The 225043-nt window shown below is 68.2% G+C and carries 221 protein-coding genes, 8 tRNA genes and 3 pseudogenes (2 of these 232 cut by a window edge); 113 read left to right on the plus strand and 119 right to left on the minus strand.

Annotation, left to right across the window (positions count from 1 at the left end; all coding sequences use genetic code 11):
* Positions 1-334, plus strand: the end of a protein-coding gene (locus LTV02_RS04260; protein WP_233038618.1) for an HAD family hydrolase. Its footprint begins 341 nt before the window's first position; the window shows 334 of its 675 coding nt (coding positions 342-675); the start codon falls outside the window, past its left edge; its stop codon occupies positions 332-334.
* 59 nt (positions 335-393) lie between these two features.
* Complete coding sequence (locus LTV02_RS04265; RefSeq protein WP_233041471.1) at positions 394-1980, plus strand: TerD family protein; 1587 nt, start codon at positions 394-396, stop codon at positions 1978-1980.
* Here the strand turns inward: LTV02_RS04265 and LTV02_RS04270 are convergent.
* Entirely contained in the window at positions 1977-2822 is an 846-nt protein-coding gene (locus LTV02_RS04270) for a patatin-like phospholipase family protein (protein WP_157575201.1), read from the minus strand. The two genes, LTV02_RS04265 and LTV02_RS04270, sit on opposite strands and share 4 nt — an antisense overlap.
* 73 nt (positions 2823-2895) lie before the next feature.
* Here LTV02_RS04270 and LTV02_RS04275 point away from each other — a divergent pair, with 73 nt between their 5' ends.
* Positions 2896-3879: a dimethylarginine dimethylaminohydrolase family protein gene (locus LTV02_RS04275; RefSeq protein WP_233038619.1), complete on the plus strand. Its 984-nt coding sequence runs from the start codon at positions 2896-2898 to the stop codon at positions 3877-3879.
* Here the strand turns inward: LTV02_RS04275 and LTV02_RS04280 are convergent.
* Genes LTV02_RS04280 through LTV02_RS04290 form a run of 3 tightly spaced genes read right to left on the minus strand, consistent with a single transcriptional unit; the run spans position 3865 to position 6497 of the window.
* Positions 3865-4614, minus strand: a complete 750-nt coding sequence (locus tag LTV02_RS04280; RefSeq protein WP_233038620.1) for a helix-turn-helix domain-containing protein — start codon at positions 4612-4614, stop codon at positions 3865-3867. The two genes, LTV02_RS04275 and LTV02_RS04280, sit on opposite strands and share 15 nt — an antisense overlap.
* A 41-nt stretch (positions 4615-4655) precedes the next feature.
* The gene (locus LTV02_RS04285; RefSeq protein ID WP_233038621.1) at positions 4656-5417 is read right to left on the minus strand and encodes a helix-turn-helix domain-containing protein; all 762 of its coding nucleotides are present in this window, start codon (positions 5415-5417) and stop codon (positions 4656-4658) included.
* Between the two features lie 27 nt (positions 5418-5444).
* Positions 5445-6497 carry a YihY/virulence factor BrkB family protein gene (locus tag LTV02_RS04290; RefSeq protein WP_233038622.1) on the minus strand — a complete coding sequence of 351 codons (1053 nt, stop codon included), beginning with the start codon at positions 6495-6497 and terminating at the stop codon, positions 5445-5447.
* 147 nt (positions 6498-6644) lie between these two features.
* On the opposite strand from LTV02_RS04290, the gene LTV02_RS04295 reads away from it, so the two are divergent.
* On the plus strand, positions 6645-8351 hold the full coding sequence (locus LTV02_RS04295; protein WP_233038623.1) for a DEAD/DEAH box helicase: 1707 nt from the start codon (positions 6645-6647) through the stop codon (positions 8349-8351).
* A gap of 31 nt (positions 8352-8382) precedes the next feature.
* On the opposite strand, the gene LTV02_RS04300 is transcribed toward LTV02_RS04295, so the two are convergent.
* From LTV02_RS04300 to LTV02_RS04310, 3 genes are all read right to left on the minus strand, one after another.
* A complete protein-coding gene (locus LTV02_RS04300; RefSeq protein WP_233038624.1) occupies positions 8383-8685 on the minus strand; it encodes a DUF1905 domain-containing protein in 303 nt (100 codons plus the stop codon).
* Positions 8686-8811: 126 nt separating this feature from the next.
* Positions 8812-9480: a DUF1963 domain-containing protein gene (locus LTV02_RS04305; RefSeq protein WP_233038625.1), complete on the minus strand. Its 669-nt coding sequence runs from the start codon at positions 9478-9480 to the stop codon at positions 8812-8814.
* 69 nt (positions 9481-9549) lie between these two features.
* Positions 9550-10317, minus strand: a complete 768-nt coding sequence (locus LTV02_RS04310) for an AraC family transcriptional regulator (RefSeq protein ID WP_233038626.1) — start codon at positions 10315-10317, stop codon at positions 9550-9552.
* Positions 10318-10372: 55 nt separating this feature from the next.
* On the opposite strand from LTV02_RS04310, the gene LTV02_RS04315 reads away from it, so the two are divergent.
* On the plus strand, positions 10373-10939 hold the full coding sequence (locus tag LTV02_RS04315) for a class I SAM-dependent methyltransferase (protein ID WP_233038627.1): 567 nt from the start codon (positions 10373-10375) through the stop codon (positions 10937-10939).
* A 16-nt stretch (positions 10940-10955) separates the two neighbouring features.
* Here LTV02_RS04315 and LTV02_RS04320 read toward each other — a convergent pair whose 3' ends face one another.
* The 3 genes from LTV02_RS04320 to LTV02_RS04330 form a co-directional block, all read right to left on the minus strand.
* Complete coding sequence (locus LTV02_RS04320; protein ID WP_233038628.1) at positions 10956-11510, minus strand: SWIM zinc finger family protein; 555 nt, start codon at positions 11508-11510, stop codon at positions 10956-10958.
* 1 nt (position 11511) lies between these two features.
* Positions 11512-13245: a DEAD/DEAH box helicase gene (locus LTV02_RS04325; protein ID WP_233041472.1), complete on the minus strand. Its 1734-nt coding sequence runs from the start codon at positions 13243-13245 to the stop codon at positions 11512-11514.
* A gap of 297 nt (positions 13246-13542) precedes the next feature.
* Positions 13543-13737 carry a DUF7455 domain-containing protein gene (locus LTV02_RS04330; RefSeq protein ID WP_033087939.1) on the minus strand — a complete coding sequence of 65 codons (195 nt, stop codon included), beginning with the start codon at positions 13735-13737 and terminating at the stop codon, positions 13543-13545.
* A 469-nt stretch (positions 13738-14206) separates the two neighbouring features.
* Here LTV02_RS04330 and LTV02_RS04335 point away from each other — a divergent pair, with 469 nt between their 5' ends.
* Together LTV02_RS04335 and LTV02_RS04340 are read left to right on the plus strand one after the other, a co-directional pair.
* On the plus strand, positions 14207-14404 hold the full coding sequence (locus tag LTV02_RS04335; protein ID WP_067707382.1) for a heavy-metal-associated domain-containing protein: 198 nt from the start codon (positions 14207-14209) through the stop codon (positions 14402-14404).
* 145 nt (positions 14405-14549) lie between these two features.
* Positions 14550-15728 (plus strand): hypothetical protein, encoded by a 1179-nt coding sequence (locus LTV02_RS04340; RefSeq protein WP_233038629.1) that lies wholly within the window; start codon positions 14550-14552, stop codon positions 15726-15728.
* 122 nt (positions 15729-15850) lie between these two features.
* Here LTV02_RS04340 and LTV02_RS04345 read toward each other — a convergent pair whose 3' ends face one another.
* From LTV02_RS04345 to LTV02_RS04355, 3 genes are all read right to left on the minus strand, one after another.
* Positions 15851-16423, minus strand: coding sequence for a GNAT family N-acetyltransferase (locus LTV02_RS04345; RefSeq protein WP_233038630.1), 573 nt, complete (start codon positions 16421-16423; stop codon positions 15851-15853).
* Between the two features lie 93 nt (positions 16424-16516).
* Positions 16517-18325 carry an acyl-CoA dehydrogenase gene (locus LTV02_RS04350; RefSeq protein WP_233038631.1) on the minus strand — a complete coding sequence of 603 codons (1809 nt, stop codon included), beginning with the start codon at positions 18323-18325 and terminating at the stop codon, positions 16517-16519.
* Between the two features lie 76 nt (positions 18326-18401).
* Positions 18402-19436, minus strand: a complete 1035-nt coding sequence (locus tag LTV02_RS04355) for an AraC family transcriptional regulator (RefSeq protein WP_233038632.1) — start codon at positions 19434-19436, stop codon at positions 18402-18404.
* 135 nt (positions 19437-19571) lie between these two features.
* Here LTV02_RS04355 and LTV02_RS04360 point away from each other — a divergent pair, with 135 nt between their 5' ends.
* The 4 genes from LTV02_RS04360 (at position 19572) to LTV02_RS04375 (ending at position 23124) form a co-directional block, all read left to right on the plus strand.
* Entirely contained in the window at positions 19572-20897 is a 1326-nt protein-coding gene (locus tag LTV02_RS04360; protein WP_233038633.1) for an aldehyde dehydrogenase family protein, read from the plus strand.
* Positions 20898-20947: 50 nt separating this feature from the next.
* Positions 20948-21319 carry a DUF952 domain-containing protein gene (locus LTV02_RS04365; RefSeq protein WP_233038634.1) on the plus strand — a complete coding sequence of 124 codons (372 nt, stop codon included), beginning with the start codon at positions 20948-20950 and terminating at the stop codon, positions 21317-21319.
* 132 nt (positions 21320-21451) lie between these two features.
* On the plus strand, positions 21452-21934 hold the full coding sequence (locus tag LTV02_RS04370) for a cation:proton antiporter regulatory subunit (protein ID WP_233038635.1): 483 nt from the start codon (positions 21452-21454) through the stop codon (positions 21932-21934).
* Positions 21935-21996: 62 nt separating this feature from the next.
* Entirely contained in the window at positions 21997-23124 is a 1128-nt protein-coding gene (locus LTV02_RS04375) for a cation:proton antiporter domain-containing protein (RefSeq protein WP_439955989.1), read from the plus strand.
* Here the strand turns inward: LTV02_RS04375 and LTV02_RS04380 are convergent.
* Entirely contained in the window at positions 23023-23907 is an 885-nt protein-coding gene (locus LTV02_RS04380) for a rhomboid-like protein (RefSeq protein WP_233038636.1), read from the minus strand. The two genes, LTV02_RS04375 and LTV02_RS04380, sit on opposite strands and share 102 nt — an antisense overlap.
* Before the next feature lie 184 nt (positions 23908-24091).
* Between LTV02_RS04380 and eat the strand changes: the two genes are divergently transcribed.
* The 4 genes from eat (at position 24092) to LTV02_RS04400 (ending at position 29220) form a co-directional block, all read left to right on the plus strand.
* The gene (eat, locus tag LTV02_RS04385; RefSeq protein ID WP_233038637.1) at positions 24092-25507 is read left to right on the plus strand and encodes an ethanolamine permease; all 1416 of its coding nucleotides are present in this window, start codon (positions 24092-24094) and stop codon (positions 25505-25507) included.
* Positions 25504-26913: an ethanolamine ammonia-lyase subunit EutB gene (locus tag LTV02_RS04390; RefSeq protein ID WP_233038638.1), complete on the plus strand. Its 1410-nt coding sequence runs from the start codon at positions 25504-25506 to the stop codon at positions 26911-26913. Before eat ends, LTV02_RS04390 begins: the two co-directional genes overlap by 4 nt.
* A gap of 157 nt (positions 26914-27070) precedes the next feature.
* Positions 27071-27952, plus strand: coding sequence for an ethanolamine ammonia-lyase subunit EutC (eutC, locus tag LTV02_RS04395; protein ID WP_233038639.1), 882 nt, complete (start codon positions 27071-27073; stop codon positions 27950-27952).
* A 203-nt stretch (positions 27953-28155) separates the two neighbouring features.
* Positions 28156-29220 carry a YdcF family protein gene (locus tag LTV02_RS04400; protein ID WP_233038640.1) on the plus strand — a complete coding sequence of 355 codons (1065 nt, stop codon included), beginning with the start codon at positions 28156-28158 and terminating at the stop codon, positions 29218-29220.
* Here LTV02_RS04400 and LTV02_RS04405 read toward each other — a convergent pair whose 3' ends face one another.
* Entirely contained in the window at positions 29221-30798 is a 1578-nt protein-coding gene (locus LTV02_RS04405; protein WP_233038641.1) for a Na+/H+ antiporter, read from the minus strand.
* 72 nt (positions 30799-30870) lie between these two features.
* Positions 30871-31872 (minus strand): MHYT domain-containing protein, encoded by a 1002-nt coding sequence (locus LTV02_RS04410; protein WP_332909558.1) that lies wholly within the window; start codon positions 31870-31872, stop codon positions 30871-30873.
* 309 nt (positions 31873-32181) lie between these two features.
* Between LTV02_RS04410 and LTV02_RS04415 the strand changes: the two genes are divergently transcribed.
* A complete protein-coding gene (locus LTV02_RS04415) occupies positions 32182-32805 on the plus strand; it encodes a mechanosensitive ion channel family protein (protein ID WP_233038642.1) in 624 nt (207 codons plus the stop codon).
* Between the two features lie 69 nt (positions 32806-32874).
* Positions 32875-34491: a serine/threonine-protein kinase gene (locus tag LTV02_RS04420; protein WP_233038643.1), complete on the plus strand. Its 1617-nt coding sequence runs from the start codon at positions 32875-32877 to the stop codon at positions 34489-34491.
* A 60-nt stretch (positions 34492-34551) separates the two neighbouring features.
* Here the strand turns inward: LTV02_RS04420 and LTV02_RS04425 are convergent, their stop codons facing one another.
* Complete coding sequence (locus LTV02_RS04425) at positions 34552-35175, minus strand: VOC family protein (protein ID WP_233038644.1); 624 nt, start codon at positions 35173-35175, stop codon at positions 34552-34554.
* A gap of 120 nt (positions 35176-35295) precedes the next feature.
* On the opposite strand from LTV02_RS04425, the gene LTV02_RS04430 reads away from it, so the two are divergent.
* Positions 35296-35907 carry a DUF4126 domain-containing protein gene (locus LTV02_RS04430; protein ID WP_233038645.1) on the plus strand — a complete coding sequence of 204 codons (612 nt, stop codon included), beginning with the start codon at positions 35296-35298 and terminating at the stop codon, positions 35905-35907.
* Between the two features lie 28 nt (positions 35908-35935).
* On the opposite strand, the gene LTV02_RS04435 is transcribed toward LTV02_RS04430, so the two are convergent.
* The 3 genes from LTV02_RS04435 to LTV02_RS04445 form a co-directional block, all read right to left on the minus strand.
* Entirely contained in the window at positions 35936-36349 is a 414-nt protein-coding gene (locus LTV02_RS04435; protein ID WP_233038646.1) for a hypothetical protein, read from the minus strand.
* 380 nt (positions 36350-36729) lie between these two features.
* A complete protein-coding gene (locus LTV02_RS04440) occupies positions 36730-37341 on the minus strand; it encodes a LemA family protein (protein ID WP_233038647.1) in 612 nt (203 codons plus the stop codon).
* Positions 37338-38117, minus strand: a complete 780-nt coding sequence (locus LTV02_RS04445; RefSeq protein ID WP_233038648.1) for a DUF3137 domain-containing protein — start codon at positions 38115-38117, stop codon at positions 37338-37340. The genes LTV02_RS04440 and LTV02_RS04445 overlap by 4 nt, the downstream gene beginning before the upstream one ends.
* Before the next feature lie 227 nt (positions 38118-38344).
* Between LTV02_RS04445 and LTV02_RS04450 the strand changes: the two genes are divergently transcribed.
* Positions 38345-38842, plus strand: coding sequence for a hypothetical protein (locus tag LTV02_RS04450; protein WP_233038649.1), 498 nt, complete (start codon positions 38345-38347; stop codon positions 38840-38842).
* Positions 38843-38846: 4 nt separating this feature from the next.
* Here LTV02_RS04450 and LTV02_RS04455 read toward each other — a convergent pair whose 3' ends face one another.
* Entirely contained in the window at positions 38847-39281 is a 435-nt protein-coding gene (locus tag LTV02_RS04455; protein WP_233038650.1) for a tetratricopeptide repeat protein, read from the minus strand.
* A gap of 978 nt (positions 39282-40259) precedes the next feature.
* On the opposite strand from LTV02_RS04455, the gene LTV02_RS04460 reads away from it, so the two are divergent.
* Both LTV02_RS04460 and LTV02_RS04465 read left to right on the plus strand, forming a co-directional pair.
* Positions 40260-40628, plus strand: a complete 369-nt coding sequence (locus LTV02_RS04460; protein WP_233038651.1) for a hypothetical protein — start codon at positions 40260-40262, stop codon at positions 40626-40628.
* On the plus strand, positions 40625-41020 hold the full coding sequence (locus LTV02_RS04465; protein ID WP_233038652.1) for a hypothetical protein: 396 nt from the start codon (positions 40625-40627) through the stop codon (positions 41018-41020). The genes LTV02_RS04460 and LTV02_RS04465 overlap by 4 nt, the downstream gene beginning before the upstream one ends.
* 403 nt (positions 41021-41423) lie before the next feature.
* On the opposite strand, the gene LTV02_RS39560 is transcribed toward LTV02_RS04465, so the two are convergent.
* Positions 41424-41690 carry an HNH endonuclease gene (locus LTV02_RS39560; RefSeq protein ID WP_408639329.1) on the minus strand — a complete coding sequence of 89 codons (267 nt, stop codon included), beginning with the start codon at positions 41688-41690 and terminating at the stop codon, positions 41424-41426.
* A gap of 918 nt (positions 41691-42608) precedes the next feature.
* On the opposite strand from LTV02_RS39560, the gene LTV02_RS39565 reads away from it, so the two are divergent.
* Positions 42609-43907, plus strand: a complete 1299-nt coding sequence (locus LTV02_RS39565; protein ID WP_408639330.1) for an HNH endonuclease — start codon at positions 42609-42611, stop codon at positions 43905-43907.
* Positions 43908-44132: 225 nt separating this feature from the next.
* On the opposite strand, the gene LTV02_RS04470 is transcribed toward LTV02_RS39565, so the two are convergent.
* From LTV02_RS04470 to ppgK, 4 genes are all read right to left on the minus strand, one after another.
* Complete coding sequence (locus LTV02_RS04470; RefSeq protein WP_233038653.1) at positions 44133-45434, minus strand: hypothetical protein; 1302 nt, start codon at positions 45432-45434, stop codon at positions 44133-44135.
* Positions 45435-45553: 119 nt separating this feature from the next.
* Positions 45554-46342 carry a tyrosine-type recombinase/integrase gene (locus LTV02_RS04475; RefSeq protein ID WP_233038654.1) on the minus strand — a complete coding sequence of 263 codons (789 nt, stop codon included), beginning with the start codon at positions 46340-46342 and terminating at the stop codon, positions 45554-45556.
* Positions 46343-46519: 177 nt separating this feature from the next.
* Complete coding sequence (locus LTV02_RS04480; protein WP_233038655.1) at positions 46520-47953, minus strand: RNA polymerase sigma factor; 1434 nt, start codon at positions 47951-47953, stop codon at positions 46520-46522.
* A 152-nt stretch (positions 47954-48105) separates the two neighbouring features.
* On the minus strand, positions 48106-48864 hold the full coding sequence (gene ppgK / locus LTV02_RS04485; protein ID WP_233038656.1) for a polyphosphate--glucose phosphotransferase: 759 nt from the start codon (positions 48862-48864) through the stop codon (positions 48106-48108).
* Between the two features lie 109 nt (positions 48865-48973).
* Between ppgK and LTV02_RS04490 the strand changes: the two genes are divergently transcribed.
* Positions 48974-49882, plus strand: a complete 909-nt coding sequence (locus tag LTV02_RS04490; protein ID WP_408639331.1) for an inositol monophosphatase family protein — start codon at positions 48974-48976, stop codon at positions 49880-49882.
* A gap of 97 nt (positions 49883-49979) precedes the next feature.
* Here the strand turns inward: LTV02_RS04490 and cei are convergent, their stop codons facing one another.
* Positions 49980-50663: an envelope integrity protein Cei gene (cei, locus tag LTV02_RS04495; RefSeq protein ID WP_233038658.1), complete on the minus strand. Its 684-nt coding sequence runs from the start codon at positions 50661-50663 to the stop codon at positions 49980-49982.
* A 497-nt stretch (positions 50664-51160) separates the two neighbouring features.
* On the opposite strand from cei, the gene LTV02_RS04500 reads away from it, so the two are divergent.
* Positions 51161-51463 carry a DUF4193 domain-containing protein gene (locus LTV02_RS04500; RefSeq protein ID WP_067707469.1) on the plus strand — a complete coding sequence of 101 codons (303 nt, stop codon included), beginning with the start codon at positions 51161-51163 and terminating at the stop codon, positions 51461-51463.
* A gap of 78 nt (positions 51464-51541) precedes the next feature.
* Here LTV02_RS04500 and LTV02_RS04505 read toward each other — a convergent pair whose 3' ends face one another.
* On the minus strand, positions 51542-52018 hold the full coding sequence (locus LTV02_RS04505; protein WP_067707927.1) for a DUF3093 domain-containing protein: 477 nt from the start codon (positions 52016-52018) through the stop codon (positions 51542-51544).
* Between the two features lie 79 nt (positions 52019-52097).
* Here LTV02_RS04505 and dut point away from each other — a divergent pair, with 79 nt between their 5' ends.
* Positions 52098-52589: a dUTP diphosphatase gene (dut, locus tag LTV02_RS04510; protein ID WP_233038659.1), complete on the plus strand. Its 492-nt coding sequence runs from the start codon at positions 52098-52100 to the stop codon at positions 52587-52589.
* 5 nt (positions 52590-52594) lie between these two features.
* Positions 52595-53473: a DUF3710 domain-containing protein gene (locus LTV02_RS04515; RefSeq protein ID WP_233041473.1), complete on the plus strand. Its 879-nt coding sequence runs from the start codon at positions 52595-52597 to the stop codon at positions 53471-53473.
* Positions 53474-53551: 78 nt separating this feature from the next.
* Here LTV02_RS04515 and LTV02_RS04520 read toward each other — a convergent pair whose 3' ends face one another.
* A complete protein-coding gene (locus LTV02_RS04520; protein ID WP_233041933.1) occupies positions 53552-54277 on the minus strand; it encodes an alpha/beta fold hydrolase in 726 nt (241 codons plus the stop codon).
* Positions 54278-54439: 162 nt separating this feature from the next.
* Between LTV02_RS04520 and LTV02_RS04525 the strand changes: the two genes are divergently transcribed.
* The 3 genes from LTV02_RS04525 to LTV02_RS04535 all read left to right on the plus strand — a co-directional run bounded on the left by LTV02_RS04525 (position 54440) and on the right by LTV02_RS04535 (position 56544).
* Positions 54440-54835 carry an OB-fold nucleic acid binding domain-containing protein gene (locus tag LTV02_RS04525; RefSeq protein WP_067707477.1) on the plus strand — a complete coding sequence of 132 codons (396 nt, stop codon included), beginning with the start codon at positions 54440-54442 and terminating at the stop codon, positions 54833-54835.
* A gap of 246 nt (positions 54836-55081) precedes the next feature.
* Positions 55082-55681: a DUF3159 domain-containing protein gene (locus tag LTV02_RS04530; RefSeq protein WP_233041475.1), complete on the plus strand. Its 600-nt coding sequence runs from the start codon at positions 55082-55084 to the stop codon at positions 55679-55681.
* Positions 55682-55998: 317 nt separating this feature from the next.
* Entirely contained in the window at positions 55999-56544 is a 546-nt protein-coding gene (locus tag LTV02_RS04535; protein WP_233041477.1) for a sigma-70 family RNA polymerase sigma factor, read from the plus strand.
* Between the two features lie 123 nt (positions 56545-56667).
* Here the strand turns inward: LTV02_RS04535 and LTV02_RS04540 are convergent, their stop codons facing one another.
* Both LTV02_RS04540 and LTV02_RS04545 read right to left on the minus strand, forming a co-directional pair.
* Entirely contained in the window at positions 56668-57357 is a 690-nt protein-coding gene (locus LTV02_RS04540; protein ID WP_233038660.1) for a potassium channel family protein, read from the minus strand.
* A gap of 2 nt (positions 57358-57359) precedes the next feature.
* Positions 57360-58025, minus strand: coding sequence for a potassium channel family protein (locus LTV02_RS04545; RefSeq protein WP_233038661.1), 666 nt, complete (start codon positions 58023-58025; stop codon positions 57360-57362).
* A gap of 223 nt (positions 58026-58248) precedes the next feature.
* Here LTV02_RS04545 and LTV02_RS04550 point away from each other — a divergent pair, with 223 nt between their 5' ends.
* From LTV02_RS04550 to LTV02_RS04560, 3 genes are all read left to right on the plus strand, one after another.
* Positions 58249-60237, plus strand: a complete 1989-nt coding sequence (locus LTV02_RS04550; protein ID WP_233038662.1) for an APC family permease — start codon at positions 58249-58251, stop codon at positions 60235-60237.
* On the plus strand, positions 60234-61616 hold the full coding sequence (locus LTV02_RS04555) for a class I SAM-dependent RNA methyltransferase (protein ID WP_233038663.1): 1383 nt from the start codon (positions 60234-60236) through the stop codon (positions 61614-61616). Before LTV02_RS04550 ends, LTV02_RS04555 begins: the two co-directional genes overlap by 4 nt.
* Before the next feature lie 358 nt (positions 61617-61974).
* Complete coding sequence (locus LTV02_RS04560) at positions 61975-62799, plus strand: acyl-CoA thioesterase (protein ID WP_233038664.1); 825 nt, start codon at positions 61975-61977, stop codon at positions 62797-62799.
* Here LTV02_RS04560 and LTV02_RS04565 read toward each other — a convergent pair.
* Entirely contained in the window at positions 62789-63553 is a 765-nt protein-coding gene (locus tag LTV02_RS04565; protein ID WP_233038665.1) for an NADPH-dependent F420 reductase, read from the minus strand. The two genes, LTV02_RS04560 and LTV02_RS04565, sit on opposite strands and share 11 nt — an antisense overlap.
* On the opposite strand from LTV02_RS04565, the gene LTV02_RS04570 reads away from it, so the two are divergent.
* Both LTV02_RS04570 and LTV02_RS04575 read left to right on the plus strand, forming a co-directional pair.
* Positions 63531-63854 (plus strand): hypothetical protein, encoded by a 324-nt coding sequence (locus LTV02_RS04570; RefSeq protein ID WP_233038666.1) that lies wholly within the window; start codon positions 63531-63533, stop codon positions 63852-63854. The genes LTV02_RS04565 and LTV02_RS04570 overlap by 23 nt on opposite strands.
* 9 nt (positions 63855-63863) lie before the next feature.
* On the plus strand, positions 63864-64691 hold the full coding sequence (locus tag LTV02_RS04575) for a helix-turn-helix domain-containing protein (protein WP_233038667.1): 828 nt from the start codon (positions 63864-63866) through the stop codon (positions 64689-64691).
* 198 nt (positions 64692-64889) lie between these two features.
* On the opposite strand, the gene LTV02_RS04580 is transcribed toward LTV02_RS04575, so the two are convergent.
* The 5 genes from LTV02_RS04580 to LTV02_RS04600 all read right to left on the minus strand — a co-directional run bounded on the left by LTV02_RS04580 (position 64890) and on the right by LTV02_RS04600 (position 69418).
* Positions 64890-65564, minus strand: a complete 675-nt coding sequence (locus tag LTV02_RS04580; protein ID WP_233038668.1) for an SIMPL domain-containing protein — start codon at positions 65562-65564, stop codon at positions 64890-64892.
* Between the two features lie 201 nt (positions 65565-65765).
* Positions 65766-66548, minus strand: coding sequence for an acyl-[acyl-carrier-protein] thioesterase (locus tag LTV02_RS04585; RefSeq protein WP_233038669.1), 783 nt, complete (start codon positions 66546-66548; stop codon positions 65766-65768).
* Between the two features lie 116 nt (positions 66549-66664).
* Entirely contained in the window at positions 66665-67789 is a 1125-nt protein-coding gene (locus LTV02_RS04590) for an epoxide hydrolase family protein (RefSeq protein ID WP_233038670.1), read from the minus strand.
* A 96-nt stretch (positions 67790-67885) separates the two neighbouring features.
* The gene (locus LTV02_RS04595) at positions 67886-68710 is read right to left on the minus strand and encodes a DUF6777 domain-containing protein (protein WP_233038671.1); all 825 of its coding nucleotides are present in this window, start codon (positions 68708-68710) and stop codon (positions 67886-67888) included.
* Between the two features lie 132 nt (positions 68711-68842).
* Positions 68843-69418, minus strand: coding sequence for a winged helix-turn-helix transcriptional regulator (locus tag LTV02_RS04600; protein WP_233038672.1), 576 nt, complete (start codon positions 69416-69418; stop codon positions 68843-68845).
* A gap of 92 nt (positions 69419-69510) precedes the next feature.
* Between LTV02_RS04600 and LTV02_RS04605 the strand changes: the two genes are divergently transcribed.
* Positions 69511-70722, plus strand: coding sequence for a pyridoxal phosphate-dependent aminotransferase (locus LTV02_RS04605; RefSeq protein ID WP_233038673.1), 1212 nt, complete (start codon positions 69511-69513; stop codon positions 70720-70722).
* Positions 70723-70731: 9 nt separating this feature from the next.
* Here the strand turns inward: LTV02_RS04605 and LTV02_RS04610 are convergent, their stop codons facing one another.
* Positions 70732-71769 carry a beta-ketoacyl-ACP synthase III gene (locus LTV02_RS04610; RefSeq protein ID WP_233038674.1) on the minus strand — a complete coding sequence of 346 codons (1038 nt, stop codon included), beginning with the start codon at positions 71767-71769 and terminating at the stop codon, positions 70732-70734.
* Between the two features lie 85 nt (positions 71770-71854).
* Here LTV02_RS04610 and LTV02_RS04615 point away from each other — a divergent pair, with 85 nt between their 5' ends.
* Together LTV02_RS04615 and LTV02_RS04620 are read left to right on the plus strand one after the other, a co-directional pair.
* Positions 71855-72436 (plus strand): TetR/AcrR family transcriptional regulator, encoded by a 582-nt coding sequence (locus tag LTV02_RS04615; RefSeq protein ID WP_233038675.1) that lies wholly within the window; start codon positions 71855-71857, stop codon positions 72434-72436.
* Positions 72436-72948, plus strand: a complete 513-nt coding sequence (locus tag LTV02_RS04620; protein WP_233038676.1) for a P-loop NTPase family protein — start codon at positions 72436-72438, stop codon at positions 72946-72948. The genes LTV02_RS04615 and LTV02_RS04620 overlap by 1 nt, the downstream gene beginning before the upstream one ends.
* A gap of 164 nt (positions 72949-73112) precedes the next feature.
* On the opposite strand, the gene LTV02_RS04625 is transcribed toward LTV02_RS04620, so the two are convergent.
* Positions 73113-73631, minus strand: coding sequence for a DnaJ family domain-containing protein (locus LTV02_RS04625; protein ID WP_233038677.1), 519 nt, complete (start codon positions 73629-73631; stop codon positions 73113-73115).
* An 85-nt stretch (positions 73632-73716) separates the two neighbouring features.
* Between LTV02_RS04625 and LTV02_RS04630 the strand changes: the two genes are divergently transcribed.
* The gene (locus LTV02_RS04630; protein ID WP_233038678.1) at positions 73717-74682 is read left to right on the plus strand and encodes a serine hydrolase; all 966 of its coding nucleotides are present in this window, start codon (positions 73717-73719) and stop codon (positions 74680-74682) included.
* 2 nt (positions 74683-74684) lie between these two features.
* On the opposite strand, the gene glsA is transcribed toward LTV02_RS04630, so the two are convergent.
* Positions 74685-76553 (minus strand): glutaminase A, encoded by a 1869-nt coding sequence (gene glsA, locus LTV02_RS04635; protein WP_233038679.1) that lies wholly within the window; start codon positions 76551-76553, stop codon positions 74685-74687.
* Between the two features lie 149 nt (positions 76554-76702).
* Here glsA and dxs point away from each other — a divergent pair, with 149 nt between their 5' ends.
* Together dxs and LTV02_RS04645 are read left to right on the plus strand one after the other, a co-directional pair.
* Complete coding sequence (gene dxs, locus LTV02_RS04640; RefSeq protein WP_233041478.1) at positions 76703-78670, plus strand: 1-deoxy-D-xylulose-5-phosphate synthase; 1968 nt, start codon at positions 76703-76705, stop codon at positions 78668-78670.
* Between the two features lie 114 nt (positions 78671-78784).
* On the plus strand, positions 78785-79588 hold the full coding sequence (locus tag LTV02_RS04645; RefSeq protein ID WP_233038680.1) for an enoyl-CoA hydratase: 804 nt from the start codon (positions 78785-78787) through the stop codon (positions 79586-79588).
* 19 nt (positions 79589-79607) lie between these two features.
* On the opposite strand, the gene LTV02_RS04650 is transcribed toward LTV02_RS04645, so the two are convergent.
* The 3 genes from LTV02_RS04650 to LTV02_RS04660 all read right to left on the minus strand — a co-directional run bounded on the left by LTV02_RS04650 (position 79608) and on the right by LTV02_RS04660 (position 82687).
* Entirely contained in the window at positions 79608-80393 is a 786-nt protein-coding gene (locus LTV02_RS04650) for a CPBP family intramembrane glutamic endopeptidase (protein WP_233038681.1), read from the minus strand.
* Between the two features lie 291 nt (positions 80394-80684).
* Positions 80685-81935 carry an HRDC domain-containing protein gene (locus tag LTV02_RS04655; RefSeq protein WP_233038682.1) on the minus strand — a complete coding sequence of 417 codons (1251 nt, stop codon included), beginning with the start codon at positions 81933-81935 and terminating at the stop codon, positions 80685-80687.
* A 206-nt stretch (positions 81936-82141) separates the two neighbouring features.
* Positions 82142-82687: a DUF3000 domain-containing protein gene (locus LTV02_RS04660; protein ID WP_067707540.1), complete on the minus strand. Its 546-nt coding sequence runs from the start codon at positions 82685-82687 to the stop codon at positions 82142-82144.
* 158 nt (positions 82688-82845) lie between these two features.
* On the opposite strand from LTV02_RS04660, the gene hemE reads away from it, so the two are divergent.
* Together hemE and LTV02_RS04670 are read left to right on the plus strand one after the other, a co-directional pair.
* Positions 82846-83913 carry a uroporphyrinogen decarboxylase gene (gene hemE, locus LTV02_RS04665; protein ID WP_233038683.1) on the plus strand — a complete coding sequence of 356 codons (1068 nt, stop codon included), beginning with the start codon at positions 82846-82848 and terminating at the stop codon, positions 83911-83913.
* A 326-nt stretch (positions 83914-84239) separates the two neighbouring features.
* On the plus strand, positions 84240-85592 hold the full coding sequence (locus LTV02_RS04670; protein ID WP_233038684.1) for a protoporphyrinogen oxidase: 1353 nt from the start codon (positions 84240-84242) through the stop codon (positions 85590-85592).
* Between the two features lie 22 nt (positions 85593-85614).
* On the opposite strand, the gene LTV02_RS04675 is transcribed toward LTV02_RS04670, so the two are convergent.
* Together LTV02_RS04675 and LTV02_RS04680 are read right to left on the minus strand one after the other, a co-directional pair.
* On the minus strand, positions 85615-86094 hold the full coding sequence (locus LTV02_RS04675) for a hypothetical protein (protein WP_233038685.1): 480 nt from the start codon (positions 86092-86094) through the stop codon (positions 85615-85617).
* 170 nt (positions 86095-86264) lie between these two features.
* Entirely contained in the window at positions 86265-87221 is a 957-nt protein-coding gene (locus LTV02_RS04680; protein ID WP_233038686.1) for a serine/threonine dehydratase, read from the minus strand.
* A gap of 103 nt (positions 87222-87324) precedes the next feature.
* Between LTV02_RS04680 and LTV02_RS04685 the strand changes: the two genes are divergently transcribed.
* Positions 87325-87972 carry a hypothetical protein gene (locus LTV02_RS04685; protein WP_233038687.1) on the plus strand — a complete coding sequence of 216 codons (648 nt, stop codon included), beginning with the start codon at positions 87325-87327 and terminating at the stop codon, positions 87970-87972.
* A gap of 291 nt (positions 87973-88263) precedes the next feature.
* The gene (hemQ, locus tag LTV02_RS04690) at positions 88264-88959 is read left to right on the plus strand and encodes a hydrogen peroxide-dependent heme synthase (RefSeq protein ID WP_067707567.1); all 696 of its coding nucleotides are present in this window, start codon (positions 88264-88266) and stop codon (positions 88957-88959) included.
* Between the two features lie 72 nt (positions 88960-89031).
* On the opposite strand, the gene msrB is transcribed toward hemQ, so the two are convergent.
* From msrB to LTV02_RS04710, 4 genes are all read right to left on the minus strand, one after another.
* On the minus strand, positions 89032-89472 hold the full coding sequence (msrB, locus tag LTV02_RS04695) for a peptide-methionine (R)-S-oxide reductase MsrB (RefSeq protein ID WP_233038688.1): 441 nt from the start codon (positions 89470-89472) through the stop codon (positions 89032-89034).
* A gap of 26 nt (positions 89473-89498) precedes the next feature.
* Complete coding sequence (locus LTV02_RS04700) at positions 89499-90797, minus strand: glycosyltransferase family 87 protein (RefSeq protein ID WP_084534573.1); 1299 nt, start codon at positions 90795-90797, stop codon at positions 89499-89501.
* Positions 90798-90892: 95 nt separating this feature from the next.
* Positions 90893-92455: an alpha/beta hydrolase gene (locus tag LTV02_RS04705; RefSeq protein WP_233038689.1), complete on the minus strand. Its 1563-nt coding sequence runs from the start codon at positions 92453-92455 to the stop codon at positions 90893-90895.
* A gap of 32 nt (positions 92456-92487) precedes the next feature.
* Positions 92488-93261, minus strand: a complete 774-nt coding sequence (locus tag LTV02_RS04710; RefSeq protein WP_233038690.1) for a pyrimidine reductase family protein — start codon at positions 93259-93261, stop codon at positions 92488-92490.
* Between the two features lie 35 nt (positions 93262-93296).
* Between LTV02_RS04710 and zapE the strand changes: the two genes are divergently transcribed.
* From zapE to LTV02_RS04725, 3 genes are all read left to right on the plus strand, one after another.
* Positions 93297-94325 (plus strand): cell division protein ZapE, encoded by a 1029-nt coding sequence (zapE, locus tag LTV02_RS04715; RefSeq protein ID WP_233038691.1) that lies wholly within the window; start codon positions 93297-93299, stop codon positions 94323-94325.
* A 137-nt stretch (positions 94326-94462) separates the two neighbouring features.
* On the plus strand, positions 94463-95269 hold the full coding sequence (locus LTV02_RS04720) for a tyrosine-protein phosphatase (RefSeq protein ID WP_233038692.1): 807 nt from the start codon (positions 94463-94465) through the stop codon (positions 95267-95269).
* A 129-nt stretch (positions 95270-95398) separates the two neighbouring features.
* The gene (locus LTV02_RS04725) at positions 95399-95944 is read left to right on the plus strand and encodes a tyrosine-protein phosphatase (RefSeq protein ID WP_233041480.1); all 546 of its coding nucleotides are present in this window, start codon (positions 95399-95401) and stop codon (positions 95942-95944) included.
* Positions 95945-95948: 4 nt separating this feature from the next.
* On the opposite strand, the gene LTV02_RS04730 is transcribed toward LTV02_RS04725, so the two are convergent.
* The 3 genes from LTV02_RS04730 to LTV02_RS04740 form a co-directional block, all read right to left on the minus strand.
* Positions 95949-96440 carry a GbsR/MarR family transcriptional regulator gene (locus LTV02_RS04730; RefSeq protein ID WP_067707585.1) on the minus strand — a complete coding sequence of 164 codons (492 nt, stop codon included), beginning with the start codon at positions 96438-96440 and terminating at the stop codon, positions 95949-95951.
* Positions 96441-96509: 69 nt separating this feature from the next.
* Complete coding sequence (locus LTV02_RS04735) at positions 96510-97289, minus strand: ABC transporter permease subunit (protein WP_233038693.1); 780 nt, start codon at positions 97287-97289, stop codon at positions 96510-96512.
* Between the two features lie 49 nt (positions 97290-97338).
* A complete protein-coding gene (locus tag LTV02_RS04740; RefSeq protein ID WP_233038694.1) occupies positions 97339-98229 on the minus strand; it encodes an ABC transporter ATP-binding protein in 891 nt (296 codons plus the stop codon).
* A 315-nt stretch (positions 98230-98544) separates the two neighbouring features.
* Between LTV02_RS04740 and LTV02_RS04745 the strand changes: the two genes are divergently transcribed.
* The gene (locus tag LTV02_RS04745; protein ID WP_233038695.1) at positions 98545-100380 is read left to right on the plus strand and encodes an ABC-F family ATP-binding cassette domain-containing protein; all 1836 of its coding nucleotides are present in this window, start codon (positions 98545-98547) and stop codon (positions 100378-100380) included.
* A 234-nt stretch (positions 100381-100614) separates the two neighbouring features.
* Here LTV02_RS04745 and LTV02_RS04750 read toward each other — a convergent pair whose 3' ends face one another.
* A complete protein-coding gene (locus LTV02_RS04750) occupies positions 100615-101145 on the minus strand; it encodes a GNAT family N-acetyltransferase (protein WP_408639388.1) in 531 nt (176 codons plus the stop codon).
* Between the two features lie 133 nt (positions 101146-101278).
* Positions 101279-102490, minus strand: a complete 1212-nt coding sequence (locus LTV02_RS04755; protein ID WP_233038697.1) for an MFS transporter — start codon at positions 102488-102490, stop codon at positions 101279-101281.
* 219 nt (positions 102491-102709) lie between these two features.
* Between LTV02_RS04755 and LTV02_RS04760 the strand changes: the two genes are divergently transcribed.
* On the plus strand, positions 102710-103660 hold the full coding sequence (locus LTV02_RS04760; RefSeq protein ID WP_233038698.1) for a hypothetical protein: 951 nt from the start codon (positions 102710-102712) through the stop codon (positions 103658-103660).
* Here LTV02_RS04760 and LTV02_RS04765 read toward each other — a convergent pair.
* The gene (locus LTV02_RS04765; protein WP_233038699.1) at positions 103632-104360 is read right to left on the minus strand and encodes a MerR family transcriptional regulator; all 729 of its coding nucleotides are present in this window, start codon (positions 104358-104360) and stop codon (positions 103632-103634) included. The genes LTV02_RS04760 and LTV02_RS04765 overlap by 29 nt on opposite strands.
* 63 nt (positions 104361-104423) lie before the next feature.
* On the opposite strand from LTV02_RS04765, the gene LTV02_RS04770 reads away from it, so the two are divergent.
* Together LTV02_RS04770 and LTV02_RS04775 are read left to right on the plus strand one after the other, a co-directional pair.
* Positions 104424-104876 (plus strand): DUF6194 family protein, encoded by a 453-nt coding sequence (locus tag LTV02_RS04770; RefSeq protein WP_233038700.1) that lies wholly within the window; start codon positions 104424-104426, stop codon positions 104874-104876.
* Positions 104877-105007: 131 nt separating this feature from the next.
* Entirely contained in the window at positions 105008-105367 is a 360-nt protein-coding gene (locus LTV02_RS04775) for a hypothetical protein (protein ID WP_084534575.1), read from the plus strand.
* Here the strand turns inward: LTV02_RS04775 and LTV02_RS04780 are convergent.
* Positions 105364-106167, minus strand: a complete 804-nt coding sequence (locus LTV02_RS04780) for an LLM class flavin-dependent oxidoreductase (protein WP_233038701.1) — start codon at positions 106165-106167, stop codon at positions 105364-105366. The two genes, LTV02_RS04775 and LTV02_RS04780, sit on opposite strands and share 4 nt — an antisense overlap.
* Positions 106168-106248: 81 nt before the next feature.
* Positions 106249-106614, minus strand: a complete 366-nt coding sequence (locus tag LTV02_RS04785) for a VOC family protein (RefSeq protein WP_233038702.1) — start codon at positions 106612-106614, stop codon at positions 106249-106251.
* Positions 106615-106733: 119 nt separating this feature from the next.
* Here LTV02_RS04785 and LTV02_RS04790 point away from each other — a divergent pair, with 119 nt between their 5' ends.
* Positions 106734-107747 carry a serine/threonine protein phosphatase gene (locus LTV02_RS04790; RefSeq protein WP_233038703.1) on the plus strand — a complete coding sequence of 338 codons (1014 nt, stop codon included), beginning with the start codon at positions 106734-106736 and terminating at the stop codon, positions 107745-107747.
* 13 nt (positions 107748-107760) lie between these two features.
* Here LTV02_RS04790 and LTV02_RS39460 read toward each other — a convergent pair whose 3' ends face one another.
* The 3 genes and pseudogenes from LTV02_RS39460 to LTV02_RS04800 form a co-directional block, all read right to left on the minus strand.
* Positions 107761-107943, minus strand: a complete 183-nt coding sequence (locus LTV02_RS39460; RefSeq protein ID WP_332909611.1) for a cysteine hydrolase family protein — start codon at positions 107941-107943, stop codon at positions 107761-107763.
* Positions 107944-107949: 6 nt separating this feature from the next.
* Positions 107950-108315: pseudogene (locus tag LTV02_RS04795) on the minus strand (isochorismatase family protein); the annotation flags it as partial.
* Positions 108316-108343: 28 nt separating this feature from the next.
* Positions 108344-108775 carry a hypothetical protein gene (locus LTV02_RS04800; protein ID WP_233038704.1) on the minus strand — a complete coding sequence of 144 codons (432 nt, stop codon included), beginning with the start codon at positions 108773-108775 and terminating at the stop codon, positions 108344-108346.
* Between the two features lie 98 nt (positions 108776-108873).
* Here LTV02_RS04800 and LTV02_RS04805 point away from each other — a divergent pair, with 98 nt between their 5' ends.
* Entirely contained in the window at positions 108874-109479 is a 606-nt protein-coding gene (locus LTV02_RS04805; protein WP_233038705.1) for a MerR family transcriptional regulator, read from the plus strand.
* A gap of 19 nt (positions 109480-109498) precedes the next feature.
* On the opposite strand, the gene LTV02_RS04810 is transcribed toward LTV02_RS04805, so the two are convergent.
* Positions 109499-110434, minus strand: a complete 936-nt coding sequence (locus LTV02_RS04810; RefSeq protein WP_233038706.1) for a TIGR03564 family F420-dependent LLM class oxidoreductase — start codon at positions 110432-110434, stop codon at positions 109499-109501.
* 239 nt (positions 110435-110673) lie between these two features.
* Here LTV02_RS04810 and LTV02_RS04815 point away from each other — a divergent pair, with 239 nt between their 5' ends.
* A complete protein-coding gene (locus LTV02_RS04815) occupies positions 110674-110883 on the plus strand; it encodes a hypothetical protein (RefSeq protein ID WP_233038707.1) in 210 nt (69 codons plus the stop codon).
* A 24-nt stretch (positions 110884-110907) separates the two neighbouring features.
* On the opposite strand, the gene LTV02_RS04820 is transcribed toward LTV02_RS04815, so the two are convergent.
* Together LTV02_RS04820 and LTV02_RS04825 are read right to left on the minus strand one after the other, a co-directional pair.
* Entirely contained in the window at positions 110908-113886 is a 2979-nt protein-coding gene (locus LTV02_RS04820; RefSeq protein ID WP_233038708.1) for a cation-translocating P-type ATPase, read from the minus strand.
* Positions 113883-115814, minus strand: a complete 1932-nt coding sequence (locus tag LTV02_RS04825; protein ID WP_233038709.1) for a hypothetical protein — start codon at positions 115812-115814, stop codon at positions 113883-113885. The genes LTV02_RS04820 and LTV02_RS04825 overlap by 4 nt, the downstream gene beginning before the upstream one ends.
* Before the next feature lie 329 nt (positions 115815-116143).
* Between LTV02_RS04825 and LTV02_RS04830 the strand changes: the two genes are divergently transcribed.
* Positions 116144-117778: an MAC/perforin domain-containing protein gene (locus tag LTV02_RS04830; RefSeq protein WP_233038710.1), complete on the plus strand. Its 1635-nt coding sequence runs from the start codon at positions 116144-116146 to the stop codon at positions 117776-117778.
* 64 nt (positions 117779-117842) lie between these two features.
* On the opposite strand, the gene LTV02_RS04835 is transcribed toward LTV02_RS04830, so the two are convergent.
* From LTV02_RS04835 to LTV02_RS04875, 9 genes are all read right to left on the minus strand, one after another.
* On the minus strand, positions 117843-119018 hold the full coding sequence (locus LTV02_RS04835; protein ID WP_233038711.1) for a hypothetical protein: 1176 nt from the start codon (positions 119016-119018) through the stop codon (positions 117843-117845).
* Between the two features lie 81 nt (positions 119019-119099).
* Positions 119100-119420 (minus strand): hypothetical protein, encoded by a 321-nt coding sequence (locus LTV02_RS04840; RefSeq protein WP_157575219.1) that lies wholly within the window; start codon positions 119418-119420, stop codon positions 119100-119102.
* Between the two features lie 160 nt (positions 119421-119580).
* A tRNA-Gly gene (locus LTV02_RS04845) sits at positions 119581-119653 on the minus strand.
* Between the two features lie 114 nt (positions 119654-119767).
* Positions 119768-120568, minus strand: coding sequence for a hypothetical protein (locus tag LTV02_RS04850; protein WP_233038712.1), 801 nt, complete (start codon positions 120566-120568; stop codon positions 119768-119770).
* A gap of 40 nt (positions 120569-120608) precedes the next feature.
* On the minus strand, positions 120609-122294 hold the full coding sequence (locus LTV02_RS04855; RefSeq protein WP_233038713.1) for a cutinase family protein: 1686 nt from the start codon (positions 122292-122294) through the stop codon (positions 120609-120611).
* 12 nt (positions 122295-122306) lie between these two features.
* Positions 122307-122951, minus strand: coding sequence for a hypothetical protein (locus LTV02_RS04860; RefSeq protein ID WP_233038714.1), 645 nt, complete (start codon positions 122949-122951; stop codon positions 122307-122309).
* Positions 122952-123205: 254 nt separating this feature from the next.
* Positions 123206-124078 carry a MinD/ParA family ATP-binding protein gene (locus tag LTV02_RS04865; protein WP_233038715.1) on the minus strand — a complete coding sequence of 291 codons (873 nt, stop codon included), beginning with the start codon at positions 124076-124078 and terminating at the stop codon, positions 123206-123208.
* A gap of 46 nt (positions 124079-124124) precedes the next feature.
* Positions 124125-124907, minus strand: coding sequence for a hypothetical protein (locus tag LTV02_RS04870; protein ID WP_233038716.1), 783 nt, complete (start codon positions 124905-124907; stop codon positions 124125-124127).
* Positions 124908-124929: 22 nt separating this feature from the next.
* A complete protein-coding gene (locus LTV02_RS04875; protein WP_233038717.1) occupies positions 124930-126060 on the minus strand; it encodes a hypothetical protein in 1131 nt (376 codons plus the stop codon).
* Positions 126061-126389: 329 nt separating this feature from the next.
* On the opposite strand from LTV02_RS04875, the gene LTV02_RS04880 reads away from it, so the two are divergent.
* Entirely contained in the window at positions 126390-127025 is a 636-nt protein-coding gene (locus LTV02_RS04880; RefSeq protein WP_233038718.1) for a hypothetical protein, read from the plus strand.
* Between the two features lie 15 nt (positions 127026-127040).
* Here the strand turns inward: LTV02_RS04880 and LTV02_RS04885 are convergent, their stop codons facing one another.
* Together LTV02_RS04885 and LTV02_RS04890 are read right to left on the minus strand one after the other, a co-directional pair.
* A complete protein-coding gene (locus LTV02_RS04885) occupies positions 127041-127229 on the minus strand; it encodes a DUF397 domain-containing protein (protein ID WP_233038719.1) in 189 nt (62 codons plus the stop codon).
* A complete protein-coding gene (locus LTV02_RS04890) occupies positions 127226-128047 on the minus strand; it encodes a DUF5753 domain-containing protein (RefSeq protein WP_233038720.1) in 822 nt (273 codons plus the stop codon). Before LTV02_RS04890 ends, LTV02_RS04885 begins: the two co-directional genes overlap by 4 nt.
* Before the next feature lie 250 nt (positions 128048-128297).
* Between LTV02_RS04890 and LTV02_RS04895 the strand changes: the two genes are divergently transcribed.
* A complete protein-coding gene (locus LTV02_RS04895) occupies positions 128298-128516 on the plus strand; it encodes a hypothetical protein (protein ID WP_233038721.1) in 219 nt (72 codons plus the stop codon).
* Positions 128513-128737 (plus strand): hypothetical protein, encoded by a 225-nt coding sequence (locus tag LTV02_RS04900; protein WP_233038722.1) that lies wholly within the window; start codon positions 128513-128515, stop codon positions 128735-128737. The genes LTV02_RS04895 and LTV02_RS04900 overlap by 4 nt, the downstream gene beginning before the upstream one ends.
* A gap of 147 nt (positions 128738-128884) precedes the next feature.
* Here the strand turns inward: LTV02_RS04900 and LTV02_RS04905 are convergent, their stop codons facing one another.
* The 5 genes from LTV02_RS04905 to LTV02_RS04925 form a co-directional block, all read right to left on the minus strand.
* Positions 128885-129421 (minus strand): hypothetical protein, encoded by a 537-nt coding sequence (locus LTV02_RS04905; protein WP_233038723.1) that lies wholly within the window; start codon positions 129419-129421, stop codon positions 128885-128887.
* Positions 129422-129475: 54 nt separating this feature from the next.
* Entirely contained in the window at positions 129476-130651 is a 1176-nt protein-coding gene (locus tag LTV02_RS04910; protein ID WP_233038724.1) for an MFS transporter, read from the minus strand.
* A gap of 42 nt (positions 130652-130693) precedes the next feature.
* On the minus strand, positions 130694-131236 hold the full coding sequence (locus LTV02_RS04915; RefSeq protein WP_233041481.1) for a disulfide bond formation protein B: 543 nt from the start codon (positions 131234-131236) through the stop codon (positions 130694-130696).
* A 65-nt stretch (positions 131237-131301) separates the two neighbouring features.
* Complete coding sequence (locus tag LTV02_RS04920) at positions 131302-131478, minus strand: hypothetical protein (RefSeq protein WP_233038725.1); 177 nt, start codon at positions 131476-131478, stop codon at positions 131302-131304.
* A gap of 362 nt (positions 131479-131840) precedes the next feature.
* Positions 131841-132098 (minus strand): hypothetical protein, encoded by a 258-nt coding sequence (locus tag LTV02_RS04925; RefSeq protein ID WP_233038726.1) that lies wholly within the window; start codon positions 132096-132098, stop codon positions 131841-131843.
* 295 nt (positions 132099-132393) lie between these two features.
* Between LTV02_RS04925 and LTV02_RS04930 the strand changes: the two genes are divergently transcribed.
* Together LTV02_RS04930 and LTV02_RS04935 are read left to right on the plus strand one after the other, a co-directional pair.
* Positions 132394-132804 carry a DUF6153 family protein gene (locus LTV02_RS04930; protein ID WP_233038727.1) on the plus strand — a complete coding sequence of 137 codons (411 nt, stop codon included), beginning with the start codon at positions 132394-132396 and terminating at the stop codon, positions 132802-132804.
* Positions 132805-132908: 104 nt separating this feature from the next.
* Positions 132909-134444 (plus strand): multicopper oxidase family protein, encoded by a 1536-nt coding sequence (locus LTV02_RS04935; protein ID WP_233038728.1) that lies wholly within the window; start codon positions 132909-132911, stop codon positions 134442-134444.
* Here the strand turns inward: LTV02_RS04935 and LTV02_RS04940 are convergent.
* Entirely contained in the window at positions 134432-134641 is a 210-nt protein-coding gene (locus LTV02_RS04940) for a hypothetical protein (RefSeq protein ID WP_233038729.1), read from the minus strand. The genes LTV02_RS04935 and LTV02_RS04940 overlap by 13 nt on opposite strands.
* Before the next feature lie 47 nt (positions 134642-134688).
* Between LTV02_RS04940 and LTV02_RS04945 the strand changes: the two genes are divergently transcribed.
* Complete coding sequence (locus LTV02_RS04945; RefSeq protein ID WP_233038730.1) at positions 134689-135495, plus strand: methyltransferase; 807 nt, start codon at positions 134689-134691, stop codon at positions 135493-135495.
* Between the two features lie 3 nt (positions 135496-135498).
* Here LTV02_RS04945 and LTV02_RS04950 read toward each other — a convergent pair whose 3' ends face one another.
* Positions 135499-135927 (minus strand): hypothetical protein, encoded by a 429-nt coding sequence (locus LTV02_RS04950; protein ID WP_233038731.1) that lies wholly within the window; start codon positions 135925-135927, stop codon positions 135499-135501.
* Positions 135928-136082: 155 nt separating this feature from the next.
* Between LTV02_RS04950 and LTV02_RS04955 the strand changes: the two genes are divergently transcribed.
* From LTV02_RS04955 to LTV02_RS04965, 3 genes are all read left to right on the plus strand, one after another.
* Positions 136083-136736: a hypothetical protein gene (locus LTV02_RS04955; RefSeq protein WP_233038732.1), complete on the plus strand. Its 654-nt coding sequence runs from the start codon at positions 136083-136085 to the stop codon at positions 136734-136736.
* Between the two features lie 3 nt (positions 136737-136739).
* Complete coding sequence (locus LTV02_RS04960; protein WP_233038733.1) at positions 136740-137084, plus strand: hypothetical protein; 345 nt, start codon at positions 136740-136742, stop codon at positions 137082-137084.
* A gap of 71 nt (positions 137085-137155) precedes the next feature.
* Positions 137156-138313, plus strand: coding sequence for a hypothetical protein (locus LTV02_RS04965; RefSeq protein ID WP_233038734.1), 1158 nt, complete (start codon positions 137156-137158; stop codon positions 138311-138313).
* A 68-nt stretch (positions 138314-138381) separates the two neighbouring features.
* Here LTV02_RS04965 and LTV02_RS04970 read toward each other — a convergent pair.
* A tRNA-Val gene (locus LTV02_RS04970) sits at positions 138382-138456 on the minus strand.
* 23 nt (positions 138457-138479) lie between these two features.
* Positions 138480-138552, minus strand: a tRNA-Gly gene (locus LTV02_RS04975).
* 363 nt (positions 138553-138915) lie between these two features.
* On the opposite strand from LTV02_RS04975, the gene LTV02_RS04980 reads away from it, so the two are divergent.
* The 3 genes from LTV02_RS04980 to LTV02_RS04990 all read left to right on the plus strand — a co-directional run bounded on the left by LTV02_RS04980 (position 138916) and on the right by LTV02_RS04990 (position 142686).
* Complete coding sequence (locus LTV02_RS04980; protein WP_233038735.1) at positions 138916-140109, plus strand: glycosyltransferase; 1194 nt, start codon at positions 138916-138918, stop codon at positions 140107-140109.
* Between the two features lie 521 nt (positions 140110-140630).
* A complete protein-coding gene (locus LTV02_RS04985; RefSeq protein ID WP_233038736.1) occupies positions 140631-141968 on the plus strand; it encodes a TerD family protein in 1338 nt (445 codons plus the stop codon).
* Between the two features lie 142 nt (positions 141969-142110).
* A complete protein-coding gene (locus LTV02_RS04990) occupies positions 142111-142686 on the plus strand; it encodes a TerD family protein (RefSeq protein WP_067723211.1) in 576 nt (191 codons plus the stop codon).
* An 88-nt stretch (positions 142687-142774) separates the two neighbouring features.
* Here the strand turns inward: LTV02_RS04990 and LTV02_RS04995 are convergent, their stop codons facing one another.
* The 8 genes from LTV02_RS04995 to LTV02_RS05030 form a co-directional block, all read right to left on the minus strand.
* Entirely contained in the window at positions 142775-142963 is a 189-nt protein-coding gene (locus tag LTV02_RS04995; protein ID WP_157762823.1) for a DUF6374 family protein, read from the minus strand.
* A gap of 155 nt (positions 142964-143118) precedes the next feature.
* Positions 143119-144207, minus strand: coding sequence for a hypothetical protein (locus LTV02_RS05000; RefSeq protein WP_233038737.1), 1089 nt, complete (start codon positions 144205-144207; stop codon positions 143119-143121).
* Between the two features lie 7 nt (positions 144208-144214).
* Positions 144215-144841 carry a class I SAM-dependent methyltransferase gene (locus tag LTV02_RS05005; protein ID WP_233038738.1) on the minus strand — a complete coding sequence of 209 codons (627 nt, stop codon included), beginning with the start codon at positions 144839-144841 and terminating at the stop codon, positions 144215-144217.
* A 49-nt stretch (positions 144842-144890) separates the two neighbouring features.
* On the minus strand, positions 144891-145184 hold the full coding sequence (locus LTV02_RS05010; protein WP_233038739.1) for a hypothetical protein: 294 nt from the start codon (positions 145182-145184) through the stop codon (positions 144891-144893).
* A 73-nt stretch (positions 145185-145257) separates the two neighbouring features.
* Positions 145258-146265, minus strand: coding sequence for an adenylate/guanylate cyclase domain-containing protein (locus tag LTV02_RS05015; RefSeq protein ID WP_408639332.1), 1008 nt, complete (start codon positions 146263-146265; stop codon positions 145258-145260).
* 94 nt (positions 146266-146359) lie between these two features.
* A tRNA-Val gene (locus LTV02_RS05020) sits at positions 146360-146434 on the minus strand.
* Between the two features lie 23 nt (positions 146435-146457).
* Positions 146458-146528: transfer RNA gene (locus tag LTV02_RS05025), tRNA-Cys, on the minus strand.
* Between the two features lie 22 nt (positions 146529-146550).
* Positions 146551-146623: transfer RNA gene (locus tag LTV02_RS05030), tRNA-Gly, on the minus strand.
* A gap of 197 nt (positions 146624-146820) precedes the next feature.
* On the opposite strand from LTV02_RS05030, the gene LTV02_RS05035 reads away from it, so the two are divergent.
* Together LTV02_RS05035 and LTV02_RS05040 are read left to right on the plus strand one after the other, a co-directional pair.
* Positions 146821-147456 (plus strand): class I SAM-dependent methyltransferase, encoded by a 636-nt coding sequence (locus tag LTV02_RS05035; protein WP_233038741.1) that lies wholly within the window; start codon positions 146821-146823, stop codon positions 147454-147456.
* Positions 147457-147608: 152 nt separating this feature from the next.
* Positions 147609-147680, plus strand: a tRNA-Val gene (locus tag LTV02_RS05040).
* A 123-nt stretch (positions 147681-147803) separates the two neighbouring features.
* On the opposite strand, the gene LTV02_RS05045 is transcribed toward LTV02_RS05040, so the two are convergent.
* Positions 147804-148874 (minus strand): Lrp/AsnC family transcriptional regulator, encoded by a 1071-nt coding sequence (locus tag LTV02_RS05045; RefSeq protein WP_233038742.1) that lies wholly within the window; start codon positions 148872-148874, stop codon positions 147804-147806.
* 97 nt (positions 148875-148971) lie between these two features.
* Between LTV02_RS05045 and LTV02_RS05050 the strand changes: the two genes are divergently transcribed.
* From LTV02_RS05050 to LTV02_RS05090, 9 genes are all read left to right on the plus strand, one after another.
* Entirely contained in the window at positions 148972-150690 is a 1719-nt protein-coding gene (locus tag LTV02_RS05050; RefSeq protein ID WP_233038743.1) for an amidohydrolase, read from the plus strand.
* A gap of 99 nt (positions 150691-150789) precedes the next feature.
* A complete protein-coding gene (locus LTV02_RS05055; protein ID WP_233038744.1) occupies positions 150790-151743 on the plus strand; it encodes an LLM class flavin-dependent oxidoreductase in 954 nt (317 codons plus the stop codon).
* 169 nt (positions 151744-151912) lie between these two features.
* The gene (locus tag LTV02_RS05060; RefSeq protein ID WP_233038745.1) at positions 151913-153688 is read left to right on the plus strand and encodes a CocE/NonD family hydrolase C-terminal non-catalytic domain-containing protein; all 1776 of its coding nucleotides are present in this window, start codon (positions 151913-151915) and stop codon (positions 153686-153688) included.
* Positions 153689-153891: 203 nt separating this feature from the next.
* Entirely contained in the window at positions 153892-154833 is a 942-nt protein-coding gene (locus tag LTV02_RS05065; protein ID WP_233038746.1) for an amidohydrolase family protein, read from the plus strand.
* A gap of 27 nt (positions 154834-154860) precedes the next feature.
* Entirely contained in the window at positions 154861-155553 is a 693-nt protein-coding gene (locus LTV02_RS05070; RefSeq protein WP_067723174.1) for an alpha/beta hydrolase, read from the plus strand.
* Between the two features lie 120 nt (positions 155554-155673).
* Positions 155674-158247 carry a LuxR C-terminal-related transcriptional regulator gene (locus LTV02_RS05075; protein ID WP_233038747.1) on the plus strand — a complete coding sequence of 858 codons (2574 nt, stop codon included), beginning with the start codon at positions 155674-155676 and terminating at the stop codon, positions 158245-158247.
* A 154-nt stretch (positions 158248-158401) separates the two neighbouring features.
* Positions 158402-161041, plus strand: coding sequence for an AAA family ATPase (locus tag LTV02_RS05080; protein ID WP_233038748.1), 2640 nt, complete (start codon positions 158402-158404; stop codon positions 161039-161041).
* Between the two features lie 186 nt (positions 161042-161227).
* Positions 161228-161473, plus strand: a complete 246-nt coding sequence (locus tag LTV02_RS05085) for a DUF1214 domain-containing protein (protein ID WP_233041482.1) — start codon at positions 161228-161230, stop codon at positions 161471-161473.
* A 248-nt stretch (positions 161474-161721) separates the two neighbouring features.
* Positions 161722-162030, plus strand: coding sequence for a three-helix bundle dimerization domain-containing protein (locus LTV02_RS05090; RefSeq protein WP_233038749.1), 309 nt, complete (start codon positions 161722-161724; stop codon positions 162028-162030).
* Here the strand turns inward: LTV02_RS05090 and LTV02_RS05095 are convergent.
* Entirely contained in the window at positions 161994-162989 is a 996-nt protein-coding gene (locus LTV02_RS05095) for an aldo/keto reductase (protein ID WP_233038750.1), read from the minus strand. The two genes, LTV02_RS05090 and LTV02_RS05095, sit on opposite strands and share 37 nt — an antisense overlap.
* An 88-nt stretch (positions 162990-163077) precedes the next feature.
* Here LTV02_RS05095 and LTV02_RS05100 point away from each other — a divergent pair, with 88 nt between their 5' ends.
* Positions 163078-163377 carry a DUF1540 domain-containing protein gene (locus LTV02_RS05100; protein WP_067723167.1) on the plus strand — a complete coding sequence of 100 codons (300 nt, stop codon included), beginning with the start codon at positions 163078-163080 and terminating at the stop codon, positions 163375-163377.
* A 46-nt stretch (positions 163378-163423) separates the two neighbouring features.
* Here the strand turns inward: LTV02_RS05100 and LTV02_RS05105 are convergent, their stop codons facing one another.
* Positions 163424-164272 carry an alpha/beta hydrolase gene (locus LTV02_RS05105; RefSeq protein WP_233038751.1) on the minus strand — a complete coding sequence of 283 codons (849 nt, stop codon included), beginning with the start codon at positions 164270-164272 and terminating at the stop codon, positions 163424-163426.
* Positions 164273-164440: 168 nt separating this feature from the next.
* Between LTV02_RS05105 and LTV02_RS05110 the strand changes: the two genes are divergently transcribed.
* From LTV02_RS05110 to LTV02_RS05125, 4 genes are all read left to right on the plus strand, one after another.
* Positions 164441-165409 carry a helix-turn-helix transcriptional regulator gene (locus LTV02_RS05110; RefSeq protein ID WP_233038752.1) on the plus strand — a complete coding sequence of 323 codons (969 nt, stop codon included), beginning with the start codon at positions 164441-164443 and terminating at the stop codon, positions 165407-165409.
* A gap of 133 nt (positions 165410-165542) precedes the next feature.
* On the plus strand, positions 165543-166979 hold the full coding sequence (locus LTV02_RS05115; RefSeq protein WP_233038753.1) for a DUF2252 domain-containing protein: 1437 nt from the start codon (positions 165543-165545) through the stop codon (positions 166977-166979).
* Positions 166980-166991: 12 nt separating this feature from the next.
* Positions 166992-168287 carry a diacylglycerol/lipid kinase family protein gene (locus LTV02_RS05120; RefSeq protein WP_233038754.1) on the plus strand — a complete coding sequence of 432 codons (1296 nt, stop codon included), beginning with the start codon at positions 166992-166994 and terminating at the stop codon, positions 168285-168287.
* A 146-nt stretch (positions 168288-168433) separates the two neighbouring features.
* Positions 168434-169696, plus strand: a complete 1263-nt coding sequence (locus tag LTV02_RS05125; protein WP_233038755.1) for a hypothetical protein — start codon at positions 168434-168436, stop codon at positions 169694-169696.
* On the opposite strand, the gene LTV02_RS05130 is transcribed toward LTV02_RS05125, so the two are convergent.
* Positions 169690-170595, minus strand: coding sequence for a LysR family transcriptional regulator (locus LTV02_RS05130; protein WP_233038756.1), 906 nt, complete (start codon positions 170593-170595; stop codon positions 169690-169692). The two genes, LTV02_RS05125 and LTV02_RS05130, sit on opposite strands and share 7 nt — an antisense overlap.
* 135 nt (positions 170596-170730) lie before the next feature.
* On the opposite strand from LTV02_RS05130, the gene LTV02_RS05135 reads away from it, so the two are divergent.
* The 6 genes from LTV02_RS05135 to LTV02_RS05160 all read left to right on the plus strand — a co-directional run bounded on the left by LTV02_RS05135 (position 170731) and on the right by LTV02_RS05160 (position 178588).
* On the plus strand, positions 170731-171816 hold the full coding sequence (locus LTV02_RS05135; protein ID WP_233038757.1) for a tartrate dehydrogenase: 1086 nt from the start codon (positions 170731-170733) through the stop codon (positions 171814-171816).
* Position 171817: 1 nt separating this feature from the next.
* Entirely contained in the window at positions 171818-173107 is a 1290-nt protein-coding gene (locus LTV02_RS05140) for a 2-hydroxycarboxylate transporter family protein (RefSeq protein ID WP_233038758.1), read from the plus strand.
* A gap of 20 nt (positions 173108-173127) precedes the next feature.
* On the plus strand, positions 173128-174348 hold the full coding sequence (locus LTV02_RS05145; protein ID WP_233038759.1) for a glycerate kinase: 1221 nt from the start codon (positions 173128-173130) through the stop codon (positions 174346-174348).
* Positions 174349-174486: 138 nt separating this feature from the next.
* On the plus strand, positions 174487-175803 hold the full coding sequence (locus LTV02_RS05150) for a hypothetical protein (protein ID WP_233038760.1): 1317 nt from the start codon (positions 174487-174489) through the stop codon (positions 175801-175803).
* A 332-nt stretch (positions 175804-176135) separates the two neighbouring features.
* A complete protein-coding gene (locus tag LTV02_RS05155; protein WP_233038761.1) occupies positions 176136-177359 on the plus strand; it encodes an AAA family ATPase in 1224 nt (407 codons plus the stop codon).
* Entirely contained in the window at positions 177356-178588 is a 1233-nt protein-coding gene (locus tag LTV02_RS05160) for a vWA domain-containing protein (RefSeq protein WP_233038762.1), read from the plus strand. The genes LTV02_RS05155 and LTV02_RS05160 overlap by 4 nt, the downstream gene beginning before the upstream one ends.
* A 58-nt stretch (positions 178589-178646) precedes the next feature.
* On the opposite strand, the gene LTV02_RS05165 is transcribed toward LTV02_RS05160, so the two are convergent.
* Positions 178647-179435, minus strand: a complete 789-nt coding sequence (locus LTV02_RS05165) for a crotonase/enoyl-CoA hydratase family protein (RefSeq protein ID WP_233038763.1) — start codon at positions 179433-179435, stop codon at positions 178647-178649.
* A gap of 103 nt (positions 179436-179538) precedes the next feature.
* Between LTV02_RS05165 and LTV02_RS05170 the strand changes: the two genes are divergently transcribed.
* Positions 179539-180519: a sigma-70 family RNA polymerase sigma factor gene (locus tag LTV02_RS05170; RefSeq protein ID WP_233038764.1), complete on the plus strand. Its 981-nt coding sequence runs from the start codon at positions 179539-179541 to the stop codon at positions 180517-180519.
* A gap of 3 nt (positions 180520-180522) precedes the next feature.
* Here the strand turns inward: LTV02_RS05170 and LTV02_RS05175 are convergent, their stop codons facing one another.
* Positions 180523-181515: a zinc-binding dehydrogenase gene (locus LTV02_RS05175; RefSeq protein WP_408639334.1), complete on the minus strand. Its 993-nt coding sequence runs from the start codon at positions 181513-181515 to the stop codon at positions 180523-180525.
* A gap of 123 nt (positions 181516-181638) precedes the next feature.
* Between LTV02_RS05175 and LTV02_RS05185 the strand changes: the two genes are divergently transcribed.
* From LTV02_RS05185 to LTV02_RS05205, 5 genes are all read left to right on the plus strand, one after another.
* Positions 181639-181710: transfer RNA gene (locus LTV02_RS05185), tRNA-Val, on the plus strand.
* Positions 181711-182007: 297 nt separating this feature from the next.
* Positions 182008-182865, plus strand: coding sequence for a M48 family metalloprotease (locus LTV02_RS05190; RefSeq protein WP_233038765.1), 858 nt, complete (start codon positions 182008-182010; stop codon positions 182863-182865).
* Between the two features lie 261 nt (positions 182866-183126).
* A complete protein-coding gene (locus tag LTV02_RS05195; RefSeq protein WP_233038766.1) occupies positions 183127-184101 on the plus strand; it encodes an Rpn family recombination-promoting nuclease/putative transposase in 975 nt (324 codons plus the stop codon).
* A gap of 517 nt (positions 184102-184618) precedes the next feature.
* Positions 184619-184858, plus strand: a complete 240-nt coding sequence (locus LTV02_RS39195) for a YlcI/YnfO family protein (RefSeq protein ID WP_269821607.1) — start codon at positions 184619-184621, stop codon at positions 184856-184858.
* Positions 184855-185157 carry a type II toxin-antitoxin system PemK/MazF family toxin gene (locus tag LTV02_RS05205; protein ID WP_233038767.1) on the plus strand — a complete coding sequence of 101 codons (303 nt, stop codon included), beginning with the start codon at positions 184855-184857 and terminating at the stop codon, positions 185155-185157. Before LTV02_RS39195 ends, LTV02_RS05205 begins: the two co-directional genes overlap by 4 nt.
* Before the next feature lie 113 nt (positions 185158-185270).
* Here LTV02_RS05205 and LTV02_RS39570 read toward each other — a convergent pair whose 3' ends face one another.
* The 5 genes and pseudogenes from LTV02_RS39570 to LTV02_RS05225 form a co-directional block, all read right to left on the minus strand.
* Positions 185271-185603 carry a nuclear transport factor 2 family protein gene (locus tag LTV02_RS39570; RefSeq protein ID WP_408639389.1) on the minus strand — a complete coding sequence of 111 codons (333 nt, stop codon included), beginning with the start codon at positions 185601-185603 and terminating at the stop codon, positions 185271-185273.
* A pseudogene (locus LTV02_RS05210) lies at positions 185540-185680 on the minus strand (IS3 family transposase); the annotation flags it as partial. The pseudogene LTV02_RS05210 and the gene LTV02_RS39570, both read right to left, overlap by 64 nt.
* A gap of 202 nt (positions 185681-185882) precedes the next feature.
* Positions 185883-186287: a hypothetical protein gene (locus tag LTV02_RS05215; protein ID WP_233038768.1), complete on the minus strand. Its 405-nt coding sequence runs from the start codon at positions 186285-186287 to the stop codon at positions 185883-185885.
* A gap of 163 nt (positions 186288-186450) precedes the next feature.
* The gene (locus LTV02_RS05220) at positions 186451-186804 is read right to left on the minus strand and encodes a hypothetical protein (RefSeq protein WP_233038769.1); all 354 of its coding nucleotides are present in this window, start codon (positions 186802-186804) and stop codon (positions 186451-186453) included.
* Positions 186805-186869: 65 nt separating this feature from the next.
* Complete coding sequence (locus LTV02_RS05225; protein WP_233038770.1) at positions 186870-187331, minus strand: hypothetical protein; 462 nt, start codon at positions 187329-187331, stop codon at positions 186870-186872.
* 432 nt (positions 187332-187763) lie between these two features.
* Between LTV02_RS05225 and LTV02_RS05230 the strand changes: the two genes are divergently transcribed.
* Positions 187764-188864: a trypsin-like serine peptidase gene (locus LTV02_RS05230; RefSeq protein WP_233038771.1), complete on the plus strand. Its 1101-nt coding sequence runs from the start codon at positions 187764-187766 to the stop codon at positions 188862-188864.
* 94 nt (positions 188865-188958) lie between these two features.
* Here the strand turns inward: LTV02_RS05230 and LTV02_RS05235 are convergent, their stop codons facing one another.
* The 4 genes from LTV02_RS05235 to LTV02_RS05250 form a co-directional block, all read right to left on the minus strand.
* A complete protein-coding gene (locus LTV02_RS05235) occupies positions 188959-189453 on the minus strand; it encodes a DUF417 family protein (RefSeq protein ID WP_233038772.1) in 495 nt (164 codons plus the stop codon).
* Between the two features lie 84 nt (positions 189454-189537).
* Positions 189538-189774, minus strand: a complete 237-nt coding sequence (locus LTV02_RS05240; RefSeq protein ID WP_233038773.1) for an anti-sigma factor family protein — start codon at positions 189772-189774, stop codon at positions 189538-189540.
* Positions 189771-190436: an RNA polymerase sigma factor gene (locus LTV02_RS05245; protein ID WP_233038774.1), complete on the minus strand. Its 666-nt coding sequence runs from the start codon at positions 190434-190436 to the stop codon at positions 189771-189773. Before LTV02_RS05245 ends, LTV02_RS05240 begins: the two co-directional genes overlap by 4 nt.
* A 13-nt stretch (positions 190437-190449) precedes the next feature.
* Complete coding sequence (locus LTV02_RS05250) at positions 190450-191061, minus strand: PIN domain-containing protein (protein ID WP_233038775.1); 612 nt, start codon at positions 191059-191061, stop codon at positions 190450-190452.
* Between LTV02_RS05250 and LTV02_RS05255 the strand changes: the two genes are divergently transcribed.
* Complete coding sequence (locus LTV02_RS05255) at positions 190984-192279, plus strand: DUF2252 domain-containing protein (protein WP_233041484.1); 1296 nt, start codon at positions 190984-190986, stop codon at positions 192277-192279. The genes LTV02_RS05250 and LTV02_RS05255 overlap by 78 nt on opposite strands.
* Before the next feature lie 4 nt (positions 192280-192283).
* Here LTV02_RS05255 and LTV02_RS05260 read toward each other — a convergent pair whose 3' ends face one another.
* Positions 192284-193201 carry a hypothetical protein gene (locus LTV02_RS05260; RefSeq protein WP_233038776.1) on the minus strand — a complete coding sequence of 306 codons (918 nt, stop codon included), beginning with the start codon at positions 193199-193201 and terminating at the stop codon, positions 192284-192286.
* Between the two features lie 459 nt (positions 193202-193660).
* Here LTV02_RS05260 and LTV02_RS05265 point away from each other — a divergent pair, with 459 nt between their 5' ends.
* From LTV02_RS05265 to LTV02_RS05290, 6 genes are all read left to right on the plus strand, one after another.
* The gene (locus LTV02_RS05265; protein WP_456299812.1) at positions 193661-194164 is read left to right on the plus strand and encodes a DUF3592 domain-containing protein; all 504 of its coding nucleotides are present in this window, start codon (positions 193661-193663) and stop codon (positions 194162-194164) included.
* Positions 194165-194587: 423 nt separating this feature from the next.
* Entirely contained in the window at positions 194588-195019 is a 432-nt protein-coding gene (locus LTV02_RS05270) for a hypothetical protein (RefSeq protein WP_233038778.1), read from the plus strand.
* 73 nt (positions 195020-195092) lie between these two features.
* The gene (locus tag LTV02_RS05275) at positions 195093-205382 is read left to right on the plus strand and encodes a non-ribosomal peptide synthetase (RefSeq protein ID WP_233038779.1); all 10290 of its coding nucleotides are present in this window, start codon (positions 195093-195095) and stop codon (positions 205380-205382) included.
* Positions 205379-206386 carry an ATP-binding cassette domain-containing protein gene (locus tag LTV02_RS05280; protein ID WP_269821608.1) on the plus strand — a complete coding sequence of 336 codons (1008 nt, stop codon included), beginning with the start codon at positions 205379-205381 and terminating at the stop codon, positions 206384-206386. Before LTV02_RS05275 ends, LTV02_RS05280 begins: the two co-directional genes overlap by 4 nt.
* On the plus strand, positions 206383-207204 hold the full coding sequence (locus tag LTV02_RS05285) for an ABC transporter permease (protein WP_233038780.1): 822 nt from the start codon (positions 206383-206385) through the stop codon (positions 207202-207204). The genes LTV02_RS05280 and LTV02_RS05285 overlap by 4 nt, the downstream gene beginning before the upstream one ends.
* Positions 207201-207980: an ABC transporter permease gene (locus LTV02_RS05290; protein ID WP_233038781.1), complete on the plus strand. Its 780-nt coding sequence runs from the start codon at positions 207201-207203 to the stop codon at positions 207978-207980. Before LTV02_RS05285 ends, LTV02_RS05290 begins: the two co-directional genes overlap by 4 nt.
* 49 nt (positions 207981-208029) lie before the next feature.
* Here LTV02_RS05290 and LTV02_RS05295 read toward each other — a convergent pair whose 3' ends face one another.
* Positions 208030-208248 carry an EF-hand domain-containing protein gene (locus LTV02_RS05295; protein WP_067722495.1) on the minus strand — a complete coding sequence of 73 codons (219 nt, stop codon included), beginning with the start codon at positions 208246-208248 and terminating at the stop codon, positions 208030-208032.
* Positions 208249-208438: 190 nt separating this feature from the next.
* Here LTV02_RS05295 and LTV02_RS05300 point away from each other — a divergent pair, with 190 nt between their 5' ends.
* Positions 208439-209326 (plus strand): alpha/beta fold hydrolase, encoded by an 888-nt coding sequence (locus LTV02_RS05300; protein ID WP_233038782.1) that lies wholly within the window; start codon positions 208439-208441, stop codon positions 209324-209326.
* A gap of 11 nt (positions 209327-209337) precedes the next feature.
* Here LTV02_RS05300 and LTV02_RS05305 read toward each other — a convergent pair whose 3' ends face one another.
* From LTV02_RS05305 to LTV02_RS05315, 3 genes are read right to left on the minus strand one after another with little or no spacing between them, the layout of a single operon-like run.
* Entirely contained in the window at positions 209338-209826 is a 489-nt protein-coding gene (locus tag LTV02_RS05305; protein WP_233038783.1) for a DUF1269 domain-containing protein, read from the minus strand.
* Between the two features lie 36 nt (positions 209827-209862).
* The gene (locus tag LTV02_RS05310; RefSeq protein WP_067722501.1) at positions 209863-210174 is read right to left on the minus strand and encodes an SHOCT domain-containing protein; all 312 of its coding nucleotides are present in this window, start codon (positions 210172-210174) and stop codon (positions 209863-209865) included.
* Positions 210175-210189: 15 nt separating this feature from the next.
* Positions 210190-210615: a DUF6325 family protein gene (locus LTV02_RS05315; RefSeq protein WP_067722530.1), complete on the minus strand. Its 426-nt coding sequence runs from the start codon at positions 210613-210615 to the stop codon at positions 210190-210192.
* An 86-nt stretch (positions 210616-210701) separates the two neighbouring features.
* Here LTV02_RS05315 and LTV02_RS05320 point away from each other — a divergent pair, with 86 nt between their 5' ends.
* Positions 210702-212381 carry a SulP family inorganic anion transporter gene (locus tag LTV02_RS05320; RefSeq protein WP_233038784.1) on the plus strand — a complete coding sequence of 560 codons (1680 nt, stop codon included), beginning with the start codon at positions 210702-210704 and terminating at the stop codon, positions 212379-212381.
* A gap of 6 nt (positions 212382-212387) precedes the next feature.
* On the opposite strand, the gene LTV02_RS05325 is transcribed toward LTV02_RS05320, so the two are convergent.
* On the minus strand, positions 212388-212765 hold the full coding sequence (locus tag LTV02_RS05325) for an SHOCT domain-containing protein (protein WP_233038785.1): 378 nt from the start codon (positions 212763-212765) through the stop codon (positions 212388-212390).
* A gap of 4 nt (positions 212766-212769) precedes the next feature.
* A pseudogene (locus tag LTV02_RS05330) lies at positions 212770-212958 on the minus strand (AI-2E family transporter); the annotation flags it as partial.
* Positions 212959-213190: 232 nt separating this feature from the next.
* Here LTV02_RS05330 and LTV02_RS05335 point away from each other — a divergent pair.
* Positions 213191-215827: a LuxR C-terminal-related transcriptional regulator gene (locus LTV02_RS05335; protein WP_233038786.1), complete on the plus strand. Its 2637-nt coding sequence runs from the start codon at positions 213191-213193 to the stop codon at positions 215825-215827.
* A 75-nt stretch (positions 215828-215902) separates the two neighbouring features.
* On the opposite strand, the gene LTV02_RS05340 is transcribed toward LTV02_RS05335, so the two are convergent.
* Positions 215903-216286, minus strand: coding sequence for a hypothetical protein (locus LTV02_RS05340; RefSeq protein ID WP_067722511.1), 384 nt, complete (start codon positions 216284-216286; stop codon positions 215903-215905).
* A 211-nt stretch (positions 216287-216497) separates the two neighbouring features.
* Here LTV02_RS05340 and LTV02_RS05345 point away from each other — a divergent pair, with 211 nt between their 5' ends.
* The gene (locus tag LTV02_RS05345; protein ID WP_233038787.1) at positions 216498-216932 is read left to right on the plus strand and encodes a helix-turn-helix domain-containing protein; all 435 of its coding nucleotides are present in this window, start codon (positions 216498-216500) and stop codon (positions 216930-216932) included.
* Between the two features lie 65 nt (positions 216933-216997).
* On the opposite strand, the gene LTV02_RS05350 is transcribed toward LTV02_RS05345, so the two are convergent.
* Positions 216998-217780 carry an SDR family NAD(P)-dependent oxidoreductase gene (locus tag LTV02_RS05350; RefSeq protein WP_233038788.1) on the minus strand — a complete coding sequence of 261 codons (783 nt, stop codon included), beginning with the start codon at positions 217778-217780 and terminating at the stop codon, positions 216998-217000.
* Between the two features lie 96 nt (positions 217781-217876).
* Here LTV02_RS05350 and LTV02_RS05355 point away from each other — a divergent pair, with 96 nt between their 5' ends.
* Together LTV02_RS05355 and LTV02_RS05360 are read left to right on the plus strand one after the other, a co-directional pair.
* Positions 217877-218494, plus strand: coding sequence for a TetR family transcriptional regulator (locus LTV02_RS05355; RefSeq protein ID WP_067722517.1), 618 nt, complete (start codon positions 217877-217879; stop codon positions 218492-218494).
* Positions 218495-218687: 193 nt separating this feature from the next.
* Entirely contained in the window at positions 218688-218999 is a 312-nt protein-coding gene (locus LTV02_RS05360) for an STAS domain-containing protein (RefSeq protein WP_233038789.1), read from the plus strand.
* On the opposite strand, the gene LTV02_RS05365 is transcribed toward LTV02_RS05360, so the two are convergent.
* Both LTV02_RS05365 and LTV02_RS05370 read right to left on the minus strand, forming a co-directional pair.
* Entirely contained in the window at positions 218929-219828 is a 900-nt protein-coding gene (locus tag LTV02_RS05365; protein WP_233038790.1) for a SigB/SigF/SigG family RNA polymerase sigma factor, read from the minus strand. The genes LTV02_RS05360 and LTV02_RS05365 overlap by 71 nt on opposite strands.
* Positions 219829-219911: 83 nt before the next feature.
* On the minus strand, positions 219912-220241 hold the full coding sequence (locus LTV02_RS05370) for a plasmid stabilization protein (RefSeq protein ID WP_067722521.1): 330 nt from the start codon (positions 220239-220241) through the stop codon (positions 219912-219914).
* A gap of 141 nt (positions 220242-220382) precedes the next feature.
* Here LTV02_RS05370 and LTV02_RS05375 point away from each other — a divergent pair, with 141 nt between their 5' ends.
* The 3 genes from LTV02_RS05375 to LTV02_RS05385 all read left to right on the plus strand — a co-directional run bounded on the left by LTV02_RS05375 (position 220383) and on the right by LTV02_RS05385 (position 223437).
* The gene (locus LTV02_RS05375) at positions 220383-221318 is read left to right on the plus strand and encodes a YihY/virulence factor BrkB family protein (RefSeq protein ID WP_233038791.1); all 936 of its coding nucleotides are present in this window, start codon (positions 220383-220385) and stop codon (positions 221316-221318) included.
* 134 nt (positions 221319-221452) lie between these two features.
* Positions 221453-222634 (plus strand): chromate efflux transporter, encoded by a 1182-nt coding sequence (chrA, locus tag LTV02_RS05380; protein ID WP_233038792.1) that lies wholly within the window; start codon positions 221453-221455, stop codon positions 222632-222634.
* A 290-nt stretch (positions 222635-222924) separates the two neighbouring features.
* Positions 222925-223437, plus strand: a complete 513-nt coding sequence (locus LTV02_RS05385; RefSeq protein ID WP_084536308.1) for an alpha/beta hydrolase family protein — start codon at positions 222925-222927, stop codon at positions 223435-223437.
* A 17-nt stretch (positions 223438-223454) separates the two neighbouring features.
* On the opposite strand, the gene LTV02_RS05390 is transcribed toward LTV02_RS05385, so the two are convergent.
* Positions 223455-223904: a hypothetical protein gene (locus LTV02_RS05390; RefSeq protein WP_233038793.1), complete on the minus strand. Its 450-nt coding sequence runs from the start codon at positions 223902-223904 to the stop codon at positions 223455-223457.
* A gap of 450 nt (positions 223905-224354) precedes the next feature.
* Between LTV02_RS05390 and LTV02_RS05395 the strand changes: the two genes are divergently transcribed.
* A complete protein-coding gene (locus LTV02_RS05395; protein WP_067723286.1) occupies positions 224355-224756 on the plus strand; it encodes an SgcJ/EcaC family oxidoreductase in 402 nt (133 codons plus the stop codon).
* Positions 224757-224760: 4 nt separating this feature from the next.
* On the opposite strand, the gene LTV02_RS05400 is transcribed toward LTV02_RS05395, so the two are convergent.
* On the minus strand, positions 224761-225043 hold the 3' end of the coding sequence (locus LTV02_RS05400; protein WP_233038794.1) for a galactose oxidase-like domain-containing protein. It continues 2048 nt past the right edge of the window; the window shows 283 of its 2331 coding nt (coding positions 2049-2331); its start codon lies beyond the right edge, outside the window — the gene reads right to left on this strand; it ends in the stop codon at positions 224761-224763.

The raw sequence follows: 225043 nt of genomic DNA on the forward strand, positions 1-225043 counted from the left end.
GCACGCCGCGCTCGACCATTTCGGATTGCGTCCGGCGTTGGGCGTCGTCATCACCCGGGAGGATCAGCCCGAAACCAAACCCCATCCCGCGCCGTGGCTGCACGCGGCCGCGCGGCTCGGCGTGGATCCGTCATCCTGTGTGGCGGTGGAGGATTCGGCCGCCGGTATCCGCTCGGCGCACGCCGCGGGCATGCGCGTGCTGGCGATCCCGAGCTGGTCGCCCTCGATGCATCCGGTCGAAGCCGACCTGGCCGACCACCTCGCCGCGGATGCCGCCCGGGCCGAGCGCTGGCTGCGCCGCCTGGTCACCGCTGCGGCTCCCGCGGTGCTCTGATCCGGCCGCGGGAACTCGGTCCCGGCCGCGGCGCGTCGTATAGGTTGGCAAGCGTGTCGATGATGAAGGGCGCCAATGTTCCGGTGCCGATGAGTGCTGTTCGCGTCGAACTGGGGTGGCAGGCGGGGCCGGGGGTTCCCGATGCGGATGGGTCCGCGTTGTTGCTCGTCGGGGGGAAGGTCCGGTCCGATGGCGACTTCGTGTTCTACAACCAGCCGGTGCACGGTTCGGGGGCGGTGCGGCACGAGGGGAAGCAGCAGGGGCCGTGGGTGGTCGATGCGCTTGCCGTGGATCTGGGACGGGTGGAGCCGCAGATCGAGACCATCGTGATCGCGGCGTCGGCGGATGGTGGGACGTTCGCACAGTTCCGCGGGTTGTATGTGCGGGTGGTGGATGCGATGGGCGGCGCCGAGGTGGCGCGGTTCGAGCCCACCGCCGGTGTGGAGACCGCGTTCGTGCTCGGTGAGTTGTATCGCCGGCAGGGGGCGTGGAAGTTCCGGGCGGTCGGTCAGGGGTACAACACCGGGCTGGCTGGGCTGGCAACCGATTTCGGCATCTCCGTGGACGACGCGCCCGCCGCCCCGCAGCCGTACGCCCCGCCGCAGCAGCCGTTCACGCCGCCGCAGCCTTATACTCAGCCGCCGCAGCCGACGCATACTCCGCCGCAGCCCAATTACGCGCAACCGCCGCAGCCGACATATCCGCCGCAGCAGCCGAATTACACGCAGCAGCCGCAGCCGACCTTCGCGCCGCAGCCGACGCATACCCAGCCGCCGCAGCCGACCTACCCGCCGCAGCCGGCTCACACGCAGCCCCCGCAACCGACGTACTCGCAGCCGCCGCAGCCGTATACCCAACCGCCCCAGCCGACGTATCCGCAGCCGCCGCAGCCATATACGCAGCCGCCGCAGCCCTTCACCCCGCCGCAGCAGGCACCGCCCCCGCCGCAGCCGTCCACTCCGGCACCCCAGCCGTTCACCCCGCCCGCACCCCAACCCCCCACACCTCCGGTCAGCCTCACCAAGATCTCCCTGACCAAGGAAGCCCCCACCGTCTCGCTGACCAAATCCGGCGCGACCGGCGGCACCATGCGGTTCAACCTGAACTGGACCAGCAACAAGCGCGGCCTGTTCGGCGGGCGCAAGGCGGGCAACGGCGGCATCGATCTGGATCTGTGCTGCTTCTACGAATTGGTCAACGGCGCCATCGGTTCCGTGCGCGCCCTGGACCGCCGCTTCGGCGATCTGCACAATCCGCCGTTCATCCAGCTCGACCACGACGACCGCACCGGTTCCAGCGCGAGCGGCGAGAACATCGACATCAACCTGGATTACACCAAGTTCTTCAAGCGCATTCTCATCTTCACCTCGATCTACGAGGGCGCCCGGGACTTCCGCGGCGTGGAGGCCACGGCCACCATGTATCCGGTCAACAGCCTGCCCATCGAATTGACGCTGGGCGGCTGCGTCGACGATTCGCGCGACGCGGTGCTGGCCACCATCGAGAACATCAACGGCGAGATGGTGGTGCGCCGCGAATGCACCTTCATCCGCCCGCCCGCCGGGCGTCCCGGCGCGGGCATCTCCGAGATCGCCCGCCGCTACAACTGGGCCTTCGAGATCCGCGCCGGTCGCGGCAAGGACTAGGCCAGGGTGTCCAGGGCCGCGGCCGCCAAGGCCCGGCCCTGCGCGATGATCGGTTCGGCGCGATGGAAATCCATGGTGCCGCACACGTTCTGCGGGATCTCGATCACCAGATCCGCCGGATGCGCGGCCAGATGCTGCCGGGTCAGCGCCGCCAGCATCAGATCGATGGCGCGCTGGGCCACATCGGTGGCGCGAATGCTGGTGAGCGCCTGCGGTTGTGCGGTGGGCCGCCACCACTGCCGGAACCAGTTGGTGCGCGGCTGCTCCCGGTCGTACACCGGATCCGGCGGCCCGGACAGATCCACGGCGATGGTGAGATCGGCGGGCCCGAGCGCCAGCGTGGCCACCACCGGCAGCGGATCGAGCACCCCGCCGTCCACCAGTACATGCCCGTCGACCAGCACCGGCGTGATGAATCCGGGTATGGAGATCGACGCCCGGATGGCGCTGTCGAGGTCCCCGCGCTGATACCAGATCGAGCGCCCCGCGCTCAGGTCCGTCGCCACCGCCAGGTACGGCATCGGCAGGTCCTCGATCCGCAGTTCCCCGAGCAGTTCCCGAATCCGGTCGAGAATCTTCGCAGCCCGGATCACCCCGGGTTCGGTGAGCGCCGGATCGAGCAGCCGCACCACCTCGAACTGCCCGAGTGTCGTTGCCCAGGAGGTGAATTCGCCGAGCCGCCCGGCCGCGTACAGTCCGCCGACCAGCGCTCCCATGGACGAGCCCGCCACCCCCGCGATCTCGTAGCCGCGCGCCTCCAGCTCCGCGATCACGCCGATATGCGCGTAGCCGCGCGCCCCACCGCTGCCCAGCGCCAGATTCACGCGTTTGCCGGTCGCCATGCCGACAACCATAGCGATGTGTCCTCACGCACGCTCCGGGTCACCACTATCTGGGAGTACTACCCTCGTCTACATGGTTGCTGATTCTTTGCAGGTTCATGTGGAGAGTGAGTTCGCCCCGCTGCGCACCGTGGTCGTCTCCCAGAGCGAATTCCGCGCCCCGGCCGACGCCGCCGTCTTCGGCCATTCGATGCCCGTGGAACCCGGCGCGGTCGGCATTCTGGAAGCGGTGTGGGGCAAGGACTTCGGCGCGGTCTACCCCGGCAAGCAGCGGAAATGGGAAGCCGAACGCGACGAACTGGCCGCCGTGCTGACCCGCCACGGCGTCGAGGTGCTGCGCCCGCGCCTGTTCACCGACGTGGAGAAGGCCGCCGCCGGCCCGACCGGCTACGCCAATTTCTTCGTCCGCGACCCCTGGTTCACGGTCGGCGATCACGTGATCGAAGGCGTCCTGCAATTCCCGCACCGCCGCTTGGAGGTGCTCCCCAGTCGGCAGCTGTTGCTCGATCGCGTGATGTCGTCTGCGGCACAGTATGTTTCGCTGCTGCGGCCCGAGCTGGCGCCCCTCGGTCAAGCCGGTCCCGGGCCGTTCCTCGAGGGCGGCGACGTCCTGGTGCTGGGCAAGCAGATCTTCGTCGGCCTCTCCGGTATGGCCACCGACGAACTCGGCATCGCCTGGCTCTCGAAGTACTTGCGGCCCTTCGGATTCACCGTCACCACGGTCCGCCTGCCCGCCCACGTCCTGCACCTGGACTGCGCCATAGGACTGGTCCGCGACGGCCTGCTCATCGCCTGCCCCGACCGGCTCCCGGACGGCCTCCCCGCACCTCTGCGCGACTGGGAGCGCATCGAGGTCAGCGAGGACGAAGCCGCCGCCATGGCAACCAACGGCCTGCCCATCGACGCGCACACCTACATCACCGATCCGGAGTTCGAGCGCGTCGGCAAGGAACTCGAAAAGCGCGGCGTCACAGTCGAATACATCGACTTCTCGGTATCGCGGATCTTCGGCGGCGCGTTCCGCTGCTCCACCCAGCCGCTGCTACGCGCCGAATAACTCCGGATCGCCGGTGCACGGCACCATCGAGTACATGTACCACTCGCGGCGCGGCATCTCACAGCGCAGCAGGTGCGGCTGCATATCGATCCATGCGCCGTCCCCGTCGGCGGGCCGGATCCGCAGCGGCCGCCAATCCATCTCGGCGGGATCGATATCGGTCGCCCAGAACCGCTGCCAGTCCGGGGCGGGCGCACAGGCCGCGATGATCTCCTCGATGCGTTCCGGCGCGATCTGCCCGGGCCCCATATGCCGGAACGCCTGCACCATCCGATGCGTCTCGCGCTCCCAGCTCGCGAAGACCGATCGCGCGTGCGGGCTCAGCAGGAACCATTCGAGGATATTGGCCCCGCGGCGCAGCCCCGGGAACGCGCGCCGATAGGCGGCATTGGTGGCGACCAGGTCGAAGCCCGGCGCGGTCTGGAAGCAGGCCGGATGCGGGAAGCTCTCCAGGAAGTTCAGCTCCGCCCGCGTCGGTTCCGGAATGCCGCCGGTAATGGTGGTGAGCTCGGGTTGCAACACCATGGCGGCGTATTCGCGATACATGAGCGGCACGTCGAGCGCTTGGAAGAGCGCCGCCAGCGCCGTCGTGGTCGGCGGCCGGCGACCCTGTTCCAGCTTCTGGATCAGGCCCTCCGAGACACCGGCCTTGCGAGCGAGTTCGGCACGGGTCAGGCGCAGCGTGTTCCGGCGTTCCCGGAGGTATCCCGCGATAGCCAGATGCGACTCGTCCACGTACGACCTCCAGATACTGCTGAAACCACTACCGGAGAAAGCTAACCGATTTTCGGAGACCGCTCGGTATGTGGAATGGCATCGGATCGCACCGGGATCATGGTGTACAAGCACCACTCCCGGCGCGGGATCTCGCAGCGCAGGATGTGCACGTGCATGGCCGTCCACTCGCCGCCTTCCGGCGGGCGGATGCGGACCGGCCGGAATTGCATCAGCTCGCCGGGCAGGTCGGTCGACCACAGGCGCTGCCAGTGCGGCGACGGCTCGCACATCCGGATGATCTCCTCGATGCGCTCCGGGGGCGTGATGCCCGGCGCCATATGCCGGAACGCCTGCACCAGCACATGCACCTCGCGATCCCAGTTCTCGACCACGAGCCGTGAACGCGGGTCGTTCAGGAACCATTCGATGATGTTGCGGCCGGGCACCAGACCCGGAAACGCGCGCAGGTAGGCCGCGTTGGCCGCGATCAGATCCATCCCGGGCGCGTGCTGATAGCAGGCCGGATGCGGCAGGCAGTCGAGCAGATCCAGCTCGGCCTCGGTCGGTTCGATGCCATTGGAGATCGCCGTCAGCTCGGGTTGCAACACGATGGCCGCATATTCGCGATACACCGCCGGCACGTCCAGCGCCTGGAAGAGCGCGTGCAGCGCCGTCGAGGTCGGCGGGCGGGTGCCCTGTTCGAGCTTCTGGATCAGCGCCTCGGAAACCCCTGCCTTGCGGGCGAGTTCGGCCCGGGTCAGACGCGCCGCCATCCGGCGTTCCCGCAGGAATCCCGCAATCGCCAGATATGCCTCGTCCACTCCCGCTACCTCCAGAAACGCTCCCGGCTACGCGATGAAACTAGTCGAGACCGACGACTGGCCCGCCGGGGGAGGCGGCGGCGGATCGTCGGACCGCTCGCCACGGCGCGCCAGCCAGATCCGGAACTGGGACAGCCGGGTGGCGCGGGCGGGCCAGAACTCCTGCACGCTGGCATTGAATTCGGCCCCGAGAATCACGGCGAAACCCAGGAAGAAGGTGAACAGCAGGAAGGCGATGGGGGTGGCCAGCGCGCCGTAGCTGATGCCGGTCTTGGTCACCCAGGCCAGGTATCGGCGCAGGCCCTCGCTGGCGGTCATGAAGAACACACCCGCCACCAAGGCCCCGCCGAAGAGCCGGTGCCAGGGCAGGGTGCGGTGCAGCGCCAGCTTGTACAGCGTGGTCAAGCCGATGATCAGCAGGAATCCGGTGCCGGGGTAATAGAAGGCGTCGATCAATCGCAGCCCGGGTTCGCGCCAGCCCGAAGGCAATACGCGCCCGACCAGACTGGGCCCCAGCGCCACCAGCGGCAGGATCAGCACCGCCGCGATCAGGAAGCCGACATACAGCAGCAGGGCGAAGATGCGCTGCCAGACGGGATGGCGGGCGGTCGCCTGCCCGTGCGCCGCGGTGATGGCGTCGACGAAGGTGGCCATCGCCGAGGAGCCGGCCCACAGCGAGAGCACGAAACCCACCGACACCACGCCGCCGTGCCCGCGTTGCAGCACGTCGACCACGGTCGGGCCGACCAGATCGTCGACCACGCTGGGACTGAACAGCTTCCGGGCAAAGGCGATGATCTTGGTTTCCACGATGTTCACCGTGTTCGGCCCGAACCAGTGCCCGACATAGCCGAGGCTGCCCAGCAGGCCGAGCAGCAGCGGGGCCAGCGACAGCGTCTGCCAGAAGGCCGCGGCGGCGGATTTGGCGAATATCGAATCGTCCCAAGCCTTCACCGCGACGTGCACGATCAGCTCCCAGGTGCGCTGCCCGGCGTGGCGCAAACGTGTGACTATGCGCACGGCGGGCGCGTCCGGCGCGGGCGCGTCGGGGTGTCGCGGGGGGTGATCCTGCTCGTTCATGGTGGCTACAGCATCGCGTACCAGGGTTTCGAATGGGTGTGGACCCGCGCTGTGTTGTGGCGCACTTGTGCCGTGTGTGTCGTGGCGCACTACAAGAGGCTGTGTCGGATTGGAAAGCAGTCGGTCCCGGTCGCTAATCTCTACCGAGTGACTTCGGGTGGTGGCGGTTCGTTACGTGCATGGCAGCGCAGGGCACTTACCAAGTATCTGACGACCAAGCCTCGCGATTTCCTCGCCGTCGCTACGCCAGGTGCCGGTAAGACGACGTTCGCGCTGCGCGTGGCCGCCGAATTGCTGGCGGACCGCACGGTCGATCAGGTGACGGTGGTGGCGCCGACCGAGCACCTCAAACACCAGTGGGCGGCCTCGGCCGCGCGCAACGGGATTCAGCTGGACTCGAACTTCTCCAATTCGACCGGGTCGACGTCCTCGGACTACCACGGCGTGGTCGTCACCTACGCGCAGATCGCCTCGCACCCGTTCAAGCACCGGGTGCGCACCGAGAACCGGCGCACGCTGGTGATCATGGACGAGGTCCATCACGCCGGTGACGCCAAGAGCTGGGGTGAGGCGGTCGAGGAAGCGTTCGGCGATGCCACCCGGCGGCTGTCGCTGACCGGTACGCCGTTCCGGTCCGACGATTCCAAGATCCCGTTCATCGTCTACGAACCCGACGAGTCCGGTTTCGAGAAGTCGCGCGCCGACCACACCTACGGGTATTCCGAGGCGCTGGCCGACGGCGTGGTGCGGCCGGTGGTGTTCCTCGCCTACTCGGGTGAGGCGCATTGGCGGGACAGCGCGGGCGAGGAGTACTCGGCCCGGCTCGGTGAGCCCCTGGACGCCGCGCAGACCGCGCGCGCCTGGCGCACCGCGCTCGATCCGGCCGGCGACTGGATGTCGAAGGTGCTGACCGCCGCCGACACCCGGCTGCGTCAGTTGCGTGCCACCGGTATGCCCGATGCGGGTGGGCTGGTCATCGCCACCGACCAGGACAAGGCGCGCGATTACGCCGAACTGCTGGAACACATCTCGGGCAGCAAACCGACCGTGGTGCTCTCCGACGATCCCGGTTCCTCGGATCGCATCGAGGAGTTCAGCAAGAACACCGACCCGTGGATGGTCGCCGTCCGCATGGTGTCCGAGGGCGTCGACGTGCCGCGCCTGGCGGTCGGCGTGTACGCCACCAGCGCTTCCACCCCGCTCTACTTCGCCCAGGCCATCGGCCGATTCGTGCGTGCGCGCAAATCGGGTGAGACGGCCAGCGTCTTCCTGCCGTCCGTTCCGGTGCTGCTCGATCTGGCCGCCCAGCTGGAAGTGCAGCGCGACCATGTCATCGGCAAACCGCATCGCGAGGCGAGCTCGCTCGAGGACGAGCTGCTCACCGACGCCAACAAGCAGAAGGACGAACCGGGCGAGGAGGAGAAGAAGTTCGTAGCCCTCGCCGCCGACGCCGAACTGGACCAGGTCATCTACGACGGTGACTCCTTCGGCACCGCCACCTTCTCCGGCAGCGACGAGGAAGCCGACTACCTCGGCATCCCCGGCCTGCTGGACGCCAGCCAGATGCGCGCCCTGCTCAACGAACGCCAGGCCCGCCAGATCCAGGACCGCAGCGCCCGCCCCGTCGAATCCGGCCCCCAGGTGGCGGCCGCCGCCGAACGCGCCGCCACCTCCGACCGCCTCGGCGAACTCCGCCGCGAACTCAACTCCCTGGTCGCCATGCACCACCACCGCACCGGCAAACCCCACGGCGTCATCCACGGCGACCTACGCCGCGAATGCGGCGGCCCCCCAACCGCTCTGGCCACCGCCGACCAGCTCACCGAACGCATCGCCGCCCTGCGCCGCCTCTGATCCGATCGAACGGCCGTGGAAAGATCCGCTCTCAGACGACGACGGATAGGTCCACGGCGACAAGGTCGCCCGCCCCGATCCCTTCGGCGATCCGGACGGGCTTCTTGACCGGCAGCACGTAGGTGGCTCGCTTACGGTCCGGGAACAGCGAAGTGGCCCACCGGCTCTCGCCGATCACCACCCGCACCCGGACCGACCCGAACCCACCGGCCTGCGTGCCGTACCGCTCCTCGATCTCGTCCGCGATCGCCTCCGGCAAGCTCAGGAAATGCCACGACGCGGGCCCATCGTGCTCCCAGATCTCAGCCGAGAAGGAGTATCGCGCAGTCGCCATGCAGTCGACGGTAGCGAGATGGTCCGACAGTTCCGCTGCACCGTCACCGTGTCCAGCTACTTCTCGCAGGCGATGCGGTCGCGGTCCAGGTTGGGGCTCGGCGTGCGGGAAGCAGAGGCTGACCGGTCAGTTCTGGCAGACCGGCCAGGCGGCGGCCGGGTCGCAACGGGCAGGGCAGGCCAGGATGTAGACCTGGTTGCCGAGGAACAGGCCGTCTTCGACGCTGCGGAAGTGCTTGCCGCGGATGGCGTAGTCGCGGAACTGATAGTCCTCGGGGACCTGGCACAGGAAGACGAGGTCGGTGCCGCAGGCGCAGCGGTAGTGCTCAGGGTCCTGGACCCATTGCGGGGTGCCGCCGACAATGAAGCCCGCCGCCGGTTCGCCGGGAGCGATATCGCGCCGGATCTTCCAGTACAGTCTGCTGGGCTCGAAGTGAGGGTCGGGTGTATCGGCGTGGACGGCATTGCGTTGCAGCAGGATTCGCCAGAAGGGTCTGCCGGCGCCGGGTGCGTCGTCCCAGTAGCGTTCCGGCAGCTGGCCGGCTTCCGGGTAGAAACCGGCGTCGTTCTCGTCGGGGCACAGGAACATCAGCAGTTGGTCGCCGCCGAAATGCGGGATGTAGTCGGGCAGTTGGATCTGGAAGTACAGGGCCATCTGCTTCCCGCAACGGCACTCGGGCCATGGCTGCCCCGGATCCAGGTAGGGCCAGCCGCCGATCGAGCTGCGAGTGTTCCGGGTGGCCCGGCTCGAACTACTGTTGTGAATGGCATACGTCGGCCCGGTGTTCTTGGTCATTTCCCCTCCGAATTTGCTTGCGGCACAGAGGGTAGCGAAGCAAGCTGACAGAGCGGAAGAGTGCGGCGGTCAGCGGGCGAAGTAGCGGCCCGGGGTGACGCCGACGTCGCGGCGGAAGGCGGCTACGTAGGCGCTGGGGGTGGCGTAGCCGACTCGTTCGGCGATGCGGGCGATGGGCAGGCCCTCGGCCAGCAGGGGCAGGGAGGCGGCCAGGCGGATCTGGGTTCGCCACTGGCCGAAGGTGATTCCGGTGTCGGTGAGGAAGGATCGGGCCAGGGTGCGGGGGCTGGCGGCGGCGGAGGGGGCGAAGCCTTCGAGGGAGCGGGGGTCGGCGGGGTTGGTGAGGAGGGCTTCGGCGACGTGGCGGGCGCGCGGGTCGACGGGCATGGGTGCGCCGATGGGGATGACGTCGACCGGGTCGAGCAGGTCGAAGACGACGGCCTCGGCGCGGGCGCGCTGATCGGGGCCGGTGGTGTCGGCGGTGAGGTGATCGAAGAGTTCGTGCAGCAGGGCGCTGACGCGGAGCATGGTCGGCGCGGGGAAACGGATCGGGGTGCGGGCCGGATCCAGGAAGATGCCGCGCATGATCGCGCCCACGGTGGTGCCGGTGCGGTGCCGGATGCCGCCGGGGATCCATAGCGCGCGGGTGGGCGGCAGCACCCATTGCCCGCCGCCGGCTTCGACCAATAGGACACCCCGTGCGGCCCAGGCGATCTGGTGCTGCGGATGTTCGTGCACGTCGAACCAGTGGCCCGCGGGCAGCGCGCCCGCCCCGAACACCATGGCGGTGGGCCCGCCGGGCACGTCCAGCACCCGTGGTTGACCGTTCAGCGACATGATCTGTCAGTGTAGTCTCTCGCGGTCGCGCGTCGTACTGCCTAGCGTTGCGGGCATGGGGATGAACATCTTTCACCAACTGCTCTGCCGCTCCAGTGCCTGGGAGAAGACCAGCGCCACCCGCATCGTCCCGTGGGCGCTGCGCGACCTGGATCTGGGCGATAACGCGTTGGAAGTCGGGCCGGGCTACGGCGCGAATATCGCGACCCTGCGCGAACGGGTCCCGGTGCTGTCCGGTCTCGAGATCGATCCGGCCTTGGCTGCCCGGCTCCGTAAGCGCCGGAGCGACCAGGTGCGCGTGATCGACGGTGACGGCACCGCAATGCCCTTGCCGGACAAGGAATTCAGCTCGGTCGTCTGCTTCACCATGCTGCACCACGTGCCCTCGCCGGCGCAGCAGGACGACCTGTTCGCCGAAGCCTTCCGCGTACTGCGCCCCGACGGGGTCTTCGCGGGCAGCGACGGCCTGGACAGTCTCGGCTTCCGCCTCATCCACCTGGGCGACACCTGCGTCCCGGTCCCGCCTGCCACCCTCACCGACCGCCTCACCCGCATCGGCTTCACCGATATCGAGATCGACACCGCCCCAACCATGTTCCGCTTCCGCGCCCGCCGTCCTTGAGGCCCGCGCGGGCGGATCATCCGCCGAAGAACGCTGCCGGGTCCAGGACGTCGATCGGGGTCCAGCGCGGGGGCGCGACCGTGGCCTTCGTCTCGGCGTCGGGTGCTCCGCCGCTGCGGTAGCCCTGGAGATCCAGTGCCAGCCAGGGGTTTTCGTCCACGCGCTGGGCGAGCGTGTACAGCAGGACGATCACGTGCAGGCAGCGGTCGTTGCGGGCTCGGCACGAGCAGTCGGAGGCGACGAGGCGCGGGGTCACCGTGATGCCCGCGTCGGAGACGGCGGCGCGAAGCTCATCGCTCAGGGTGAGGGTGCCGGGCGGGATGAGTTCGTTGAGTGCTTCGACGGTCGCGCGGCCCAGCGGCGCGAATTCGAGGTGGATGACCGAGGCTTCCGAGCCGCGATGCAGGTGCGCGCGCACCGTGGTTCCGCTGATCTCCAGCTGCGGTGCGACATTACGGGCCACGCTGCGGGCGCGGGGGAGCAGCGGTTCCGGTTTGCTGAGCTTCAGCGGTTCGGCCAACCGGACCCAGTCCATGCCCCAGCGGGTGTAACCGAAGTCGTTGTCGGGCATCTCAGTTGCCTCGCTTCCGGCGTAGCAGTTCGAGGAGTCGTTCGTCGTCGAGCCGGGCCAGTTCGGCGATGCCGGCGGTATCGGACAGGTCGGTGAGCGCCGATTTGCGATCGTGCATGCCCGCGATATGTTCCTCGATGGTGGTGCCCGAGGTCAGCGTGGTCACGGTGACCGTGCGGGTCTGCCCGATGCGATGCGCGCGATCCGACGCCTGCGCCTCGACGGCGGGATTCCACCAGCGGTCGAAGTGGATGACGTCGGCGGCCCGGGTGAGGGTGAGACCGGTGCCCGCCGCGCGCAGGCTGAGAATCAGAATCGGTGGGCCGCCGGGGGATTGGAACCTGGTGACGATATCGGTCCGCTCGGCCTGATTCAGCCCGCCGTGGAAGAACGGAGCCGTCACCCCGAGCTCCTCGGCGCAATACCGGACCAGCAGTTCCCCGGTGCGCCGGTACTGCGTGAACACCAGCGTCGGCGCGTCCGCCTCCAGATTGTTGGCCAGGATGTCGGCGCACACATCGAATTTGCCCGAGCGCCCGGTCAATTCGTCCAGCTCACCGGTGATCAGCCCCGGATGATTGCACACCTGCTTGAGCTCGGTCAGCACAGCCAGCACCCGCGTATGCCGTTGCGCCCCACTGCCGAACCCTTCGGCCTCGGCGCGATCGAGCAGCTGATCGTAGAGTTTCTCCTGCTCGCCGGTGAGGTCGCACACCAGGTCGGTGTGGATCTTGGGCGGCAGCGCGGCCGCGACCTGGGCTTTGCGCCGGGCCAGCAGGATCGGCTCCAGGGCGTCGCGCAGCCGGGTCACCGCCGCGGCCGATCCTTCGTGAATGGGTTTCACGAAGCGCCGCCGGAACTGCGCCTTGTGCGTGAACGCCTGCGGCACGACCAGATTCAGCAGCGCCCACAGCTCGTCGAGATGGTTCTCCACCGGAGTGCCGGTCAGCGCGACCCGCGCGTCGGCGGTGATGGCCCGCGCCGCCTTCGAGACCTGGGTGCGCGGATTCTTCAATACCTGCGCCTCGTCGAAAACCACACTCGTCCAGCGCTGCTCCGCCAATCCCTGCCCGTGCCCGCGCAGGGTCGGATACCCGGTCACCACCACCGTCCCCGCCGCGGCCGCGGGCAGTTCCCCGCCCCGCCAGGCCACGGCGCGCAGTCCCGGTGCGAAGCGCTGGATCTCGTGCACCCAGTTGCCGACCAGCGAGGTCGGGCACACCACCAGTTGGGCCCCGTCGCCCGCCCGCCCGAGCAGATAGCCGATCGCCTGCACGGTCTTGCCCAGACCCATCTCGTCGGCCAGCACCGCCCCGCCGTGCACGGCCACGGTCTCGCGCAACCAGGTGATGCCGCGCGCCTGATACGGCCGCAGCTCGGCCTTCAGTCCGGTGCGCAGTTCCGCGCTGACGGCCAGGGTGTCCCGCAGGGCTCGTACCGCCCGCACGGCCGACACGATGGCGGTCCCGGCGGCATTGGGCACCGCGTGCGCGGCGGGCGGCAGTTCCGCCGGATCGCTCTCCCCGTCGAAGGCGTTTCGCCACAGGCGAACCGATTCTCCCGCCTCGGGCAGGGTGAGCGCCGGGAACCGATCCGCTTCCACGAGTGCGCATTCGACCTCGCCGACCGCGATCCCGTCCGCGGCTGGGATCGCCAGGGCGATCGAGTCCCGCTCACCGAGACCTCCCGGCGGCTTCTCGGGCCCGTGACCGGTCCAGGTCCACAGCGCGAACATATGACGATCGGGCAGGTAGGTGGCTTGCAGGGTGGTCGGCACGCACCCTTTGTATCCAAACGGAAGCGATTCGCGCACATAGCCTGTGGCCCGTGTCACAGCCGGAGTGTCGTTCGCGTCATTTGATTCGGCTATGACCGAGGTCGTGCCGACTGCCGCTTGCGTCCGGAAACGCAACAGCGGGCGACCTATTCGGTCGCCCGCTGCCGGGTTTTCTGTTGGGAAGATGAAATTGTTCGAGCGGGCACTCGAGGTCCTGACTACCGATGAACGGTCTCCTCGAGCTTGGAGGAGCTGTTAAAGCGCCGGTGCCGACTCCGTGTCGATCACGGCTTCGAGCTCACGGAGACGATCCATGTGCTCATTGGCGTGATGCTGGCAGAAGAGCAACTCGCCACCCGCGGGAAGGGTTGCGCGCACGCGCGCAGCCGCCCCGCAGCGGTCGCAACGATCGACCGCGGTCAGTGGGGTGCTTGTCAGGGTTCCTGGCATGACTCCTCCGTCCTGGCTCCTGGTGCTCGCACACCATTCGCCTGGTGTGGGGGTTCGCGATCCACTTCGCGAACCTCGCTACCGCTACTTCCCAGCAGTGGTTGATGACTACTCTGTCAGACGTTCGGCGCGCGGTCTTTGTTCCCGTGGAGTTTCCCGTGTGTTTTCAGTAACACGACCTGGGATTTCGCTGAAAGCGAACAGGCCCGGGCAATTACCCCACGAAGCCCCTTCGGGCCCCCGCACCGGCACGCTGATCGAGTTGTCTACCGGGAGACTACCCGTGACCCCCGACACTCACACTCCGATTCGGGAGTGTGACCGTGGCGCCAGCAAACCGTAATCAAGGGCGCTGGATCGATCACCCGCTTCCGCGCCGCGATCGCTTGCGTTCCGCCGCGTTGCTACATACGGTAGGGGGGTAGGGTTTGAGGCGCGGGCCGAGGGGCGCCGCGGAAAGGGAGTCGCGATGAGCACTACTGTCACCGTCACGGGCATGACCTGCGGTTGCTGTGCGAACAAGGTGCGCACGGAGGTCGGGAAGATCGCCGGCGTGACCGAGATCGATATCGATGTGGACAGCGGTGTGGTGACCGCGCACGGGGCCGCGGATCGCTCCGCCGTGGCCGACGCGGTCGTCGCGGCGGGCTACACGGTCACCGCCTGAGCGGTCTGATTTCGCGCAGCGCGAACACGGACACGGCCCGAGAGTCACTGGCTCCCGGGCCGTTTCGGGTGTTTCGGGAGCTTCCCCGCCGAAATGCTGACCGCCTGGTCTGGATTGGGCGGTCGCGCTCGTAGGCTTGGACGCTATGACGGTCGACGAGATCGCGAACGAGCTCTACGGGTTGCCGCCCGCCGAGTTCGTGGCGGTACGCACCGAACGCGCCCGCCAGGCCCGGGACGCGGGGGACAAGGCCCTCGCCGCCGCCATCGGCAAGCTCCGGCGGCCGACCGTGGCGGCCTGGGCGGTGAACCTCCTGGTCCGCACCGCCCCCTCCGAGATCCACGCCTTGCTCGAACTGGGCACCGCCCTGCGCGCCGCCCAGCAGCGTTTGTCCGGCGAGCAACTGCGCGCCCTCACCACCCGACGCCAACAGGTGATCAGCGCGCTGACCCGGGAGGCCGCCGCCGCTGCCGAGCGCCACGGTCAGCGCTTGACCGAATCGACCCTCCGGGACATCGGCGCGACCCTGCAAGCGGCCCTGGCCGATTCGGAGGTCGGCGACCAGCTCCGCACCGGCACCCTCACCACGGCGGCGAGCTACGACGGCTTCGGCCCCGCGATCCTGGTCGCGGTCCCGGACGCCGGTACCGGCAGGGGTACGGGCCGCGGCGACCGCGCGAACCCGGCGGAGGACGAAGACGGAGCGGGCGAATCCGGCTCCGGCGCAAGCAAAGCAGCCCCTCCAGCGGACTCCGGCGTGACCTCGGCTCCGGAGGCGAAACCCGGCTCGGCCACGAAACGGCGGCCGGGGACGCAGGCGGGCACGAGCGTGACAGGCTCGGGGGCAGCGACGGACTCCGTTAGGACGGCAGCGGACCCAGGTAAGACGGCGGGCTCAGGTACGACGGCAGCGGACTCCGGTAAGACGGCGGGCTCAGGTACGACGGCAGCGGACTCAGGTAAGACGGCGGGCTCAGGAACGACGGCAGCGGACTCCGGTAAGGAGCCGGCGTCCAGGAAGCCCGTGGCCGATCCGCAGGCGGAACGGCGGCGTGACCTCGAGGCGACGCTGGCCGAGATCGAATCCGCGCGCGGCGAACTGACTTCGGCGGAATCCGCCCACGAGGACGCGGTGACCGAACTGGCCGAACTGGATTCGCGCCTGGCCGCCATGCGCACCGAACTCGCCCACACCGAGGACCGCCGCCGCTTCACCTCCGCCGCCGAACGCGCCACCCGGGACACCGCACGCCGTGCGCGTCAGCAACTGGCGGCGCTGGAGCGGCGAGCGGAAGCGTTCCGAAATCAGCTGTCCGCCCGCTGATTCGGCCGCAACCCGGACGCGGCCCACTGATTCGGCCGCAACCCCGGTCGCGGTCCGCTGTTGGGGTCGGACCCCCCGTTGCGGTTCGGTGCCGAGGCGGGTTCCGGAGGAGCAGTGCGAACCTATCGCCGCTTGATCCACCACATGCCGCTCCCGGATTCGGCGGGGGCGGTGATCGGGCGGGGTGCGATGCGGTCGAGGTGGTAGCCGAGGCGGCGGGCGACGGCGGCGCTGCGTTCGTTGGCGGCGTCGCAGTGGATTTCGACCTGGTCGATTCCGGGGAGCGCCAGGGCGATTCGGGTCAGGGCGTCGGCGCTGCGGGTGATCACGCCGCGGCCGGTGTGCGCGACGTGGCACCAGTAGCCGATTTCGAGGGTGGCGGGGGCGATCCGGTCGTGCAGGCCGATCGCGCCGAGCAGGACGCCGTCCGTATCGAAGATGCCGTAGAGGAATCCGCCGTCGCGGGTCGGCCAGCCGGCGAGGGTGCGCTCGCCGACCTCGCGCTGCTGCTCCAGGGTCGGCGGGACGGGGAGCCAATCCATCCAGGGGTGGATGTGCTCGAAGGATGCGGTGACGGCCTCGAAGCGCGCCATCAGGTCCTCCGGCTGCCAGCGCCGGATCACCAGGTCGCCCAGGTCGATTCGCTCCGGCGGCGTCACACCCGGCGGAAGCGCCGGCGCTTGTTCGACATCCATGCGGGGATGGTGCCGATCACCCGGGCCCGGGGCAAGCGAATTCCGGGCCGGCGTGGCGGAGCGCGGAGCAATCCGTGGTCGAGCCCCCGCCGATCACAGCCAGGACGGATCCAGGTCCAGGGTGGTGCGGTCGCCGGAATCGAGGAGGTCGAGCATGGGTCCGGTCTTGGGCAGCTCCCAGGCGAAGAAGTAGCGGGCGGCGGCGCGCTTGCCCTGGCGGAAGGCCGGATCGCGGTCGGCGGGCAGGGCATCGGCGGCGATGGCCTGGGCGAGCCAGATCCAGGCCAGCACGGTGTGGCCGAAGGCTTCGAGGTAGGCGGCGGAATTGGCAAGGGCGGCTCGCGGATCGCCGTCGCGCCACAGACCGGCGGTGGTGGCGACCAGTCGGTTCACCGCGGCTTCGAGGGCATCGGCGAAGCCGGAGAGCTCCTGATCGCCGGACGCCCGCCCCGCGGCGACGGTGGCGGCGATGGTTTCCACCAGCAGCGCCAGCGCCGCGCCATTGTCCAGAATCACCTGCCGCCCCAGCAGATCCATGCTCTGAATCCCGTGCGTGCCTTCGTGAATCGGATTGAGCCGATTGTCGCGATAGTGCTGCTCCACGTCGTAATCCCGCGTGTACCCCGCCCCACCGTGCACCTGAATGGCCAGATCGTTGGCCGCCAGACACCACTGACTCGGCCACGATTTCGCGATCGGCGTCAGCACCCGCAGCAGCGTCCCGGCCCGCTGCCGCTCGGATTCGCCCGGGGCGGTGCGCTGTTCGTCGACCAGCTTGCCGCAGTACAACTGCAACGCCAGCGCCCCTTCGGCATAGGACTTCTGCGCCAGCAGCATGCGCCGCACATCGGGATGCTCGACCAGCGGCACCTGCGCCCCGCCGCGCGCCCCGATCGGCCGGCCCTGCGGGCGATTGCGGGCGTAGTCGAGGGACTTGAGGTATCCGGTGTACCCGAGCGCGGTGGCCGCCAGCCCGACGCCGATGCGCGCCTCGTTCATCATGGTGAACATCTGGGCCAGACCGTGATTCGGCTCGCCCACCAGATACCCCACCGCGCCCGGCTGCCCACCCGGGGTGAAACGCCCGTCACCGAAAACCGGTGCGGTATTGACGGTTCCACGCCAGCCCATTTTGTGATTGATTCCGGCCAGCACCACATCATTCCGGACAGTCGCCGCGCCCTGTTCGTCCGGAAGCAGCTTGGGCACGACGAACAGCGAGATCCCGCGCGTGCCCTCCGGCGCCCCCGGAATCCGGGCCAGCACCAGGTGCACGATGTTCTCCGAGAGGTCGTGATCCGCACCGGAGATCCACATCTTGTGCCCGAACAGCCGGTAGCTGCCGTCCTCCTGCGGGACCGCCCGGGTGGTGATGTCGGCCAGGCTGGATCCGGCTTGCGGCTCCGACAGCGCCATGGTGCCGAACCAGCGCCCCTCCAGCATGGGCCGCACGAATTCCTCGATCTGCGCGGGACTGCCGTGTGCGGCAAGCAGATTCGCATTGCCGGTGGTGAGCAGCGGATAGGCCGCGGTGCCGACATTGGCGGCGTGGAACCAGGACATGCACGCGGTGTAGACCGAGTGCGGCAGCTGCTGCCCGCCGATCTCGTAGTCCATCGCCGCGCCGATCATGCCGGCGTCGCCGAAGGCCCGCAGCGCCTTGCCCACCGCCGGAATGATGTGCACGTTCTCCCCGTCGAAGGTGGGTTCGTGCAGATCGTTCTCGCGATTGTGCGGCGCGAAATAGGTGGTGGCCAGGTCCTGGCACAGCCGCAGCACCTGGTCGAAGGTCTCCCGCGAATGATCGGCGAACCGTTCCCGCGCGGTCAGCGCCGTCACGTCCAGCCAGTCGTAGAGCAGGAACTCGATATCGCGGGCGGACATGATCACGGAGGGGTTCATGGTTCCTCGAACGGTCGGGTGCGGCTGGTCGTACCAGCCGGTCTACCAGATCCGGTCGGGGCGATGGAACCGGTGGTCAGGAACGCGCGGGGGCGCGACCCCGGTGCAGACGTCCGAAATGTCCGGGTGACTGGCCCTTCCAGGTGCGGAAGGCCGAAGCGAAGGCGGACGGGCTCGAGTAGCCCAGGCGACCGGCGGCCTGCTCCACGGTGAGCCCGGCGATGAGCAGTTCCTCGGCCAGCATGCCGACCGTCTCGGTGCTGAGCTCGCGGAAGGTGGTGCCCTCCTCGGAGAGCCGGCGGCGCAGGGTGCGCACGCTGACGTCCAGGTCGGCGGCGATGCGGGCCTGGTCGGCGGAGCCGCCGTGCCGGATGAGCAGCTGGCGTACGCGCCCGCTCAGGCCGCTGCGGCTGCGGCGGGATTCCATCAGGTCGTTGCACTGCTGCTCATAGAACCGGGCGGTCGACATATTCGATTGCGGGAGCGGGGTTTCCAGGGTGCTGGCCTGGAAGGCGATCCGCGATACCGGCTGCGAGAAGATGACCTCCTCCACGCCGAAGACCGCGCCGAACATCTCGTAGATGGGATGCGCCTCCACGTACAGCTCCACCCGGACCGCGGGGATACGGGTGGGAATGAGGTCCTGCTGGATGGTCGCGATGGCGGCCAGATCTCGCTCCAGGGCGAAGCGCCGGATCTCGGGCGGCAGCGCGGTGTCGTCGCGCACCACCCACACCACCGGGCCCTGTTCCTCGACGTAGTGATGGGCCGCGGTGAAGGACAGGTCGGCGTAGCGCAGCGCGATATCCATGGCGTGCCGCAGGTTCGAGCTGCTCATCAGGGCGAAGCCGAGCACGCCCAGCGACGGCGGATGGCACAGCAGCCCGGCCAGCAGCCCCAGCCCGGGCTCGTCGTGAATGCCGTCCACCACATTGCGCATGACCAGGCATTCCTGGGCCCAGGTGATCTCGGAGGACGGGTCGCGCAGGTCGGTCTCCCGGATTCCGCTGTCCTGCAGGACGGTTCGCATCGCCAGCCCGCGGCCGAGGGCGAAGTCGGCGAGGAGGGCCGTGCTGGTGATGGAACGCAGTTGCGCCAACTCTTCCGTCACTCAGGCAGTCTCGCAAACTTTCGGCGTCCGCATGGCCATTACCGGCCGGTAGGTTGCCTGGCCCGGCCCATATTCGGCGATTCATGGCCTATTGCGGACTGTTCGCTCGAAACCCTCAGCCATACGGTGAGATTCATGCGCAGCGCGCAACTCTCACAGACCCGGGACTCGGATTCCGGAAAGGTCCACCCACCGATGCTCACCGTGATCGCACCCGCCGACGGCCGGGTGCTCGACACCATTGCCACGGATTCGCCTGCCCAAGTACACCGTACGGTGGAACGGCTGCGCGACAACGGGGCGCTGTGGCGTTCGTTGGGTGTGGTCGGGCGGGTGCATTGGATCGGCGCCTTCCGAAACTGGTTGCTGGACAATCGGGATTCGATCATCGACCTGCTCGGGCGGGAAACCGGCAAGGCGGAATCGGAGACCGAGGCGGAATTCCTGCTCGCCCTCGAGGCCGTCGACCACTTCCGCACGCACGCGGCCGAATTCCTGGGCGGGCGGCAGCTTCCCGAATCGCCGCGCCCGGGCGCGTCCGTGCAGCTGGCCATCGCCAATCACGCGTGCGCGGTGGTGGGGGTGATCGGACCGTGGACCTACCCCTTGGCCTTGGCCATGTTCGATGCGATGCCCGCGCTCATGGCCGGTGCGGCGGTGGTGGTGAAGCCGTCCTCGGCCACCCCGCTCACCCTGCGCGCGGTCGCCGCCGGCTGGGCGAGTCTCGGCGCCCCGGCGGTTTTCGAGACCGTGGCCGGGCACGACGCCGGGCCCGCCGTACTGGACAGCGTGGACTACGTGCGCTTCACCGGCAGCATGGAGACCGGCAAGGTGGTGGCGCTGCGCGCGGCCGCCCGGCTGATCCCGTGCTGCCTGGATCTGGGCGGGAAGTCCAGTGCCGTGGTGCTCGCCGACGCCGATCTCGATCAGGCGGCGGCCTGTATCGCCCTCGGCGGGCTGGCGAACAACGGGCAAAGTTCCAATTGCATCGAACGGGTGTATGTCGAGACCGCGGTCTACGACAGGTTCCTCGGCAAACTGGCAGCCGAGGCCGCCGCCTTCGGGCCGATCGCCGACGACGAGAACGGAACCGGGGTGATGACCTCCGCCGCCCAGGTCGACCTCATCCGCGATCAAGTCCGCGACGCCCTGCTCAAGGGTGCGACGCTGCAGTGCGGCGGCACCGGAGGCGGTAATTACTTCGAGCCCACCGTGCTCGGCGACGCCGACGCCACCATGACGGTGCTGACCCACCAGACCCTGGGTCCGGTGCTGCCCGTGGTGCGGGTCGCCGATACGGGGGAGGCGTTCGAACTCGCCCTGCGCGCTCCCGCCGGACCCTCGGTGAGCATCTGGACCACCGATGTCACCGCCGGCGCCCGCGCGGTCGCGCGCTTCGCCCCGGCGCGGGTCGGCGTGAACGACGTCTCGGTGCACGTGGCGCGGCCCAGCCTGCACTGAGTTCGAGGTTCGGCGCGAGACCGTGTGCCCGGCGGCCTAATGTTGGTCGGATGGATACCTCGGCCGACACCCCGAATGCGCTGGTACACATCTGCACTCGCGCCGAATGGGATGCCGCGCGTCCCACCGGCGAATACCGCGCGCCCTCCCTGGAAGAGGTCGGTTTCATCCACCTGTCCGCCCCCTACCAGGCCCACCTCCCCGCCAACCGGCTCTTCGCGGGGCGTCAGGATTTGGTGTTGCTCCACCTGGATCCGACCGCCCTTGGCGCGCCGGTGAAGTGGGAGCCGGGCGTGCCCACCGACCCGCAGTCGATGCTGTTCCCGCATCTCTACGGCCCGCTCCCCGTCGCGTCCGTGGTCGAGGTGACCGACTTCCGGCCCGGACCCGACGGTCATTTTCTCCCCCTTCCAAGCGCCTGACCTCCCAGTTCGCGGCCCGTCTCGTTCTGGACCGAGTGGAGCGGAGCGAAGCGGGGGAGCGGAGGGAGGGAAGAACGAGACATAAGGGGCCGCGAACCCGCCCGGAGCGAAGCGCAGGGCAAAATGGACAGAGTGAACGTCGATGTGACAGCGTTGCCAGGGATCGGTGTCCGGAAGGATTTCGAGGTGCGGTCCGGCCGCCGGATCGGTGTGGTGGCACACCGGGACGGGGCGATCGATCTCATTGTTTCCCAGCGCGACGATCCGGACGCGTGTCTGGCGCAGGTGCCGCTGACCACCGACGAGGCCGCGGTCCTGGCCAATCTGCTCGGCGCTCCGCAATTGGTGGAGCGGTTGAAGGACGAGCACTCCGACCTACCCGGCATCACCACCCGGCAGCTGCCCATCGGTGGTGATTCCCCCTATCGCGGACGCATGCTCGGCGAGACCGGAATGCGCACCCGCACCAAGGCCTCGATCGTCGCGGTCATGCGGGCCGGGCAGCTGCATCCCTCGCCCGGACCGGATTTCGTGCTCGACTCCGGGGATCTGCTGGTCGTCGTCGGTACGCCCCACGGCCTGGACGCGGCCGCGCGGCTCCTGGCCGACGGCTGAGCACGGTGGATTCGGCCGGTCTAGCTCTGATCGAACTCGGCGCGATCTTGTTCGTGCTGGGCATGATGGGGCGGATCGCGGGTCGCTTCGGCATGTCCCCGATTCCGCTCTATCTTCTGGGCGGACTGTTCTTCGGCACCGGCGGCGTGGTCGAGATGCGCGCCGCCGCCGACTTCGGTCACCTGGCCGGTGAGATCGGCGTGGTGCTGCTGCTTCTGCTGCTCGGATTGGAGTACACCGCAGCGGAATTGGTGACCGGGCTGCGCCGCTCCTGGCTGGCGGGCCTGCTGGATATCGTCGCCAATGCCACGCCCGGCGCGCTGGTCGCACTCCTGCTGGGCTGGGGACCGGTCGGTGCGGTCACCATGGCCGGCGTCACCTACATCTCCTCCTCCGGCATCGTCGCCAAGGTGCTCAACGACCTCGGGCGGCTCGGTAACCGCGAAACCCCGGTCATCCTCTCCATCCTGGTGTTCGAGGATCTGGCCATGGCGGTCTACCTGCCCATTCTCACCATGGTGCTGGCCGGCGTCGGTTTCCTGGCCGGGATGAAATCGCTCGGCATCGCGCTGCTCGCCATCACCGTGGTGCTCATCGTGGCGCTGCGCTACGGCCGCTATGTCTCGGCGCTGGTGGACAGCAACGATCCGGAAGTGTTCCTGCTCAAGCTGCTCGGCGCGGCGCTGCTGGTGTCCGGCGTGGCCTCGGTGCTCAATGTGTCCGCGGGCGTGGGCGCGTTCCTGCTCGGTATCGCCATTTCCGGTTCGACCGCGCACGAAGCGGCCAAACTCCTGGAGCCGCTGCGCGATCTGTTCGCTGCCATCTTCTTCGTGGCCTTCGGGCTCAATACCGACCCCAAGGCGATTCCGCCCGTGCTGGCCTGGGCGGTGGCGCTGGCCCTGATCACCTCGCTCACCAAGATCGGCACCGGTTGGTGGGCGGCGCAGCGGCAGGGGATCCGGCGGATGGGCCGCGCCCGCGCCGGAGCGGCCCTGGTGGCGCGCGGTGAGTTCTCCATCGTGATTGCGGCGCTGGCGGTTTCGCGCGGCGTGGACGATCGGCTGGCCGCGCTGGCCTCGGCCTACGTGCTATTGATGGCCATCATCGGGCCGATCGCCGCCCGGCTTGTCGAACCGACTGTCCGGTTCATCCAGCGCACCCCGCCCAGCCCGGATCCGGTCGGACTCTGAGCCCGGATCGGCCGCATCGGACCGCGGCGCCGGTGGCGGATCGCTCTCCGCGCACCGCCGCCGCACCGTGGCCGATATTCGCCGCGACACTTTCACCGCGATCGCGCCCGTCACGAAACCGATGATGAGCGCGAAGAAATGGCCGTAGTCGGTGAACGTCCGCCCGCTCCACACCCCGTACGCGTAATAGACCAGCAACCCGCACGCCCAGAGCCATCGCGCCGGGCCGCGCACCCGGAACGCCAGCACCGCCAGCATGGCCGAAATGCCGTAACTGGGGCCGACATCGGAGGCGAAGGCCACCCGGACCGGAATCACCTCCCGGTCCAGCCCGCGCGAAATGCCCAGCACGGTCAGCAATGTCGCGCCGATATGCCCGACCGCCACCACCAGGATCCAGCGCAGCGACCCCAGCCAGCGTTCGGCCAGCGCCATCAGGGTGAGCAGGATGAGAATGTCGCCCCACGGGAAGCCGCCGTCGGTCCAGAAGGCGGAGGCGACCAGCACCTGGATCGGATCCCGCTGCATATTGCGCAGATTCGTGGACGCCGACAGGATCAGCCGCCGCCCGACGATATCGCTGGCCCCGCGCAGCGTCCACCAGGTGACGAACAGGGTGAAGGCGTAGGCGATGGAGGCGGGCGCGACCGCGAGCAGATCGCGATAGGCCGCCACCGCCCGCCGCAGGCGCTGCGGATGCCGCCACCAATCGCCCAGCGCACGCAATTCCACGCCCGGATCGACGGTGCGCAGCCAGGGTGGCTGATAGCCGGCCAATGCCATGCGCCGATGGTATCCCGAGGTCAAAAGTGTGCTCCGCAAGCGGGATCGGCTCGCCGGACGTAACGCGCCTTAATCCCGGCGGAAAACCTCGGTTACATCGCAGCAACATGAGTCCGGAGGATCGGGGAGGTAATCCTTTCCTGGGCGCTTGCTCAGGTCGAGAGCGAGGAGTGCCACCCACCCCATGACGACCGCGACCCGCACGGCCCCGGCCCCCGACGACTATCTCGCCAAACGCACGCTGCGCACCGGATCGGCCGGCTGGTTACTGCTCGCCGGTCTCGGCGTCAGCTATGTGATCTCCGGCGACTACTCGGGCTGGAATTTCGGTCTGGCCCAAGGCGGATTCGGCGGCCTGCTCATCGCCACCGTGCTCATCGCGGGCATGTACCTGGCCATGGTGCTCGGGATGGCCGAAATGTCCTCGGCCCTGCCCGCGGCCGGCGGCGGCTACACCTTCGCGCGGCGGGCGCTCGGGCCGTGGGGCGGATTCGCCACGGGCACGGCCATTCTCATCGAATACGCCATCGCGCCGGCGGCCATCGCCACCTTCATCGGCGGTTATGTGGAGTCGCTGCACCTGTTCGGGATTACCGATGGCTGGTGGGTGTACCTGGCGGTGTACGCGCTGTTCATCGCCGTCCATCTGACCGGCGCGGGGGAGGCGCTGAAGGTCATCTGCGCCATCACCGTGGTGGCGCTGCTCGGGCTCGGGGTGTTCGCGGTCGCGGCGTGGGGCAAGTTCGATCTCGCCAACCTCACCGATATCGCCCCCGATCCGGACGCGGCGGGCAGCTCGTCGTTCCTGCCGTTCGGGGCGTTCGGGATCTGGGCGGCGGTGCCGTTCGCCATCTGGTTCTTCCTCGCGGTCGAAGGCGTGCCGCTGGCCGCCGAGGAGGCGCGCGAGCCGGAGAAGAACGTGCCCAAGGGGATTATCGCGGCCATGCTGGTGCTGCTGGTGACGGCGGGCACGGTGCTGGTGCTGTCCACCGGAACGCTCGGCGCGGACGCGCTGTCGAAGTCGGGCAATCCGCTGGTGGAGGCGCTGGGCAGCAGCGCGGCGGCCACCGTGGTGAACTACATCGGGCTGGCCGGACTGGTCGCGAGCTTCTTCTCGATCGTGTACGCCTACTCGCGGCAGACCTTCGCGCTGTCGCGGGCGGGGTATCTGCCCACCAGCCTGTCGGTGACCAATGCGCGCAAGGCGCCGGTGCTGGCGTTGATCGTGCCGGGCGTGATCGGGTTCGGGCTCTCGCTCACCGGCGCGGGCGCGATGCTGTTGAACATGGCCGTGTTCGGTGCGGCCGTCAGCTATGTGCTGATGATGGTCAGCCATATCGTGCTGCGGGTGCGCGAGCCCGGGATGAACCGCCCGTACCGCACGCCCGGCGGCATCGTGACCACCGGATTCGCCCTTATCGTCGCGTGTGTGGCGGTGGCGGCGACCTTCCTGGTCGATCCGGTCGCCGCCGCGTGGACGCTCGCCGCGTTCTGCGCCTTCATGCTCTATTTCGGTCTGTACAGCCGGCATCGGCTGGTCGCGCATTCGCCGGACGAGGAGTTCGCGGTGCTGGCTCGTGCCGAGGAGGAACTCGAATGACCCTGTATCACCAGCGGATCGGCGGCAGCAGCTATACCTTCGACGGGTTGGTGGAGCTGCTCGCCAAGGCCACGCCATTGCGCAGCGGTGACGAATTGGCCGGGTGCGCAGCGGATTCCGACGCGGAGCGGGCGGCGGCGCAGTGGGCGCTGGCCGAGGTGCCGTTGACCGTGTTCCTGAACGATCCGGTGGTGCCGTACGAGACCGACGAGGTCACGCGGTTGATCATCGATACCCACGATCGGGTTGCGTTCCAGGCGGTTTCGCATCTCACCGTGGGCGGACTGCGGGACTGGCTGCTGGCGGCCGCGGCGGCCGGTGACGCACGGTCGCTGACCGCCGTCGCGCCGGGTCTCACACCCGAAATGGTCGCGGCGGTAAGCAAACTCATGCGGAATCAGGATCTGATCGCGGTGGCGCGCGCCATCCGGGTGCGGGCCGCGTTCCGCACCACCGTGGGTCTGCCGGGGACGCTCGCCACCCGCCTGCAGCCCAACCATCCCACCGATGATCCGCGCGGTATCGCGGCGGCGGTGCTGGACGGGCTGCTGCTGGGCTGCGGTGACGCGGTGATCGGCATCAATCCCGCCACCGATTCGCCTTCCGCCACAGCCGATCTGCTGCATCTGCTCGACGAGGTGCGGCAGCGCTTCGACATCCCCACCCAATCGTGCGTGCTCTCCCACGTCACCACCACCATGGGGTTGATCGAAGCCGGAGCGCCGGTGGATCTGGTGTTCCAGTCCATCGCGGGCACCGAAGGCGCGAACTCCGGCTTCGGCGTGAACATTTCACTGCTGCGTGAAGCCAACGAAGCCGGTCGATCGCTGCGCCGCGGCACCGTCGGCGACAATGTCATGTACCTCGAAACCGGTCAGGGCTCGGCGCTTTCCGCCGGCGCGCACCTGGGCACCGGCGGTAAACCGGTCGATCAGCAGACCCTCGAGGCCCGCGCCTACGCCGTCGCCCGCGACCTCGATCCGCTCCTGGTCAATACCGTCGTCGGCTTCATCGGCCCCGAATACCTCTACGACGGAAAGCAAATCATCCGCGCCGGCCTGGAAGACCATTTCTGCGGCAAACTCCTCGGCCTGCCGATGGGCGTGGACGTCTGCTACACCAACCACGCCGAAGCCGACCAGGACGATATGGACACGCTCCTGACCCTGCTCGGCGCGGCCGGCTGCGCCTTCGTCATCGCGGTCCCCGGCGCCGACGACGTCATGCTCGGCTACCAGAGCCTCGCCTATCACGACGCCCTCTACGCCCGCCAGGTCCTGGACCTGCGCCCCGCGCCCGAATTCGCGGCCTGGCTCGACAATCTCGGCATGCTCGCCCCCGACGGCCGCATCCTCCCCGTCGAACCCCTCGCCTCGCCCCTCCGCGCCCTCACGGGAGCGCCGTGAACCCCGAACCGCACACCTGCCCAGCGCTTTCCGGCCTCCCGATGGCCCGGCGCGCATCTACCAGAACCGCTTCGCGCCGCAACCTGCGCACCGTGCACCTGCTGGACCGCCGCTGCGGACCGCACGCCGTACCCGATGCAGAGGAAGGACCTCTCACATGACCTCGGCCCCACCGCCCGTCCCGGACCCGGCGATCGGGACGCCCACGCCCGCAAGTGAATCCGGTGCGGATTTCTGGGCCGCGTTGCGGAGCACGACCCAGGCGCGAATCGGATTGGGCCGCACCGGAGACGCGCTGCTCACCCGCGACGTGCTCGAATTCCGGGCAGCGCACGCCGCGGCCCGCGACGCCGTGCACCAGCCGTTGGACGTAGCCGCCTTCGCGGCGGACGTGGCGTCGGTCGGGCTGGGCGATCCGGTGCACGTGCGCAGCCGGGCGGGAGCTCGATCGGAGTACCTGCGCCGTCCCGACCTCGGACGACTGCCGGGCAGTTCGGAGCGCATCGGCGGAGTGGGCGCCCCGGTCCTCGCGGTCCCCGGTGACGCCACCCTGGCCGCCATCCCCGCCGGCCGCGCCGACATCGGCGTGGTCCTGGCCGACGGCCTCTCCCCGCGCGCACTCACCGACCACGGCGTCCCCATGCTCGCCGCCCTCCTCGAATTACTCGGCGACAGTTACACTTTCGCCCCACCGGTCATCGCCACCCAGGCCCGCGTAGCCCTCGGCGACCACATCGGCGCCGCCCTGGGCGCCGACACCGTCCTGGTCCTGATCGGCGAACGCCCCGGCCTGTCGGTAGCCGACAGCCTCGGCATCTACCTCACCCACCTCCCGCGCCCCGGCCGCGCCGACTCCGAACGCAACTGCGTCTCCAACATCCACCCACCCGAAGGCCTCACCTACCGCCGCGCCGCCCAGGTCGTAGCCGGCCTGATCACCGGCGCCCGCCGCCTCGGCCGCTCCGGCGTCGACCTCAAGGACACCTCGGCCGACCCCGCACTGCCCGGCGGCCTGATCGAACTGGCCGAGCCCGCATAGGAGTAGCTGCCGATCCGGTATCGGCGGCGTTCGTGGGTGGTGGCGGTGTGGTTGCCCGGTTTCGGGGTATGGGCTGGTTAGGGTCGGGTGGTGGGTCGCCTGATGTTCGCTCCGTGCCGGCACCTGAATGCCGCGATGCCTGGATGGGGTGGCGGCCGGAAAGTGTTCGGCCGCAGCTCGATCGACGGTGGGTAGGTGGGGTGATGAGTGCGATTCATGTGCTGTTCGCGATCGGGGCGGGGCTTGCCATCTGGGGTTCGGTTCGGGTGGTGCGGGAGCCGCGGCGGATATCGACGGGGCTGATTCTGGTGGCGGCCGCGGTGTTCTTGACGCTCTGGGTGGTGAGCTCGCTGCATACGGTCGATCCGTCGGTGGCGGCCGCGCTCGGGGTGGTGTTGTTCTTGTTGCTGCCGCCGTTGTCGTTGCTGGCGGCGGGGATCGGGTTGCTGGCCAATGGGGTGGTGCTGACCCGCAAGGAGGGCTTGCGGGTGGCCACGGCGGTCGCGCCGGTGGCGGGGATCGGGCTGATCGCGCTGCCGTTTCTCGCGGTGCTGTGGCTCTCCCCGGCCGCGGCGCACTCCGCCTGGGCATCGGCCTTGCTCCTGCTGGTGGTGCTCCTCGGCCTGCTGGTGCTGGTGCAGCTGGTCGCGTTCACGGCGTACGCGGTGCTGTACGCCCGTTTGCCGCAGCCGCCGGGCGCGGATGTCGTGGTGGTGCTCGGCTGCGGCCTGCGCGGGGACGCGGTGACTCCGCTGCTGGCCTCGCGATTGGATCGGGCGGCCGAGGTGTATCGCGAGGAATGCGCCGAGGGCGGGGCTCCGCTGCTGGTCGCCTCCGGCGGCAAAGGGCCGGGGGAGACCGTCGCCGAAGCCGACGCGATGGCGGATTACCTGGCGGCGAGGGGGATTCCGGCCGATCGCATCGTGCGCGAGAACCGGTCCCGCAATACCGAGGAGAACCTGCGCTTCACCGAACGCGAGCTCACCGCCCGCGGCATCGATCCGGCGGAGGCGCGAATGACGGTGGTGACCAGCGATTTTCACGTGCTGCGCACCGCCGGGCTCACCCGCCGCCAGGGTCTGCGGGCGCAGGTGACCGGCGCGCGCACGGCCCGCTACTTCGTGCCCGCGGCCTTCCTGCGCGAATTCGTGGCGGTGCTGGTCACCCACCGCAAGGTGAATCTGATCATCGGAGGCGTGCTGACCGCGCTCATCGGCGCGCTGCTGATCATCTCGTACCTGCCGATCGGCGGCGATCCGGGGAACTGATCAGCGGCGCAGATCGAGGCGGCGCATCACGCGATCCACCACGTCCGGCGGGATGCCGGGCTCGCGGCGCGCGGCGAGTGCTTCGGTGCGGCCCGCTTCCAGGACCTCGTTGGTAATGGCGCGCATATGCTTGGTCAGCGCCAGCGTGCGGTCGGTGGCCAGGCGCGCGTTGTTCTCGGCGGCCTCCGGATCCGCTTGCGCCAGGCGGCGTTCGAAACCGTCGCGCAGGCGTTCGTAGACCTCGTCGGGCAACTGCTCGGTCTTCGCGATCTCCTTCAGCTGGGCCAGTTCGGCTTCCAGCACCCGCTTCCAGAGCCGGCGTTCCATATCCCGTTCCATACCGGTGTCGGCGTGCACCCCGGTGGCGCGCACCACCAGCGGCAGCGTCGGCCCCTGCAACAGCAGGGTGAACAGCACGACGGCGAACGCGGTGAACAGGATCTCGTCGCGCCCGGGGAACGGCTCCCCGCCGTCGGTGGTGAACGGAATGGCCAGCGCCAGTGCGACGGTCGCCACCCCGCGCATCCCCGCCCACCAGGTGACGATGGTTTCCCGCCAGGTATACGGCTCGTCCGCGTCGCGATGCCGCCACCAGCCCTGGAACAGCGCGGTGGTGAACAGCAGCCAGATCAGCCGCAGCCCCACCACGACCCCGATCACCAAGGCCGCCCCGCCGAGGAATTTCGGCCAGTCCGGACCGGCTTCGCGTAGCACGGTGCTGAGCTCCAGGCCGATCAGCCCGAACGCGAAACCGGTGACCAGCATCTCGGTGATCTCCCAGAAGGAATCACCGACCAGCCGGTAGTCGCTGTCGCTGAAATCGGTTGCGGCATCGGTGAGATACAGCGAGCACACCAGCACCGCCAGCACCGCCGACCCGCCGCGCGCCTCCGAGATCCCGTAGGCGGCGAAGGGCAGCAGCAGACCGAGCGCGACCTGCCACGGCGCCTCGCTCAGCTGCCGCATGAGTTTGCTTCCGGCCCAGCCGAGTACGAGCCCGACCACCGCGCCCACCCCGGCCGAGATCGCGAAGTCGCGCAGCGCGCCCCAGCTGGAGAAGGACCCGGTGACCACGGCCCGCACCGCCGCCGAATAGATGACGATGGCGGTGACGTCGTTGAACAGGCCCTCGCCCTCGAGCACCGCGACCAGGCGGCGCGGCAGCCCGAGCTTGCCCGCCAGCGCCGATACCGCCACCGGGTCGGGCGGGGCGACCAGCGCGCCCAATGCGATGGCCGCCGCGATCGGAATCGCCGGATACCACCAGTGGAAGGCCAAGGCCACGGCCGCCGCGGTGACCACCACCAGCACCACCGCGCGCAGGCTGATGGCGCCCCAGTTCTCCGCGAACTGCCGCCACGAGGTGCGCCGCGCCGCCGCGTACAGCAGCGGCGGCAGAACCAGCGGCAGGATCAGATCGGGATCGATGTGGATCTCGGGCACCGAGGGGATGAGCGCCAGCACCACGCCGAACGCCGTCATGAGCACGGCGGGCGCCTGGCCCAGCCGCTTGCCGAGCGGCTGCGCCAGAATGGTCGCGAACAGGACCAGGAAGATGAGCTCCAGCTGGTGGTGCACGCAGCCAGTTAACTGCCGATATGCCGGAAAGTCGAATACCGCGACCGGGTTCTCAGCTGTGCCCGGGATCTCTCAGGATGCCGACCGGTCGGACCGGCTGGGGCGGAAATCACCGGCTGACCGGTAGGAACCCGGGCCCGCCTCCGGTCCCGCGAAACCCTGATGCGGCTGCCCGTACCCGGGCCGGTTCTCAGCCGCTCCCAGGTTGTTCTGGGCCGGACCGCCGTAACCGCCCGGCACCACCGTGCCCGGCTGTCCCATCCGATTCGGCTGGGCCGCAGCCTGATCCGGCTGGAAAGCCCAGGCCTCGCGCTGCGCGGGCTCGGGACGGACCGGTTCGGCCACCATGCTGGCCTCGTCCACCTCGGTCAGGCCGACGTGAATGAGCAGCACCATGGTCACCATGCTGACCGAGATCATCAGCGGCGCCAGCAGTTCCATCGCCCCGGCTCCGGCGGGCACCGTGCCGCTGTGGCTGGAATGGTGGGCGCTCATCGAGGCCATGCCGGTGTAATGCATGCCGCACACCGCCACGCCCATGATCAATGCGGCGCCGATGGTGGCGAATATCCCATTGATGTGCAAGGTGAACCACAGCGCCACGGTCGAGGCCACCACGGCGATCACCATCGACAGCGTCACCAGCCAGAAGTCGTAACTGATCATGGCGTCGGATTTCATGGCGTACATGCCCGAGTAGTGCATGGCGCCCACGCCGAGCCCGGTGATGGTGCCGCCGACCGGCAGCGACCAGCCGCCCCAGTGCCCGCGCGTCACGATGGACAGGCCCACCCAGACCACCACCATCGCGATCGCCGCGCTGAGCAGGGTGATCGGCACGTTGTAGCGGATGGCCGCGCCGTGGATCGAGAAGCCCAGCATGGCAATGAAATGCATGACCCAGATGCCGGTGCCGCCGATGGCGACGGCCGCCGCGATGAGCCAGCCCTTGCGCCCGTCCCCCGAGCGGGCGCGTGCGGTGCAACGCAGACCGAGCAACGATCCGGTCACCGACATGATGTAGGCCACGACCGGCGTGACCCAGCCATAGCTGAAGTGGTGAATTTCCAGCACTCGAACTCCATTGCCAGAACGGGGGTTTCGCAATTCGCATGCCGCAAAACGCAATACGCGGAAGCGACGAGCGCACACTACCGGGAGGTTGACCGGATGGGAAATTGAAAGGGAAGATTTCCGGTAAATTGCTTCCGGCTGGTTTGGTTGGACGTCCTAGTAGTTGAGGATCGCCCGGTCATCAAGTCTCCGAAGGGGTTTCGCATCAGGTTAATGCGGAATATGCGCGGGCGCTCGGCACGGCATCAATAGAACAGAACGGTTTGTACAGACAATGGGGAATCAGCTACCGACGCCGGAGGTCCGTGGATGCTCGCCCGTGTGTTGCCCGCCGTGACGATCATCGCTCTGCTGCTGGCTCGCGCATATGTGAGCGTGCGGGCCGACGCGGTACCCGGCGGGCAGCTCGTCGCGGCGCTGCTCGATGTCGCCTGCGTGCTCGCTTTCGGCTGGCTCGCCACCGTGCTCGTCGGCGCGGCTATGCGGGCGCTCGGCGAGCGGCTGGCCCGCCGCACCGGCGATCCGCAGCGGCTGCGGCGAATCCGCACCCAGCTCAGCGTGTTCCGGACCGTCGCCACCGCGGTGGTGTGGCTGATCGCGGGGATCGTGGTCATGCTGCTGTTCCCCGCTACCCGGGCCATCGCCACCACGCTGTCCGCGTCGGCCGGGCTGCTCACCCTGGTGGCCGGGATCGCGGCGCAGGGGACGCTGGGGAGTCTGTTCGCGGGGATTCAGATCGCGTTCGGCGATGTGGTGCGGATCGGCGACACGGTGGTGATCGACGAACAGCGCGGGGTGATCGAGGAGATCGCGCTCACCTACGTGGTGGTGCGGCTCGCCGACGACCGGCACCTGGTGGTGCCCGTAACCTTCTTCACCACCAAGTCTTTCGAGAACTGGTCGCGCAAGACCGCCCTGACCCCGCCCTCCTGACGGTCCGCTGCGCTACATTTCCCCAGGGCGGCCGCACGATTCGGGATGCGCGGCCCGGGGAGGACGATCGTGGGATTGCAGCCGGGGACGGTGTTCGCCGGATTCTCCATCGAGCGACTGCTCGGTGCGGGCGGGATGGGGACGGTGTATCTGGCCGCGCATCCGCGCTTGCGGCGGCGGGTGGCGCTGAAGGTGCTCGGCGATACCTTCGTCACCGACACCAAGATCCGCACCGCGTTCGACCGGGAGGCGACCCTCGCCGCAGGGCTCGATCATCCCAATATCGTTCCGGTGTACGACCGCAGCGCGGTCGACGACGCCGCGCTGTGGCTGGCGATGCGGTACATCGACGGGGGTGATGCCGCGGCGCTGCTGCGCGAGCACGAGCAGGGGCTGGAGCCGGCGCGGGCGGTGCGATTGGTGGCCGATGCGGCGCATGCGCTCGACTACGCGCACGCGCAGGGGGTGCTGCACCGGGATGTGAAACCGGCGAACCTGCTCATCGACAACGATCACCGCGAGGGGGAGCGGGCGGTGCTCACCGATTTCGGGATCGCGCGCACGCTCGACGATACGGTGACGCTGTCGGGGATCGCCGCGACGTTCGCGTACGCGGCGCCGGAACGGTTCAGCGATACGCCCGCCGACCATCGGGCGGACATCTATTCGCTGGGCTGCACGCTGTTTCAGCTGCTGACCGGACAGCCGCCGTTTCCGCGCAAGGATCAGGCGGCGGTGATCGGGGCGCATCTGACCGCGCCGCCGCCCGCGCCCCGGACGGTGCGGCCGGAATTGCCCGCGGCCCTGGATGACGTGATCGCGACCGCGCTGGCGAAGTCGCCGGCCGATCGCTACCCGACGTGCACTGCCCTGGCCGCCGCTGCCGCCGCCGCGCTGCCGCCGGTCGTCGCTCCCGGGCCGACAGGTCCCGAACGGACCGTGGTGATTGCGCGGGCCGTGCGGCCTGCGCCAGACCGGCCGGTGATGGATTCGCGCAGCGCTGGGGCGGAACTGGAACGGCCGGTGGTGGATTCGCGCAGCGCTGGGGCGGAACTGAAACGGCCGGTAATGGATTCGCCTGGTGCTGAGGCGGGGCAGGAACTGCCGGAAGCGGTTTCGCGCACCGGTGGGGCGAAACCGGAGCTGCCGGTGGCAGTTTCACCGGGCGACTCCCGGGCTCCCGGACAGCAGTTCGTGGGTCCGGGCGGAGTGAGACCGGAGCCGACGACCGAGGTGCGTCACGTGGAATCGGTTGTGCCGGTGGGTTCGCGGGTCGATCTGGGTCAGGCGCCAGCCGAGATCATCGCTGTGTCCGAAGGCGCTCCGCCGGTGCGCCGCCGGCGTCTGGCGACGGTATCGGGGCTGGTGCTGGCGGGGGTGAGTGTGGTGGTCGCCGCGGCCTTCGCGTTGCGTGACGATTCCGGATCGCCGGCCTCGACGCCGAATCCGCCGTCCGTCAGTGTGACTGTGTCGCAACAACTTACGACCGTGACTTCGGTTCCGCGCACCAGCGAACCGGCGCCCCCGCCCCCGCCCGCCGACACCCCGCCTGCCGAGACGGAATCCGCGATCACGGCGGCCCCGCCGGCGGAGCAGGCCCCGCAGATCACCGTGCAAAGGCAGCCGACCCAGGTCGCCGAGGCCCCGGTGGTTCCGCAGACGCGTTCACACCAGTGGCCGGGCTGACCCGGGCCGGTTTCCAGCGTGGGATATGCCGGGGCCGATCCGGCCCCGGCGCTTGATGTTTCAGGCATCCGCTTCCCACACGTACCCGTCCGGATCCACGAACGATCCCGTAGTGCCGTTGACCACGATGCCGTGCGAGCCGGAGCCCTCCGGGGACACACCGGCATCCTTGGCCGCGGCCTTGCGGGGATACATGGCCAGCTTGATCGGCGAATCCGGCAGCTCGAACTCGGCGTACTTGCCGCCGAAGCTCTTCGACACGGTCAGGCCCTGGTCGACGTAGAACTGCTTGCTGGCCTTCACATCGTCGACGCCGAGCAGCAGCACGACACTGTCGACGTTCCGGGAAGACGGCCCGCTGTCCTTCTTCTGCGACGTGGTGACCTTCCAGATGGTGCCGTCCGGGCCCTGAATGACGGCGCCGTAGCCCCAGAAGTTCTTCTTGCCCGGCTTCAGCACGCTGAACCCGTTCTGGAGGGCGGAGCCGACGAGGTTCTCGACGGTGCCCGGCTGATCGACGACCAGCGACATCATGAAGCCGCGGAACCCGTCCGACGGGGCCTGCGCGGGACGGAAGCGCAGCGTGTCGCCGAGCCCGAAAGCGGCTTCGTAGGCGGCGGTGACGGTCGCCGGATCGGCGGCGTCGAGGCTGACGGTGAGGGCGGGAGCGGTGGAGTTCGTCATAGGTAAAACCCTAGATTCGCCCTGGTCCAGCGACATCCGTGCCGACCACGGAGCTCGCCACGGAATCTCCACCGGCTTCGGCTACGCACGCCACCGGCTCCTGCCCTCACACTGGTTCCTATGGAGATCACATCGGCCGTCGGCGCGATCCTCGGCGCCTTCGGACTCTCGGGCGCCGCCGGCCTCAACGCCTGGCTACCCCTGCTGGTGGTGGGCTTCGCCGACCGCCTCGGCTGGATCGATCTGGGCAGCTCCTACGGCTGGCTGTCCTCGACCCCGGCGCTGATCGGCATCGCGGTCCTGTTCGTCCTCGACCTGATCGGCGACAAGATCCCCGCCCTGGATTCGGTGCTGCACAGCATCGGCACCGTCATCGCCCCGGTGTCCGGCGCCATCCTCTTCACCGCCGAAACCAGCATCTCCTCGCACCTCCCACCCGCCGTGGCCGCCATCCTCGGCGCCGTCACCGCCGGCAGCGTCCACGCCGGCCGCACGGTAGCCCGCCCCTTCGTCACCGGAACCACCGCCGGCGTAGGCAATCCCGTCGTCTCCACCGCCGAAGACGGCACCTCCCTGGCCCTCACCATCCTGGCGCTAGCGGTACCCGTCGTGGCCTTCATCGCCGTACTGATCCTGCTGATCGTGCTGGCCTGGCTGGGATTCCGCGCCGCCCGCTGGCTCCGCGCCAGGCGGCGCGCCAAGGAACTCGACCAACCCCAGCCGGGCATCTGACCTCGCCGCCCCGATCAGGGATTTCGGGTCAGGCGAGGTGGAGGGCTATCTCGCCGGAGTCGGTTTTCCAGTACTTGCGGTTCAGTTGGGCCTTGCCGGTGCCGGTGGTGTAGGGCACGAGGATCGGGTAGGTGGTGCTGGGTTTGAGTGTGGCGGTCCAGGTTTCGATGCGGCCCGAGCATTGCAGGGTGGCGCCGGGCGGGTAGCTGGTGAGTGAGATGGTGCCGCTGCCGCTGGTTTCCATCTGGGCGGAGACGTCGAGGTAGCCGATGCCGGCCTCGCAGCGGTAGGTGCCGGTGGCCTGCAATCCCTCCGACGTCGAGGTGACCGCGGAGTTGAGGGTGATGAACTCGTCCTCGGGGGCGGCGCTCGCCGGGCTCGAACACAGCGTCGCGATCGCGGCTGCCGCGACCGTGACCAGCGCATATCTCGTACCGAACATTGCCTGACCTCCTGGGTCATCCGACACCGCGAGCGAAATCGACCTTGATGGTAGTCAGGCGGTGCGGCTGCCCGGGTCGGTTCCGGCAACCGAGATGGGTGACTGGCTGATAGCTGATGACCAGCGTCTTCGCTGAAATGTGCACATTCCAGATGTTTGCCGGGTTAGATTCCCGCTACGCCGGACAACCGGCGATGAGAATGTCGGAGGAACACCGTGGAATATGTAGGCTCTGTCGCCGGTATCGCGCAGATGATCATCGGCACCATCCTGGCCAACACCGGATCGGGCGGGTCCGGTTCGGGCTGGTGAAGCCTGCGGATTCGGCTCGCTACGGGCGAGCCGAATCCGAAATCCGCAGGGCGGCAGGTGTATTGGTCCTACCGATCCGGATGTGCTCTGAACAGCTGATCCACCGATACCGCCGATCGAGCCTCGGGGCTGCTGATCTCGAAATACTGTTCGGGCGAGACATGGTGCAGCGTAGCCACAATGGCGGCGGGGATCGACTGGATCTTCGTGTTCAACGCTCGGACGTTCGCATTGTAGAGCCGCCTGGAAGCGGCGATCCGATCCTCGATGTCGCTCAGTTCCTGCTGCAATGCGGCATAGTTCTGCACCGTGCGCAGTGCCGGGTATTGCTCCGCGAGAGCTGACAATTGGGACAGGGCTGCGGTCAGTGCGTTCTCCGCCGTTGCTACGCCGGTGATTTCGGTGCCGGCCCGGTGCGGGATGGTCGCGAGAGAACGGGCGTGATTGCGCGCATTCGTCACGGCTTCCAGAGTTCCGCGTTCGAATGCGGCGGCTCGCTCGACGGTAGCCACCAGGTTCGGCACGAGTTCGTGGCGGCGCTGCAATTCGACATCGACCTGGTTCCAGGATTCGGTGATCAGGTTCCGCAGCCGCACGAAATCGTTGTACGCGGCGAAGTACCACAGCACCGCGATCAGGGCGATGACGACGATCGCTATGCCGAGGACGGTGGTGCTCATGCGATATTCCTTTCCGGGTGGAAGGCGAGAGTGCTGTCCGGCGTGAGGGTTCCGTAGTCGGTCCAGACGAATCGCGGGATGCCGTCCGCGATCATCCGCATCGCATCGAAAACTCCGCCGATCTCGTGCGGGCGATTCCCCAGCGTCGTGATCCCGACCAGCAGGTTCCCGACGATCTCGAACTTGGTCAGCATCACCGCATTGCCGTGCGACTTGGTGAGGTTCACGAGCTGGTCGATCGTGCGCGGCGTCAGTACCGCGTGTGCGAAAGCCGGTTTCGAGCAATACACCGAGAAGCGATCGTTGAAGTCCGCCGATTCGAATTCCACGCGATCACCGGTGGTGCTGTCGAGGGTGATCCCCATCGTCAATCGGGGTAGCGCCGCGGGCAGTGTGATGGCGAAGACGTTCCGATAGTGCGTACTGACATTGATCCGGTTGTTGTGCAACCAGGTCAAATGGAAGAAGCTCGCCGGATATCCGCCGGCTCTGCCTTCCATGCAATCCCGCACCCGGAAGCGCCGGGCACGCCCGATATTGAACGGCGGGAAATCCCACGAGGGCACCGGCCAGTCGCTCACCCGGCGATACCGGAACCCGTTCGCCGCAGCCCATTCCGCGGTCCACCGTTTGCGGAACGATTTCACGATGAGCCCCGACGGCAGAAACGCCAGCGCTGGCGTGGCCAGCAGCAACACCCAGGAGAACGGCCGCCCGTGATCGTGCCACCACCGATACTGCGCGAGCGCCAGCGCGATGAAAGTCGCCGTCGACATCGTATTCAGCAGTACCGGCCGAGCCCAAACGGAACTCGCCACCTTCCATGCCGACTCGTCCGCATCACCCATGATTCCCCTCCCCGATACCACCCCGACCCCGACCCCGACAGCCTCGACGATCACGCCGGAAGAATGCAACTCCTTTCCCCGCTCCCGAGACGCCCATGAGCAGCCCGGTTCTTCAGATGGACTGTGCCGCAAACTCTTCCATACAGTGGTACCTCGTGAGCGCATATGTTTCCGCATTGATCGCGATCGCCGGAACGTTACTGGGCACCGGAGTCACCTACTTGTTTCAACGCAGCTCCGCGGATCGGGCCGCGGACCACGCCGTAGCCGAGCGGTTACGCCAGGACCGCTTGAACGCCTACAACGCGTTCGCCGACGCGGCCGTCGAATACCGCCGCACCGAGATCGACCGCTGGCACCGCATGCAGGACGGCAACCCCGACGCCGAAGTGGCGACCCGGGTCGAGTCCTACGCGAAGCGCACCGAAGCCCGCAGCGCTCTCCTCCGCGTCCGCCTGCTGACCAATGACGTCCGGCTCCAGGAGCTGGGCGAGAAGATCATGGAGACCACCCACGCCATCCACCGCGCCGGCGACTCGCAAGCCAAGAACGCCTGCGGCGACGAATCGATGAGCTTGATCGACGCGTTCGTCAAACACGCGGGCCGCGAAATCCAGTCTCCCTCACGGACTCTCGCACGAGTCGACCGCTAGGGTGCTACCGGTTCCGGTCGTGCCGTAGTCGATCGATAGCTCGGTGAATCAACTCCGGCCGACCGGCCTGCGGCGTCAGCTGTCTCTCGTACTCGATCAGCCGATCGGCAGTGGCGCGATCGTTCATCACCAACCTGAGCAGGTTCGCATAGGTACCCGACGGCATCGCCCCGGGCCGAGGCGGCCCGACGACCGGCCCGGCCCGCGCGGGCAGGGGAGTCCCCGGCGGCAGCGCCTTCAAATTCCGCAGCGCCGCAACACTTCCCGCCGCCGCCCGATTCCACCACTGCCTGGCCCCGGCATGATCCCCACGCCGAAACAACAACAGCCCAAGATTGTTCATGGCACTGTCATCACCGCCATTGATCGCCAGCCGATACCACCGCTCCGCCTCCACCCCTTCCCCCCGCTCCTCGAGCAACGCCCCCAGCCCCGCCATAGCCTGCGCATTCCCCGCCCCGCCGCCTCCCGCAACCACATCTCCGCCTCGGCCAACAGCACCCGATTACGCCCCCGATTCCGCCACCGCACCAACGCCCCCTGCCCCGCCACTCGATCATGCAGCAGCCGCGCCAGCCGATCCATCGCAGCCGTATCCCCCTGCACCGCACCCCGCCGATAACACTCCTCCGCAGCGAAAAGCTCCCCCCGCGCCTCGTACGTCCGGCCGATATCCACGAAGGACCCGCCACCCTCCGGCTCCTGAGAAATCCCACGTCGACCCTCGAATGTCATTGCGGCAGAACGCGTCGACCCGTTCGCGTCCGACCACGCCCGCCGCCCCCGCCGCAACCCTCGCGCCCCGGCGGACTCCTCGTCCAACGCCCCCAGCACGAACACGCTACCCACGAACACCACCACGCTCCCACCGGCCAAGGCGCCCCCGATCTCCAAATACTCCACCCCTTCCCGCCGCACGCCCCGCTGCTCCTCGAGCGCCTCCGCATAACTGGTACTGCCGACCTCCGTCATACTGTTCGCCTTGTAATGAACGCACTCGGTCCCCGGCCGCATCGTCTTTTTGTCACAGGTCGGCTCCGCATCCGGGTCCTGCAACACCTTCCCGACCCCGATCAACACCGATATCCCCGCACCGATAAACGCCACCACCGCCCCCGCCAGCAACAACATGACCACACCCCGCGCGACTGCCCGCATCCCGCGCCTCCCCATGAACCAATAACGCTGGCTGCCAATCAAATCAACAATCCGGCTCGAGCGCAGGTCGAATCAGGTTTGCGGGCCGATGTACTGTCGGCGATCGGGAAAGGGATCGATGACGGATACGGGTTTCCGGTGGGATCGCAGCCGAACGGTGCGTCACGGCCGGGTTGTGATTGCGATAGCGGCGCTGGTGGGACTGCCCTGGTTCGGAATACACCGGTTCCACCAATGGCAGGAGCGCCCGGTCGAGTCGGTGCGAATCGCCGATGCGGTGACCGTCGCCGGGTTCGAGCGGGTCGCCGTCGTCACCTGGGCGCCGGGCGACGACCTACCCGAGGGATTGGCGTATTTCGCTGAGCCACAGCCATATCCGGATCCCGTCGCCGGTGTGTCGGTTCCTTCGATCCCGCTCCGATCGGTGGATCACATTCAGCCCGGCATGGTCCAGGATATTCAGACTGCGAACGGCACACGCCCCGATCACTGCGGCGCTGCGGTGTACTTCAACCCGAGCCCTTGGTCGTACACCTCGCGGCAGCCGGAAGCACGCGCGGCATTGTCCGCTGCACTCGGTGACGGAAAGTTCCTCATCCTGGTACGCGTGAGAGGTTGTGGGGTGTGACCGTCGAACACGAGCGGATCGCCCGACGTCGCTCCCGGGCCAACACCTTCGCAATCAGCGCAACGGTGGTCGGCCTACTGGTCACGCTGTTCACCACGCTCGTATCCCTGATCGTGATGAGCAACTACTCGAACTTCATCTTCGGCGGCGGCGACTGGCATCGGATCACCTCGGGCGCTTCGAAATCGATACCGGCACAAGCATGTCTGTGGATCTCATGGCTATTCGCCGGCCTGACCTGCGTCTACCTGGGAAGCCGCGCGGTAACGCGCGCCCGAAACTTCGTCTGGGCAATCGTAATCGCCCTGATTCTCTACGAGATCGGACTCGACGCAACCATCGAGATCGCCACCCGCGGAATCGACGCGGCCTACGACCACCCTGGACGGTAACCGCTCATAATCACAACTTCTGCTGCCACCGACCCTCTCGGGGCGAGCAGATCCAGGCAACCACGCACTAGAACTGGTCGGACGGTGTGCTGGTTCGAGGTCTATATATTCCTTGTCCCGGGACCCCGACGGGTCACTGGTGATTCCTCGAGCGTCACTCCATGCCGAGAAGCCAGGGTCTTCTCGATCTCAGCCAGGATGCAGGCAATCGTAGAAGGATTCAATCGACCTTCTCCAAAATGTCTCACTACTCTGCCGAGCTCGTTCTGCATCTCAAGCGTGAACTCTTGTGCCAGTTCTGAATCCGTGCCGATTATGCTGCTCGCCCAATCCAACGGCTGGCGGCCGAACATGGCTTGGAACTCTTCTAAACCGCGGATCGTCCAATAAGTGTCATAGAGGGTTACTGAGGTATTCTGAGCCATCTCCACATATAGATCGGGTTCTCGTGATTCGGCGCCTCACGGTGGCATCGGCTGCAGAGAAGAACAAGGTTGTCCGGAGTAGCGGCACCGCCGAGCGCGTCAGGGACGATGTGACATCGTTCCAGCTTCGCCTTGTACCCGCAGCGCCAACAGCGTTCGTGTGCCTCAGCCCAATCGATCGCTAGTCCGCTTTCGTCCTCGACCATGCTCCAGTGATCAACGATCTCGTAGTGTGTAGAGGCCATGACGTGGTCTTCCTCTGATGGACATTCAGGTGACCTTGTTGTGGCTCGACACTGACATCATTGTCGGTATTTGCTGTGCCGCAACGTACTATAAGCCACCGACATACCGCGGTGGTTGCCGCACTGCATTATCTAAGTTCGGGTTCATCCCATCACGGGATGCGTGTGGAAGGTGCTCCCTCCAAGACCGACTGCTCTGCGGAGTGTTCGAGATCAGTTGCCACCAAGGTTCAGCGACAGTGATCGACTTTCGACCCTGCGAAAGAGGATATTCGGGATTGGGAGCGTTGTGCTTTGTCTAAATACGGTGTTGGGCCGCCATGATGCGCGGGATCCAGGACACCAGCCGCCAAGGCCGTTGGCACAACGAACGATTTCGTGCACTCGGAACGGAGCTCGGTCTCACTCTGGAACATCACAACCAAATCGGGTGGTCGATCACGACCGTTCCGGATGACACCTGTAGGCGCTACCGAGACGAGCTGGAAGGGCTGGCCCTTGCGCTGGTGGCCTACCGCCGGCGCGAGCCGGGTCGGCACGGCGGGCGTAAGTCCAACAACGGGCTGACCGCCGAATGCGACTGTGGCCGGAAGATCCGGGTCTCCTACAAGGCTTTCAACGCTGGGCCAATCATCTGCGGTGTCTGCACTGTCGCATTCCGGACAGATGACAGCTGTAAAGCCGACATCGCAGAGGTGTCAGATTTGGTTCGCCGTACATGATTCGTGTCGGTGCCTCCTGCAATGATCCTTGAGACTATTGGTTCTTTACGGATGCACTGGAAGTGATATGTCTGACTTTTGTCCGGATTGTGGCATTCTCTTCAACCCTAGCCCTACCGGGCGCGGGCCTCGAAGGCGGCGTTGTTCAGAGTGTCAGACCTCTCGGAGGAAGAAGTTGCAGCGGTCGAGGGGACCTATGGTGCGGGCCAAGAAATGGGGCGTGGAAGTGGAACGCATCTTCTCGTCGGATATTTTCGAACGCGATAAGTGGATTTGTCATATTTGTGGACAAGAAGTGCCGATTGCCCAAAGGAAGGTGCGTGTAATTGGGGAGGAACACGACCCTATGTCACCCGTCGTCGACCATGTAATTCCACTTTCCGAGGGAGGTGACCATACCCTTGAGAACTGTCGAACAGCCCATTGGACATGTAATGCAAAGAAGTATCGAACCATTGAGTATCAAGCGTCAAGTTTGTGTAATGAGCAAGTTCTAGACTTTGTCGAGGATCTCGTAGCGGATTCGAATAATCAATCTTCCGCTGCGAAGCTGTGCCGCGTGGAAAGATGTGGCCGACCGGTTAGAGCTATCCGACTCTGTCCCACGCATTACTATCGAAATCGAGTGTATGGGGATCCATTGACCCAGTCATGCGGTTGTGGATGCGGGACTCGAGTTACGGTGGATCCGGAGTTTGCCGGACTCTATTACGTCGAGGGGCATGGCGCCGTGGTGGCCGGTCCGGAGCGATTGACAGGGCGCCCAAAGGTGAACACGGGAGTTTGTAAAGTTGAGGGTTGTCCACGTATGGCAAAGACGAATAGGTTGTGTCAACAGCATAATTTTCGAACTAAAAACTACGGTGATGCATTATTGCAAGCATGTGGCTGTGGATGTGGGGCAAAAGTCAGCGTTCCAGTGACCCACTCCGGGATCATCTACATATCGGGCCACGGAGTTCAGTCGAATGTGCAAGATCCTAAAGATAGGTTGGCTGAAAACGTAGTATATCAGCGCGCTTCAAAATTTGGACGAGAGAAGAACGGCCTTACGGACGAGTGTCATATTTGGACCGGTTCGAGACATAGTACAGGATATGGAAGGGTGTACATTGCGAGTCCGAATGAAAAGCGGAAGGGAAGTATCGTACTAACTCATCGACTTGCCTATGAGATTGTCCACGGAAGGGATTCCTTGGAGGGAAAGGTGATCGATCATCTTTGTGCGGTTAAGCTTTGTTGCAACCCAAATCATCTTGAAGCCGTGACTTCTGCTGAAAATCTGCGAAGGGCGGGAGAAATGGTGGAATTGTGTCCGGCTGGTCACCCGTATGATGAGGCTAATACATATCGGACAGTAGAGGGATATAGGGTTTGTCGACAATGTCGAAGGGGTGGCAGGCATGAAAAGAAGCATGGCCATCCGTTCTCGCCGTTGATGATCAATGGCGAGAGGCGGCCACGAATTTGTGGTTTATGCACCTCCGGTGAATAGTGGGCGGGTGAGCGGAAATGGGTTTACGCGCTATATGTATAAAGTCTTCAGTAGGGCCGATGGAAGCAATGTCTAACTGATGTGGCGGAAGTGTGGAACATCGCATCTGATCTTATAATGCATCCGGTGGCGAACTGCCGTGCCGGGTCGTACGGAGCGAAACCTGAGGCCGGGCGCGGCTGCGAGCCCAGTCTCAGGTGACGTTAATTCCATGAGGGCGCGATTCTAAAGAATTCCGCTTAGCGCCGAACCCCATGACTCAAGTGCTTGATTTAACTGAGTTCCTGCGGTCGCCGCAGTTGTGAGCGCTGCCAGGGCAGATCGAATCATCCCGGCCTTCCTATTTTCTGGTGCAGTCTCTGCTGCTTGCGCTAGGTACTCGACGTTATCCAGCAGTTCGCCACGTTTTTGGTCTCCTAGGTCGTCCTTTAGAATTGCCTGTTTGACCGCTTCCAGGGCGTCGCCGAGTTCTTGGTTTCCTTGATTTATGACATTAGAAATCGAATAGCTAATACTCTCGACTCTCGATCCCACGGTGGTATTGTTGAGAGTGCTATTGTGAATATTGAATGCGTAAGTGGGCTCCCGGCGACCCTGGCCTGAGGCTTCTGCGTAATCGTTCATGCGCTGTTGCACTTCCCTTAGGTAATTTAGGCACAGGACCGTGTATGCCCGCACGACTGTTAGGTTCGGAATGAATTGAAGATCGGCATATTCAACACCTTTTGTAAGCGTCAAGAAATCATTCGCAATCGCGTCTGGTGAGATTCTTTTGAGGCATTGATATATTTCAGTGAACCAAGGCTGTAGGGGTAGGTCATGGCTATTGTCGCCATGCATGGCGACATAGTAATCTGTTGCAGAGTCGATGTGTTCTGCGATGTCTTCTGCGATTAGTCGTGCTAGGAATCCCTTCCGTATCCGGCCATGCCTGGGTGGTTGAACATACCTCGGGACCCACAGGTATGTGGGCCGTTTAGCGGCGATTTCAAACTTCTCGGATATACGATACAACTCGTTTTGCATTGCACAGAATGCGCAAGATCTACCAATTCTACCGAGCGCCCTGCCGTCTGTTTCAATTTTATGCTTGGTCCAATGGTGGGCCACGTAACTCGCAGAATGTACGGCGGACTTGGCTGCTGCTATTCTCTTAAGTGTATTTTCTGGGGCTGGCGGTCCAGAGATTGATAGGGATTTTGAAATATTGAATGCATTGCTGATCCACCCGGCGGCGTTCTCTAAGGAATGAAGAGTACTCTGAGGGTGATTCTCTGGCCTATCGCAACCTTCCGATATTCGCCTCATCGCCGCATCTGCTGGCAGACCTCGTATGTCGATCCTTTCGAGCGGGGCCGCGATCTGGACTGCCTGTCCCGACAGGTCTTTCAGAACTTGAAAGATCCGATTCTGTTCTCTCAATAAGGTGTCGTAGTTGCGGATCGCTTTACGTGCAACCTGTCCATCCATCTCGGTATCAATTGCCGCGAGGAGATCGTAGTGTTCAGCGTCGTCGTCGTTGTCCATATATCGGGATCCTGGCCCATCGAATCATCATTCTTCGAGTGCAGCTGTGGTACAAGGTGTTCGGCCTGTTGTGGGTTACGGCACAAGCGCCTTGCTGTAAAGAAGCGGCGCGAGATTGTCTACAGGTCACCGAGATTCAGCCCGCGCGCCTCATCGGCCGCCCGGACGGCCGCTGTTGAGCGGGTGTAGCGATCGATCATGTCACGTGTGCTCCATCCGGCGATGGCCATGAGGCCGCCTTCGGTTCCGCCGGCGTTGAGCCAGCGGGATGCGCCTGTATGTCTGAGGAGGTGAGGATGGAAGCCTTCTATGCCTGCTAGCTCTGCTCGGTAGGTGAGGGTGTCGTAGAGGGCCCAGTAGGTGAAGCCCTTGCTGCGTTCGCCGAGCCAAAGCTTGGGGGAGTTGGCCAGGCGGTGGGTGCGGCGGGCGCGGAGGTAGCGGTCGAGGGATCGGCTGGTTTGGAGGCCGAAGGGGACGATGCGGCCTTTGCCGCCTTTGCCGCGGCGGACCGTGACTAGGCCGCGGCGGATGTCCAGGTCTGACAGGTCGATGTCGGCGCATTCGCCGGCGCGCATGGCGGTTTCGAGCATCAAGCGGATGATGGCGTCGTCTCGGCGATCGCGGAAGTCCTTGCCCTGGCAGGCTTTGATCAATCCCTGGATCTGCTCGTCGGTGAGGGAGGGGACGACCTTCTCATCGAGTTTGGGCGGCTTCAGGCCGAGGAGGGGGTCGGAATCCAGCTCGTCTTCTTCGACTAGCCATACCGAAAAGCGCCGGAGTGCAAGCTGTCTCGCTCGGAGGAGTCCTGCTACGAAGGCGTTGACTTGGTTTCTGTCGAGTTCGGGTGGGTGGCCGTTCGCTGCGCACCAGTCGAGGTAGAGGCGCACGCCGTACAGGTACGAGTTCACCGTGTGGTCGGATTGAGTTCGGCTCGCAGTGCTAGGTCCCAGGAGGGCAACAGCATGGCGAGATCGATCGTATGTTCGATCGCCATTCCACTATCTTGACTGAGAGCGTTGTGCACGTCCAGAAAACAGAAACTGGGCCCCGAAGCTGCTGCTCAGGGGCCCAATCTCGGGTGACGCTTAGTCCAGATAGTCGCGCAAGACCTGGCTGCGGCTGGGGTGGCGCAGTTTGCTCATGGTCTTGGATTCGATCTGGCGGATGCGTTCGCGGGTTACTCCGTAGACCTGGCCGATTTCGTCCAGGGTGCGGGGCTGGCCGTCGGTGAGGCCGAAGCGGAGGCGGACTACGCCTGCCTCGCGCTCCGACAGGGTTTCCAGGACGGACTGGAGTTGGTCCTGGAGGAGGGTGAAGGAGACGGCGTCTACTGCGACTACTGCTTCGGAGTCTTCGATGAAGTCGCCGAGCTGGGAGTCGCCTTCGTCGCCGATGGTCTGGTCCAGGGAGATGGGCTCGCGCGCGTACTGCTGGATTTCCAGCACCTTTTCGGGCGTGATGTCCATTTCCTTGGCGAGCTCTTCGGGGGTGGGCTCACGGCCCAGGTCCTGGAGGAGTTCGCGCTGGATGCGGCCGAGCTTGTTGATGACCTCGACCATGTGCACCGGGATACGGATGGTGCGGGCCTGGTCGGCCATGGCGCGGGTGATGGCCTGACGGATCCACCACGTCGCGTAGGTCGAGAACTTGTAGCCCTTGGTGTAGTCGAACTTCTCGACCGCGCGGATCAGACCGAGATTGCCTTCCTGGATGAGGTCCAGGAACGCCATGCCGCGGCCGGTGTAGCGCTTGGCCAGCGAAACCACCAGGCGGAGGTTGGCTTCCAGCAGGTGGTTCTTGGCGCGATTGCCGTCGCGCATGATCCACTGCAGGTCGCGGCGGCCCTGCACGGGCAGCTTCTCACCCTTGTCGGCGAACTCGCGCAGCTTCTCCGTGGCGTAGAGGCCGGCCTCGATGCGCTTGGCGAGCTCGACCTCCTCCTCGGCATTGAGCAGCGCGACCTTGCCGATCTGCTTGAGGTAGGCGCGGACCGAGTCGGCCGAAGCGGTGAGCTCGGCGTCCTTGCGGGCCTGGCGCAGCGCCTCGGATTCCTCTTCGTCCCAGACGAAATCGCCGGAGGCCTTGTCCTTCTCGGTGGGCTCGTCGGCCTCTTCGGCCTCCTCGCCCGCCGCGGGAGCCTCGGCGGTCTCCTCTTCGGCGTCGTCCTCCTCGTCGACGATCTCCTCGTCTTCGGCGAGGTCGTCCTCGTCGACTTCCAGATCACCCAGGTCGTCGAGTTCCAGCGACTCGTCGTCCTCGATGACCTCGTCGACTTCGCCCTCGACGCCGGGCTCGCCGGCCTTCTTGGGCGCAGCCTTCTTCGCCGCCGTCTTCTTGGCGGCGGTGGCCTTGGCGGCCTTCTTGGCCGGGGCCTTCTTGGCCGCGACCTTCTTCGCCGCGGCCTTCTTGGCCGGGGCTTTCTTGGCGGCAGCCTTCTTGACCGGCCGTGCTTCAGTAGTGTCTGCTGAGTCGGCGGCGTCGGCCGATTCGGCGGTCTCTCGGGTATTCGTGGCTACCACGTACGCCCTTTCGTGACGGTCTCGTGCGGCGTCACGCCAGAGTGATCATCCGGCGGAGCGGTTTCTGTCGGGGGGTAAACCGGCTCTCGTGCCGGTGTCGTTTTCCGGCTTACCGCCGGGCTTGTTCCATTGTAACGATCGCAGCGGTGTGCTTACGGCGCGATACCGGCAGACACGGCCATGGCGGCTCCGACGATGCCCGCGGTGTTCTTCAGATCGGCGGCCACCACGGGGGTTCTGTTGGTGAGCAACGGAATCCATTCCTGGTAGTCGCGGCTGATTCCGCCACCGGCGACGAAGACGTTCGGCCAGAACAGGTTTTCCAGGGTGACCAGCACCTTGGAGACCTCCTCGGTCCACTGCGGGTAGGTCAGGCCGAGCCGGTCCTTGACGGACGCGGCGGCCCGGTGCTCGGCCTCGCGGCCGTCCACCTCGATGTGCCCGAGTTCGCTGTTGGGCATGAGCACACCGTTGTACATCACTGCCGATCCGATACCGGTGCCGAAGGTGAGCAGCACCACCAAACCATCGAGATCCTTTGCCGCGCCGTAGCGGTCCTCGGCGAGTCCCGCGGCGTCGGCGTCGTTGAGGACGCTGACCTCGCGGCCGCCGAGCGCGGTGGAGAACAGCGCGCGGGCGTCGGTTCCGATCCAGGTCTTGTCGATATTGGCGGCGGTGCGGATCAAACCGCCTATGACGACGCTCGGCATGGTGATGCCGACCGGTCCGTCCCATCCGGCTTGAGCCACTACCTTGGCCACCGCTTCCGCCACCGCGTGCGGCGTCGACGGATGCGGGGTGAGCACCTTGATGCGCTCGTGGACCAACTCGCCGGTAGCCAGATCGACCGCGGCGCCCTTGACGCCGCTGCCACCGATGTCGATACCGAACGCGTGCCCCCGAGCGGACATGACGACTCCTCGTTCTCCCGTATTGCCGGTGGTTCTCTGCGACCCTGACCTGTGTCGTGCACGACAAGCCTAATGCGCGCTACGCCGGATCTGTGCTGCGATGGATGTCGTGCCGGAATCCGATTTCACTTTCACCGCATCGAACACCACGCCGAGCGCCGAGGAGACCGATATCGCCGAACTGCGGCGGGTAGCGGTGCATCTCGCGGAAACCGCCGCCGCCCACGTGCGCGCCCGCCGGCCCGAGGTCTTCGGGGCCGGCGCCCTGGAGATCGACGCCGTGCAAGCCAAGAGCACCCCGACCGACCCGGTCACCATCGTCGATACCGAGACCGAGCAGCTGGTCCGCAAACTGGTCGCCGAACTGCGCCCGGACGAGCAGGTGGTGGGGGAGGAGAACGGCGGCACCCTGCTGGAGGATCCCGGCGCCGTGCAATGGGTGGTCGACCCCATCGACGGGACGGTCAACTTCGTCTACGGCATCCCCGCGTACTCGGTGTCGGTGGCCGCGATGCGCGGCGGGCGCTCGGTGGCGGGCGCGGTGGCCGATGTGGCGCACGGGGTCACCTACAGCGCCGGGCTGGGCCAGGGCGCGCATCGCAGCGAACCGGGTCGCGCGCCGATCGCCTTGCGCTGCAACGAGGTCGGCGCGGTGAGCATGGCGCTGGTGGCCACCGGCTTCGCTTACGCCACTCCGCGCCGCACCCGGCAGGGACAGCTGGTCGCGGAATTGCTGCCGCATATTCGCGATATCCGCCGGGTGGGTTCGGCGGCGCTGGATCTGTGCATGGTGGCCGAGGGCCGGGTGGACGCGCACTACGAGCACGGCCTGAACCTGTGGGATTGGGCCGCCGGTGCGCTGATCGCCGCCGAGGCGGGCGCGCGGCTCATCCTCCCCGCGCCGACCAGCCCGGGTCAGGACGGTGAACTGGTGGTCGCCGCGGCTCCCGGCATCGCCGACGAATTGAGCGGCCTGCTGGACCGCCTGGGCGTCAGCGCCCCTATCCCGATTCCCTGAAAGCCGGGTAGACGAGTTCGCCGCGCCCGAAAGGGGCGCGGCGAGGTCGTATCAATATGTACCGGAACGATTTTCGCCCCGGTTCAAGCCGGGTGCGTCAGCACTTGGCGTGCCGCGCCGCCTCCAGCAACTTCGGATCGATGGCCGGGGTGGTGCCCGGCGCGGGATTCTTCAGCGCCCGCAGCACCTCCTCGGCATCGGTGCTCGGCCGGATATCGCGGAACAGCGACCCCAGCACGAAATCCACCGTGTTGTCCTCGCGCTTGTCCTCGATGAGCTCCGCGCACGGCGCCACCAACTGGACGGCGGCCGCGGCGGGACGCCCGTTCACGCCGAACCGGATCTGCCCCGTGCACTCCAGGTCACCGTTGACGTAGACCGGGTCGTTGCCGATCTGCACGTCCGGCGCGCTGGCGAAGCCGAGATCGCTCAGCTCCGAGGCCACGTGCGCGGCCTGACCGCGCTGGCCGTTGGCATTGAACACCCGCACGTGCGCCTGTGACAGCGCCGCCGGATCCACATCCCGCAGCCGCGAGGGCGAGAAGCGCGACCCGAGGGTGGCGGGTGCGGCGGCGGTACTGCTGGTGGCGGCGGCCGGGCTCGGCGAATTGCAGGCCATCGCACCGTGATCGCCCTCGGTGGTGGTGAGCGCCTTCCACCACACCAGAACGCCGATCAGGGCGACCACGCCGACCATCGCCGCCCAGGGTTCCCAGCGGCGGCGGAGGAACGGCCGGCCGTTCGGATCGGACGAGTTGCCTTGGGTGATCAGTGAAACCACGACGCACACTCTACGAAAGCCGGTGCGGCACTGCGCGCAAGCCACCGGTGAGTCCGGGCCGCGCCGGTGCGTCGGACAAGATCGACACTGGTCGGCGGCCCGGCGCGCCCGGTCATTGCCGGATCGTGAGTGAGCGGCGTCTCAGGTCTCGGAATGGACAACCGGGCCGCTATAGCCCCGTTCACGTGTGACGATTGCCCCTCAGTTTCGACTCGCGTGTGTTTTGATTGCGACTTTTGCGCTGGGGTCCGCTATTGTCTGGCGGCCCAGATCGTACAGCCCGGGTGAATCGGGGGTTCGATTTCGGGAACAACAAGGGCATGTCCTGCGTTGACCGAGCGCGATCCGGTGCGGATCAGGAAAATCCGCCCGATCGGTACCGGTGTACGTGTGACGTACACCACGGGCGGGGCGGCGACCCCCCGGCCGATTCCCGAGGGAGTCGGCACGGGAGCGCCGGTCCGGGATATACGGAGTAAGGACGAGGGGAAGACGACATGGCAACCGACTATGACGCACCGCGGCGCAGTGAATCCGACGAAGTGTCGGAGGACTCGCTCGAGGAGCTGAAGGCTCGTCGCAACGAGGCCGCGTCCGCCGTCGTGGATATCGACGAATCCGATACCGCGGAGTCGTTCGAGCTTCCCGGCGCGGACCTTTCCGAGGAGGTGCTCTCGGTTCGGGTCATCCCGAAGCAGGCCGACGAGTTCACCTGCTCGAGCTGTTTCCTGGTGCACCACCGAAGCCGGCTCGCTGACGAGTCCGGCGGGCAGCTCATCTGCATGGACTGCGCGGCCTAGGCTGCACGGCCCGGAACGGGAAAGACGGTCAAGCCCGCGCTCGGTTCGCCGAGCGCGGTCAAGACCGCTCGCTCGGCGTCATTTGCCGAGCGCGGACAGGATCTTCTCCGGATGGCGCGTACTGACCAGCCAGTACGGCGTCGGATCATCCGGATCGTCGAGCACCAGCAGCACCAGGGGCCCGACCCAGGCACGATGCTGGACATACGCGGCCGGATCGAGCTGGCGGCCCAGCGCCGCGCTCTTCGCACTGGCCGGCACCGCCGCCCCCCGCGACACGAAGGTCGCCGGCAGATGCGCGCGGTCCACCTTCAATTCCGGGGTGCCGGAGGCGTCCCGCACCACTTCCACCCGATGCCGCGAGAACCACAGCAGCACCCACACGGGGATCGGGATCAACAGCACGTACGGCAGCCAGGCGCGGATTCCCGGTGCGCCCATATGGATTTCGGCCGCCAGCAGACCGGTCACGACGAGGGCCACCGGCCACCACCACAGGGGCACCCAGAGGCGCTCGGTGTAGAGGGGGGCGATGGTCTGCTGATCAGGTTCCATGGTCACCTGCGGGGGCTGGTCGGACACGACATCAGACTAGGTCAATGCATACGGGGGTGAACGCGTAGGCTCGGCGTACGTGACCGGTATTCCACCTATTCCCCTGCTGCGGCTCGATCCCGGCATCCCCGTACCGACGCGCGCTCACGAGGGCGACGCGGGCGTGGACCTGTGCACGACGGAGGACGTCATCATCGAACCGGGCGAGCGCGTGCTCGTGGGCACCGGCATCGCCGTGGCCCTGCCGCTCGGCACCGTCGGATTGATCCATCCGCGTTCCGGACTGGCCGCCAAGCACGGTCTGTCCGTGGTGAATACCCCCGGCACGGTCGATGCCGGGTACCGCGGTGAGATCAAGGTGTGCCTGATCAATCATGATCTCCGTACGCGCATCGAACTGCGCCGCGGCGATCGCATCGCGCAATTGCTGGTGCAGAAGGTGGAACTGGTCGATTTCACAGAGGTCGACACGCTCGACGAAACCGCCCGGGGCGCGGGCGGTTACGGCTCCAGCGGCGGGCATGCCAGCCTGGGGTCGTCGGCGGGTCAGGTGACCGGCAAGGAGGCATGACGATGGTGTTCGGACGCAAGAAGAACAAGGGCGGCAGCGACGACGCGCCGCACCGGGACGACGAGTACACCGAGTACGACGAGTACGAGGACGACGCGGAGTACCTGGACGAGGACGAGTACGACACCGACTCGTTCGAAAAGCCGGACTACGACCGGGATCCGGCGCCGGCCGCGTCCGGTGACCGCACCGGGCCCTACGACTACGAGGACGTCGCCGACCGGCTCGAGACCGTCGCGGATCAGCGGCTGGACCTCGGCTCGGTGATCGTGCCGGTGCCGCCGGGCGGGCAGCTGCAGGTCGAGATGACCCCGGAGGGCGCGCCGCAGGCGGTGCACCTGGCCACTCAGCACGGGCGAATCACGGTCGCCGCCTACGCCGCTCCCAAATCGCCGGGCCAATGGCGGGCGGTGGCAGCCGATCTCGCCGAGACGCTGCGCAAGGACGGCGCGCAGGTATCGGTGACGAACGGGCCGTGGGGGCGCGAGCTGCACGCCGTGACCGAGGGCGCCGACCTGCGCTTCATCGGCGTGGACGGCCATCGCTGGATGGTCCGCCTGGTCGCGGCCGGACCCTCCGGCGCGGCCGGTGAGAACAGCCCCCTGGTCGCCGCCGCGCGCGCCATCATGGGCGAGACCGTGGTGCGCCGGGGTGACGAACCTCTCCCCGTGCGCGAACCGCTGCCGGTGGTCCTACCCCAGGAGCTGGCCGATCAGCTCGCCGCCGCGCACCAGCAGCAGCTGGCCGCGCAGCAGCAGGCGATGGCGCAGCAGCTCGCCGCCATGCAGGGCGGGCAGCCGTTCCAGGGGCTGCCCAACCCGGAGGACAACCAGCCGCGCCGCGGGGCCGAGGGCTCGGCCATGCAGCAGCTGGGTCAGAACTAGTCACCATACGAAGGGGCGCATCGCGATCATCGCGATGCGCCCCTTCGTCGTTCGTCCGGCCGAACCCGGTCGTGGCTCTCAGGATGCGGGGTTGCGGCTCACGGAGGTTCGCAGCAGGGGAGTGATGCCGCGATCGCCGAGCACGGCGGGGTCGGCCCCGAGTTCGTCGAGGGTGATGCGGTGGAGTTCGGCGTGGGGGATGAGCGAAGTCCATTGCTCGGCCACGGCGATCGGGTGCACGGGGTCGTCGGTGGCGCCGACGATCGAGACCGGGGCGGTGACCTGGGACAACAGGTCCGGCTCGGGCCAGGCGTAGGCGGCGGCCTCTTCGAGGGCGGCGGGCAGGTCCGGCCATTGCGAGCGCCAGGAGCGGGTGAGGGCCTCGGCCAGCCAGGCGGGGCTGGAGGCGCGCATGGTGTCGATGACCTTCTCCAGGCCGTCGGCGCGCAGGGCGCCGGCGGTGGCGGCGGCGCTCAGGGCGGCGGGGCAGCCGGTGGTGTCGGCCCCGGTCCAGGCGGGCAGGGCGGCCACTACGGCCACAACGGATTCCGGATGGCGTGCGGCCCATTCGACCGCGACGGCCGCGCCGAGTGAGATTCCCGCCACCAGGATCGGCCCGGAGCGCGCGGCGGCATCGAGTGCCATCCGATAGCTGTCGATCACGCGCCGCGGATCGGGGTCGACCGCGTGGAACGGGAGATCGAGTGCGGCGCAAGCGGATCCGAACGCTCTACCGGCGAAATGAGCATCGGAACCGGTTCCGGGCAGGGCGACGGCGACCACCGGACGGGAAAGATCTGGCACCCGCCGAGCGTACTGGGACGGGCGCGCGTGGCGAGGGCAGGCCGTCCCATCTACAGTGGCGATGTACGGCCACAGCCGGTCGCGTGGGAACACCCAGCGGGCGTGTGGAAGGAACCAACGACGTGAGACCCACGCCGTCTGCTCTACAGGAGAGCGTGCGAGATGCCATCCCACAGCGGGAAGGACACAACCCCCTCAGGTTATTTCCGGCGGCTGAGCCGTCGGCTCACCGCTGACCTGGACAGCCTGGACGCCGAGGAGCTCGCCGAGACCGCCGAGGCGTCAGGCGCCTGCCGGGCCTCGGAATGCCGGCGCGGTGAGGAAGTCACCATGCTGGGGAGATTGCGCAGCGTGGAAGCGTGCCCGAAGACCGGGGGCGCGGAGGTCGAGGCCGAGTTCTTCGACGGGACCGACAGTGTGGCGCTGGTCTGGATCGGGCGGCGTCGCATCCCGGGAATCGAGCCGGGACGTCGTATCCTGGTCCGCGGCCGCGTCGGCCAGCGGGCCGGCGGCAAGGTCATCTACAACCCCTACTACGAACTTCGTGAGAATTCCTGAGGCATGCCGATTCCCACCAGCAGCAACGACGAGGGCCGCTGGCCCGCTGACCATGATCAGCTGAGCGCCCCCGGCGAGCTGGCGAGTGATACGGCATGGGCCGAGCAGGTCTCGGCCGAGGAGACCGTCCTCGCGTTCAACGAGGAACTCGGCGCCTGGGAGCGGGTCGCCGCGAATCCGGAGGCGGACCGCGAGGCCGCCGAGGAGGAGCGCGAAGAGGAGATCGAGCAGACCCTGCTCGAGCAGATGGGCGGCTTCAGCGGCCTGATCTACTCCTCGCTGCCGGTGCTGGTGTTCGTGCCGGTCAATACGCTGCGCGGGCTCACCGCGGCCGTGTGGGCGGCCCTCGGCGTCGCCACCGCCATCCTGATCTGGCGACTGGTGCGCAAAGGCCCGGTGCAACCGGCCATCTCCGGCTTCCTCGGGGTGGGCGTGTGCGCGCTCATCGCCTATCGCATGGGCGAGGCGAAGGGGTTCTTCCTCTTCGGCATCTACGCCAGCCTGGTTTACGCGGGCGCTTTCCTGCTCTCGCTGGTGGTGCGCTGGCCGCTGGCGGGCGTCATCTGGGGCGTGCTGAACGGCCATGGCACCGAATGGCGTTCGGATCGCCGGGCCATGCGGCTCTACGATCTGGCGACCGTGGTGTGGGCGGTCGTGTTCGCGGCCCGCTACCTGGTGCAGAACCACCTCTACGCGGCCGACAGCACCGGTCTGCTCGCCGTGGCCCGCATCGCCATGGGCTGGCCGCTCACCGGTGTGGCGCTGTTGATCACGATTTGGGCCGTGCGCAAAGCCGGTCATCTGCCCAAGAGTGCGGCCAAAGCGGGGGAATCCGCCGCACAGTAGCCGCGACCAGCCGCTTATCGCGGTAATCGCGCCTCGCGCAACACCTTCGGGGGTCACAGGGGGATGAAGGGGGGTCTCACCCCACCCCTGGGGTACCTATTTCGCCGGTCCGGTTCGACGGACGATCTTTTCATCAGATAACGGCGAAAGGATCCGGAGTGGGTACCGACGGCAAGGCAGTGGCAACGTCGCAGGACCGTGGCGAGGGGCACGGGGCGACGGTGGCACCGATTGCCTCGCGCCGGCAGCACCAGGCGGGGCGGGGAACCAAAGGCACGACCGCGGCGACGTCGGAATCCCGGCGCGCGGCCGCGGAATTGGAGAAGTTGATCGGTCCGGCGGCGGCAGGTGACCGGGACGCCGTCTCGGAGATCCTGCGCATCGTCTACCCGCTCGTGCGGCGCTACTGCGCGGCCCGCATGAGCGGCGCCGGGCATCTGCACGTGACCGCCGACGACGTGGCCCAGGAGATCTGCCTGGCCACCGTCCAGGCCATCCCGCGTTACCGGGACCAGGGCAAGTCGTTCCTGGCGTTCGTGTACGGCATCTCGGCCAACAAGGTCGCCGACGCGTTCCGCCGGGCCCAGCTGCACCCGGCCTACCCGGTCGCGGAATTCCCGGACGCGCCGGTCACCGAGGCCGGTCCCGAAGAGCGGGCCCTGGCCACCGAAACCCGTGAGGCGACACGGGAACTGATGAAGGTGCTCGCCCCGACCCATCGGGAGGTGCTGGTGATGCGCATCGTGCTGGGGTGGACCGCTGCGCAGACCGCCGAAGCCATCGGCACCAGCCCCGGCGTGGTCCGGGTCATGCAGCACCGCGCGCTCAACCGCCTCCGGGCCGAATTGCGCGCAGCGTCATAACGAATCACCCGAAAAGGGCCGAGCGCGGGGGTGTGCGCTCGGCCCTTCGGTATGTCTGCGTCGAGTGGCACACCAGCGAGGGGATTTGTCCGATTCCGCCTCAGTGGTGCGCCACTCGACGGGTCAGGCGGGGGTGGGGACGGCGCTGCCGAAGCCGTTGACGCCGAGGGCTTTACGGAGGTCGTCCTCGGATTCGACGGAGGCTACGAAGAGGAGTTCGTCCGAGCCTTCGATGGGGTCGTCGCCCTGGGGGACGATGACGCGGCCGCCGCGCAGGATGGCGACCAGGGCGGCATCGCGGGGGAGGCGGAGGGTGCGAACGGCCTTGCCCGCCAAGGGAGTATCGCCGGGGAGGGTGATCTCGACCAGGTTGGCCTGGCCCTGGCGCAGGGTCATCAGGCGGACCAGGTCGCCGACCGAGACGGCTTCCTCGACCAGGGAGGCGAGCAGGCGCGGGGTGGAGACCGCCACGTCGACGCCCCACGAGGAATCGAAGAGCCATTCGTTGCGGGGGTCGTTGACGCGGGCCACCACCCGCTGGACGCCGAACTCGGTCTTGGCGAGCAGGCTGAAGACCAGGTTCACCTTGTCGTCGCCGGTGGCGGCGATGACCACGTCGTAGGTCTCCAGGCCGGCCTCTTCGAGGGTCTCCAGCTCGCAGGCGTCGGCGTGGGTCCAGACCGCGGTGGGGGCGATGGTGGGGTCGATGTGGTCGAGGCGGCGCTCGAGCAGCATCACCTGATGCCCGCCGCGCAATAGCTCCTGGGCGATGGATCGGCCGACCGCGCCGGCTCCCGCAATGGCTACCTTCATGATCAGTCCTCGCTCGCGGGCGGATTACCGGCCAGGGCGACGGCCTCGCCCACGGTGCCGGAGGTGGCTGCGATATAGACGGTGTCGTCGGCCTGCAGCATGGTTTTGCCGCCCGGCAGCATGCCCTGCCCGAATCGGATGAGGAATGCGACGCGCGCGCCGATGGCGCTCTCCAGCGACTGCACGGTGCGGCCGTACCAATCCTCGTGCAGGACCAGTTCGGTGACCGCCACGGTGCCGGTGGGATCGCGCCAGGTGGTGGTGCTCTGATCGGCCACCAGCGTGCGCAGGAATCGGTCGGTCGTCCAGGGGACTGTCGCGATGGTCGGGATGCCCAGCCGCTCGTACACCGCGGCCCGCTTGGCGTCGTAGATCCGCGCCACCACGCGCTCCACCCCGAAGGTCTCGCGCGCCACCCGCGCCGAGATGATGTTGGAGTTGTCGCCCGAGGACACCGCCGCGAACGCCCCCGCCTTCTCGATGCCCGCGCGGGTCAGCACATCCCGGTCGAATCCGACGCCGGTGATGCACAGGCCCGGGAAATCTCGGCCCAGGCGCAGGAAGGCGCTCGAATTCTGGTCGATCACCGCGACCTCGTGGCCGATCCGGACCAGGGCGCGCGCGAGTGAGGAACCCACTCGACCACACCCCATGATCACTACGTACACCGTGCGAACCCCATTCCCGAAAACCGTGGTGTGCGGTCTGGTTGCTCTTGTCCGGGTGGCAACCGTACCGCTCGAGTTTTTCCCGAGGCACTTTCCCCCTCCGGTCTTGCTTCAAACGCAATCGGAAAAAGCTCACATCCCTCACGGGCCACCCTACGACCCGGAAACCGAACCCGCCGCGCCGTGGACGCGACATGACAACCACTGCCTTATGCTCGCAGGAGTGTCGAAGTTGACGACGGCCGCCAAACGCATGCTGGTTGGCCGCCCATTCCGTAGCGATTCGCTCGGTCATACCCTGTTGCCGAAGCGAATCGCGCTCCCGGTCTTCGCGTCCGACGCGCTCTCGTCGGTGGCGTACGCGCCCGAGGAAATCTTCCTGGTGCTCTCGGTGTCCGGATTGTCCGCTTACGCCTATGCCCCCTGGGTCGGTGTGGCGGTGGCGCTGGTCATGGCCGTCGTGGTGGCCAGCTACCGGCAGAACGTGCACGCCTACCCCTCCGGCGGCGGCGACTACGAGGTGGCGACCAAGAATCTCGGGCCCACCGCGGGCCTGACGGTGGGCAGCGCGCTGCTGGTGGATTACGTACTGACCGTGGCGGTGTCGATTTCCTCGGCGGCCTCCAATATCGGCTCGGCCGTGCCGTTCGTCTCGACGCACAAGGTCTTGTTCGCGGTGGCGGCGATCGTGATCCTCACCGCAATCAATCTGCGCGGGGTACGGGAATCCGGCACCGCCTTCGCGATTCCCACCTACGCCTTCATGATCGGCATGTTCGTCATGCTGCTGTGGGGATTCACCCGCATCGGGATTCTGGGCGAGCAGGTGCACGCCGAGTCCTACGGATTCGGGTTGAAGGCCGAGGAAGAGCATCTGGCCGGTATCGCCTTCGTATTCCTGATCGCCCGCGCGTTCTCCTCCGGATGTGCCGCGCTGACCGGTGTGGAAGCCATCAGCAATGGCGTGCCCGCATTCCGGAAACCGAAGTCGCGCAATGCCGCCACGACGCTGTTGCTGCTGGGCACCATTGCCATCTCGCTTTTCATGGGCATGATCGTGCTCACCCAGAAGGTGGGCATCGTGTACGCCCACAACACCGCCGACCTGATCGGCGCGCCGGCCGGCTACGAGCAGAAGACGCTGGTCGCGCAGCTCGCGGGCGCGGTGTTCGACGGGTTCCCGCTCGGGTTCTACTTCATCACCATCGTCACCGCGCTGATCCTGGTGCTGGCGGCCAACACCGCCTTCAACGGGTTCCCGGTGCTCGGATCCATCCTGGCGCAGGACCGGTTCCTGCCGCGCCAGCTGCACACCCGTGGCGATCGGCTGGCGTTCTCCAACGGCATCATCTTCCTGGCGGGGGCGGCCATCGCGTTCGTGGTGCTGTTCGGGGCCGAGGTGACCAAGCTCATCCAGCTCTACATCGTCGGCGTGTTCGTCTCGTTCGTGCTGAGCCAGACCGGCATGCTGCGGCATTGGACGCGCCTGCTGCGCACCGAGACCGATCCGGCGCAGCGGTCGCGGATGAAGCGGTCCCGGGTGATCAATGCCATCGGCCTGACCATGACGGCGACCGTGCTGGTCATCGTGCTGCTCACCAAGTTCCTGGCCGGGGCGTGGATCGCCATCGTGACCATGCTGGCGATCTTCGTGCTGATGAAGCTGATTCACCGGCATTACGACACCGTGGCGCGGGAGCTCGACGAAACCGATTGGGACGGTGTGCTGCCCAGCCGGACGCATTCCATCGTGCTGGTCTCGAAGCTGCATCTGCCGACCAAGCGGGCGCTGTCGTACGCGCGGGCCACGCGGCCGGACACCCTCGAGGCCATCACGGTGAACGTGGACGAGCCCGATACCCGGGCGCTGGTGCGGGAATGGGAGCGCAGCGATATCGCGGTGCCGCTCAAGGTGATCGAATCGCCGTATCGCGAGATCACCAAGCCGGTGGTGGATTACGTTAAGCGGCTGCGCAAGGACGCGCCGCGCGACATCGTCACCGTGTTCATTCCCGAATACGTGGTGGGTCACTGGTGGGAGCAGTTGCTGCACAACCAGAGTGCGCTGCGGCTCAAGGGGCGGCTGCTGTTCGAGCCCGGCGTGATGGTGACCAGCGTGCCGTGGCAGCTCAGCTCCTCGGCCCGGGCCGCCCGGCCGCGTTCGGTGATCGCGCCCGGATCGGTGCGGCGTGGTTTCGGAGACGAAGGGTGAGCCGGTCCGGAAGCGACTGGTACGGGGAGATTTTCGAGGTCCGGCTCGGGGCGCCCGGGCACGGCGGGTTCTGTGTGGCCCGGCACGAGGGCCGGGTGCTGTTCGTGCGGCACGGCCTGCCCGGTGAACTGGTGCGCGCCCAGGTGACCGAGGATCGCGGCGGATCGTTCTGCCGCGCCGAGGCCATCGAGATCCTGGAGGCGTCCCCCGACCGCATCCCCGCCACCTGCCCGGTCTCCGGACCCGGCGGCGCGGGCTGCTGCGATTTCGCCTTCGCCACCCCGGCTGCCCAGCGGGCGCTCAAGGCGTCCGTGGTGGCCGAACAGCTGCGGCGGCTCGCGGGCTGGGAGCCGGAGATCACCGTCGAATCGATCGGCCCCGCCGCTGAATTCGGCGGCTGGCGCTCCCGGGTCCGGCTGGCCGTCGACGCCCAGGGCCGCGCGGGCGTGCATGCCTTCCGCAGCACCGACGTGATCGCCGACCTGCGCTGCCCGCAGCCCATGCCCGGCGCGATGGACGGCATCGCCGACCGGAAGTGGACGCCCGGCGCGGAACTGGTGGTGGCCGTCGACGGCGACGGCACCCGGCACCTCATCGAACTCGCGCCCGCCGAGATGGATTCGGCCGGTGGCCGCGGCGGCCGCGACCGGCGCGAAAACCGGGGCCGGCAGGCAGGTTCGGGGCGTCATGGCGGTGCCGGCCGCAACGGCGGCTCGGGTCGCGATGGTGGACGGCGCGGTGGGGACAGGCGAAGCACGGCCGCGCGCCGGGCCGCCGCCCACAGCGAACGGGCGGAACGGATCGTCGAGGGCGACGGCCGCGCGGTGCAGTACGTCGGCGGCCGCCGCTGGGAACTGTCCGCCACCGGCTTCTGGCAGCCGCACTACGGTGCGGCGCAGCGCTATTCCGATGTCGTCGCCGAATGGTCCGATGCGGCTCCCGGCGCGCTGGCCTGGGACCTCTACTGCGGCGTCGGCGTGTTCGCCGCGCGCCTGGGCGACCAGGTCGGTTCGTCCGGTGCGGTGCACGGCGTCGAGTTCGCACGTACGGCGGTCGCCGAAGGCAAGGCATCACTGCGCGATATGCGGCAGGTCGAGCTGCGCGCCGAGCGGGTGGAGCGGTGGATCACCGAACAACCCGCCCTCGCCCCGGACGTCGTGGTCCTCGACCCGCCGCGTGCGGGGGCGGGCAAGGATGTGATCAACGCGCTGACCGAACGGGCCCCGCGCCGTATCGTCCACATCGGCTGCGACCCGGCCTCTTTCGCCCGCGACCTGGGCCTCTACCAGTCCGCCGGGTACGCCCCATCGGCCCTGCGCGTATTCGACGCCTTCCCCTCCACCCACCACGTGGAGTGCATCGCTCTCCTCGAGCGCTGACGCACAGCGAGCTTGCTCGGGGAGTGGACGCCGACCACAGCGTGTCGCCTGGTGCGTTCCACTCATCACGCCCGGGCGAGTCGGCGGAGGTTCGACCTGGTTCGCGCCGGTGCCCGGTGCGATGCATCGCGCTGTTGGAGCGCTGGTAAGACGATCGGAGGTCGGCGTGCCGACGCGGCGCGTGGATCGTGGTGCCGGGCTACCCGGCGGATGCCGAGGTGGACCAGGCGATTGCTGGACCGGAGGGAGCCGTCCGGGCTTGCGCGGCGCGCCGGTGAACAGGTGCTGACCCCTGATGTCGGCGTCGGTCGCGGGGGTGGGCGTGGGCGGCGTCTGAACAGTGTCTAGTTTGTGTGTCATGGCGACCGACGCTGCTCCGACGCATCCCTTCGATACCGCTGTCGCGCTGAAATCCGGGACACCCGGTGTTTTCGCGGGGCGGACCACGCCCGACTACGGGAATATGGTGGGGCCGTTCGGAGGGATCACGGCTGCGACATTGTTGCAGGCGGTGCTGGATCATCCGGAGCGGCTGGGGGATCCGATCTCGCTGACGGTGAACTTCGCGGGACCGATCGCGGAGGGGGAGTTCGAGATCGTCGCGGAGGCGGTGCGGACCAATCGGAGTACGCAGCATTGGGTGGTGTCGTTGCGGCAGGGGGCGGAGACGAATGCGACCGCCACCGTGGTGACCGGTACCCGCCGGGACAGCTGGGCGGCTACCGAGCGGGAGGCGCCGGACGTCGGGTGTGCCGAGTCGGTCCCCGTGCAGGAGGTTCCGGAGGGGTTCATCGCCTGGTTGCGGAATTACGAGATGCGGTTCGTCGAGGGTGGGATGGATGCGATCGCGGCCGGGGAGGCCGCCGGGTCACAGACCACGCTGTGGATTCGTGACGCGCCCGCGCGGTCGCTGGATTTCGCGAGCCTGACGGCCATGTCCGACGCGTTCTTCCCGCGCGTCTTCGTGCGCTTGGGCCGGATGGTGCCCGCCAGTACCGTTTCGCTGACCGTGTACTTCCATGCCGATGCCGAACTGCTTGCCGTACAGGGGGATCGGCCGGTGCTGGCGAGTGCGCGGGCGACGCGGTTCGGCGGCGGCTACTTCGATCAGGCGGGTGAATTGTGGAGCGCCGACGGTGAACTGCTGGTCACAACGCATCAGATGGTCTATTTCAAGGCTTGACGACCGGCTGGTTCGCGGACGGGAAACGGGTGTCCGCCGGGCGCTGACGGGTCGCGCCGTCGAGCAGATCGCGCAGGCGGGTCCGCGGGATGACCAGGCCGGGGGTGTGGTAGGTCCACGTCAGGAACTCGGCCACATCGACGGCTGGGATATGCCCGAGGTAGGGCTCGACGTAGGCGGGCGTGCCGGGTTCCATCCGCCAGCTGTCGGCGAGTGGGCCGACTTCGACGGCGTCGTAACCGATTCGGTCGAGGAAGGCGGTCGCCTCGAACAGCGCCGCCGGGTCGTCGGCGGCGAGGGGCAGTGCGCTGCGATCCGGGGCATCGGCGGGGCGGGCGAGGGTCGCCAGCTGATGCGGGGTAATGGTGTTGAACGCCTTCACGATTCGCGAACCCGGCAGGGTGCGTTGCAGCAGCGCGCTCGAAGTCATTGCGGCGCTGTCGAGTTCGGCCAGGTGACCGTCGCGTTCGGGGTAGTAGTTGGCGGTGTCCAGCACGATGCGCCCGGCCAGGTCGGCGGCGGGCAGTGCGCCGAACGCGGTCAGGGGGATGGCCGCGACGAGCAGGTCCGCGGCGCGGGCGGCCGCGGCGGGTGTCGCGGCGCGGGCGTGTGGGCCGAGTTCGGCTACCACCTCGTCGAGAGTGCGCGGATCGCGGGAATTGCTCAGCACGACGTCGTATCCGGCGGCCACCGCCAGCCGGGCGACGGTGCCGCCGATCATTCCGCTGCCGATGAATCCGATGGTCCGGGACATAGTTTCGCTCCTGGTCGAGGGGATGGGCGAGATCAGCTTCCGGCGCTGGCGCTCCGGCAGCCAGGTCCGGGCGCTGAGTACGCACGGCATGATCACCTTGCGGCGCTGGTGCTCCGCTGCCGCGCCCGGATTCGGCGATCGGTTCGGCGCCCTCGCCGTAGCCCGCCACTCCAGCATTCGCCGCGCAGCTGCACATCACCGAAGCCGCGGCCTCGGCGGCGGTCGCGCACATCGAAAAACAGCGGGCAGCCAGGTCCGGTCGCCGAGTACGTCCGGCGTGATCACCCTGCGCCGGGCGTAAAGTCGGACTGTGAACGATCGAGCCGAGCTGAGCGGATTCCTCACCTCACGCCGGGCTCGCTTGCGGCCCGCCGAGGTCGGATTACCGGATTACGGTCGTACTCGGCGGGTGGCGGGGCTGCGGCGCGAGGAACTGGCGCGGCTGGCCGGGGTGAGCATCGCCCATTACACGCGGCTGGAACAGGGCCGGAGCGAACAGGTTTCGGACGAGGTGCTCGATGCGATCGGTGTGGCGCTGCGGCTGGACGGCGACGAGCTGGACTACCTGCATCAGCTGGCCCGCCGCCCGCAGCATTGCCCCGATCCGGAGGCGACGCCCGAGGTGAGTGCGGGGGTACGGCATCTGCTGGAATCGATGGTGCTGACACCGGCTGTCCTGCTGGGGCGGTATACCCAGATCATCGCGTGGAATCCGCTGGCGGCAGCGTTATTCGGTGATTTCGCGGCCGTGCCCGAGGAGCGCCGCACCCTCACCCACCTGCTGTTCACCGACGACCGGTACCGCGAGTTGTACGGTGCGGGCTGGGAATCGGCGGCCCACGACCATGTCGCGCATCTGCGGGTGCTCTTCGGTCGCTATCGCGGCGATGCCCGGGTTATCGCTCACATCACCGAAATACTTTCCTCCAGTGTCGAATTCGAGCGGCTGTGGTCGTCGCATCCGGTGGCTCGCACCCGTTCGCGGACCACCCACCTGCACCATCCGCAAGCCGGTGAACTACTCCTGCACGCCGAACTCGTCTCACTCCCGGAGGCCCCGGCCTGCTGCGGCCTGGACATGTACGCGGCCGAGCCGGGTTCGAATTCCGAAGCCGCACTGCGAAACCTGGCCGCCTGACCGCAGTTCGACGCGGCAGTGCTGGGGTCGGCCGCCGCGAAAATCGGCTGCCACAACCCCGCGCACGTCCGCGTCAGGATCGGCTGCGAGGTGACCCGAACCGTCTGAGTTCAGTTGCCAGGTGCTTCGAACGGTCTGGGTTCAGTTTTCGGGTGCTTCGAAGGGTCCGGGTTCAGTTTTCGGGTGCCGCGAACTGTCTCAGTTCAGTCGCCACGTGACCTGCACCGTCGCCGAGAGCTGACTTTCGCCCAGCTCCACCGGCACCGGGGCCGCACCCATGGGCGCCGACTTCGCGACGAACGCGATCTCCCGATTCACCGGAGCCGCACCCACATTCTCGGTGATCTCCACCACCGCGCCGAGGGAGCGACCGGCGCGCGCGGCGTAGCGCTCGGCCTTGGCGAGAGCATCGTCCCACGCCGAATCCCGCGCGGTGGCAACCAATTCCGCCTCGTCCGCGACCGCCAGGGTGAGCCCGCCCAGCCGCACATCGTCGCCGCCCGCGTCCACCGCATGCGCGATGATCGCCGCCGGCCCACTGTCGGACTTGGCCGCGCCGGTCCCGATATCGCGCAAGGTCACCGTCAGCGATGTACTGGCCAGATACCCGATCACCCGTTCGCGATTCCCGTCCGTCCACACCGTCTCGGTGCGCACCGACAGCCCACTGGTGCCGATATCGCGCCCCTGCACCCCGTCGGCGCGCAACGCGGCGGTGATCGCCTCCGTACGCTCCCCGGCCCGCGCATACGCGGCGGCCACCGTCTCGGCGCGGCTCTCGACCGACACCGTCACCCGCATGAGGTCGGGCGTGGCGCTGGCGCTCCCAGAACCGGACATCGTAATGGTGCCCGCGGTGTCGGTGCTGCTCACAAGTCCTCCTGAATCGATCCCGGCACGTCCGGGCCGATGCTACCGACGCCCGGCGAATGCCCAGGTCCGCCGCGCGGGTAGGGGAAGGAAGCGGAAACCCGGGGCGGCTGTGCGGCGGTCCCGGATGCGCCGAACGCCAGTGCGGTGCACGGTGCGGGGCGATGCGGCGGCCCTGATCGAGTGGGCGCGCTGCTGAATCCCCTATTCGGTGGCGCGGAGCTGCGCTACGGCGCGGACGTCACCTTCGACCGAGAACCACATTGTCACGGCATCGGAGGTGCGGGCGGTGTGGATGTCGAGCTGCTGCCCGGAGCGGATGGGTTTGTTGTACTCGAGGACGAAGCGGTGCGGGGCCGCGGTGAACTGCGTTGCGTCGGCGGTGAACTCGTGCACGGCATGCCAGTAGGCGGTGTTCGTGACATGACCGAAGTGGTCGATATCGGTGCGCCGCAAGGGGAATCGCACGCCGGCGGCGAGCGGGAGCGGTTCGTTCAACCACTGCTTCCAGCGCAGCCGCCGCTCATCGGTGGTCGTGCACATGAGCTCGAAGAACTCGTCCGCCACCCGCGACGGGCTCATCGTCTCCTTGTTCATGTGAATCCAGAAACCCTCGGTCTCGACCAGCCCGCCGTTGTCGGCGTCGATCCGCACCCGCATGGTGCACCAGCGCGGCGAGATCCCCGAACACCAACGGCGCAAACGCAATTGAGCGGGCCAGGCGATGGGCCGGATCACGTCGATGACCGTGCGCCGCACGATCCAATGCGGATGCGATTCCAGCGCATCGCAGTGCACCAGGTGATCGACCCCGGCGTCCTGGATGTGCCGGGCGATGCCATCGATCCGCAGGCCCTGGTTCTCGTCCATGTCGACGGTGCCGAGCCGGCGCGTGACGTCGAAGATGTGCCCGGCGGACGGCACGGGTGCGAGCGGCTGCCGTGCCGGATCGGCCGCGAGCAGCGGTGGAGCGACGAGCTGGTTCATCGGCAGACCTCCGGAAATCCGTACGGGAGCGGGGTTGCGCAGAGCTGAAGACGCTGTCGCCCCCGAGAGTAATACGGATGCCGGCCGGTTCCGGGTTCGGCCGTGGGGTGGGTCGCCTACCGCAGCGGTCCGAAGAAGGCCCGCAGATCACCGGCGAGTTCGGCGGGCGCTTCCATGGCGGGAAAGTGCAGCCCCTGCCCGAACTCGCTCCAGTGCGCGTCGGGCGGTGCGGGCACCACCCGGCGCACGGTCTCGTCCGCGCCGAACACCGCGAACCCCTGCGGCACGGCCGGCGCCGCACCCCAATCCGCGGAATGCGCCTGCTCGTACAGGGTGTGCGCCGCGCTGGCCCCCGACCCGGTGAACCAGTACAGGCTGACCGTGGTCAGCAGCTGATCCCGGTCGATCGGCAGATCCGTCCACTCCTCGAACTTCTCCGCGATCCACGCCAATTGCAGCAGCGGCGAATCCACCAGCCCGTATCCGATGGTCCGCGGCCGCGTGTTCTGAATCGCCAGATACCCGGAGCCGTCCCGCCGGAACTGATCCATGCGTGTGAGGATCACCTTGTCCACCGGATCGTCCGGATCGAGCCGTTCGGCCATCCCCGGCAGGAAGGTCGCGGTATTGGCGGCGGTCAGCGGATCGGTCACCACATGCACCCCCGTCACATGCTCACCGTCCAGCCCCGCCACGGCCCCCGAAACCCCCGCCCCCACATCGCCCCCGTGCACCCCATACCGCTCGTACCCCAGCCGCGCCATCAACTGCACCCAGGCCCGCGCCGTCCGCGTCATCGTCCACCCCGACCCCGCCAGCGGCGTCGAGAACGCGTACCCCGGCAGCGAAGGCGCCACCACATGGAACGCCGGCCCCTCCCGCGGCTCGATCAGCTGCGGAATCAACTCCCAGAACTCCGCCACCGAACTCGGATACCCGTGCGTGATCAGCAGCGGCTGCGCATCCGCCCGCGTCGACCGCACATGCAGAAAATGAATATGCTGCCCGTCGATCTCCGTCACATATTGCGGAAACCCGTTCAACCGCTCTTCCTGTCCCCGCCAATCGAATTCGCTCCGCCAATACCCCGCCAGCTCCCGCAGATAATCCACCGGCACCCCCCGCTCCCACCCCGTCCCCGGCAGCGCCCCCGCCCACCGCGCCCGATCGAGCCGCTCGTGCAGATACTCGAGTTCGGACTGCGGCACATCGATGCGAAATTCACGAATTTCAGTACTCATCAGCGTTTTCCGTTCTCTCCCCGCGATCCCACCACGAACATTTCGGGCTCGTGGCGGAACCGGAGGAAGGTGGCGGAAACGATTCCTGAGCCCGGATCACCGGCCGCTCGGCCGGACGGTGACCGAGGGTGGTCGGTCGCTCCGGCCGTTCGTGCCGACGGGGCGATCGAAAGCCGTACCGCCGGTGAGGTCGGCGAGGGTGAGGGCGGTCAGGCGGTCGGGTGTGGGTGTCACGACGATGACCGTTGCCTTGTCGAAACCGGTCCAGGGTGTGCCCGAGTACACCGGGCGCAGTTCGAGTGATGTCGATACCGTCAGTGGTGATCCGCTGCGTCCGCGGACCCGGGGCACACCGTAGGCGTCGATGAAGACCGAAGTGCCGCGCTGCAGGACGGTTTCGAAGGGGGTGACCTTGCCGTCGCGGAATTCGTGATCGGTGACCCGGATGTCGAACCGCAGTAGCGCCGGCGTCAGTCCGCGTAGGTATACGGTCAGGTCTTCTTCCGTGAGCGTGCCGGTGCCCGCCCATCGGAACTCGGTGTCATCGGTGAAGGCGCGCACCACGCCTCGGCGTTCGGCCGCGTGATTGGCGTAGTAGTCGATCAGCGTCTCCGCATTCGCGGTGGCTTGATCCCGGAACCCGCCGTACACGCCTGGCTCGTCGCCCGGGATCCGGACTCCGCCCGCCGTTTTCGTCCCGGCGCGGGCGGGCAACGCCGAGGTCGATGGGACGGCCTGTGCCGCGCCTTCGACGGGTGTGGTGGTCAGGAAGGGGTGGATACCGCCGAAGTCGGCTGCCTGGTGCAGGACCCCGGCCAGTGGTTCGTCCTCGGCGATGAGTCTCAGCGCGGCGATAACCACGACGACCGTGCCGACGAGGAGCCACCCGGCCGCCTGCAGCAAGGGCAGGTATTTGCGCATGGGCGTCTCCTGTCGACCGATCCGGCGGTCTTCCAGGATGCCGCGAAATACGCTGGGCCGCTTCGGATGCCCCGGGAAGTCGGGGCATTGTCGCGGGCCCCGAATTCCGGGGGCACAGATCGGGCGGCGGGGTCAGGCGGGTTCTGCGATATCGGCGAGTTCACCGGTGCCGGTGGCGATCTCGATGGCCTCGGTGAGGGTCAGATGGAGTTCGTGATCGGGGGTGGGGGCGGGCCCGTCGTGATGGGTGATGCCGGCGTCGGTGATCTCGTAATGCAGCGCGGTGTCGCCGATCTGCACGGTGATGATGCCGGGGCCGTGGGCGGCGGCGAGCGCGCGGCCCAGCGGCAGCGCGAACCAGTGGGCGCGCACCGCGTCGGTGCTGCGGCGTTCGCCCAGCAGGGGAGTGCCCCAGGCGGAGAGGGTGTCCAGGACCGGGCGCAGGTCCGCACCGGTGTCGGTGAGTTCGTAGACGGCGGTGGTGGCGCGCGGGCCGGCCTTGCGGCGGGTGAGGATGCCGTCGCGTTCGAGTTCCTTGAGGCGGGTGGCGAGCATGTCGGTGCTGATGCCGGGGAGGTCGGCGAACAGGTCGCTGTAGCGGCGTGGGCCGGAACTCAATTCGCGGACCACCAGCAGGCTCCAGCGGTCGCCGATGACGTCGAGGGCCCGGCTGACGGCGCAGTAGTGGTCGTAGGTGCGGCGCGGCATGTGACTACTGTAGCGTTCTGCTTGGAAAAACCAAGTGCATTCTTGGGAAATCCAAGTAGAGTGTGCGGCAACGTATCCGGAAGGGGATGTCCATGCAGGTCAAGCAGTCGAGCAAGCTCGCGGGAGTGTCGTACGAGATTCGTGGCCCGGTCGCAGAGCATGCCGCACGGCTGGAGGCCGAGGGGCATCACGTGGTGAAGCTGAACACCGGCAACCCGCTGCCGTTCGGGTTCGAGGCGCCCGCGGAGATCCTGCAGGACATGGTCCGCAACCTGCCCGCGTCGAGCGGTTACTCCTCGTCCAAGGGCCTGCTGTCGGCGCGGCGCGCGGTGGTGCAGTACTACCAGACGCTCGGCGTCACCGAGGTGGACGTGGAGGAGGTGTTCCTCGGCAACGGCGTCTCCGAACTCATCATGATGGCCATGACGGCGCTGCTGGAGAACGGCGACGAGGTGCTGGTGCCCTCGCCGGACTTCCCGCTCTGGACCGCCGCGACCGCGTTGAACGGTGGCCGCCCGGTGCATTACGTGTGCGACGAGGGCGCGGACTGGGCCCCGGACGTGGCCGATATCGAGTCCAAGATCACCGATCGGACCCGGGCCATCGTCATCATCAACCCCAACAACCCGACGGGCGCGGTGTATTCGCCCGAGGTGCTGCGCGCCATCCTCGAGGTGGCCCGCCGCCACAATCTGGTGGTCTTCTCCGACGAGATCTACGACAAGATCCTCTACGACGGCCTCACCCACACCGCCACGGCCGCCCTCGCCCCGGACCTGATCTGCCTGACCTTCTCCGGGCTCTCGAAGTCCTACCGCGCGGCGGGATTCCGCGGCGGCTGGCTGGTGGTGTCCGGGCCGACCGAGCACGCCGAGAACTATCTCGAGGGCCTCACCATGCTCGCGGGCCTGCGCCTGTGCGCGAATGTGCCCGCGCAGCAGGCGATTCAGGCCGCGCTCGGCGGGCATCAGAGCATCTACGATCTCACCGCGCCCGGCGGCCGGCTGCTCGATCAGCGCGACCGCACCTGGGAGGCGCTCAATGCCATCCCGGGCATCTCGTGCGTGAAACCCAAAGGCGCGCTGTACGCTTTCCCGCGCATCGACCTGAACGTCTACCCGATCCACGACGACGAGAAGTTCGTGCTCGACCTGCTGCTGCAGGAGAAGATCCACATCGTGCAGGGCACCGGATTCAACTGGGCGCGCCCGGATCACTTCCGCATCGTCACCCTGCCGCACGCCGATGATCTGGAAGCGATCATCGAGCGCATCGGCAGGTTCCTGGCGACTTACCGCCAGTAGCGATCACTCTCAGGCGATGCCGGGCAGGCGCACCACCTGTCCGGCGTAGGCCAGGCCCGCGCCGAAACCGAGCAGCAGCGCGGTATCGCCCTTCTTCGCGCCGCCGGAGCGGATGAGCTCCTCCATGGCCATCGGGATGGAGGCGGCGCTGGTGTTACCGGTCTCGACGATATCCTTTGCGACAGCGACGTTCTCGGGCATGTGCAGCGCCCGCACCAGCGCCTCGGTGATGCGGATATTGGCCTGATGCGGCACGAACGCGTCCAGGTCGGCGACGCTCACGCCCGCCTTGTCCAGCGCGTCCCGGCACGCCTTCTCCAAAAACGTGACGGCCCAGCGGAATACGGCGGTGCCGTTCATCCGGATGTAGGGTCGCACGGAGGTGCCGCCGGTGCGCTCGGCCTCGGCGACCTCGGCGAAGTACTGCTGGAAGTCCTTGTCCTGCTTGATGGCCGCGGTCTGGCTGCCGTCCGAACCCCAGGCCACCGGCCCGATGCCCTCTTCCTCGGACGGTCCCACCACGACCGCGCCCGCGCCGTCGGCGAAGATGAACGCGCAGGTGCGGTCGGAGGTGTCGAGCAGGTCCGAGAGCCGTTCCACGCCGATCACCAGCACGTACCGGGACTGCCCGGAACGCACCAGTGCGGCGGCGTCGCCGAGCGCGTAGCAGAAGCCCGCGCAACCGGCCGACACGTCGAAGGCGGCGGTGTCGTGCATGCCGAGTTCGGTGGCGACCACGGCGCCCGCGGACGGTCCGAGCACCATCTGCGAGGAGGTGGCCAGCACCACGGTGTCGATCTGTTCGGCGGTGATGCCCGCCGCGGTGAGCGCGTCGCGGGAGGCGGCGACGCTCATGGACACGATGGTCTCGTCGGCGTCGGCCCAGCGGCGGGCGGCGATGCCGGAGCGGGTGCGAATCCACTCGTCGGAGGAATCGATGCGGTCGATGATCTCGGCATTGGGCACCACCCGGCGCGGGCGGTAGGCGCCCAGGCCGAGGATGGCGGCGTGCGTGACCGGGGCTGCGGTGGCGATGGTCGCGGGCATGGCTTCCTCTCGTGTGTGAACCGATCGGTTCACAGGGTTAACGTCTAACATGGACCGATCGGTTCACACAAGGGCTGGAGGATTTTTGACCGCAGGACCCCGCGCTCGGCTGATCTCGAGCACCATTGCCGCGGTGCAGGAACACGGCGTGCATGCCGCCGGCCTGAGTGAGCTGCTCAAACGCAGCAATGCCTCCCGCAATTCGCTGTATCAGCACTTCCCCGCGGGCAAGGGGGAGTTGATCGAGACGGCCGCGAAAATCGTGTCGCGGTTGGTGTACAACCACCTCAGCCGCATGGCCGACGCCCTCGCCGCCGCACCCGATCCGGACAAGTGGCTTACCGACCTGTTCGCCTTCTGGCGCAACGAGCTGGAAGCCAGCGATTACCGGGCCGGATCGTTCATGATGGCCGCCGCCCTCGACGAACTCGATCCCACCGTCCAGTCCGCCGCCGGTCAGGCCTTCGCCGAATGGACCGGTCGCCTCACCGAGGGCCTGGCCGCCGCCGGCGTGGACCGCGCGTCCGCCCCCGCCCTGGCGGGTCTGCTGGTGTCGGTCATCGAGGGCGTGATCGTGCAGAGCCGCGCCCTGAAATCGAGCCACCCTTTCGACGATGCCCGCACCCAGCTCGCCATCCTCCTCGCCCAGCACCTCCCCGCCCGCTGATGCGCCGCATCCTGGTCTCCGGCATCTCCGGCGCGGGCAAAACCACCCTGGCCACGAAACTTGCCGCCCGCCTGCACCTTCCACGCTATGAACTCGATGCCCTGCACCATGGCCCCGGCTGGGTCAAACGCCCCGAATTCGAAGCCGAAGTAGACGCCTTCTCCCGCACCGACGCCTGGATCACCGAAGACCAGTACTTCCGCACCCTCGGCGGCCTCCTCTGGTCCCGCGCCGACACCTTCGTCTGGCTCGACTTCCCCCGCTCCACCGTCATGCCCCGCGTCATCCGCCGCTCGGTCACCCGCACCCTCACCCGCCGCGAGCTCTGGAACGGCAATCGCGAATCCGCCCGCAACTGGCTCGAACCCGACCACCCCATGCGCTGGGCCTGGTCCCAGCACGCCACCCGCCGCGCCGACACCGAAGCCCGCCTCCCGGACTACCCTCATCTCACTGTCATCCGCCTGAGCACGGCGCGGGAAGCCGACGCCTGGCTCCGCGCGATTCCCTGATCGCAGGCGTGCACCCAGCTCCGCCAGGCAATCTCGTCCCCGTCATTCCGGCATGCTCTCAGCCGGAATCCACACGGTTCGCTGGGATAGGGTTCCCGGCAAAAGCACGCCGGGATGACGAGAAGGGGCACGCCGGGATGACGAGGGGGAGGTCCCTCGGGATCTCAGGGGGTGCGCCCGAAAAGCCTCCGCCACCAACTGGTTCCGTCCCGCCCTGAAGGCGGGATGCGATTCTCGGTGCGCGATTCCGCGGACGCCACCCGAGCTGCCCGCACCGCTGCACGCTCGGCCTTCCACTCCGCGACCACGTCCTCCACCCGCACCGGCGCGACCGGTACCGGCGGCCCGCTGGGCATCCGCAGCCAGCGCACAATGCGGTCGTTGAGCTCGGAGACCGCTTCTCGCACTTCGCGTTCGGACCGCATGCCTCGCACGTTCTCCAGGAGCCGTTCGCGGTCGCGGCGCAGCACTATCGACTCGGGTAGCAGGGCGTCCGCGCTGAGTCCCTCACGCTCGAGTGCGGACCGCAGCCACCACCCGTCATCCGCCGCCCCCGGCGGTATCGGTTGCCCGGCCCCGGGCAGATCATCGAATTCGCCCCGCTCGGCCGATTCGCGGATCTGCTTGTCGATCCACGACTCGAAGGTGAGATCGGGCGGTTTGCGCTCCGTCACGCCTGCCATCATACCGAAGTGATCTAGCCGCAGGTCACGCCGAAATTCCTCGTTCGCTTGCTGAAACCTGTTCGGCACGGCTAGCTTTCGGCGGGTGGAAAAGATCACCAGGCGAACCCTGTTGGCGGCGAGCACGATCGCGGCGGGCGGGTTGTTGGGGGCGGGGGTCGCGGGGGCGGAGCCGTCGGCGGCGGGCGGGGCGTTCGACGCGGAGTTCCGGGCGGTGGCCAGGGCGGCGGGTGGGCGATGGCATGCGTATGTGACGGAGCTGGGGTCGGGGGAGCGGACGGCCGTGGTCGAGGAGGACGCGGATTTCGTGATCGAGGGGGCCAGTGTGCAGAAGCTGGCGGTGATGGCGGGGGTGATGGCCGAGGTCGATGCGGGGCGGTTACGGCTCACGGACACAACGACTCTCGATGAGGCGAGCATCATGGAGGGGAGCGGGATCTATCTGAATCAGCCGGCGTTCGGGGATCAGGTGACCGTCGCCGGTCTGCTCACTTCCATGCTGCAGGTGTCGGACAATACGGCGGTGCGGCTGCTGGCGCGGTTCGTGCCGGGGGAGACCATCAACGGGAATCTGGCGAAGCTCGGATTCGAGAAGACCCGGGTGGAGGTGATTCCCGGGGAGGAACGGTTCTATCTGGGCGTGACCACGCCCCGGGAGAACAACGACCTGCTGTACCGGCTGGCCTCGGGGACCCTGCTGTCGAAGGATTCGACGCAGGCGATCCTGCGCGTCATGAGCTGGTCGGGCGTCGGCTACACCGATGGCGTCCGCCGCTACATGTCCTCGGGCGAACGGGCGCGTTTCGCCACCAAATTCGGTGCGGCCGATGATCGCCGGCACGAGACCGGGGTGATGTTCGACGAGAACGGCGCACCGCTGCTGGCGTTCTCGTTCTTCGCCGATCGAGCGCCCGACGCGGGCAACTACGGCGGCACCAATCCGATCGTCGCCGCGCATGCGGCCCTGGGGCGCTTCATGATCGACACCTACAAGGGCTTGTCGCCCTTGCGCCCCTACGTGAACCCCAAGGTGATCGCCGGGGGTCACTGACCTCAGATGCCGCCGTGCGCGGCCAGCGCCCGGACGGCGGCGTCGGCCTGCGCGTAGGCCGCGGCGGCCAGCCGTTCCAGCAGCGCCAGTTTCACTTCGGGCGCCTGCCCGGTGAGCAGATCGAACCGGTCCGGCGGCAGCACCGCCAGCCGCACGGTCGATTCCGCGTACACGTCATTGGCGAACCGCACCCCGGCCAGCATCGACATCTCACCGAACGACATGCCCGCGCTCAACGTGACCAGGCGATGCCGCCGATGCTCGCGATCGTCGAAGGTGAACCGCACCCGCCCGGACAGGATCAGGAACAACCCGCAGCGCGGACTGTCGTGCGCCACGATGCGTTCCCCGCGCGCCACCGTCCGCGTCTCGAATTCCTTGGCCAGCAGCAGCCGTTCGTCCTCCGGCATGGCCGCCAGCGCCGGATGCTCGGCCACCGCGTAGGCGGCGGGCGTGCGCTCGTCCTCGGGCGTGTGCTCGTCCAGAATGATCTGCTCGCACCATTCGGTGGCGGCATCGCGGTCGATGAACACCCGCCCTTGCGGATCGGCGGGGTCCAGGCTCGACACCAGCCGCCCGAGCTTGGCGTCCGGATCGACCAGCGCCACCCGGGTGCCCGCCGCGGCGAGTTCCGATTGCAGATCGTCGAGCATCCGGATGGCGATGGCGCTCACATCCCCGACCTCGCGCAGATCCAGCACCAGCGCCGCCAGTTCGCCCGGAGTGTGCTCCACCGCCCGCACCGTGGATTCCGCGCCCGCGAACAACAGATCGCCGTGCAGTTCGAAAATGCGCGCCCGATCCCCGAACCGGCGCAGCACCGCCAGCTCCTCGGGCTCCCGCCGCAACCGCGACGGCGCTTCGGCCACCGAATACGCGGCGCGAATGGCGGTGCGCGCGGCCCGCGACACGTGCAGGAAGTGCAAGCCCAATCGCGTCGAAAGCTCCCGGCAGGCCTTCACCCCGCGCACACTGCTGCCGTGCTCGTCCAAGCGTGGCGAATACACCGCTATCCCGATCTGCCCGGGCAGCACCGCCAGAATCCCGCCGCCCACACCGCTTTTCGCGGGCAGCCCGACCGTGGTCACCCAGTCGCCCGCCGCGTCGTACATGCCGCAGGTGGTCATCACCGACAGCACCTGCTCGACCAGCGGCCCCGACAGCGCGCGTTCCCGGGTGAGCGGATTCACCCCGTTATTGGCCAAGGTCGCCGCCATCATGGCCAGATCGCGACAGGTGACGTCGATGGAACACTGCCGGAAATACCGGTCGACCGCTTCGTCCGGATCGATATCGATGATCCCCGCCCCGCGCAGCAGATACCCGATGGCCCGATTGCGGTACCCGGTCCGCGCCTCGGAGGCGTACACCTCCTCGTTCAGGCGCAGCTCCCGCCCCGCGAATCGGCTGTAACTGCGCCGGATTCGCGTGAACCGGTCCTCCGCGTCCCGCCCGGTGATCAGCGACGCGGCGGTGATCGCCCCGGCATTGATCATCGGGTTGCGCGGCCGCTGCGTGCGCGGATCCAGGCTGATCTCGTTGAACGGCTCCCCGGACGGCTCCACATCGATGCGTTCGGAGACCGCGTCCAGCCCCCGATCCGCGAGCGCCAGTGCGTAGGTGAACGGTTTCGAGATCGACTGAATCGTGAAGCAGGTGTCCAGATCTCCGCTCCCGTACACCCGCCCGTCCGCCGTCGCGAGGCAGACGCCGAACGAATCCGGTTGCACCGCCGCCAGTTCCGGGATGTAGTCGGCGAGCGCGCCCGAGGTGTCGGATCGGCACAATTCGTACACTTCGTCGATCAAGCGCGCCACAACGCCGCTGGTAGCAAGCCCGGAGCCGTCGAAGATCGGTGCGGAAGGTGCCACCGCGCCACTGTATCCGGGTAGAGTGTGCCAAGCCTCACATTCCTTGCGGATGTCGCAGGTGGGTTTCGTTCCTGGCGTCGGGGGTCGGGCGGGGCTCCGTAGACTGTTGCAAACACAGGAGACATCCGGAGGGAGCAATAGCCGTGGGAGTGCTTTCCCGGGTCGACACGCCCGAGGACTTGCGCCGGCTGTCGGTACCGGAGCTGCGTGAGTTGGCGGAGGAGATTCGCGAGTTCCTGGTGCGCAAAGTCGCGGCGACGGGCGGGCATCTGGGGCCGAACCTGGGTGTCGTCGAGCTCACCATCGCGCTGCATCGCGTATTCGACTCGCCTGCCGACCCGATCATCTTCGATACCGGTCACCAGTCGTATGTCCACAAGATCCTGACCGGACGCAAGGACGGCTTCGACACGCTGCGCAAGCAGGGCGGGCTGTCCGGGTATCCGTGCCGCGCCGAGAGCGCGCACGACTGGGTCGAGTCCTCGCACGCGTCGGCCTCGCTGTCCTATGCCGACGGGCTGGCCAAGGCGTTCGATCTGACCCGGCAGAAGCGGTCGGTGGTGGCGGTCGTCGGTGATGGCGCGCTGACCGGCGGCATGTGCTGGGAGGCGTTGAACAATATCGCCGCCGGGCAGGATCGCTCGGTGGTCATCGTGGTCAACGACAACGGGCGGTCCTATGCGCCGACCATCGGCGGTTTGGCCGATCGGCTGGCCGGACTGCGCATGCAGCCCGCCTACGAGCACGCCCTCGACGCCACCAAGCGGATCGTGCAGAGCATTCCGCGGGTCGGGGATTCGGCGTATTCGATGCTGCACGCCATCAAGACCGGGATAAAGGATGCCGTCGCGCCGCAGGAGTTGTTCGGCGATATCGGGCTGAAGTACGTGGGCCCGGTGGACGGGCACGACACGGTCGCTCTCGAAGGTGCGCTGCGGCGCGCCAAGGACTTCGGCGGTCCGGTGGTGGTGCACGTGGTCACCCAGAAGGGGCGCGGGTACAAGCTCGCCGAGGAGCACGAGGCCGACCAGATGCACGCGGTCGGCAAGATGGATCCGGAAACCGGTGAGCCGGTGAGCAGTTCGGCCGGGCCGAGCTGGACTTCGGTGTTCTCCAAGGAATTGATCGCGCAGGCCGAGCAGCGGGACGACATCGTGGCGATTACCGCCGCCATGCCGGGACCGACCGGTCTGTCATCGTTCGGGGATCGCTTTCCCGAGCGCATGTTCGACGTCGGCATCGCCGAACAGCACGCCATCACCTCCGCGGCCGGTATGGCGCTGGGCGGCTTGCATCCGGTCGTGGCCATCTACTCCACGTTCCTGAACCGCGCCTTCGACCAGCTGCTCATGGACGTGGCGCTGCTGAAGCTCCCGGTCACGCTGGTGCTGGACCGCGCGGGCATCACCGGCGACGACGGCGCATCGCACAACGGCATGTGGGATCTGTCGGTGCTCGGCATCATCCCGGGCATCCGGGTCGCCGCCCCGCGCGATGCCGCCACCCTGTGCGAGGAGCTCGGCGAGGCGCTGCACATCAGCGACGGGCCGACCGCCATCCGCTTCCCCAAGGGCGCTGTGGCCGAGGAGATCTCGGCCGTCGAACGCTGCGACGGCGTCGACGTGCTGCGCCTGCCCGACACCCAGGCCGGGTCCGCCCAGTCCGCGCACGGCGATGTCCTGCTCGTCGCGGTCGGCGCGTTCGCCGACCTGGCGCTGAAGGTCGCGGATCTGCTGTCCGCCGAAGGTGTTTCGGTCACCGTCATCGACCCGCGCTGGGTGCTGCCGGTCTCCGACACCGTGGTGAAGCTGGCCGAGAACTACCGCCTGGTGGTGACCCTCGAGGACAGCGGACTGCACGGCGGCATCGGCAGCACGGTCTCGGCGCGCATGCGCGAATCCGGCGTGGACGTCCCCACCCGCGATATCGGTGTCCCGCAGCGCTTCCTGGACCACGCCTCGATCACCCAGGTCCGCCAGGAACTCGGCCTCACCCCCGGCGATATCGCCCGCCGCGTACACGGCTGGCTCGGCGACAGCGCCGAGGCCGACAAGGCGATGGCGGAAGCCGAAGCCGCACCCGTCGCGGATTCGGCGGAGCGCGCGCTCGCGGAGTAGGCAAGGTTCGAGTGAACGGGCGGCACCCTTGGGTGCCGCCCGTTTTTCGTATCCCGCGCTGCGGTTCTCGCGTAGATTCTGTAACCGGTTACAGTTTTCCGGTCAGGAGTCCGCATGACATTCGTCCTCGTCGACAAGCCGCGCCCGGGCATCGCCCTGGTCACTCTCAATCGCCCGGATCGCATGAACGCCATGGCATTCGACGTGATGATCCCGCTGCGCGAAACCCTGGAAGCGGTCGCGGCGGACAACGAGGTGCGCGCGGTGGTGCTGACGGGCGCGGGCCACGGCTTCTGCTCCGGCGCGGACCTGCAGCACGCCGGCAAGGTCCCGGGCGTGGAGGGCTTGACGAAGACCACGGTGGCCCGCCGCTCCATGGACCTGCTCAACAACGTCATGCTCACCCTCCGCCGCATGCACCAGCCGGTCATCTCCGCCATCAACGGCGCGGCCATCGGCGGCGGCTTCTGCCTGGCCATGGGCACCGATATCCGCATCGCCGCCGAGGACGCCTACTTCCGCGCCGCCGGCATCAACAACGGCCTCACCTCCGCCGAACTCGGCATCAGCTACACCCTGCCGCGCGCCATCGGCTCCACCCGCGCCTTCGAGATCATGCTCACCGGCCGCGACGTCGACGCCACCGAAGCCGAACGCATCGGCATCGTCTCCCGCGTCGTCCCCGGCGACAAACTCCTGGAAACCGCCTACGACACCGCCGAGGAGATCCTGCGCTGGAGCCGCGTCGGCGCCGAACTCACCAAACGCATGCTCTGGTCCGGCCTGGAAGCCGGCAGCTTCGAATCCCACATGCAGCACGAGGGCATGGCCCAGCTCTACGTCCGCCTCACCACCGACAACTTCGACGAAGCCATCCGCGCCCGCAAGGACCGCCGCCCACCCCACTTCGAACACTGACCAGCGCGCCCCGGCCGGGTCAGGCGGCCGCCGGTTCGATGCGTTTGCGGCCGATCAGCAGGACGACCGCGAGCACCGGGTACAACAGGATCGGCAGCAGGGTGCCCGGGTAGAAGGTCTGGTCGGCCAGGATGGCGGTGCCGCTCAGGAGGGTGAAGTCGAAGAGGCCGTGGGTGATCGAGTTGAGGACGTTGCCTCGGCTGACCCGGCGGATCAGGTAGAAGAAGTAGCCGGCGAGGCTGACCATGATCGCCTGGAGCAGGGCGGACGCGCCGTGGGTGAGGGCGTTGGTCAGGTGGACCGCGCCGAAGATCAGGCTGGACCACAGGGCGACACGGCCTTCGGTGAGGCCGTGTGCGCGCAGGGTGACGACGCCGATGCCGCGGAACATGCCCTCCTCGCCCCAGCCGACGAACTGGGTGGCGATGAGCAGGACCAGAACGTACAGCCAGCCTTTCTCGGCGAGGGCGCTGTAGCCGATGCCACCGGCGATGGCCACGGCGAACACGATCGGCACCACGCGAACCCAGGATCGGGTGGGGCGCTCGTCGCGCAGCACCGGCCGCATCCAGCCCAGATACGCGATCACGCCGTAGGTGAAGGCCAAGGCCGCGCCGAGCGGAATGATCATGCTGTAGAGCACCGCACGCGTGGACAGGAAGTCGTCCTCGCCGCTGAGATGCCGCATCAGAATCCCGCCACCCTGGATGATGACGAGGTAGGCGAGAACGATCACGGCGAACTTCGGATAGGACAGCCGCCGACCGGCAGCCACGACCGGTGCGTTGATGTGCGACGCGCTCATGGCCAAAACCTAGACGCGTCAGACATGGCGGCCGGTGATTTCATCCGAAACACGCGATTCGCCACCCGCTCCGTCCATTGCCACAAGGACTTTCGTCCGGCCACCGGCAATTTGCCCTGTGCTGCGGAATGTTTCGCCACGGTGGAGGGGACCACGCCGCAGCGTCGGGGCCGGGTGGCGCCGCTGCTCCCGTCGGCCGCCGAGGCCGGACTTCGGAGCGAGGCCCGCGCCAGACGAGCGGCCCGAGGTGAGGGCTCGGGCGGGCAGGCCAGACCCTGATGCGGGCTCGGGTCAGGCCTTGGGCGCGGGATAGAGGGCGGCGGCCAGCCGGGGGACGGCGAGTTCACGCTGCCAGGCGCGGGCGCCGCCGGCGGCCAGATAGTCGTCGATCAGTCGCGGCGCGTCGCCATTGGTCACGGTCAGTGGGAGCCCGTCCCAGCACATACGGCGCAGCAGATCGGGGGTGAGCAGATTCTCGACCGGGATCGATACCTCGGTGGACAGCTCGGTCATGGCGGCGCGGGCGCTCTGCAGGCGGGCGGCGGCGGCCGGATCGCGCCGTTCCCACCGATTCACCGGCGGCGGGCCGTCGAACGGCTGGGTGAGCGGCGGCAGCTCGGTGTCGGGCAGGGCGCGGGCGCGCTCGACCGCGCCCAGCCATTCGCGGGAGTAGCGGCGCTGTCTGGGCCCGCCGAAGATCGGCAGCGCGCGCAGCTGCGCGATGGTCTTGGGTTCGCCGGTCGCCGCGGAAACGATGGCGGAGTCGGGGAGGATGCGGGCCGGGGCCACATCGCGCAGCCGGGCCAGCCGGTCGCGGGTGGTCCACAATTCGCGCACGATGGCGAGCTGGCGGGTGCGGCGCAGGGTGTGGATGCCGGAGGTGCGCCGCCAGCGATCGGCCTTCGGTGCGGACGGTTCGGCCAGCCGTACGTGCTCGAATTCCTGCGCGGCCCAATCGGTTTTGCCTTGCAGTTCGAGTTCCACCGCGACCGCGTCGCGCAGTTCGAGCAGCAGCTCCACATCGAGGGCCGCGTAGTTCAGCCACTCGTCGGGCAGCGGGCGGGTGGACCAGTCGGCGGCCCCGTGCCCCTTGCGCAGTTCGCGCCCGAGCAATCGTTCCACCATGGCGGCCAGACCGACCCGCTCGTATCCGGCCAGTCGCCCGCCCAGTTCGGTGTCGAACAGCCGCGCCGGGTACAGCCCCAGTTCCGCCAGCCCGGGCAGATCCTGATCGGCGGAATGCAGCACCCATTCCAGGCCGTTGATGGCGTCCGCGAGCGGCGTCAGCGCCTCGTCCACCGGCACCGGATCGATGAGGAAGCTGCCCGCGCCCGCGCGCCGCAACTGGATCAGATAGGCGCGATTGGAGTAGCGGAACCCGGAAGCGCGTTCGGCGTCGACCGCCAGCGGACCCGTGCCGGCGGCCAAGCGGCGCGCGGCGTCGGCGATTTGGGCGGGGTTGTCCAATACCGGCGGCACACCGTCCACTGGCGCGAGCAAGGGGACCGCGACGGTGGCTTCGGGTTCTTCTGGTACGGACATGGTCTTGAACTTTACGGGTAGGGCGGGAATGGGCCCGCGTCCCGTCGATAATCGGCTGACCGGCACGCGGCTGTGCGCTGTTCGGAATCGTACGTGCCCGCCGCCGGTTTCGTTGCGGTACAGAAGTTCTCATCCGCGTCCGAACGCCCCGTCGCGGAGGGGAAAATCACACTGACCACCACGAACGGCGGGAGCGGCGGCGGGACCTAGTCGTCGTCCGCGCCGCCGCGCCGCACGTCCAGCCGGGTGACGCCGGCGGGCGGCAGGCCCGAGGCGTAGGCGAGGACTTCGGCGAAGGCTTCGACGTGCGGGCGCATCTCGGTGTCGCCGACCGTCCAGGACGCGCGCAGTTCCAGCTGGTGCGCGCGCGGCGGCCCGGCGATATCGCCGTAGCGCACCGAACTGGTGGAGGTCACGGTCCCGCCGAGCGCGGTGTAGCCGGTGCGTGATTCGAGCGCGTCCACCAGCCAGCTCCATGCCACTTCGGGCAGCAGCGGGTCGGCGGCGAGCGCGGAATCGATGTCGGCCTGGATGTAGGCGACCAACCGGAACACCCCGTGCCAGGCCTCTTGCCCGTTCGGGTCGTGTAGCAGGATGAGCCGCCCGAACGCGTCCCCGTCGGAGTCGACGGGCACCACATTGGTGTCGGGTCGCGTGACTTCCGCACCTAACGCGTAGGAGTAAGGAGCCAGGCGCTGGGGCGGGCGGATCGGAGCGAGCTCGATCCGAGGGTGAACGGTTGCGGTTCCCATCGCATCGACCGCGGCGCGAAACCTTGGGGGTTCTTCGGGTTCCGGGGTCGGTGCGGCGCCGTCGCGGAAGTCGAGCGGTGCCACGGAAGGCAACGGTAGACCGCCGGGGGCCGGAGTCGTGCGAGGCGCGCCGTCATGCCCCTTTACGATGGCTCGTGATGAGCACTCACAGCCGCCGCCAGTTGACCGACGCACCCTTCCTCGTCGCCGCGAAGGGTGGCGTTCCGCATCGGCGTCCGGTGTGGTTTATGAGACAGGCCGGTCGGTCCCTTCCGGAGTATCGGGAACTGCGCGCGGGAATCGGCATGCTGCAGTCCTGTTTCGATCCGGAGCTGGTCTGCGAGATCACCATGCAGCCGATCCGCCGCCACGATATGGACGCGGCAATCCTGTTCTCCGACATCGTGGTTCCGCTCAAGGCGGCGGGCATCGACCTCGATATCGTGGCGGGCGTCGGCCCCGTGGTGGCGAACCCGGTGCGCGACACCGCCGATGTGCGCGCGCTGCCGCGGCTGCGCGCCGAGGAAGTGGGTGCGGTCACCGCGGGCATCAAACTGCTGCTCGACGAACTCGATCAGGTTCCGCTCATCGGTTTCGCCGGTGCGCCTTTCACCCTCGCGTCCTATCTGGTCGAGGGCGGGCCGTCGAAGAATCACGAACGCACCAAGGCGATGATGCTCGCCGATCCCGCCACCTGGCACGAGCTGCTCGGGGTGCTCACCGATATCACCATCGAATTCCTGCGCGCCCAGATCGACGCGGGCGTGGACGCGGTGCAGCTCTTCGATTCCTGGGCCGGTGCGCTCTCCCTCGCCCAGTACCGCGAATACGTGATGCCGCACTCCGAACGCGTCTTCACCGAACTGGCCGGCGCGGGCATTCCGCGCATCCACTTCGGCGTCGGCACCGGAGAACTGCTGGGCGCCATGGGCGAAGCCGGCGCGGACGTGGTCGGCGTCGACTGGCGCATCCCGCTCACCGACGCCATCCGCCGCGTCGGCCCCGGAAAAGCCTTGCAGGGCAACCTCGATCCCGCCGTCCTCTTCGCGGGCCCCACCGCCATCGAAGCCGAGGTCCGCCGCATCGCCCACGAAGCCGACGAGGCCATCACCCTCGGCGCGAAGGGCCACATCTTCAACCTCGGCCACGGCGTCCTCCCCGCCACCGACCCCACCGTGATCACCGACACCGTCGCCCTGATCCACAGCCTCCCCGCCCCGCTGTAACCAGCGCCGCTCATCCACCGCACCGGCCCGCGTCCACCAGACGCGGGCCGCTGTCGTTCGTGGGGCGTGCAGCATCGGATCAGGTCGAGATGCGCTCCGCCAGCAGGTCTTGTTTCTGCGGACTCGGCGGGGCAGTCACGTCTGCTGCCGGGGTTCGGCAACTCGCGGCGGTGGCGGGGGATCGGCGCATACCGGGCGCAGGTCACAGTGTGGGGCGGGAGTAGGTTGGCGGGTGTAGCGGCTCGACGGTGAGGTGCGGGCTGTGACGTTGTGGCCCGGTGTTCGGGAGCGGGTCGCGGCGATCACGGAGTGACGAGGAGTGCTCGATGCGGATCGCGGTGGTCGGTGGCGGAATCAGTGGACTGGTTGCCGCGTATCGATTGCGTCAGGCGCTGGGATCAGCCGCGGATCTGGTCCTGATCGAACGGCGCGCCCGTATCGGCGGCATCCTGCGTACCGGTGAGCTGGCCGGTGATCCGGTGGATCTGGGTGCGGAGGCGTTCGTCGGCCGCCGGCCCGAAATCCCCTCGCTCATGCGCGAACTCGGCATCGAAGACCAGTTGGTGTACCCCACCGGACGGCGGCCGCTGATCTGGTCGGGCGGTACCTCCCATCCGCTGCCCGCCGACACGCTCATGGGCATCCCCGCCGGCCCGGAAGCGGTGACCGGGCTCGTCGACGCCGACACCCTGACCCGCGTCGCCACGGAACCCCAACGCCCCCTGCACTGGTCGCCCGGCGACGACATCTCGGTCGCGGCCCTGGTCGGGGATCGCTTCGGCGAACAGGTCGTGCACCGCAGCGTCGACCCGCTGCTCGGCGGAGTCTATGCGGGCCTTGCCAATACGATCGGCATCCGCGCCGCGCTCCCCACCCTCGCCGCCGCCCTCGACGGCGGCGCCCCCAGCCTCACCGCGGCCATCGCCACCGCCGTGCCCGCCCCCTCCACGACACCCGTCTTCGGCGGCATCCGCGACGGCTACGGCGTCCTCCTGGAAGCCCTCCGCGCCGCCGCCGACGTCAAGATCGAAACCGAAACCACCGCAACCGAACTCCGCCGCACCCCCACCGGCTGGGAAATCGATCCCGTCGGCACGGTAGACGCCGTGATCCTGGCCACCCCGGCCCCGGTCACCGCCGCCCTGCTCGCCGGGATCGCCCCCGCCGCAAGCGAACTGCTCGCCGGAATCGAACTCGCCTCCTCGGCGGTAGTCGCGATGGCCCTCCCCGCCGACACCGACCTCCCCGAGAACTCAGGCATCCTGGTCGCCACCGGGGAACCCCTGCGCGCCAAGGCATTCACCCTCTCCAGCCGCAAATGGCCCCACCTGGCGTCCCGAGACGTGGCCCTGGTCCGCGCCTCCTTCGGCCGCTACGGCGCGGCCACCCCCTTGACCTGGTCCGACGAGGAACTCATCGCCGCAGCCCGCGAGGACCTCGCCACTGTCACCGGCGCGACAGTCCACCCCACCCAGGCGATCGTCCAACGCTGGCCCGGCGGCCTCCCCCAATACGCCCCCGGCCACACCACCCGAATCGCCGATCTCCGTTCGGCCACGGCCGATCTCCCGGCCCTCGCCCTGGCAGGCTCCTACCTCGACGGCGTCGGCGTCCCCGCCTGTGCCGCCACCGGCACCGCCGCCGCAGCACGCATCCTCGAGGACCTCGGCCACCGCTGACCCGATCCCGATCGACCACGCCTCACCCGACCGCCGGCGTGAGGAATTGCTGCGCCCGGTCCGCCCGCCCGGCGCGAACATGATCGACAACGGATAGGATCGCCACGGCGATACCTGCGACGATGCCGACGATGAAGGACCACCCCGCGACCGAGTCGAAAATGCTTGCCGCGGAAGCGGAGACGTTCCCGTCCCCCGTCATCAACGCGGCCAAGGGGACCAGGTGGTCGTCGGACTGATCGGTGAAGTCGGTCATGGTGAGCGCGAAGGACAGCGCCGCGAGATCGGCTGCAACGAGGGCGACGAGCGTGTGCGGGCGCAACGACGGCGCGAACACGGTGGCCATGATGGCGGCCAGCAGCAGCGGTGCGAGCGAGACCGCGGCGACCAGCCCGAAGCTCAGGATGATGATGACCAACCACCACCCCGGCGCGAGCATCCGCACCGCGATGGCGAGCAGAACGACCACGATCTGACTGATGACGAGCAATGACCGATTCATGAGGGGGACCTTCCGCGTCGGGGGACTGGCAACGCGTTCGATCCTGCTGAACAAGGGCGACCCGCCGGATGAGCCCGGCTACTCGACCCCCTGAGTAGATCTGCCTAAACCGGCCCCGCTCCAGCACCCGCCTCGAGCGGCCCCGGCGCGCGCCTGAAGTGGCGGATGGGTCAGCGGGGGAGTAGGTCCGTGGTGTCGGTGTTGCCGCCGCACAGGACGATCGCCACTCGCTCGCCCGGACGGGGCACATAGGCCCCGAAGCGGAGGGCGGCCAGGGCGGTGGCGGCGGCGTGTTCCACGGGGAGGTGGCGGTTCGTCCAGAGCAGTTTGCGGGCGGCGATGATCTGCTCGTCGGTGACCAGGACCGAGCGGACGTCGGCGAGTGCGGCGGCGGTCAGGGCCATTTCGGAGGTGCGGGTGGCGCCGAGGGAGTCGGCGGCGATGGAGTCGATGGGGACGTCGACGGGGTGGCCTTCGGCGAGGGCGGCGTTGAAGGCGCGGCAGTTCTCCGGTTCGGCGGCGACCACGCGGATGCCGTGGTGGGCGGCGGCTACGGCCATCCCGGTGAAGAGTCCGCCGCCGCCGACCGCGACGACCACGGTGTCCAGACCGGGTAGCTGGGCGACGATTTCGTCCAGCAGCGTGCCCGCGCCGGCGGCGATGTACGGATCGTCGTAGGCGTGCGAGCGCAGGGCTCCGGTGGCGGCGGCATAGCGCTCGCAGTCGGCGGCCGCGTCGGCATAGGCCGCGCCGCCGGACATGACGTGCGCGCCCAGGGATTTCAGGCGCTCGACCTTCACCGCCGGTGCGGCGGTGGGAAGGAAGACGGTGGCGGCGGCATCAACGAGCCCGGCGGCCCACGCGCAGGCCACGCCCGCGTTCCCGCCGGAGGCGATGGTCACCCCCACTGTGGGCAGGTCACCGGATTCCTGATGCGCCAGCATGAAATTGGCGGCCCCGCGGGCTTTGAAGCTCCCCGTGTACTGCAGATGCTCGAGCGCGAACCACACCTGCCCGCCGCCGGGTGCGGGCACGGTGCCCGGGTCGGCAGGCGTGAGCACCACCGGACGGGTGTGCCCCGCGATTCGGTCGGCGGCCGCTTTCACGTCTGCGTAAGTCGGATGCACTGCACTTCCTTCGCTTCGATGCGGATTCGGACGATACGGACAGCCCGGGCGACACTCCGGGCCCGCGGTATCGGATAGTTACACTGTAACTTACGCTGGTGACATGCCCAGGAAGTCGAAGTCGCTCGACGAGGCGACACCGGAGGCCATCGCGCACGCCGGACTGGCCATCATCAGCGAAAAGGGCGGCGCCGAACTGAGTTTCCGCGCCATCGCGAACTATCTGGACGTGTCGCACACCACGGTGGTGCGCCGGGGTGGCGGAGATTTCGCGGGCCTGCTCGACCTGCTCGCCGATCACCTCGCCGACCACCTGCCCGAGATCCCCGCCGGCTCCGGGACCTGGGCGGAGGTGACCGAAAACCGTTTTACCGCCTGGTACGAACTGCTCGGCACCCGCCCGGGTCTGGTGCTGCTGCGCGGCTCCCGCTCCTGGTTCGGCCCGCGCCTGCTGTCCCGCCTCACCGAACCTCAACTGGCCGACAATATGGCCGCCGGCCTCAGCGTCCAGGACGCCCTGCTGGCCTACCGCGAAATGTACCTCTACACCCTGGGTTGCGCCGCGCTCATCGAACACCGCGACCGCAAATCGGTACTGCTGCGCGCCCGTTCGTCCCTGGCCGCCCTGGACCCCGACGAATTCCCGGTGCTGGGCACCCATCTCGACGAGGTGGCCCGCCTGACCGTCAGCGACGACATCTTCCGCGACGGCCTGCGCCGCCTCATCGCCTCCTGGTCCGCCCGCCCCTGACCCCGTGTTGCCGGTCCGTGACCGCCCGCTGTGAACACGCCCGCGCGGCCGCGCGATATCGCTTCTGAACGCTTGGCGCCGCCGGTGCCGGGGAAGGGGAGCGATGATCGCGCGGCTGGCCGAGGCCGTTCCGAAGGTGTGGTCGGTGGCCGCGTCCGTCTTCCCGCTGCTGTACGTCATCGAATGGCTGCTGCTGCTCTACGGTCTGCTGCTGCTGGAACGCCTGGCCGCACCGGCGCCGGCCGGGGTGCGCCGCCGGACCCGCGGCCCCCGGGTGGCACGATGGGTGCCATGGCGCGACTCGACTACAAGGCCCTCAACGACACCATCCGCTACCTCATGTTCTCGGTGTTCCAGGTGGAGCCCGGTGTGCTCGGCGACGACCGTGCGGCCGCCGTCAAGGAGGCCCGCGAGTTCTTCGACTCTCTGGAAGAGCGCGGCGTGATCGTGCGCGGTATCTACGATGTGGCCGGCATGCGCGCCGACGCCGATTTCATGATCTGGTGGCACGCGGAGAAGATCGAGGAGATCCAGGCCGCCTACGCCGATTTCCGCCGCACCACCGAACTGGGCCAGGCCTCGAACCCGGTGTGGTCCAATGCCGCTCTGCATCGCCCGGCCGAATTCAACAAGTCCCACATCCCCGCGTTCCTGGCGGGCGAGGAGCCGGGCAACTACATCTGCGTGTACCCGTTCGTGCGCTCCTACGAGTGGTACCTGCTGCCGGACGAGGAGCGCCGCAAGATGCTCGCCGATCACGGCAAGGCGGCTCGCGGCTACCCGGATGTGCGCGCCAATACGGTCGCGTCCTTCGCGCTCGGCGATTACGAGTGGTTGCTCGCCTTCGAGGCCCCGGAACTGCATCGCATCGTGGATCTCATGCGTGATCTGCGCGCCACCGAGGCGAGGTTGCATGTGCGCGAGGAGATTCCGTTCTTCACCGGTCCGCGCGTGGAGATCGAGCAGCTGATCGCGTCGCTGCCCTGAGTTTGCTCCCCGCATGCCCGGACAATTCGGGGCATGCGGGGAATCGCGTTCGCTCCGTAAGATTCCTGCGACCTACTTCGCTGCCTCGTCCGAGGGGTGCAGGCGCAGCGAGATGGAGTTGATGCAGTAGCGCTTGTCCGTGGGCGTGGGATATCCCTCGCCCTCGAACACGTGCCCGAGATGGCTGTGGCAGTTGGCGCACAGCACTTCCACCCGTCGCATGCCGAGCGAATCATCGGCCTTCAGGATCACCGCGTCCGAATCGGCCGGATCGAAGAACGACGGCCACCCGCAGTGCGAATGGAATTTCTCGCTGCTGCGGAACAATTCGGCCCCGCAGGCCCGGCAGGCGTACACGCCCTCGGTCTCGGTATCGGTGTATTCACCCGTGAACGCCCGCTCGGTGCCCGCCTCCCGCAGCACCGCGTACTCCTCGGGGCTCAGCTTGGCGCGCCACTCCTGCGGCGTGAGCTGGATTCGCGGTCGCGAAGTATCGGCATCGGAAGCACTCATGCCCCTACGCTAATACTTCGCCGCGATCAGTGTCCGGTGCCCTGCGCGACCGGTTCGGCATGGCGCGCACGGCCATTGCTCGTGACCGGCGCTTCCCGCTGCTCCGGATGCATCCACGCCGGATCCAGGGATTTGCCCGCCTGCAACCGGCCTTCGCGCTTGGCGGTCAGGTAGCGCTCGCCCAGCACACAGAAGATGACGATGAGCAGCAGTCCCCAGCCGAAGGTGACGCGCAGGTATTCCAGGGTCCGGCCCGGCGACTGCCAGCGATCCGAGAGCCACTTGTCGTAGGACATGAACCCGAACACCGCCACCCACGCCGGCCAGTTGCGCAGTGTCGAATTCTTCAGCACCACGGTCATGAGCAGCGGGAACAGGAACATCGAGTAGTACATCTGGCCGAGCGAGCCGAGCAGCAGCACACCGGCGATCAGCACGCCGGAGGTGGTGCAGACGAAGAACACCTCGTCCTCGAGGTAGTACCGGTACAGGATCCACAGGATGGCCAGCACCATCACGCCCATGGCGATGCGGATGGTCCAGGTCAGCCAGTCCGCGACGCCGTAGTACCCGGCATTGCCGACGATGGCGCTGTTGAAGTAGTCCCGCGACTCCATGATGTAAGGCCAGGTGTGCGACCAGAACTGCTTGTAGTCCACGATCAGCGGCCAGGCCGCCAGGTTCAATGCGACCGGAATGCCCAGGGCGGTGATGAACACCTTCCACTGCCCGCGCACCAGCGGAATGAACAGCAGCGGCGCCAGCAACGGCCCCTTGACCGCGATGGTCAATCCCAATGCCACCCCGGCCCATAGGTCCTTGCGCTTCAGCAGCAGGTGGAAGTACGCCACCATGGCGAGCAGCAGACAGCCGTTGATATTGGTGAAAACCAGGGTGTTGGTGACGGTTTCGGACATGAACATGGCCAGCAGCAGCGCGGGCGCGGCCACCGAGTTCAGCGTGAAGTTGAACAGCCGCAGCAGCAGATACCCGGCCAGGATGATGGCGGCGGCGTTCACCAGGATGAACAGCCACCGCGACTTCTCCGGGTCGACGATGGCCAGCGGCGCGATCAGCAGCGTCCCGCTGGGCGGGTACAGGTAGTGCGGATCGGTCGAGTTGAAGTTCGCCCCGTAGATCGCGCGATGGTTGAGGAAGTTCAACGACGCGTCGTAGACGGGGCGGAAGTCATTGGTGATGTACCCGTTGACAGCCTTGATGAACACCCGGTTGATCACGGTCAGGATCGCGAACGGCCATAAGGCGAAGTTCAGGACCTCGGCGGTGGTGCGAGCGGTGCGGGGCTCGAGCTGGCGAAGGAACACTCGGGCACGGTACACCGGAAACCGCGCTCGAGGTTGCGCGGACCCGCCGAAAACGTGCCCCGCGGCACAGGGTTGCCCCTGCCGGGGCCGTGGGGTCAGGCCGGGCAGGCCGTTCCGTCGGCGGGGAGCTTCGCTTCCTTCAGGTAGTCGACCATGTTCTGTTGCACGCACCCGGAGTGCGAGAAGCTCGGGTGGCCCCAGCCCTGCCAGACGACGGTGGAGGTGCGGGCCCCGGCGGTGCCGAGCGCGCCGCTCACCGAGGGGCGGCCGTCCTGGCCGGTGACCGGATCGGCATTGCCGCCGAGGATCAGCACCGGCTTGTCGAATTTTTCGGGCAGGGGCATGACGGCGGCGGCCGGCCACGCCGAGCAGGCCATCAGTCCGATGGCGGTGACGCGGCCGAAGACCGGGTACTGCCCGCCCCAGGTGCCGGAGAGTTCCTTGGCGCGCGCGGAGGACGCGGGCTGCGAATTGTCGCTGCACCGGTTCACGTACTCACCGTCGCTGGCGATGGCCGAATTGGCTTTCAGCACATAGGGCTGCAACGGCCCCCGATCCCCGCGCCCCAGCGCGGCCAGCGCATCGGCGAATTCGGTGACGGTGTTGTTCTGCACGGCAAGCGGATTGCCGAGAAACCCGCTCAGCGTGGTCACCAGCACCGCGGCCGACAGATCGCCGAATTCGCCGTTTCCGGCCCGCTTCACCAGTTCGGCCACCGCGCCGCGCGGATCGGCGCCCAGCGCGCATTTCAGGGCGGTGCAACGCTGCGCGTACGCGGTGAGCGCCGCCTCCGCGCCCTTCACCTTCAGTTCGGCGCGCCCGACCGCGTCCAGCCCGACCGCCTGCGGCGAATCCAGCAGCAGCCGCGCCAGATGATCCCCGTACTTGCGCGCGTAGCTCAGCGCCACGTTCGCGCCGCTGCCGGTGCCCAGCAGTGCGATGTGATCGACCTGCCACTGCTTGCGCAGCTGCTCGATATCGTCGGCGGCGTGCGCGGCGTCGAAGGTCTGCTGCGCGGGCGAGAGGAAGTCCAGGCAGGCGATGGTGGCGTCCTGGCTGGCCTCGCCCACCGCGTCCACGGGATCGGTTGCGCCGCGCGTGAATTGCCCCTGATCGTTGATGATCCGGCGAATCTCGTTGGTCATGCAGTTGACCGCCTGCGAACTGCCGATGCCGCGCCGGTCCACCGCCACGATGGGCCGCGAGGTCAGCAGCGCCGCCGTCGGTCCGGCCGCCAGCCCGGCCAGCGTGGCCGTCGAGGACCGGTCGTTGCCGGAGGTCAGCACCAGCGGCGCGGCGTCCTTGGGCGTCTTGTCGTAGCGGGCGCGCATGGCCGCGGTCCGGAAGTTCCCCGCCACGGTCCCGGCGATATCGACCTGCGTGGTGTACTCCGCGCATTCCAGGATCAGCCCCGCGGGCGGCGCGCCGAGGGCGAGCAGGTTGAACGTCGGCGTCGCGCAGTCGTGCCAGTTCAGTTCGGTCTTGGGCACTTCGGGCGCGGGCTGGTCCGGTTTCGACGGCGCGTTCGTCTCCACGGCCCCGGCCTGATGCGGCCGTTCCACCGCGACGGCGGGACGGTCCGAGGGTCCGGCACCACAGCCGGTGGTCACCAGGATCGAAAGTGTCGACGCCAGCAGAGCGGCCCGAGTCCAGCGCATGCGCTACAGCCTGCCAGGTCCGGCGAGCGGTTTCAGCTCTGGGTGTGGGCGCGTTCCCATCGGGTGAGCACGGTGCCGTCACTGTCGACGAGCAGATGACGGCAGTTCATGGGGGTGGCCGTGGCGTTGGGGGACACCGCGATTCGCCGTTCGGTGCCGCCGACCAGCAGCGGGGAGGTGGTGAGGCAGAGTTCGTCGACGGCGTGCGCGGTGAGCAGTTCACCGAAGAGCGCGGGGCCGCCTTCGCACAGCACGCGCGGCAGTCCGCGCGCTGCGAGCGCGTCGCGGATGGCGGTGACGGTGCACGAGCTCTCGCCCGCCTCCACGATTTCGCCCCCGGCGTCGGTCAGCAGGCGTTTGCGTTCGGCGGGCGCGTCGGCGGTGGTGATGACGATCGGCCGGGCCCCGGTATCGGTGAACAACCGACTGGTCGGATCGAGGGCGGCGCTCGCCGTCACCACCGCGATGCGCGGCGCCGCGCCATCGGGATCGCCGCCGAAACCGTGGTGGTACAGCCGGGTTCGCAAGCGCTGGTCGGTATGCGCCGCCCCGTAGTTCTCCGCCCGCGCGGTCCCCGCCCCGACCAGCACCACATCGGCCAGATCGCGCAGCAGCCGGAACACCGTCTTGTCCGCTGGCGTCCCCAGCCCGCCCGAGCGCCCGTCGATGCTCACCGCCCCGTCGATGCTGGTCACGAAGTTGACCCGGATCCACGGCGCGGTCAGCGTGGCGGGGTAGGCGTACAGCCGGACCAGGTCGTCATGGGTGAGATCTGTGAGCTGGGTCGCAATTGGCATACGCTGCATGAGAAGCCACTACACCACGTCTCTAGGCTATTTGCGTGCAACAACGCCTCGTCGATCGCCACCCGGAGGTTCCGGCTGACCAGCTGGTGGCCCAGATGGTTCCCCCGCCCACCTTCGACGAGGTGAGCTTCGCTTCGTATATCCCGGATCCCAAGGAGCCCACCCAGGCTGCCACGGTGAAGAAGGCCGAGGAGTTCGCCGGCCAGGTCGCCAAACTGCGCAAGGCCGCGGACAAGAAGGGCCTCTTCGGCAAGAAGAAGCCGGTCTCCGGCATCGGCCTGTACCTGGACGGCGGCTTCGGCGTGGGCAAGACCCACCTGCTGGCCTCGATCTTCCATTCCGTGCCCGGTCCCAAGACCTTCGGCACCTTCGGCGAGGTCACCAATCTGGTGGGCGCGCTGGGCTTCAACAATTCGGTGGAGCGGCTGTCCTCGAACAGCGTGCTGTGCATCGACGAGTTCGAGCTCGACGATCCGGGCGACACCATGCTGGTCTCGCGCCTGCTCACCGAGCTGACCGCGCGCGGGGTGTCCATCGTGGCCACCTCCAACACGCTGCCGGGCCAGCTGGGCGAGGGCCGTTTCGCCGCCCAGGACTTCCTGCGCGAGATCAAGAAGCTGGGTTCGCTGTTCGAGACCATCCGCGTCGACGGCCCGGACTACCGCCACCGCGATCTGCCGCCCGCCCCGGAGCCGACCTCGCCCGCGCTGCTGGTCGAAAAGGCCGCCGCCACACCGGATTCCACGCTCGACGATTTCGACGAGCTGCTGAAGCATCTGAGCACCCTGCACCCGTCCCGCTACGGCGCTTTGATCAACGGCGTGTCCGCGGTCTACATCTCGGGCCTGCACACCGTGCCGGATCAGGTCGCCGCGCTGCGCGTGGTGGTGCTGGCCGACCGGCTCTACGACGCCGGCACCCCGGTCACCGTGTCGGGCGCGAAGCTGGATCAGATCTTCACCCAGGAAATGTTGGACGGCGGCTACAAGAAGAAGTACCTGCGCGCCATCTCCCGTCTGCTGGCCCTGTCCCGTTTCGAGGTCCCGGCGGCCACCGCATCCTGAAGCACGCCTCGTCGATTCCGCCGCGCACCCTCGTGTGCGGCGGAACGACGCAGGGGGGAACCGAGTTTCGCGTCCCGTGATCGTCGCGGGCCGCCTGCCCGGCACACCCCGCCGGGCGTCTGTTGAAGGGAGTTCGCGTGATTCGACCCCGCATGCTCGGGGCCTCGGTGGTCATGGCCGCCGCCCTGTCTTTCGGTGCGTCCCCCGCCCTGGCGTTCGCCGCCGAGCCGCCCGCCGCGACCAGTGCCGTCGTGGTGAACACCGATGGCCGTTCGCTGGCCCTGCAGGGCGTGGTGAACGCCCGTGACGCCGGTGGCTACCGCACCGCCGACGGTCACACCGTGCGCACCGGACTGGTTTACCGCACCGGCGAATTGAGCAAGGCCACCGATGCCGATCTGGCCGCGCTGACCGGCAAGAACGTGCGTTCGGTGCACGACCTGCGCACCTCCTACGAGCAGCAGCTGATGGGCAAGGACAAGATCCCGGCCGGGGCGACCGCCTTCCACGACGATGTGATCGGCCAGGCTCCGCCGCAGGTGATGGCCTCCACCCTGTCCGCGGGCACCGACCTCTACCGCGCCTTCATCACCGCGCCCGGCGCGAACGAGGCGTTCGCGTCCGTGCTGCGCGATATCGCCCACAACGACGGCGCGGTCCTGTTCCACTGCACCGCCGGCAAGGATCGCACCGGCTGGACCTCGGCGGTGTTGCTGAGCATTCTCGGAGTCGACAAGGACACCGTCTACTACGACTTCATGCTCTCCAACTACTACCGCGACGCCAAGGACGGCGATGCCATGAACGGCGTCATCTCCGCGGCCCTGGACTCGGCTTTCGATCAGGCCGCCCAGAGCTACGGCAGCTTCGACAACTACGTCCGCGACGGCTTGAAGCTGACCGCCGACGATATTTCGGCGCTGAAGGCGAAACTGCTCGCCTGACAACCCGATTCGCGTTCCCGCCGAGCGCCGGACAGCCCCGCTGCCCGGCGCTCGGCACATTTCCGACGCCCGTGACACACCAGCCTGGTCTTCCGTACCGGTGAACTGTCCAAGGCCACCGACGCCGACCTGGCCTGGCTCACCGCCCACAATCTGAAATTCGACGACGACCTGCGGACCGGCTATGAAGTCGCGATGGCCCCCGACCGGGTGCCCGCGGGCGCGGTACCGAACCTCGACGACGTGATCGGCCAGGCCCCGCCCCAGGTCATGCTGTCCACCTTCAGCGCCGGCGCGGACCTGTACCGTGCCTTCATCACCACTCCGGGCGCGAACGAGGGCTTCGCCTCGATCCTGCACAACATCATCGACACCACCGACGGCACCGTCCTCTACCACTGCACGGCGGGCAAGGACCGTACCGGCTGGATGTCCGCGGTCCTGCTCACCATCCTCGGCGTGGACCGCGACACCGTGATGTACGACTACCTGCTGTCGAACTACTACCGCGATGCCGCGCCGGGCGATGCCCTCAACGGCGTCGTCCCCTCAGCTCTGGACGCCGCGTTCGACCAGGTGAACCAGACCTACGGCAGCTTCGACGACTACGTCCACGACGGCCTGAAACTCACCGACGCGGACATCGCCGCCCTGAAGGCGAAAATGCTGTCCTGACAGCCTATTTCGCGCCCTGTTCGGCATCCCAGCGGTCGAGCAGGGCGGGCAGTTCCTTGCCCATCCAGACGAAGAACTCGTGCATATCGCGCACCCGCGCCGCGTCCTCGCCGTTCGGGTCCTCGAACAGCGCCAGCCCGCGCGAGGTCATCTGGGTGAGGGTGTCGTACATGCCGCTCTGGCGTTTGGTGAGTTCGGGCAGGATGCCGGGACGCACCGAGTAGTAGTCGCGGCGATCGCCCGGGCGGGTGGTCTTGTCCACCCAGTGCATGGTGGTGAGCGTCTTGAGCGCGCTGGAGATCGAACCCTTGGAGGCCTGCAGCGCCTCGGCGATCTGGTTGAACGTCTGCTGCGGCGGATCGCAGACCAGCAGCCAGCCGACGGTGCGGCCGACCATGCGGACCAGGCCCATGCGTTCCAGTACGAGCGCGAAATCCTCCACGAAGGCCAGTTGGGCGTCGGTGGGCGTGGGCTGTTCGGGGGTTGCGCTGGTCATGGCTGCAGTATTCCTTCCTCGGATACGGGAAATCGGGGTGGGTTCGGCGAACCCACCCCGAGGGGACGGTCAGACCGCGAGATCGCGGCGGTCGAAGACGGTGAGCGCCACCGCGATCGCGGCGGCGGCCAGCGCCAGTAGGACGGCGAGGTTGCCGGCGTTCCAGCCGTTCACCAGCGGCGCGTCGCCGACGGCGTAGTGGAACGGCGACAGCCGCTGCAGCCAGGTGGCCCCGTCGACGAACGCGCCCAGGCTGTTGGCGAGGTAGCCGCCGGCCACCAGCAGCGCGGCCAGGCCGAGGGTCATGGCCCGCTTGCCGGTGACCGCGCCGACCATGAGTGTGAGTGCGCCGACGGCCAATCCGAGCAGTCCGAGTCCGGCGACGGCGGCGAGGATATTGCCCGCCGGGACGTCCAGTGCGCCGGCCTCGGCTCCGGCGAGCACGCCGAGCCCGAGCACGGCGGTGACGATCACGATCTGCACGGCCAGCGCGGCGAACCGCTGCCGCAGCAGCGAACCGCGGCTGATCGGTTGCGCCAGTAGCAGATCCAGGGTGCCGCTGTCCTCCTGCGCGGCGGTGCGCGCGCCCATGGTGACCGCGAAGATCACGACGAGCAGCAGGCCCATCAGCGAGAAGATGGTGGAGTTGAGATACCCGGTGGCGCTGGCGAAATCGCTCATGCCCATCGCGGTGTACATATCGTTCTGCTTGATGTTCAGCGAGCCCTGGTCCTTGAGCGACTGGTAGGACGGCAGGTACATCATCGGCACGATGGCCAGGCCGGCCGACCAGCCGATGAGCGCGCGCCGCTGTTCCTTCAGAGTCTGGGTGAAAACCGAGCGGGTCATGACGGATTCCTTTGTGCGGAAAAGACTTCGATGCTGGCGGGGGAGGGGTTCAGCGGCGTTCGTACAGGTCGAAGAACAGCTCTTCGAGATCGGGTTCGGTGGACAGCACGCTCACCAGCTGGTATTTGGCGGCCGTCTTGAACAGTGCGTCCACTTCGCCTTCGGTGGTGCAGCGCAGGGTGTTTCCGTCCACCACGACATCTTTGACGTTGCCGAGCCGGGCGAAGTCGTCGGCGAAAACCGTTTCCCCGAACACGATTTCGACCGAGCGCGGGGCGCGGCTGCGCAGATCCTCGACGTTCTCGGTGCCCAGCAGCCGCCCGGCGCGCATGATGACGGCGCGGTCCGCGGTCTGCTGCACTTCGCTGAGGATGTGCGAGGACATGAACACCGTCTGGCCGTTGCCCTTGGCTTCCTCGACCAGCGTCAGAAACCGTTGCTGCAGCAGCGGATCCAGCCCGGAGGTGGGTTCGTCCAGGATGAGCAGGTCGGGCCGGTGCATGAAGGCGGCGACGATGCCGACCTTCTGCTTGTTGCCCTTGCTCATCGCCCCGACCTTCTTGCCCAGGTCCAGATCCAGCTGCCCGGCCAGTTCCTCGATCCGTCCCGTGGGCACGTTCCCGTGCTGATCGGCGAGGAAGCTCAGCAGGTCTCGCGCGGTATTGCGGCCCTCGAGGGTGAGCTCGCCGGGCAGGTAGCCGATGCGCCGCCGCAGTTCCGCCCCGCCGGTCCGCGGTTCGATGCCGAAGATCTCCACGCGCCCGGCGGTCGGCCGGATCAGGTCCAGCAGGATGCGGATGGTGGTGGATTTCCCCGCGCCGTTGGGGCCGAGGAAGCCGAACACCTCGCCCGGCGCGACCTCCAGGTTCAGGTCGGTGAGCGCGACGTTCTTGCCGTAATGCTTGGTCAGACCTGCGACGCGGATTGCGGGGGCGGTCATCTCTAACTCCTTCGCTGCCACCCACATTATGTTCTGTAGGTGCGATGTGTTCAGTATTGACTGAACAAGCAGAACTTGTCAACCGTGGGGATGTGACCTGAATCGCGGTTGACGGGCGCAATCCGCCGGGATACCTTCGTAAACCTCATGGGAACTTTGTTGATGTAATCCGGTCGCCGCGTTGAGCTTTGCTCCGCGTCGATCCGTCATCCCACGCAACCGCCTGCGGGCGTGTGTCTTTCGCGTGGACTCCCCATCCATCCGGCATCCGCCGCGCTCGTTCGTGTTCCGGCATGCCGAGAACAGGAGGCTCCCTTGCTTACCCTCCCACGCCCCACCGTCTCCCAGCTCACCCTCGCCGAGGTCACCCGGCGTTTCGATGACCGCCTCGTGCTGGACGCGGTCTCCCTGTCCATCCGGCCGGGGGAGAAGGCCGGCATCGTCGGCGACAACGGTTCCGGCAAATCCACTCTGCTGCGGCTCATGGCGGGCCGCGACCTGCCCGACAACGGTGAGCTGATCGTGCAGTTCCCGGGCGGCATCGGCTACCTGACGCAAACCCTGGAACTGCCGCTCGCCGCGACCGTGGCGGACGCGATCGACTTGGCGCTGAAGGACATTCGCGAAATGGAACTGCAGCTCCGCGCGGCCGAACAGGCGCTGGTCGCCCCCGGTCCGCTCACCGATCGCCTGGCCCGCTACGACCGCCTGCTCGAACGCTTCGAGGCACGCGGCGGATATCAGGCCGAAGCGCGGGTGGAAGCCGCGCTGCACGGCCTGGGCCTGCCGGGCCTGGACCGCACCCGCGCACTGGGCACCCTCTCCGGCGGCGAGCGCCGCCGCCTGGCCCTCGCGGGCGTCCTGGCCTCCGCCCCGGAACTGCTGCTGCTCGACGAACCCACCAACGACCTCGACGACACCGCGGTCGAATGGCTGGAGCGCCAACTACGTTCGCACCGCGGCACCGTCGTCGCCGTCACCCACGACCGGGTGTTCCTGGACCGCATCACCTCGATCGTCCTGGAAGTCGAAGCGGGCCGCGTCGCCCGCCACGGCAACGGCTACACCGGCTACCTCACCGCCAAGGCCGCCGAACGCCGCAGGCAGCAAATGGAATTCGACCGCTGGAATGCCGAACTGTCCCGCAGCAAACGCCTGGCCGAGTCGAATGTGGCCCGCCTGGAAGCGATCCCGCGCAAACTCCCCCTCGCCGTCTTCGCCGCAGGCCCCTTCCGTGCCCGCGGCCGCGACCACGGCGCGATGGGCCGCATCCGCAACGCCAAGGAGCGCCTGGCGCGACTGACCGCCGAACCGGTAGCCCCGCCGCCGGACCGGCTGCGGTTCAGCGGCTCCATCCCTGCGGAGCGGGCAGATGCGCCGACCGACACGGAGAACGGCGTGGGCGCGTCGAAACCCGCGACGGTGACCGGGCTGCGGTCCGGCCCAGCCACCGGCGCGTCGTCAATCGAACGCTCCGTGGTGCCGACCGACCGCTCGGCGGTGGCGGTCGATCGTGCGGCGGGAGCCGACTCGGATCCGGTCGTTGTGCCGGATGTGATTGCGGAATTGTCCGCTGTCACAGTCGATTTCCGTCTCCACGTGGCCGGGCTGCGGGTGGGCTACGGTGATCGATTGCTGGTCACGGGCCCCAACGGCGCGGGCAAGACCACCCTGCTGCGATTGCTGTCGGGCGATCTCGCCCCGGATGCGGGCACGGTCACGGTGCGCGGGCGGGTCGGTCACCTACGGCAGGAGGGTTCGCCGTGGCCCGCCGCCATGACCGTGCTCGAGGCGTTCGCCGCCGGCAAGGTCGGCTACCCGGACGAACACGCCGAACCCCTGCTCGCCCTGGGCCTGTTCCGCCCGTCCGAACTGGAGTTGCGCATCGGCGAACTCTCCTACGGCCAACGCCGCCGCATCGAATTGGCCAGACTGGTAACCGATCCCGCCGACCTGCTCCTCCTCGACGAGCCGACCAACCACCTCTCCCCAGCCCTGGTCGAAGACCTCGAACAAGCCCTGGAAAGCTATCCAGGCGCGGTGGTCCTGGTCACCCACGACCGCCGCATGCGCGCACGCTTCGAGGGCCGTCGCCTCGAATTGCGCGCCGGCCGAATCGATCCCGCCGAACCACTGTCTCGTTCGGCCTGATCCCAGCCTTCCCCGCCCCCGTTGCCTCCCGTCCTCCGTCATTCCGGCACGCTTTCAGCCGGAATCCCCACGGTTCGAAACGCTGTGGATCCCGGCTGAAAGCACGCCGGGATGACGAGGTGGACCACGCCGGGATGACGGGGCGGAGCGCGCCGGGAAGGCGGGATGGAGCATGCCGGGGTGACGAAGGCGCGCGGTCGACGGATGCCCGGGTCTATCGCCACTGCGCGTGCGTCAAAGCTGCGCTTGCATGACGTAATCCGAGCACACCTGTGACCCCACGCGGAACGTCTTGGTGCCGACCACCTCGAACCCGTGCTTGCCGTAGAAGCGCTGCGCGCGTGCGTTCTCCTGGTTGACGCCCAGCCACACCCCGGCGTTCCCGGCTCGGCGTGCGGCGTCGAGCGCGGCGCGCATGAGCGGCGTGGCCACCCCACCGCTGTGGTGTCCGGGCAGCACATACATCTTGCTGAGCTCGGCCACCGGCCGAAGCGTGATCGCGGCCGCGACATCGGGATCGGCCGGTTCGGCGGCGACGAGCATGGCGTACCCGACGATCTCCTCTTCGGCCACGGCCTTCAATACCGTCCGCCCGGGATCGGCCAGGTACTCCTCGAACCGCTCCTTCGACAGCGTCTTCGCGATGAACGCCGCACTGTCCTCCGGCGGCATCCCGGGCGGGCAGGCCAGCGGGAACGTTATGGCGGCGACGTCGCTCAGGGCCGCCGCGTCCTGCGGCTCGGCCAGTGTGACGGTGACGGGAATCGGGCTCACTCGATCCAGTCAATCAGGTCCGCCGCAGACCGTTTCGAGGGATCCGGTCACTGCCACTCGGGTACGGGCGGCCAATCGGGGGAGTGGTGCCTCGAACGAGGGGCGGTGCCGGGTGTTCAGTGATTCAGGCGAGTTCGGTGCTGGGCCGGGCGGACATCTCGGCGGCGCTCGCCCGAGTGTGGAAGATGCGGGCGAAGCCGATCAGGATGACCGCGAAGGCGAGCGGAATCGCGAAGCCCGCGCGCATATTGGCGGCGTCGGCGACCGCGCCCACCACCGCGCCGCCCACCAGGGTGCCCGCATAGTTGAAAAGGTTCAGCCGGGCGATGAGCGCGTCGAGTTCGCGTCCGCTGGTGAGCTGCCCGGCCTCGCTGAAGCACAACGGCGCGATGATCGGCAGCCCGATGCCCGCGATGCCGAAGCCGATGATCGCCGCCACCGGTCCGGGCGCGGCCACGACGAGCGCGAGGCCGACCGCTCCGACCACGGCCGCCACTCGCACCACCAGGCGCGGTCCGAACTGCCGCACCCACAGGTCGCCGCTGAGCCGTCCGATCAGCGACGCTCCTTGGTATGCGGCGAGCGCGAGCGGCGCCGTCGAGGAGTCCGACAGCAGTTCGTCCTTCAGGTACAGCGCCGACCAGTTCCCCACCGCCAGATCGATGGCGAAGGCCAGCGCGATCACCACGCCGAATACCAGGAAGATCTTGGTGGGTACTGATCGGGCCGATTCCGCTTCGGTCGGTGCGGCTTCCGCTTCGTCGGTCCCGAGCAGACGCGGCCCCACGATCAGCGTCCCGACCGCCACTACCGCCGCCGCACCCAGAATCGACGCCCACAGCGACACATCCAGTTTCTCGAGGGCCGCCACGAACAGCGCCCCCACGATCGACCCCGCACTCCACGCCGCGTAGAACGACGACAGCACGAACCGGCCATAGCCGTGCTGAATGAACACCGCCTGCATGTTGGTGCCCGCGTCGACGATGCCGACCGCCACGCCGTACGCCCCGAGCCCCGCGTACAGCACACCCAGGTTGGGCGCGAACGCGATCGCCACCCCGGCCACGGCGATCAACCCGAGCCCGATCCGCAGCGCGGTCCGGCTCGACCAGCGCAGCGCGAGCCGCTCGGCGGTAATGCTGCCCGCGCCCGCGAGCAGCGAGATCACTGCCACCGCTACCACGATCATGGTGTCGGTGAGCCCGAATTCGTCCTTCTGCTGTGGCAGTTCGGTGAGCACCACCGCCAGGAAGAATCCTTGCAGCGCGAACGCCACCGAATTGGCGGCGCGCGCCGCGCGGAGCAGCGGGTTCGGGGCTTGCGCGTCGAGCATCCCGAAAGGTTAGCCGCGCCACCGCGGTCCGGCATCTCGGGCTACCATTACAAACCGCTTCGGCCTTGATTACGTACCGCTCGCGGTTGGATAACGAATCTTGCTGCTTTCGTGCATAGTCCCCTGGTTGCTGCGGCACTCTGGAGGTAATGCGTGGGCTAGGTGGTTTCCGGAGTCATCGGAAGCGGCCCATGGTGAAGTGGCTGGGGCGGTGATCGTGTGAGCACGAGGCGAGTGGAAGTTCCGCGCGGGCAGTCGGTGGCGCTCGCCGATCCGACACCGAATCGACCGGCGGTGGTGGCGGATTCGCGCGGCCATGCGCCCGGTGACTGCTGCCGGGAACCGGGTTGTCCGGATTGCCGCTGGGACGTGCTGGCCTTCAAATACTGGCTACGCGGCCGGCTGCTGGCGGCCGGGGTGGTGGACGCCCAGGTCGATATCGAGTTCGGCGCGCACACGCCGGATCTGCTGTGGCGCAAGGGCGATCGCGTCTGCGCCATCCAGGTGACAAGTGCCGCACCGGAATTGGCGCGCGCCCGCGATCTCACCGTGCAGTTGCGTGAGAGCGGCTGCACCGAGGTGCTCTGGCTCTGCCCGCCCGGGTTCTGGACTTCGCAGCTGCCCGCACTGGCCGTGGTCGATTTCGCGCCGGAGGCGTGCGAATATCGCGTGGTCGGCGGCTTGCTGGTCGCCGGTCCGGGTGGTGTCGCCACCGCCCGGGACACCAGCTGTGAGCTGCGCGAATTCATTACCGGCTGGGCCGCGGAGGAGCTGGCGTACGGCTTCCGCGACGAACACACGGGAGGTTGGGCGACGGTGACTGATTGGGAACGTCACACCCGCACCCAGGCCGCGGTCATCGCCCGGCAGCGTCAGGAGCTCATGAATCAGCGCACCGCGCTGGCGCTGGCGCGCAAGACCACCCGCGACAAGTCCAAGCAGTTGCTGCGGATGACGCATCGGCTGGAGCGGGCCGAGCAGGCGGCGCAGGATCAGGCCGACGATCTGGCCCAGGTGCGCCGCCGCCTGGCCGATCATGATCGCGTGGACGCCACCCTGCGTCTCACCGTGCGCGGTCAGAAGGCCGCGATCATGCACTGGCAGTTGATCTCCTGGTTCGCGCTGCTGGTGATCGTCACCTTCATCGCGGCGGGTCTGCTGCTGCGCTGAGCAGAGCGGCCAAGGCGCCGCCGGCGGCGAGCAGGGCCAGCGAGCGCGCCGCCAGCCCGGCATCGCGGGCGTCGAGGGCGGCCAGTGCGCTGCCCTTGTCGCGCGTCGCGCGCAGTTCGGGCATGAGCGCCCGCAGCGCGGTGATGCCGTATCCGGCCAGGCGGAGCTGGTGCACGATGCGCGCCTCTCGCACCTGGCCGGGCGTGTAGCTGCGCGCCCGCCGTGCCGGGCCCCGATCGGGTGTGACGAGTTCCATTGCGTCCCAATGCCGCAGCGTGGAAGTCCGGATGCCGAGCGCGTCCGCCAGTTCGGAGATGCTCATCGCATCCGCGGCCCGCACGTCGGCGATGGTTTCCGCCGAGATGGCGTGCACGGCGGCCTTGGCCAGCGCCAGCTCCCGACGTTCGCCGTCGAGCCGGGCGTGCGCCGCGTCCATCGCCGCGAGCACTTCCGGCAGCGGTCGCGTGTGCACGGCGCGCATGATCCGCTTCGCCTCGACCGGTCCCGTGCCCGCCGCGAGGTCCCGATAGGCCCGGGCAGCCCGCACCTGCGCCTCGCCGTAGCTGCGGTACCCGGACGCGGTCCGGTGCGCCATCGGCAATACTCCGTCCCGTTCGAGGTTCCGGATCTGCTGCACCGAATACCCCGACAGCCGCGCGACATCGGCGGTGCGCAGACCACAGGAGTTGCGACTTTCCACCACCTCACCCCACTTCAACGCGCTTCAGGTCTCCACAAGCACTTCAATGTAACCCTTGAACTCGTGACCATCGAAGAGATCATCGACTACCTCGAAGCACTCGGCGGCGTCCTGACCCTGCGCCCCGTTCCAGGCGACGGTTCCCCGGAGATCGCTTGGGGCGACGTGTTCTTCTACTACGCCCCCGACGGCCGAACCCCCATCGCCACTCAGCCTTTCGCCACCATCGTCACCAAGGACTACCCCGATGACGCCGCCTCCGGCCTGAACCGCCCCGGCGCGTTCCGCCTCAATATCCATGCCGGTCGCGATGCCTTCACCGCCGCGACCGGACATTCGCCTCGCGAATCCGTGCCCGGCGACCCCAGCGTCCCCGACACCCTCCACCCCCATCCGATCTACGCCGGCGCGGCCTGGTTGGCCGTCGTGAACCCCGGCCCCCGCACCGACGCCGCTGTCCGGGACCTGCTCCGCACCGCTCACGACCGTGCCCGCGCCCGCTACGAAACCCGCTGATGTCCTGCGGTTTGTAGCAAGTTAGGGCGTTTGCCCGATAGCCCCTGGAACGTTTCGATTCCTAGTGTTCGGGTCGGCCCGGCTCTTTCGCCGGTCCCGGCTCTGCACACCGTACGAACCGAAGGAGCTTCATGAGCAAGTCACTGGTCACCGCCGCGAGCGTCGCCGCCATGAGCGTCTCGGCCCTGGGTCTGGCCGTCGTGGCCGCCCCCGCCGCGCAAGCCGCCCCGCAGGATTGCACCGTCTCCAAGGGCATTTTCGACGCTTCCGCCACCTGCGCCCCCGACGGCGGTTCCAATTACGTCCTCCATCTCGACTGCGTCGGCCTCTACGCCAGCGGTCCCTTCCCGCTCTACGCCATCGGCCCCTACAAGGTCCTCAGCTACCCCTTCACCCCCAACGGTCAGACCGTGAATGCGGCCTGCACCGGCATGGGCCCGGGCGTCTTCGCCGTCGCGACCAACGCCTACGTGGAGATCTACAACCCCTAACCCGCGAGCTTGGCGACGACCGGAGCGAACTTTTCCGCGTAGTCGGCTCCGAAGACGAAGTAGGAGAAGCCGATCTCCTCGCGCCTGCGCTGGATTTCCTCGATGGCGGCCGCCGGGTCCTCGGGGAGCACGGTCAGCGCATCGACGGCGCGCAGGGCGGCGGGGTCGGTGGTCGGCGGCGCCATGTGCGGTGCGACGTAATCGCCGATCACCGGCACGGCCAGTGCCAGCTCCGGCCCTCCGTCGCCGCGGAATTCGCTTGCCAGTAGCGCTACTTCGTCCCTGGGCTGGTCCCCGAGCGCGAACGTCACGATATCCGCGACCTCCGCCGCCAGCGCCCGCGCTTTCGGACCTTGCACGGCCATCGCCACGGGCGTATGCCGGTCGGGCCCATCGAATTCCCGCAATGCCTCGACGGTCTGCCGCACCCCCGCCAAGCGCGCGTGCGGCGCCGGCACCCCCGGAATTCCCCGATCCCGCAACTCGTCCTCGATCCCCGGCCGCCCGGTCCCGATCCCCATCTCGAAGCGGCCGTCGGTCAGCAGCGTCAGCGAATGCGCCTCCCACGCCGTCAACCAGGCCGGCCGCAACGGCGAGGCGTACACCCAGGTACCGACCCGCATATTCGTCAACGCCGCGACGGTGGCCAGCATGGGCGCGGGGGCCGGTTGCGTGAGCGGGAAATCAGCCACCAGGAACGTCGAATACCCACTGTCGGCGATCCGCCGCGCCCGATCCAGCCAGGCGGGCACATCGGTCATGAGCGGTGCGACGACTCCGAAACGAAACGGTCTGACCATGTCTGGACTCCTGTCGTATGAGCGATCCGAACGATGTGACGACGGCGTCCCCCGAAATTCATCGCAAGCACCCGAACCGCCTCAATCCAGGCAGAACTCGTTTCCCTCCACGTCCTGCATCACCAGGCAAGACTCATCGACCCCATCGGCAGGCAACAGCCGCACCCGCGTAGCCCCGAACGCCACCAGCCGCGCACATTCCTTCTCGAGCGCAGCCACCCGCTCCTCACCCACCAACCCCGTCCCGACCCGAATATCGAGATGCACCCGATTCTTGACCACCTTCCCCTCCGGCACCTTCTGAAAGAAGAGCCGCGGCCCCACTCCGCCCGGGTCGACGCAAGCAGTCCCTTGATATTCGTATCCCAGCGCTTCACTCCAGAACAGGGCAACCCGCTCAGGCTCTGCGCAATCGAACGTCACCTGTACCGTCTTCACAGCCGCCATCGCTCCACCCTAATCCGCAGGCATTGGAGTTTTCCTCCACTTTTGAGGGGTTCCAGTCAGTTTCCCGACGGGCGGCCGCAAAAAGTGGAGCAAAACTCCACCGCTGGCAAGATCGTGTGATGAAGGTGCGGCCCGAACACCACCGGCAACTCTCAGCTCTTCTCGCTTCCCACAACGATTCCCAGCTCACCCACCTGCTGCACGCGGGTGAACCGATCGGCGTCGGCGTAGGCGGCGAGTCGACACTTATCCACGTCGACGGCACCCCTCTATTCGCCAAACGCATCCCACTGTCCGACCTCGAACTCACCCACCCCAGCTCCACCGCCAATCTCTTCAACCTCCCCACGTTCTGCCAATACGGCATCGGCGGCCCCAGCTTCAACGCGTGGCGCGAACTGTCCGCCAACATCCTCGTCACCAACGCCGTACTCGCCTCCCGCACAACCGCTTTCCCCCTCCTCTACCACTGGCGCATACTCCCCGGCCGCCCACCGATCGCCGCCGAACACGAGGACATCGACGCGATAGTCACCCTCCAAGGCAACAGCCCCGCCGTCCGCACCCGCCTCGAAGCCCTGGCCGCCGCCACTGCGAGCCTCCTCCTACTGAGCGAATACATCCCACTCCCCATAGAGGACTGGCTCCGCGACAACCCCACATCCAAAGCCCCCCAACTCGCACAACAACTCTCGACCGTCACCGACTTCCTCACCGACACCGCCCTCCTCCACATGGACGGCCACTTCGGCAACCTCCGCTCCGACGGCCACCGCCTCTACCTCACCGACTTCGGCCTCGCCACCTCCCCGAACTTCACCCTCTCACCCGCCGAACAAGACTTCGTCACCCGCAACGCAACCCACGACGCCGACTACGCCGCCATGCGCCTGGTCAACTGGCTCGTCACCGACATCTGCGGCGTCGTCACCCCTCCCGGCACACCCCCGACCGCCCGCAACGAATACGTAATCCACTGCGCCACAGGCCATATCCCCTCCGAAGTGCCCCAACCGATAACCGCACTCCTAACCCGCCACGCCCCCGCCGCCGCCCGAATGAACGCCTTCTACTGGAAACTCTTCAGCGGCGACATCCACGCGGAATACCCTGCCGCGCACGCCGATACCTGACGTCCGGCACCCATCAAGGCGTGAATTCGAGGTCGTCGACGGTGACGACGCCCGCGCTTCGGCCCGGCGCGGTGGTGTATTCCCAGTAGAGATTGGTGTGGCGGATGACGGCGTCGGGGGAGGGCGCGCCCCATTGGGTGAGGTCTTCGGTGGTGTGGGCGTCGGCGACGAGGATCGTGTCGTACCCGCGGACCAATGCGCCGTGCAGGGTGGATCGGATGCAGGCGTCGGATTGGGCGCCGGCGATAAACAGGCGGCCGATGGCCAGGCGTTCGAGGATCTTTTCCAGGTCGGTGTCTTCGAAGGAGTCGCCGTACCGTTTGTCGAGTCACGGATCGTCCACTGCGGGAAGCAATTCCGGAACTATGCGCCACGGCTCGGTGCCGGGAGCCCGATCCTCACCGACGTCCTGGATCCAGACGACCGGAACCCCTGCGTCGCGCGCCTTGTCCACCAGCCGGCCGATGGCCGCGACGACGAGATCGCGTTGGTGAGCGTTGCCGACCACGCCGTTCTGGGCGTCGACGACGAGGACACCGGAATTCGGGCGATCGGCATGGGTGCTCATGAACTTCGATGGTAGGCGCGGCCCGCGCTCACATCCGGTCGATCCCCGCGACCAGGATCGTGATTCCCGAGGTCAGCACGCCGACCATGAGTAGCGCCGCACCGGCCCAGAGGCTGGCGATCATTCGATTGGGTCGCACGGGATTCCGTCCCAGGACCGAGAGAAAGAATCCGACGGGCATGAGGATGGCGGCGACCAGGACGGCGAGCGCGCCACCGTTGGCCCAGCCGGGGCTGGCGCCCGCGGCATTGCCCACCACGGTCAGTAGCAATCCGAGTATGACCAGCACGCCCGCATGCGCGTGCCCGGCGCGGAAGAACGATTTCTGTAGCTCGTTGGCCTCTTGCCCGCCGGTGACCACCCGCAACAGAAAGGTCCCGCCGAAGGCGATGGTGGCGACCGAGATGATCGTCGCGCCCAGGGCGATGGTCATTTTCGCGTCGAGGAGTGTGGCGTACATGGTTCCCCCGAGGGTCCGGAAAAGCATTGGATAGTGCTGCTATCCAATATTGGATAGTACTAGTATCCAATGTCAAGACCCGCCGAAGAAGGAGCCCGATGCAGATCTCGGAACTCGCCGCACAAGCCGGTGTCCCGCTACCGACGGTGAAGTTCTACCTCCGCACCGGCGTGCTCATGCCCGGCGAATCCACCAGCGCCACCCGCGCTGTCTACGGCGACCCCCACCTCCGCCGCATCGCCCTCATCAAGGCCCTCTCCCACCTCGGCGTCCCCATGGCCCGCATCAAATCCATCACCGAAGTGATCGACCAGCAGGACCTCCCGCTCCTGGACGCCCTGGCCGTCGCCACCGCCTCTCTCCCGCCCGCCGTCGAAACCACCCCCGAACCCGACCACCCCCGGGCCCGGGCGGTCCTCGACTCCCTCGGCTACTCCGTCCCCGACGACTACCCCGCCGTAGCCCAGCTCGAACTCGGCTTGGCCGCCGCCGAAGCCGCCGGCCTCCCCCTCGACGAACCTCGCCTGCACGCCTACGCCCCCCACATCATGTCCATAGCCGTCTACGACATAGACCACCTCCCCGTCGAAACCCCTTCGGAAGCAATCGAATACGCCGTCCTCGGCACCGCCCTCTACGAACCGATCCTCGCGGCCCTCCGCCGCATCTCCCACGCCGAACTCGCCACCCGCCGCCTGACCTGAGGCTCCCGGACGAGAGCCCTCAGGCGGATGCTGTTGCGGCGGTGCGGTCGGCGGCGAGTTGGCCTGCCAGGGCCCAGGTGCGGTGTTCGTCTTCGGGGGTGCTCAGGTCGGTGCTGGTGAGGACTACTTCGGTGGCTCCGGCGTCGAAGTAGCGGCGGATGCCTGCCGCTATGGTTTCCTCGTCGCCGATGAGGGCGAGTTCGGCTGCGCGGGTTGCGCCTTCGAGGTCGATGACTCGGCGGTAGGAGGGGACCTGTTCGTAGAATGCGAGTTTGTCGATGGCTTGCGCGCGGACGGCTTCGGCTTCGGCGGTGACCACGGCGGGTACGAAGGCGATCACGCGCGGGGTGGTGGCCGATGCGCGGGTGATCGCGGGAATGATGTGTTCGGACAGGGTTTTGGGGCCGGTCAGGTAGGGGAGGGTGCCGTCGGCCAGTTCGCCGGTGACGCGCAGTGCTTGCGGGCCCATCGCCGCTACCAGGACGGGGGTGCGGGGGCTGGCTCCGGGGACCGCCGTGGGCAGGGTCGGGGTGGCCGTGAGTAGTTCGCCGCGGAAGTCGGCGGTTCCGGTGTCGAGGAGTTGCGTTATCGCGGTGAGGAATTCGCGCAGGCGGGTGATGGGATGGTCGAACTGAGTGCCGAAGGCTCCGGCGACGAGCGACGAGCCGACGGCCAGGCCCAGGTGGTAGCGGCCGTGGGTGGCGGCTTGGGCGGTCTGGGCTTGCGAGGCGACTATCAGGGGGTGGCGGCCGACGACGGGGATGGCGGAGGTGCCGACCTGCAGTCCGGGGATTTCGCGGCCGACGATCGCGGCCAGGGCTGGGGAGTCGTAGTCCATCCGCTGCCCGAACCAGACCGAGCCGACGCCGAGTTCGTGCACCGCGCGCGCCTGCGTCACGGTGGCATCGACATAGTTGCCGGCGTTCGCGGGGGCGAGCGCAATTCCGATAGTCATGCCGGTGGCAACCCGCCCGCATTTGTGCGTGTTCCCGATCGCGGCGATGAAATCAGTTAGAGTGCAATGGTTTTCAACAATATGAAACTATGTGCCAGGCGGGTGATCTGATCGGCCGCTCCGGAGTGATCTCGATAGGGCATCCACCCGATACCCGTCGCCGACTCCCGCTCCTACGGTGGGAGCGTTCGAGCCGAAGATCGATTCCCGGCTGTTCGACCTAGTGAGGATTTCAGATAATGGCAGTTCGCAACACTATTCGCGTTTCTCTCGCCGCCTGCGCGATCGGCGCCGCCCTCGCCGCCGGCGCTAACACGGCCGCGGCCGCCCCCGTCCCGCTCGAAACCCCCGCGGCCGAGCCGGTGACGAGCGAACCCGTCGCCGGCGGCTGGTGCGACCTCGATCCATTGATCGGCCTGTGGTGCCTGATCGCGAGCCCGTCGGCGTAGCGCCCGCAAGGCCGGCGCGCACCATCACGCCGCCAGCGCGTGACCCGCGTAGACCGCGCCGATGGTGCCGCCGACCGCGCAGCCGGTGACGATCGCCCACGCCACGGGATCCAGCGCCACGCACCCGAAGAATCGATTCACGCCCGGCGTCATGATGATTCCGGCCAGCAGCGCGGTGCTGCCCGCCGCGGTCACCCACACCAGGGGACTGTGGCGGCCGATCACCAGGGTTTGGCCGAGCTGCGTGGAGACGAGCGCGGCCAGCGCCATGGTGGCGGCGCGCCGCTGTGTGCCGGTGGCGCGGCCCAACAGCCAGGCCGCACCCGCCCCCGCCGTCGTGCAGGCTCCGCGCACGGCGACCGTCCGCAGAAAATCGCCGCCGAGTTCCGGGCGAGGCAGTTCGCCCAATTCGCTGCCGGTGTCGGCGGGTTCGGCGGCGTCCGTACTGGTTCGAGTGCTGGACAGGGCGACCGCCATGGCCGGGCCGAGGTCGGTCAGCAGGTTCACCAGCAGGAATTGCCGGGTGCCGATCGGCGCCCGCCCGGACAGCAGGGTGCCCAGCACGGTGAAGGTCACCTCGCCCGCATTGCCGCCCACCAGAACTCCGATCGCGTCCCGCACGCGCTGCCACATGCCGCGGCCTTCGACGAGCGCGGTGAGCAATACGGTGAGGTCGAGATCGTCTGCCGGATCGGCGGATTCGCCGCCGCGATCCGCATCGCTGACGGGCGCACCGGTGATGATGAGATCCGCCGCCTCGCGTGCCGCCACCGAACCCCGCGCCGCGAGACCGATACCGATATCCGCGCTGCGAATGGCCGCCGCGTCATTGCTCCCGTCGCCGGTCATCGCGACCACATGCCCTCGGCGCTGCAACGCGGTGACGATGCGCACCTTGTGCTCGGGCGTCACCCGAGCGAAAACCGTTGCCCGGTCGATCAATTCGGTCTGCTCGTCTTCATCGAGCGCGTCGATGTCCGCGCCCGTCGCCACCTCATCGGCCGGTATGCCGAGCTGACGGGCCACGGCGCGAGCGGTGACCGGGTGATCCCCGGTGATCATGCGCACGCTGATGTCGTTGCGCGCCAGCTGCCCCACCAGGTCCGGGGTCTGCGGACGCGGCGTGTCGGCGAGGCCGATGAATCCCAGCAGCGTCAATTGCTCGATCTCGTCGGCGACTTCGGCCGGTGCGCGCGGGAAATCGCGACGCGCCACCACCAGTACACGCAGGCCGCGTTCGGCCAGGCGTTGCACGGCCGCTTCGGCGTCGGCGCGCTGCTCGGCGTCGAACGCGGTGATGGTGCGGTCGCCATCGCCATTGGCGCGCAATACCTGGGTGCAGCGGGGCAGCAGCACTTCGGGCGCGCCCTTCACCGCGAGGCGGATGTGATGGGCGGTGTGCCCGACGGCCGCCGCATACCCGCGATTGCTCTCGAACGGGACCTCCTCGATCGGATCCCAGGTGTGCGCCGCCTTCGCCCCGAGCAGCCGATCCGCGGCCTCGACCACGGCCCGGTCGGTGGCGTGGGTCGGCCCGTCGTCCTCGTGTGGGCAGGCGCGCGCCGCCGCGCGCAGCAGGCGGCGGGATTGCGGTGAGCCCGAAGCGTTCTCGGTATCCCACGTCTCGTCCGCGTCGGCCAGGGCGTCCAGATGCAATCGCCCGGCGGTGAGCGTCCCGGTCTTGTCGAAGCACACGGTATCCAACCGCCCCAATGCCTCGATGGTCCGGCTCGACCGCACCAGCACCCCGTGCCGCGACAATCGCCGGGTGGCGGCCAGCTGCGCCACCGTGGCCACCAACGGCAATCCTTCCGGCACGGCCGCCACCGCCACCGCGAGCCCGTCCGCCAGCGCGGGCCGCAACGGCAATCCGCGCAGGAAGCTGGCAGCCGCCACCACGCTCCCGCCGCCCAACGTCAACGGAAGCACTTGCGCGGAAAGCGATTTCAATTGCGCCTGCACCCCGCCACCCCGCGGCGCCCCCGCCGCCGCCAACGCCCGCCCCGCCTCGGTCCCCGCCCCCACCGCGACCACCACGGCCCGCGCCTGCCCATTCACCACCACGCCCCCTTCGAACACCATGCAACTCCGATCCCCCAGCGCCGCACCGGGAGTCGCCCCCACCTCCTTCTCCACCGTCACCGACTCACCCGTCAACCCCGACTCGTCCACCTCCAGCCCCTCCGCCGCCAGCAACCGAGCATCAGCCGGCACCACATCCCCCGCCCGCAGCACGATCACATCCCCCACCCGCAACCCATCCGCCGCAACCTCCCCCTCCCGCTCCCCGATCGAACCGACCGCACCCGATCCGCCGCCCAGGTTTCCCTGATCGCTGCTGCGGCCGGATTCGTGCGCGTCGTACTCCGAGCTGTCATGACTGCTGATGTGTCTGGATTCGTGTGCTTCGCCGTCCGATCCGACGACGCGACGTTCCCGGGGGTTCTCGACGCGGCGCGCGAGCAGCCGCTCACCGACCAGCAGTCGATGCAGCGATTGCCCGGCGCGGCGGCGCTGCAATGCGGAGACGACGGCATTGAGCCCGAGCACCGACCCCACCAGCACGGCATCGGTCGGCGAACCCAGGAGCGCCGAAGCCACCGCGCCCACCGCCAGCAACGGGGTCAGCGGATCGGCCAGCTCCCGCCGCACTTGAGTAGCCAGCTCACCCAAAGTAGTTGCCGGAGTAGCGAACCACCGCGCGGTCCTGATAGCACCGGAAGCGACAGCACCATGCGCGGCGCTCGCCTCCGGTGGCGCGGGCAGCCGCGCCAGCACCTCATCGGCCTCCAACGCATGCCACGGCACCAACGGCACGGCCGTGACACCGCTCGCCCGCGCCGCACTGCGCCCAGCCAGCATCCCGCTCACCAAACTCAACCCCGTCGCACTCGACAACGGCGCGGTCGCCGCCACCGGCCGACCCCCCGCGGGCCCCGAAGCCAACAGCAATCCGGTCAACGTAGCCGCCGACAGCGCCAGCACCCGCCCCCGCTCACTCACCGCCCGCGCCGGCCCCACCGCCGCGATAATCCGCCGCGCACACTCCAAATCCGGGCACACCACATCGGCCTGCCAAGGCACCCGAACCGGCCCGCCGCCACCCGTCTCCCGACTTCCGTAGGGCCCGACAGCCCGGTTATCGGGACCGACACCCGCGCCGTCGCGCCCGACCGGCTTGTCGTTGTGCCCGGCTGGTCCGTCGCGCCCGACCGGCCTGTCGCCGTGCCCGGCTGGTCCGCCGTGGCGCTCACCAACCTGCTGTTGCGCTCCACCAGCCCGATCCCCAGATCCGCTGCCCCCAAAGCCTTATGCGCCCGGCCGCTCAGCACCGCGACCACATGCCCCTGCTTCTGCAATCGCCGCACCAGCTCGGTCTCCGACCGGACGCCCGTGACGAACTCGTCAGCGCTGCGCCGCAATTCACTCATCGATTCGTCGCCCAGCAACACCACTCGCAATCCCGCGCGCCGCGCCGCCGCGAGCAGCCCCAGCGCTTCGGGATGCGCTTCCCGCCCGATCAACGCGCGCCCGACGACTTCGTCTCCGTCATACAGCCGGTGCCACAGGGGATCTCCGGTCGCTACACCGGAGTTGTCCGATGCGTGTGCGACGCCGTCCGGGCGCGTCTCGTCCGAACCTTCGGGTTCGAGGCGGAGGGTTTCGCGGTGGCGGCCGGGTGGGGGTGGGATGGGGAGTTCGGATCCGCTGGGCTGCAACAGGCGCTGGGAGGCGCTCCACACGTGTTCGACGGTCCAGGTGGGGTCGAGCGGTTCGGCGGACAGGACGACGGGGCGGTCGCCGCGGAGGGCGTGGCGGTCCACTACCAGCGCGGAGGCGCGGTCCAGGCGTCGCCAGAGACGCGGATCGATGGTGAGGACGCCGTGCCTGGTCATGAGGGTGGACAGGACGCCGGCGAAGGTTTCGCGCCCGGCGCGGGCGGCGCGCGGCACGCCCGCGGCCAGGGCGTCGGCGGCGTCGGAGGTGCCGCGGCGGCCGGTGAGGGTGGCCAGGGAGGCGGCTGCGGCCGCGGCGCCGATCTGGGACGCGGTCTGTTCGATGGGTCCGGCGGGCAGGATCACGGGTCGTGGTGCGGGTGACTGGTATTCGGCCACACCGGGCTGGTCGGGGGTGGCGAGCAGGCTGTCCCAGCGTCGCCATTGGCTGTAGCGGGCGGTGGCTTCCACGAGGCGGACCGTGCGTTGCAGGGTGTCGGCGAGCAGGGCGCTGAGCTGGGAGTCCAAGGCTTGGCCGACGGCATTGCCGAGGGCCAGAACGGTATCGGCGCGGTGGACGCCGAGCTGCCGCTCGAGCATTCTGCGCAGCTGGGGCTGGCCGTCGACGAGGCTGACGGTGGACCGCACGAAATCGGCGGCCGGTGAAGTCGGAATCACCTTGCCCGCCAAAGCGAGCCCGATGCCGATGACATCACCCGCCAGCTGCGCCGCACTGGTGAACACCGGTTCCTGATCGGAGGGATCGGTCAGATGCCGGCTCCACGGAACATCCTCGGTGCCCGCCTTACGTTCGAGTTCACTGAGCGCGTCATCCAATTCACCGACGCCGAGCCGATCCGGTTCGGCCTGCACCGTCACCCGCCCATTGACCGCGTTCACCCGCAACCACCGGACCGCATCGTGCCCACCGAGCCGCTCACTCAACAGCTCCCCGATTTCCGCCGCACGCTCGCCCCGCAACCCCTTGACCTCGGCGTGAATCCGGTCTCCCCGCACCGAGATTCGCCGCTGCCACCGCTGCGCCCGAGGATCGAACAGCGCCGCCGCCTCACGCCCGAACCCGTCGACAAGCTCGACGACCGGCTCGGGCACGACGGCCCGCACCACATCCGTCCCCTTCTCGGCCACCACCGCGGCCGCGAGCAACGGAACCCGCACCGGCGCCAGCACAAGTCCACGCAACGACGGCGTCATCCCCGCACCTCGCCGGTCCGCTCCGCCGTCCCACGAGATGATTCGTTCGCCGTGCCCGATGCAATACCCATGATCGTTCCCCGGAAGTTGGAGGTAGGTCGACGTGTTGGACCTGCCCCGGGACGCGCGCCGCAAACGCGGACACGCGCGGCGAAATGATCTCCAGGCCGCCGGATTCGGGCTCGGCGGCGGCGAATCGACATGTGAACATTCGATGAGGCGACTGTCGCGAAACCTTCGAATTCGCTTATGGTAGGGAATATCCGGCGGATTGCCGGGATTCTGCTCGTACGATTGGCGCGGGGACGGCAACCGGAAGGATAATTACGATGCAGCAGATTCCCGGTGCTGGCGCGATCGGATCAGGATTCAATATCCTGGGCGACTACAGTATTCGATCACTGACACAGCAAATCATCGATCTAGGTCCCGACGGCAAGAACTGGGAGTATCCGCCCACGGGTATCACCTACTCGGTGCCGACGAATGTCCAGCCGATCGAGTACACCAACACCACCGGCTCCTCTTTCGTTTACAGTACCGTCGAGCAGTTCCAGTCGCATTTCGCGACGAAGGCCAGCGCTTCGGCCTCGTACGGCGCGTTCAGCGGGCAGTTCAATGTCGCGTACAGCCGCACCGTAAATACCGACCAGTCATACTATTACGGCATTTACGAGTCGGATTTCACTGCGTGGCAACTGAATCTGCACCATTCGTCGGATGAATGGCTGAGCAGCGATTTCCGCGACGATCCCGACATCGAGAACCTCCCGAGCTCCTTCACTCCGCAGAATAAAGAACAATTCTTCGCGGTGTTCCGCAAGTGGGGTACGCATTACGTCGGCCAGGTCGTGGTGGGCGGCAGCCTCGACTACTACGAGGCCGTGCAGACCTCGTACTCGATGAACCAGCAGCAGGTCAGCGCCAATATCCAGCTCGAGTACAAGGCGGTGTTCACCTCCGCCAAGGCCGAATCCAAGACCCAATGGGACGAACTCGGCCGCACCTGGTCCGACAGCCGCATAGTCACGGTGGATGCCACCGGCGGCGACAACGGCCTGCTGAACTCCCTGAATCCCAGCTATGGCGACAACCACTCCGGCATATTCGAGCAGTGGTCCTCGCAGGTGATGAAGAACCCGTCCGTGGTGGAGTTCTCGCTCAGCCCGCTGAACAACCTCTTCCACGGCAATCGAGCGGTGGCGGTGGCGCAAGCCCTCGAGGCATACACCAATGGCGCGATCCTCTGCTACGCCAACACCGATTACACCCCCAACGGCGCTCCCGGCGGCGGCAATGTGAGTACCTCGTGGGGCATCATCACCAATGGCAATGTGGCGACCCCGAATCCGCCGGTGACCCCGCCGGCCCCCACCGTCATCGCCCCCGGTCAAGCGGCCCCGGTAGGCGGCTATCAGATCGCACTATACGATCCGGTCAGTTTCGAACCCGTCATGTCGCACCTGTATTACCAAACCTACGAACCCCATTCCCTGGTCCCCGATCCGTCCATCTACACCGCCATGATGAACGATCTCGATAGTGTCGGCAGCCGCGGATATATCGCCGCCGTAAGCGGTTTCGCCATCGATCTGCTGAACTATCCCTCCCAGGATTTCTCCCACTGGTTGATGAGCATCGGCGCCACCATGGCCGCCTGGAAGAAATTCGTCGGCTACCCCGACAAGGGCGGCTCGGCCTGCTACATAGTCCTGGGCCGCCACGGCGCCGCCCCCGGCAAAGCCCTCGAAGTCCTGCAGGCCGTGTATTCCCCCAGCGACTGGTTGCAGGAACCCTCGCTCTTCAACATGAACCCCTCCGCCCTGGGCCTCACCTACGGCCGCACCGCGGTGATCACCTCCGGCAACCACATCCACGGTTCGCTGGCCACCCTGGGTAAGCAACCCGGCAAGCCGAAACCCCCGAAGGTCGAACCGCCCAGAAAGGACTCGCACCGCCACTAGGCGGTGTCTATCGGAGCCGGTGCGCACTGCGGGCGCACCGGCTCCGCCTGCCGCAACCGGCGATTCAGCGGGACAGGCGGAACGGTCCTCGGTCCCAACGCCATTGGTGGCGCAGGGTGAGGGCGGCCAGGTCGAGGGGGTCGAGGCCGATGTCGTTTCGGAGGGTGCGTAGTTCCGGCCAGGTGAGGGGGCCGGAGGTCAGGCGATTGCGGAGGATGTTCTCGGTGTGGGCGTCGACTTCGCGGGTGGCGAGGTCGGTGACGCCGTGGCGGGAGCCGGTCCAGACCAGCCAGCCCCAGCCGTGGGTGTGGGCGTAGGCGCGGCCGGCGGCGGCTTTCGCGCGATTGACGTGAAAGGCGGTGTGGGGGAGGGGGATCACGTCGATGAGGACGGTGCGGGCGTCGGTGAAGCGAACGGCGACGGTGGGGTGGTGCAGGCGTTCGCTGGAGTCGATGTCGTAGGTGACCGGGGCCGGGAACTCCTGGAAGGTTTCGACGCGCTCGCTGGCGTCCAGCAGGCGGAAGAGGCGGGCTTGCAGGCCGGTGTCGAAAGTTACTTCGCGGGAGAGTTTTTCGGAGTACATGCGGCCGCGGCCGTCATCGGTGAGATCGACGGTGCGGGCGGGGCCGTCGGGCAGTTCGTCGGGCGCGCCCGCTCCCCACTCCACGCGGTGCAGCCACGGATTCCACACGCCCGCAGGGACTTCCTCGGGCTGCTGGGGCGGGAGCAGATGCCAGCGCCCCTTCTGCTGCCAGCCCGCGATGCGCTGGAAGACGAACCCGGCGATGCGTTTGCACTCTTGAAGGTCGTGACCCGCCAGGCGCAATTTCAGGTACGCCCAATCCTGGGCGGCGATATCGGTATCGGTGGCGTAGGTTTCGGCGAGCAGCGTGCGAACCAGCCACTCGTCTCCGCGTCCTACGGGGTAGCGCGTCCCGAACACTTCGAGATCGGGGTGACCGGTCAGCTGGGTTTGGCGCACCAGATTGCCGACGGCCCGGGTGTAGAGCTGGCGGGCACGATCACGGGACACTCCGAACCGCGAGCCGAGCACGGTGAGCGTCTCGGGCGCTTCCCCGTCCAGCCCCAGCCGGCAGGTGATGAGCTCCCCGTCGCGCGGCCGTTCCACGGCTTGTTCCGCCACCAGTTCCGCGACCACCTGGTTGACGTCCTCGAAGCCGAAGCTCACGCCGTCGCCCAGGTCGCCGTAGAGATCGGTGCGCGTATCACTGCTCGTCAAGGCGGCCCCTACTTCGTTCGCCAGTCTGTTCGACGAGCCTAACGCCGCGCACCGACAGCTCGGCGCAACCGCGACCGGAAACTAGGTTCCGATGGCCGCGTTCATGATGGTTCCGGCGCTGGTCGCGATGATGCCGCCGATCATCGCCCCGGCCACCATCTTCGGCGAGGCCAGGCCGCCGCCGGACCATTTCTCCCAGGCGAACCGGCCGCCCGCGTAGGTGATGGCCATGATGCCGGACAGCAGCACGAACCAGGTGAAGTAGCGGACGAGCTTCATCAGCTTGTCGGCCACCGGCGGGGTTTCGGGCGTGGGGTTGCCCATCTGCTGGGCCAGGGTGTCACCGAGCCCGGAGCCGTGGAGGAGCACAGTGTCGTGGAGAGCGCTGAGCATGATCGTCACCACACGAAGGTACCGCCAAATCGATGATGCCCGCGCGGGAACCTCTGTGAGTTGTGCTGTGCCCCTGGTGGTTTCACCGCGTGTCGGATTGCCCGGTATGCCCGTGTCCGAAACGTCGAAACCCCGGTCCGGCCTGATAGCCGTTCCGGGGTTTCGAAAGAGCGGATGACGAGATTCGAACTCGCGACCCTCACCTTGGCAAGGTGATGCGCTACCAGCTGCGCTACATCCGCAAACCGCTCACCTGGGCGTTTCCGTCCGTGGCTTGCGAGAGAGAACATTAGCCGACGACCCGCGGAAGTTCCAAAACGCCAGCGTAACGGCCGTTTCTCGGGCCGTCCGGCGCGTCATCGCGGCGTGCCGTCCTCGTACGGCACGATGGCGCTGATCAAGGTCCGGTCCCCGCTCGTCACCGTCAGCACCAGCTGCGGCGGCCAGGTCTTGCGGGTCGAATCGGGATGCGTCTCGTTCACCACCATGATGTGCTGCCCGTCCAGCGGCCCGGGCAGGATCTGCACGCAGTAGGTGGTCCCGGCCGGAATGGAGTCGATCCCGGCCTGGATCTGCGCCACGCTCGGCGCGGCCGCGTCCGGCGCGTACATCTCCCGCACCTTCGCCCCGGACCGGTCCACGTAGTACCGGTTCTGCAGGGCGAGAATCACATCCGTCCCCGATTTCGTACTGCCCGGCCCGTTCCCGCGCACATGCCCGCCATTGACCTCGCTGGCACAGCTCCCGGCCGCCGCGGCCGCGGGCTCCGCCGAGGTCGTGGTGGTCGCCGACGTCCCCGCCGGAATCGTGGCGACCGCCGTCGGATGCTCTTGCGTCCCGGTGACTTTCGACACCTGCACCGCCACCGCCGCCACCACCGCGAGCACGGCCAGCACCCCCAGCAGCGGCGCCACCCACGCCCGCCCGGACGAAGCCTGCCGATGCACCCCGGCCCGCCCCAGGCGCCGCGCGGGCGCGGGTTCGTCGTCGTAGTACTCGTCGTCGTAATCGTCGTAGTCGTCGTCGCGGTACCGGCTTTCGTACCGATCCTCGCGCGCCGCAACGGGTTCCGGCGCGGGCTCGATCCAATCGGCCCAGCTCCCGCTGTACGCCCCGCCGCCCGTGGGTTCGGGCGGATCGGATTCTCGAGTGCTCATCGCGCCCCCTGTCTTTCCCGCCGGGCGCCCCCGCGCGGCCTCATCGCACGGCTTGCGGCTGGGTGCCCGGAATGATGGTCGGCTGCCCGCTGGTCGTCGGCACGCCCGAGCTCTGGAAGAACGGCAGCCCGCTGGACGGCGCGCCCGGCGTGGTGGTCCCGAACAGATCCGGCGCGCTGCCCGAGGTGGTCGGCCCGCCCCCGAGCGGGAACCCGGGCATCACGCTGGTGGTGACCGTCGACCCGCCCGTGAAATCGAACCCGCCCGTGGGCTTGTCGCTGCCCCCGCTCGGCACCGTCCCGCTCTCGACGGCACCGGACAGATCCTGCGCGATGGCCGCGAACCACCGCCCCGCGTACTGCGTCGCGCTCTCCCCGAAGTCGGCGCCCGGCGCGACCGTGTAATCGTGCTTCTGCGCCATGTTCCAGTACCGCGACCAGGTGGTCACATCCAGGAGATCCTTGTTGTCGGTGATGTTCGTCGAGACCGCCGTGAACGCCTGCTGCACCAGCGTGCTCACCGTCGTCGGCGGCACCAGCGTGGTGACCGCGCTGACCAGTTTGGTCCCCAGCACGGCCAGCCCCGCGATCGGATTGGCCAGCCCCGCCGTGGCGATCTCGGCGATATTGGTGGCGGTCAGCACCGACTTCACCACCGACACCACCGAATTGATGGCGATCGTCCCCACCTTGATCAGCGCCTGGAACGCCGACCCCAGATCCAGCGTGGTCGTCGGGGACGACGCCTCGGCGATCCGCTCGGAGATCGACTTCTTCGGCTCGTAGGACAGATTCGCCAGCGACTCGCCCTTGACGTCGTTGTTCACCACATTGGTGAAGGTCTTGATCGAGGTGTAGGCCAGCGCCTCCGCCACCGATTTCAGCGAGGCGATGGGATCCCCGCCCGAAACCTCCACCTGCCCCGCGATATTGGCCACCGCCCGCACGATCGGCGCGCCACTGGGCGCGTCACAGGCCAGATCCCCGCTGGAGCAGAAGCTGGCGACCCGCCCGGCGAGCTTGCCGAAGCTGACCGTCGCGTTCTTGTCGTTGCCCATGCCCGCGCCGGTCGCGCCCATCGAGTACTGCGGCGGATCCTCCAGCGCCGCTACCGCTTTCCCGCTGGTCCCGGGCGCGGCATCGGGTTTGGTCTTGCCGGGCGAACTGGGGAACAGCCCCGCGGCGGTATTGCGGGTCGGGTCGCCGAACAGCGCCACCGCCACCACCTTGTCGGCGGACACCACGCCCTTGCCCGCCCCGACCTCCTGCGCGAACAGCGAAGCCACGTGCGCGCCTTGCGAATACCCGGTGAGGGCGATGCGGGTGCTGGGGCACCGTTCGACCACCTGCTTCACCATCGACTCGAGGGTGGTCTTGCCCTTGGCCACCGATTGCAGATACGGCGTGGTGCCGCTGGTCGTGGCCCCGCCGAAGGTGGCGTCATAGGGCACGTACGCGCGCGCCACCAGTTCGGTGGCGTCGGCCATCATGGGCCGGAACACCGTGGACAGCATCCCGGTATCGGTGGTGATGGCCGCGTCCGGCGAGGATTCGCCGGTGCCTTGAATCCCGAACGCGAACAGCGCCGGGCATTTGTCGAGATTGATCTGGGTACTGGGCGCGTCCGCGCGCGCCCCGCCCACGGCCACCGCCGCGACGGCGCACACGACCGCCGTGAGCAGCGCCGAGTTCCGGATGGTTCCCGCGGACAACAGTTTCCGATGCACTTCGCACCTCGTTCAGCTCGGGGACTCGGGTGCGTCGGCGGTGACGCGGGCGGTGATCCGGGCGCCGGCCTGCCGGGCGGCGATGAGGATCTGTTCGGCGAGCAGCCGAACCGGTTGCGGCGGGGTGCGGGTGGGATCCCCGTCGTCGAGCGGCGAAAAGCCTTGCGCGGGCGTCCACGCCGCCAGTTCGTGCGGTTCGAGGGCGCGCCAGGGTTCCAGCCAGCCGAGCCGCCAGGTGCGCGCGCCGAGTTCGTGCGCGAGCCGTTCGGCTTCCTCGCGCCGGGTGGCGACGGGCGCGGGCAGTGGCCGCGCGGAGTCCGAGACCGTGAGAATTCCCACCACCTCGGACCCCGCGGGGGTGGCGCGCTGCTGATGCGCCAGCAGCGCCCGCTGCAAGGTGTTGATCCCTCGCATATGCGACCGTGCCACCAGAACCACGAGCGGCGAATCCATATCGGCGCCGAGCCCGATCCGCGCCGGCCAGCGCTGCCCCGCGTCCCCGGCCCAGCTCATACTCGCCGCCAGACTGCTCACCCCGGCCCCGCCGTGCACCCCGACCAGCCACAGCAGCGGCGGCGGCCCGGTGGGATTGGGCACGGCCCGATGCCACATCGGCACCGGCGGCGCGGCGACCGCGGGCAGCCCGGCTGCAAGCACGCCGGGATGACGAGGGGGCAGGTCCGGTTGCTGACGCGCGGACATGTCCGCGTGCAGAAGGGTCGGATCCAGTTGTGGGAGGACCGGACCCGGTTGAGAGAGGCCGGGACCCGGTTGGGGCAGGACCGGACCGGGTTGGGGGAGGACCGGACTGGGTTGGGGGACGACCGGATCCGGCGTCGCGCGCGTAGGCGCTGACGAGAGTTCCTGGTAGTCCTCGGCGTACGGCGAGGCGGGCCGTTCCCGGAAGGTGGTCATCGCAGCGCCCCGAGCAGGGCGAGGTAGGCGTCCCGGGTCTCGGCGGCGAGCCGATGCCACGACACGATTCCGCCCCCGGCGAGGTGAATGTCGAACGGCACCTTCACCACTTCGCGCACCCACGACCCGAGATGGGTGCGCACGTGTTCGACCACCGCGGCCGCCGATCCCGGCACCTGCTCGGTCAGCACGATCACCGCGTCCCCGACCACGAATTCGCTGTAGTTCTCGTCCAGCCATTGCAGGGCCGGTTGCAGCCGGTTGATGGCATCCGGCCGCGCCGCCACGGTCAGCACCAGCCCGACCCGCGGATCGGCGAGCAGGGGCGCGGCCAACCGGCTGGTCACCGGCGCGCCCGCGTCGAAAACCGCCAGCAGTCCCGCGGTTTCGAGGTGCCTGGCCACCGAGACGAGCGATTCCCGGCGCGGCAGGGCTTCCGGGCTGCGGCTCAATACCCGCACCCCGGTACTGGTCCGTCCCGCGTACGCCCCCACCGTGGAAGCGAGTTCGGGATGCGGTGCGTCCAGCCACTTCTGGAGCGTCCCGGGCGGCGCCGCCGCATCGCAGCCGCGCAATGCGAGGTCCCCGCCGCCGAGCGTGGCGTCGACCGCGACCGGCCACACCTCACCTTCGCTGTCGACCGCCGCCGCGGCCGCCAGTCCCATCGCCGTGGTGGTGGCCCCCGACGATCCGGATCCGCCCAGCACCAGCGCCGACGGCAGCGCCGCGCGCAGCAGCCGCCCCTGCCCGCCGCGCAGAGGCACCGGGTCCGTGGGTGATCCGGCGGCGGCGGGCCGCGACAGTACCGCCGGTTCCTCCGGCCGGCCGGGTTCGTCGAGGCCGCGCAGGAAATCGTGGATCTGCGTCATCAGTCACCTCCCGCTCCGGGTGGTGTGACGCGGCGGCGGGCGCTCATCAGTTGCCTCCCGCCAGAATGGCGCTGATCCGCGCCTGCCCACCGGACACGGTGGTGATCATGATCTGCTGCCAGGAGGGCCGCGAGCCGTCCGGCCGCAGCTCGTCGACATTCACGTTCCAGCGATCCGAGCCCAGCGGCGTGATGGTCACGCAATGCTGGGTGCCCGCCGGGGTCGCCGAAATGGCGGTGCGCGTGGCCTCTTCGCTGGCGGCCTGCGCGCCCGGGGCGAGCAGTGCGCGCACGGCCGCCGGATCGCGCTGCACGTACCAGGCGTATTCGAGCCGCATGATCGCGCCGGGCCCGGTGCCGGGATCGCCCGCGCCGGAACCGATCACCCGGTCCGGGGTGTTGACCGCCGGGCACCACACGTTCAATCCCGGCTGGGCGTCGGTGGCGGAGGTCTGGGGGCTCGGCGGGGGAGCGGCGACGGGTTCGTCGGTTTCGGGGGTGAAGGTCAGCCACACCGTGACGCCGAGCACCACCAGGGTCAGCAGCGCCCCGCCCGCGAGGAGGAAGCGATCGCGCAGCTGCCGCCGGCGCTGGGTCTGCGCGGCGCGCCGCCGGGCTTCCAGAACCAGCGGGGCCATCGGATCCTCGGCCAGCAGTTCGGTTGCGCTGAGCCGGGATTCCCGGTCCGCCGCCGATTCGACCGGTGCGGCGCCCTCGTTCAGCCATTGCGCCCAGCCGGGAGCCGCCGCCGGGCTGTCCGATTCGCCCGCTATCGGGTCGAGCGCGGGCAGCGGCGGGCGCGCGGTTAGGCCATCGTCCTGTTCGATCACGGCGTCTCCCGTGCCGTTCCGGTCACGCACCCGGCGCGGGTGCGATCGCGGCCAGGAAAGCTTCGGGGGTCAGCGCGGGCATGTTCTCCACCGCGGTGCGGAAGGAGTCGACGGTCGCGGACGCGTCCTGCACCGCCTGCTGCACCACGGGGACGACCTGCTGCTCGACCACTTGATTGACCTGCGTGGCGAAATTGTCGACCGCGGTGTAGACCTGCTCCGCGACGGGTTCGATGACCTGGGCGACGGGAGCTGGGGCGAGCTGCGCGACGGCTTCGACGATGGGGGCCGAAACCTGCGCGGGCGCAGGGTTGATCGTGGCGGAGGCATTGACCAGGGTCGGATTCGCGGGCTGCACGGTGGGCATGCCGCCGGACAGTCCTCCGATTGCCCCGCCCAGCAGCGCGCCCGTTGTCACACCGATCGCGAAGCCAGGGAACGCACCGATCGCGCCACCGATCGCGCAGCCGGTGCCGCCACCGACCGCCGCACCGATAGGAGCGCCCGCGCCGCCCGTAGGCACACCGGCGGCGATTCCACCGGCCACGACCCCGATGACACCACCGATCACACACCCGGCGAGGCCGAATACCGCTGTGCCAGCGATTCCGAGCCCGCCACCAACCGCACTGCCCACCACACTTCCGGCAGCCATGCGGTCGGACTGCTCACGTGAGAAACCAACGCTGTCGTAGAAGGCGGCGAGTTGCCACTCCGCCATGTCCATGTACGCCTGGACCTTGTCGCGCGACTTCTCGTCCACGAAGTCCGGCAGCTGCACCGAGCTCGTCCCCACCCGCAGCTTGTGCGGATCGGTCGACAACACGGCGGGCGCGTTCTCCGCGGGCGCTTCCGGCTGCGTCTCTTCCCCCGCCGACTGCTCCGGCTGCTTGGGCTGCACATACGTATCCATCTGCGGATTCGTCTGCTGGCTCGGCCGGGGCCGCGAGGGCGCCGGAATCGGCGGGTCCGGAATGTAATCCGCCGGGCTCGGCGTATTCGCCGCCGGCTGGTTTTCCGTGGTCAGCCCGGGTTGCCCCTCACCGGGCACCGCCAGTCCCGGTTGCCCGGGGGCGGCGGCGCTCACGCCCTGACTCATCACCAGCGCGATCGGCAGCATCGACAACGCGACGGAAGTTAATCTCTTCGTCATTTCCCATTCCCGTTCCCCGAATGGACAGCGGCGGGCCGCTTCGCCCGAAACCCCCCTGACCCCATGGCATTCCACACCACCGGCCCGCATCGCAAGTGGTTCACCCGAATATGCTCGAAATGACCCATGATGAATCCCCACAACCGTGCGATGATCATATTGCGGTCCAGATCTTACTCGTAACCCGTCTTCCGACAACCTGATACGAGCCAGTCGGCACGAATTCTTAAGAACGGCACTTAAGCCCTCGTAAGATCAACCGCACGCCGGGGAACCATACTGCGCCCCAATATGTCTCGCCCGCACGCGTTTCCCGAGGAGTGAATCCGATGCGCGCCCGCGCAGCACACTTCAAGCAACTGCTCGTTACGGTTCTCGCCGCCGTCGCCCTGACCGCCTGCGGCGCCGCGGATCCCGCCGAGGTGGCCACGACCACCCCGCCGCCGGATCCGGCGCGCGCCCCCGCGAACCTGCGCTGGGAAAACTATCAGGGCGTCCAGTTACCTTTGGGCGGCGAGGATGGTCCCAGCAAGCTCGCCGCCGTCCCCCTCGGCTACACCCACACCCCGCAGGGCGCGGCCCTGGCCGCCATCAACCACAGCACCCGCCTGTCCCTGGCCCCCGACTCGGTCTGGCCCACCCTGGCCGCCAACGCGCTGCTGCCGGGCCCCGGCAAGGACGCGTGGGTCCTGGCCCGGGTCCAGGTCTCCCTCACCGCCGCCACCGACCCGACCGTGGCCCCGCACATCACGGCCTACAAGATCACCGCCTACGACCCGGCGCGCACGGCATTGACCGTCTACGCCACGTACTCCGACGCGAGCATCACCGCCACCGACGCCACGGTCGTCTGGTCCGCCGACGACTGGCGGCTCCAGCTCCCGGACCCCGCCGCGAAAACCGTGACGGTGCATTCGGTCAAGACGATCCCCGCCGATGCGGTCTCGCTGACGGCGGCGAAGTAGCTTCGCTCGAGCGGATCAGATGAGGCGGAGGAACCGATCCCACTCCGCGCCGGAGAACACCAGCGCGGGACCCTCGGGGTTCTTCGAGTCCCGCACCCCGACCCGCGCGGCGTCCGGACCGAGGAAGGCGATCTCGACGCACTCGTTCGCGTTGGCGGACCGGGAGGACTTGAACCACTGGGCATCGGATAGATCTGCGCTCATGACTGCAGCTCCTTCGCACGGGACGACATCAGGTCCCTGGTTTCGTTCTCGCTCAATGCTACTCGCCGCATGTTCGCGATCGCCTGGCGGAACCTGGCGATGACGTCGGTGCGTTCCAGGTAGAGGGCACCTTCCGCGCCGTCGATGTACACGATCGGCGGATCGACCAAATTGATTGTCAGGTGGGGGAATCCGAGCAATGTGAACGACTGGACGCCCAGGCCGCGGTGCGCGCTCGCGGCGAACGGAACGACGCGGATCGTCACGTTGTCGCTGGTCCCGATCTCCATCAGGTACCGCAGCTGATCGACCATCACTGCCCGATCGCCCGGCTGATGCATCAACACCGCTTCCGAGAGCAGGGCCTCCACGTGAAAATCCAGCTCTTCCAGGCGTTCTTGCCGCCGGGCAGTCAGTTCGAGGCGGCGGTCGATGTCGGCGGCGGGCAGGTTCGGCTCCTGCACTCCCACCAGCGCACGACGGTAGGCGTGCGTCTGGAGCAGGCCGGGCACCAGCACGAGCTGATGCGACACGAGTCTGTTCGCGCCGGCCTCGAGCCGGAGGTAGTGGTCGAAGTGCGGCGCGTACTGATCCGAGTACGCCTGCCACCATCCCTTGTAGGTGCCGTCGAGCTTCGCGGTCTTGGCCTGCTGGCGCACCTGGTTCCACAGTTCGAGCGCCTGCGCGTACACCGTCGGTCCCACTCGATACAGGTCGAGCAATGATTTCAATTGCGGTGTGGAGATTTTCGTCGGCTGCCCGCCCTCCAATCGAAGAATGGATTGCTTGGAGGTGTCTATCGCCAATCCGGCTGCCAATAGAGATGCTCCCGACTGTTCTCGAAGCCCTTTAAGAAACCGACCGAATGCCCTGCTTGGTACCGTGGTCCCGACCATTTCGTTAGCCTCTCTATCTGGGGATACGCCACCACGGACCGGCCAATGGTGGAACTCCGAAGCCTTCCGGCAAAAGTCTTTCGCTCTCGTCCCGCAAACGCCAAAGTGGTATCACCAAGTATTTGCCACGGAAAGTATTCGGCGCAAGCATGTTTCGGCGGAAGGTATCGAAATGTCCTGGGAAATCTGCGCTTTGCTGTCCATCGCCGCGCTCTGTGTGACCGTCATCGCCCGCTCGTGGTGGGACTTCTACCGCGACGCGCACTCCACCGAACCGCCGGTACTGCACCTACCCCTGCTCAACGGCGGGCACCTCGAGATCCCCCGCCTCGCCGAGCACGCACCCGGCCGTCACCGTCCCCTCCGAGCGAAAGCGCATTCCCGCCGATGACTCCCGCCGAGATCGCCGTCCTGTTCACCCTGCGCCCCGGCGCCGCCCAGACCATCCGCGAGATCCAGCAGTCCGCCATCCTCACCACCTGGCGCGCCCGGAACGCCGTCGCCCACCTCGCCGCGCGCGGCCTGATCACCGCCGCCGCCCCCGGCAACCGCTGGCGTATCACCCCGCGCGGCAGATCCGCCCTGGCCACCAAGGCCAAACGCTTCGGCTGACCGCCGCGACCGGCGGCGACTCGCCCGGACCCGCCGCGTGCGACCGGTGGACCCGTTCCGTATAGGTTCGATGGGTATCACCGGATCGGTCGACGAGGAAATAGAGGTCGGATGCACTGGGACCAGATGTCCGCCACACCCGAGGACCTACGCGCCGGCGTCACCCGGCTGCGTCGCGGCGTCGGGCAGCTCGAGGTCCTCGATTCGATCATCGTCACCGCCGAAGGTCCCTGGCTGGGCGTCATCGACGCCGACGGTCGCGGCACCGCCGAACTCCGCATGCACCTCGCGGGCGTCTACCGCATCACCGTCACGGTCACCAGCGCCGGCAAACTCACCCGCGCCCACATGGTCTCGCCCCGCGACGGCGACCAGGTGCTTTCCACCAAGCCCGCCGACCGTCGCGGCTGGGATTCCCCCGCCGACACCCCCAAGCCCCCCGACTGGCTCGATCACGTCCTGACCTGGGTCCATTCGGCGAGCACCGATGTGGACCGCCGCGCCGTCATCGCCTGGCGCCTGAAGGGCGCCGACCAGAAACTGGCCTCCCTCGAGGACACCATCGCCTCCCTGCGTGACAGCCTCCGCGAACGCGAACAACTCCGCGACGACCTCACCGCCGAGATAGCGGCCCTCCGAACCGAACTCGCCGCCGCCCCCGTCGAACCGGTCGTCGAGCGGCACACCACCGTCGAGAATCCGGACAAATTTCCCGCTGATGTGCCACTCGTGGCGGCGTCACCGGCGGCGGAGGGCGAGCCCGGTGGCGAGGGTGGCGACGAGGCCGCCGAGACCCGCGACGAGGAAGGCGGTGCGGGGATCGGTGTGGTCGAGGAGCAGGCCGCCGCCGAGGTAGGAGAGCGCGGCGGCGATGCCGATCGCGCCGTAGAGGGTGCCGAAGACCCGGCCGAGCAGGTCGGCGGGGACGGCACGCTGCACGAGAGTGTTGGTGGCGACGTCCATTCCGGCGATGCCGAGGCCGCGAACGGCTTGCACGGCGAAGGCGGCGGCGACCGCTCCGGCGAGACCGGTGAGCAGATTGCCGGCGCTGCTGACGGCGAAACCCGCGATGAGCAGTACGGGCATGGACAGGCGCGGGTGGGGGCGAGCGAGTAGGGCGTACCCGGCCAGCAGGCCGATGCCCACCGCGGCGAGCAGCAGCGCCACCGCCGAATCGCCGCCGTGCAGTGTGTCTTTCGCGAGGAAGACCAGCGCCACATCGTCGATGCCGTTGCAGGCGACGACCGCGAAGAAGCCGAGACCGAGGGCGCGCAGCAGGGGAGTGGTCGCGATATAGCGCAGTCCGGCTTTGGTCTCCGTTAAGAGCGAGCCGCGAGTTTCTTTGTCCCCCTGCGCAGTTGCGGGCAGGAAGAGCAGCAGTGCCGCCGAGATCAGGAAGCTGGCGGCATCCAGCAGGAATACCCCGCGCACTCCGAGGAACGGCAGCAGACCGGCCGCGACCAGCGGCCCGAGCGCTTCACCACCATTGGTGCCGAATCCCACTGCGGCATTGGCGCTTTCCAGTTCGTCATCGCGCACCAAGCCGGGAACAACTGCGCGCGAAGCGGGTTGGAAGATCTGGCCCGCGATGGCCCGCACCCCCACCAGCACCAGCAGTGGTCCCAGCGGCGGCAGCCACACGGCGATCAGCACCATGACGATCGCCTGTGCCAGTTCGCAACTCACCATGACCCGCCGCCGGTCGAAACGATCCGACAGAGCCCCGGTGAGCGGTCCCAGCAATGCCGGTGCGAAGTCGCCCACCAGCAGCAGCGCCGCCACCGCCAGCGCCTGGCCGGTCTCGCTCGCCACGTACAGCATCAAGGCGACCAGGCTCAGTGAATCGCCCAGGAACGACACGGTGCGCGCCGTCCACAGCAGCCGGAACGCCCGATTCCCCCACAGCAGCTGCACGGGCTGATCATAGTCAGCGCCGTGCAGCTGTTTTCGTGCTGTTTATCCGAACAGGTCGGTGAAGAACTGGTACCCGGTGGGGTCGCCGGTCATCTTCCAGTGCAGACCCTGCAAGAAGAAGCAGGCGATCAGGTTGGTGCCCGCGAACAGCGCCAGGATCCACGGGGTGCACCGTGCGGCGGTTCGCAGTGCGCCGGAAGTGACTGCGGCAGTGGCGGGTTCGGCGAACTGGGTCAGGAAGAGCATGATCCCGCCCGCCGCCACGGCCGCCAGGAAGGCGATCAGCGCCCAGGTGTAGAGATGCAGGCCGAACAGCGCGCCGGCGTAACCGGGGTCCGGCGGCACGATGTGCATGAGCACCTGCGAACCCGACACCAGCGCGCCCAGTACGGCGACGAGAACCGCCCAGCCCCAGCCGGTGGCGAATTCCCGGGTACTCACCGCGCCCCTCCGCGATTTCACGATGATCGAGGTCGGTCCGATCGCACTGAGCAAGAAGAACATTCGCTGTAACAGGCACATCGGGCACGGGTACTCCCACAGTACGAATTGGAAGGTATACGCGCCCGCGAGAGTCGCGCACATTCCCAATACGTACAGATGCGCGAACCACAATCCGAGGCGATGCGACAACCCCGATTCCGCGGCGTTCACAGCGCGATCCCGAAGTGGTGGCTCGCGATATGCGGCAGCCACGCCAATACCGACAATGTCAGGGTGGCGGCGCACATCGACATCCAATAGCGGCGCGGCCGATCCCGCACCACCGCCAGCACGCAGAGCAGAATCGAAGCGAAAAGCAGCGTGTACATCTCTCCTGATTTCATAGGGGATTTCTCTTCATCCCCTACTTTTCAGTGCACGCAAACTGCCCGCTAGCCACCGCGGTTCGATGCACTCATAGACTTGATCTATGTCTGCGCGCAGGTAGGTGCACAGGCAATGCCGCGGCCAACACCTCCAGGCTCAGGATCGCCGGCGGCGGTTCCGGTGTACGGCGTCCGCTTGCGGTGATCGCTACATCGGTGAAAGGCGCACCAGCGCATACACCGCGACCATGGCGGACGACGATTCATTGCCGGAAGATGCGCGCCAGGGTCACCGCCAGCGGCACCGCGCAGAGCACCCAGGCCAGCCCGATCAGCAGTGCGGTCATGCCGGTCGCCGCCGAGCGAGCCTGCCGATCGGGTCAGCGGTGGCTGCCCGGCCCGCCACCGCGCCCGCCGTTGCCGCGTCCGTCGTGCCCCGAGCTGCCGGAACCGATTGTGCCGGAACCGTTTCCGCTGTACCTGCCCTCACCGCCATGGTGCAGGCCGTCGTGACCGCGGGTGCATTGCCGGCACTCGGGCGTATCCGCGGTCGCGGGCCCGGCGGTCTGGGCGATCAGGCCCGTCGCGGCCACCGCGACGATCACCAGGGTCCGGCGGAGGGTGTGTGCACCGATCATGGGAATTCCTTTCCGGCCGGAGTCGCGGGGGTGCGCAGATGAGGGGAATGCGCGCCCCCGCGCTCACGGGAGACGCCGCCGAGGCGGCGCCCGATGCCGGAGCAGCACCCGGCACCAGGCTTTCATACGATCTACGTACGTAGATAGTAGATCTGAACGGGCTGCCGCACAAGCCTTTCCGCCCGATTCCGCGACCTCGCCCGGGTTGTCCGGCCGGACGGTTCGAAGGGTGGTCCGCGTCATACCCCCAGGGGGTGGGTGAACTGCTCATTTCATACCTGGCTATCCTGGCAATGTGGTCGACCAGCGCGCATCGATTCGGGCGGCCGGGCTGGTTCGCCTGCTCGGCGTGCTGACGTTGCTGCTCGGCATCGCGGCCATGCACGCGGGCGTTTTCGCCACCGGAACCATGCCCTCGCATTCCTCGGTCGTCGTGTCCTCCCCGGCCGACCCCGGCGCCGCATCGTCCGAGCACGCGGCCGCTGCTCCCGCCGACCATAGGTCCGGCGGGCACGGCATCGCACACGAATGCGCCTACTTCATCCTGACCGCGCTGGCCCTCGGGATCGGCCTGATCCTGCTGGCCCGGATCCGCGCCGCCGCCGGCGCTCGCCTCCCGGCCCGCCGATCACAGCGCGCCCGGCCCGCCCGCGCGCCGCCCCCGGCCGCGCTCACCCTCTCCCAACTGTCGATTCTCCGAATCTGATGGGTTCCCGGCCGCCGCCCGGCCTGTCCCGGCGGTAGCTCGTTCACCCCTGCCCGCGACCGGGCGGGTGGTTCCCCGAACCCCGCATCGATTCAGGAGACCCCATGTCGTCCAATCAGTTCCCGCTGCCCCTGGGCCGCCGCAAGTTCCTCGCGCTCGGCACCGGGCTGGCCACCGCCGCGGCCTTGGCCGCCTGCACCAAGAACAGTCCGTCCTCGGGATCCGCGGTCGGGCCCGGATCGGATGCCGTCCGGGCCGCCGAGCATGCCCGCCGTGCCGCGGGCGCACCGGTTCGCGAGATCGCTGTGCGCGCCGAACCCGCCACCGTCGATCTGGGCGGGGTTCAGGTGAACACCTGGGCTTACGGCGGGATCGTGCCCGGGCGGGAGGTCCGGATCGCCAAGGGGGAGGTGCTGCGGGCCGACGTCACCAACGGGCTGCCGGACCCGACCACCGTGCACTGGCATGGCATCGCGCTGCGCAACGATATGGACGGCGTGCCCGGTCTCACGCAGCCCGCGATTCCGGCGGGCGGGAATTTCCGGTACGAATTCACCGCACCGGATGCGGGCACGTACTTCTTCCATCCGCACGTGGGCGTCCAGCTCGATCGTGGGCTGCAAGCGCCGCTCATCGTCGAAGACCCCGCCGACGGCAAGGATTACGACGTGGAAGCCGTTGTCGTCCTCGATGATTGGCCCGACGGGGTCAACGGGCGCACCCCCGACGCCGAACTACGCAAGCTGCAGAGCGGCGGCATGTCCGGGATGGATATGGGTGGGATGGACCACGGCGGGATGAACATGGGCGGCTCCGGCGGGATGTCCATGCCCGCGGACCCCAACGCGCCCCTCGGTTCGGACGCGGGTGACATACCCGACTACCCCTACTACCTCCTCAACGGCCGAATCGCCACGGACCCGGTGACTTTCGCCGCCCGGCCGCGCCAGCGCATGCGACTGCGGATCATCAACGCCGCCGCCGACACGGCATTCCGGGTGGCCGTGGGCGGCCATCAACTCCGCGTCACGCACTCCGACGGTTTCCCGGTCGAACCGGTGACCACCTCATCCCTGCTGATCGGCATGGGCGAACGCTACGACGCGGTAGTCGAACTGGCCGACGGCGTCTTCCCACTCGTCGCCTCCGCCGAAGGAAAGTCCGGCCAAGCCCTCGCCTACCTCCGCACCGCCGGCGGCCCCGCCCCCGCCCCCACCATCCGCCCCACCGAACTGTCCACACCCCCACTGACCGCCGACAAGCTAACCCCCACAGCCGAATTCCGCCTCCCCACCCGCACCCCCGACCACACCCTCGACGTAAAACTAGGCGGCGACATGCAAAAGTACATCTGGACAATCAACGGCAAGCCCTACCCCGACACCCCCTTGAAAGTGTCCGCAGGCCAACGCATCCGCCTCCGCTTCATCAACGAAACCATGATGTTCCACCCCATGCACCTACACGGCCACACCTACCAAGTACTCAACGGCCCCCGCAAAGACACCTCCCTCGTCCTCCCCATGCAAACCCTCGAAGTCGACTTCCAAACCGACAACCCCGGCCAATGGATGCTCCACTGCCACAACATCTATCACGGCGAAGCCGGCATGATGACCACCGTCTCCTACCGCGACTGAGCGCGCGGCGGCGGCAGCGCCGGACCGGCGCTGCCGCCGTGGCACACGCCGGCTGCCGTGGCATCGGCCCGATGCGGGAACCGCTTGTTGCGCCGAATGTTTCGGCGAGAACTCTTGTCGTTCTCGCCGTAGTCGTTCCGCCGGTCCTTGGCGTAGCTGAGTGACTTCTTCTCCTGCGGAGACTTTCGCCTCACCATTGCCAGAGGGTATCGCCTGGCCTCGTGATCACGCTTACTGTTTTCGGATGGCCGGTTCGTCGTTCCCAACTTCACCGCCTCCGCGCTACACCCTGCCCAATGATTGGGATCTCGCCGGGGAACGCCTGGCCTTGCTCGGTGAAGCGTATGACGCCGAAAGTGTTTTGCTTGCAACGCGGTTGGGTGTTGGGCCGGGGAGTCGCTGTTTGGAGGCCGGTGCGGGCGGCGGGGCGTTCGCGCGGTGGCTGTGCAGTGCGGTTTTGCCGGGTGGACGAGTGCTTGCGGTTGATGCCGACCCGCGGCATCTCGCGGACTTGCCTGCTCGCGGCGGTGAAATCGCCCAGTTCGATCTCGTCGCCGATGAACTGCCGTCCCGTGCCTTCGATTTCGTCCACACGCGATTCGTGTTGCTGCACATCGCTGAACGCGACGAAGTGCTGAGGCGGCTTGCTCGTGCGCTGGCGCCGGGCGGTGTCCTGCTGCTCGAGGAAGGGGACGGTCTCGGCGTTCTCGATGTGATGCCGGGCGCGTTCGGCGAGGTCTGGCGAGCATTCGCCCGCTCGACCGAGGTCGCCGGCGCGAACCAATCCTGGGCTCGCACGCTGCCCGCCCGATTGACGAAGCTGGGTCTCGTCGACATCCATTCCAGCGCTGAAATTCCCATGTTCCGCGGCGGTTCACCGACGGCTCGCATGTGGAGTCTCACCGCTGTGCAAGTTCAGGAATCGCTTGTAGGGCAAGGGGTCTCCGCAGAGGTCATCGCGGCCGCTCGGGCCGAGCTGGCGGATGAGGACCGGTGGTTCTATGCGCCGCCGACTGTCCGCGCGTGGGCCCGAGCGCCTCGGATGCCGTGATCGTCAGCTGACTATGTAGACGCCCTGGGCGCCGGTGGTGGCTATGACGGTGGAGCCTTGGGTGAGGTTGACGGTTACGGTGCCGCCGGAGTTGGTGGGGAGGAGGCGGCCGGGGGCGTAGAGGTTGCCGGACCAGTGCTGGGTGGTGTCGTCGCAGTCGACCAGGACGGCGCTGTCGAGGCGGATGGCGATGGGGCCGCCTACGCCGCCTTGGAACATTTGTTCCAGGGAGCCGTTGGTGACATCGATGCCGGCGGTGCCGCCGCCGGAGCAGGTGGCGGTGCCGGAGATGGTGAGGGTGGTGGTGCGGTAGGGGAGTTGCCGGTCGACCGTGACGGATGCGGCGGATTGGGCGGCAGCGGGGGCGGTCGCGAGGGCGGCGGTCAGGGCTGCGGTGGCGAGAAGCAGGGTGGGGAGTCGATTGTTGAGCATGGTGACCTCGGATCGACGGTGAATCGCTGGATGGCGATTCGGTCATGATTCCAGCCTGCCACGAACCGCTCAGGAATGTTTGCTGAATTGTCGCCATTGGGTGCGGGTCAATTCTTGTCACGCCGATTCGAGGGTCGGCCTCTAGCATTCCGGGTATGCGCCGCCGTTGCTGGTTTCCGATCCTGATGTGCCTGGTCGTGCTCGGCGTCAGCGGGTGCGTCGGCGCGGTGGATCGGGCGGAATTCGAGCAGCGGATCCGGGCGCGGGGTGGCGGGCTGGTCAGCGCGCTGCCACGGGATGCCATCGCCGCATTGGCGCAAAGACTGGGCACGGCCGATCTGCAAGCCAACGTAATCCTGTTCACCGCACCGGATTCCGTCAATTTCCGCCTGGTGCTGAACAATCAGCCGGATCAGGTGACGCGTTTCCTGGCCGGCCGCGGCGACCTGGCCACCCGCGAACCCACCGTCCGCCTGCGTATCCGCCCACCGGAGCATCCCAGGGAATTGGACGACTATTCGTACACCCTCGGCGACCTGAGTTCCGCACAGCCGGTACGGGTTTCGGCCCTCGACGATATCGCCGGCGAAAGCTTCGCCCTCAGCGAAGTGACCGGCCTGTCCGACCTCGAATCCATCGTCGATACCGCCCGCTCCCGCAGCGGCCTGTCCGACGGCCAGGTGAACGCCATCGTGGTCAGCCGTTTCGCCGGCGAAATCCGCATCGTCACCAATGTGGTCTCCGCCCGCTCGGAAATGCTCGCCGAGTTCGACCGCACCGGCGCCCTACTGCGAATCCAGCAGGTGTAGCCGATGAAAATCCAGACCGCCGCCACCACCTCCGGAATCGCCGCCGGCATCCTCACCGCGGTAATCCCGCTGGCGATCTGGCCCGGTGAAGCCGAACTGACCGCACCCCTGCTGTGCGCACCCCGCACCGACCCGATGGTCGTCTCCGACACCTGGCACGACTCCGAAGGCACCTCGGTCAACTACACCCTCTACTGCGTCGGCCCGCGCGGCGAATTCACAGACGAGGGTTTCGCCCTGCCCATGCTGATCCTGTTCGCGGCCCATTTCGTAGTGGTCGCGACGCTGGTGATACTGGGTTCTCTGCTCTCCCGGGCGCACCCCGAACCGGTGACGGATCGGCTGTAAATACCGAACAGAACACCCTGCGAGCGACGGGCAGGCTATTGTCCGATCGACTGTTCGGGAGGGAGATTCGGGTGGGGAAGTTACGCGCGCTCACGGTCCGCCTCGGAGCGTCGATTGCCGTGACCCTGATCGTGGCCGCCTGCTCGGCATCGCATTCGGCTTCGTCCGCACCCGCCGACAACGCCCCGATCGCCGAACTTCTCACCTGGATCCAATCCGGCACACCGACCGACACCACCACCTACCGCCTGAAATCATCCGACATCGATGCGCCGGACGCCGCCTTCACCACCCCGGACCGCAAGACCAGCTGCTGGGTCCAACTCACCCGCCACCCCGCCGACGCCCTCGCCTGCACCACCGATTTCCAGCACCCCGAACCCGCCCCCACCGCCGCGTCCTGGGACAGGAATCCCGCACCGTGGCAACCGAACTACGTCGAACTCCACGATGTGGATTTCTCGATCGGTTCCGGCAGCAGACCGCAATCCCACACCGGCCCGGTCCTGCCCTACGGCAGCAAATTCGAAGACGGCGATTACGTCTGCCGCATAGACCGCTCCACCGGCACATATTGCGTGAACACCCTGGCCCACACCGGAATTCGAATCAGCGAATCAGGCGTGCACTCTTTCGGCTGCCCGCGCGAATTGGCCACGGACAATATCACCTATTACACCGGCCTCCGCTACAACTGCGACCGCACGACAACCCCGCCCGCCCCCGCGGCTCCGATCATCGACTACGTGAACGCCGGCATCCCCGTAGACGCCACCGCTTTCCGCCCCCTCCGCGGCGACACGCTTCCGCAGGACATCATCTTCACCGACCCGACCCACACCATCCGCTGCGCCACCGAATTCCACCTGGCCCCCACCCTCTCCTGTCAATACGCTTTCCAATCCACCCCCGCGCGCCCCGAAATCACCAAAGGCTCGCAATGGATAGCCAATTGGATCGCCTACGACACCACCACCCTCACCCTCGGCTCCCAGCACGGCGACCCCGGCCCGTTCATCGCCGCGGTCGACCCCGAAGTCCTGCCCTACGGCAACACCATCACCTTCGCCGACCGCGCCTGCCGCCTCGACCCCACCGCTCTCACCTGCATCGACAAAAAGGCCGCCACCGCCTTCAAAGCCACCCCCGAAGCCCTGATCCCCTACGGTTGCCTCGTCGAACTACAACACGGCAGCAACAGCCGAGTCGGCCAGGAATTCCACTGCTGAACAGTTTCAACCCGCCGTCTCCGGACAGCGGAAAGGCCCGGCGAACCGGGCCCTGTTTGATCCAATTATGGTGCGCGATACTGGGATTGAACCAGTGACCTCTTCCGTGTCAGGGAAGCGCTCTCCCGCTGAGCTAATCGCGCCGGTTATTCAGTTTCCCCCTTTGAGCGGATGACGAGATTCGAACTCGCGACCCTCACCTTGGCAAGGTGATGCGCTACCAGCTGCGCTACATCCGCATTTGCTTGCTTGGGCTTTCGCTTCGGCTTGCGGAAGAGAACATTAGCCGATAGGTGGGGGAAATACGCAAACGTGCAGTAAAACAGGGGTTTTCGGGCGTGTTCGGGGGTGGTTGGGCGGGGGCCTGCGGCGAGCCGGCGCGGCGGGGGCGGGGGAGAACCTTGGTGTGGCGGGGGTGATTTGGGCTGATTCGGCCCGGCGGAGTCCGGCGCGGCTCGGGGGAGGCGGAACAACGAAGGTCCGGTGTGCCTGCACCCGGACCTTTTCTTCCCACTTAAATGTATATCGCGGCCGGGGGCTTGCCGCAAGGCCCGGGTGGCCCCTCATACTCGCTGGTCATAGGCGAATCGAAGGGAGTTCGGATGCGCGTATTGCTGTCGACGTTCGGGTCGCGCGGGGAGGTGCAGCCGACGCTGGCCGTGGGGGTGGAATTGCTGGCGTTGGGGGCGCGGGTGCGGATGTGCGCACCGCCGGATTTCCGGGCGCTGGTGGAGGGGTACGGGGTTGAGTTCGTTCCGGTCGGTTCGGAGTTGAGTGGGGTGGGGAGGAAGAAGGGGACGGCTACCGAGGCGGATCGGCGGGCGAGTATCGACGGGATGATCGATACGCATTTCGCGACGCTCGGGCCGGCCGCCGAAGGATGCGAGGTGTTGCTGGGCTGCGGGGCCTTGCAGATCGCCGCGCAGTCCATCGCGGAATTGCGGGGAATGCGATACATCTATGCGGCATTCGCGGCGAATACGCTTCCGTCGGAACAGATTCCGCCGCCTCCCCTCGGCCCGGGAGTGGATGCCGAGGCCGATGTCCGCACGCAATGGGAACAGGACGCGGTGCGGTGGAACCTGCTGTGGCGGGATTCGCTCAACAGGCATCGGGAAGCGCTCGGGCTGGCGGCCGTCGATGAGGTTCGGGATTACATTTTCACCGATCACCCTTGGCTGGCCGCGGATCCGTTGTTGAGCCCGTGGCCGGATTCGAAACTCGAGGTCTGGCAGCCCGGAGCTTGGCTGCTGCGCGATACCCGGCCGCTGGCACCGGAATTGGAGGAGTTCCTCACCGCCGGCGACCCGCCCGTGTACTTCGGATTCGGGAGCATGCACGTCGGCGCCGATACCGCGCGCAATGCGCTCGCGGCGGCCCGCACGCTCGGATATCGGGCGATCGTGCTGCGCGGCTGGGCCGGACTCGAGCTCGACGAGGCGGGCCCGGATTGCCTGGTCGTGGGCGAGGTGAACCATCGCGCCCTGTTTCCGCGCACCGCCGCGGTGGTGCATCACGGCGGCGCGGGCACCACGGCGGCGGTGGCGGCGAGCGGCACACCGCAGGTCGTGGTGCCGCAGATGTTCGACCAGTACTACTGGGCGGCACAGGTGGAGCGTCTCGGCGTCGGCGTCGCGCACGCACCCGGGCAGCCGAGCGCCGAATCGCTCACCGCCGCACTGTCACGCGCCCTGACCCCGCAAATCGGGTCCGCCGCGCGAACTCTCGGCCCGCGCATCCGGATCGATGGCGCGGCCCGGGCCGCACACGAGGTGCTCGCGACCGAAAGAGTCTGAGCCCTTTCCGAATCCGGCTCCGATAGGGCGAGGGCCCGGCCACCCGGCCGGGCCCTCATGTCGTCGTATTACCGAGTGTTCGTGTCACTCCGCCCGATCGAGGGTCGGCCGCCGATGGCCGAGGAGTGGTGGCTGGTCAATCGCCGGGCCGGAGACGGGTCCCTTCGCGAGTCCGTTGGCGGTGGTCCGCGAAACAACAGCAAACTCTTTGTGTTCGCGACTCTTCTGAAAGTTCATGCGAAGTGCCTCTTCTCCGAGTTCTGGTCCAGCGAGAGAAATGCCGTGAAACAGGGCATTTCTGGTGTTACAGAAGCCGAGTCTAGGGGGAAGAAGTTCGATCGTCCGGTAATTGATGGTTAAGGATTCGTATCGTCCTGCGAGTGTGAAACATCCGCTAGCAAATTTCTGGACGTCGGAGTGCCGGGCGAGGGTGAATCCGGGCTTCGCCCGCTCTGCGCCCGAATGTCACACCGCTCTCGTAAAGTGGCAGGCAGCACCATCGGCGTGGGGAGGAGCGTCCGTTGTCCGCAGCGCTTGTCAAAGGGCAGAACGGCCCGGTGACGGTCGGCGACGTGGTGATCGCCGTGCAGGTCGCCGCGGCGGCCGACCTGTCGGCCCTGCTGGTCACCGAGCGCGGAAAAGTGCGCTCCGACGCCGATTTCGTGTTCTTCAACCAGCCGTCCGGGCCGGGCGTGCGATTGCAGCCCGGGGGTGCGGGGCAGCCCGCGGCGCTGGCGGTGTCGCTGAACCAGGTTCCCGCCGATATCGACCAGATTCGCGCGGTCATCACCCTGGACGACGCCCGCGCCGACTTCGGCCGGATCGCCGCGCCGGTGGCGACCGTGTCCGATACCTCCGGAAACCGGTTGTACGAGTATCGAATCGACGGGTTGCAGACCGAATCCATCGTGATCGCGCTGGAGTTGTACCGGCGCGGCGGCGGCTGGAAGGTGCGCGCGGTCGGGCAGGGCTATGCGGGCGGGTTCGCCGCGCTGGTCACCGATCACGGCGTCAGCGTCGAGGACGCGCCGAGCCCGGCGCCCACTTATCAAGCGCCGTCGAACTATCCGCCGCCGGTCACCCCGGCGTATTCACCCCAGCCGCCCCCGACCTCGTCCTATCCGCCGCCGCCCGCGTACCCGCCGCCCGCGCCCTCCTATTCGCCGCCGCCCGCGCCGGCGCCGTCGTATGCACCGCCGTCCCCGCCGGTGCCCGCGTATTCCCCACCCCCGCCACCGAATCCGCAGCCCGCCGCCGAAGTCACCCTGGCCAAGGGCCGCCCGGTCAGCCTGTCCAAAGGTCAGCGCGTCACCCTCCGCAAGGAAGGCGGCGTCGCCCTCACCTACATCCGCATGGGCCTGGGCTGGGATCCGGTGAAGAAATCCGGCCTGTTCGGCAGCCGCACCATCGATATCGATCTCGACGCCTGGGTCGCCATGTACGCCGGCGCCCAGCTCGCCGACGTCGTCTACTACGGCGAGCTCACCTCCAAGGACGGCTCCGTCCGCCACCAGGGCGACAATCTGACCGGTGCGGGCGAGGGCGACGACGAGGTCATCAATGTCGACCTCACCCGCGTCCCCTCGCACGTCACCACGCTGCTGTTCATCGTCACCTCGTATCAGGGCCAGACTTTCGAACGAGTCAGCAATGCCTACTGCCGCCTGGTCGACGACACCACCGGCGCCGAACTGGCCCGCTACGCCCTGACCGGCGGCATGCCGTTCACCGCCCTCGCCATGGCGAAAGTCTTTCGCGCGGGCGGGGATTGGAAACTACAGGCGATCGGCGACGGTTTCCAGGCCAAACATCCGGGCGAGGCGGTGCCGCAATTGGGCCGGTTCATCGCGGCCGGCTGACCGTGTCCGCTCCGCGAATCCGATCGCCGCGCACCCGAACCGGTTCCCTCGAAACGACTATGGTCGAGGACGGCACCGGCCGCCGGATCCCCGGCGACCCGGAACCTGCGATCCGCGAACAACAGGTACGAAAGGAAACTCGATGAGCGTCAGTCTGGCCAAGGGCGGGAATGTCTCACTGTCGAAGCAAGCTCCCAATCTGACCGCCGTCAGCGTCGGTCTGGGCTGGGACGTGCGCTCCACCACCGGCGCCGATTTCGATCTCGATGCCAGCGCGCTGGCCACCGGCACCGATCAGCGGGTGCTGTCGGATCAGCATTTCGTGTTCTACAACAACCTGCGCTCGCCCGAGGGCTCCATCGAGCACACTGGTGACAACCTGACCGGTGAGGGCGAAGGCGACGACGAGACCATCAACGTCGACCTGGCCGGCACCCCCGCCACCATCACCAATATCTTCTTCCCCGTGTCGATCCACGACGCCCAGGCCCGCCAGCAGTCCTTCGGCCAGGTCCGCAACGCCTACATTCGCGTCGTCGACCGCAACACCGGCGCCGAACTGGCCCGCTACGACCTCACCGAGGACGCCTCCACCGAGACCGCCATGGTCTTCGGCGAGCTCTACCGCAACGGCGCCGAATGGAAGTTCCGCGCCATCGGCCAGGGCTACGCCTCCGGCCTGGCGGGCATCGCCCGCGACTACGGCGTCAATATCTGATTCGCGCGCAGTCCCCGAAGGCCCGGTTCCGTACCGGGCCTTCGTCGTATCGCGGCCCCCGCGGCCGCGCGGACGGAGTCGGTCCCGGTCAAGGCCGCCGCAGCGTAGGCCGCCCGCAGCGCCCGCCCGGCTCCGGCCCGCCGCCCGAGGTCTCCTCCACGTAGATCCGCATGCCCTCCGCGATCTTCCCCGCCGCATGCTCCAACTGCTCGGGCGTGATGTATTTCCCCCACGCCGCCGCATCCAGCAGCTGCCTGCGCACTTGATCGAGATTCATACGTGCCCATTCGAGGCGAGACAACTCCGGCATGGGCCGGAACATTACCTCGAGTCGAACAAACTTTCGAGTCTATGCGGTGGGTCTGACAAACTGTGCGGATGGCGTGGCGGACGGGGGTGCCGGGCGGTCGCCTGAGCTGCGCGCTCGCCGTTTCAAGTGGATGGGGTGCTCAGCCAGATTCGGCTGTCGCCGTCGGGGTCGGTGGTGGCGAGCAGGAGGTGGTGGGGGAGGGTGCCGAGGATGGCTTTGGGGGCGGTGACGGGGAGGGGGAGGTCGCGGATGCCGGTGCAGTCTCGGGCGGCCGTCAGCAGGTGGGCGGTGCCGTCCATTCGGGTTGCCATGATCAACCGGCCGGAATGGAGGAGGGCCTGGTCGATGTCCAGGGTGGCGGCGTCGGGGCCGGAGCGGGAGGTCGATGGTGTTGGCCAGCAGAGCAATTGGGGGCGGGGGCCTACGGTGCGGCCGATGGTGACGCAGCCGGCGGCATCGCAGGCTGATTGGCTGGCGACGCCGGTGCCGGACAGGGGGATTCGCTGCCAGGTGTGGCCGTCGGGGGAGGTCCATCGCAAGGGCTGGTATTCAGTTCCGCGAATGCTGTTGCCCGCGATCAGGAAACCGTCCGGACCGGTCGTCACGCCGCTGGCTCCGGTCACCTCGCCGGGAGCGGCCGACAAGGCTGGGTCGTCGGCCTGTCGCAGCCAATTCACGCCGTCGGCAGACCTCCAGACTGTCGTCCCGTAGCGGCCGCTGCTGCTGTCCCATGCGCCGACCAGGAGACCGGTGCCGCCGATCGCCGCAGCGCCGCTGACCCCGATCGCGTGGGGGCCGCCGAATTGCTCGAAGCTTTGCGGGAATTCCTCGAGGGCCGAGGTGCCGCCCGACCAGACGGTCATGCGCGGGTTGAAGTGCGCGCCGCCGAAGGCCTGGCCGAGGGCGATCACGCGGTCGCCCGCGCTGCCCGAAATCAGTTCCGCGGCAAAGGCGTAGCCGCTGTGCGGGGTCAGTGTGAGCGTCTTCCACTGCCGCCCGTCGGTGGTGGTCCAGGCGGCGGGGGAGCGGCCGTCGGGGCTCGGGACGGACCCTAGAAGCAGGAGGCCGTCGGGGGTCGGCGTGATCGACAGGATGCGGGCTCCGGTCGCGGGTGCGGGCTGGGCGATCCATTCCGGGGCGGGGTCGGGTGTGGAGCCGGTGGCGCAGCCGGCGAGTGCGGTGAGTAGTGCGACCAGCGCGAGCCGCTTCATTCGGCTTTCAGCTCTGTGGTTTCCGGGCGGCGATGAACAGGTCGGGTTCCGGCAGGGCATCGGGATAGTCGGGCACGAACTCGACGACGCGTTCGCGGATGATCTCGAGCCCCGCGTCGGTCAGCAGCTGCCGGAACACCTCCGGCGGATAGCTGCTGACCGTGACCGGCTGACCCATGAAGATGATGTCCAGGCCTTCGATATCGGCGGGCACCGTGGCCAGCAACAGGCATCCGCCCGGGGCCAGCCAATCCGCGAATTTGGCCAGGGTGGAGACGATTTCGGCTCTGCTCATCTGCAGCAGCGGAAAGAACGCCACCACCGCGTCCCAGCTGCCCGCCGGATACGTCAGCTCGCGCAGATCCGCAACGTCGAACCGGGCAGCCGGCACCTGGGCGCGCGCGATCTCGATCATCCCGGGCGACACGTCACACCCGGTGACCTGATGCCCGGCCGCCGCCAGCGACTCCGCCACCGGCCGCCCGGTCCCGCACCCGGCATCGAACACCCGCGCGCCGGCGGGCAATTGCGCGAGCAGCCAGTCGATCTCCTCCCGCTGCGCGCTCAGCCCGGCGAACGCCTTCTCGTAATCCTTGCCCAATGCGTCGAACACTTCAGCCGCGGAAAGCCCCATGCCCCAAGCTAATCCATCGAAGCCTACTGTCGCAGTGCCAACCGCCGAATCAGCCTGGAACGCAGTCCGTTTGGAATGGATAGCAAGGCTTGACCGGCGCCGTGGTCTGCACGGGTTCGCCGGCGGGGGCCACCCGGGCGGGCGGGGCGGCCGGGGCGGGAGTGCTGGAGGGGCGCACGAACATCAGGACCGCGAGCAGCAGCAACGGCAGGATCGTGATCAAACCCGCCGCCAGCAGCAATGGCCAGAGCCCGAACCGCATGATCCCGCGCCCTTGCTTGGGCGGCGGTTGCGCCCCGGTGAATCGACCCTGGGGAACGTTCCCTTGCACCCGACCCGTCATGCCCACAGTGTCGCATCCGCCGGGCCCGGTCGCCGCAGCCGAATCCGGCATGTTCGGAGCGGAACGCGCCGGTCTACCGGCGTTTCGGTTCACGCAGCACGTGGGGCCGCAATCGCGAGAAGCCCTTGACCCGCACACTCCGCAGATGCCGCACCGTGTAGTCGTGGTCCTCGCCGAGCGCCGCCGCCGCGCCGTCGTCGAGCAGGATCGTCCCCGGTCGCGCCACGCCGGTGAGCCGCGCCGCGACATTGACCACGGTGCCGTACAGGTCGCCGAACCGCGTCAGCACCGGCCCGTACGCCAGCCCGATCCGGATCTGCGGCATATCCGGAATCGACTGGGCCGCAACGGCTATGGCCGCATGCATGGCCAAGGCGATGCGCGCTCCGTCCCGGGCGTTCTCGGCGGCGAACATCACTTCGTCGCCGACGTTCTTGATCACCCACCCGCCATTGCCGGTGATGGCTTCGGTGGTGGCGGCCTCGAACCCGTCGAGCAGTTCGGTCAATTCGGTGAGGTCGAGATGCCGGGACAGCCGGGTGTAGCCGACCATATCCGCGAACCCGACCAGCAATTGCCGTGTCGCGCCCCCGGATTCGACCGACCGGCTCAGCGCCGCCGCCAGATGCCGTTGCCACGCATACTCTTGCAGCTCGGTCAGCACCGCGATGGTCCGGGCGGTCGCCTCCTCCGGCCGTCCGCCCGCGCCCGCCACTCGCGGACCGATGTCGTGGGTGATCAGATCCGCCTGCCATTCCGCCAGCCGCGCCATGGCTTGCCCGAGCGTCCGGGCCGCGGCGATCTGACTCTGCTCGCTCGTCCCCGCGACTTCGGACATATTGGTGAAAGCGCGTACAGCGGCGATATCGGCGTCGGTGAACGCGGCTTCGTCGTCATTGCCCGCGGCCGGGAACCCCAGCGCCACCCACAACTTGCGCGCCCGCTCGATCGGGACACCGGAGATTTCGGCCACCTGGCTGCGGGTATATCGGCGCGGGCCGCCCAGTAGCGACTGTTCGACGACCGCGTCGAGGGCATCGGGCAATTCGCCGGATTCGATCACCCCGCCAGTACAACACACCGGCCGCTGCCGGGCGGGCGCTTGATTTCCCGGCTCGAAGCATGTCCCGTAAACGCAGTAAGGCCCGGCCGAAGCCGGGCCTTACTGCTAACTTTGGTGCGCGATACTGGGATTGAACCAGTGACCTCTTCCGTGTCAGGGAAGCGCTCTCCCGCTGAGCTAATCGCGCGAGTCTTTCCTCTTGCAAGCAAGAGGCGGCGACGGGAATCGAACCCGTGTGCACGGCTTTGCAGGCCGTTGCCTCACCACTCGGCCACACCGCCAACCAAGGCCGGTTGGCCTTCGAGCGGATGACGGGATTCGAACCCGCGACCCTCACCTTGGCAAGGTGATGCGCTACCAGCTGCGCTACATCCGCATTTCGTCCCCGGCGCCTGTGTGGCTGTCCGGCTGACGAGAGAGAACATTAGCCGACTATCTGGACAGACAACAAATCGCCTGGTTAATGGGGGTAAATGTGAACTACAGGGGTGTGATTCCGTGGCGGGGCGGTGAACGGCCGGCGAGATGCCCCGACCGCGCCCCGAACCGGCCCGCGAGCCGGACACTGGAGGGATGACCCGACCGACGGAATTCTGGGACAGCGCCTACGACGACGGCACCGCGCCGTGGGTGATCGGTGAGCCGCAACCGGCGGTGGTCGAGCTCGAACGCGCGGGCTGGATTCGCGGCGCCGTGCTCGACATCGGTTGCGGCACCGGCGAACACGCGATCTACCTGGCCGAGCGCGGCTATGACGTGGCCGGGCTGGACATCTCGCCCAGCGCCATCCGCCAAGCCCGCGCCAATGCCGAACAGCACGGCGTCAAAGCCCGCTTCGACGTAGCCGACGCCCTCCACCTCGACCCCGGCCCCCGCTTCGACACCATCATCGACGTAGGCCTCTTCCACGTCTTCGCCGCCAGCCACGGCGACGTCGCCGGCTACGTCCGCAACCTCGCCACCGCCTGCGCCCCCGACGCCCTCGTCCACATCCTCGCCTTCGCCGACACCGAACCCGGCTTCGGTCCGCGCATCCCCCGCACCGCCATCGAATCCGCCTTCGGCCCCGGCTGGACCCTCGAATCCCTCACCCCCACCCGCTGCCGAGCCCGCATCCCCGCCGACTTCGCCGCCACCTCGGGCCGCCCCGAAGGCACCCTCACCGACGAATCCGCCTGGCTGGCCCGCATCCGCCGCCCCGCCTCCTGACACGCCCGACCACCCCCGATCCACCCCGCTCAAACCCCCCTTTCCCCCCTCCTTCCACGCGATTTGGCGTGCAGTCCCCGGTATGTGTAATGTTCTCTCTCGTTCGAGCGGCACAAAAACCGCCCCGAACAGCCACTCCGGTGGCAAGCTACGGTTCTATAGCTCAGCGGGAGAGCACTCGCTTCACACGCGAGGGGTCGCTGGTTCGATCCCAGCTAGAACCACTCGAACGGCCGGTTCATCATCTTGATGAACCGGCCGTTTTGTATTTGGAGAATATGGCGCGCCAGTGATCGCCCGAAGCAGTGAGACTGCTTCGGGCGGTTGTTTTTTCGGGGTATCGGGGGTTAGGCGTCGGGGAAGTTCAGGGGGACTCTGCCGGTGGCTCGGCCTCGGGGGTCGAGGAGCCAGCCCATGCGTTTGGGGGTGTGGAGGGTGAGGGTGCGGGTTGTTATTCGGAGGTGGGGGAGGAGGGTGGAGAGGCGGGATTCGAAGGGGTCTATTTCGCCCAGGGAGTGGAGGAGGACTTGGGCGAAGAGGTTGGTGGGGCCGGTGATGGTGGCGCACATGCGGACTTCGGGGAGGCGGATGAGGGTGGAGGCGGTGGTGGGGAGGTGGGGGTGGGGGACTTGGAGGTGGTAGGTGACGAGGGTGGGGAGGCCGGCGTGGGGGTAGGCGAAATCGCAGCGGAGGGTTAAGTCGCCGGCGGTCAGGAGGCGGTGGAGGCGGCGGCGGACGGTGTGTTCGGGGAGGGCGGTGGCGGTGGCCAGGGCGGTGTAGGGGAGGCGGGCGTCGGCGCTGAGGGCCTCGAGGAGGGTGAGGTCTTCGGGCGATAGGGCGGTGCGGGCGTGGGTGCCGTAGGGGGTGCGTTTGGTGCGGGGCGGGGTGGCCAGTTCGGTGCGGCGGGCGGGTTCCATGGCGCGCAGGGTCCAGTCGCCGCCTTCGCCGAAGAGGGTCAGGCCGATCTGGGTGCGGGTGGCGAGAACGTCGGGGTGGGCGGAGATATCGCGGCGGATGGCGCGGCCCAGCGCGGGCACGTCGATGGCGGCGACCGAGAGCAGGAAGTCGTATTCGCCGGCGGTCTCCTCCACGCTGAACACCCAGGGCAGGGCGGTGACGGCGGCGCACACGGCGTCGAGTTGCTGTGGGCGGCAACGGATATCGATGAAGGCGACGGTGGTGAGCTTGGGGGCGGGATAGGCCGTCACCCAGACCAGGCCGGCGGCGCGCAGACGATCCCAGCGACGGGCCGCAGTGGTGGCGTCGATGCCGAGGGTCTTGGCGATACGGGACCACGGCGCGCGGGGTGCGGCCTGGATCGTCTCGATGAGCGCCAGATCCGCCTCGGAGAAGTAGGAATCGGGCAGCAGAACGAGATCAGTGTCGGTTTCCGGCGTTTTCCCGGCGTTTGCTGCCACATCGCCGATCTTATTCGGACCGGCACCGATGCCCATTCGAGAGGATCCCGAGTTGTGTGGTGAGTGCAAGTCCATTCCCTGGTTGCACGGCAGGACGATGACCCGGCGCGACGCGCTGAAGTTCGCCGCCGCCCTGGCGGGCACGGTCGCCGGAGCCGGGGCGATGGGCAGCGGAACGGCGAGCGCGGCCCCGCGACTGCTGGACCCGGCCGCGCCCGCCGTACAGGCCATCACCAATGCCGTTGTGCTGACCCAGGATTCACAGCGCCCGACCGCCGAGGCGGTGCTGATGGAAGGCGATCGCATCACCCTGGTCGGCGGCACCGACGAGGTCCGCGCGGCCCTGCGCAATCGGGGCGGCGGACCGGACACCGACCTGGGCGGGCAGACGCTGACACCGGGATTCATCGATCCGCACGGGCATTTCCTGCTGCTGGGCGTCAGTTCGATGACCGCGGATCTGTCCGCCCCGCCCCTCGGCCCGGTCGAATCCATGGACCAGGTGCTGACCCTGCTGCGCGAACAGGCCGGTCGGTCCGACGGCTGGGTGGTCGGAATGAAGTTCGACGACACCGCGATTCGCGAGCAGCGCTTTCCCACCCTCGCCGAACTCGACGCCGTCGCACCGGGCCGCCCGGTGTTCGTCCTGCACATCTCCAGCCACCTGGCGATGGTCAACTCGGCCGGCCTGGCGAAACTGGGCATCACCCGCGACAGCGCCGACCCGGCCGCGGGCTCCTACGGCCGCTCCGCCGACGGCGCACCGGACGGCCGCCTCTACGAATCCGCCGCCTCGAGCGTGCTCACCAAGGTCATCCCGATCAGCCCGGACGGCATCGCGCGCGTGCTGGAATCGGCCACCGACCGCTGCCTGTCGGCCGGCGTCACCACCGGCATGGACTCCTCCGTCTCACCACAACTGCTCACCGCCTACAACCTGATCGGCAAACTGCCGTATCTGCGTGTGCGCCTGGGACTTTGGATCGACGGCGACCAGCCCGGCCAGGTCCGCGCCGTCGCGAACACCGCCCCGAACCAATCGCCGTGGCTGCGGACGCTGGCGGTCAAGGGCTTCGCCGACGGCTCGATCCAGGGCTGGACCGCCGCGCTCACCCAGCCCTACCATTCGCTGCCGGCCTCCGGCGCACCCGACGGCCCCGCGGGCAAACTGCGCACCTCGGTCGCCGATCTGACCGAACTCATCGTGGCCGCTTTCGATTCCGGATTGCGCGCCGCCATCCACGCCAACGGCGACGCCGCGGCGGACGCGGTCATGGCCGCCACCCGCGCCGCCCGCGAGCGCACCGGCAGCGACCTGCCCGTATTGATGCAGCACTGCCAGGTATTGCGCGACGACCAGATCCGGCAGCTCGCCGGGCTGGGCATCCAAGCCTCGGTGTTCAGCCGCCACGTCTACGTCTGGGGCGACCGGCACCGCGACCTGTTCCTCGGCCCCGACCGCGCCGCCCGCCTCGATCCGGCCCGCAGCCTCATCGATGCCGGAGTCCCGGTCACCCTGCACAACGACACACCGATCACGCCATTGGATCCCGTCGCCGTCATGCGCGACGCCGTGCAGCGCCGCACCGCCTCCGGCGCGATATTGGGTGCGGCCGAACGCATCCGGCCGCACGAGGCGCTGGCCGCCTACACCGGTGTCGCCGCCCAGCAGCTCGGCCTCACCGACCGCGGCGTGCTCGCGCCGGGCCGGCTCGCGGATTTCACCGTCCTGCAAGGCAATCCCCTCGACACCGATTTCGACGGCGTCGGCGTCACTCAGACCTGGGTGGGCGGGGTGCGCCGCTGGGCACGCTGAACCCGAGCGGCGCCGCCCGAACGAATCATATGGACATGGCGTCCACTTACGGTCTATTCTCGTTCTGGACATAGTGTCCACTTACTCGGGAGATCGGCCATGACCCTCGGGATCGTCTTCGGAAGTCTCACGCCGCCAGAGCAACTGACCACGGGTGCCGCCCGGGCCGAGCAACTCGGCTTCGGCGAACTGTGGTTCTCCGAAGACTGTTTCTTCAGCGGCGGCATGTCCGGGGTCGCGCAGTTGCTGGCCGCGACCCGGGAAGTACCGGTAGGGCTGGGCTTGGCCAGCGTGATGACCCGGCATCCGGCCGTGCTCGCGATGGAGATCGCCGGACTTGCCCGCATGCATCCCGGCCGGTTCCGCGCCGGCCTCGGACTCGGCAATCGGCATTGGTTGCGGCAGATGGGACTCGACACCGACCGGCCGTTGACCGTGGTGGGGGAGACCTTCGACGCGGTGCGGGCGCTGCTGGCCGGACGGGAAATCGACAAGCCCACGTACGCGCATCATTTCGACCAGATCCGTCTGGACCACCCACCGGTCCGATCGCCGCAATTGTGGATCGGCGCGGTGAACCGGCGCGCACTGCGGCTGGCCGGGGCGAAGGCGGACGGAGTGCTGCTGTCGGTGCTGGCCGGACCGGCCTATATCCGCTGGGCGCGTGCGGAAATCGCGCGCGGCGCGGCGGCAGCGGGGCGGGAGATGCCGCGGATCACCGTCTTCACGCTCGCCGCGGTCGACGACGACCCCGCGCTCGCGCGCGATGCGGTACGCGACGCCGTCGGCTTCTTCGTACGCGCCGAGGCGCATACCGCACTCGTCGGGCAGTCCGCGCTGCCCGCCGCGCACGGTGCGGAGATCGGGGATCGCGAGGTGGGCGAATTCGCGGTCGCCGGTACGCCCGCGCAGGTGGCCGCCGGATTGGACGAGCTCTACGCGGCCGGTGCGGATTCGATCGGATTGTGGCTGTTTCCGGGCGATTCCTTCGCCGCGGTGCTCGAACGGATGGCGCGCGATGTCGTGCCGCTGATCGGTACCGGTACGCATTGAAAGGCGCGAAAAACATTCCGTAAGAGCGTAATTCGAGGTATGTTTCTCGGCTTTCACCCGCGAGCCGCCGGTGCGGTCATACGATGAATCGGTGCCAGATGCGTTTCCTGGCACAGGTTTTCACCATTTTCATCATGCACGACATGAGTGGAATCGGGGTGCGTCGATAATGACCGAACCTGTCGAGAACGTAACCAATGAAACCTTGGAAAGCATTGCGGTCAATGGGATGTGGGCCGACGGATTGACCTTCACGCCGGAGGTCGTCCAAGTGGCGCGGGCGCTGCTGGCGGCGGTGCGCGGGTCCGGGACGGCCGGGGCGTTGCCGGCGGAATTGCAGGAGGTGGTGGACACCGTCCGGCGTGCGGCCGAAGTCGACATCACGCAGATCAGCGGGGCCGAGGGCGTGCAACTCTCGGCATTGACGGTCAAATTGAACGGACCCGAGCCGCGGCCGGTGGTGGTCGTGCCGGCGGGGTGGAGTCCGCTCGGCTGGCTGCCGTTCGTCTGGACCTACCTCATGCTGGCGGTGCGCGGATATCACGTATTGGCCTACACGCCCCGGGGGCTGGGTACGCCGGGCGAGATTCCCACTTCGGCGGGATTCGTCGATGTCGCGGGTGAAAAAGACCGGGAAGACGGCGTTTTCGTGCTCGATTACGCACAGGACCTGTTCCAGCCGAGTGCGTTCGGCATGCTCGGCGAATCCTACGGTTCCGGTCTCAGCCAGCTGATCGCCGCGACCGATCCGGCCCGCCGCGTGTCCGTGGTCGTCGCATTGAGTACCTGGGGCAATCTCGCAACGTCCCTGTACGCCAACCAGACTCGTCATCTTTCCGCCATGCAACTGCTGGTCGACTACACGGGCGGCAAACGCGAGGAGAAGTTCGACCCGGATACGCTGCGCATTCTCGACTACTTCGAAACCGGCACGCATATGGACGAAGTCGAGGCGTGGGGCGCGAAACGCTCCCCGGAAGCGTTCGTCGACGAGACCAACGACCGGGGCATCGCCACCTTCTTCTCGAACACCTGGCACGAAACGCTGTTCCCGGCCAACGAGGTCCTGGAAACGTTCAACCGCCTGCACCCGCCCAAGCGGCTCAATATGTGGATCGGCAATCACGGTGCGCCGGAAGCGGCCGGACTGGTCGGAATCCCGCTGGGCTTCCCCTTCCCCGGCCTGCTGAAGCCGATGAGCGAAGCCCTCGACTGGCTGGACCTGCACCTGAAGGGCGCCGGATCCGCCGAGCCGGAGACGGTGAGCAACCAGGTGATGTTCACCTACCAGACGCAGCCCATCGCGGGTGGCGGACAACGGATCACCGAACCCGCTCGTCGCGAAGCCCGGCCCGACTGGAGCGACGTCGGTACCGAAACCGAACGCTGGTTCCTCGGCAATGGCGGCGGCACGGACGCCGTCCTCACACCGAAACCCGAATCCGGCTGGACGCGCAGCTTCACCGCCGGCGACACCGCGACCGCGGCGACCGCGGTGGCCGAGTTCCTGAAGACCGGGCAGCGGGAGTGCTACGGCACGCCGCAGACCTACCGGCTCGCGGAATTCGAGCGTGACCGCCTGCTCATCTGGCAGACCGAGGCACTGGCCGGCGGCCGTCGCCTGCGCGGCATCCCGGCCCTGCAACTGTCGGTGAGCAGCACCGCACCGGCCGCGACCCTGGTGGCCTACCTGTTCGATGTGGACGCCGACGACACGGCCCGCCTCATCACGCACGAGCCGTCGACCCTGCTCGACGTGACCCCGGGCGAACCGCGCATCGTGCACTGGCAACTACAGGCGGCCTGCTACGACATCCCCGACGGCCACCGCCTCGCCCTGGTGGTCAACAGTTACGACAGCCTCTACTCCTACAGCCCGGACGGCACCACGACCATCGCTTCGGCCGAGGACGGCGACTCGTATCTGGATATCGAACTGGGTTGAGCACCCACACCCTCTCGCGGGCTGCCCGGCAGCCCGCGAGAGCGGGTTCGGTCCCTCGCCGGTCGCGGTCCGTGGCCGCGTGATCTCACCCTCGGCGGGCGGAGCCGCCCCACCCGGACGCTCGTACGGTGGTTGACGCGTGATCGGAACACCGGCGGGTACGCGGGTGCCCTGCCGGCTGGAGCTGGACAGGAGGGATTCGAGTGATAGTGGATGTGCACGCGCACTACTGGACCGATGATTATCTGGATTTGCTGGTGGAGCTCGGTCATACCGACACCGACACCCAGCGCGGAATGGGCGCCGGCGGCGGCACGGAACTGGACGACCGGCTCGCCCTCATGGACCGCACCGGCGTGGATATCCAGGTGCTGTCGGCCGCACCGCAGTTACCGTACGGCGAGGACCGGGAGAAGGCCGTCGCCGCGGCGCGTTTCGTGAACGATCAATACGCCCGGCTGGTCGCGCTGTACCCGGAGCGCTTCCTGGCGTTCGCCGCCACCCCCATGCCGCACATCGCGGAATCGATCGCCGAAATGGGCCGGGCCCTGGACGAATTGGGCATGGCCGGGGTGGTCATGAACACCACCGTGCTCGACCGCGCCCTGGTGGAACCGGAGTTCACGCCGATCTTCGAGGAACTGAATCGGCGGGCCGCGGTGCTGTACCTGCACCCCGCCGGGAACAGCGCCTGTTCACCGCTCATCCGCGACTATCAGATGACCTGGATGGCGGGCGCGCCGATCGAGGACACCATCAGCGTGCTGCAGCTGATCCTGCGGGGAATCCCATTGCGGTATCCCGATATTCGCATCATCAACTCGCACCTGGGCGGGGCGCTGCCGATGCTGTTGCAGCGCGCCGACAACCAATACCGCTGGGAGTCACCGCAATCGCCGGAACTGCCCAGCACCGTGGCCCGGCTGATGTGGTACGACACCGTCGGCCACGGCCACCTGCCCGCATTGCGCGCCGCCCTCGATTCCTTCGGTGCGGACCGTTTGCTGCTGGGCACCGACTTCCCCTACGAGAACGGCAAGATCTTCGCCCGGGCCGTCGGCTATTTGAGCGACCCGACGATTCCGCCCGCCGCGGCACAGGCGATGCTGGAGGGGAATGCCGCACAGCTTTTCCACCTGAAGTGAACATCCACGTCTACGAAAGGCACGGTCATGGCTGACAAACCGGCAATCGTCCTGGTGCACGGATTCTGGGGTGGCGCCGCCCATTGGGCGAAGGTCATCGTCGAATTGCGGCAGCGCGGCTACGGCGATCTGCACGCGGTGGAGAATCCGCTCACCTCGCTCGCCGACGACGCCGAACGCACCCGCAAAATGGTCGCCCAGGTCGACGGCCCGGTGCTGCTGGTCGGGCATTCCTACGGCGGTGCGGTCATCACCGAGGCCGGCGATCAGCCGAATGTGGCGGGCCTGGTCTATATCGCGGCCTTCGCGCCCGATGCGGGGGAGAGCCCCGGTCAGATCAGCGAACAGCTGCCGCCCGCCGCCTTCGCCAATATCGCGCCCGACTCCGACGGCTACCTGTGGATCGCGCAGGACAAATTCCAGGAAAGCTTCTGCCAGGACCTCTCCGACGAGGAGGCCCTCGTCATGGCGGTCACCCAGAAGGCTCCGCTCGGGTCTACCTTCGGCGATACCGTGACCGCGCCCGCCTGGAAGGTCAAACCGACCTGGTATCAGGTGTCCACCGAGGACCGGATGATCAATCCCGACAATGAGCGGCGCATGGCGCAGCGCATGAATCCGCGCGCTCTCATCGAATTGCCCGCCAGCCACGCCTCATTGGCCTCGCAGGCGAAAGCGGTCACCGATCTGATCGACCAGGCCGCCACCGAACTGAGCTGACGGCGCTCCAGCCGCTCCGGACCGAATGTGAACAAATTCATCGCATCGTCCACGACCTGGTATTTGCGGTAGCGTTGCCAGCGGCGGTTGTGATGGGTCGGCATTCGGTCCGGAGGCTCGATGACCACCTCACAACGAACAACTTCTTGTCCCCGCTCGATATTGGAACGCTCGCAGCTGTGCCGGATACCGGCCCCGCATTGCGAACCCGTCGCCCGGCCGGAACTCGATGACCGGTTCGGTCCCGCGGCGCACGGCGCGCGCGTGGTGGTGCTGGCGGCCCCGGCGGGCAGCGGTAAGACCGTCCTGCTGCACGACTGGCTGGCCCGGCGGACGGCGCACACGCCGGATACGGCGGTCGCCTGGCTGACCGTGACCCCGGCCCTCGATCGGGACTCCTCGCATTGGGACGAACTGGCGGCGGCGCTGACGGCGACCCTCGGCACCCCGCCCCCGCCGCCGGACACCGGCACCCCCGTGCAGTACGCGACCCATCTCGCCGGAGTACTGGCGGCACAGGCGATTCCGGCGGTGCTGGTGATCGACGACGCGCATCTGCTGACCAATTCCTACCTGCTGGCCGCGATCGAATACCTGATCCGGCACGCCCCGCCCACGGTGACGGTGGTACTCGCGGGCCGGCACGAACCGCCGCTGCGCTGGCACGGACTGCATGTGCACGACCGGCTGGAGCGGATCGGCGCGACGGACCTGGAGTTGTCCGGATCGCAAGTGGCGCAACTGTTCCGGCAGCATCGCTGTGAACCCGGCGAGGCGGTGCTGGAACGCGTGCGCGAGATCAGCGGCGGCTGGGCCGTGGTGGTGCGGATCGCGGCGATCATGCTGGCCGCCGCACCCGATCCCGACACCGCGCTGGCCGAACTGGCCCGGCCGGCGCAACCGGTGGTGGACTACCTGCTCGGTGAGGTGCTGGCCGGACTGCCCTGGGACACCCGCGAATTCCTGATGCGCACCAGCATTTCGGCTCGATTCACCGAGGACCTCGCCACGGCACTGCACGGCGGGCGCACCCGCGAGATCCTCGGCGAACTGCCGCGACTCGGCATCCCGGTCACCCGCCGGTCGGCCGCCGGGGAGGTCTGGTACGCCTACCATCCGCTGCTGCGGGCCTACTTCGCGGCGGAACTCGAACAGCGCAATGCCGAAGAGGCCGGGCGGCTGCGGCAGCTCGAACGCGAATACCGGCGCGAGTTCCTGCGGGCGCGCGGCGCGGGCCTGGTCCTGGACGGGCGCGGACCGGAACTGTTCGACACGGTGGCCGAACCCGGTTCAGCGTTCGCCGAGGACCCGTACCTGTGGCGGCTGCGCATCACCGACGCCCTCACCCGCGGCGCGGCCGGCCGGGCCGCCACCTACTCGGATTTCCAAGGCGGGCAGCCGGAATCGCCGTCGGAGATCGCCCCGCCCGCCTGGCTCGCGGCACTCGACTTCGCCATCGCCGCCGATATCGCCGTCACCACCGGCTCCGGCGTGACCGACCTCGATCCCCTCGACGCCTACGCCGCCACCGGCAGCAGCGATATCGACTGCTACGTCTACGTGCAGTACGGCACCGCCATGCTGTTGCAGGGACGCTTCGAACGGGCCGCCGCCCTGCTGAAGTCGGGCATCACCATCGCCGAACATTTCGCCCGCCCGCGCCTGATGCTGCTCGCCATGACCCGGCTGGCGGTCACCGTCGGCTATCAAGGGTCGATCACCGCCATGCGCGGGCTCGCCGACGAAGCCGTCGAATTCGCTCGCCGCCAAGGCATCACGGATTCGCCGGACACCCAGCGGGCGCTGGTCGCGGCCGCGATGGGCCGGGTCATCCAGGGCGAGGACTGGGACCGGCGGATCATCGGCGACCTGGCCGACGCGGCGGGGCTGCCCACCCCGCACGGCATGCCCGCCGACGCCCTGCCCACCGAGATCGACTGGCGGCTGCTGGCGGTCATCGCCGTCGGCGGCCGGGAAACGTTGCACGCCTTGCGAACCGGTCTGCTCGACCTGCTGCGCCGCGGCCCGCAACCGCCCACCGGCGCGGGCCTGCTGCTGGATGCCACGGTGGCGCGGCTGGCGCGGGCCCGGGAGATCTCGGCGGCGGCGGAAACGGTGGCGGTGGCGCGGCAGGCGCTCGGCGAGACCGCCGAGGTGACGGTGGCCCAGGCCATGCTGAGCGCGGCCGCGCATCAGACCCGTTCGACGCGCGCCGTGCTGGAACCCCTGCTGTGGTACGGGGATTCGGCACATCCGATGACCCTCGTCACCGGCTGGCTGCTCTATGCCGAGGCCCAGCATCGGCTCGGCGCGTTCACCAAGACGGTCGAGGCGCTGCGGGCCGCGCTCACGCTGTCCGCGCCCGAACGGGTGATCCGGCCCTGGCTCAACAATCCGATGTCCATCGAACTCCTCGATATCCACAGCGGACGATTCGGCGCCGGTGAGGATTTCGCCGAGGTGATCCGGCACCATCCGGCGGCGGTGCGCGACTTTCCGGCGCCCGGCCTCACCGAGTCGGAACTGCTTGTGCTCCAGCAGCTTCCGTCCGGTCGCACCGGCGCCGAGATCGCCGCCGAACTGGGGGTGTCCATCAACACCGTGAAGACCCATCTGCGCAGCGTCTATCTCAAGCTGGACGCGAACAGTCGCGGCCAGGCCATCACGCGCGGGCGGGCGGCCGGGCTGCTGTGAGTCACGGGCGGCGTGCTCGCACCATCACCCTCGTGGCGCGTGGCGGGCGCGCCCACCGCGCGGCCAGGCTCGGGGTACGGATGTCCGCCCGGCGGCTGGGGCATGATGGTGCTGCCGCCGAGGAAGCCCCGATTCGAAGGGAGCGTTTCGATCGATGCCGCGACAGCCGGGTGCGACGCCGCGCCTGCTCGGCCGCAAAGCCGAACAGGACCGGCTCGACCAGCTCATCGCGGCGGCCCGGGACGGGGCCGGAGCGGCATTGGTGCTGGTCGGTGAACCGGGCATCGGGAAGACGGCGCTGCTGGACTACGCCGTCGCCCGCGCCGCCGGGTTCCGGGTGCTGAGCTGCCGGGGCGTGCCCAGCGAGACCGAAGTGGCATTCGCGGCGCTGCACGAGCTGCTGTGGCCGGTGCTGGACCGGGTCGACGGACTGCCCGCCGCGCAGGCCGGCGCCCTGCGCGGAGCCCTCGGGCTGGCCGAGCCGGAGGGCGGGCCGCTGCTCATCGGGGTGGCGGTGCTGACGCTGCTGTCCGAACTCGCGGAACGGCAGCCGGTCCTGGCCATCGTCGACGATCTGCATCTGCTCGATGCCGCGAGCCGCAACTGCCTGACCTTCGTGGCCCGGCGCACCGCCGCCGACCCGATCCTGATGCTGTTCGCCGCCCACCCCGGGACGGCCGGTCCGGCACACTCGCTGCCGCTGCTCCCGGTGCCGGAACTCGACCGGGTGAGCGCGGAACAGCTGGTAGCGCAGCAGAACCCGAACCTCAGTCCCCTGCGGATGCGGCGGCTGCTGCGGCTCACCGCCGGCAACCCGCTGGCCCTGGTGGAGCTGAGCCGGGGCGCGGGACGCGAGCTCGGACCGGCGGCCGACCGGCGACCGGAGCTGGGGCCGCGGCTGCGCGACGCCTTCGAGGTGGCATTCCGGCATCTCACGGCGGGCCAATTCACCGCCTTGCTGGTGGCCGCCGCCGAAGACGGTGGCGACACCGCCATATTGCTCGGCGCGGCCCACACGCTGGGCGTCTGTGACGATGACTGGCAGGCCGCACTGGAATCCGGTCTGATGCGCGCCGAGGAAGGCCGAATTACGGTGCGCCACCCCTTGATTCGCGCCGCAGTCCTCGAAACCGCCGACCCGTCCGCCCGGCGATCCGCCCACGCCGCCCTGGCGGCCGTACTCGCCGACTCCGACCCCGACCGCAGTGCCTGGCATCTCGCCGAAGCCGCCGACAAACCCGACGAGACCATCGCCGTCGCCCTCGACGCCGCCGCCGAACGCGCCTGGGCCCGTGGCGGTCTCATCACCGCCGCCCGCACCCTGCGCCGCGCCGCCGCCCTCTCCCCGGATACCGCATCCGCCGCCTTCCGCCTGTCCCGCGCCGCCCGAGCCGCGTGGGACAGCGGGGACGTCGAAACCGCCCGCGAACTCCTCACCGCCGCAGGCGACCGCGCCGACCCGGAGGAAGTATCCATCGCCGGCGGCGGCCTGGCCGGAATGTTCGAACTGGGCCAAGGCAATCCGGAACGTGCCCGCCAACTCCTCACCCGCGACGCCGCCCGCGTGGAGCCGAGGTTCCGCGCCGAACTGCGCCACGGCGTCACCCGCGCCGAATGGGTCGTCGGCGACCCGATGTCCCGCGCTCAACTCGCCGAACTCGCCGCGGCGGAGCGGACCGCCGGTGGGTCGGGGGAGTCGTTGCCGCCGTGGCGGTTACCGGTGGCCGCTCTCGCCATGTTGCTCGGGACCGAGGTGCAGGCGCTGGCGTTGTATCGGGACGGGTTGGAGCGGCTGCGGACCGAGGGACCGATCAGTTGGCTCGGGTACACGCTGGGGCAGCGGTCGTGGCTGCATTTCGTGACCGGCCGGTGGGACGACGCGCTGACCGATACCGCGGAGGCCTTGCGGTTGGCGGTGGATTTCACCGGGCGCAAGACCGTGGCGGACGCCTATCTGACGATGGCGTTCATCGCGGCGCTGCGGGGCGACTCGGCCGCCGTGAGCGAATTCGCTGGGCGGGTGCTGGAATTCGCGGAACCGCGCCGGTATTTCCCGTCCACGGCGGCCGCGTATTGGTGCCGGGGATTGCATGCCCTCGGCGCGGATCGCACCGAGGACGCCCGCGAGTTGTTCGACTCGATGGCCACTCCGGGCCATCCGGCACATCATCCGACCATCGAGGTACTGAGCGCCGGGGACGCGATCGAGGCGGCGGTGCGGTCCGGGCGGCCGGACCTGGCCGGGCGGTATCTGGAAACCCTGGTGGCGCAGGCCGAACGCACCGGCGCGGCCTGGGCGCGGGCCGACGCCGAGCTGGGCCGGGCCTTGCTCGCCGCCGGAGCCGAGGCCGACGCACACTTCGCGGCGGCCATCGAAATCGCGCCGGTGCAACGCCCTTTCGCGCATGCGCGGTACCGGCTGGCCTATGGCGAATGGTTGCGCCGCGCCCGCCGCCGCCGGGACGCACAGCGGCAACTACGCGCCGCGCTGCGGGTCTTCGACGGTTTCGGCGCGCTGCCGTGGGCCGCGCGCGCCGCCCGCGAACTCACCATGGCGGGCGACCGGCAGGCGGTGACGGCCGATGCGCCCCCGGCGCTGCTGACCGCGCAGGAACTCCAGGTCGCCAAGCTGGCCGCGACGGGGCTCACCAATCGCGAGATCGCCGCGCGACTGCTGATCAGCCCACGCACCGTGGGGCACCATCTGTCGAGCGTATTCCAGAAGCTGGGCCTGGCCCGGCGCGAACAGCTGGCCGGCATCGATTTCGAACACGGCTTCCGGCTGTCGCTCTGACAGGCCGCTGGGCAGCGGACGGGCCGCCCAGGTGGCGGTCGTGATCGGTCATCGACGGGGCGGACGGCCCTCCGCTGTGCCACCATCCTGCGGTTTCCCCGCCGCGGTCCGCGAGCCGATGACCTATGCCGTGACGGATACGAACGCCGCGCGCCCGGGTTCACCCCGGTCGATGCCTTCTGGTCCATCACCGCCTACGCCGCCGGCGGTTTCCTGATCCCGAACGCCGCGGGCGTCTACTCTTTCGGACACCAGCAGCCGGTCGTCCGCAACCCGGGCGGCCGTGTCGACATCCTGGTCCGAACCGTCCAGCACGCACCGGAGTACCGGCTGGGCCGCAACGGTTTCGGCGGACCGTGCATTTCCCGCGCCACCCCCGGTCGCACGCCACTGTTTCAGATGTTGCTGCGCTCGCGAACTTTTCGCTCCTGAAAGCTTCTGTTGCAACTGCAATTTCATTTGTCGCTCGCAATTGTCGTCGTCGAGGACGGCTCATGCCGACGTTGCGACATGTTGTGCCAGAAAGGGATTCACGGGGGTAAAGTCCCTGGTGTTGACATGACACTCGAATAGCGGGCCGGAAACTCGAAATGTTCCCGGGCCGTTGCCCATTCCGCCGTGCGCCGCTGGGAAGGGCGGGGCCGGTATCAACTTGTTGCGTATGGAGGCGAGACCAGAGCATGACGGCGTCCGAAGAGGAGCAGCAGATCCGCGAGCTCGTCGCCCGGCTGGCCGACAAATTCCCGCACCTCGCGACCGGGGTGGTCGGCGAGGAAGTGCGCGGAATCCATCGCGAATTCGTCGATCACCGGGTGCGGGAATTCATCCCGCTGCTGGTCGAACGGATCGCGGAAAGGCAGCTACGCCGGCGGATGGCCTATCGCGCTCCCACGGCCGCCGGCGCGCCCGGAACTCCGCCGAGAACGGTGTCGTCCATGCTGCCCGGTATGGTTCAGGCCCAAGGCAATTCGGCCCGGGTGCGCCAGTAGGTCTCGGCGGGTTCGGCCAGGGTCGCCAGTGCGGTGCGGTCGGCGGGGGTGAGTTCGAGCGCGGCGGCGGTGAGGTTGGACTCCAGCTGATCGATGGTCGCCGCGCCGGACAGCACGATGCCGGCCCAGGGCTGGGCGGCGGCCGCGGCCAGCGCCACCGCATCGCGCTGCGCCCCGACGCGATCGGCGACGGCGCGCAGCGCGGCGGTATCGGACCCGGTGGCATTGCGGCCGGCCAGGCGGCCATTGGCCATGGCCTCCTTCACCACCACCAGCCAGCCCGCCGAATCCGCTTCCGCCAGCGCCGATCCCGCGGAGGTTTCGAGGAGGTTCCAGGTGGCCTGCACGGCCGAGAACAGCGGCTGCCCGTCCACCTCGACGGCCAGCGCGGCCCGCACCGTCCGCGCCTGCGCGGGCCCGCTGGTCGACAACCCGACCCGCACCCCCTCCGCGGCGAGCGCCGCCAGCCGCGCGTGCAGCACGGGGTCGGTCAGCGCCGGACTGTCCGGCGTGACCGAATGGATCAGATACACATCCAGGTGCCGCCCCAATCGGGCGCGGGTCTCCCGGATCTGACGATCGAACACCGCGACACTGTGCTCCTTGACCTCGTGCACCGGCACGCCCGAGGTCTGCCAATCGGCGGTGTAGGTGTAGCCCCACTTGCTGCCGATCCGCGCCCCGGCCGCGACTTCGGGCCGCGCCGAGAGCCATTCGCCGACGAACTCCTCGGCCCGCCCGTACGACCGCGCGGTATCGAAGTACCGCACGCCCGCCGCCCACGCCGCATCGAGCAGGGCGTGCGTGCGTGCCCGCAGGGCCGCCACCGATCGATCGGCCGGTAAATCCAGGTCACGCCCCAGCGTGATGTACCCCGGCCGCCCCACGGCGGCCGTACCCAACCCGAATCGGGCGATCGACGAACGGACGGTTGCTCCGGAAGCACTGGGAACTGGCATGCCAAGAGCGTTTCACGACCCCGTACATGCCGACCGGTCTACTCTGGTCATGTCTTGCACATGACTGCCGAGATGCTCGGAGGCATACATGACCACAATGGAAATGCCGCACGTCAGCGAATGCACAGTCAGCAATTGCTCCTACAACCACGACGGTTGTCACGCCTACGCCATCAATGTCGCCGACCATGACGGCGGCGCCGACTGCGGCACCTTCATCGCCCTGTCGACCAAGGGCGGCCTGGACACCGTGACCAGCATGGTCGGCGCCTGCCAGCGCGCCGACTGCACCCACAATCAGGGCCTCGAATGCTCCGCCGGCGACATTCGCGTCGGCCCGGGCATGGGCGAGCACGCCGCCCGCTGCCTGACCTACAGCACCCGCTGACCTCGCCGCGGGCCGGGGCGACGACCTGTCGGCCGTCGCCCCGCAGCTATGCGAACCGCTGCACGAACTTCAGGCTCGTCTCGGCGACATCGCGCCAGCCGCTGTCGATGGTGAGCGCATGCCCGCGCCCCGGGATCTCGACGAATTCGGTGACGTCGGCGTTCTTCTGCTGCTGGTGGTAGGTGGCTTCGGAGATCGAGCGCGGAACCGTGTTGTCCTGCTCCCCGGAGATGATCAGCATCGGGCCGCGCTCGGGATTGCCGGTGTCCACCTTGGCCTCCGACCAGGGGTTGAGATTCGCCGCCGCGGCTTGGAACAGCGGCGCGCCCGGCGCCGGAACGGCGAAGGTGTCGTACAGCTGCTGGGCTTCCTCGGCGGGAACGGCATTGGCGAACCCGAACCGGAACTGATCGAAGGTCAACGGCACCGCACGATGCCGGTTGGCCGGATTGTGCAGCACCGGTGCGGCCGAGCGCAGCGCCGAGATCGGCAAGGGCAGCACCCCGCGGAACGGCGCCGGATCGATCGCGACGGAGGCCAGCGACAGCCCGCGCCCGGCGACGATCTGGGTGAGCAGACCGCCGAAGGAGTGACCGATCACGGCAGGTTTGCGCGACAGGGACCCGATGACCTCCGCGACATGGTCGGCGACCTGGCCGATCGTCTTGCCCGCGAACACTTCCGGATGCTCGTGCGCCGCGGCGACGGTTTCCGGGTCATCGGGCCAGTTCGCGGTCACCGGCGCGTACCCGGCTTCGGTGAACAGCTCCGCCCATCGATCCCAGCTGCTGGCCAGCAGCCACAGCCCGTGCACGAAGACGACCGGCGTCCGGTCGCTCTCATTGGCGCGGGCGATCTGCTCCAGGGTGTGTTCGTCGATAGACGACGTGGTCATGGTGACTCCTAACCGGCCGGACGATCGTTCGTTGTCCACTGAGGTTGCACGGTAGGACCGCCCGGATCGGCGAGCCGGCGTACCGGCCGGATCGTGCACGGTGGGAACAGCCGCGGATCGGGTTCTGCACTGCCGGAACAGGTTCTACGATCGATGCGGAGGTGGGGCATGGTCGTGCTGCTGGATACCGGGTCGCTGCCCTGGGCCGATCGGGTCGCCGCGGTGGACGCCGCGCTCTCCGATCGGGAGATACCCGCGATTCAACGGTTCGCGCCCTATCGCGGTGAGCTGTGGCATCGGCTCACCGTGTGGGATCTGGGCCAGGGGGTGCACGCGACGCGGGTGGACGGCACCGGCATGCGGGTGACCCGGGGGCCGAAACAGGTGCGCGCGGCCGCGCCGGAACGGGTCGGGCTCGGGCTGCAGTTGCGGGCGCCCGCGACCTTCGCACACTGCGGGGTGGAGCACGTGGTCGGGGTGGGCGACCTCGAATTGACCGATGGCACCAGCGCATCCGACTACGAATGGCGCGGCATCGGCGGCACCAAAGTGGTGATCCTCGATTACGCCCTGCTCGGGCTGCCGATCGACACCGTGCGCAGGGCGGCGACCAGGCTCCGGGCCAGCCCGCTCTACGGCTTGGTGGCCGCGCATATCGCCGCACTCGGCGAAGAAGGCGAGATTCCGGCGGGGCCGGCGCGAATCATGGTCGAGTCGGCCACGATTCAGCTGGTGCGGGCGCTGATCACCACGGCGGCCGATACCCGCGGGCAGCACGACGATCTGCGCGAGAGCCTGGCGGTGCGCTTGACCGCGTATGTGGAACGGCGGCTGGGGGATCCGGCGCTCACGCCCGGGCAGGTCGCGGCGGCGCATCACATCTCGGTGCGGCAGTTGTACAACGTGTGGTCCGCCGCGCACGGCGTGCCGATCGGGGAATGGATCATGACGACCCGGCTGGAGGGCGCACGGGCGGAACTGGCGCGCGACGGGCGGGCCGCGCCGATCGGGCAGGTCGCCGCGCACTGGGGGTTCGTCAACCCGGCGCACTTCTCGCGGCGCTTCCGTGCCGCGTTCGGTGTGTCGCCGCGGGCGTGGCAGTGGGCGCACAGCGAGACGGGAAGCGCGGCCGGCTGAGCTGCGCCGGGTCGGTGCACCGGCTTTCTCACCCGCTACGGATGACACTCCGAGCCGGACGGCGGAGTCCACTGGATGAGGATTTCGGAAGCCACCAGCGGGAACCCGTCGTCTCGGATTGCGAGGACCGTCGATGTCACGGACAACCATGCCCGGTAGTGAGCGGGCGGTGCGGCCCAGTCGGGAACAGAGCGTGGCGCTGGGGAAGGCCGCGCGAGCGGTGGCGCCACGATCCGGGCATTGCGAGTTCCGGGCCGGGCGGGTGCGCGCGGATCCCCTGGCGCTGCTGGAAGGGCAAGGGACCGTGCGGGTTCCGGAGTTGCTGCCCATCCGGTATGGGCGGATGGCGGCCTCGGCGTTCGCGTATTTCCGCGGGGCGGCCCTGCCGATGGCGAGCGATCTGGCCGGAACGCCGGCCACCGGGTTGACGGTGCAGGCGTGCGGGGACGCGCATCTGGCGAACTTCGGGTTGTTCGCCTCGCCGGAGCGGCGGCTCGTGTTCGATATCAACGACTTCGACGAGACCCTGCCCGGACCGTGGGAGTGGGACGTCAAACGGCTCGCCACCAGCCTGGAGATCGCCGGGCGGGCCAACGAGTTCACGCCGGGGGAATGCGCGCGGATCGTGGAAGCGGCGGTGCGGGCGTACCGGCTGGCCATGCGGCGGTTCGCCGACATGGGGACCCTGGAGGTCTGGTACGCCCGCGCCGATATCGACAGCCTGGAATCGCTGACCGCGGTGCGGCTGCGGCATGCCCAGCGCAAGCGCCTGGCGCGCAGTTCGGCGAAAGCGCGGAGCAAGGACAATCTCGGGGCGCTGGAACGCTTCGCCGTGGTGACCGACGACGGGGTGCGCCTGGAATCGGAACCGCCTCTGGTGGTGCCGATTTCGGAATTGTTCGACGACCCGGCCGAGAGCGAGGAACTGCGCGAGCGGCTGCGCTGTCTGCTCGCGGACTACCGGGCCAGTCTCGGCCCCGAACGCCGCCTGCTGCTGGATCGGTTCGTGCTCGCCGATACGGCGCGCAAGGTGGTCGGCGTGGGCAGCGTCGGCACCCGGTCCTGGATGCTGCTGCTGCTCGGCGACGACGGCGACACCGGCCTGGACCCATTGTTCTTGCAGGCCAAGGAGGCCGGGCCGTCGGTGCTCGAGGCGTACACGGGACCCAGCGAATTCGACAATTGCGGGCAGCGCGTCGTGGTCGGGCAGCGGTTGATGCAGGCCGTCAGCGACATCTTCCTCGGCTGGGTGCGGGTGCCGGGCAGCGACGGGCGGCTCCGGGACTTCTACGTGCGGCAATTGCGGGATTGGAAGGGCTCGGCGGAGGTGGAGGCCATGGTGCCGCGCGGGATGCGGGCCTACGGCGAACTGTGCGGGTGGACGCTGGCGCGGGCGCACGCCAGATCCGGCGATCGCATTGCCATCGCGGCCTACCTGGGGGCCGGCCGGTCCTTCGATCGGGCGGTGCGCGCGTTCGCCGAGGCGTACGCCGACCAGAACGAACGTGACCACCGGCAGCTCGCCGATGCCATCGCCGCCGGCCGGGTGCCCGCCCAGCCGGGGATCTGACGGCGCGATCCGATGAGCGCTCCGGGAACCGACGCCCTCGCCCGGCGGATCGCGGCGATCATCGCACTGGTCGCGATGGTGCTGACCGTGGCGCTGGCGATCGCGATGGTGATCGAGCGGTTCCCGCGCGGGCTCGGGGTGTGCTGCGGACTCGCCATCGCGCTGGTAGCGGGCTGGTTCGCCTTGGTGCGCAACGGTATTCGGCGCGTGATCGCCGCACTCGTCGCGGTGCTCGCACTGTCGGGCGCGGCGCTCCTGCTGCTGCGCGATCGCGGCTGGCTCACCTCGGCGCTGCTGGTGGCGGGCGTGCTGGCGTGGCACGCGGCCGCGCGGATCGCCCTGCGCCCGGTCCTGCGGCGACCGCTCGCACCGCCGCCGCGCCATCCTGTGCTGTTCGTGAATCCCTGGTCGGGCGATGGGAAAGCCGCCCGCGCGGGTCTGGCCGAGCACGCCGCCGAACTCGGCATCGATACCGTGGAAATGCGGATCGGCGACGATCTCGCGGAGCTGGTCCGGGTGGCGATCGCGGCGGGCGCGGACGGCCTGGCCGCGGCCGGCGGCGACGGCACCCAGGCCGTGATCGCCACGGCCGCAGCCGAATACGGTCTCCCGTTCGCCTGCGTCCCGGCCGGCACCCGCAATCACTTCGCGCTCGATCTCGGCGTGGACCGCGACGATATCCGCGGCGCCCTGCACGCTCTCGTCGCAGGCGGCGAGCACCGGGTGGACCTCGGCGAGGTCAACGGCCGCGTCTTCGTCAACAATGTCTCGATGGGCCTGTACGCCGAAGCCGTCCGCCGGCCCGCCTACCGCGACGCCAAGATCAAAACCCTGCTCGACACGGCCGCAACGCTTTTCGGCGGCGCGGGCGCGGCCACCGATCTGCGCTGGACCGCGCCCGACGGCGCGGTGCACGCCTCGGCCGCCGCGATCCTGGTGTCCAACAACCCGTATCGGCTCGGCGAGCCGGTGGGACCGGGCACCCGCCCGCGCCTGGACACCGGCCGGCTCGGGGTGGCGGTCGTCACCGACGACTCCGCGCGGCGCGCCCGCGAGCGTCGGCTGCGGCGCTGGAACGCGGTGGCATTCGAAGTCCGTGCGGCGCGGCCGGTATCGCTCGGCATCGACGGGGAATCGGTGGTGCTGGAGCCGCCGCTGCGGTTCCGGATCCGCCCGCGCGCACTGCGCGTGCGCGTCTCACCGCGTCACCCCGGAGCTTCACCCTCGGTGCTGGAGCAGCGTCCGGGTGACGGCCTGCGCGCGCTCACCGATATCGCCATCGGGCGCGAGCCGCGAATCCGCCGGTAGCGCCGCGAATCCGCCGCCGTGACGCCGCGCTGACCGGTCATCCGTCTAGTTCACCCGTATCGAGTGAGGCCGCACCGCCGGCCCGGCTCGTACGGTCGGCACGGACTCGAGGATTACCGTCCGCCGTTACCGGAGGAGTTCGACTGATGATCGCATCGGGGAATCGGCTGGAAGCCGTCACGGTCGGCACGGCCGGGGCCGTGGCCGGGCTCGCGGTCACGGTGCCGATCGATCTGCGCTGGCTCGGTGGCGGTTCCGCGCTCGAAATGCAGATCCTGGTCACCAACTTCCCGCTCGCCACCGCGGCCGGCGCCCTCGCCGCCGTGATGAGCGCGGTGATGTGCGGGGTCGCGCCCCGGTTCAGCACCTGGCTGGTGGCGGGCATCGGCACCGCCCTGCTGTTGCTCGGGCGGATCGTGGCGCGCGGCCTCACCGACGGATTGACCACTTCCGGTTATGCCGAGGCGATCACCGGCGGGGTGGTGATGGGCGCGCTGGCTTCGCTCGTGGTCGGCCGCTCGCTCGAAACCGCCGGACTGCTGCTGGGCGCGCTGTCGGGCATCGTGATCGGCAGTCGGACACCGCCGCCGGGCGCGGGCGAGCAATTGCGGTCCATGGTCCGCTGGGCGCTGGTGTCCCCGCCGCCGCTCCCGCTGATCGCCGCCGCCGCGCTGCTGCTGGGCTGGTGCGCCTGGCGGAACCGGACGCCGGTCCCCGGCCACGAACCCCGCGAGATCCCGATGCGTCCCGTCGCGGCCGTGCTGGTCCTCATCTCGGCGTCCATGCTGCGCTCGGAATGGACGGTGAGCCATCCGCATTGGGCCGTTCAGATCCTGCTGGGCGGCGCGCTCACCGTGCTGGCCACCCTGGTGGCCGCGCTGCTGCTGCCCGCCCGGGACGGCACCCTGGTCGCCCTGACGGTCGCGTTCGCCGCCGCGGGCAGTGCGGTCGGCGCCGCGCCGCGACCGGGCTGGACCATCCCGGTGCTGGTGGCGGCGGTGGCGGCGGGACTGTGGGCGGGGGCGCGCTGGCCACGGCCCACGGTGGCCGCGGCGGCGACGGTGGTGCTGGCGGTGTTCGCGGCGGTGACGGCGGGCGACGGCGGTTCGATGCTGCCCGTGGTGGGGACGGTGGGGATCGCGGCGGTCGGCGGCTACTGCTTCGGAACCGTTGTGCCGGGCCAGTTTCCGGGCGTCGCGCTGGCCATCGCCATGCTGTTCGCGCCGTCCATCCTGGCCGCCGCCGTGCGCCGCCGCTTCGACACCTCCGGCGGCCCGCGCCTGTTCGAGTCGGGCACGGTCGCCTGGCCGCCGGGGTGGGCGGCGGTGGCGGTCACCGCCGGGTGCGGGGCCGTGGCCTTCTTCCTGCACCGGATGCGCCCGGCGGTGCCGGCGCTCGCGAATCAGTAAGAGTACGGAATCCGTTCCCGCAGTCCGTGTTTCAAGTGGTCGATGACGGCGCGCGTGCGGCGGGGGAGGGTGGGTGCGTACACGGCGTAGACGTCGGCGCTGGGCGTCGGGATATCGGCGAGCACCTGGACCAGCGTCCCGTCCCGCAGCAGCGGGCCGACCTGCCACAGCGAACGCATCACCAGCCCTTGGCCTTCCACGCACCAGCGGGTGATGACATCGCCGTCGTTGCTGACCAGATTCCCGTCCACGCGAACCGCCGTCTCGGTGCCGCCGGGCGCGAACCGCCACAGTGAATAGTCGCTGTCGTTCTCCTTCAGCACGAGGCAATTGTGCTGTTCCAGTTCGGCGAGATCGCCCGGCTGCCCGTGCCGGCGCAGGTATTCCGGTGCGGCGCACACCACCCGGCGATTCCGGCACAGGCGCGTGGTGGTGAGCCGGGAATCGTGCAGCGGACCCACGTGGATATCGATATCGAAACCGGTGCCCGCGATATTGAGCGGTTCGGCGGATAGTTCGAGATCGATCCGCAAGCCGGGGTGCGCCGTCACGAATTCCGCGACCAGCGCGGCGATATGGGTGCGCCCGAGCCCGATGGTCGAACGCATCCGCACCCGCCCGCGCAACTCGTCGTGCTGTTCGGAGATCGAATCCTCCAGCTCCTCCAATTGTGCGGCGATCAGCGCGGCCCCGGCGGCATAGCGGCGGCCCTCGGGGGTGAGCACGAGCCGCCTGGTGGTGCGCTGGATGAGCGGCACCCCGAGCCGGGTCTCGATCTGGGTGAGCCGTTTGCTGACCGCCGATACCGAGACGCCGAATTCGCGTGCGCCCTCGGTGAGACTGCGGCAGCGGGCGAGGATGTCGAAGAACACGATGTCGTCACTGAGCCCGCCGCGCACCGGAGCCTCCTCATTGTTTCCGAATCGGCAAAGCTGTCTTGCGCGCGTAGCGCTATCTCCGCCGGGATATCGGAGCCTACCGTTGTGATCCATCGCACAAACAGAACATCCAGCGGGCGAAGGAGATTCATCACGATGGGCGCAAAGTATCGGATCGCGGTCATTCCCGGCGACGGCATCGGCAAGGAAGTCGTGCCGGAGGGATTGCGGGTATTGCGGGCCGCCGCGGCCGAATTCGATTTCATCCTCGAATTCGAGGAGTTCGATTACGCCTGCGCGGACTATTACCTGGCGAACGGAAAGATGTTGCCGGACAGCTGGTTCGAGGAACTACGGCGTTTCGACGCCATCTTCTTCGGTGCGGTCGGCTGGCCGGAGGTGGTGCCGGACCATATTTCGCTGTGGGGGAGCCTGCTGCAATTCCGGCGGCGCTTCGACCAGTACGTGAGCCTGCGGCCGGTGCGGCTGCTGCCGGGCATCGCCGGTCCGCTCGCGGGCCGGGGGCCGGGCGATATCGACTTCTACGTGGTGCGCGAGAACACCGAGGGCGAGTACTCCAGCATCGGCGGCCGCATTTTCGAGGGCACCGACCGCGAGACCGTCGTCCAGGAGACGGTGATGACCCGCACCGGCGTCGATCGGATCCTGAAGTACGCCTTCGAACTCGCGCAGCGGCGGCCGAAACGGCACTTGACCTCGGCGACCAAGAGCAATGGCATCTCCGTCACCATGCCCTACTGGGACGAGCGGGTGGCGGCCGTGGCGGCCGGGTTCCCCGAGGTGAGCGTCGACAAGTTCCATATCGACATCCTCACCGCGAATTTCGTGCTGCACCCCGACTGGTTCGACGTGGTGGTGGCGAGCAATCTGTTCGGCGACATCCTCTCGGATCTGGGACCGGCCTGCGCGGGCACCATCGGGATCGCGCCGAGCGGGAACATCAACCCGGAGAACGAGTTTCCGAGCCTGTTCGAACCGGTGCACGGGTCCGCGCCCGATATCGCCGGGCGGGGCATCGCCAATCCCATCGGCCAGATCTGGAGCGGGGCCATGATGCTCGACCATTTCGGCGAACACGAGGCGGCCGCCGCGGTACTGGGCGCGGTGGAAGCCGTGCTGGCGCAAGGGGTTACGGCCCTGACGTCGGATATGGGCGGCGTCGGCACCACCGCGTCGCTCGGCAAGGCCATCACCGCCCATCTGAGGAAAACAGCGAGTTGAGATGAGCTTGAAAGACAAGACCGGGCGGCGCGGACTGCCACGGCTGGACGACGTGCCGCTGATCGTGCCGCTGGCATTGACCGCCGGGGTGCTGGTCGCGGGACTGTTCGACGCGGTGCCGGAGAACATGATCGGCGGGCTGGCGGTGATCGTGGGGCTCGGCACGCTGCTCGGGCCGCTCGGGAACCGGCTGCCGGTCATCTCGAAAATCGGTGGGGGAGCGCTCATCTGCCTGCTGGGGCCGTCGATACTGGTGTATCTGGGCGCGTTCGAGCAGAACACCCTGGACGCGGTGACGGTGCTGATGAAGCAGGCAAACTTCCTGTACTTCGTGATCAGCACCCTGGTGGTCGGCAGCATTCTGGGGATGAGCCGGAAACTGATGATCGGCGGGCTGATCCGGCTGTTCCCGCCGCTGATCGCGGGCACCACCGTGGCGATCGCCGCCGGACTGGGGACCGCGATGGCGTTCGGGTACGACTTTCACCGCGCGCTGTTCTACATCGTGGTGCCGATCATCGGCGGCGGCATCGGGGAAGGGGTCATTCCGCTGTCGTCCGCGTATGCCTCGGCGCTCGGCGGAGAACCAGGAAGCTATGTGGCGGAACTGATTCCGGCCGCGATCATCGGCAATATCGTCGCCATCGTGACGGCGGGCGTGCTGCGCAAGCTCGGGGAACGGCGGCCGCGGCTGGACGGCGGCGGGCAGCTGGTCAAGACGCCGGACCCGGAACTGACGGCCGAAACGCCCGAAACAACTGCGCGGGAACCGAATTACGCGTTCGGCGTGCTGACCGTCACCGGATTGTTCGTGCTGGCGACCCTGCTGGAGCGGGTCGTGCACCTGCCCGCGCCGGTGCTGGTGATCATCCTGTCGGTGCTGTGCAAGCTGTTCGGCGTCTTCCCCGCCGTGGTGGAAACCGATGCGCGGGCGGTGTACGCGATCATCTCCCGGTACTTCATCTACCCGACCATGATCGGTCTCGGCATGCTGTACCTGCCGCTCGCCAGCGTGATCGGAGTGCTGTCACCGGGATACGTGCTCGCCTGCACCGCCGTCGTGATCGCCATGGCCGCCACCGGATTCGCGGCCGGGCGGGCCATCGCCATGTACCCGATCGACGCATCGCTGGTCACCGTATGCCACAGCGGTCTCGGCGGCACCGGCGATGTGGCGATCCTGTCGGCGGCCGGGCGCATGAACCTGATGCCGTTCGCGCAGATCTCCACCCGGATCGGCGGGGTGTCCACGGTCATCTCGGCCTCGTGGCTGATCCGCGTCATCCAATGACCGAATCGAGAGGGAAACGCGTGCACGTTCTCGTGGCGCCCGACAAGTTCAAGGGCAGTCTCTCCGCGGCCGCGGTGAGCCGCTGCCTGGCCACCGGATTGCGGGCCGCCGGGGTGCGGGCCACCGAACTGCCCCTCGCCGACGGCGGTGACGGCAGCGTGGATGTGGCCGTCACGGCCGGGTTCACGGCGTATCCGATCACCGTGGCCGGGGCGACCGGGCTGCCGGTGCGGGCGCGGATCGCGGTCCGGGACGACACCGCGCTGGTGGAGGTGGCGAGCGTCTGCGGGCTGGCCACCACGGGTCGTCTCTCGCCCCTCGACAGCTCGAGTCTCGGTCTGGGGCAGGCGATCCGGCAGGCCGTGCGGCATCGTCCGGCGCGCATCGTGCTCGCGCTCGGCGGCAGTGCGAGCACCGACGGCGGGATGGGGATGCTGGCCGCGCTCGGCGTGCGCTGGCTCGACCGGGCCGGGCATGCGCTCCGGCCGGGCGGGCGCACCCTGACCGAGATCGCCGCGGCCGACTGGTCCCGGGCGATCGACCTCGGTGGGATCGAACTGCTCGCGGCCTCCGACGTCACCAATCCGCTCACCGGACCGGACGGGACGGCCGCGGTGTACGGACCGCAGAAGGGCGCCACACCGGCCGACATCGCGCAGCTCGAGGCGGGGCTGCGGAATCTGGTCGAGGTGGCCGCGGCTCACGAGCAACGCGCCCTCGCACGAGGGTGCCCGGCCGCGGCCCGAGCCGAGGGCGGGCGTGCGCTGTTGGAGGCAGGCGCCGGCGCGTTCGGGAGCGGTCAGGGGTGTCTCCTCGCCTCGGGAGCCGGCGGGGCACGGGCACTCGCGTCGGCGCCGGGGGCGGGCAGTGCCGGTGGAATCGGGTTCGCGGCAGAGCTATTGGGCGCACGTATCGTGCCGGGCGCCGAGTTCTTCTTGGAGATGCTGGAATTCGATCGGCGGCTCGCCGAGGCCGACCTGGTGATCACCGGCGAAGGCAGTCTCGACGCGCAATCCGGGCAGGGGAAGCTGCCCACCGCGATCGCGCGCCGAGCCCGGCCGGTACCGGTGCACGCCGTCGTCGGGCGCAACCGGCTCTCGCGAACCGACTGGGCGACAGCGGGTTTCGAGACCGTGCACGCCCTGTCGGACCGGACCGCGCTCGACACCTATGCCGATCCCGGTCTGACCGCCGCGCTGCTGACCGAGATCGGGGCCCGGATCGGTCGCGGACTCGGGTGATCGAGCGGAGCCGGGCCCGACGTACAAGGCGCGGACCGGGTGGGCTGGCAGGGATCCGGCGGTGGCTATATGATCGTCCGCGATGATGACTTCTTCTGATCGCAGATTGGGGGTCCCGTCCACGCCAGGTGAGTGCTGATGCTCACCGAATTCGTGAACGGGTCTACTTCCCGGCATTCCTTCTGGCCGCGCGTGCGTGAATTCGCCGTGCCGCCCTCCATGATCGAGATCGCTACCGCCCGGCGCGCAGCCGGGGATTGGGTAGGCGCTTGTGCCGCCGCCGGTTTCGATGTCGATATCGATCTACGTCGCCTGGCCCGGACCCGTGGCGGTGAACTCGCCGCCAGGGTGCGGGCCGACCTGCGGCATCTGGCCCCGGATCTCCTGCGATGGCATATGCCCCGGATCGCTCCCGACGGGTTGCTGCGGCCGGGGCTGACCATCGCATTGGCTCGATACGATCCCGGAAGAGTCGGGGGCAGAGCCGGTTTCGTGTACCTGGTGGCTCGCACCGCTCCCGTCTGGGCGGATGCGGGGCAGCGGATCGGGCTTGCACTGTGGGACGGTGCCGAGTTCGGGGGCGGCTCGCATCCGCATCCCCGGCCCGACCGGCGCTTCCGGCTGGACCTGCATCGGCACCTGTGGGATGCGCGGCGGAGCGGGGACCTGCGGTTCCGCACCGGTACGCCCGACCGCTGGGCCGATGAAGCGCGCATTCTGCTCGATGCTGAAGAGCAGCAAGGGAATACGTTCCTCATCCGGCGTGGATCCCGGCGGCGGATGATCGCGGAACTGGTCGAGGGCGACGACGGACCGTCCGTCCGCCCGGCCCCGGGCCATCCGGCGGGCGGCATCTCCGCACTGCCGGTGCTGCCCGACGCGGCGACCTGGACCGCGCCCGATCTCGTATTGCTGCGCGACGGCGACATCTCGGCCGACCGCCTGCATCCGCTCGTCGCCGCCGCACTGGTGCCCGGTTACGAGCCGTCCGAATCCGACCGGGCCACAACCGGTTCGGAGCGCGCACGGCTCGTCGAATGCCGGGGCGAACAGCATCGAATCGGGCTGGTCGACGGCGTCCTCACCGCGCTCGATCACGACCCGGTCGAACTGCGGCGCGAGGAACTGCTGGTCGCGCTGACCGGGACACCGTTGCCCTGCCTCCAGGTCATCGATCGGGCGCACCGAAATCCCGACTGCCTCACCGGCGTTCGCGAACGACTCGACCACGGCGACACGGCGGGCGCGCTCGCCATCGTCGACGAACTGCTCGGCGCCGGCGCACAGTTGCGAGACGGCGCCCTGCGAGACGAGCTGGAGGCGTTCGCGGACCAGCGCATCACCTACGGGTTGTACCGGGCGGGACTGTCCCTCCCAGTGCCCAGAGGTCCGATGCGTCCGCGTCCGCGTCCCCGTGACCGGCGCGGGCACCCGCGCCACGCCACCGTTCACTGAAAGCCGCGCAGCCGCAGCCTCGTGAGCGGTACGGGCATCCGCGTCCCGCGATCGCTCACTGGCAGTCGCGCGGCCGGAGCCTCGTGAGCGGTACGGGTGTCCGTGTCCCGCGATCGTTCACTGGCAGTCGTGCGGCCGGAGCCTCGTGAGCGGTACGGGTGTCCGTGTCCCGCGATCGTTCACTGGCAGTCGCGCGTCCGCGTCCCTGTGATCGGCGCGGGTGTCCGCGTCACACGATCGTGCTCCGAAGGCCGCGCGCCGACCCGTGACCCGACCCTGTGCGAGTTCCGCACAATTCCATCAATTCTACTGACACATAAGGTGATTCACACATGTCTGCACACTCTGGTTTGCAAGCGCCCACCCAGCTGGATATCGCCGGCGACCTCCTGGCCTTGCTCGGCGAAACGACCACCGAACCGCGCCCCGACACCCAGCTCGAGGCGCTCACCCTGGCCGTCGCCGCCGACCTTCCGGTGCTGCTGTGGGGTGAACCCGGCATCGGCAAGACCGCGGCCTTGACGCAGCTGGCCGAATCCCTCGACCTGCCGCTGACCACGGTGATCGCGAGTGTTCATGAGCCGTCGGACTTTTCGGGCCTGCCCGTCGTCGGCGACGATCCCGCCGCACAGGGCGTACCGATGGCCCCGCCGGACTGGGCGGTCCGGCTCGTCCGCGCCGGGCGCGGTCTGCTGTTCCTCGACGAACTCTCCACCGCGCCCCCGGCCGTCCAGGCCGCGCTGCTGCGCCTGGTGCTCGAGCGGCGGATCGGCGCGCTGAAACTGCCCCCGCGGGTGCGGATCGTGGCCGCCGCCAACCCGCGCTCCTCGGCCGCCGACGGCTGGGAACTGAGCCCGCCGCTGGCCAACCGGTTCGTGCACCTGCACTGGGTGCACGACCACGATGTGGTGGTGCGCGGCCTGGGCGGGGTCTGGCCGCGCGCCACCCTGCCCGTACTGGATCCCGAAAAGCTCACGGAGGCAGTGGAGTACGCCCGCCGGGCGGTGTGCTTCCTGCTGGCGGCCCGCCCCAAACTCGTGCACCAGATGCCGACCACCGAGACCCGGCGCGGCGGCGCATGGGCTTCACCGCGCAGCTGGGATATGGCGTTGCGGCTCATCGCTTTCGCCACCGCCGCCGGATCCTCACGCGATGTGCTGTCCATGCTGATCCGCGGCACCGTCGGCGACGGGCCCGGCTTCGAACTGCTGTCCAGCCTGGATCGCATGGATCTGCCGGATCCCGAAGCGCTGCTCGCCGATCCGTCAGCCGCGGAGCTGCCCGAACGCGGAGACCTGCGCCAAGCGGTGCTGGACGGGGTGGTCGCAGCCGTTCGCAAACACCCGGACCGGGAGCGCTGGGATGCGGCCTGGGCACTGCTGGTTCGGGCCGCGGAATCCGGGGCCCCGGATCTGGTGGTGGTGCCCGCCACGACGCTCGCCACTTTGCGCCGGGACGATTGGGTCGTCCCGGCGGCGATCGAACGGCTCGCGGCCGTGGTGTCGGTATCGCAGCGGGCCGATCGGGCCGCCGACCTGGTGCGGGCGGGCCGATGAGCGTGAACCGCACGGCCACACTGGATCTCGGCAAGCTCTTCGCCGCCCGGCTGTACGCCGTCCGGGTCCGGCCCTACCTGGCGACCGCGCTGTTCGCGCTGCGCATCGTCGAATCGCACCGGGTTCCGACCATGGGCGTCGACCGCTACTGGCGCTGCTACGTGTCCCCGGCCTTCGTGGACCGCATGCCGGTCGAGGAACTGGCCGGTGTGCTGGTCCACGAGGTGGCGCATCTGCTGCGCGAACATCACGCGCGCGGTGAGCGTTTCGCGCGCGAGCACGAACCGGCCGGGCCGGCCGAAGCGCTGCGCCGCAATATCGCCGCGGATTTCGAGATCAACGATGACATCTTCGGCGACGGACTGGTCAAACCGGAGGGCGCGATCCTGCCCTCCGATATCGACCTGCCCGCCGGCCACCTCATGGAGGAGTATCTGCGCGAGTACAACTTCGGCGTCTATACCGCCGATATGGCCTGGCTCGACTGCGGCAGCGGCGCCGACGGCTTCGAGCGGGAGTGGGAGCTGGGTCCGGACGGCGCGGACGGTCTCAGCGCACAGGAACGTGACGGGGTGCGATTCCGGGTGGCGGAGGGGATTATCGGGAGGCCCGGCAACGCGCCCGCAGGTTGGCGGCGCTGGGCTGAGGAGACCTTCCATCCACCCCAGCCCTGGCGCGATCTGCTGGGTGCGGCACTGCGTGCGGCGGTTTCGGCGCCCGGCGTGGGGGAGGACTACACCTACGGCCGTCCCGCACGCCGCTCGGCCGGACTGCCCGGCGTGGTGCTGCCCAGCCTGCGGCGCACCCCGCCCCGCGTCACCGTCATCATCGATACCTCGGCCTCGGTCAGCGACACCGAATTGGGCAGTGCCCTCCTGGAAGTCGCCGCCATCTCCCGCGCCGTGGGCGGCCGCCGCGATCTGGTCACCGTGCTGTCCTGCGATGCCGCCGCCCGCATCGCGCACCCGCTGTGCGCCGCCGAAGGCATACCGCTGCTGGGTGGCGGCGGCACCGATCTGCGCGAGGGGTTCGCCCGGGCGGTTCGCGCCCGGCCGCGACCGGACGTGCTGGTGGTGCTCACCGACGGCCAGACACCGTGGCCGTCGGCGCGACCCTCCTGCCGGACCGTGGTGGGGCTGTTCCGCCGCAGTCCCAGCTGGAGCGAGCAGTGCGCCGACTACGTCCCCGACCTCCCGCCGGAATGGGCGCGCGTCGTGGAGATCGGCTGATGGCCCGCCGCGTCGCCCGGGGCTCCGCGGGCCGTCCGGGTTCCCGGCCGCGCCCCAGTTACCGGCCCTGCCAGCGGGGTGCGCGCTTCTCCACGAAAGCCATCGCACCCTCTTGCGCGTCGGCGCTGCGGAACACCGATTCCAGTTCCTCGCCGGCCATCCGCCAGATGTCCTCGCCCCAATCGTCGCCGTAGTCGGCGCTCCGATAGGCGATGCGCTTGGACGCGCGCACCGACAGCGGGGCATTGGCGGCGATGCGTTCGGCCAGTTCCAGGGCGGCGTCCAGGACCTGGTCGGCGGGCACCACGCGATTGACCAGACCCCATTCGGCGGCGGTCGCGGCATCGATGGGATCGCCGGTCAGCATGACCTCGAGCGCCCGCTTCATCGGAAGCTGGCGCGGCAGCCGCAGCACCCCGCCCGCCGCCGCGGCCAAGCCCCGCTTCACCTCGGGCAGACCGAATTTCGCCTGCTCGCTCACCACCGCCAGATCGCAGGCGAGCATGATCTCGGTGCCGCCGCCCAGGGCGAAACCATTGACCGCGGCGATCAGCGGTTTGTCGATGAAATGCTGCACCATGCCCGCGAACCCCCACTCCTCGTGCCGGTGCGCGAAGATCGGCTGCCCGGACGCGAGCGCCTTCAGATCGGCTCCGGCGCAGAACGCGCGCCCCGCCCCCGTGATGACGCCGACCCGCAGCTCATCGTCCTTCGCGAGCTCCTCCAGGGCCTCGCCCACCGCCGTGGACAGCGCCCCGTTCACCGCATTCAGCGCTTCGGGGCGATTGAGCGTGATGAGCGCGATGGCGCCCCGGCGTTCCAGCAGCGCCGCCGGATTCTCCGACATGACATGTCCTTTCGGTGCCGGCTTCAAGATCGTGGCCGCCTCAGCCTAGGTCGGCGGTCGCGGATATCGAAGCAGCTTCGGGTGCGCGGCCTAAGCTCGGCGGATGGAGTCGGGATCATGGCCGATGGAACAGTTCGCGGCGGAGACCGAGCGGTTCCGGCGGGAGTTGCTGGCGCACTGTTACCGGATGGTCGGGTCGGCGCACGATGCCGAGGATCTGGTGCAGGAAACCTACCTGCGGGCGTGGCGGGGGTACCAGGGCTTCGAAGGGCGGGCGTCCGTGCGCTCGTGGCTGTATCGGATCGCCACGAACGTGTGCCTGACCGCGGTGCAGAGCAAGCAGAGCCGGGTCCTGCCGTCGGGGCTGGGGGGACCTTATGAAGAACTGGACCGCCCGCCGAATCTCGTTGCACACGAGGAGGTTTCATGGCTTGAACCGATTCCTGACGCCTGGCTGTCCGACAGTGATCCGGCCGCGGTGGTGATCGCCCGCGAATCCCTGCGCCTGGCGCTCATCGCCGGCCTGCAACATCTGCCCGGCCGCCAGCGCGCCATCCTGCTGCTGCGCGAGGTGCTGGCGTTCTCCGCCGCCGAAACCGCCGAAATCCTCGGCACCACCGTCCCTGCCGTCAAAAGCGGCCTGCAACGCGCCCGCGCCCGCCTCGATGAACTCGCACCCCGGCCCGGCGAACTCCTCGAACCCACGGATCCGCGCGCCCGCGCCCTCCTCGACGGTTACATCACCGCCTTCGAGAAGTCCGATGCCGCACTGCTGCAACACATCCTGCGCGTCGACGCCACCCTGGAAGCCACCCCGTTCCGCGACTGGACCGCCGGCGTAACGCACTGCCTCCGCATGCTCGAGCGCTACGTCCTGGGCTCGGCCGGTGACTGGCGCATGCTCCCTGCCATCGCCAACGGGCAGCCCGCCGCTGTCACCTACCACCGTGACGCCGCGGGGGAGTACCGGGCCTACGGCGTGACCGTTCTGGAAGTCACCGCCAGCGGCGTGACCAGGGTGGTGGCGTTCCACCATTCCACCCTGATCACAACGGCTTTCGGTTTCCCGGAAATCCTGCCCTGACCGTTACGGCACCAGCGCGAGCTTCCCCACGGTCGTCCCGCTCTCCAACTCCATGAGCGCCTTCGCCCCATCGGCCAAGTCGTACACGGTCGGCTTCCCCGGCGGCGCCACGCCCGCCGCGATCAACCCGAACAGCTCACCCATGACTTCCCCGAACATTTCCGGAGCCCGCTGCGCCAGCACCCCGATATTCAGCCCCATCACCTGAATCTGGTTCTCGTACACCAATTCCCAATTGGTCAGCGCGGCAGTCCCACCGGCCAGTCCGAAAGCGACCACCCGCCCGGTGACCCGCTTCGCCACCGCCAACCCCACCCCGAACGACTCCCCGCCCACCGACTCCAACACCACATCGACACCCTCACCCCCGGTCAACCGCAACACCTCCGCCGCCAGATCCCCACTCCGCGCATCCAGCACATGATCCGCCCCCAACCCCCGCACCACCTCGTGCTTCCCCACCGAAGCGGTAGCGATCACCCGCGCCCCCCAATGCTTCGCCACCCGCACCGCGGCCTGCCCCGTCCCACCCGCCGCCGCCCGAATCAACACCGTCTCCCCGGCCGCGATCCGCCCCAACGGCCGCAACGCCGCGATAGCCGTCGGCCAATTCACCACCAGCCCCAACGCTTCCGCCGCCGTCCACCCCGCCGGCACCCGCACCACCGCCCCCGCCGCCATAGTCATGAACTCGGCAAAAGCCCCATACCCCACCCCCACCACCATCTCCCCAACCTCCACCCCACGCACCCGTTCACCCACCCCCACAACCTCACCCGCCCCCTCGAACCCAGCCACATAAGGCAACCGCACCCCCTCCGCCGTCCCCCCATACGCCAACACCACATCCCGAAAATTGACCCCCGCCGCCCCCACCCTCACCAGCACCTCATCCGCCCCCGGCACCGGCACCGGCAAATCCCCCACCACCCGCAAATCCCGCGGCCCATTGAACGAAGTCTGCTGCAACGCACGCATAGTGCTCGAAAGTCCCATGCCATACAGACCCCCACCACCCCCCAAAGGAATCGCCCACCCCACCACCCCACCCAAACCCCCTGCTCCCGCCCCGATTTGGTGTCCAGGTGGGGTAACAAGCTAAGGTTCTCTCATCCGCAAGGTTCTATAGCTCAGCGGGAGAGCACTCGCTTCACACGCGAGGGGTCGCTGGTTCGATCCCAGCTAGAACCACAACACAATGAGCCCGCAGGCCGACCGCCTGTGGGTTCATTGCATTCTGGTAATGGTCTGAACCGCTCGCGTGAGAAGCCCCGCGCGACTTCGCAAATGGACCAGTGCTCTGGTGTCGCGCGTAGGCTGAAATTCGGTGCCGCTGGACTCCGGGGGGAGCGGATGGAACATTCAGAAACGGAATCGGCCCCACCGCCGACCGATGCCCGCCGATGCCGGACGCGGCTCCGTAACCGTCAGTGCGGAATCGCGGTCGCCTACCTCCTCGTCTCGCTCTCTTCGACGGTGCTTGCCGGGATGGTCGTCGCACGCCTGGGCGCACTGATCGGACCCGAGTGGGTTCCGGTGTTCCTGGCGCTCTGGTTGTTATGGGGTGCGTGCTTGGTGACCCTGGCACTCCGATCGTCTCCCGCAATGGGGACGGCCATTCACGAATGGACCGGACCACAGTCGGCCCAGCTGATCTCGGCCTGGCGCGAAGTCGCCGCGGCCGCCGAAGTTCCCGAGCACCGCTACCTGGTCCGGGTCGACGATTCGACCACGCACGTCGCCGCCGCGATGGGCAGCCGCACGATCGTTCTCGAGAACACCGAGATCGAGGAGTCGACCCGTCCGCAGCTGGCCGCGGTACTCGCGCACGAACTAGGCCACCTGCTCGATCCGCTACGGTCGAATTGGCATGCTCTGCCGCACCGGTACAGAGCGCCCCTCTATCTCGCGAATCTCCCACTGCGCGTCGCATTTCTGCTGCTGGACCGATGGTTGGGCAAGTCCACAGTGTTCCTGGGTATCGCCGCCGTAACCATGCTCGTGCTGTTCCCAGCCACCGTCGTGCTCACGCTGTTCCTGCTAGTCGGACCACTCGGCGCACTGATCGCCACCTGCCTCTTGATCATCGAAGCACTGGCCGAGTCGGCACTCGAACGCCAAAACGAACTCGCCATAGACAGATTCGCTGTCGACCTGGGCTTCGGCCTGGGCATGCTGTCCTTCCTGCAGCGGCACGAGAGAACGAAATGGGAGAACAGCGGCCCCCTCGCACCGCCAGGGCTGTTCCGTGAGCGCTTGGCCGCAATGGCAGCAACCCACCCTTCGGCCGCCAACCGAATCACCGCCGTCGAACAACGCATCCGCGTGCTCGCAGCACTCGACTGAGTGATGACGCTCGATCTCGATCAGCGTTGTTGGAGACGGTTCCAGTACGACCCGGTAGCCGAGATCGAGGTAGTAAGCGTTCAAGCGCGTCCTGCCGGCCAGGCAGATCAACCGGCGAGCCAAAATCAATCCGCTGATTCTTGCTCCCGTGATCGGATATCGGTGACCGCAACCTGTTGCGCGAGTGGCGAATCGGTCATAGCACGTGGGATCGATGAATCGATCCTCGGTCACCGGGCTACGGTATTAAGTTGCTCGAATATGGCTGAGCAGCCGAAGAATCCACACGACGCCTACTTCCGGCATGTTATGTCGGAGGCGACCGCCGCGGCGGACGAGATGCGGAACGTGCTACCGGAAGCTGCTGCGGCGCAACTGGACTGGGATGGTATGGAGCTGCAGTCGTGCAGTTTCGTGCCAAAGGAGTTGCGCTCACGCTACACCGACGTGCTGTTTCGGACCCGCTGGGATGATCGTGACGCCTTCGTCTTCATGTTGATCGAGCACCAGAGCAGCACGGACCAGTTGATGGCGTTTCGGATGCTCGAATACACGGTGGCGATCTGGAACCGCTACCTGCGGCACAACCCGAAGGCGCGTCGGCTGCCGGTGGTGATTCCGGTGGTGGTGCACTGCGATCCGGGCGGATACCGCTGGAATGCGCCCACCGAGCTGTCCGATCTGCTCGATGTCGACCAGGCCATGCGACCGGTGTTGGGCGAGTGTCTGCCGCGGTTTCGATTTCTGCTGGACGACCTGGGTGCGGCCGATATCGCGGCGTTGCGGGCACGGAAGCTCAGCGTGATGGCAAAAGTGTTGTTCGTATCGCTGAAAATCGGGCCCGGCAATCCCCGATTGGGGCATGATCTGTTGCCGCTCGAGGCCGAGTTGCGGATGTTGATCGAGGACTACCCGGGCGAGTTCGACCAGGTGATGGCGTATCTTTGGAGTGTCGGTAAGACCGATGTCGCTGGCTTTGCACCGTTGATCGACCGGCTCGGTCCGCGAGCGAAGGAGATCATGATGACAACCGCTGAACAGTTCCGCACCGAAGGACGTGCGGAGGGCCGTACCGAGGGGCGAGCGGAAGCCTTGCTCGACCAATTGGTCGTCAAATTCGGAGTGCTTCCCGAGCGGGTCATCGGGATCGTGCGTGGGGCCGACGCGACGCGGTTGCGTGTCTGGGGCGCCCGGGTGCTCACGGCGGATTCGCTCGATGAGGTGTTCGCCGACTAACCCAGCTCGTGGACGTCTCTTGGTGCCGCCAGCGCCTACCTGAATGCTCAGCAGGTCTTCTCCATCAGCGTGAACGACTTAGGCGGACCGCCGGCTGTGTCTTGCCTGCCTTGTGGCCCACGACCCGGTAGCCAAGATCGAGATAGTAAGCGTTCAAACGCGTGTTGCTGGCCACGCAGTCCAGCCGCACCATAGCCCGTCCGGCCGCGGCCGCCCGGCGCTCCGCAGCCTGCAACAGAAATCGCCCCTCGCCACCGACCATGGTCTGGCGAAAATGGTTCTCGGCCCATGTCCGAGACGCCCCGCCCACCACGGCCCGAGGACTCGGTTCATGTGTGCGTGTCCTCTCGGTCATCCGCGCCGCCGCTGCCCGAGCACGCCCCCGTTCGTCGGATGCGGTGCCAGCCTTCCTCGCGCTTGCGGCGGCCGTGCCCGTATGCGCGCCGGACGTGCACGAACGTGGCGGCCCACTACGATCGAATCCCGGATGCATACCGATATTGGTATGCTGATCGGTATGAGCAAACAGATCACCATCCGCCTGCCCGATGAACTAGTCGACTTCGTGGACGCCGAGGTGGCGGCCCAGCATTGTGCCAGCCGGGCCGCCTTGGTCGCCGCTGCGCTCGAGCACTACCGCGCACGTGCCATCGGCGAAGCCATCGTCGCCGGGTACACCGCGATCCCCGACGGCGAAGACGAGGATCTCGACGAATTCCTTTCCACCGCAAACAAATCCGTGTGGGGTGATGAGTGAGGCCGATCCACATTGCCGAGCTGGGCACCAAACCCCGGCCCGTACTGGTGCTCACTCGCGAGATCGCCCGACCGGTACTGAACACCGTCACCGTCGCCCCGATCACCAGCACCATTCGCGACATTCCCACCGAAGTCCGGCTCGACTCCAGCAACGGGCTCGACCACGATTGCGTGGCGCTGTTGGACAAGGTCACCACCATCCCCGCCGAGGCCCTCGGTCGCCGCGTCGGCTTTCTGCGGCCAGGACAGGAACAGTCGCTAACCGATGCCATTCACGCCGCATTCGAACTGAAATAGGTCACCGCCCGGTGCTCCGGATGTCTCGGGTCATTGATCCTTAGCGACGCGGGCTGGATCGGGGGGCGATCTTTCACCGGTCACAGATGCCTACTGCCGACCCGAGTTGCGAACTATTTACGGCCGAACACCTCATAGGTGCCTACCTCGTGAGTGACCTCTTGCCGCCAGCTCACGATCCGCCGACTCTCCGGTGTGCGGGCGGCCTCGGCGTGATGCCAGCCGAACACTTCGAACGTGAGATCAGGGCGATCCGCACCTATGTGGTGAACCCGCATCTTGGCAGTCACCGAGGCGTGGTCACCGTCGACAACCGCACGCTCATGACCGATGAAATGCTGTGTAGGACCACACTTGTCGAGATATCCCGAATTATTCCAGCTCGGGTGTGTTCGTCGACGATCGAGACGATCTTGACCGGGCGACCGTCGACGGTGGCGTCGAATTGGAAATCCACTGCCCATACCCGATTCGGTGCGTATGCGGTCCCCCTGGTGGCAGTCGTAGTGCCCAGGCGTTTTCGGGGATCAGGCCACCTGCACTGGTATCCCTTTCCTGAACGGGCACAGTGGAACTGGTCGACAGCGCGGCCGAGGAGATGTTGTTCGCCGAGCTGCCACGCCACCCCTCGCCAGACCCTGATCGATTGGCCCCATCATCGATCCCGACCAGCCCGCGCTCACCCTTGAAGCCGCCGCCACCGGGGAATCGGGCCGCGTGCGCTGCTACCCGAAGGGGCCGGGAAGCGTCCCGAAGATCCCATTGCCTTTCCGGACCTCGCACACCTTCCAATAGCCATGCCCGTTGTCTTCGGTGACGAAGGCAATGTCGAGATCTGTTACGCCGGTGTAGTAGCCCTCCACCATGACCGGGGATTCGGTGGCGTCGTGGTCGTTGAAGCGGTCGGGTTTCGGCTCGTAGTAGTGCACGAATGCGGCGCGTACCTCATCGTCGGTGTGGGTCGCCAGCTGCTTTGCGAGGTCACCGCAGGTGTGTTCGCGCAGGTAGGAGACATTGCCGGCCGCTGCGGCCTCGATGTGCTGGCGCACCGCGTCTTTCGGGGTGTATCTCGAGCAGCCGCTCGCCAACGCTACCGACGTCACGACGACCAGACCTATTGCCACACGCATGAATTCGACCCTCCCGTCACGACCGGCCTGCGGGTCAGCGGTCGTCACGAAACGATCGCGGTGGCGAGGGGCGAATGTTAACCGGGACCGGCCCGCGAACGGGACAACCTGCTGGGCATTGCCGGTTGCGTCGTATTTGCCGCAGGCCAGGCACTTCATCCGCTCAGTCCGTTGGTCTTCCGAGGGAACGGGCCGGCTGTTCCGGTGCGTCGGTCGCTGCCACCAGGCCGCCGGCGACTGCTCGCATCCAGAGAGTGTGATGCCAGGCGTTGGCATCGGGTTCGGGCTTGTTTGTGAATACGGGATTGGGGCCGGTCTCGATGAGATGTAGCAGGGTCCACGCAAGGCCGTAGCAATCGTCTGGTCCGAAGCATTGGACCAGCGCGGCGGCTTCCTCGCCGGTGACCGGACCGGTTATCGCTTCGAGCTGGGCCTGGCGGTTCGAGATCTGGTCTTCGCTGGCATCCCAATCCGGTAGGGCGCCCGCGGCGACGAATGCGGCGACTTCAACTCTCACACCGCCAGCTTGCCGGATTCGACCCGCCTGGTATCTGAATCTCGTTGCGCATCCCGGGTATGTGGTCAGGGCCATAGGACGCAGCCTTTTCGAATGAGGAGCGGATGCGAATCCGGGTCCTCGTACCAGCGAAGTCTCCCGATCTCCACCGAACCATCTGCCGCCACCTTGCCGGCATCCGTGAGGCGATACAGCCAGATCAACAGGCCCTCCAGCGCTTCGAAGTCTTCGGGATGAACTTCTTGCCGGGCTTCCAGATGCCACCGGTCTGCTGTCTTTTCGAGGCGCGAGCCGAGCGCGCCGCCGATCCTCCACGCGGGGCCGTCCTGGCTGAGGAAGGGTTGCGGGTCGGTGCAGATCAGATCCCCATCGTCATCCTCGATAACAGCGATGTAGCCCCTGTCGAGTCGTAGTGCATCTTCAGGCGCCTCCCCCTGGCCGATATGCCAGCGCAACTCCGCGACGTCCTCCGGTAGCAGGTCGGTGCCGAGATCGAGGGAAAGCACGAGCTCGTAGATATCAGCCACTGCCACACCGTATTACGGGCCAACGGCAGATTCGCTCACCATGCTGAGCGCGGTGCTCCGCCCGTCCCGAGGACCACCAAACACGTTGGCGTGGTTGAATGTCCGGTTCGCTGGCAACGCCATGCGGGCGAGCGGGAGGAGATCGCGACCTTCGGCGAGGCCAAGGACGGCGGTGTCTGGTGCCGTTCGGTCGACTCGCATGGCCGCGCGTGAGGAGGACCGCTCGGAATTCGGGACCTACGCGCAGGCGATGTGACACCGGTCGAACTCAGGCGGCGGTCCGCCGCCTGAGCTCTCCGACCCTCTTCAGAGCAATATGCGCTGATTATCGATATCGAGTAGCCGGCTACTCGTGCTGCGCTGGTCCGGACCGGCTGAAACTGATCTGGCTCACATCGAGCAGGGGAGAATCAATCGAGGAGGGGACCAGACATGAGCAATCCACTCAGTTATGAGGAATTGGCGTACGACCGCGTCATTCCCGCCGATCCACCGAGCGACGTCACCATCGAAGTCGTTCTCGCCGATACGGATTCGGCCGGGGGAGCGGAGGTGAATGTTCAGCGTGGTGAGCGGGGTACCCGGGTGACCGCTCGCGTCGGTGTCGACGGTTTGCCGGACACGCGCGATCGGCTGCGGCCGGCGGATGTGCGATTGAGCCGGGATCAGCTCGGGGAATACGCTACGCCGCGTGATCTTCCCGGGCATCGGCCCGGCGGGCTCGAGACCACTTTCCGGCCGCAGCGCGCACCGCATGTCTGGCGGGATGTTCCTACCGTGGGCAAACCGCGGAAGCGTGGCGGCTCGATTTTCGACGCGGACGACAGGTATCTGTTCCAGCCCGATGCCTTCCCCTGGCGGATCATCGGGAAGGTCGCCACCGCCGGCGGCTGGGGTTCGGGCACAGTCATCGGACCCCGTCACGTGCTGACCGCGAGTCACGTCGTGGACTGGCGGCGCGACTCGCAGGGCCGCATCGGCTGGATCAACTTCACGCCCGCCTACTACGACGGCCGCGGTCCGTGGGGCACGTTCTATGCCACCGATGTCATCTCCTGGGTCGAGAATCCCGGCACCATGACCGACGACCAGACCGCCTTCGACTACGTGGTCCTGGTGTTCTCCGAACGCATCGGCGATACCACCGGGTTCGCCGGATTCCGGGCCTACGATACGGGCTGGAACGGCGGATCCTATTGGCAGACAATGGGTTATCCGGGTGAGCGGGCCAGTGGTGAACGGCCCGCCTTCGAGAACAACGGTGCGGTCCGCACCACGTCCTCGCACTCCACCGCCGGTCAGACCGGGTACGTCATGGGGCACACCAAGGACTTCACTCCCGGTCAATCCGGCGGACCCACCTGGGGGTGGTGGGACGGGGAAGCCTGGCCGCGGGTGGTCGGCGTCGGCAGCACCATCGGCGACACCACGGTCAAGAAATCCTCCGACGTCACTATCGACAACGACAACGAGTTCGGCGGCGGACCTGCGCTGTCCGTCATCATCGATTGGGCTCGCACCAACCATCCGTAATCGGCTCCGCGGCAGAGGAATAGGGCCCGGCAGAGCCGCAGGTCGATTCGCCTGCGGCTCTGCCGTTCTCGCGACCTCGGCGATCAAGAGGAATTCATCGCGTCGTCAGACGAACCCACGAGCGACCCAGCATCATCAGCGACGCGCCCAGCAGCGCAAGGTCTTTGACGAGGAAGGCGCCGCCCGGGGAGAAGAACGGCGGCGTGCCGGCGTAACTGGTCGATGTCACCAGGAACGAGAGCGTCAGCAGGAACGTGCCGGTTCCCAGCAGCCCGCCGGCCACGCCCGCGATGGCGCTGCGAATGCCGAGCAGCATCAGCGCGGCGGTCGTGACCTCGATGACCCCGATCACCGTCGAGACCGTTCTGACGTCGGCGACGTCGTAGAGCCAGCTCATCAGCGGGCTTCCGCTCACCAGTGGCTGGATCGCGGCGGCTTCCTCCGCGGTGAACTTCATCGCGCCGATCCAGCCCAGCGCCGCGATGACGCCGAAGCAGGCGATGAGAAAGCCCAGCCGGTCGACTGTGCGGCCGGCGTCGGCGGTCGGCAGGTAGCGGCGCGGGGCGGGCGCGAGTGCGGCGGTATTCATGGCTTGTCTCCTTGGTCCGGTAGCGGAATCCATGGAGGCTCAGTGTCGGAACGGTCCGCGAACGTTACGCGGGATGCGCGAGATTTATTTCGGGCGGGTGCGGAACGCCGCCAGCAGGGCGCTCCGATCGGACTGGCTCAACTGCGGCCGCGGCCCGCGTCGCAGGGTGTCGATGGTTTCGCGGATCTGGTCGAGGTAGGTTTCGCAGCCGTCGCACTCGCCCAAGTGCTCGAGGAAGCGCTGCAGCTCCGGGCCGTCGAGGTCGCTCTCGAGGTAGGCGGTGACGGTTTCGACGAACTCGTCGCAATTCATCCGGGTCATGTCGTTGCCTGCCTTCCCATGCCGGTGCGGGGCTCGTCGGTGGAGAGGTACTCGTCGATCCTGGCGCGCAGGAACGCCCGGGCTCGATGCAGTAGCACCCGTTGGTTGGCGGGCGTGATCTCCAGTATCGAGCACACCTCCGCGGCGGTGTAACCGTGCACATCCCGCAGGCCCACGACCATGCGCTGCCGCCGCGGCAATTCGTCGAGGGCGGCGGTGATCCGTGCGCCCAGTTCGCGGTGCAGGAGTTCTTGTTCCGGTGACGGCCAGGGCGCCGGCAACGCCCGCCAATGATGCGGGTAGGGCTCGTCCGCGCCTTGGAATCGACTCGGGTCGACCGTGGGACCGGAGTCGTCGTCCGCGGGCAGCGCACTGCTGAACGGCAGCGACCGATGCTCGGCCACGCCCCGGCGTTTCGCGACATTGACCAGAATCCGGAAAACCCACGTCTGCAACGACGACCGCCCCTCGAACCCGTCGATGCCTTCGATCACCGCCAGCCAGGTATCCTGCACCACCTCGGCCGCCGATTCGTTCGTCGACACGAAATCCCGTGCCAGCCAAAGCATTCCATCCGACCAACGATCGAGAATGCTCGCGAACGCCGCCTCGTCCCCCGCCCGCAGCCGCGCCAGCAACTCAGCTTCCGCGACGCCCGCCATACCGCCGACGGTATCAGGCGATGTCGTGAATGTTGTGCTGCCGCAATTCGGGTGCGTGGCGTGCGACGGTCGCGAAGTCGTTATCGTCGTGCAGCACGGTCAATCCGTGGTGTGCGGCAGTCGCGGCGACGATGAGATCGATCGCTGAGGCGCTGGGGTGTTCGCCGGCGCGCGACATCCGATACTGCGTCCCCGCAACCCATCGATCGGCATGCTTGGGAACCGCGACGTCGGGATACCGGTCAGAGAACATTTCGGTGATTTCGTCGTATTCGGTTCGATCTCGAGCGCTGTACAGGAACTCCGCGCGTTGCGGGAAGCATGAGCCGATTGCTTCGGCGTCGATTGCGTCGAACCATGTACGCTGCAATTTTTCATCCGACAGCAGCCGAACCAGGGCCGTGAAGACGATTTCTCTCGGCGTACGCTTTTCGAGTTGCCCGGCTCCGCGGTGCGGGGGCCTCCATCGAGTGAAGGAGGGTTCGGATTGTCCGGCAGTGTGGCCAACGAGGTGAGTATCGCGACCGGGCGTGCGGCGCGGGGCGTGGTGCCGCGGCGGAGCTTGGCGGAGTGGGATGGCGCGCGGCGTTCGCGGAGTGCGCTCGAGGTGCTGTTCGGCCAGCATTCCGAACGGGACAAGGATCTTTTGCCGATTCGCTATGGGCGGATGAGCGCGTCGCCGTGGACGTATCTGCGGGGTGCGGCGGCAGTGATGGCCGCTGATCTGGCGTTGTCGCCGCATACGGGGTTGCTGGTGCAGTTGTGCGGGGACGCGCATGTGCTCAATTACGGATTGTGGGCGACGCCGGAGCGGAATCTGGCGTTCGATCTGCGGGATTTCGACGAGACGTTGCCGGGGCCGTTCGAATGGGATGTGAAGCGGCTGGCCGCGAGTCTGGTGGTGTGTGCCCGGGACAATGGGCTTTCCGGCGGTACCGCGCGGGATGCGGTTGTCGCGGCGGTCGGCTCGTATCGGGCGCACATGCGCGAGTACGCCGCCATGTCCGAACTCGATGTCTGGTACGACCGGATCGATGTGGCGACTCCGCTGGCCTCGCTGTCCGCCCGGGACCGCGAGGACATGAGCCGCCGGATCGCGAAAGAGGCTGAGCGCCGTACCAGCGCCGGGGCCTTCCGGAAGATGACGGAGCTACGCGAGGGCCGGCGCCGGATCATCGAAAAGCCGCCGTTCCGAGTGCATTTGGACCGGCCGCAGGACCGCCACGAGGCCGAGATCGCTTGGCAGGTGTTCCGCACCTACTCGGCTTCGGTGCCCGAGGAACTGTCGACCTTGTTCGACCGGTTCACCCTGACCGATGTCGTTCGGCAGATCGTCGGCGTCGGCAGCGTCGGCATGCGCGTGTACCTGGTCCTGGCCGAGGGCAACAGCGGCCAAGCCCCACAGTTCCTGCAGATCAAGCAGGCCGGCGCCTCCGTCTACGAGCAGCACCTGGAACCGAGCCGGCACGACAACCACGGGCATCGCGTAGTGGCCGGCCAGCACCTGATGCAGTCGGCGACCGACCTGTTCAGCGGCTGGACACGAGCGGAAGGCTTCGACTTCTACGTCCGGCAATTCCGCGACATGAAGGTCATCCCCGACGGCCGCAAGATCGCCCCCTACCTGACCCCGTTCGCCGCATCCTGCGCACACGCCCTGGCCAAAGCCCACGCGCGCAGCGGCGACCCGGTAGCCATCGCCGCCTACATCGGAAAGGGTCACCAATTCACCAGCGCGATAACCGAATTCGCCGAATCCTACGCCCGCCAGACCCGAAAGGACCACGCCGACCTGCTCACGGCGATCGCCGACGGCACGGTCGAAGCCGCCCCGGGCTGGTAGCCGATCACGGTCGGAACGTGTTTTCCCGGTGCCACCGAAAGTATGGTTCAGAGCTTGAATTATGTGCTCTGCAGGAGGACCCGCTCAGTGCCGCAAGTCGTTCCGCGAGGGGTCCGGCGGATGGGGTGTTTCTGGTCGTCAGTTGGATCCGGCCGGACTTGTCCACCGATATCCAGCCTGATTCGTACAGTGCGTCGCAGCCGAAGCTGCATGCGAGCATTGCGATATGGTGCAGGTCTCGACGTTCTTCATCGGTGCATGATGCACGCTTCTTGATATGCGCAGCCACGAGGAATTCGATCGGGTAGTTCGATCCGCACAGTGCACAATCGGCGGTGTCGCGGCCTCGGCTGAGTAGTTTGCGTAGCCGGGTCTGTTCTCTGCGAATCTTGGCCTGAGTGATGCCGTCGAGCTCACCGAAGTGTGGATCGGTGGACGGAATCGGACCATCGCCGATTGCGAGGTCTTTCGATAGTCGTTCGGCATCATCGGGTCCGTAACCCGGCACCGAGAGACGTAGTCGGATGCGTTTGCGGTTGTTTCCTTCCTTGACAGCGTGTTCGGGCAAGCCGATGCGTCCCTGCGGGCGGGTGATGTCCTTCCGAAGTCGATCGATGTCGCCGACCTCGCGCAGTACTACAGGTCCCGCAATGAGCATGCGGTCAGCCTCGGGCAGGTGTGAAAGACGAGCGGAGGCAACGACTGCGGATATCAGTGTCGCGTCCAACGCACTCAATCGATGCAGGAGCAGTGTCAGTGCTGCAACGTAGTCCGAGTTGCGCGGGCGAGGGCTTCCATTGACCGTGCCGCCTGCGCTCTCCAGGACCAAGCTCAGCTCGTGCCCGTCGGTTTCGATGCGGAAGTCCGAGTTCAGTTCGACGCCGGCGTCATCGGTTGCACGTATCGCCGGTAACTTCGTCAACTTGGTCTCCCGTGGTCTTGGTTCAGTGACATGGTGAAATCTACTCCGCTGCAGAGCTATTGGATTTCCAACACGTCTGTCACGAGGCTCACTTCTCCCCGGAGTCAGAACGGCGGGTCGGAATTCTGCTCCACGATGAGGGCGCTGGGGGCCAATGCCGCATAACGCTCGAGGTGGCTCGGTGAGTTTCGTATGCGCCTGCTGCGTTCGCGGCGGTTGGCGCGATAACCAGGTGTGGAGATGACACGACCCGGCCCGGCGCAACCGGGAGAACCCATGGTCTTGGTACCCAAGGCACTTCCACTGCGGCGTAATGCGTTCTTCGCGCTGGGTGTGGGACTGGCGATCGTATTGCTCGGCGTCGGTTTGGGGGTTTGGAACAACTCGCAGTTGGCGGGGAAGACGCGCACGGATGGGGTGGTCGTGGCTACGCCGGACTCGGACGGTGGGACCGGATGGGTGTCGTTCACCGCCGCTGACGGGCGCTCGTATCGAGCCGAAATCACCACGTGGAGTGTTCTGCACACCTACTGGCGTGGTGACACGGTTGCTGTCGCCTACGACCCCGACGACCCCGCTGACGCGCGCGTCGCGGACTTTCACGAAACCTTCGGGGGCACAGTGATGATCGGTGGCTTCGGCTCGTTGTTCGTCCTTGCGGGCGGGTGGGCATTCGTGAGCGCTCGTCGCCACCGGCGGCTCGCCGTTTGGCTCACCGATCACGGCCGTGAACTGTTCGTCCCCGTCCACAGTGTCCTAGTGCAAGAGGGTGGCCACGGCCGGCGATCGGAAGAACCCCTCAGCTACTCGCTGGAAGCCGTCTGCACCGACCCGGCCACCGGCCGCCCCTTCACCGCGAAAAGCGCTCCCTACGAACAACATCCCGGCCGCTATCTCGCCACCCGAGAACACTTGCGCGTCCTGTACGACCCCGCCGACCCCGGGCGCAACCTCCTGCTCTGATCAGGTGGGACCGATCTCCGGATTGGCCGGCGTATGTGGTGCTGGTGGTGGGGTTGGCGGAGGTGGGGGAACGGGGGTGGGATGAGGTTTGAGTGGCGGATGGGGTGCGGTGGGGGCACCGGGGAGTGTTTGTCTGGGGGAGGGCTGACACTGGCGGGTGTTAGCCCGGAGGCGGGTGGGGTCGGCAGGTTTACGGGTGTGTTGCGTCGTGTTTACGGTGGATTGTGCGAACCGGTGGCAATCCCGATGCAGTGATTGCGTAGTCGATTCGAATTCAGCGGCAACGAATTTCGCGGATGTGTTTCCCACCCGCAGTCTCCATCCGCTTTCCAGGGGCGATCATCTGCCCGTGCCGCGTCATCCGGCGGTTATCACTGCCTGCACGTGGAGAAATGCGTTCGACCGGTAGGAGGATCGATTTCTATGCGTATGAGCACTTTCGGTGACGAGGCGGCGGTCGCGGCGGCGCGGCCGGATGGCGTGGTGGCGATAGCGGACGGGTTCGCGCTCACGGACGCGGATCTGCAGGCGTGGTCGAATCGGCTGGCGCGCATGCTGTTGCGGATGGGAGCCGGACCGGGCTGTCTCGTCGTACTGGCCGGCGTGCCCGGATTCGAGGCGCTCGCGGTGCGAAACGCGCTGGTCAAGATAGGTGCTACCGCGTGGCGGGTGGGCGAGGGGACGTTCACCCCCGCGGCGGCGCTGGGCGTCACCGTGCATGCTCGGCGCGGTGAGCTCGGCGATGCGGTGCGCTGGCTGGTGCTCGATGACCGCGCGACGTTGCGCGAGTATCTGAGCACCACCGGCGCACCGCTGACGGCGGCCGAAGTGGGCGGTCAGCGGCGCGCGAGCTGAACGCGCCGCCGGAATCGGAAATCCACCATTCGCAGACAGGAATCCCATGCTCGGATCCGCCGTGGGTGAAACCATGCCTTCCGCCGACGCTTTCGAACTCTCCGCCGCGCAACGCGGCATCTGGTTCGCGCAGCAGGTGGCCGGGGACACCCCGATTTCCATTGCGCAATACGTCGAATTCTCCGGCGACGTCGATATCGCGGTGCTGGCCCGCGCGGTCCGGCAAGCGGGAAGCGAATTCGGCACCGGCGGGCTGCGATTGGTCGAGACCGGCGGCGTCCCCTGCCAGGTGGTGGATCCGGGCCTCGATATCGACGTCGAGCTGGTGGATCTGGGTGGGCGGCCCGATGCCGATGCCGCCGCCCGCGCCTGGATGCGCGCGGAATACGCGGCACCGCTGGACCTGTACGCCGACCGGCTGATCAGGGTGGTGCTGCTGCGCTTGGACGAGGAATCCTGGTTCCTGTATTCGCGGATGCACCACATCGTCATCGATGGCGCCGGCGCAATGACCATGATGCAGCGCACCAGCGAAATCTACGACGCGATCAGTTCCGGTCAGGAAATCCCGGTCGCCCGGGCCGCCGCGCTGCGGGAAATCGTGGACGACGATCTCGCCTATCGCGATTCCAGCCGCATGCGATCGGACCGGGAGTACTGGCACGACCACCTCGCCGGGCTCGCCGAACCGGTGACCCTGGCCGGCCGCACCGGCGGGGTGGCCGCGCAACCCGCGCTCGTCTCCGGTGAGATACCCGCTGCCACAGCGGAATTGCTGGAGCGGATGGCGGCGGCGGAATCGAGCAGTATCGCGCCCATTGTGGTCGCCGCGTTCGCCGCCTATCTGGGCGCCATGACCGACGCCCGGGAGGAGACGCTGGGCCTGCCGGTCTCGGGCCGCACCACGGCGGCGCTGCGCCGCTCGGGCGGCATGGTCGCCAATGTGGTGCCGCTGCGCCTGGGCCGCGATCCGCGCATGACGGTCGGTGAGCTCATCGCCGCCACCCAGCGCGAACTGACCGGTGCGTTGCGCCGGCAGCGGTATCGCCAGGAGGACATCTTCCGGGACCTCGGGCACACCATGGATATCGCCACATCGTTCGGCCCGACGGTGAACCTGATGATGTTCGACAACCGGATTCACCTCGGCCCGGTGATCGGCCGCCTGCACGTGCTGATCTCCGGGCTGATCGACGACCTGTTCGTGAACGTGTACCCGGGCATCGGCGGGCAGAGCACGCACCTGGATCTGCAGGCGAATCCGAACCTGTACAGCGAAGCCGAGCTGAGCGCACATCACGAGCGTTTCCTGGCGTTCCTGGATCGGTTCCTGCGCGCGGGCGCGGCGGGCGCGCTGTCGCGGATACCGGTCACGACGGCCGAGGAACGCGCGGGCCTGGCGCCCGCACGGGGCGCGGCTTCCGCGCAGCCGCGTACCTTGCCCGAAATTCTCACGGCGGGAGCGCAATCGGATCCGGCGGCGACCGCGCTCGTCTCCGGCGCCGAGTCCCTGACCTACGCCGAGCTGGATGCCCGGTCGAATCGCCTGGCCCGGGTATTGCTGCGGCGCGGTATCGGCCGGGAACGGTTCGTGGTGCTCGCGATGACCCGCTCGATCGATTCGCAGGTCGCGTTATGGGCGGTCGCCAAGACCGGCGCGGCCTTCCTCCCGGTGGACCCGGATCACCCACTCGATCGCCTCGAACACGTCCTGTCGGATTCCCGGCCCGCGCTCGGAATCACGCTGCGCGACAACGCGGCTCGCCTGCCCGGCCTCGTCGATTGGCTCCTGCTCGATGACCCCGGAACTCTCCGCGACGTCGGCGAGCTGCCCGCGACACCGATCTCCGACCGCGAGCGCGGCGGCCCGATCCTGCCCGCCCAGATCGCCTATCTGATCTACACCTCCGGCTCCACCGGCAAACCCAAGGCGGTGCTGCTGAATCACCACGGCCTGGCGAATTTCCTTGCCGAGCACCGGGAAACGATGCGCCTGGATCGTCACGCGCGCGTCCTGCACGTCGCCTCGCCCGGCTTCGACGCCTCGGTCCTGGAGTCCCTCTTCGCTTTCGGCTGCGGCGCGACCCTGGTCATCGCCCCGTCGGACGCCTACAGCGGCAAGGAACTGGAGACCGTCCTGCGCGATCAACGGGTGTCGCACGCGCTGATCACCCCGTCGGTGCTCGCCACCATGCCTCCGCACGACCTGCCGCACCTGCGTAGTCTCGCGGTGGGCGGCGAGGCGGTGAGCGCGGATCTGGTCGCGCAATGGTCACCCGGCCGCCGCCTGGTCAACCTGTACGGACCTACTGAAACCACCATTGTCGCAACCGGATTCCCCGATCTCGGGCCGGATCGGCCCATTGCCCTGGGGCCGCCGGTCCGCGGTTTCGAGGCTCTCGTGCTGGACAGCTGGCTGCAACCGGTCCCGCCGGGCGTCACCGGCGAGCTCTATCTGGCGGGCCCCGCTCTGGCGCGCGGCTATCTGCGCCGGTTCGGCCTGACCGCCGGGCGCTTCGTCGCCAACCCGTACGGCGCTCCGGGTGAACGCATGTACCGAACCGGTGATCTCGTCCGCTGGACCGGCGGCGCGGAACCGCTGCTGGAGTATCGGGGCCGTTCCGATTTCCAGGTGAAGATCCGTGGTCAGCGCATCGAACTCGGCGAGATCGATGCCGTGCTCGCTGCCGCGCCCGGAGTGGAGTACGCCGTCACCCTCGGTGTGCGGACCCCCGCCGGCCAGCCCGCGCTCGCCTCCTACGTGGTGCCCGGTAGCACGGGGCCTGCTCCTGAAATCGGTTATCTACGTGCCTATCTGGCGCAGCAGCTGCCCGCCTACATGGTGCCCGCCGCGATCGTCATGGTCGACGAGGTGCCCCTGACCCCGGTCGGCAAGCTGGACCGCAAGGCACTGCCCGACCCCGTCTTCGCCGACGAGACGACCGAATACCGAGCCCCGGGCAGCCCGGTGGAACGCACCCTGGTCGAACTGTTCACCGAACTCCTCGGCCGGGAGCGGGTGGGCGTGGACGACTCCTTCTTCGCGATCGGCGGCGACAGCATCATCGCCCTCCAGCTGGTGTCGCGCGCCCGCGCGGCCGGACTGTCCTTCACCGCGCGCGACGTCTTCGACCACAAGACCGTGGCCGGATTGGCCGCCGTGGCGGCAACCATGGCACCCGAATCCGTAAGCGCCCCGGTCGAACCGTTCGCGCTGGTCCCGGAGTCGGCGGCCGATCTGGAGCGCCGGCGACGGGACTACCCGAACCTGACCGATGTGTGGCCGCTGTCGCCGCTGCAGCAGGGCATGTACTTCCACACCCAGTTCGATCCGGTCGTCGTCGACCGCTACCTGATCCAAACCCGCGCCGCGCTGGCCGGTTCCGTCGATGCCGCCCGGTTGCGCGCCGCCGCCCAGGCGGTGATCGACCGGCACGACAGCCTGCGCGTCGTCTTCCTCGATACCCCGGACGGACCGCGTCAGATCGTCCTCGATCACGCCGAAGTGGCTTGGCGCGAAGTGGATCTCGCCGAGCTGCCCGATCGTGCCCGTGACGCCGAGTTGCACCGGCTGGCCGGCGAGGACGCTCGCACCCGTTTCGATCTGACCCGACCGCCCCTGCTGCGCCTGACGCTCATCCATACCACCGCCGACACCTGGACGCTGCTCATCACCAGCCACCACCTCGTCCTCGACGGCTGGTCCATGCCGCTGCTGATCCGCGAACTCCTCACCGGATACCTCACCGGCCCCGCGGAACCGGCCGAAGCACCGCACTCCTACGCCGAATTCCTCGCCTGGCTGACGGCGAACGACAGCACCGGAATCGACACCTGGGCAGAGGTTTTGAACGGTGTGGACGCCGCCACGCTGGTCCTGCCCGCGCCACCCGAACCGGGCCCGATCGGTGCGGGCAGCGTCTCGACGGAGCTGCCCGCCGCGGTGACCGCCCAGCTGGAGTCGGTGGTGCGCAAAGCCGGGGCCACGGTCAATACCGCCCTGCAATTAGCTTGGTCGCTGCTGCTGTCGATGCAGACCGGCCGCACCGATGTGGTGTTCGGCGCAACGGTTTCCGGTCGTCCGCCGCAACTGCCCGGCGTCGAGGAAATGATCGGCTTGTTCATCAATACCCTGCCCGTGCGAGTCACGCTGGACCCCGCCGAACCCGTCACCGACGTGCTCGCCCGCATGCAGTCCGAACAGGTGCGGCTGCTCGATTGCCAGCACATCGGGCTCGCCGAGATCCATCGCGCGGTCGGTATGCCGGAACTGTTCGACACCATCACCGTCTACGAATCGGTGCCGATCGACCGGGAACGCCTCAACAGCGCACTCGACCGCGCCGGAATGCGGGTGCTGGAGGTCTCGGATATCGAGACAGCACCATATCCATTGAGCCTCAAGGTAGTTCCGGAGCCCGGCGCGGACGGCCACCACCGGCTGCGGATCGGCATCAACTACTGGACCTCACGCCTGGACGACCAACGCGCCGGGGCGCTGCTGGAGCGTTTCGTGCGCCTGCTCACCGGCATCGCCACGGCGCCCGGCCGGGCAGTCGGGCAGCTGTCCGGGGTCGCCGAGCAGGAAGCGGACTTGACGCCACTGCGCGGCGGAGCGGCTTCCGTCCCGCGCACGCTGCACGAAATCTTCACCGCCGGAGCGGCATTGAACCCCGACGCGGTCGCGATCGTCTCCGGTACGCACACCATGACCTACCGCGAATTGCGGGCGGAATCCGATCGCATCGCCCGGCTCCTGACCGCCGCCGGCGCAGGCCCGGAAACCTTGGTAGCACTGCTGCTCCCGCGCTCACCGGAGCTGATCGTCGCCGTCTGGGCGGTGGCCGCGGCCGGTGCGGCGTTCCTGCCGATCGATCCGGGGCAGCCCGCCGACCGCATCGCACTCGTGCTCGCGGATTCCGGTGCCACGCTGGGACTTACGGAATCCGCTCAGCGCGCTGCGCTGCCCGGCGGGGTGCACTGGCTCGAGCTCGACGATCCCAGCCTGACGGCCCCCGCCGGAATCGAACTCGCGCGGCCACGGCCGGACCAGGCCGCCTGGATGATCTACACCTCCGGTTCGACCGGCACCCCGAAGGGCGTCCTCATCTCCCAGCGCGGCATCGCCGATCTGGTTGTCTCCCAGCAGGATTCGTTCGGAGTGGACCAGCGCTCGCGGGTATTGCAGGTCGCCTCGCCCAGCTTCGACTCCTTCGTCTCCGAGCAGACCCTGGCCTTCGCGGGCGGGTCCACGGCGGTCGTCGCGCCCTCCGACGTCTACAGCGGTGACCAACTGGCCGAACTCTTGCGCACCCAGCACGTCACGCACGCCATCATCACCCCGTCCGTGGTGGCCACCATGAAACCGCAGGACCTGCCGGAGTTGCGATTCCTCGCCGTAGCGGGTGAAGCGGTGAGCGCCGACCTGGTGGCGCAATGGGCGCCGGGCCGGCGCCTGGTCAACCTCTACGGACCTACCGAAACCACCATCTGGGCCACCGGGCCCGCCGAACTCGCTGCGGGACAACCGGTCACGCTCGGGCAGCCGATCCGGGGCATGGCGGCGATGGTGCTCGACTCCTGGCTGCGCCCCGTGCCGCCGGGCGTCACCGGCGAACTGTATCTCGCCGGTCCGGCCCTGGCACGCGGCTATTCCGGGCGACCGGGCCGGACCGCGGACCGGTTCACCGCGAACCCGTTCGGCGCGCCCGGTGAACGCATGTACCGCACCGGAGACCTGGTGCGCTGGACCGCGGAGGCACACCCCCGCATCGAATACCAGGGCCGCACCGACTTCCAGGTGAAGATCCGCGGGCAGCGCATCGAACTCGGCGAGATCGACGCGACCCTCATCGACGCCCCCGGCGTGGAATTCGCGGTCACCCTCGGCGTACCCGGCCCGGCAGGCACACCCGCATTGGCCGCCTATGTGGTCCCCGCCCCCGGCTGCGCACCCACGGACCACGAGTTGCGGACCTACCTCGGCGAGCGCCTACCGGCGGTCATGGTGCCCTCGGCCTTCGTCATGGTCGACGCCATCCCCTTGACCCCGGTCGGCAAACTGGACCGCAAAGCGTTGCCCCACCCCGTGTTCACCGACGGTGCGGCCGTATTCCGGGAACCGGGCACACCGGTGGAGCAGACGCTCGCGGCGCTGTTCGCGGAACTGCTGGGCCGCGAGCGCATCGGCGTCGACGATTCGTTCTTCGCGCTCGGCGGCGACAGCATCATCGCCCTGCAACTGGTGTCCCGGGCGCGCACCGCCGGATTGGCGTTCACCGCGCGCGACGTGTTCGACCACAAGACGGTCGCGGGACTGGCGGCCGTCACCGAGGCGGCGGCGCACCCCGCGGCCGGGCCGATCGCACCCTTCAGCCTGGTTCCGGTGCCGGAGCTCGATCTGGAGCTGTGGCGGCTGGACTATCCGGGCCTGATCGACGTGTGGCCGCTGTCGCCGCTGCAACAGGGCATGTACTTCCACACCCGATTCGACCCGGACACCGTCGACCACTATCTGCTCCAGACCAAGGCCGAACTACGGGGCTCCATCGATGCCGCCCGATTGCGCGCCGCCGCACAGGGATTGGTGGACCGGCACGATATTCTGCGCGCGGGCTTCATCGAGACCGAGACCGGTCCGCGTCAGGTGGTCGTGGAAGCCGCCGATATCGGCTGGCGGGAAATCGATCTCACCGCGCACACCGATCAGGACCGAGCGCGTGAACTGGCGCGGCTGCTCGCGGAAGACGCCCGCACCCGGTTCGACCTCACCCAACCGCCGCTATTGCGGCTGACCTTGATCCACGCCACCCCCATGACCTGGACGGTCATCGTCACCAGCCACCACCTCGTCCTCGACGGCTGGTCCATGCCCTTGCTCATCCGCGAACTGCTCACCGGATACCTCACCGGCGCAGCGGATTCCGAAGCTCGGCGGCCCGCGCATTCGTACGCGGAGTTCCTGTCCTGGCTCGGCGACACGGGTGATTCCGCGCTCGCGGCCTGGACCGACGCCTTGCGCGGCATCGACGCGCCGACCCTGGTTTTCCCTGCGGCCGAACCGGTTTCGCCCACCCCGGGCACCCGGTCGACCGATCTGCCCGCGGAACTCACGGCCGCGCTGAACCGGGTGGCCGGAAACGCCGGCGCGACCGTGAACACCGCCTTGCAACTGGCCTGGTCGCTACTGCTGTCCACCCTGACCGGCCGCACCGACGTCGTGTTCGGCGCGACCGTCTCCGGGCGTCCCCCGCAGCTGCCCGGGGTGGAGGAGATGATCGGCCTGTTCATCAATACCCTGCCGGTACGGGTTACCCTCGATCCCGGCGAACGGATCTCGGATCTGCTGGCGCGCATGGTCGCCGAGCAGGCGCGACTGCTGGACCACCAGCACATCGGCCTGGCCGACATCCATCGCGCGGTGGATATGCCCGCACTGTTCGACACCATCACCGTCTACGAATCGGTGCCCGTCGACCGCGCCGGACTCGATACGGCCCTGGCCCGGGCGGGCATGGGGCTGATCGATATCGCCGACACCGAAGCCGCGCCGTACCCGTTGATTCTCAAGGTGACCCCGCTCCCGGGCGGCGACGGCGGCACCCTGCGGATCACCGTCAACCATTGGACCGAACAGCTCGACACCGAGGCCGCCGGGACGCTGCTGGAGCGATTCGTACGGCTGCTCACCGCCATCGCCACCGATCCGGAGCGCAGCCTCGCGCAACTGCCGGCCGCCACCGAATCCGAGCGGCGGCACCTCACACCCAGGCGCGGCGCCGACCCCACCTTACCGCTCACCCTGCACGAAATCCTCACCACCGGCGCGGGATTCGACCCGGAATCGACCGCCATCGTGGCCGGCGACCGAGCCATGACCTACGCCGAACTCGATGCCTGGTCCAACCGCTACGCCCGCATCCTGCTCCGGCACGGGGTCGGGCGGGAAGTGTTCGTGGTGCTCGCGCTGACCCGCTCACTGGAATCCCTGGTCGCACTGTGGGCGGTCGCCAAAACCGGCGCCGCGTTCCTGCCGGTCGACCCGAACCATCCCATCGACCGCATCGAACACGTCCTCACCGATTCGCGCGCGCCGATCGGAATCACCGTGCGCGAGATCGGCGATCAGCTGCCCGACACCGTCGACTGGCTGGTGCTCGACGAACTGCGCACGCTCCGGCACGCCATGACCGTGCCCGACGGGCCGGTGACCGACGCCGAACGCGGCGGGCCCATCACCCTGGAGCAGATCGCGTACCTGATCTACACCTCCGGCTCCACCGGCAAACCCAAAGCGGTGCTGCTCGAGCATCACGGCCTGGCGAATTTCGTCGCCGAGCAGATCAGCGCCATGCGCCTGGACCGGCATGCGCGAGTCCTGCACGTGGCCTCACCCGGATTCGACGCCTCCATCCTGGAAATGCTGTACGCCTTCGGTTCCGGCGCGACGCTCGCCGTCGCGCCACCGGACGCCTACAGCGGCGCCGATCTCACCGTCGTACTGCGCGACCAACGGGTGACGCACGCGTTCGTCACCCCGTCCGTACTGGCCACCCTGCAACCCGGCGACCTGCCCGAGGTGCGGCACCTGGCGGTCGGCGGGGAGCCGATCGGCGCGGATCTGGTGGCGCAGTGGGCGCCCGGACGGCATATGGTCAATCTCTACGGACCCACCGAAACCACAATCGTCGCAACCCGATCCGGCGAACTGGCGGCGGATGCGCCGGTCACGCTCGGCGGGCCCGTGCAGGGCAGCGACCTGCTCGTGCTGGACGCCTGGCTGCGGCCGGTGCCGGCGGGCGTGGTCGGTGAGCTGTACGTGACCGGGCCGTCGCTGGCACGCGGCTACTTCAATCGGTTCGGGCTGACGGCCGGGCGGTTCGTCGCGAATCCGTATGGCGCGCCGGGGGAACGGATGTATCGCACCGGCGATCTGGTGCGATGGACCGGCGACGCGGAACCGCAGCTGGAATATCAGGGGCGCGCCGACTTCCAGGTCAAGATTCGCGGGCAGCGCATCGAACTGGGCGAGATCGATGCGGTACTCGCCGCCGCGCCCGGGGTCGAATTCGCGGTCACGCTCGGCGTGCACACCCCCGCCGGGCAGCCCGCATTGGCCGCCTATGTGATGCCGTCGGCGGCCGGGCCGACGCCGCAGATCGCGCAATTGCGTGCGTATCTGGCCGAACGGCTGCCCGCGGTCATGGTGCCCGCCGCCTTCGTCATCGTCGATGCCATCCCCTTGACCCCGGTCGGCAAACTGGACCGCAAGGCGCTGCCCGAACCCGTGTTCGCCGATGACACCGTCGCCTATCGGGCGCCCGCCACGCCGGTGGAGAAGGAGCTCTCGGACCTGTTCGCCGAACTGCTCGGCCGGGATCGCATCGGCATCGACGATTCGTTCTTCGCGCTCGGCGGCGACAGCATCATCGCCCTGCAACTGGTATCCCGGGCGCGCGGGCGGGGCATCGCACTGACGCCCGCGCAGGTGTTCCGGCATCGCACCGTGGCGGCGCTGGCGGCATCGTCCGAGACCGGGTCCGGGGTTTCCGAATCCTCGGCACTGGGCTTGGACGTGCTGCTGCCCATTCGCGGCGGCGGTACGGAACCGGCCTTGTTCTGCGTGCACCCGGCGTCCGGAATCGCCTGGCCCTTCCTCGGATTCGCCGAACTGCTGCGCCCGGGACGGCCGATCTACGGGCTGCAGGCGCCCGAGCTGTCGGGGGAGGAGCCCATCGCGACCATTACCGGATTCGCCGAGCGCTACGCCCGCGAGATCCGGGCCGCGCAACCGGACGGCCCCTACCATCTGCTGGGATGGTCGTTCGGCGGCATCATCGCCCACGCTATCGCGGCGGTGCTGCGGGCCGACGGAGCCGAAGTCGGCGTGCTGGCGATGATGGACGCCGACGCCTCCAACGGGGCGCACGCCGATGCCGCGGCGACCGAAGAGCTCGCGGTCGGAGCGCTGCTCAACGAATTCGGTGAACTGTTCGGGCTTTCCGGCATCCCCGCGGATATCGGCGCCGAGGCGGCGGCCGGGCTGATCCGTGATCGGCTCGGGGCGCAGTCGCCGGTGACCGCGGAACTGCTGGAACGGCTCACCGGGTCCTACAATGCGGCCATCCGGCTCATGGACGGGTATCGAAGACCCCGGTTCGACGGCGACATCGTGTTCTTCCGTGCCACGCAAGGGGTTTCGCAGATCGCCGAACCGCAGGCCTGGAGGCCGCATGTCGGCGGGGAGATCACCGTGTACGACATCGACGCCGAACACAGTCGCATGACCGCGCCGGCCGCACTGTCCCGGATCGCGCGCCTGCTCGACCCGCACCTGACCACGCGACCGGGCGCGGACGCATGATGGGCGCGACGGGCGGCTCCGGCGGGGTGATCGTCGAGGGCATCGAGAAGGCGTTCGGTGGCGTATCCGCCTTGCGGGGCATCGATTTCGTGGCGGAACCGGGGGAGATCCTCGGCTTGCTCGGACCCAACGGGGCAGGCAAGACCACCACAGTCGACATCCTCTCCACGCTGCTCGCGCCCGACGGCGGCCGGGCGGCGGTGGCCGGGCACGATGTGGTGCGCGAGGCCGCCGCGGTCCGCCGGTCCATCATGCTGACCGGACAGTTCGCGGCACTCGACGGCATGCTGTCCGGGTACGAGAACCTCGTCCTGTTCGGCCGCCTCCAGGGATTGAGCAAACGGGACGCCCGGGCGCGCGCGGACGAACTCCTCGAGACCGTCGAACTCACCGAGGTGGGGACGCGGCGGGTCGGCACGTATTCCGGAGGGATGCGGCGGCGCATCGATATCGCCTGCGGTCTCGTCGTACGCCCGGAGGTGGTGTTCCTGGACGAACCCACCACGGGGCTGGATCCGCGCAGCCGGCAAGGGGTTTGGGATCTGGTGCGGACCTTCCGCGACGACGGCATCACCACGCTGCTCACCACCCAGTACCTGGAAGAGGCCGACGCGCTGTGCGACCGCATCGTGGTGATCGACCACGGGGCGGTCGTCGCCGAGGGCACCGCCGACGAGCTCAAGGCGCGCACCGGATCCAGCTATTGCGAGATCGTCCCGCTGCACGCGCAGGAACTCGCGATCATGCAGGCGGTACTGGAACCTATTGCGCCACAGCGGCATTCCGCACCCGGAGCGGATATCGACCGGCTGACCGTGCCCGCACCGGACGGTGCGAAAACGGTCGCCGAGGTACTGCGCCTGCTCGACAGCGCGGGCATCGAACTGGCCGATATCGCGTTGCGGCGGCCATCGCTCGACGATGTATTCCTCTCTCTCACAGCCAGTCCCGGCAAACATGCCGCTCCCGATCCCGGCGCCGCACGCAAGAAGGTGCATCCGTGACCGCCGCGGTTCGCTTCGATCCGGTGCGCGCCACACCGGACGCGATCCGGCAATGGTGGGCGCTGAGCGGGCGGCTCGTCGTACCCGCCGTGCGCTCCGGTGAAGTACTGACCTCGGTGATCGCCCCGGCCGTGTTCACCGCCGGGTTCTACATCCCGCTGAACATCGTGATGTCCTTCGCCGGAACGGGTTACAGCAGCTACGCGCAATTCATGATGCCGCTGGTGATCCTGCAGGCGAGCGCCTTCACCGCCATCTCGGCCGCCATGCGCGCCGCCACCGACGCGGTCTCGGGACTGGACCGCCGCTTCCACACCATGCCGATCGGGCCGCTGGTGCCGGTGGCCGCCCGCATGTCCGGATCCTTCCTGCGCTTGTGCATCGCCCTGACCGCGGCCCTGGTCTGCGGGCACGTGATCGGCTTCCGGTTCCGGCTCGATGCCGCGCACACGCTCGGATTCGTGGTGTTCGCGCTGTGCGTCGGCATGGTGTTCACCCTGGCCGCCGATGTCGTCGGCACGGCATCGCGGAGCCCGGAATCGATCACCCAGATCCTCGGGCTGCCGCCACTGATCCTCGGGCTGCTCTCCACCGGCCTGGCGCCCGCGAGCCAATTCCCGGAGTGGATACAGCCTTTCGTGCGCAATCAGCCGGTCTCCCAGTTCGCCGCCGTACTGCGCGCACTGGCCGGTGACAGCGGCGGCGGCGCGCCCGTCCTCACCCTCGGACTGATCACGCCCGCCCTGCTCTGGATCGCGGCGATCGCCCTGCTCTGCCTGCCCCTGGCGTGGCGGCTGAACATCCGGAGCGCCGCATGACAATGCTGCTGCGCGACACCATGATCCAGACCCAGCGGCTACTGCTGCGCTGGACCCGCCACCCGGTCACCCTGCTGGAAACCCTGGTCATCCCGTGCCTGCTGCTGTTCGTCCTCGACACCGTGATCGGCTCCCAGGTCAGCCGATTCTCCGGGCACAGCGCCCTTTACGGCTCGGTCCCCATGGTCGCCGTGATCGGCGCGCTCTCCGGTGCTGTGGCGAGCGGCGCCATGCTGTGGCGTGAACGCGAAGCCGGTCTGCTCGCCAGATTCTGGATCCTGCCCGTGCACCGCGCCTCGGGCCCGGCCGCCCGGGTACTGGCCGAAGGCACCCGAATCCTGCTGGGCACCTTGATGATCGTGGCCTTCGGCTATCTGCTCGGCTTCCGTTTCCAGCAGGGCGCGCTGCCCGCCCTCGCCTTCGTGCTGATCCCCGTCCTGCTCGGTCTCGGCTTCGCCACCGTGGTCACCGCCATCGCCGCCCTCGCGCCCAAAGCCACACTGGTGGAAAGCATGACGATCCTGACCTCGCTGCTGATGTTCTTCAGCACCGGCTTCGTCCCGCTCGAGGCGTACCCGCGCTGGATCCGCCCCGTCGTCGAACATCAGCCGATCTCGGTCACCGTCGAAGCCATGCGCGCACTGTCCGAAGGCGGCCCCCTCGCCCGCCCGCTCACCCTGAGCTTCGCCTGGTCGCTGACGGCCCTGTGTCTCTTCGCCGTCCCGGCCGTCCTCGGCTACCGCCGCGCAAGCCGCTGCCATCCCGCCCCGGCCTGAGCCGGCGCGCGGCTCGCGCTGTCACGCCGGCTGGGCCCGGTAGCGCCGATCAGCTGACCAGGGTCAGGAACTCCTCGAGGCTGATCCGCTGATCCCCGTCCAGGTCGGCCTTCGCCAGAATCGACAGTGCGGCCTGCTTGGCGGCCTCGGACGAGAAGCCGTACGCCTGCACCGCCTGCGTGTACTCCTCGACGGTCAGATACCCGTCCCCGTTGACGTCGACCTTCTCGAAAACCGCCTTGGCTTCCGCCACCGTGAACCCGCCCATTCCCACTCCTCCATCATGTTTCGCACCGTATACAGCCCCAGGAGTATCGCAGAGACGCCGAGACTGCAGCGGCCGGATCCGCGCGGTAATCCGCACCATGAGTTTAGTGTGACGGGAGGTAGCAGAAACTGATCGGGTGTGACACGCTGAAGCCGTATTGCTGCGACCAATGAAGGTGCGGGTGTCGACGATGACCGATGTATCCGATCGTGAGCCGGACGGCGTGTGGAGCGATCCGGGCCGGATCGCCGTGTTCCGGCGGGGTGAGCTGGTCTTTCCGGTGCGGGATACCGGGCCGCTCGACGGGGAACCGGTGCTGCTGCTGCACGGCTGGCCGCAGGACTCGCGGAGCTGGGCCGAGGTCGCGGAGTTGCTGAATCAGGCCGGATACCGGACGTTCGCGCCGGATCTGCGCGGGGCGAGCAAAAGCGCGGCGCCGCGGCGGCGGTGGGCGTACCGGCTCGACGAGGTCGCCGCCGATGTGGTGGCGATGGTCGAGCAGATCGGGCGGCCGGTGCACGTGGCAGGGCACGACTGGGGCGCGGCGGCGGCCTGGGCGGCGGCCACCACCGGTCATAGCGGAATAGCCTCGCTGACAGCGCTTTCGGTGCCGCATCCGGGGGCATTCGTGCGGGCGATGCTCACCACCCGGCAGGGCCTGGCGTCGTGGTACATGTACGTTTTCCAGTTGCCGGTGCTGCCGGAATACATCCTGCGGACCGAGCTGTTCCGGCGGCTGCTGCGGCAGACGGGGCAGCCCGCGGAAGTGGCGCGGCGGGACTCGGATCGCCTGCGGGACAAGGTGATCGCGCGCGGCGGCTTGAACTGGTACCGGGGCATGCTGCTGTCCTCGCCGCGTTTCCTGCGCGGGCGCGTGCGCGTGCCGGTGCTGCAGGTGTGGAGTGACGGCGACACCGCGGTCCTCGAACACGGCCCCCGCCGCTCGGGCCGATACGTCGACGCGCCGTTCCGGTTCGAAGTGGTTCCCGGCGTATCGCATTGGCTGCCCGACGAAGCGCCCGGTCAGGTGGTGCAACTCCTGACCGGGCACTTCGCGGCGATCGACGGGGACAGCTGAACGAATGCCGTTCAGTCGGCGAAGGCTTCGCGCAGCTTCGCCTCCTGCTCGGCCGAGAGATTGCTCGCGATCAACTGCCCGTGCTGCCCGGCCACCCGGTCGTGGACGCGGTCGGCGACGGCGCCCGAGGTGAGGGCAAACAGCGCCGAAGTGCCCGGCGTGACTTCCTTTTTCACCCGGTCGATGAAGTCGTCGTTGATGCCGACATCGGTGAGCGCCCCGCCGATGGCCCCGCCGAGCGCGCCGAAAGCGGCGCCCAGCAGCGGCACGAAGAACAGCAGCCCGAACAGCATCCCCCAGAAAGCGCCGTTCAGTGCGCCGAAGCCGGTGACATTGTTGAGCTGGCGGGTCTTCGGCTTCTTCGCGCCCGCCGGCCAGGTCACCAGGGCCGCATCGTGGACGGTGATGAGTTCCTCGGACTGGAGTTCCTTCAGGGTGTGCAGTGCGGTCTCGGCTCCGGTTTCGGAGGGGAACTTCCAAACGGTCAGGGTGCCTGCCATATTCGTGATTCCTTTCGACGGGATTATCGAGACGGGTCAGCCGAGCAGCTGGGCCTTGGCCGCGGCGAACTCCGCATCGGTGAGCGCGCCCGAGGCGTGCAGCTTGCCGAGCTGTTCGAGGCGGGACACCAGATCCTCGGCCGGGGGAGCGGGTGGCGAGATCGGTTGCGGCGGCGGGGAATAGACGGCCTGCTGCTGCTCGGCGTACGCCTGCTGTTCGGCGGCGCGCTGCTCGGAGCGGCGATTCACGGCGTTCGCGGTGGCGCTGGCGGTACCCGCGACCACGGCGGTACGGGCCACGGTGCCGATCAAGCCGGGGCGGCCGAAACGGGCTCTGCGAAGAATCATGTGCGGCAACCTTTCCTACGATGACGCCAGGGCGGCGTCCAGGGCATCGCGGTCGACCTGGACGTGGAGAATGACATCGCCGTCGGCCCGGCGAACGGTGTCGGCGAGGCTGCGGGCCCAGGTCTCCTCGTACACGACCACCACGGCGGAGGTGCCCGCGCGCATGGTGGAGCGGATCGGTTCGAGGTCGGAATCGCTGACCAGCTCGCGGCCGTTGCCGGTGAGCCCGGTGAGGCCGAGTTCGTCCAGCGGCTCGTCGAAATCGATCTCGGTGATGTAGCCGTTGGCGTCCTTGGACAGGAACACCAGGTCGAGCACCGTCACATACCCTCGATCGACCACGTCCCGCAGCGCGGCCCGCACGCTCACATCGAGCTGGGTACCGGGAAATCCGATCACCACCAGCTCCACGGGCCCGAGATTCGAAGTTGTTTGCGCCATGCGGTGATGCTCGCGGCGCCGGCCCGGGCGCGCCTCACCCACCGGGGGTGAGGTCGGGTGCGCGGCCGTCGCCCTAGGGTGAGCGAATGAGCGCCCGATGGCCGGTTTTCGAATCGCTGCAGGGTTATCGCACGACGTGGCTGCGGCCCGACGTGCTGGCGGGACTGACGGTGTGGGCGGTGCTGGTGCCCGAAGCGCTGGCCTACGCCACCATCGCCGGGGTGCCGCCGGTGACCGGGTTGTACGCGGCGGTGCCGGCGCTGGTGCTGTACGCGCTGGCGGGCAGTTCCCGGCACCTGGTGGTCGGGCCGATGTCGGCGACCGCGGCCCTGTCGGCCGCCATCATCACGCCGCTGGCGGGCAGCGATTCGGGGCGCTACCTGGCGCTCTCGACGGGGCTGGCGATTGCCACGGGCGTCCTGGGGTTGCTGGCCGGGCTGATCCGGCTGGGTTTCGTGGCGGCGTTCATCTCCGAGCCGGTGCTGAAGGGGTTCATCGTCGGGCTGGCGCTGACCATCATCATCGGGCAGGTGCCGAAACTGCTCGGCATCGACAAGCATTCCGGCAATTTCTTCGAACAGGCGTGGGGTGTGCTCACCCACCTCGGTGAAACGCAATGGCGCACAGCGCTTGTCGGCGCGGTCGGTCTGGCCGTCGTGGTCGGGCTGAAGCGGTGGCTGCCACTGGTGCCCGGCTCGCTGCTGGCGGTGCTGCTGGGCATTCTCGCGGTGCGGCTGCTGCATCTGGACGAGCACGGCGTCGCGATCGTCGGCCACATCGACGCCGGCCTGCCCGCCCTCGGCCTCCCGGGCGGGGTGAGCTTCCACGACTACATCGATCTGCTCGGCCCCGCGGTCGGCGTGCTGCTGATCGGGTTCGCGGAAGGGCTCGGCGCGGCCAAAACCTATGCGGCCAAAGCCGGTTACGACATCGACCCCAACCGGGAACTGTTCGGCATGGGCGCGGCCAATCTGGGATCGGGGCTGGCCTCGGGCATGGTCGTCAACGGCAGCCTCTCCAAGACCGCCGTGAACGGTTCCGCCGGTGCGCGCACCCAGCTCAGCGGCCTGGTGGTCGCCGCGCTCACCGTGCTGACCCTGCTGTTCCTGACCGGACTGTTCGAGAAGCTGCCCGAAGCGACGCTGGCCGGGGTGGTGATCGCCGCGGTGATCGAACTCGTCGATTTCGCCGCGCTGCGACGCCTTTACGGCGTCTGGACCGCCCGGCTGGGCAGTATTTACGGCCGCGCCGCCCGCGCCGATTTCACCGCCGCCCTCGCCGCCATGCTCGGCGTGCTGCTGTTCGACACCCTGCCCGGCTTGCTCATCGGCATCGGAATCTCCATGGTGCTCTTGGTGTATCGCGCCTCTCAGCCGCATGTGGCCGCCCTCGCCCGGCACGGCACGCTGTGGCTGGACGCCGAACAACACCCCGACCTGCCGCGCCGCGACGACCTGCTGGTGGTGCGGGTGGAATCCGGGCTGTTCTTCGCCAATGCCGATTACGTCCGCGAGCGGATCGAGCAGCTGTGCACCGATCGCACCCGCCTGGTCGTGCTCGACGCCGAAACCTCGCCGAGCATCGACGTCAGCGCCGCCGAAATGCTCGATCAGCTACGAGACAGCTTGGCGCGCAAACGGATCGACTTCCGTATCGCTCGCTCCGTCGGCCAGTTCGGCGACGCCCTGCGCAGCGCCGACCGCGGCGACCGGTCCATCCGGGTGTATCCCACCGTGGCCGCCGCGACCGCCGATCTGGAGCACTGATTCCGTTCAGGCAGCCAGGGCCTTGGCCTTCAGCTGATCGAACTCCTGCTGGGTGATGGTGCCCTCGGCCAGCAGCAGCTGGGCTTGGGCGATCTGCGCCGAGGGGTTGGTTCCGGCTGTTTGCTGAATGTATGCGGCTTGGGCGTCCCGGATCTGCTTGGCCTGCGCGGTGGAGCGTTCCTGCATGCCTTTGCCGCGGGCGACGAGGTAGACCAGGGAGGTGAGGATCGGCAGGAAGATGAGGAATACGATCCACACCGCTTTCATCCAGCCGGAGGTGGCGTCATCGCGGAACAGGTCGCCGATTATGTAGAACAGCAACAGCAGATACGCGATGAAGGCGAAGCTCACGATAATCAGCCAGAGCACTTCCCAGAACGACATTTTCCTACCTCCGTGGTGTCGGTTGCGGAGCGGTACTGATCAATGCGCTGACCCAGCGCGTCGACGGATCGATATCCAGCAGAACGGCTTTCGGTAACAGGGTGAGCGGGACGGCGCCGAGCGCGCCGAGCACTCGGGCCCAGCAGATCGGCGACAGGAAGGTGATCGTCACGCTGAGGCCGACCGCGTCGCCCGAGCCGGTGCCGGGCGTCGCATCGGAGGCCATCGCCGTGTCTCCCTTCGGGACGGCCGCGTGGGCGACACGGCTCACGGCGAGTATTCGCCGGTGGCGCGGGGATGACCATCGCCCGATTCGGGTGAGCCCGGGAAAAAGATCCTCCGGCTTTCACAATTCGAGTAGTTTGCTCCGCTAAACTCCGGGATCGAGCGCGGTAGAAGTTCGTCGATGGAAATCGGGAGGGGCGATGACGGAAGCACACGATCTCGAATTCCTGGAAAGACGGTGGAATTCGCTGTCCGATGACGCGGGAATTCCACGCTTGGCATTCGCGCCGATTCCCCGGCGGCATCTGCTGGACGAGCTGGACGCGGTGGCGGAAACCCCGGATGGCAGTGTGCTGCTTGTTCGCTCGCCGGTCGGAACCGGGAAAACGGCGGTACTCGCGCAATGGGCGGCGCGTGCTCGGCGGCAGCGCGGTGCGCGTCGGCGGGTCGCCTGGCTCACGGTGGATCAGCAGTCGCCGGCGACGCTCTGGCAGCAGCTGCGCACCCGGCTGGGGTTCGTGAATCCCGCGCACGGCCCGTTCGACACGCCGCTCGCGGCAGCGGACGCACTCGCCGCGGCCCTGGCCGAATGCGGGGAGCGGGCCCTGATCGTCCTCGACGACGCGCACCTGATCACCGACCCGCCGACGCTGGCCGCCGTCGAACACTTCCTGTTGCACGCGCCGCCGACCGTCATGATCGTGGTGGCCGGGCGCTTCGAACCGCCCATCCGCTGGCATCTGCTGGAACTGTCCGCACGGCTGCGGCGCTGGGGCGCGATCGATCTGGCGTTCTCGGCCGCGGAAACCCGGCGGCTGTGCGGCGATCAGGGCTGCGAACTAGAGGACGCCGAACTGGCCACACTGCTGGAGCTCACCCGCGGCTGGCCTGCACTGGTCCGGCTGTCCGTCGTGTATCTGACCGCGCGGCAGGACGATTCGGCCGCCGCGCTCACCGCCCTGGCCCGGCTGCCCGCCTCGATCGCGGACCTGCTGGCCGCCGAGCTGATCGATACCCTGTCCCCGGACCTGCGCATGTTCCTCACCTACACCAGCGTCCCGGCCGAATTCACCGAACAGCTCGCCGACGAACTGGTCGGCGGCGGGGCCGGGCATCGGCTCCAGGAACTGGAACGGTCGAACTTTCCGCTCACCTCGGTGGTGCGCGGCACCGAGATCCGGTTCGCCTACCACCCGATGCTGCGCGCCTACTTCCGCGCCGAACTCGATCGGCTCGGCCCGGACCTGGCCGCGGAACTGCATCTGCGGACCTCACTGCACCTGCAATCCACGCGGGAACCGGAGGCCGCGCTGCCGCATGTGCTCGCCATGCCGAATCGGCAACCGCTGCTGGCATTCCTGCGCGAGCACGCGCTGCACCTGACCATCAGCGGGCACGGCGCCAGCCTGTTCGAAGCGCTGACGGCCATCGATCCGGCCCTGCCCGCGGATCCGTACCTGCGGTGGCTGCGCGTGGTCGACGCCCTGGTCCACGGTGACACCGGCGCGGCGCGAGCCCATTTCGAGGCCATGCGCGAGCGCCCGGACGACCAGGAATCCCTCGCGAGCGCCGAAATGCGCACCGCCCTGGCCGCCGCGGTCACCTGCGAACTGGCGGTCACCACGGGACTCGCCCTGGACGACCGATTCGTCGCCGACGCCCTGCCCGCCACCGGGCATGCCGATCTCGACGGGTACGCGCGCATCGAGACCGCCACCGCCCTGGTCGTGCGCGGTGAACTCGCGGCGGGGGAGGAGCGGCTGCGGCAGGGCCTGGCGGTGGCCGAGCTGAGCGCGCAACCGCGGCTGCGCGTGCGCGCCCTCACCCGGCTCAGCGTGTCCGCCGCGCTCGCGGGCGCCGTGACCACCACCCGGCAGCGCGCCGGGCACGCGCTCGAACTGGCGCGCACGCATGCGCTGCTGGACACCCCGGAAGCCGTGCAGGCCACCGCCCTCGCCGCCTTCGGCGCCTACGTGCAGGGCGATCCGGCCGAAAACGAGGCCATCGCACGGACTCTCGCCGAGCACACGCTGCTGGACGGTTCGCTCGGCGCGACCGGCGGCTGGCAGGCCCATCTGATCGGCAGCCTGGTCGCCTTCGACACCGCCGACAACAAGATCGACGCGGCGGATCGCCTGCGCCACAGCTTCGCTCGCGTCCTGGACACCAGCCCGGTCCCGGCCACCAGCGCCGGGCTCATCGCCCTGGTGGTGTGGCCGCTGCTGCGCGTACGCGAAACCTACGAGGCGCAACTGCTGATCGAACAGAGCCGCACCGCACTCGGCGATTCCCCCGAAATCGCCATTGCCCGAGCCGCTCTCGCCGAAACCGCGCATCGCTCGCGCGGCGTGCTCGAACTCGTCGACCCGGTGCTGGAGGAGACGGTGCCGCTGCATCCGGTGCATCGGGTGACCGCCTGGCTACTGCACGCGGCCGCCCATCACGCGCTCGGCGATGTCACCCGCGCCCGCGACGGCGTGGAGCACGGCCTGCGGCAGGCCGCCGCCGAACGCATCGCCCGCCCCTTCCTGGAAGTGCCCGGCGCCCTGACCCTGCTGGACCGCTTCACCGGCAGCTTCGGCCGCTACGACGCCCTCGCCACCCGCCTGCGCCACCACCCCCTGGCCCGCCGCCGCACCGGCCACCCGGCCCTGACCGGCACCGAACTGAAAGTGCTGCGCCAGTTGCCCTCCGGCCGCACCATGCAGCAGATCGCCGACGACCTCGGCGTCTCGATCAACACCGTCAAAACCCACCTGCGCGCCATCTACGCCAAACTCGGCACCAACTCGCGCGTGGCGGTCCTCGGCGCCGCCCGCAGCAGCGGACTGCTGTGAACCGGACGCCCGCGAAAACCTCGGCCCCGCTGTGGATTCCAGGTGGCCGCCGGTCCCGTGGCCGGTGATCGCGAGCTAAGTCGCGTCGAGCACGCTCACGGCGACGCCGTAGGGGAGGAAGCGGACGCGGCGGGTGGCGTCGGTGTTGTCGCGATGGGCGCGCAGGGCTTCGAGTTCATTGGGGAAGACCTGGTCCACCCGGGCGCTGCCGTCGGCGTCGAGGGTGTAGATGGCCCAGACCCCGCTGCCGGATTCACCGGCGGTATCGCCTTCCGGTTTGGCCGTTCTGGGGCTTTCGGGCTGGGTGAACTGGGTGAGCAGACCGGCCAGGGTATTGAGACTGGTGCGGTCCACGTACTGGGCGGCCTTGCCGAGCAGGTCACGCATTTCGATGCCCGCCTCGCGCAGGGCGCGTTCGAAGTCCTCGGGGTCGATCCCGAACGGTCCGTTGGTTGCCATCGCATCTTCTCCCGCAACTGATTCGGCGCTACCGACCAGTGTCCTCGCGGGAGCCGAGCCGCGCCACGCCGACTGAAAACGGGGTGGGCGGTCGTCCGGATCGGTCGGCGTGGCGCGCCGACACTCGGGCATGATCGAGGATTCTCGCGAACTTGTGGCAACCTATCCGGTGCTTCAGCGAAGGCTGGGATTGTGGATCGAGGAGCGGTGTATGGCGAAAATGGGTAGGCGGAAGCGGTCCAGGCTCATCACGCAGGGGCTGCTGACTTCCGGCAAGACGCGGCCGCAGGAGGCCGTGCGGGCGCCGGCGGAACCGGTCGTCGCGCAGGCGGAAGCGGCCGAGGCGGCGGCCCCGGCGGCGGCCGCACCCGCGCAGGCCGCCGCGGCGGTCTCGGGAGAGCCGGACATCAAGGCGCTGTCCGAGCGCGTGAAGGCGCGGCGGAAGGAAAACGGCTGGACGCAGGCCGATGTGGCGCGCAAGGGCGGCCCGGCCGCCGGGGCAATCAGCCAGATCGAACGCTGCCTGATGGAATCCCCGGCCGAGGACGTGCTGGCCAAGCTGGACACCGCACTGGAATGGCCGGCGGGTACCGCCGAGGGCATTCTGCGCGGTGCGGAGTCCGAACTGGTCGGCGCCGCGGGCTGAGCGGAGACGGCCAGGCCCCGGCCGGAATTCCGGCCGGGGCCTCGGGTATCGCCGCGGTCGAATTGCTACGTGTGTGCCGCACCGTCGATGCGGATCTCGGTGCCGCTGATGAACCGGCCGTCGTCGGACACCAGCATGGCGATGACGCCCGCCACGTTCTCCGGCCCGGCCAGTTCCTCCGGATTGTCCTGCGGCAGTACGGCGATCAGCCGGCCGAACAGCGACCAGTCCGAATCCTGCGGCAGATAGCCGGGGGTGGCGTCGGTGATGCCGGACTTGATGCCGCCGGGCGCGACGCTCACCGCGCGCAGCCCCCGCTTGCCGTACTCCAGGGCCAGCACATGGGTCAGCGTCTGGACGCCGCCCTTGCTCGCCGAGTACGCGGCCATGTACGGGTGCGCGAAATTGGCCGAGGTGGAAGAGAAATTGACGACCGTGCTGCGCGGGTTGGCCAGCAGCGCGGGCAGTGCCTCCCGGATCACCAGGAAGGTGCCGGTGAGGTTCACATTGATGATCTGATTCCACAGATCCAGCGACGTCTCGTGGGTGTGCGCCGCGCGCAGGATGCCCGCCGCGTTCACCAATGCGTCCAGCCCGCCGAGCGATTCGACGGCGCTCGCCACGCCCGCGACCACGTCGGACTCCGAGCCGATGTTCATTTCGAGGGTGGTGAGCCGGCCGTCGGTGCCCGCCTCGGCGGCCTGCTTGCGGGTCAGTTCCAGGCCCTCGGCATTGACGTCGGCGCCGGCGACGATCGCGCCCTCGGACAGCAGACGGAGAACGGTGGCCTGGCCGATGCCGGATCCGGCGCCGGTGACCAGAATGCGGCGCTGCTCGAGACGGTTCATGGATCTCTTCCTGATCGGTGGAACTAGTTAATGACACAGTATGCCAAAAATGGCACGGCGCGCCATGAAATCTTTCGGCCTCGGTAAGGTGCCCGGGTGAGCAGCGAGCGAAATCGCGCCGGGCGGCCGGCGCTCAGCGAGACCCGCCGCGCCGCCACCCGCCGCGAAGTGGCGATGGTCGCGGCGCATCTGTTCATCGAAAACGGCTATGCCGCAACGACGGTCGAGGAGATCGCGGCCGCCGCCGGCATGGGATTGCGTACTTTCTACCGCTATTTCGCGGGCAAGGAGGATGTGGTCGCGCCGCTGCTGGCCATCGGCACCCAGGCCTGGGCGGACGAACTGGCCGCCTGCCCGCCCGAACTCCCGTTGCGCGAGGCCCTGAGCCGTTCCTACCGCGCCGCCACCGCGGGCACCCTGGCCGCCGAGGGCATCGCCGAGACCCGGCTGCGCCCGCTGGTCCGGGCCGCCACCCAGCTGCCCGCGCTGCGCGCCACCTGGCTGCGCGTCCAGCACGATTGCGAAACCCAGCTCATTCCCATTATCGCGGCCCGCACCGGCCGGCCCGCCGACGATCTCGATGTCGCGCTCGCCGCCGCCATGGCCAATACGGCGGTCCGGCTGGCGACCGAACTGTGGGCGGCCGCCGACACGCCGAACTCCGCCGCCGACGTGGTCGACGCCTGCCTGGCCCGGATCACCTCGGCCTGGTGAGTCCCATCACCCGCCGACGGCGGCTACCACGGGCAATCCGCGCGTACCGGCACGCCGGAGGTGTGAACCGGACCGATAACGGGCACCCGTTGGGCAGGGTTGAGCAGTCTGCCCAGTCTCGCGCTTGATCTACGAGGCGATTCGTCGGCGCACCGCCGTTGCGGGCGCCACGCCATGGGCCGAGGTCCTGATCATGACCGAATTCCGATCCGCCAGCCGGGTGACCGGTAATGGCACCACCCCCACCTGCGCCATCGCCGGCGACATCGATATCCGGACCGTCGACGAGTTCCGGGCGGCGCTCGGCGTCGCCCTGCGCTCGGGGGAGCCCGCCATCGTCGATCTGTCCCGGATCACCTTCTTCGGCGTCGCGGGCCTGCGCGCGCTGGTGGATGCGCGCGATTACGCCGCCGCGCACCATATTTCGCTGTGGATCATCGGGTCGCACTGTGTCGAGCGGCTGCTCGCCGTCGCGGGCCTGTCCGATGATTTCGGCATGCTGTGACCGCCGCCGGAGCGGGCCCGAGCGCCCGCTCCCGCAGCTCGCGCAGCACGCGGGCCAGGATGCGCGAGATCTGCATCTGCGAAATGCCCAGCACCGCAGCGATTTCCGTCTGCGTCTTGTCCTGGCCGTAGCGCATGACCAGGATGGTGCGCTCGCGCTCGGGCAGCTCCGCCAGCAGCGGCCCGGCGGTGATCGAGTCCTCGATCAGGTCGTAGCCGGGATCCGCGGCCGCCAGACCGTCCACCGGCGCCAGGGGCTTGTCGCCCTCGTCGTCGAAAGCCGCTCGGGTGTCCAGGGATTCGGTGGTGTAACTGTTCGCGGCGATCAGCGCCTGGGTGATCTCGGTCAGCTCCGCGCCGGTCGCCTCGGCCAGTTCGCGCGCGGTGGGCTGCCGGCCCAGCCGTTGCGACAGATCGGGGATGACAGTGGTCAGCCGCTGCTGTAGTTCCTTGAGCCGTCGCGGCACTCGCACCGCCCAGGTGCTGTCACGGAAGTAGCGTTTGACCTCGCCCATGATGGTCGGAATGGCGTACGCCAGGAAGGTCGCGCCATTGCTGGGATCGAACCGGTCGACCGCCAGCACCACGCCGACCGCCGCGATCTGGTTCAGATCCTCGAAGTCCACCCCGCGTCCGGCATAACGCCGCGCGATGTGCTCACCGAGCGGCAGGCAGCGGCCGATGACCTCGTTCCGCAGGCGCGCGTACTCGGCGCTGTCGGCGTCCAGACTTGCGAGCTTGTCCAGCCAAGGCTCGATATTGTCGTACGAATCGCCGCCACGGCGGCGTCCGCTCGCAGGTCCGGGCCGGGCTTCGGGTTCACTGGGCATGTCGACTTCCTCAACCGTGGCAATGAAATTCGCGTACTGCGGCCGATACCCAGTAGTCACGGAAGAAAACCCGCCGCGTCCGCTCAATCCTTGCCGAGCGCGTGCGCGAGCTGGGATTTCGTCATCTTGGACCGGCCTTCGATATTGCGCTGGCGGGCCTCGTTGTAGAGCTGATCGCGGGTCAGGCCCTTGGGTCCGCGCCGCCCGGAGCGCTGTCCGCCCCGCTGCTGCGGCGACTTGTCCTGCACCGAGCTGCGGCTGGCGGTCTTGGTCTGCCCCGCCTGGGCCCGGTTCTTGTTCACCGTCCGCGCGGCGATCTCCTCGGCGCGGTCGGTGCTCTCGCCGCGCTCCTTGGCCGAATCCTTGATGTGCTGGTACTGCCGCTCCTGCTTCCGCGTCCATTCCTTCGGCATGACGTGCCTCCTGATGGTTGTGCCGGATATCGCGGCGGTACCCGCCGCACGGCCCGGCAAACTCGCAGCCATACGGGCCCGGAAAACCCGAGTTTCCGCCGGTCACGGGCGGGTATGCCGGGGAAGCGCGGAGGTGGGCCCATGGTACGGCGACGGATAACCGGTCCGACGGAGCTGCCCGGGCGGCGCTGGGGCGAAGTGGCGAAGCGGGTACTGCTCGCGGTCTGGACGAACCGGCTCACCGATTGGGCGGCGGCGCTGACGTATTACAGCGTGCTGTCGCTGTTTCCGGCGCTGCTGGTGCTGATCGCGGTGCTCGGGCTGCTCGGTCCCGGCGCGACCGATTCGCTGATCGCCACGGTGCGCGAGATCGGGCCGGGCAACGGGACCGCGCTGGTGGTCGACGGCATCGAACGCTTGCAGGATGCCCGATCCTATTCCGGCCCAATGGCGTTCGTCGGGCTGGGCACCGCCGTATGGACCTCCTCCGGGTACATCGGCGCGTTCATCCGGGCCGCGAATTCGCTGTACGAGGTGGACGAGGGGCGCTCGATCTGGAAGACGCTGCCGCTGCAGCTCGGTCTCACGCTCGCGACGGTGTCCGTCGTCGGGGTCTCGGCGGTGGGCGTGCTGTTCACCGGGCGGCTGGCGGCGCGCGCCGGGGAGTGGCTCGGGGCGGGGGATACCGCGGTGCGATTGTGGGGCTTGCTGAAATGGCCGGTGCTGGCCCTGCTGGTGAGCCTGGTGTGCGCGCTGCTGTATTGGGCGGCGCCGAACGTGCGCCAGCCCGGATTTCGCTGGCTCACCCCGGGTAGCGCGCTCGCGGTGCTGGTGTGGGCCGCGGCGTCGGCCGGATTCACCGTGTACGTGACGCATTTCGGGTCCTTCAACCAGGTGTACGGGTCGCTGGGCGGTGCGGTGGTCTTCCTGATCTGGTTGTGGCTGACGAATCTGGCGGTCCTGCTCGGTGCGGCCTTCGACGCCGAGCTGGTGCGTGGCCGCGGCCTCGAGGAAGGACAGGACGCCGACCAGCCGCCGTTCCTGCCGCCGCGCGAGGAACCGGAGGAGACGGATTAGGACGCGCGGGCGGTGCGTCATGCGATCCGGGGCCGCCGTGTGGTCTTCGCGCCTTGACGCGCGAGGTCATGCCCCGGCTGTTAGCGTCTGCGCTGATCGGGGTCCGATTCGGTGTGATGTGAGGGAGTGCGGGTGTGAGTGCGGAGGCCGATGGGCCGGTGCCGGGCGGGCCGGTGCGCCTGGGGACCATCGCGCGTGAATGGGGACGGATCGGGTGTATCGGATTCGGCGGGCCGCCAACCCATATCGCCCTGCTGCGGAAGCTGTGTGTGGAGCGGCGGCGCTGGATCGGGGCGACCGAGTTCGAGGACGCGATCGCGACCATGAACCTGCTGCCCGGGCCCGCGTCCACGCAGCTGGCCATTTTCTGCGCCTGGCGCTTGCGCGGCACGGCCGGCGCGTTGGTGGGCGGGCTGTGTTTCATCGTGCCGGGTCTGGTGCTGATTCTCGGGCTGGCCGCCTTCTTCCTCTCCGGTGATCTGCCGGCCTGGGCGGGCGGTGCGGCGGCCGGTGCGGGCGCGGCGGTGGCGGCGGTAGCGGTGCAGGCCGGGACGGCGCTGCTGCCCGCGAGCCGGCAGCGGGCCGGGGCCGAACGGGCGGCGCGGGCGCGCTGGATCGCCTACCTGATCGCGGGCGGTGCGGCGGCCGCGCTGATCGGGCCGTGGCTGGTATCGGTGCTGATCGCAGCGGGATTGGCGGAGATCGTGGTGCGCGGCGCACTGCCCCGCCGTCCGGGCTCGGCGGCCCGCGCGATACCGCTCGCGGTCGGTGCACCCGCGCTGGGCGGGCTGGCGGCGGTCGGCTGGGTGGCCTTGAAGGTGGGCGCGCTGTCCTACGGCGGCGGGTTCGTGATCATTCCGCTCATGCAGTCCGACGCGGTCGACCACCATCACTGGATGAGCCCGGCCCAATTCCTCAATGCCGTTGCGCTGGGCCAGATCACACCCGGACCGGTGGTGCAGACGGTGGCCGTGGTCGGCTACGCGGCCGCGGGCCTGTTCGGCGGATTGTTCGCCGCCGCAGTCGCTTTCGCCCCCTCGTTCCTCTTCGTCATCTTCGGCGGCCGCCATTTCGACCGGCTGCGCGCAAATGTCGCCGTGCAGGCCTTCCTGTCCGGTGCGGGCCCCGCGGTCATCGGCGCGATCATCGGCTCCGCGATCCCGCTCGCCCTGGCCCTGCGGCACGGCTGGCAGTTCGCAGTGCTTGCGGCGGCGGCGATTTGGCTGCTGGCGGCGCGGCGCGGCGTGGTGAGCGCGCTCCTGGGTGCCGGCGGGCTGGGCGTGCTGGCGGCCCTGGCGGGACTTCCCATCGGCTGATCGGCGCCGGTTCGCCGAGATCACGCTGACGGGCAAGCCGATTCGCGTCTCCGACATTGCATTACGGCAAACGGATTCGGGCCCTGTGTAACTGTTTCGACAGAAGTCAAGAACGCCAGCAACTTCTGGGTACATAGGGCGCAAGCCGGGCCGGACCCGGAGGCAAATAAATAAAGAAAGTTACGACCATGCGTAGAGCAACGGCGCTCTTCGCCGCATTATTGTTGGCCCTTCTCCTTTCCATCACTTCCGCGACCGGTCCGCAGGCTCAGGCCGATGACTGTACCGGTGTGTGGGCCATCGGAATCGGCGGTTTCGGAGACAACACCTCGTCGGTGTTCGCCCCGTTCGTCAATCAGCCCGTCGGATATACCTCCGCCAACCCGATGTCGGGGTATTACGAAATCGACCGGCTGTTCTGGCAGCATCGCGACCAGTGCCCGGGTGACCACATCAAGCTGATCGGTCACAGCGAGGGTGCGGGCATCCTGCACGCCTGGGTGACCAATCACCAGGACGCCGGCGATGCCAATGCCATTCTGCTGGCGGATCCCAAGCGGGCCGCGGGCCCGGGCTGGGCCGGTTTGTCCTCGACTCCCGGCAATCAGATCGTCGGCTATCCGCTTTCCGGAGTTGACGATTGGTTCGGCGGCTTCCCGACGCTGACCGTCTGCAACAGCGACGACCAGGTGTGTGACACCTCCGCAGGCTGGTGGGGCTACCTCTTCGGCGGCGCGCACACCCGCTACGATTTCAACGTCTGGGATTACGGCGATTGGGATTCCGGCGTCTGGTACCGGTAGTAAACAAGTCATGGGGATCAGTAACCGAACGGTTCTGGTCCCCATTGGCTGAATCCATGCCCCATCGAACTGCATACGGCCGCACCCTTGAAGGTGATCTGGCAGGTAGCCCCGGCATGCGTCACCCAGAACTGCGGATCGTAATAGTTGACGGCCGAAATCCGTTCCAGCGCCGGGTTTCCGCCCGGCAGCGTATGACTCCCATTGGAGTTCCACTGCGGATGCGCGGGCAGCGCGGTCGAATCGATGACTATCGCAGACACATTCGGCACCGGCACCTGCATTCCCACATACAGCACCTGCATCACCGAAGCGGGTGTCGCGAGATCGCATCCGACCGCGCCGTCCGCCCCGATCGAACAGTTCCAGTCGCCCATGGCGAAATACGCGGTGCCGTCCACGACCACCGGTCCGCCCGGTGTGTCCGCGTGCGCGGCGCCCGCCGCCCCGAACAGACACGCAACCATCCCGAATACTGTCCCGCAAACCCCGGCGGCGGTAACTTTCACGGCCCTGTGCACGGCATCTCCCTCGATGCGCCGATGACTCTCAGACCAAAACGGCCATAGAGAGAAGCTATCACTTTATGGCGCAAAGGCAAGAAATCTGTAGAGGGGGCTTGCGCGATAAATCGGCACGTCCAGGGGTTATTCCGGACTCTGTGCGACCTCATCTACTATTCGGATTAGTAGATGCCGGGGTTCGGGAGTGCGGAGGCTCGAGGGAGATCGCCGCTGGATCGGTGCACCTGCCCTCGGCGTCGCCGTCGCCGGCCGCCGTGTTCGGCTGGAATCCGCAACCACCGCCCATCACGGCGCGGGACGAATCGTATTGGGGCCGCAGCGATGAATCGGCGACGGTTCGCCGGTATGTACTCGTGAGCCGCTCGACGCGGCCGCGAACCCGAGGAGTGAACCATGTCCGACACCGCAGTGCACACCGACCGTGAGGCCGTTCTGGACGTCCTGAACAACCTCTACCGTGCGTGGGCCGCCAATGACGCGGAGGCGTTCGTCGCCGACTACGACCCGGAGGCGACGTCGATTCTGCGCGGCGTGCGCAATGAGGGCAGCGCGGCCACCCGCACGCATATGGCCGCGGGTTTCGCGGGCCCGCTGCGTGGTTCGACGACGATCGACGAACCGCAGTCGGTGCGTTTCCCGGCCCCCGACACCGCCGTCGTGGTGAGCCGCAGCGCAGTGGTGATGGCGGGCGAGGGCGAACCGCCCGCCGACCGCTGGGTGCTGGCGACCTGGACTCTGGTCCGGCGTGACGGGCGGTGGCTGATCACCGCCTATCACAACTGCCCGGAGCAGTAACGGGTCAGTTCAGGCGCACCCACTGTCCGGTGGACGGCACGCCGTTGCCGTCCACCACGAACAGCAGATACCAGCCGGGCGGGGCGAGCGCCGGATTGCCCGGCATGGTGAAGCTGAGCGAATTCGCTGCGGGAGTGGTGAATTCGAGATCGATGAGCCGCTGCTCGTTGTCGCACGAGTGGGTGCACGCGCCGGGGTGGAACAGCGAGGCTTCGCGGATCGGGGTGTCGGTGACGGCGGTGAGGGTGCCGCCGTAGCCGACGGTGTCCGCCCCGAGCGCGAGGCCG

The sequence above is a fragment of the Nocardia yamanashiensis genome (genome assembly GCF_021183565.1).
Classification (GTDB): Bacteria; Actinomycetota; Actinomycetes; order Mycobacteriales; family Mycobacteriaceae; genus Nocardia; species Nocardia yamanashiensis.

Excerpts from the sequence above, each read along its gene's own strand:
- LTV02_RS04675 (WP_233038685.1), bottom strand. The coding sequence starts at position 86,094 with ATGAATCGGTCATTGCTCGTCATCAGTCAGATCGTGGTCGTTCTGCTC.
- LTV02_RS04810 (WP_233038706.1), bottom strand. The coding sequence starts at position 110,434 with ATGACTATCGGAATTGCGCTCGCCCCCGCGAACGCCGGCAACTATGTC.
- LTV02_RS39195 (WP_269821607.1), top strand. The coding sequence starts at position 184,619 with ATGAGCAAACAGATCACCATCCGCCTGCCCGATGAACTAGTCGACTTC.
- LTV02_RS05175 (WP_408639334.1), bottom strand. The coding sequence starts at position 181,515 with ATGGGACTTTCGAGCACTATGCGTGCGTTGCAGCAGACTTCGTTCAAT.
- LTV02_RS05160 (WP_233038762.1), top strand. The coding sequence starts at position 177,356 with ATGAGCGTGAACCGCACGGCCACACTGGATCTCGGCAAGCTCTTCGCC.
- LTV02_RS05350 (WP_233038788.1), bottom strand. The coding sequence starts at position 217,780 with ATGAACCGTCTCGAGCAGCGCCGCATTCTGGTCACCGGCGCCGGATCC.
- LTV02_RS04995 (WP_157762823.1), bottom strand. The coding sequence starts at position 142,963 with ATGAATCTCGATCAAGTGCGCAGGCAGCTGCTGGATGCGGCGGCGTGG.
- LTV02_RS04685 (WP_233038687.1), top strand. The coding sequence starts at position 87,325 with ATGCCCAGGAAGTCGAAGTCGCTCGACGAGGCGACACCGGAGGCCATC.
- LTV02_RS05000 (WP_233038737.1), bottom strand. The coding sequence starts at position 144,207 with ATGAAGCGGCTCGCGCTGGTCGCACTACTCACCGCACTCGCCGGCTGC.
- hemE (WP_233038683.1), top strand. The coding sequence starts at position 82,846 with ATGAGCACTCACAGCCGCCGCCAGTTGACCGACGCACCCTTCCTCGTC.
- LTV02_RS05235 (WP_233038772.1), bottom strand. The coding sequence starts at position 189,453 with ATGAATACCGCCGCACTCGCGCCCGCCCCGCGCCGCTACCTGCCGACC.
- LTV02_RS05125 (WP_233038755.1), top strand. The coding sequence starts at position 168,434 with ATGATCGCATCGGGGAATCGGCTGGAAGCCGTCACGGTCGGCACGGCC.
- LTV02_RS04435 (WP_233038646.1), bottom strand. The coding sequence starts at position 36,349 with ATGTTCGGTACGAGATATGCGCTGGTCACGGTCGCGGCAGCCGCGATC.
- LTV02_RS05080 (WP_233038748.1), top strand. The coding sequence starts at position 158,402 with ATGCCGCGACAGCCGGGTGCGACGCCGCGCCTGCTCGGCCGCAAAGCC.
- LTV02_RS05190 (WP_233038765.1), top strand. The coding sequence starts at position 182,008 with ATGGTCGTCGCACGCCTGGGCGCACTGATCGGACCCGAGTGGGTTCCG.
- LTV02_RS04360 (WP_233038633.1), top strand. The coding sequence starts at position 19,572 with ATGCGCAGCGCGCAACTCTCACAGACCCGGGACTCGGATTCCGGAAAG.
- LTV02_RS04605 (WP_233038673.1), top strand. The coding sequence starts at position 69,511 with ATGCAGGTCAAGCAGTCGAGCAAGCTCGCGGGAGTGTCGTACGAGATT.
- LTV02_RS05155 (WP_233038761.1), top strand. The coding sequence starts at position 176,136 with ATGTCTGCACACTCTGGTTTGCAAGCGCCCACCCAGCTGGATATCGCC.
- LTV02_RS04620 (WP_233038676.1), top strand. The coding sequence starts at position 72,436 with ATGCGCCGCATCCTGGTCTCCGGCATCTCCGGCGCGGGCAAAACCACC.
- LTV02_RS05360 (WP_233038789.1), top strand. The coding sequence starts at position 218,688 with ATGACCGAATTCCGATCCGCCAGCCGGGTGACCGGTAATGGCACCACC.
- LTV02_RS04525 (WP_067707477.1), top strand. The coding sequence starts at position 54,440 with ATGCCATCCCACAGCGGGAAGGACACAACCCCCTCAGGTTATTTCCGG.
- LTV02_RS04955 (WP_233038732.1), top strand. The coding sequence starts at position 136,083 with ATGCGCCGCCGTTGCTGGTTTCCGATCCTGATGTGCCTGGTCGTGCTC.
- hemQ (WP_067707567.1), top strand. The coding sequence starts at position 88,264 with ATGGCGCGACTCGACTACAAGGCCCTCAACGACACCATCCGCTACCTC.
- LTV02_RS04375 (WP_439955989.1), top strand. The coding sequence starts at position 21,997 with ATGATGGGGCGGATCGCGGGTCGCTTCGGCATGTCCCCGATTCCGCTC.
- LTV02_RS05170 (WP_233038764.1), top strand. The coding sequence starts at position 179,539 with ATGGAGTCGGGATCATGGCCGATGGAACAGTTCGCGGCGGAGACCGAG.
- LTV02_RS05010 (WP_233038739.1), bottom strand. The coding sequence starts at position 145,184 with ATGACGGGTCGGGTGCAAGGGAACGTTCCCCAGGGTCGATTCACCGGG.
- LTV02_RS04430 (WP_233038645.1), top strand. The coding sequence starts at position 35,296 with ATGGAGATCACATCGGCCGTCGGCGCGATCCTCGGCGCCTTCGGACTC.
- LTV02_RS04850 (WP_233038712.1), bottom strand. The coding sequence starts at position 120,568 with ATGAGCACTCGAGAATCCGATCCGCCCGAACCCACGGGCGGCGGGGCG.
- LTV02_RS04800 (WP_233038704.1), bottom strand. The coding sequence starts at position 108,775 with ATGTACGCCACACTCCTCGACGCGAAAATGACCATCGCCCTGGGCGCG.
- msrB (WP_233038688.1), bottom strand. The coding sequence starts at position 89,472 with ATGAGTGCTTCCGATGCCGATACTTCGCGACCGCGAATCCAGCTCACG.
- LTV02_RS04885 (WP_233038719.1), bottom strand. The coding sequence starts at position 127,229 with ATGAGCGCAGATCTATCCGATGCCCAGTGGTTCAAGTCCTCCCGGTCC.
- LTV02_RS04290 (WP_233038622.1), bottom strand. The coding sequence starts at position 6,497 with ATGAACGAGCAGGATCACCCCCCGCGACACCCCGACGCGCCCGCGCCG.
- LTV02_RS04380 (WP_233038636.1), bottom strand. The coding sequence starts at position 23,907 with ATGGCATTGGCCGGCTATCAGCCACCCTGGCTGCGCACCGTCGATCCG.
- LTV02_RS04940 (WP_233038729.1), bottom strand. The coding sequence starts at position 134,641 with ATGGTGAGGCGAAAGTCTCCGCAGGAGAAGAAGTCACTCAGCTACGCC.
- LTV02_RS05300 (WP_233038782.1), top strand. The coding sequence starts at position 208,439 with ATGACCGATGTATCCGATCGTGAGCCGGACGGCGTGTGGAGCGATCCG.
- LTV02_RS05100 (WP_067723167.1), top strand. The coding sequence starts at position 163,078 with ATGACCACAATGGAAATGCCGCACGTCAGCGAATGCACAGTCAGCAAT.
- LTV02_RS05215 (WP_233038768.1), bottom strand. The coding sequence starts at position 186,287 with ATGCGTGTGGCAATAGGTCTGGTCGTCGTGACGTCGGTAGCGTTGGCG.
- LTV02_RS04270 (WP_157575201.1), bottom strand. The coding sequence starts at position 2,822 with ATGGCGACCGGCAAACGCGTGAATCTGGCGCTGGGCAGCGGTGGGGCG.
- LTV02_RS05195 (WP_233038766.1), top strand. The coding sequence starts at position 183,127 with ATGGCTGAGCAGCCGAAGAATCCACACGACGCCTACTTCCGGCATGTT.
- LTV02_RS05240 (WP_233038773.1), bottom strand. The coding sequence starts at position 189,774 with ATGACCCGGATGAATTGCGACGAGTTCGTCGAAACCGTCACCGCCTAC.
- LTV02_RS04600 (WP_233038672.1), bottom strand. The coding sequence starts at position 69,418 with ATGCCGCGCCGCACCTACGACCACTACTGCGCCGTCAGCCGGGCCCTC.
- LTV02_RS04275 (WP_233038619.1), top strand. The coding sequence starts at position 2,896 with ATGGTTGCTGATTCTTTGCAGGTTCATGTGGAGAGTGAGTTCGCCCCG.
- LTV02_RS05340 (WP_067722511.1), bottom strand. The coding sequence starts at position 216,286 with ATGGCAACCAACGGACCGTTCGGGATCGACCCCGAGGACTTCGAACGC.
- LTV02_RS05325 (WP_233038785.1), bottom strand. The coding sequence starts at position 212,765 with ATGTCGTTCTGGGAAGTGCTCTGGCTGATTATCGTGAGCTTCGCCTTC.
- LTV02_RS04500 (WP_067707469.1), top strand. The coding sequence starts at position 51,161 with ATGGCAACCGACTATGACGCACCGCGGCGCAGTGAATCCGACGAAGTG.
- LTV02_RS05120 (WP_233038754.1), top strand. The coding sequence starts at position 166,992 with ATGAGCGCTCCGGGAACCGACGCCCTCGCCCGGCGGATCGCGGCGATC.
- LTV02_RS05275 (WP_233038779.1), top strand. The coding sequence starts at position 195,093 with ATGCCTTCCGCCGACGCTTTCGAACTCTCCGCCGCGCAACGCGGCATC.
- LTV02_RS05335 (WP_233038786.1), top strand. The coding sequence starts at position 213,191 with ATGACGGAAGCACACGATCTCGAATTCCTGGAAAGACGGTGGAATTCG.
- LTV02_RS04950 (WP_233038731.1), bottom strand. The coding sequence starts at position 135,927 with ATGCTCAACAATCGACTCCCCACCCTGCTTCTCGCCACCGCAGCCCTG.
- LTV02_RS04945 (WP_233038730.1), top strand. The coding sequence starts at position 134,689 with ATGGCCGGTTCGTCGTTCCCAACTTCACCGCCTCCGCGCTACACCCTG.
- LTV02_RS04610 (WP_233038674.1), bottom strand. The coding sequence starts at position 71,769 with ATGCCCGCGACCATCGCCACCGCAGCCCCGGTCACGCACGCCGCCATC.
- LTV02_RS05070 (WP_067723174.1), top strand. The coding sequence starts at position 154,861 with ATGGCTGACAAACCGGCAATCGTCCTGGTGCACGGATTCTGGGGTGGC.
- LTV02_RS05375 (WP_233038791.1), top strand. The coding sequence starts at position 220,383 with ATGGTACGGCGACGGATAACCGGTCCGACGGAGCTGCCCGGGCGGCGC.
- LTV02_RS04400 (WP_233038640.1), top strand. The coding sequence starts at position 28,156 with ATGAGTGCGATTCATGTGCTGTTCGCGATCGGGGCGGGGCTTGCCATC.
- LTV02_RS05295 (WP_067722495.1), bottom strand. The coding sequence starts at position 208,248 with ATGGGCGGGTTCACGGTGGCGGAAGCCAAGGCGGTTTTCGAGAAGGTC.
- eat (WP_233038637.1), top strand. The coding sequence starts at position 24,092 with ATGACGACCGCGACCCGCACGGCCCCGGCCCCCGACGACTATCTCGCC.
- LTV02_RS04915 (WP_233041481.1), bottom strand. The coding sequence starts at position 131,236 with ATGTGCGCGACTCTCGCGGGCGCGTATACCTTCCAATTCGTACTGTGG.
- LTV02_RS39565 (WP_408639330.1), top strand. The coding sequence starts at position 42,609 with ATGGTGCGGGCCAAGAAATGGGGCGTGGAAGTGGAACGCATCTTCTCG.
- LTV02_RS05230 (WP_233038771.1), top strand. The coding sequence starts at position 187,764 with ATGAGCAATCCACTCAGTTATGAGGAATTGGCGTACGACCGCGTCATT.
- LTV02_RS04470 (WP_233038653.1), bottom strand. The coding sequence starts at position 45,434 with ATGGACAACGACGACGACGCTGAACACTACGATCTCCTCGCGGCAATT.
- LTV02_RS04530 (WP_233041475.1), top strand. The coding sequence starts at position 55,082 with ATGGGCGGCTTCAGCGGCCTGATCTACTCCTCGCTGCCGGTGCTGGTG.
- LTV02_RS04300 (WP_233038624.1), bottom strand. The coding sequence starts at position 8,685 with ATGGCGACTGCGCGATACTCCTTCTCGGCTGAGATCTGGGAGCACGAT.
- LTV02_RS05055 (WP_233038744.1), top strand. The coding sequence starts at position 150,790 with ATGACCCTCGGGATCGTCTTCGGAAGTCTCACGCCGCCAGAGCAACTG.
- LTV02_RS05320 (WP_233038784.1), top strand. The coding sequence starts at position 210,702 with ATGAGCGCCCGATGGCCGGTTTTCGAATCGCTGCAGGGTTATCGCACG.
- LTV02_RS04365 (WP_233038634.1), top strand. The coding sequence starts at position 20,948 with ATGGATACCTCGGCCGACACCCCGAATGCGCTGGTACACATCTGCACT.
- LTV02_RS04895 (WP_233038721.1), top strand. The coding sequence starts at position 128,298 with ATGTCCTGGGAAATCTGCGCTTTGCTGTCCATCGCCGCGCTCTGTGTG.
- LTV02_RS04815 (WP_233038707.1), top strand. The coding sequence starts at position 110,674 with ATGGCAGTTCGCAACACTATTCGCGTTTCTCTCGCCGCCTGCGCGATC.
- LTV02_RS05140 (WP_233038758.1), top strand. The coding sequence starts at position 171,818 with ATGAGCTTGAAAGACAAGACCGGGCGGCGCGGACTGCCACGGCTGGAC.
- LTV02_RS04330 (WP_033087939.1), bottom strand. The coding sequence starts at position 13,737 with ATGCCAGGAACCCTGACAAGCACCCCACTGACCGCGGTCGATCGTTGC.
- LTV02_RS04570 (WP_233038666.1), top strand. The coding sequence starts at position 63,531 with ATGAATCCGATGGTCCGGGACATAGTTTCGCTCCTGGTCGAGGGGATG.
- LTV02_RS05005 (WP_233038738.1), bottom strand. The coding sequence starts at position 144,841 with ATGGGGCTTTCCGCGGCTGAAGTGTTCGACGCATTGGGCAAGGATTAC.
- LTV02_RS04595 (WP_233038671.1), bottom strand. The coding sequence starts at position 68,710 with ATGCGCAAATACCTGCCCTTGCTGCAGGCGGCCGGGTGGCTCCTCGTC.
- LTV02_RS05395 (WP_067723286.1), top strand. The coding sequence starts at position 224,355 with ATGTCCGACACCGCAGTGCACACCGACCGTGAGGCCGTTCTGGACGTC.
- LTV02_RS05250 (WP_233038775.1), bottom strand. The coding sequence starts at position 191,061 with ATGCTGGCCGAACAGCACCTCGAGCGCACTCCGCGAACGCCGCGCGCC.
- LTV02_RS04755 (WP_233038697.1), bottom strand. The coding sequence starts at position 102,490 with ATGCTCGACGCGCAAGCCCCGAACCCGCTGCTCCGCGCGGCGCGCGCC.
- LTV02_RS05035 (WP_233038741.1), top strand. The coding sequence starts at position 146,821 with ATGACCCGACCGACGGAATTCTGGGACAGCGCCTACGACGACGGCACC.
- LTV02_RS04990 (WP_067723211.1), top strand. The coding sequence starts at position 142,111 with ATGAGCGTCAGTCTGGCCAAGGGCGGGAATGTCTCACTGTCGAAGCAA.
- LTV02_RS04705 (WP_233038689.1), bottom strand. The coding sequence starts at position 92,455 with ATGCGCTGGACTCGGGCCGCTCTGCTGGCGTCGACACTTTCGATCCTG.
- LTV02_RS04415 (WP_233038642.1), top strand. The coding sequence starts at position 32,182 with ATGCTCGCCCGTGTGTTGCCCGCCGTGACGATCATCGCTCTGCTGCTG.
- LTV02_RS04735 (WP_233038693.1), bottom strand. The coding sequence starts at position 97,289 with ATGACCCGCTCGGTTTTCACCCAGACTCTGAAGGAACAGCGGCGCGCG.
- LTV02_RS05390 (WP_233038793.1), bottom strand. The coding sequence starts at position 223,904 with ATGGTTGCGTGTCTGTTCGGGGCGGCGGGCGCCGCGCACGCGGACACA.
- LTV02_RS04880 (WP_233038718.1), top strand. The coding sequence starts at position 126,390 with ATGCGCGCCCGCGCAGCACACTTCAAGCAACTGCTCGTTACGGTTCTC.
- LTV02_RS05165 (WP_233038763.1), bottom strand. The coding sequence starts at position 179,435 with ATGTCGGAGAATCCGGCGGCGCTGCTGGAACGCCGGGGCGCCATCGCG.
- LTV02_RS04505 (WP_067707927.1), bottom strand. The coding sequence starts at position 52,018 with ATGGAACCTGATCAGCAGACCATCGCCCCCCTCTACACCGAGCGCCTC.
- LTV02_RS04560 (WP_233038664.1), top strand. The coding sequence starts at position 61,975 with ATGGCGACCGACGCTGCTCCGACGCATCCCTTCGATACCGCTGTCGCG.
- LTV02_RS04310 (WP_233038626.1), bottom strand. The coding sequence starts at position 10,317 with ATGTCGCTGAACGGTCAACCACGGGTGCTGGACGTGCCCGGCGGGCCC.
- LTV02_RS05105 (WP_233038751.1), bottom strand. The coding sequence starts at position 164,272 with ATGACCACGTCGTCTATCGACGAACACACCCTGGAGCAGATCGCCCGC.
- LTV02_RS05060 (WP_233038745.1), top strand. The coding sequence starts at position 151,913 with ATGACCGAACCTGTCGAGAACGTAACCAATGAAACCTTGGAAAGCATT.
- LTV02_RS04805 (WP_233038705.1), top strand. The coding sequence starts at position 108,874 with ATGCAGATCTCGGAACTCGCCGCACAAGCCGGTGTCCCGCTACCGACG.
- LTV02_RS05280 (WP_269821608.1), top strand. The coding sequence starts at position 205,379 with ATGATGGGCGCGACGGGCGGCTCCGGCGGGGTGATCGTCGAGGGCATC.
- LTV02_RS05135 (WP_233038757.1), top strand. The coding sequence starts at position 170,731 with ATGGGCGCAAAGTATCGGATCGCGGTCATTCCCGGCGACGGCATCGGC.
- LTV02_RS05370 (WP_067722521.1), bottom strand. The coding sequence starts at position 220,241 with ATGCCGAAGGAATGGACGCGGAAGCAGGAGCGGCAGTACCAGCACATC.
- LTV02_RS04785 (WP_233038702.1), bottom strand. The coding sequence starts at position 106,614 with ATGGCGGCTGTGAAGACGGTACAGGTGACGTTCGATTGCGCAGAGCCT.
- LTV02_RS04645 (WP_233038680.1), top strand. The coding sequence starts at position 78,785 with ATGACATTCGTCCTCGTCGACAAGCCGCGCCCGGGCATCGCCCTGGTC.
- LTV02_RS04660 (WP_067707540.1), bottom strand. The coding sequence starts at position 82,687 with ATGGGAACCGCAACCGTTCACCCTCGGATCGAGCTCGCTCCGATCCGC.
- LTV02_RS05090 (WP_233038749.1), top strand. The coding sequence starts at position 161,722 with ATGACGGCGTCCGAAGAGGAGCAGCAGATCCGCGAGCTCGTCGCCCGG.
- LTV02_RS04425 (WP_233038644.1), bottom strand. The coding sequence starts at position 35,175 with ATGACGAACTCCACCGCTCCCGCCCTCACCGTCAGCCTCGACGCCGCC.
- LTV02_RS04335 (WP_067707382.1), top strand. The coding sequence starts at position 14,207 with ATGAGCACTACTGTCACCGTCACGGGCATGACCTGCGGTTGCTGTGCG.
- LTV02_RS04935 (WP_233038728.1), top strand. The coding sequence starts at position 132,909 with ATGTCGTCCAATCAGTTCCCGCTGCCCCTGGGCCGCCGCAAGTTCCTC.
- LTV02_RS04390 (WP_233038638.1), top strand. The coding sequence starts at position 25,504 with ATGACCCTGTATCACCAGCGGATCGGCGGCAGCAGCTATACCTTCGAC.
- LTV02_RS04320 (WP_233038628.1), bottom strand. The coding sequence starts at position 11,510 with ATGCCCGACAACGACTTCGGTTACACCCGCTGGGGCATGGACTGGGTC.
- LTV02_RS05095 (WP_233038750.1), bottom strand. The coding sequence starts at position 162,989 with ATGCCAGTTCCCAGTGCTTCCGGAGCAACCGTCCGTTCGTCGATCGCC.
- LTV02_RS04305 (WP_233038625.1), bottom strand. The coding sequence starts at position 9,480 with ATGACCAAGAACACCGGGCCGACGTATGCCATTCACAACAGTAGTTCG.
- LTV02_RS04740 (WP_233038694.1), bottom strand. The coding sequence starts at position 98,229 with ATGACCGCCCCCGCAATCCGCGTCGCAGGTCTGACCAAGCATTACGGC.
- LTV02_RS04445 (WP_233038648.1), bottom strand. The coding sequence starts at position 38,117 with ATGTCGACGGCGACTTTCATCGCGCTGGCGCTCGCGCAGTATCGGTGG.
- eutC (WP_233038639.1), top strand. The coding sequence starts at position 27,071 with ATGACCTCGGCCCCACCGCCCGTCCCGGACCCGGCGATCGGGACGCCC.
- LTV02_RS04265 (WP_233041471.1), top strand. The coding sequence starts at position 394 with ATGATGAAGGGCGCCAATGTTCCGGTGCCGATGAGTGCTGTTCGCGTC.
- LTV02_RS04825 (WP_233038709.1), bottom strand. The coding sequence starts at position 115,814 with ATGACGCCGTCGTTGCGTGGACTTGTGCTGGCGCCGGTGCGGGTTCCG.
- LTV02_RS04875 (WP_233038717.1), bottom strand. The coding sequence starts at position 126,060 with ATGACGAAGAGATTAACTTCCGTCGCGTTGTCGATGCTGCCGATCGCG.
- LTV02_RS04455 (WP_233038650.1), bottom strand. The coding sequence starts at position 39,281 with ATGGCGGGGCTGGGGGCGTTGCTCGAGGAGCGGGGGGAAGGGGTGGAG.
- LTV02_RS05115 (WP_233038753.1), top strand. The coding sequence starts at position 165,543 with ATGTCACGGACAACCATGCCCGGTAGTGAGCGGGCGGTGCGGCCCAGT.
- LTV02_RS05075 (WP_233038747.1), top strand. The coding sequence starts at position 155,674 with ATGACCACCTCACAACGAACAACTTCTTGTCCCCGCTCGATATTGGAA.
- LTV02_RS04865 (WP_233038715.1), bottom strand. The coding sequence starts at position 124,078 with ATGACGCAGATCCACGATTTCCTGCGCGGCCTCGACGAACCCGGCCGG.
- LTV02_RS04440 (WP_233038647.1), bottom strand. The coding sequence starts at position 37,341 with ATGAGCACCACCGTCCTCGGCATAGCGATCGTCGTCATCGCCCTGATC.
- LTV02_RS05345 (WP_233038787.1), top strand. The coding sequence starts at position 216,498 with ATGGCGAAAATGGGTAGGCGGAAGCGGTCCAGGCTCATCACGCAGGGG.
- LTV02_RS04350 (WP_233038631.1), bottom strand. The coding sequence starts at position 18,325 with ATGAACCCCTCCGTGATCATGTCCGCCCGCGATATCGAGTTCCTGCTC.
- LTV02_RS04650 (WP_233038681.1), bottom strand. The coding sequence starts at position 80,393 with ATGAGCGCGTCGCACATCAACGCACCGGTCGTGGCTGCCGGTCGGCGG.
- LTV02_RS04325 (WP_233041472.1), bottom strand. The coding sequence starts at position 13,245 with ATGTTCGCGCTGTGGACCTGGACCGGTCACGGGCCCGAGAAGCCGCCG.
- LTV02_RS04710 (WP_233038690.1), bottom strand. The coding sequence starts at position 93,261 with ATGCAGCGTATGCCAATTGCGACCCAGCTCACAGATCTCACCCATGAC.
- LTV02_RS04900 (WP_233038722.1), top strand. The coding sequence starts at position 128,513 with ATGACTCCCGCCGAGATCGCCGTCCTGTTCACCCTGCGCCCCGGCGCC.
- LTV02_RS05050 (WP_233038743.1), top strand. The coding sequence starts at position 148,972 with ATGACCCGGCGCGACGCGCTGAAGTTCGCCGCCGCCCTGGCGGGCACG.
- LTV02_RS04790 (WP_233038703.1), top strand. The coding sequence starts at position 106,734 with ATGAAGGTGCGGCCCGAACACCACCGGCAACTCTCAGCTCTTCTCGCT.
- LTV02_RS05315 (WP_067722530.1), bottom strand. The coding sequence starts at position 210,615 with ATGGCGCAAACAACTTCGAATCTCGGGCCCGTGGAGCTGGTGGTGATC.
- LTV02_RS04730 (WP_067707585.1), bottom strand. The coding sequence starts at position 96,440 with ATGACCAGCGCAACCCCCGAACAGCCCACGCCCACCGACGCCCAACTG.
- LTV02_RS04590 (WP_233038670.1), bottom strand. The coding sequence starts at position 67,789 with ATGAGTACTGAAATTCGTGAATTTCGCATCGATGTGCCGCAGTCCGAA.
- LTV02_RS04340 (WP_233038629.1), top strand. The coding sequence starts at position 14,550 with ATGACGGTCGACGAGATCGCGAACGAGCTCTACGGGTTGCCGCCCGCC.
- LTV02_RS04960 (WP_233038733.1), top strand. The coding sequence starts at position 136,740 with ATGAAAATCCAGACCGCCGCCACCACCTCCGGAATCGCCGCCGGCATC.
- LTV02_RS05305 (WP_233038783.1), bottom strand. The coding sequence starts at position 209,826 with ATGGCAGGCACCCTGACCGTTTGGAAGTTCCCCTCCGAAACCGGAGCC.
- LTV02_RS05150 (WP_233038760.1), top strand. The coding sequence starts at position 174,487 with ATGCTCACCGAATTCGTGAACGGGTCTACTTCCCGGCATTCCTTCTGG.
- LTV02_RS04830 (WP_233038710.1), top strand. The coding sequence starts at position 116,144 with ATGCAGCAGATTCCCGGTGCTGGCGCGATCGGATCAGGATTCAATATC.
- LTV02_RS04670 (WP_233038684.1), top strand. The coding sequence starts at position 84,240 with ATGCGGATCGCGGTGGTCGGTGGCGGAATCAGTGGACTGGTTGCCGCG.
- LTV02_RS05310 (WP_067722501.1), bottom strand. The coding sequence starts at position 210,174 with ATGATTCTTCGCAGAGCCCGTTTCGGCCGCCCCGGCTTGATCGGCACC.
- LTV02_RS39560 (WP_408639329.1), bottom strand. The coding sequence starts at position 41,690 with ATGGCCTCTACACACTACGAGATCGTTGATCACTGGAGCATGGTCGAG.
- LTV02_RS05110 (WP_233038752.1), top strand. The coding sequence starts at position 164,441 with ATGGTCGTGCTGCTGGATACCGGGTCGCTGCCCTGGGCCGATCGGGTC.
- LTV02_RS05245 (WP_233038774.1), bottom strand. The coding sequence starts at position 190,436 with ATGGCGGGCGTCGCGGAAGCTGAGTTGCTGGCGCGGCTGCGGGCGGGG.
- LTV02_RS04980 (WP_233038735.1), top strand. The coding sequence starts at position 138,916 with ATGCGCGTATTGCTGTCGACGTTCGGGTCGCGCGGGGAGGTGCAGCCG.
- LTV02_RS04775 (WP_084534575.1), top strand. The coding sequence starts at position 105,008 with ATGAGCAAGTCACTGGTCACCGCCGCGAGCGTCGCCGCCATGAGCGTC.
- LTV02_RS04780 (WP_233038701.1), bottom strand. The coding sequence starts at position 106,167 with ATGGTCAGACCGTTTCGTTTCGGAGTCGTCGCACCGCTCATGACCGAT.
- LTV02_RS04540 (WP_233038660.1), bottom strand. The coding sequence starts at position 57,357 with ATGAAGGTAGCCATTGCGGGAGCCGGCGCGGTCGGCCGATCCATCGCC.
- LTV02_RS04585 (WP_233038669.1), bottom strand. The coding sequence starts at position 66,548 with ATGAACCAGCTCGTCGCTCCACCGCTGCTCGCGGCCGATCCGGCACGG.
- LTV02_RS05270 (WP_233038778.1), top strand. The coding sequence starts at position 194,588 with ATGCGTATGAGCACTTTCGGTGACGAGGCGGCGGTCGCGGCGGCGCGG.
- LTV02_RS04920 (WP_233038725.1), bottom strand. The coding sequence starts at position 131,478 with ATGAAATCAGGAGAGATGTACACGCTGCTTTTCGCTTCGATTCTGCTC.
- LTV02_RS05290 (WP_233038781.1), top strand. The coding sequence starts at position 207,201 with ATGACAATGCTGCTGCGCGACACCATGATCCAGACCCAGCGGCTACTG.
- LTV02_RS04315 (WP_233038627.1), top strand. The coding sequence starts at position 10,373 with ATGGGGATGAACATCTTTCACCAACTGCTCTGCCGCTCCAGTGCCTGG.
- LTV02_RS04565 (WP_233038665.1), bottom strand. The coding sequence starts at position 63,553 with ATGTCCCGGACCATCGGATTCATCGGCAGCGGAATGATCGGCGGCACC.
- LTV02_RS04345 (WP_233038630.1), bottom strand. The coding sequence starts at position 16,423 with ATGGATGTCGAACAAGCGCCGGCGCTTCCGCCGGGTGTGACGCCGCCG.
- LTV02_RS04625 (WP_233038677.1), bottom strand. The coding sequence starts at position 73,631 with ATGGCAGGCGTGACGGAGCGCAAACCGCCCGATCTCACCTTCGAGTCG.
- LTV02_RS04925 (WP_233038726.1), bottom strand. The coding sequence starts at position 132,098 with ATGATCGGTGCACACACCCTCCGCCGGACCCTGGTGATCGTCGCGGTG.
- LTV02_RS05365 (WP_233038790.1), bottom strand. The coding sequence starts at position 219,828 with ATGCCCAGTGAACCCGAAGCCCGGCCCGGACCTGCGAGCGGACGCCGC.
- LTV02_RS04655 (WP_233038682.1), bottom strand. The coding sequence starts at position 81,935 with ATGTCCGTACCAGAAGAACCCGAAGCCACCGTCGCGGTCCCCTTGCTC.
- ppgK (WP_233038656.1), bottom strand. The coding sequence starts at position 48,864 with ATGTCCGCTCGGGGGCACGCGTTCGGTATCGACATCGGTGGCAGCGGC.